This window comes from Idiomarina sp. ST10R2A5 (genome assembly GCF_051842325.1).
Taxonomy (GTDB): Bacteria; Pseudomonadota; Gammaproteobacteria; order Enterobacterales; family Alteromonadaceae; genus Idiomarina; species Idiomarina abyssalis.
Genome location: NZ_JBNIEX010000003.1, coordinates 167,621 through 365,074, shown reverse-complemented (window position 1 = coordinate 365,074; position 197,454 = coordinate 167,621). Strand labels below are relative to the sequence as shown.

Below are 197,454 nucleotides of genomic sequence, written 5' to 3'. Positions count from 1 at the left end.
CGGTGTCTCGCCTGCTAGCTTTGAAAAGGCGTACTTTGAAAATCTACAGACTGTCTAGTGAAAGCTGGGAAGTCCAAGTAACGGCATCTGGCACTATATATGAGTTTGTGATGATTCATATGGTTACAGATAGCGTAATTGTCGAAAGTGGAGATTCAATTACTCCAGGACAACCTATTGGAGAAGTAAATTGCACTGGCGCGTTTGGTGGTGATCACTTGCACTTACAAGTGTATGAAGTGACCTATCCCATCAACCCAATAACTAACAAACCAATGCAAAAGAAAGTAGCGATTGATCCTGTTCCCCTAGCCGGCGGCGAAGCCTGTAGTAAAAAAGGATAAAAATCATGAACTATTTAAAACTAAATGTGATCCCTTTAGCGTTTTTGACTTCTATTTCAATGGCGCAGCAGCAAGTATTAAGTCACGATATGGAACCCAGTGAAGAAACAGTATTCACGATAGGTAAGGATAACTTTTTAGCCATAATGAAGGATAAAAGTTCTTACCAACTAAAAATAACTAATAGCTCCAATGAGGCCTTAATTCAAACAAATCTACCCTGGAAGCCAAGTCATTTAGAGACCTTCAATGACATTGAACGGTCCTTAATTGGCAGTTTGAAAAAAAACGGATTCAATGGTGATGGCAATTTAGCTGTTTTAGATTCGAAAGGAATAGTTAAATCATTCAAAAACGTATCTGATTATGGCTCTTTAAACAGTTCGGGCGGATTTTTTATTATTAGTAATGAGGTAGATAAGCCTACCCTCTCAACTTATAGTAAAAATTTAAAAGAAATTAGCTCTCGCAACTTTCCGAGCGAATTAGTTAAACGAAGTATGGTTTCGGTTTCAAAGGATGGAAAAGAGTTAGTATTCAGCTCTCCATCTCCCGATATGTCGCACCGAAAATCAATTACTAAGTATTCTGGGCATAATTTTTCTAAAGAAACCAAATATGAGTTTGGTGGGGCTCCTCTCTACCAGGCTGTCAGCTTTGGAGATAACGAGCTAGCGATTAACGTAAGCGGAAAGCTCGTTGCCTTTAGAGGCCAGACTGCAGTCTGGACTTACGAACCCAAGCCTTATTTTTCAGTAAATTTAGTCGCAACCTCGCAAGATAAAAACTACCTTGTCATCAAAGGCGATAGCGGTGAAGTCGCATTAATCAACAGTGAGGGAAACGAGCTATTTCGAGTAGATAATAGAAATGGTTCAGAGGTCTCTGTAAAAGGCAAGTTTGTCCTCGTGACAAACAATGGATTGGCCAAGAAATTTTCTCTCGAAACCGGTAAAAAAGTTCAAGAAAAAGATAAGTAGTATTTTATTAGTGATGGATGTGGATAGCCAAAGTCGTAAAAAGCAAAACTTGGATTTCTCAGCTTGCTCTATGTTATCTGCGACGTTTAAAACCGTACAAGAAACTAAAAATCAACTGATTCATGAAATTCGTTTAAACGGTAATTTTTAACAACCTTAATGTTATTTAAGAACTTTAATGTGCGCCGACAAAAAAATGTCGTGCAGTAATAAAGTCTCATCCTGATGTTAGCGTAAGCTAGTGATTTTAGGTTTTTAATACAGCAAAAAAATAGTTAGATGTGCGAGTGAAAATACCGTGCAGATTTCTGGCTCTATTCAACCACAGTCCGATTATAAACAAGATGAACAGCAGTGAAGATACAGTACATTTGATGGAATGTTAGTATGCTCCACTATTGTTACATACTTTTAACTGCCTTTATCAGCTTCACATCTAGGTATCATGAAACTAGCTATTCTTAATAGCCTTAATTCTTTGTTGAAATCACTGATAACTTATTGCTTTTGATGTTAATACGATAAACGTCCTCACCCCAATTGGGCGGATAAATAACTGTTTCGTTCTTGTTTACCTTAAGGTGACTAGTTACCTTTCCATCTAGTTGAACTATTAAATGTTCAGTATCATCGCTAAGTACTAAGTAATCGTTGCCGAAATACTCTACTTGGTAATTACCAGAAGCTTTTTTTCCTTTTTGATGAGCATGCCCTTTTAAATCTTTAAAGTCACTCACGATCTCGCCCGAAAGGTCGAGAATTGTATACTTACCCTTGTTATTTCCGAGGATTACCATTTTTTCCTTATTTGGTGACAACCTTAACTGCCCTTGATTCCACGGGACGCCCTCGCTCGAATAAATCCATTGTAAATCTTTTCCCTGATAAGCTCTCACCTCGTCATCCAACCGGGCTATAAGTAAGTCTTCTACATAGTACGCCTCATAAAAGAGGCTTTCTTTTTCTTTAAAATCCCATCTGTTTTCCAAGTTAGCTATTGAAAAACTCGTTATACTTTTCCAGCCGCTATCGTCATACAAAGTAAAATGGCGCTCATTATCGCTCATTATAACGGACGCTCCAGACAGATCGGCAATTGACCACGACTCTGAGAAAATTAACTGGTTATTGACAATATTTTTAAGTTCGAAATGATCGTCATAGTAAATAGCCAGGACATCGGAACCCTTTGCAAAATTGGCCCACTTCGCTCCATGAATTGATAACGAGAATAATGACTGGTCAGTTTCAACCTTGCCGTAGTGAATTACCCTGTTTTCAGTATCTTGAAGTAGGAATGCTGGTTTGGATTCGTTAAAAAAACCAAAGTTTACTGTATTGGGGAATGTCCAACGCTCGGTTTCGTTACCTCTTTTCACCCTTAGTACTTGGGCTCCTACCTCAGATTTTCCGAGTACAAACAGACCTTTTTCACCATAATTCTTAGCACTCAGAATACGTTCGAAGTCCATATTCAGAGTGTCATTGGCAATTGGTTGGCATGAAACAATAAGTAAAGTAATAAAAATTAAATATCTCATAGGGATTATTCCTCCTCCATCAATTTTTCGCAGTTCAAGCCACCTAAGTGCTCAATAGGATCAATCGGACTTGTTTCTTCACCAACCTTCGTCGGTTTTCTAGTGATAGGATCAATGGAAATAATTGGGATAGTCTCATCCAGCTCAAAGTGTAAGTGGGAACCAGTCACATTACCCGTCTCGCCAACGTAACCTATTACAGTACCTGGGTATACTATATCTTTGCGCGCAACATTTACTGAATCAAGGTGAATATAAGTGCCTTCATAGCTTCGACTTCCGTTTACCCAGGTTACTCTTACATAATTACCATTACCCTCTCTTATGCCATCTCCAGCGAAACCAACCTCGCTCACATAACCGAAGGCAACAGAATATGCTGGGATTCCTACTACACTTTGAAGGTCAATACCGTTGTGAGGCGTTTCTTTCCCGGTAATCGGATGAATTCTATCAGGCGAAAAAATATCGCCACTATCCATATGGTAATTATCAACAGTGTTAAGAGTTAGATCTTTAAAACAATTCGAAAGACCGTCTCCATCAGGATCAGTTTTTGAGTCGGTATAAGGTTTCACCTCTTCCCCGCTTCCTGTCAACCCTCCTTCGACAACTGAGCGAGGAGCATTTTGAGTTGCCTCGTATTCATCACGCCCGGTATCCCAACAAACAAGTTCAGTCCACGAAATCGGGCCGAACTGAGTATGAGCTGTCTTTAACGTTAGTCCACATTCCACACCTACCGGATATGCTGCATGACTATCAAAAGCTGATAAGCCGCTCAAAGCGATTGCTACAAAAAGCAACCCTTCCATCCTTGGCGTATTCATTTGAAAAACCTTTACTTATTATTTTAACAATAAAGTATCCTGAATTCAGATAATAACCGCAACACTCATGTAATGGGAAAGGTCGGAAGGAGGTCAGCTACCAACATGTGGTAGTCTTACTTTTCGACCAAAAAAAGTGAGTTCCAACATGAGTTATCGGCAGCTGACCGAGGGGCAACGATACCAGATTTCTGCGTTGCTCTCAGAAGAATTTTCACAACGAGAGATTGCAAGAAAACTGAATATTGCGCCCTCGACCATTCATCGAGAGTTGCGACGTAACAACAATTTGTGCGGGTCATATGACCCTCAAAAAGCTCAAGAGCGCACGTTAAAACGACGCTCCAAGCCAAAACCAAAAAGGGTTTGCGAGAATACTCGAAACGCTGTAGAGCTTATGCTCAAGATGGACTGGAGTCCGGAGCAGATATCAGCTATCTGTACGCGGATAGGTTATCCAGTCAGTCACGAGTGGATTTACAATTATGTACTGGCTGATTTTTATGGCGGTGGTGGTTTATTTACTCACCTACGCCATCGGTTAAGACGCTATAAAAAACGTTTGCATAAGCAACGTGGTCGTATTTTAGGCCGTCGCTCGATACACGATCGGCCTGCAATTATTGATGACCGGGAACGCTACGGCGACTGGGAAATCGATACCGTTATCGGCAAGCGCGGAACTGGAGCTATCGTTACGCTTTTAGAGCGTAAAAGCCGTTTTTATCTTGTGAAAAAAGTCACAAGCAAACATGCTGATGCCGTTGCTGACGCAACTATAGAAATGCTGCAACCCTTTAAAGTTATGGTGCACAGCATTACGGCCGATAATGGCTTGGAATTCGCTGATAACGAACGTATCGCAGAAGAGCTTGATACAGACGTTTATTTTGCTGAACCGTATGCTTCGTATCAGCGCGGCGCGAATGAAAATGCGAACGGCTTATTGCGTCAATACGTGCCAAAAGGTACTGATTTGCGCACTGTAACCAACAAGTTGATCGTCAAATATCAGCAGCGCTTGAATTTAAGACCCCGGAAAACTCTGGGGTTTATTCAGCCAGACTTAATTTTTAAAGAGCAATTGCAACAAGCTATGAGCGAGTGTTGCAGTTATTAGTTGAATCTAGGTAACATTAATTATTGATACTTCAAACTCCAAGTAAAAATGAAAAGTACATTACGCATTGAGGTTCGCGATTAGCTTGGGTTTTACTCAGGGCATGAATCGCCACATCGTTTAATCGTCCTGCTTTAACCGATCGCGCTGGTGGGTAACATAATTCTGAAGTCGATTTCCACGACCCCTTCTCAGTATGTAGCTTTATTACTAGGTATGATTCTTTATTACTACACCACACAAAAAAGGGCCTTTCGGCCCTTCCTTATTCAACAGTGACTGACTTGGCCAGGTTTCTGGGCTGATCCACATCGGTGCCTTTAATCAGGGCCACGTAGTAAGACAGCAGCTGCAAAGGAACGGTATAGACAATAGGTGCTATCACTTCGTCGCAATGGCAGACGTTAAGCACATTTAACGACTCATCGCCTTTGAAGCGGGCGTTTTTGTCGGCAAAAACGTACATCAAACCGCCACGAGCGCGAACCTCTTCAACATTCGATTTCAGCTTTTCCAGCAAATCGTTATTGGGGGCTACAACAATAACCGGCATTTCTTCATCAATAAGCGCTAACGGGCCGTGCTTTAACTCACCGGCGGCGTAAGCTTCGGCATGAATGTATGAAATTTCTTTCAGTTTTAACGCACCTTCCATAGCAATAGGGTACTGATTACCACGCCCCAGGAACAGGCTATGCTCTTTGTTGGCAAAGTCCTGCGCTAACTCTTCAATTTCATCCGCTAATGACACCGCTTCTTCCAGCTTGGCCGGCAAGGCCTGCAACGCGTGGACAACAGCTTCTTGCTGTTGCTCTGGCATGCCGCGGTATTTGCCAATACCTAAGGTCAGCATAAGCAGGCCGGTCAACTGGGTAGTAAAGGCTTTGGTTGACGCCACACCAATTTCCGCACCAGCGCGGGTTAAAAAGGCCAGGTCCGATTCGCGTACCATAGACGAGGAGCCCACGTTACAAATAGTCAGGCTGCCTTTATAACCAAGTTCTTTCGACAAACGCAGTGCTGCTAAGGTATCTGCCGTTTCACCACTTTGAGAAATGGTGACTAACAAGCTGTTCGGGTGAACATAAGACTTTCGGTAGCGGAATTCTGAGGCAATTTCGATATTACATGAAACGTTCGCCATAGATTCGAGCCAGTAGCGCGCCACCATACCTGCGTGGTAACTCGTTCCACAGGCAACAATTTGAACGTGCTCGATACCTTTTAAAATATCGGCGGCGTTTTCGCCAAAAGCATTATCCAGCACGCTGGTTTCGGACAAGCGGCCTTCCAGTGTGTTACGAACGGCAATAGGCTGCTCGTAAATTTCTTTTAGCATGAAGTGGCGATACTCGCCTTTCCCGCCTGCGTCATAGCTGACATCAGACTCAATAATTTCGCGCTCTACAGCGTTGCCTTCGGCGTCATAAATGTCTATTTCAGTGCGGTTAATGTCGGCTACATCGCCTTCTTCCAGGTAGATAAACTGACGGGTCACCGGCAATAAAGCTAACTGGTCAGAAGCCACAAAGTTCTCGCCAATACCCACACCAATAACCAGAGGGCTACCAGAACGGGCAACGACTAAACGCTCAGGGTATTGGGTATCCATAACCACGGTACCGTAAGCGCCTTCCAACTGACGTACTGCCGACTTAACGGCAGCCAGTAGATCACCATGCGTTTTGCGTTCGTGATGAATTAAGTGAGCGATTACTTCGGTGTCAGTCTGCGAGTTAAAGACATAACCTTCGGCTTTTAGCTCTTCGCGCAGGCGTTCGTGGTTTTCAATAATGCCGTTATGCACAACAGCAATTTGATCCTCAGAGCGGTGAGGGTGGGCATTAGCTTCAGTCACACCACCGTGCGTTGCCCAACGTGTATGCGCAATACCAATAGTCCCGTCTAACGGGTTCTGGTCTATAGCGTCTTTAAGTTCCTGTACTTTACCGGTACGACGCACACTTTTTAAATGCTTATCGGCGTCAATAACAGCCACACCAGCCGAATCGTAACCCCGGTACTCCAGTCGTTTTAAGCCTTCCAGCAAAATACCTGTTACTCGACGTTCAGACGTCGCGCCTACAATACCGCACATAAGTTAACTTCCTTTTTTCGACTGTGGACGTTGCCATCCGCTGATATTACGCTGCTTGCCCCGGGCTACAGCCAGTTCGTCATCTGCTACCGCCCGGGTAATGACCGAGCCGGCACCGACGGTTGCATTTTTACCAATAGAGACAGGCGCAACCAGAGAGCTGTTTGAGCCAATAAAAGCGCCGTCACCAATTTCGGTAAGCGCTTTATTCACACCATCGTAATTGCAGGTAATGGTACCTGCACCAATATTTGCGTATTCACCCACCTGAGTATCGCCAAGGTAGGTTAAATGACTGGCCTTTGAGCCTTTACCTAAACGGCTTTTCTTCATCTCGACAAAGTTTCCGACCTGCGCTTCATCCGCAAGTTCCGCTCCGGGGCGCAACCGCGCAAAAGGACCGACTTTGCAGCCTTTTGCCACTTTTGCATCTTCTATATGAGAGTTCGCGCGAATAACCGTGTCGTCGCCAATAACGGAGTTTCTAATGACACAGTTTGGCTCTATAACAACGCGGTCGCCCAGAACCACATTACCTTCAAAAACCGCATTAATATCAATAGTGACGTCGCTGCCGGCACTCAATTTACCGCGGCAATCAAAACGAGCAGGGTCAATTAAGGTCACGCCCTGAGTCATCAGCTCTTCGGCCTGACGCTGCTGCAATGCGCGCTCTAGCGAAGCTAACTGCTGGCGGTTGTTGGCACCTTCCACTTCCTGCGCGTTGTCAGGCTGTGCAGTAGCAATATTTACGCCTTCCTGGGCGGCCATTTCCACAATGTCAGTCAGGTAATATTCTTTCTGCGCGTTGTCATTGCTGAGTTGCTCAAGCCAGCCTTTTAGCTTGTCGCTGTCAGCTATCATAATACCGGTGTTTACTTCGTCTATAGCTAACTGCTGCGCATTTGCGTCTTTTTGCTCAACAATGCCGGTTACGCTGCGGCGTTCGTTACGCACAATACGACCATAACCTGTTGGTTCCGCTAACGTCATAGTCAGCAAGCCAAGCGAGGTATTAGCACTGGCTGTTACCAGCTTAATTAAAGTGGACTCGGTTAACAGGGGCACGTCACCATACAAAATAATGACTTTTTCATTGCTTTTAAGGTGCGGGATAACCTGTTGAACGGCATGACCGGTACCCAATTGTTCACGTTGCTCTACCCAGGTTAAGTCATCGCCGGCAATAGCCTGCTGCAGCTGATCGCCACCATGACCATAAATTAAATTAATGGCATCTGGCTTTAATGACCTGGCAGTATCAATGACGTGTTCTACCATCGGTTTATTCGCCACTTTATGCAGCACTTTGGGTAAGTCTGAACGCATGCGGGTTCCTTTCCCTGCGGCCAGAATAACAACGCGTAACTTCATATTAATGAGATCCTTAATTCAGTATCGCTTGCAGCAGCTTTATTACGTACACCTATTGTAACGACAAAAAAGGCCCTGTTGCACTAACAACAAGGCCTTTTACGTATTTTAACGCAGAAGTTTTAGCGCTTAAGCTTACGAATAACCTCAAGCTGAGCCAATGCGCGCGATAACTCGGCGATTGCCTCTGCATAGGTCACATCTGCACTTGAGTCAGCAATAGCTTCTTCAGCGCGTTTCTTCGCCGCTTCAGCTTCTTTCTCATCGAGATCGTCACCACGAACAGCAACGTCTGCTAGTACAATGACATGACCAGGCTGTACTTCTAACACTCCACCGGCGACATACAGAAGTTCTTCGTCGCCCGCTTCGCTGACATACCGAACCATACCTGGTTTGATTTTTGTCAGCAGGGGCGCGTGACCTGGGTAAATACCCAGCTCACCTTCGCTACCAGAGACCTGAACCGTTTGTACAACGCCTGAGAACAATTTGTCTTCAGCGCTAACAATGTCCAGATTTAATGTTTGTGTTGCCATTCAAACCTCCCGGTCGGTTACAGGTTTTTGGCTTTTTCTACCGCTTCTTCGATGGTACCAACCATGTAGAAGGCCTGCTCTGGCATATCGTCGTAATCACCATCCAAAATGCCTTTAAAGCCGGCAATAGTATCTTTCAAAGATACATATTTACCTGGAGCACCAGTGAATACTTCGGCTACGAAGAAAGGCTGCGACAAGAAGCGCTGAATTTTACGAGCACGAGATACAGACAGTTTGTCTTCTTCAGACAGCTCGTCCATACCCAGAATCGCAATGATGTCTTTCAGCTCTTTATAGCGTTGCAGTACTTCCTGAACACCCATTGCTGTGTCGTAGTGCTCATCACCGATAACCTGTGGGTCCAACTGACGTGACGTTGAATCCAACGGGTCAACCGCAGGGTAGATACCCAATGACGCGATGTCACGGTTAAGTACAACGGTTGCATCCAAGTGCGCAAAGGTTGTTGCCGGAGATGGGTCAGTCAAGTCATCCGCTGGTACGTAAACCGCCTGTACCGACGTGATTGAACCCGTCTTAGTAGAGGTGATACGTTCCTGCAGAACACCCATTTCTTCGGCCAGGGTAGGCTGATAACCAACCGCTGAAGGCATACGGCCTAACAGTGCTGATACCTCAGTACCGGCCAGGGTATAACGGTAGATGTTATCAACGAAGAAAAGTACGTCGCGACCTTCGTCACGGAATTTCTCAGCGATAGTCAAACCCGTCAAAGCAACACGTAAACGGTTACCCGGTGGCTCGTTCATCTGACCATAAACCAGTGATACTTTATCCAGAACGTTTGAATCGTTCATCTCGTGATAGAAGTCATTACCTTCACGAGTACGCTCACCAACACCAGCGAATACTGAGTAACCGCTGTGCTCGATTGCGATGTTACGGATAAGCTCCATCATGTTAACGGTTTTACCAACACCAGCACCACCGAACAGACCAACTTTACCACCTTTAGCAAACGGGCAAATCAAGTCGATGACTTTAATACCTGTTTCTAACAGTTCGTTAGTGTTTGACTGTTCTTCGTAGCTTGGTGCCGCACGGTGAATAGACATCTTCTCGTCTTCACCGATAGGGCCCGCTTCATCAATTGGGTTACCCAATACATCCATAATACGGCCCAGGGTCTTCTTACCCACTGGAACCATGATTGATTCACCGGTGTTTTCAGCGGTGATACCACGACGCAGACCGTCAGTTGTACCCATTGCGATGGCACGTACGATTCCGCCGCCCAGCTGCTGCTGAACTTCAAGAACCAAACCTTCTAAGCCACCTTCGGTCACTTTCAGTGCGTCGTATACTTTTGGTACAGCGTCTTGTGGAAATTCTAAATCCACAACGGCGCCGATAATTTGTACGACCTTACCTTGACTCATGACGTTTCCTCTAACTCTTCAATTCTGTTAACCGTTGCCGCGTTATACCGCTTCGGCGCCGGACACGATTTCCGAAATTTCTTGCGTAATTGCTGCCTGACGTGCCTTGTTATATCGCAATTGTAATTGGTCAATAATGTCTTCGGCGTTGTCGGTTGCAGCTTTCATAGCAATCATCCGAGCGGCTTGCTCACTAGCAAAGTTATCTACGACGCCTTGGTACACTTGCATTTCTACGAAGCGACGAATTAGCGTATCTAGAATACTTTCCGGATTCGGCTCATACAGGTAATCCCAGCTACCTGTCTGTACTTCTTCTTCCGATCCTGCTTGCGGCAATGGCAACAATTGATGAATGGTCGGCTCCTGGGTCATCGTATTCACAAACTTGTTGAATACAACGTACAAGCGATCAATTTTACCTTCTTCAAAGGCATCCAGCATAACCTGGATAGAACCGGTGATTTCTTTCAGCTCTGGCTTATCGCCCATACCTGAAACTTGCGCTTTCAACTTACCAAAACGCTTGAAGAAACCGGTTGCTTTGCTGCCTATTGCGGCAAAATCCGCTTCAACATCTTGCTCTTTCCATTCGTTAGCGTGCTTAACGACTTTCTTGAACTCATTACCGTTCAAGCCGCCACACAAACCACGGTCGGTAGAAACAATGATGTAACCCACACGCTTAACCTGACGTTCTTCCATAAATGGATGACGATATTCAAGGTTACCGCGCGCCACATGACCAATCACCTTGCGAATGGTGTCCGCATAGGGGCGACTAGCCTCCATACGTTCCTGCGCCTTTTTCATTTTCGACGCAGCGACCATTTCCATAGCACTGGTGATCTTCTGAGTATTACCGATACTCGAGATCTGAGTTTTTATCTCTTTACCGCTGGCCATGACGATTCTCCTGTTAACTCAACGACAAATGGCCGCTACTGCGGCCAGGTGCGATTACCATGATTGCGTTTGCTTGAATTTCTCAAGCGCGGCTTTCAATTGCGCATCGATGTCGTCGTTATAGTTGCCAGTTTTATCAATCTCAGCCATTAGCTCGGCGTATTCGCTCGCCATGAAAGATTGCAGCGACTCTTCAAAATCCATGATTTTGTCGATTTCTACGTCTTTCAAGAAGCCTTTTTCAACGGCATAAATTGATACAGCCATTTGAGACACGCTCATAGGCTTGTACTGTTTCTGTTTCATCAGTTCGGTTACACGCTGACCGTGCTCCAACTGTGAACGAGTCGATTCATCAAGGTCAGATGCAAACTGAGCGAACGCCGCCAATTCACGGTACTGAGCCAGGGCAAGACGGATACCGCCACCCAATTTCTTGATGATTTTCGTTTGTGCTGAACCACCAACACGAGAAACCGAGACACCGGCGTTAACCGCAGGACGAATACCTGAGTTAAACAAGTCAGTTTCTAGGAAGATCTGACCATCGGTGATTGAGATAACGTTAGTCGGTACGAATGCCGATACGTCACCTGCCTGAGTTTCAATGATAGGTAAGGCAGTTAAAGAACCAGTCTGGCCTTTTACTTTACCGTCAGTGAATTTTTCTACGTAGTCAGCGTTAACACGCGCCGCACGCTCAAGTAAGCGAGAGTGGAGGTAGAAAACGTCACCAGGGAATGCTTCACGACCTGGCGGACGACGCAGCAACAGTGAAATTTGACGGTATGCAACAGCCTGCTTAGAGAGGTCATCGTATACGATCAAAGCGTCTTCACCGCGGTCACGGAAGTATTCACCCATAGTACAGCCAGAATAAGCGGCTAAGTACTGCAGTGCTGCAGATTCAGAAGCAGAAGCCGCAACCACAATGGTGTTTTCCAATGCGCCGTGCTCTTCCAGCTTACGTACAACAGCAGAGATGGTTGAGTTCTTCTGACCAATGGCTACGTAAACACACTTAATACCAGAATCTTTCTGGTTGATAATAGCGTCTACCGCTAAAGCTGTTTTACCTGTCTGACGGTCACCGATGATAAGCTCACGCTGACCACGACCAACTGGAATCATCGAGTCAATTGACTTGTAACCCGTTTGTACTGGCTGATCAACCGACTGACGTTCGATAACGCCCGGGGCGATTTTCTCAACTGGCTCATAGCCGTCAGCTTCAATTGGACCTTTACCGTCGATAGGCTGACCTAGTGTGTTAACCACACGGCCCAACAGTTTTTCGCCGACCGGAACTTCAAGGATACGGCCGGTCGATTTTACTTTGGTGCCTTCCTGCAAGTCTGCATAAGGACCCATAACAACCGCACCAACAGAATCACGTTCAAGGTTCAGTGCGATAGCGTAACGATTACCAGGTAGCTCGACCATTTCACCTTGCAGACAGTCTGCAAGTCCGTGAATGCGAATGATACCGTCTTGTACAGACATGATGGTACCTTCGTTGCGGGCTTCGCTGGTGACTTCGAACTTCTCAATTCGCTGTTTGATCAGTTCTGCGATTTCATTTGAATTCAATTGCATGCTCAAGTCCCCAATTAGGATTGCAGTGCGTAAGCAAGTCTGTCGAGCTTGCCGCGCAAGGTGCCGTCAATAACGGTATCACCAGCTTCTATAACAAGTCCGCCAATAATGGACTTGTCGACACTGCAGTTCAGCTTAATTTTGCGTTGCAGGCGCTTCTCAAGTGCTTTACTCAAAGCCGTTTGTTGTGCTTTCAGCAGTTTAACCGCTGACTTCACATCTACAGTGACTTCTTTGTCGTGTTCAGCACGAAGCGTCTGATAGAGCTCACTAACCGCTGGAAGTACAGGCAAACGTTCATTTTCAGCCAGTACTTTAACGAAGTTCTTAGCGTTATCGTCGAGCTCATCGCCGCAAACACCCAAGAAAACATCTGTCGTTTTTCCAACAGTCGAAGAGCTGCTCAAAAATGAGGCAATAGTCTCATCTTGCGCTACCGCAGCAGCGAAGCTAAGCATTTCTGCCCACTTATCGAGCGCTCCCTGTTCTAAAGCAAAATCAAAAGCTGCTTTTGCGTAAGGGCGAGCGACCGTAGTCAGTTCTGACATAAGCTCAAACCCCTTTATTAAAGTTCAGCGACCAGTTTTTCAACAATGTCGCTATGAGCGTCTTTATCAATTTCACGCTCAATGATTTTCTGAGCCCCAGAAACCGCCAATACGGCGACTTGCTTACGCAGCTCTTCGCGAACGCGGTTACGCTCAGCTGTCACTTCTTCATGTCCAGACGCAACGATTTTTTCACGTTCTTCGTGGCCACGTTGAGTTTCTTCCTCAACAATTTTAGCACCACGTTTTTTCGACTGTTCAATGATTTCAGCGGCTTGCTGTTTCGCTTCTTTGAGCTGCTCGGCAATTTCTTGCTGGGCTTTCTCTAAATCTTTTTGAGCACGTTCACCGGCATTAAGGCCGTCAGCAATTTTCTTCTGACGTTCCTCAATAGCCTTGATGATCGGTGGCCATACAAATTTCATGCAGAACCACACGAACACGGCAAACGCGATCGATTGTCCAATTAGAGTAGCGTTGATATTCACAACGGACCTCCTTCAGTTGGTGACCGTCGAATAACGATTAGCCTGCTACCTGGGTTAAGAATGGGTTCGCAAACGTGAACAGCAATGCAACAGCAACGCCGATCATTGCGATAGCATCGATAAGACCAGCTACGATGAACATCTTAACTTGCAGCTGTGGTGCCAATTCTGGTTGACGAGCAGCAGCTTCCAGGAATTTACCACCCAGAATACCAAAGCCCAGTGCTGTACCCAGTGCAGCCAGACCGATCATGATTGATACAGCGATAGCAGTAAAAGCAACTACAGTTTCCATTGATTTCTCCAGTTTTTCAGTAGATTAAAGTTAAAAGTAAAGCTAAAAACTTTTTGTTTAGAACACTAGTGTTCAGATGAAGCCATGCTTAAGTAAACAATGGTCAGCATCATGAAAATAAACGCTTGCAATGTAATGACCAGAATATGGAACACAGCCCAGGCAAAGTGCGCTGGTAGCTGGAATAATCCAATCATTGCAATCAGAATAAATATCAATTCACCCGCATACAGGTTACCGAACAAACGCAGTGCCAGTGACGCTGGTTTTGCCAGTAACGTGATACTTTCAAGCACAAAGTTTACCGGCATTAACGCCCAGTGATTAAACGGGGTTAATGTCATTTCTTTGGCAAAGCCTTTCACGCCTTTGTACTTAATTGAGTAGATAATAATGAGCGCAAATACGCTGATACTCAGAGCAAAGGTTGTGTTCAGGTCAGTTGTTGGTACAACTTTCATGTAGACGTCATGCGGATCGTCAACAAAGCCTAACCAATAACCACCGTACATAGCGGCTGTTGGTAACCAGTCGACCGGAATTAAGTCCATCAGGTTCATCAGGAATATCCAGACAAAGATGGTTAATGCCAGAGGTGCAATCAGTTTATCTTTACCGTGAAAGGATTCTTTGACGCTGTTGTCGACAAACTCGACAATCATTTCGACAAAGCATTGCCATTTACCAGGTACCCCAGCAGAGGATTTTTTGGCTACTCTGCGGAAACTCCACAGAAACAGCACACCCAGTAACACGGACCAGAAGATAGTATCGACGTTCACCGCCCAGAACCCTTCACCAACCGTCCAATTTTGGAGGTGATGCTGGATATACTGAGTCGGAGTTTGTTCTCCACTTACCATGTTGTTTCCCAGTTAGGTTGATTTTAAAAATAAAACCGGTGCTATCCACTGCATGGTGACGGCGATAACGAAGCCGATAAGTAACCACACAGGATATAAATTTGTTATCAGCAGTGCGAGCATCAGCAGCAGTGCTGTTAGCAGAAGCTTAACGCCTTCGCCTAAAAAGAAGCTTTGTACAACTTTCTGATTAGCGCGTGCACCTGCATGTTTAAAAGCAATAAGTGCAAATAGTGCGTTGGGTATTACAGCGGTTAATCCGCCACAAAGAATACCTAAAGCCGACTGCGTATTCGAAACCAATATCGTGACAAGTGCAGCAACTAAGACCACAATAAATTGTGTGCCTACTATTCTTCCTGCCAGTTTTTTACCTACCGCATTGAGTGCCTGTGTCACGACCAAAACCTTTTAACTGGCGGCTATCTTTATGTGGCTTTCAACCAGCCACAATGAAACTCGCGCTAGTATAAAGATCTGCCATGTAATTGCAAACAAATTTGCCTGTAGGCAACGGTTTCTATGCCATTTAACAAAAGTTCTACAACAATCAATACATTGGAATAATTATTTGATGTGGGTCAGAATTCCATCCAGTTCGTCCAGGTTGGTGTAACTGATAACCAGTTTTCCTTTTCCTTTACGACCATGATTGATGGAAACTTTCGCGCCCAGAGTCTCAGACAATTTCGTTTCTAAATGTTCAATATTCGCGTCTGGTTCGGGCTTTTCAGTTTGTTTCGGGGGGTCGATAGTACGTCTGACCAGTTTTTCGGCGTCACGTACGGTCATATCTTTTGCGACAATTTGCTGCGCTACATCGGCTTGTTGTTCACCTTCTAATGCCAGCAACAACTTGGCGTGGCCCAGCTCAATGTCGCCACGTTCAAGCAATACTTTCACACCGTCCTGTAAATTATTTAAGCGCAGTAAATTCGTTACAGTAGTACGCGATTTACCCACAGCCTGAGCAACGTCCTGATGGGTCATCTGGAATTCATCCAATAAGCGTTGCAACGCTGTGGCTTCTTCCATTGCATTGAGGTCTTCACGTTGAATATTTTCAATTAACGCAATAGCAACAGCGGCTTCATCGGGCACGTCTTTGATTAGACAGGGAACCAGCTCCAGTTTGGCTAATTGGGCCGCACGCCAACGACGCTCCCCGGCAATAATTTCGTATTCGTCTTTGCCAACAGGGCGAACCACAATAGGCTGAATAATACCCTGAGCTTTCACTGAAGCGGCTAAATCTTCCAAAGCTTCGGGTGACATGTCTTTACGAGGCTGATAACGACCGGGTTTTAACTGTTCAACCGGCAGTTTCTGTAATTCGCCTTTAACTTCTTCCGTCACCTGTTCAGATTGACGATCAGAGTTTTGCTGATTACTGGTCAGTAAGGCATCCAGACCACGACCTAAACCTCGTTTTTTTGCCGACATGATTCGCTAAATTCCCTTGTTATGATTCTTCTGCTACTTCGTTACGATTTTCAGAACGTCGGATAAGTTCACCCGCTAAGGACAAATAAGCCTTTGAACCCGTTGATGATTTATCGTAATACATAGCCGGTGCACCAAATGAAGGCGCTTCAGCTAAACGCACGTTACGCGGAATGACTGTTCGGTAGACTTTGTCACCAAAGTGGTTTTTTAGTTGCTCTGAAACATCGTTAGCCAAACGGTTACGCGGATCGTACATAGTCCGCAAAATGCCTTCTATCTCTAGCCCGGGGTTAACCACATCGGCCAGCTGACGAATGGTTTCCATTAACGCAGTCAGACCTTCCAGTGCATAGTACTCACACTGCATTGGCACCAGAATAGAGTCAGCCGCAGCCATGCCGTTAACGGTCAACATATTCAACGACGGTGGGCAATCAATAAAAATGTAATCGTAGGTGTCCTGAACAGCTTTTAGCGCGTTACGCAAGCGTAATTCCCGCGCAAAAACTTCCATTAATTTAATTTCAGCGGCAGTTGCATCAGCATTTGCCGCGATTAAATGATACTTACCGTTAGTGTCTGTTACCGCAACGTCTTTAACCGGTTTTTCTTCAATCAACAACTCATAAATGCTGTTTTCAACATCGTACTTATCAACGCCGCTACCCATGGTTGCATTACCTTGAGGATCTAAATCGATCAACAACACTTTGCGACGGGTAGCAGCCATCGATGCAGCCAGGTTAACTGCTGTGGTTGTTTTTCCAACTCCGCCTTTTTGATTCGCAATAGCAATGGTTGTAGCCACGGGTTTTATAACCTCTTGTTGTTGTCGGATAATCGACTGTCGGTTGTTTTATGACCGTTTGCTTATAATGACGATATGTCGGCTCGCGTCAATGCCGGGAACGTTAATTTGCTCAATACTTTCAGTTTTATAGTTTGCTGACAGTTCGTCCAGTTCTTCTTGTGGGTATAAACCTTTAAGAGCGTAAAACCGTCCTTTATCTGAAGGTAGATGCTCACACCAGGAAAGCATATCATTAAGCGAGGCAAAGGCTCTACTGATTACACCATCAAACTTTTTTTCGTCCTGATAATCTTCAACCCGGGCCTGTACCGGCGTCACATTGGTTAATTTTAACTCGTGACAAACCTGACGAATAAAACGAATACGCTTACCTAAACTATCGAGCAAAACAAATTCTTTATCAGGTTCTGCTATGGCCAAAGGTAACCCAGGTAAACCCGGGCCTGTTCCAACGTCAATAAAACGTTGTCCCTGTAAATACTGACGAACCGCCAGACTGTCCATAATATGTCTTGTGAGCATATCCTTTGGATTTCTTACGCTGGTCAGATTATAGGCTTTGTTCCACTTGTCCAATAAACCTACTAACGCCAGTTGCTGGTCAATTTGGGACTCTGACAGGGTTAGTTGCGCTTGCTCCAATAATTCCTTTAACTGCTCTTTCACATCCCTTCCTTAAGCACTTTTACGCAATAAACCCTGTTTTTTCAGGTGCACCAGAAGCATAGAAATGGCCGCAGGTGTTATACCAGAAATACGAGCCGCTTTGCCTACTGTTTCTGGCTGGTGGTCATTTAGCTTAGCAATAACCTCATTCGATAAGCCTTTAATCTTAGCGTAATCGAAAGGTGAAGGAAGCAAAGTATTCTCGTGACGCTGCTGCTTCGCAATTTCATCGTGCTGACGCGAAATATAACCTGCATATTTAATCTGAATTTCAACTTGTTCAGCGGCTAATGGATCTTCTAATCCCGGAGCAAAAAAATCCGTCTTGGCAAGATCCTGATAATGGATCTCCGGGCGTCTCAATAACTCTTCGCCACTGACTTCTTTGGTTACAGGGCTTTTTACCAAGGCATTAATTTGCTCCACTGAGGCGTGGTCTTTATGCACCCAGGTGGTTTTTAACCGTTGTTTTTCCTGCTCAACAGCTTCCATTTTCTTATTAAATGCAGCCCAGCGTTCATCATCGACTAAACCAAGGTTCCGACCAATTTCGGTTAAGCGAATATCGGCGTTATCTTCACGCAGAAGCAAACGATACTCCGCACGCGAAGTGAACATACGGTACGGTTCCTGAGTACCCAAGGTTGACAGATCATCGATCAACACGCCCATGTAGGCTTGATCACGTCGTGGTGACCAGGAATCTTTATCCTGTGCCTGCAATGCGGCATTTAAGCCAGCAACAAGGCCTTGTGCTCCGGCTTCTTCATAGCCGGTTGTGCCGTTAATTTGGCCGGCAAAGAACAAGCCGTTAATGACTTTGGTTTCCAGCGATTGTTTAAGATCTCTGGGATCAAAATAATCGTACTCTATGGCGTAGCCCGGACGCGTAATATGAGCGTTCTCGAAGCCTTTAATTGACTGAACCAGACGCTGTTGAACATCAAACGGCAGACTGGTTGAAATACCATTAGGGTAAACTTCAAAGGTATCTAAACCTTCAGGTTCTACGAATATTTGATGTGAACCTTTTTCAGCAAAACGAACGATTTTGTCTTCGATAGAAGGGCAGTAACGTGGCCCTACACCCTCAATCACACCTGAATACATGGGCGAACGATCAAGCCCTGAACGAATAATTTCGTGAGTGTTTTCATTGGTGTGCGTAATGTAACAGGGGATTTGCTGTGGATGATCAGCACGCGAACCCATATAGGAAAATACCGGAGTTGGGTTATCGCCAGGTTGTTCCTGCATGACCGAAAAGTCGACGCTTTGGCTGGCAATACGCGGTGGTGTGCCGGTTTTTAGCCGCTCTACTCGTAACGGCAATGAACGTAAGCGTTTAGCTAAAGCATTTGCAGGAGGATCGCCTGCGCGGCCTCCTTGATAGTTATCCAGACCAATATGAATTTGTCCGCCAAGGAAGGTCCCTACCGTTAAAACAACGGTTTTAGCGGTAAATTTAAGACCCATTTGGGTAACAACCCCGGTAACGCGATCGTTTTCAACAATAAGATCATCACAACCTTGCTGGAATATCGACAAATTAGGTTGTGTTTCTAATGCGTAGCGGATCGCTTGTTTATACAGTTGGCGATCGGCCTGAGCTCTTGTCGCTCGTACTGCAGGACCTTTTGAAGAATTGAGTGTTCTGAATTGAATTCCGGCTTTATCTGCAGCTTTTGCCATGAAGCCACCAAGGGCATCAATTTCCTTAACTAAATGACCTTTTCCTATTCCACCAATGGCTGGGTTACAGGACATTTGCCCTAAAGTATCAATATTATGCGTAAGCAATAGGGTTTTAACACCTAAACGAGCGGCGGCTAAGGCTGCTTCTGTTCCGGCGTGTCCTCCACCGACAACAATAACATCAAAGTGTTGTTGGCTCTGTTCTGACATTCAATGTGACCTTTCGTTGAAGAATAGGAAAATAGCCGATTATTTTAACGCGATTTTGTATAAATCTAAATGGTTAAATTTCGTTCAGTGTTATTAAAGATCTTAAAGAAGATCAGTAAAGGATCTTATTTAGATCTTTTATTGTTATTACTACTAGTCAGCGGTTTTCTGTGAATAGATCGCTACAGCCCTTTTTTTATATAGCTCATATTAAGATCACTCTCTGTAGATAACCGGGGTTGAACTGGGATCATAGATCGTGGATAAGTGGGGTAGTTATACACAGATCAGTTTATCCCCAGTGTTATACCCACTCCATTGACAGTGCTTAAGTGATCTTATGCCAGCTTTAATCACAGGCTAAAATAACTGTGTATAAGCATGTGGGTATGATCACAGAGCCTTTACAGAATCAGTGATCGCGGGCAACCAGGTTAATGTTTTTTCTTCCGGATCGTCTTCCAGCATGTCTATTTCTAAACGATCAGCCAGTTTAATGGCACCGAGTTCCTGCAAACGGCTATCGCAATGACGACCCGCCTCGCAGAAGGTGTCGTAGCAGGACTCACCAATAGCGACAACTGCGTAGTTTAGTCCTGTTAAATCAGGGCTTTGGGGATCATTTATTTCATCATAAAAATCGAGCATAGAGTCGGCATAGTCGCCGGCGCCGTGACTGGCTAGAAAAACTAACCAGGGTTGATCGGTCGGGAGTTTTTCAAATTCTGGCTCGTAGTGAAGCTCGGTTTCGATACCTTGTTCGTTGAGTTTTTCGCTGACAGTATCGGCTAAAAACTCGGTATTACCGGAGGTTGTACCCACTAAAAGATGTAAAACGGTCATAAACTTTTTTGCTCATTTGCTACTATTAGAAAAACACGAATCATACAGGAGAACCCAAATGGTAAAAGGTCTTATAAAGGTATTAGTGGCTTTAAGTGCCGTAATAGTTTCATTCAATGTTTCAGCTGGTATAGAGTCGCCTAAACAAGTGTCTGAAAACCTTTGGGTTATGGGCACGCCTTCAGATGAACAGTTAGCGGAATTTGCGGATAACGGCGGTGATGTTGTTATTAATTTGCTTTCACAAAAAGAAATGATCGAAAGCGAGGAAGCTGCTGTTGTGACCCGTAATGGTATGGCTTATTACCATGTACCGGTTAATGGCGCAGACGGTGTTACCCTTGAGAACGCACGTATGGTTGATCGTATTCTATTAGAAAATAGCGATAAAACCGTTCTGGTGCATTGCGCTTCGAGTAACCGCGTAGGTGCACTGATGGCTTTGCGCGCGGGTTGGTTAGACGGAATGCCGGTGGAAAAAGCGTTAGAAGTTGGTCGTGAACATGGCATGACGTCGCTGGAAGATAAAGTGAAGACGATGCTTTCTGATTAACAAAAGAAAGGCCAGCTCTTATGAACTGGCCTTTTCCTTTATTTTAAATGCTCTTTTAAAAGTTCCGGTTGGCGCTCTGGTGTAAATATCTCAATCCAATAGCCGTCCGGGTCTTTAATAAAGGCAATGCCTTTCATTTTTCCATCGTTAGGGCGTTTTTGAAATTCCACGCCCATTTTTTTGAAACGCTCACAGGCAGCATCGATATCGGGAACTGCGAATCCAATGTGACCGAAGCCTTTCGGCTCTTCATTGCCACTGTGGTAAGACACTGAATCGTCGTTTTCATCGCCCCAGTTGTGTGTGAGCTCTAACATAGCCGGACGACCAAAGGTTTGTTCAATACGTTTGTCGTGGTCGGTTGACCAGTCTTTACGTTGCTCCGGTGAAATAGCAGCCATGAAATAAAGCGTGAATTCCATTTCAGGAAAGTCCAGGCGCTTTACCAGAGTCATTCCCAACACCTCACTGTAAAACTTTAAAGTGCGTTCCGGATCTTTTATGCGGAACATGGTCTGGTTAAAAACAAAGTCGTGCGTTGCCGGGTCATGTTGTTCCGATAACCCCTTGGCTTCATCAAAATGTCTGCTCATAATAGCTTCCTTAGTCGGTTCAGTAATTAACTGCTGTTACACTGTTTATTGGGTTTATTACGAGAGAGTTCAAGCGTGGCCTGGTCGGTTTATTTAGTGAAGTGTGCTGATAATACGTTTTATACCGGTGTGACAACTGACGTTGAGCGCCGCGTTAATGAGCACAATGAGGACGATAAAAAAGGGGCGAAATACACACGTGCTCGTCGTCCGGTTGAGCTTGTCTGGAGTGAGGTGCACCCTAACCGCTCGAAAGCATGTCAGCGTGAGTATGAAATAAAACGTTGGTCTCGCAATAGAAAAACTGAACTAACCGGTTGAGTTGAGTCTTTTTTGTCCGGTTAAAAGGTGTTCAATTATGGAGTCTTTTTCTTTTAAGCCGAGCTTATCACTAATTTGGGTTAGCTTTATGACTCGATGGTAAAAGCGTGCTTTGCGCCTTTTGTATTGGCTTTCGGTGAGTTTCTCGGTGTCCAACTGGTCAATTTCTTCTGTCAGTGTTTGCAATAAAGTTTGGTAACGAGCTTTTAGGCTTGTCGGGTAAATTAGACGATAAGCAACTAATGCAAGCAATGGTGCGGCAACCACGGCTAAAGCAATGGTAATAGAGTGACCAAGATGGAACGAATAAGCTACTGAAGGCTGCATTAGTAGTAAGAAGACCAAATTAAAATCCATGCTGCCGTTGGCAGTTTTTTGATGAGACATAGGAAACCCGGCCAACAAAATAACGGGCATTAACGCCACTAACATCCAAAAAATGGCATCCTGATATTGCCAGACAGCAGCTTGTATTAGTATGGCGGTCAGAGCTCCTGCACACTGTCCAAAAAATACATACTTCATGGTCAGGGCGGGGTTATCGGCAGTTGAAAATAATGTCAGCATAACCGACGCGCCTAACATTAAATAAGCCAGCTGAAACCATTCGGTATACCACCAGGCTGCACCAATTAGGCTCATTATAACCAAGGTTCTTATAGCCGCCTGACGAGCGCCTCTCCAGTCGCGGTGTAAAATAGTTTTGGTCAGCAGGGTTGAGCTGGCCGTTTTGCCTGAATCCCGAAAAGATAAACGGTCATTGGTGGCTTCAACAAATTCACTGAACCGTCTTTTTAATGCATCGTTTTTAATCAGTTTCAGGGCTTTTCTGAGAGGTTCAATAATTTCGGAACGTTTAGCGGAAGAATTTAACTTATTTGATGATTCTAGTAAGTGATTACTTACTTCTTTGTTTTTTTCTGGTTCCTGAATATTGAGTTCGGTTAAAAACCCGAGCTGACTGTTAATGATTAAACGTAAGGTTTTGGCCGACTCATGAGCGCTGACAGAACCAGTACCATGATCGAGTAATTGAGCTTCTATGGCCGCTAACTGCGACAACTTTTCAGACAGGTTAAGTGAAACCTTATCCGGTTCAGCAAAATAATGACTGATATCCTGTAAATTAGCGGCGGTAAGTCGGCGAAGTTGGTTAATTAAAGTTTGTTCCGCGCGTTTATAAGTAAAAGCCCAACCAATAACTAACGAGGTTATAATACCGACAAATACTGTAAGCAAACGGTCGATACCCAGTGGCATCAAAGCATCTGGGCTTTGTGTCAGAAGAACGACCATTGAGGCAGAGTACCCGGCCAAAATGGTGCCGTAGGAAATAAGACCGTGCAGTAAATTGCCGGTGTAAACACAGAAGGTTACCCAGAGTGATAAACCAACTACCAGCCAGATGATCTCGCCGCCGGCAGAAACAACCAGTATCATTCCAAACATGGTGCCCAGCAAAGTACCTAAAGCACGATAGGCGGCTTTTTCTACGAGAAGACCACGAGTTGGCTGTGAAACAGCCCAAACGGTCATAGCGGCCCATTGAGGGTGTTCTAATCCAAGTGTCCAGGCAAAAACAAGTGACAAACAGCCAGCAATGCCGGTTCTGAACCCAAACCGGAGCCGGACGTAGTCAAACCCCCATTGCGCTAACTTGTCTTTCACTTTTGTTCCTTAACCACGAAAGTCTTATATTCGAGGTTGTTGATTATAAAGCATCGAGTCAAGAGTGACTCGGTAGTACTGTCGCGGAACCATATGATGTAAAATGCCATTTTATTGAAACAAAAACAGCAAAATTTGTTTTTATTAGTAGGTTACGGAGAGTACAGAAATGAACCCCATTGCTTTGGTTTTACTTGCTTTTGCTATGTCCACAGATGCGTTTGCGGCCGCGATAGCTAAGGGTGCGAGTTTAAATCGTCCAAAATTTTCTGAAGCGTTAAGAATGGGGCTTATTTTTGGGTGCATCGAAGGGCTAACGCCTATTCTTGGCTGGTTATTAGGTCGCTCCGCTTTGAGTTATGTTGAAGCCTGGGATCACTGGCTGGCGTTCGGTCTGCTGTTGATTCTTGGCTTACACATGATCGATCAGGGATTAAAACCTGACGAAGAAGCGGTTAAACCGGTTAAGCACTCCTTTATTAAACTTGTGATTACTGCTGTCGGCACCAGCATTGATGCTATGGCAGTGGGCGTCAGCCTGGCATTTATAGAAGGCGTAAATATCTTTATCGCAGCTGGGCTTATTGGGTTGGCAACAACCATAATGGTGACTATTGGGGTTCTCTGCAGCCGCGCTGTCAGCAATCTATTTGGCCATCGGGCAGAAATTATTGGCGGAATCACGTTAATTTGTGTCGGGGGATGGATCCTGTTTAGTCACTTACAACAATAATTATTACGGTTTTCGTCTATTACTTCCCAATACAGAAGGAGCCAAAAATTTGACCCAACAGATCATCTGAGGTGAACTCACCGGTAATTTCATTGAGGTGCTGTTGGGTCAGACGTAGCTCTTCAGCTAGTATTTCGCCGGCCATGTTGGCTTCGAGTTGCTCCTGACCCTGCAGTAAATGGGTTTTTGCTTTAGCCAGAGCTTCTAAGTGCCTGCGTCTGGCCATAAAGCTTCCTTCTGCAGTTGTGTTGTACCCAACACAATGCTTTAAGTGCTCGCGCAGTAATTCAATGCCGTGGCCAGTTTTGGCGGATAAATGAATAACCGGAATACCGTTGTGCTCATCAATGCCGGTAGGCTCTTCCGATAAGTCGACTTTATTGCGGATAACGGTGTAGGGCATGTCTTCAGGTAACTGAGCGAAAAATTCCGGCCATATGTCGTCAGGATGAATGGCAGAAGTCTCCTGACTGTCGACCATAAATAAAACGCGATCTGCCTGACGAATTTCATCCCAGGCGCGTTCAATACCTATTTTCTCAACGTGGTCCGGGCTTTCGCGTAAACCGGCGGTATCAATAATATGCAGCGGCATGCCGTCTATTTGAATATGTTCTCGCAGAACATCACGGGTGGTTCCGGCTATTTCGGTAACAATGGCGGACTCGCGACCTGCCAGAGCATTAAGCAAGCTGGACTTACCCGCATTAGGACGTCCGGCAATTACAATGCGCATACCTTCACGCATAAGCGTTCCTTGCCGGGCCTCTTGTTCTATATGGAACAGGTGGTCAATAATTTCAGCTAAATCGCCGGAGACTTTACCGTCGGAAAGAAAGTCGATTTCTTCATCCGGAAAGTCGATGGCTGCCTCAACGTACATGCGTAGGTGAATAACGGCATCAACCAGCTGGTCAATTTTATGAGAGAACTCACCTTTTAAGCTTTGTAATGCGGCTTTAGCGGCTTGCTCCGAATTGGTATCAATTAAGTCGGCAATAGCTTCTGCCTGGGTGAGGTCAAGCTTGTCGTTCAAAAACGCTCGTTCACTAAATTCACCAGGTCGTGCAGGACGAATACCGGGAATTTCCAGAATGGCCTTAATGATCATGTCGATAAGAACGGGTCCGCCGTGACCTTGCAGCTCTAAGACATCTTCGCCGGTAAAGGAGTTAGGGCCAGGGAAATAAAGCGCAATGCCTTCGTCCAGCAGTTGTTTTTGTAAATCGTAAAAAGGCAGGTATTCGGCTTTACGAGGTTTGGGGCAATGGCCTAACAGTTTTTCAGCAACATCTTTACAGGCTTTGCCACTAACGCGAACAATACCAACACCACCGCGTCCGGGTGGCGTGGCCTGAGCAACAATGGTGTCGTCAAAGTCTGTTTCAGTTGTCATTTTTCATTGCTCCCAAAAGGACTAAAGCCCGGCATAAGCCGGGCCTTAATGCTTGATTACTTCTTCTTGTTCCTAACGTCTATTCCTTTCTTCTCTAACCCACGGTATATGATCAGCATTTGTGCAATGGTAATCAAGTTACTGACCAGCCAGTACAGTACCAGACCTGATGGGAACCACAGGAAGAAGACGGTAAAGATAACCGGCATATACTGGAACAGCTTCTGCTGCATTGGGTCAGCCGTTGGTGTTGGCTGCAGTCGCTGCATCAGAAACATACTGGCACCCATTAATATTGGCAGAATGTAGTATGGATCCTTGGTCGATAAGTCCTGAATCCAGAATACAAATTCTGAATGACGCAGTTCGACACTTTCCAACAGCACCCAGTAAAGCGCCAGGAAGATTGGAAGCTGCAACAGCATTGGCAAACAACCGCCCAGAGGATTTACTTTTTCCTCTTTATAAAGCTTCATCATGGCGCTCGACATTTTCTGTCGGTCGTCGCCATAGCGTTCGCGAAGGGCGGTCATTTTAGGCTGCAGCATACGCATTTTAGCCATTGATACGTATTGCGCTTTGGTCAATGGGAACAGCAATGCTTTGACAATAACGGTGGTCAGAATAATGGCCAGACCCCAGTTAATGACCAGGCTTTGTAAAAATTGAAGCAGCTTAAATATTGGCTGAGCTAACCACCAAAGGAAACCGTAGTCGACGGTTAAGTCCAGGTGCTCAACTATTTGCGCCATAGCGTCCTGATCTTTAGGACCCAGATAAAGCTGTGACTCAATGACTTTTGAGCTGCCGGCCTGAATTTCGGTCATCGGATAAATGACACCAATAATTGCCTGGCTGCCATTCGCAACACGTGAGAACAAGCGGTTAGGCTGGCCCTGTTCAGGTATCCATGCCGAAACAAAGTAGTGTTCAAGCATACTGACCCAACCGGTCTGCGAGGTGACGTTCAGCTTTTTATCCAGCATGTCGTCAAAGTCATACTTTTCAAACTTGTCATCGTCATGCGAGTACGCTGCACCAAAGTAGGTTGGCATAATCATGCTGCCACTTTCGCCAGTACCCATGGAGCGCTTAAGTTGTCCGTAGAACTGAGTATTCAGCGCGTTAGCTGTATTGTTCTCAATCTCAAAACGAACGTCGACGTTGTACTTTCCGGGAGTGAAAGTAAATACCTTACGATAGATTGCGCCGCTTTCCGTGGTGTAGGTTAACGGAACTTCGATAACGTCAGTTTCGGACTGATAGCTTTCTTTTTCGTAGTTATAAGACGGACGACCGTCACCGCTCGCATCGATACCATCCGGGCCAATTAAGCCAGACTGTGCGACGTATACGCTATTTGATCTATTCTGTAATAGCTGGAAACGCTCTTCGGTTCCTAAGTCCCTGGCGAACTTAAGTAACTCTGTTGAAACAACGTCACCACCGCGAGTATCAATTTCGACATCAAGCACGTCGGTGCGGACGCGAATGGTTGTTTCTGATTGTTGGCTAACAACGGGCTGATCACCTTCCGGTACATCTGCCGCAGCTGAACCACTTGAAGGCACATCGCTGTTTTCAGTGTTATTGCTCGATTGCGTTACTGTCGCGGTTTCGTTTGCTTTTGTTCCGGGTGCGGTCTCCACCATCCAATTTTGGTATAGGAAGAATGACACCACTAAAAAGGCAATAAATAATATCGTGCGTGGCGAATTCATAGTGATTTCGTCTCTGTTGGCTGTTTTAGTAAAGATTCGGATTCGTTGCTATTTTCTGGCTTAATTTCTTGCTTACTGGGCGGAACCGGGTCATAACCGCCTTCGTGGGCAGGATGACATTTACCAATTCTTACTGCAGCAAGGCCAATACCTCGGATTGTACCGTGTTTTTGTATAGCCTCACAGGCATAATGCGAGCAAGATGGATAAAATCGACAACGCGGGCCTAGCAATGGGCTAATAAACCATTGATAAACCTTTATGAACGCGATTGGTATTGTTCGCAACGCTTTGCTAATTTTCGCCATAAATAATTCAATGTATCCCGTAATGCGGCGTTATCCTGCTCGACAATACCCTGCTTGGCAATAATTACAATGTCAAAACCGGGGATTTTGTGCTGTCTTAAACGGAATGTTTCACGTATCTGGCGTTTTATGCGGTTTCGGTCAACAGCGCGCTTCGCTCGCTTTTTACTGACAGTAACACCTATACGTGGATGCCCTAACTCATTGGGGGTTGCCAACATAGTGACATGAGCAGTAACGGCTTTTACAGGAGGGTTTGAGAATACAGTCTGGAAATGAGAGGGAGTTAACAGACGTAACTCCCTTCCATATGAGATACTTTTATGCACTCAGTACTTTGCGACCACGAGCACGGCGACGAGCCAATACTTTACGGCCGTTTTTACTTGCCATGCGAGCACGGAAGCCGTGAGCACGTTTGCGTTTTAATACGCTTGGTTGAAATGTTCTTTTCATAACTAATATTCCATCGGTCAGTTTGCTATTTCCCACGCTGGCCGAAAAAGTTGAAACCAAACGTGAACGGAATTTTTTAGAGCGCGGATCTTACCGATCTTTTCGCATTGAGTCAATGATAAGAGGCGGTTTTAGGCAATAAAACCTAAATTAATCTCATCCACAATCTGTAGCAACTATAACATTAAGAATGTGGATAAAATAACAGTTATTCACTTTTTAGATGATTTTTCTGTTTTGGTAAAGTGGCTGGTTACAAGCAAGTTATGCGCCAGTTCTGCCATCAGTGACTATTTTTTATCTCCTTTATTCATGCCGTTTTCAGGCAGTTTATACTAGCGAAGATTAACTGAGTGAAGTACAATCTTTGGTTATGATAATAAAAAACGATCCAGGAGAAGAGTGTGAATAATTCGCTTTGGCAACAATGTGCAGAGCGACTGCAATCGGAGTTACCGTTACAGCAGTTCAACACGTGGATCAGACCTCTTCAAGCCAAACTTAATGGCGAGACTTTGACCTTATTTGCGCCGAATATCTATTCGGTCGATTGGGTGCGCGATAAATACCTGAAAACCATTAATGCGTATTTGGAATCGATGTGCGATGACAAAGTACCGAATGTTGTTTTAAAGGTTGGGGAAGCATCGCCAACACAAAAAGATAACGGTTCGCAACAACGCGCTGCAGCAACGCGCAGAAAAACGCCGAATTTCTCGTCCAGTAATGCCGATACTGAAGTACCATTTGAGAGCAATATTCATCCTGAATACACTTTTGACAACTTTGTTGAAGGTAAGTCGAACCAACTAGCCCGAGCGGCAGCTATTCAGGTAGCTGAGAATCCAGGCGGTGTTTACAACCCTCTCTTTGTCTATGGTGGCACGGGTTTAGGTAAAACGCACTTATTGCACGCAGTTGGCAATGGCATTATGGCGCACAAGAAGGACGCCAAGGTGTTTTATATTCGGGCAGAGCGTTTTGTTCAGGACATGGTTAACTCAATTCGCAACAGTTCGACCAATGAATTTAAACGCTACTACCGCTCTGTTGATGCTTTGCTAATAGATGACATTCATTTCTTTGCGAATAAAAAAGGCTCTCAGGAAGAATTCTTTCATACTTTCAACGCACTGTTGGAAGGTAATCAGCAAATTATTATGACCAGCGATCTTTACCCGAAAGAAATAGATGGAGTAGAAGATCGGCTGAAATCCCGTTTCGGTTGGGGCTTGACCATTGCTATTGAACCACCGGAATTAGAAACGCGAGTTGCTATTTTAATGCGAAAGGCGGACGAACGTGGGTTACATATGCCACACGAAGTCGCCTTTTTCATTGCCAAAAGGCTGCGTTCAAATGTGCGCGAACTTGAAGGCGCGCTGAACCGGGTTGTCGCGAATGTTCAACTTACCGGCCGACCCATTACTATCGATTTTGTGCGCGAAGCGCTGCGTGACCTAATTGCCGCTCAGGAAAAGTTGGTCACTATTGATAACATCCAAAAGACAGTCGCAGAATATTATAATATTAAGTTAGCTGACATTTTGTCTAAGCGCCGGAGTCGTTCCGTAGCGCGTCCACGACAGTTGGCCATGGCGTTGGCGAAAGAATTAACCAACCACAGTTTACCGGAAATTGGTGACGCTTTTGGCGGGCGTGACCACACGACGGTTTTACATGCTTGTCGAAAAATACAAGAATTAAAAGATGCGCAGCACGACATAAAAGAAGACTATAGAAATCTTATTCGAACGTTGTCGTCATAAGGTATGTCGTTATAAACAGGGGACTCAGTCATGAAATTTTCAATTAACCGCGATGCTTTTCTCAAGCCACTGCAGGTTGTGAGTGGTGCTGTTGAAAGGCGGCATACGTTACCAATTTTGTCGAATTTGTTATTACAGGTAGATAACGGCCAGCTTAAATTGACCGGAACAGACCTGGAAGTTGAACTGGTCTCCTCGGTACCGCTGGAATCTGCAGATATGGATGCAGCGGTTACTGTACCAGCTAAGAAACTTCTGGATATTGTGCGGAGCTTACCGGAAGGTTCAACAATTGAGTTCACTTCACAGGAAGACAGCGCAACCGTTAAATCAGGTCGTAGTAAGTTTAAGCTTAGCACTCTGTCGTCAGACGACTTCCCAAATATCGATGACTGGAAAAGTGACATCCATTTGGTGACTGAGCAGGCCATATTGAAGGACTTAATGGAGAAAACCCATTTCTCAATGGCGAACCAGGACGTCCGTTATTATTTAAATGGTATGTTGTTTGAAACGGATAATGGCATGTTGCGCTCTGTTGCAACCGACGGTCACCGTTTGGCGATGAGCACTTGTGCCATTGACCAACCAGGTCTTGCACAACGACAGGTTATTGTTCCTCGTAAAGGGGTGGTTGAGTTACTTCGTCTGTTAGGCGATGACGATCAGGAAGTGTCGGTTTCTATCGGAAACAACCATATTCGCGTTGAAACACCAGAGCTGGTGTTTACCAGTAAACTGGTTGATGGTCGTTTTCCTGACTATCGTCGTGTTTTACCAAGTGGCGGTGATAAAGTTGTGGTCGCGCATCGCGATGCTTTACGTCAGTCTTTTGGGCGCGCTTCAATTTTATCAAATGAAAAATTTCGCGGTGTGCGCTTGAATTTAGGCAGTGGTGAGCTTTGTATTACTGCGACAAACCCTGAACAAGAACAAGCGGAAGAAGTTATTGAAGTCGATTACCAAGGCGATGATCTTGAGATAGGCTTCAACGTTAGCTATTTGCTAGATGTCTTAAATAACATTGATGACGAACAGGTTTCTTTTACTCTGTCTGACTCAAACAGCAGTGCACTAATTGAACCTCAGCATGACGAGTCTTGCTGTTACGTTATTATGCCCATGCGTTTGTAACCCTGCCTCATAAATGTTCATTGAGACATTGAATTTAAGCCACTTCAGAAATTTTTCGGAAGTGGCTTTGTCCCCCAGTCCCCAAATTAACCTAATTACTGGAGACAACGGTTCCGGTAAAACGAGCCTGCTTGAAGCTATTTATTTACTCGGTTTCGGTCGTTCTTTTCGTCCTGGCGGTTTTCGTCAGTTAATTAAAGAGGGTAATAGCGGCTTTACCGTATTTTGTCGCTCTAAAGATTACTCTATTGGCGTTCGACGCAGCGGTGATGGTGAGCAGTCGTTAAGATTAAATGGTGCGAATGTTCAGCGGATGTCAGATGTTGCCCGTTTAGTGCCGGTACAGTTGTTAACCCCTGAGTCTGTAGATATTCTTTTAGAGGGTCCTGGTCAGAGAAGACAGTTTATTGATTGGGGAGTGTTCCACGTGGAACATTCTTTTTATTCGGACTGGGTTGCTTACACCCAATTGCTTAAACAAAGAAACAGTTTACTCAAACAACGCTCGCTTCCCGTGCGGGAAGACAAATATTGGAAAGAGCAGTTGGCCTATTATGGTGAACGCATTAGTAAAAGTCGCGAAAAATACCTAGAAGAACTTAATGATTATATACAAGAACTAGCGAAATCTTTTCTCTCCGATGTTACAATGGAGGTTCGATTAAAATCGGGCTGGGATACTAGCCAAAGTTTATTTGACGCCTTAGAAAGCCATACAGAGAAAGATAAGAAATACGGCTTCACCTCAGTTGGGGCACATAAGGCAGATATCAAAGTGATAGCAGATGGTGTGGAAGTAAAGCATCGCTTATCTCGCGGGCAGCTAAAAACCGCGATAACCGCTTTGAAATTAGCGCAAGGGAAGCATTATCAAAAAATTAAAAAGCAACCCTGCATCTATTTGGTCGATGATTTAACGTCAGAGCTTGATTCAAGAAACCAGGCGTTACTTTGTCGTGAGTTAGAAAATCTAGACGCACAAGTGTTTATCACCGCAATTACTGGAAAGCAGTTGTCGGATAAATTTCAAAAATCACCTCGAATGTTCCACGTGGAACATGGGGTAATAAACGAATGATATCGAGATAATACTATGGAAGAAAATAATTACGGTTCATCGAGTATCAAGGTTCTCAAAGGGTTGGATGCGGTTCGTAAACGCCCAGGTATGTACATTGGTGACACAGATGATGGAACGGGTCTGCACCACATGGTTTTTGAAGTTGTCGATAACTCTATTGACGAAGCCTTAGCCGGCCATTGTTCAGAAATTATGGTTACCATTCATTCTGATGGTTCAGTAAGTGTGAAAGATGATGGTCGCGGAATTCCCGTTGATATACACGAAGAAGAGGGCGTTTCAGCTGCACAGGTTATTATGACTGTATTGCACGCTGGTGGTAAGTTTGACGACAATTCTTATAAAGTGTCTGGTGGTTTGCACGGCGTTGGTATCTCCGTTGTAAACGCGCTGTCTGAACAGCTGCAGTTGACCATTCGTCGACAAGGGCAGGTTTACGAACAAACTTATCATATGGGTGAGCCGGACAGTGACGTAAAACCTGTAGGTGAAACCGATACTACAGGGACAGAGCTTCGTTTTTGGCCGAGTCACGAAACCTTCACGAATACTGAATTTCACTACGATATTTTGGCGAAGCGCCTCAGAGAACTTTCATTTTTGAATTCGGGTGTTGGCATACGCTTGCGAGATGAACGTGACGACCGTGAAGATGTTTTTAAATACGAAGGTGGTATTGCCGCTTTTGTTAACTACTTAAACCAGAACAAAACACCCATTCATCAAAAGGCTTTCTACTTTACGCTTCAAAGAGAAGACGGTATTGGTGTAGAGGTAAGCATGCAGTGGAATGATTCCTTCCAGGAAAATATTTACTGCTTTACCAATAATATCCCACAGCGTGATGGTGGTACTCACCTGGCAGGTTTTCGTGCGGCATTAACTCGTACGTTAAACACCTATATGGAAAAAGAAGGTTTTACTAAGAAAGCAAAAACCTCAGCAACCGGTGATGATGCCCGTGAAGGTTTAACTGCAATTATTTCAGTTAAAGTACCAGACCCTAAGTTTTCTTCTCAGACAAAAGATAAACTCGTTTCTTCTGAGGTGAAGTCGGCTGTAGAGCAGTCAATGAATGAGCAGCTAGCCGATTATCTGTTAGAAAACCCAGGCGAAGCCAAGCTTATCATCAATAAAATTATTGATGCGGCTCGGGCGCGTGAAGCGGCTCGTAAAGCTCGTGAAATGACTCGCCGTAAAGGTGCTTTAGATATAGCGGGGCTTCCCGGTAAGCTGGCCGATTGTCAGGAAAAAGATCCTGCACTGTCTGAACTCTACATTGTGGAGGGTGACTCTGCAGGCGGTTCAGCGAAGCAGGGGCGTAATCGCAAAAACCAAGCGATACTGCCGCTAAAAGGTAAAATCCTTAACGTTGAAAAAGCACGTTTTGATAAAATGCTGTCATCGGTTGAAGTCGGAACTTTAATCACAGCAATGGGCTGTGGTATTGGTCGTGACGAGTACAACCCGGATAAAACACGTTATCACCGTATTATTATAATGACGGATGCTGACGTTGACGGTTCTCACATCCGTACTTTGTTGCTGACCTTCTTCTATCGCCAAATGCCGGAGATTATTGAGCGTGGTTACATCTACATTGCTCAGCCTCCTTTGTATAAGGTGAAAAAAGGTAAGCAAGAAGTCTATATTAAAGACGATCCGTCATTGATTCGTTACCTGACCAGTTTGGCGTTGGACAACGCGTCGTTACACGTTAACGAAACCGCTCCGGGTATTGCGGGTGAAAAGCTGGAAGAGCTGGTTAACGGCTACCAAATGGCACAGGAAAATATAAAACGCCTGAGCCGTCGTATGCCGGAACGTTTTCTGCAGCGCCTGTTCTACGCGCCTCGTCTAACTGATGAACGGTTGAAAGACAAAGATTATATGGCCAAGTGGGTCAAGACACTAAACGATGACCTAACAGCCAGAGAAGTCGATTCAGCAACCTATACCGTCTCTTTGCATGAAGATACTGAACGCAGAATGTGGTTGCCGACAACAACCATTCGTCAGCATGGGGTTGATACCGATTATCCACTTAACTACGAGTTCTTAATGTCAAAAGACTATGAACAGATAGTGACGCTTGGCGAAAAAATCGACTCGCTGGTAGAAGAAGGTGGCTACGTTCTCCGTGGTGAGAAAAAGCAACCAATTAACCATTTTGTTGACGCTGTTGAATGGCTTATCAATGAGTCTAAGCGTGGACTTTATGTTCAACGCTATAAAGGTTTGGGAGAAATGAACCCTGACCAACTGTGGGAAACGACCATGGACCCTGAAACCCGTCGTATGCTTCAGGTTACTATTGAAGATGCTATTGGCGCGGATCAGTTATTCACCACCTTAATGGGTGATGAGGTCGAGCCTCGTAGAGCATTTATAGAGTCTAACGCGCTTAAGGTTGCTAACCTCGACGTCTAGTTAATAGACAAAAGATATCAGCATAAAAAAAGCCGGCTCATGCAAAATGAACCGGCTTTTTATTTTTTAAATCAAAGACTTACTGAAGAAGAGATATGTCTGCTATTTCCAGGAACAGCTGGCGCAATCTGAAGAGTAAGTTAAGTCGGTTCACACGAACTGTATCGTCTTCCGCATTAACCATTACATGTTCGAAAAACGCATCGACAGGCTCTTTAAGCTCTGATAACTGTGTAAGGGCGTCACTATAATCACCGTTAGCAATAAGCGGCTTAATAGCGCTTTCAGTTTGCGTTACTAAACGATAAAGGGCTGTTTCGGACTCTTCTTGTAAAACAGACTCATCAACTTTTCCTGATATTTCTTCTTTAGACTTTGCGAGAATATTCCCAACGCGCTTATTGGCGGCTGCTAAACTTTCGGCAGAGTCCAGAGATTTAAATGACTGAACAGCCTTAACGCGTTGGTCGAAGTCGGTTGGCTTTGACGGCGATCGTGCCAGTACTGACTGAATAACATCAACCGAAATACCTTGCTCCTGATACCAAGGGCGGAAGCGGCCAAGCAGGAATTCAAATACGTCGGCAGCTACTGTTTTATTGGATAACTTGTCACCAAAGCCTTCTACTGAGGCTGCCAGTAACTTGTTTAAATCGAGTGCGAGATCGCGCTCCACCAGTGTGCGTAATAAACCTAAAGCTGCGCGGCGAAGAGCAAAGGGGTCACGATCCCCTTTGGGTACCTGGCCAATACCAAATATTCCGACCAGCGTATCCAGTTTGTCGGCTAATGCGACGGCACAGGCCTCTTTGGTTTGAGGTAATTCATCACCGGAAAAGCGAGGCCAGTAATGTTGCTCAATTGCCTGTGCGATAGTTTCACTTTCACCGTCGTTAAGTGCATAGTGTTTACCCATAACACCTTGAGTCTCAGGAAACTCTGAAACCATATCGGATACCAAGTCAGCTTTGCACAGCAGGCCGGCTCTTTGTGAAGCTTTTACGTCAGCGTTTAACTGGTTGGAAATTTTACCGGCTAACACGGAAATGCGACGTGCTTTGTCACCAATACTTCCGAGTTGCTTCTGGAAAAGTACAGAATCCAGTGCTGAAAGGCGAGACTCCAGTGTCTTTTTCTTATCGGACTCAAAGAAAAACTGTGCATCAGCCAGGCGAGGGCGAACAACCTTTTCATTACCTTTAACAATTTGTTGCGGGTCGCGACTTTCAATATTGGTGATGAAAATGAATTGAGATAATAAATTACCTTTACCATCTTCAACCGGGAAGTAACGCTGGTCGTCTTTCATGGTGACAATGAGAGGTTCCTTTGGCACAGCCAGAAAACCCTGATCGAAACTTGCGGTTAAAGCTACGGGCCATTCCACCAGTGCAGCAACTTCCTCAACTAACTCGTCATCCTGAATAACCTGGCCGCCGAGTTCCGAAGCAAGACGTGAGATCTCCGATTGAATTGTCTCAATACGCTCTTCGAAGTTAGCGGTTACTTTCGCTTGACGCAGCTTTTCAAGGTAGTTGTCGACATGATCAAGCTCAAAACCTTCAGGAGAATGAAAACGATGACCCTGAATAAAACGAGCGCTCTTAGTTTCCAGAATTTCAGATTCGATGAGCTCGCTACCCAGCATAACGGTCAGTGTATGAACCGGGCGAATGAACTGTGCGGTGCTGTCACCCCAGCGCATAGGCTTAGGAATAGGTAGTGTTTTAATGGCGGCTTCCAGCATACCCTGAACTAATTCAGCGAGCGCCTGGCCTTTTACTGTTGCCTTATGCAGCAGCCATTCGCCCTTGTCTGTCTTTAGACGGTCAGCCTGCTCAACGGTAATACCATTAGAACGAGCCCAGCCTTCGGCGGCTTTTGTCGGATTACCTGAATCATCAAAAGCCACATTAACAGCGGGACCGCGTTTCTCTACTTCTTTATCCTGCTGCTCGGTCTCAACCTGTTTAACCAGCACAGCTAATCGACGAGGAGTGGCATAAGCTTCAATACTATCAAAACTCAATTCAGCGCTTTTTAAACCAGACTCAATACCCGACTTTAAGCTGTCGCGCAGTGACTTTAAGGCTTTTGGAGGCAGCTCTTCGGTACCTAGCTCAATTAATAAGTTTTCTTTTTGCACGGCTTGGCTCTCCTTAGTTCGCTGCTGGGTTGTTTTTATTGTCGGCTAAAGGGAAGCCCAGAGCTTCGCGCGCCTGGTAATAAACTTCGGCAACGGCTTTTGCCATGGTTCTGACACGAAGTATGTAGCGCTGCCTTTCGGTCACAGAGATAGCATGTCGGGCATCCAGCAGGTTAAACGCGTGAGACGCTCGCATCACTTGCTCATACGCAGGCAAAGCTAAAGATTTTTCTATGAGCAGTTCGCATTCTTTTTCACAGTCGTCGAAGCGACGGAAAAGCACATCAACGTCAGCGTATTCAAAGTTGTAAGTCGATTGCTCAACTTCGTTTTGATGAAATACATCGCGGTACAAAATTTTTCCGCGTGGCCCGTCTGTCCAGACCAGGTCATAAATGCTGTCCACACCCTGAATGTACATGGCCAAACGCTCCAGGCCGTAGGTAATTTCTCCGGCCACGGGGCGGCACTCTAAACCACCGACTTGCTGGAAGTAAGTAAATTGAGTGACTTCCATACCGTTAAGCCAGACTTCCCAGCCCAGACCCCAGGCGCCCAGAGTAGGCGATTCCCAGTTGTCTTCTACAAAGCGTATGTCGTGAGTCAGTGTGTCAAAGCCAAGCATTTCTAAAGAGCCCAGGTAAAGTTCCTGAATGTCTTTAGGTGAAGGCTTCATAATGACCTGAAACTGATAGTAGTGCTGTAATCGGTTTGGGTTCTCGCCATAACGACCATCAGTAGGGCGGCGGCAAGGCTGAACATAAGCAAAACTGGCTGGCTCCGGGCCTAATGAGCGTAAAAACGTCATTGGGTGAAAAGTGCCTGCACCCACTTCCATATCTAATGGCTGAACCACGGCACAGCCTTGCTGAGCCCAGTAGTCCTGAAGAGCAAGAATAAGCCCCTGAAAGGTTTTCACATCGTATTTCGACATACGCATTCTCTGCTTTTTTATTTGTGGTTGACCAATGGTCGAAAAATATGCGTAGATTATACCCTCTGACGCGCCTTGGTTATAGGGGAAGGCATGACAAATAATGAACCAGAACGTTGTTCCTGGTGTGAATCTGCTGATGATTACCGTGCGTATCACGACAATGTCTGGGGAAGGCCGGTACGTGACCCGATAGAACTATTCGCCAAACTGTGTCTGGACGGGCAGCAGGCGGGTCTTAGCTGGTTAACCATATTGCGCAAACAAGCGGGCTACGAAAAAGCCTTTTTGGGTTTTGATCCGAAAGCTATTGTGGCAATGAGTGATGTTGATCGCGAACGGTTGTACAGCAACCGTGATATTATTCGTAGCAAGGCGAAAATCGACGCGATTTTCACTAACGCCGAAGCCTTTTTAAAGTTAGATGCAAAGGGCATTAAGTTTGAACAATGGCTTTGGGCGTTTGTTGGCGGCTCACCGATTATTAATGTGTATCGGACGCAAAGTGAGGTTCCTACAGAAACAGAGGCTTCCCAAAGCATGGCAAAAGCGTTAAAAAAGGAAGGCTTTAAGTTTGTCGGGCCGACCATTTGCTATGCTTTTATGGAAGCAGTTGGTATGGTGAACGACCATGTTACCAGCTGTCATTGCTACCAGCCTGTTGCTGAGCAAATGAAACAGTTTACGTTGTAAAATGAGCGAAGGACGAATGATAGAAATTACACTTGCGGATTATAGTAATCCCAAACACCGTAATGCCGTTATAGCTATGTTGGATGCTTACGCTAAAGACCCAATGGGTGGTGGTGAAGGTATATCAGATGAAGTTAAAGAAAGTCTGATAGATGAAATGGCAAAAAGAGACCATGTCTTTTCTTTGCTGGCCTACGATGGTGATACCCCGGTTGGCGTTGCAAACTGTGTAGAAGGCTTCTCAACTTTTGCAGCAAAACCGTTAATGAACATTCATGACATAGCTGTTATACCAGAATACCGGGGCCAGGGCGTTGCGCGTAAACTTCTGGAAGAAGTAAAAACACTGGCAGAATTCCGTGGTTGCGTGAAGCTGACTCTAGAAGTTTTGGAAAACAATGACCGTGCCAAGCAGGCCTACAAAAACTTTGGCTTTGAACCCTACGAACTGGGCGAAGTGGGTCAGGCTGAGTTCTGGGAAATGTATTTAAATAAAGATAAAGCCTGATACTTGAATGTCAGGCTTTTAGTGGGACTTCCTAACCCAGTAGCGGTAAGGCATTTCTTCGGTTTCAGAGCTCAATAATTCATGCTCCATAAATTCGCAAAAGCCCGGAATATCCCGGGTTGTTGCGGGATCATCCGCAATAATCAGCAATACCTCACCAACCTTCATTTTACGAATAGCCGCACGAACTAACATTACGGGCTCTGGGCATTTAAGGCCAAGGGTATCGAGTTCTTTGTCGCAGGTAATTTGAGTCATTAGCGTTAATAAATTAAGTGAAATTAACGGAGAGTTTAACACTTTCGCGCTTAATAGGTGAGGGGGAGAGGAGCCATTTGGCAGCTCCTCCTTTTATTTAACGCAGGGTACTCAGAAACACGCCGTGAACCCATCCCTGGGGGCTTGACTGCAGCCATCCATGGCTGCAGACAGTTTCTGAGTACCCTACGTCAATTAACAGCGGAGGAGCTACCAAATGGCTCCTCTACTGAGAGCGTCGTGTTACACCGCCCTAGTTTTGCTGTTTCTTTTAAACGCGTTCGAAGACAGTAGCAATACCCTGGCCAAGGCCAATGCACATGGTTGCTAAGCCAAGCTTCGCGTTTTTCTCTTCCATTAAGTTGATTAGCGTCGTTGAGATACGTGCGCCAGAGCAGCCTAATGGGTGACCCAATGCGATAGCACCACCGTTCAGGTTCACTTTCTCTTCCATCTTGTCGAACAGTTTTAAACCTTTAAGTACAGGTAGTGACTGTGCGGCAAAGGCTTCGTTCAGTTCAACAACGTCGATGTCGTCAATAGACACACCAGCACGTTTCAGTGCTTTCTCAGTTGCCGGAACGGGGCCGTAACCCATAATGGAAGGATCGCAGCCTGCAACGGCCATTGAGCGAATCTTAACGCGTGGCGTCAGACCCAGTTCTTTGGCTTTATCAGCAGACATAACCAACATGGCAGCTGCGCCGTCAGACAAGGCTGACGATGTACCTGCGGTTACCGTACCGTTGGCAGGGTCAAACACCGGGCGAAGCTGTGACAGGCCTTCTGCGGTGGTTTCCGGACGAATAACTTCGTCTTCAGTCACGCGTACCAGTTCGCCGTCGGCATTGTGGCCGTTAATTGGGTAAATCTCTTTAGCAAAGCGGCCTTCAACTGTCGCTTCGTGCGCTTTCTTATGAGAGCGCGCGCCGAATTCGTCTTGTTGTTCACGGGTAATACCGAATTTGCGAGACAACAATTCAGCAGTCATACCCATGCTGCCCGACGCTTTTGCTACAGACTTATTCATGCCCGGGTGAAAGTCGATGCCGTGAGTCATTGGTACGTGACCCATGTGCTCAACACCACCGGCCATAAAGATCTCGCCGTCGCCGTTCATAATAGCGCGGGTAGCGTCGTGCAATGCCTGCATGGATGAGCCGCACAGACGGTTAACGGTAACACCGGCTACTTTGTGTGGAATGCCGGCAATTAACGCTGAGTTACGCGCAATGTTAAAACCTTGCTCTAAGGTTTGCTGTACGCAACCCCAGTAAATGTCTTCCAGTTCTTCCGGGTCAACTTCCGGGTTACGCTCAAGCAAGCCCTTCATCAGCGCAGCTGAGAGGTCTTCGGCACGAGTATGGCGGAAAACACCATTTTTTGAACGCCCCATTGGCGTACGAATACAATCTACAATGACGATGTCTTTCATTTTAATAACCTCCTCAAGCCTTACTTCGCGCTGGTTGTGTCAAAGTAAGATTTACCGGCTTTAGCCATTTCGCGCATGCCGTCGGTAACCTGATAAATTTCACCCAGGTGCGCGTACTTGTCCGCCAGTTGAATAAAGTTGTCCATGCCAAGCGTTTCCAGATAACGGAAAGGGCCGCCGCGGAATGGAGGGAAGCCTAAGCCATAAAGCAGCGCCATGTCTGCTTCGGCAGCAGAGCCCACAATGTCTTCTTCCAGACAGCGAACCACTTCGTTCACCATTGGGATCATGCAGCGAGCAATGACTTCGTCTGCGTCCAGTTTTTTGCCTTGTTCACAGCCTAGTAACTCATAAGTCGCCGGATCAGCTTCTTTGGTTGGCTTACTTTTTTTGTCGGTGCCGTAAACATAGAAGCCTTTGCCGTTTTTCTGACCGTAACGCTCAGCAGCTGCCAGTTTAGCAATGGCGCTGGACTCGTCGCGTTTCATGCGGGTCGGGAAGCCTGCTTCCATAACAACGGTACAATGATCAGCTGTGTCGATACCGACAACGTCGCTCAAGTACGCAGGACCCATAGGCCAGCCGAACTGCTTCTCCATAACCTTGTCGATGCCGACGAAATCAACGCCTTCATCAACCATGCCGGCAAAGCCTGCCAGGTAAGGGAACAATACGCGGTTCACTAAGAAGCCCGGGCAGTCGTTAACAACGATAGGGGTTTTGCCCAGTTTCAATGCATAGGCTACTACGGCATTAACAGTGTCATCTGAAGTTTTCTCGCCACGAATAATCTCAACCAGCGGCATTTTATGTACCGGGTTAAAGAAGTGCATCCCGCAGAATTTTTCAGGGCGCTTCAGGTTCTTAGCGAGCTCTGTAATAGAAATGGTCGAGGTGTTTGACGTTAAAATAGCATCATCACTGATAACGCCTTCAATTTCAGCAAGCACCGAACCTTTAACTTTCGGGTTTTCAACAACGGCTTCAACAACAATATCGACGTCTTTAACGGCATCGTTCAGCAGCGTAGGTGTAATAGAAGATAAGATTTTAATCATCTTCTCGTTATTGACTTTACCGCGCTCTACGCCTTTTTTCAGGATCTTGCCGGCTTCTTTCATGCCCAAGTCTAAAGCGTCTTGCTTTATGTCTTTCATTACAGCCGGTACGCCTTTAAGGGCAGACTGGTAAGCGATGCCGCCGCCCATAATGCCTGCGCCTAAAACACCCGCTGTTTTGATTTCTTTGGTTGCTGCTTTGGCGTACTTCTTAGACTTACTTTTAACCGCCTGGTCCGCCAGGAAGATACCAACCTGTGCCTGACACGCTTCAGTTTGGGTCAGATCGAAAAATGCGTTGTTTTCAGCTTTTAATGCGCCTTCACGGTGTTCGCGTGCGCCGTTTTCAATTGCTTCTAACGCCTTGTGCGGTGCCGGGTAGTGTTTACCGGCTTTGGCTGCAATTAAACCTTTAGCGGTAACCAGAGTCATCATCAACTCGGTGTCGTTGGCTTTTAACGGCTCTAACTTAGGCTGACGCTTGGCTTTCCAGTCTTGCTCTCCGGCAGCGGCAGCTTTCGCTAAATTCAACGCCGCTTTTGTCAGGTTCTCTGGCTCAACAACGGCATCAACGGCGCCAACGCTCAATGCATCAAGTGCTTTATTGTTTTTACCTGTGGTGATCCACTCTAAAGCGTTGTCCGGACCAATAACGCGTGGTAAACGCATGGTACCGCCAAAGCCCGGGATGAGACCCAGCTTAACTTCTGGCAGGCCGATGGTTGCTGTGGTGTCCGCTACACGGTAGTCACAGGCTAATAGTGCTTCACAACCACCGCCTAACGCGAAGCCTTTAACTGCCCCAACGGTGGGTACCGGCAGGTCTTCCAATTGGTCAAATACGCGTGATGCTTTTGCTACCCAGCTGCGGGTTTTTTCCTGATCAGAGAATAGTGTCAGGAACTCAGTAATGTCAGCGCCTACAATAAAGGTCGATTTGCTGCTGGTGACAATGACGCCACGTAAATCGTCAGTGTTTTGTAATTTTGTCAGTGCTTCACTGAATTCTTCTAATGTTGCCTGGTCGAATTTATTAACCGAGCCTTTCGCATCAAATTGTAATTCTGCGAAACCTGGTTCGATAAAATCGACCCGAATGCTTTCACCTTGATAGATCATCTTGGGTCTCCCACGACTTCCATTAATTTGTTGCTATAAAGAAACTGATTCTGCTATAGCTTTGGGTTAAGGTAGAGAGAGTTTGGCGCGAATACGCCAATTTTTCAACGGTTATTTAAACATGCGTTTGAATTAATGAAAAAGCAGTCGTTTATCATACGTTACAGTGCACCATTGTTTTTCGCGTTATCGCTGTTTAGTAGTGGTGCAGCCCAATCTGAACCTGTTGATAGTGAACAACGGGAGCAGCAGCGTGAGCTATTCAAAAAAGCAGAATACGCCGCTAAGCGTGGTCGTCTGAATGAATACCGTCAGTTATTACAGAAGCTGGAGGGCTACCCGCTCGTTCCGTATCTGGAACTGACAAGGCTGGAGCAAGTAGGCTATTTGGCTAATGAAGACCGGGTTTTGGCTTTTCTGGAAAAGTATGACAACACACCACTCGACTGGCAGCTAAGGCAGCCGTGGCTTACTTACCTGGCAGGGCAAGAAGAGCATGCACGCTTTATTCGCGACTTCCGGCACCCGGGCACTTTGACTCACCGTTGTCAGTTTATTGAAGCGCAACGAGAAAAAGGTTTGGGGGACGGGCCTTTCCGTCGCCAGGTTGATGCTATTTGGGAACACGGTTTTTCACTTCCTTCAGCCTGTGATCCCATTTTGAAGGAATGGGAAAGCCTTGACGGACGTACTGATGAGAAAGTTTGGAATAGACTGAAGATGGCAGCTGAACGCGGTAACCCAACGTTACTGCCTTACCTCACAGGGTTATTACCGGAGTTACAGCAATATCTGGGTGAGTTTTATCATAAAGTGCGCTATTCACCGGCGGCCATTGAAGACGGTTCCTGGTTTAAGGGACGTTACCCTGAAAAAGAAGCCCAGATAACGACTTTTGCACTGACAAAGCTTATTTGGCGAGATGAAAATATTGCCCTGCGCAGTTATAAAAAACTGAAGCCCGAGCTACCCTTTTCAGAGGCGCAGGAAGAACGCATAGCAGAAGAGTTTGCGGTTGCGCTAAGTTTGAAGTCTCATCCGGAAGCGCGCGTCTGGCATGACCGTGTTCCGGTTAATGCGCTCAATGAGCGAGTTCTTCAGTGGCGTTTAGCTATTTACCTTAAAGACAAAGATTACGAAGGTCTGCGTGATGCTATTCAAAGTCTCCCCGTTGCTATTCGGCAAGGGAACCAGTGGCGTTACTGGCTTGCGCGCACGCAGGAAATTACCGGGAATGCATTAGTTGCTCAGCAACTCTACGAAGATTTATCCGACGAACGCCATTATTACGGCTTTCTAGCCTCTGCAAGGTTACAGAAACCGGTTAGTCTTGAGCACGAAAAGCTTGAGGTGAGTGTGGTTCAGCTTGAACAGATTCGAAACCATCCGAGTGTCCAGCGTGCATACGAGCTTATTCAGCTTGAGCGCTGGGTGGACGCAAGGAGAGAGTGGAATCACTTATTAACTCAACTTGATGGTGAAGAGCAAAAGGTCGCAGCGTATCTTGCCAGCGAGTGGGGGTGGCACGATCAAGCCATATGGACATTAGCGCAAATTGGTCATTTTGACGCCGTGGGCATTCGTTTCCCATTAGCTTATAAAGACATATTAGGAAGGGCATCACAGGCCGCAGGAATAGATGAAAACTGGGCTTTAGCCATTACCCGGCGAGAAAGCAACTTCCGGCATGATGCTTATTCCAGCGCGGGCGCCAGAGGCTTAATGCAAATACTGCCCGGCACCGCCAAACAACTGGATACCAAAAACAACAGTTGGCGTCGTTTAAATGACCCGTCAGTCAATGTGCGATTAGGAACTCATTACTTGAGTCGCCTGAAACATCGGTTTGAGAATAACTGGCTATTAGCTACGGCAAGCTATAATGCAGGATACTACCGTGTGAGAGAGTGGCTACCGGAAGAGCCTGTTTATGCCGATGAGTGGGTTGAAACCATCCCTTACCATGAAACCCGAGATTATGTAAAAGCGGTATTGAGTTACCAACAAATTTATAGGATGTTAGGTGGTAACGAGGATAATTTGTTTGAGCAAGTTGTTGATATGACCATTGTTGAGACTGAATAAGGCGATTCAATATGACTGCGACAGCAGATTTGTGGCCGTTATTTCCTGACCATATAAAGCAGCTTCAAACCCGTGCGGAGCGACTCTGCAAACGAGAAAATTTAGATTTACTCGCAATACATTCAGGACAGCAAAAGCGCTGGTTTCTGGATGACATGAATTATCCTTTTCGTGCGAATCCTCATTTCAAGGCTTGGTGTCCGGAAACGCAGCTTCCTAATGCCTGGGTCATTATAAAACCCGAGACCCGTCCAACGCTCGTTTTGCTCAATGCTCCGGACTTTTGGCATACAACAGCAAATTTAGAAAGTGAACCCTGGCTAGAAGAGTTCCACGTGGAACACATCAGTTCGCCTGAGGCTATAGAAAAGCTCTTACCTTATGATAAGAAAAACGCCGCCTACCTGGGTGAACATATTGAAGTAGCAAAAGCGCTAGGCTTTGAGAACATCAACCCAGACCCGGTTCTTCACTTCTTTCATTATCATCGTTTGTTCAAAACAGACTATGAAATAGCCTGCTTAGCGCAAGCTAACCATATTGCCGCAGAAGGACATATTGCAGCGGCAGAGGCCTTTTTTAAAGGCGACTCCGAGTTTGATTGCCTGTTGAATTATATGGCGGCGACACGGCAAGGGCAGAATGAAGTACCGTACAATCATATTATTGGGCAAAATAAGAACGCGAGTGTTTTACACCATTGGTTACCGGATAAAAAGCCACAAGTGTCGTTAAAGTCTATGTTGGTTGATGCCGGCGCGGAAGTTTGCGGTTACGCTGCCGATATTAGCCGGACTTGGTCGGCAGAGCATAATGAGTATGAAGAGCTGATAGCGGCTCTTGACCAAATTACGTTAGCGCTTATTGATAAAATGAAGCCCGGTATGGAGTTTCCTGTATTGCATCAGTTGGCTCACGAGCAAATTGCTAACGTGCTTTTTGCCTTTGGTTTTGTCAGTTGCAGTCCCGAGCAAATGATTGAAGACGGCATAACGACGGTCTTTTTCCCGCATGGCCTGGGCCACCCGCTAGGACTGCAAGTGCACGACGTTGGCGCTGCTCAGGCTGACGAGCGGGGAACCCCCATACCGTCGCCAACAGGCCACCTTACATTAAAAACAACCCGCACTGTCGAGCCGCGCCAGGTGTATACCATTGAGCCCGGTATTTACTTTATTGAACCTTTACTGCAAAAGCTGGCGGGTTCTCGCAATAAGCACGTTATTAATTGGAAAAGGGTGGATGAGTTTCGCCCATTTGGCGGTGTGCGGATTGAAGATAACATTGTTATCTATCGGGAACGAAATGATAACCTTACGCGACAAACGTCTTTGGATGCTTACGTGAAAAAGGTTACCCGTCTTGCATGATCAAGATTACGATATTCCGGTCTCTGAAGCTGAAGTTGAAATAGAGATAAAAGGCAGTCGTTTTATCGCCTGCCTTGCGCATACCGACAATGAAGCCAGTGCCGCTGAATTTTTAACTGAAGTACAAAGAAGGTGGCCAAAAGCTTCGCACTACTGTTCAGCCTCCGTGTTTTCTGCTCCGAATAATAGTCAACGTTTAGCCTCCAGTGATGACGGAGAGCCTTCCGGAACGGCTGGAAGGCCTATGCTTATGGCGCTGCAAAGCAGTGGTGTAGGGGAGATTACGGCAATAGTGGTGCGCTACTTTGGCGGCGTAAAGTTAGGGACAGGTGGTCTTCAAAGGGCCTATACGGAAGCGACCGTCACTGCGTTAGCGGAGCTTGAAAAAGAACGTCGGGTTTTCAAACAAGGGTTTCAGTTGCACTTTGCCTATACCGACCAGGGCGATGTAGAGCCGATTTTATTTGAAGCTGGCGTTGAAACTGCATCGTCGGAATACGGAGAGAGTGTGTTGCTGACTGTGTTATTAAGACCCATAGAGGTAGAGACGCTGCAGAAAAAACTACAGGCCGCTACCCGAGGCCGGGTTCAGCTAAAGCCTCTTAATTAGAAGAACATTGCGCTGGGCTGGAAGACTTTCTCAACCTGATCAATGTACTTTTTATCCAGCAAGAACAGAATAACGTGGTCGTCCGAGTGAATAATGGTTTCGCTGTGCGCCATGAGTACTTCATGTCCCCGAACAACGGCGCCAATAGTGGTACCTGGCGGAAGTTTAATGTCTTTAATGGCCTTTCCGACGACCTTAGAGGTGTCTTCATCACCATGTGCAATGGCTTCGATGGCTTCAGCAGCGCCTTTACGCAGCGAGTAGACGTTTACAATATCCCCACGGCGTACGTGGGTGAGTAAGGCTGAAACTGTGGCGCGTTGTGGCGATATAGCAATATCAATTTCCCCGCCCTGAACCAGGTCAACGTAAGCACTGCGCTGAATCAGTACCATGGTTTTGCGGGCTCCCATGCGCTTAGCCAACATAGCCGACATGATGTTTGCTTCGTCGTCGTTGGTTACCGCAATGAAAACATCAATATCCTCAACGTGCTCTTCTTCCAGCAGTTTTTGATCGGAGGCGTCACCGCGGAAAATTAATGTATGCTCAAGGCTTTGTGACAACTCTTCTGCGCGCGCTTCAGATCGCTCTATCAGTTTGACCCTGTGGTCAACTTCCAGCTGCTTAGCCAGACCTGCGCCAATATTGCCACCACCGACAATCATGATGCGTCGGTATTTGTCTTCAAGCTTCTGCAGTTCCTGCATTACCGTGCTGATATGACGAGTATCTGCAATAAAGAAGACTTCGTCATCGGCTTCAATAATAGTGGTTCCTGTCGGGCGGATAGGCTTGCCCTGACGATAAATGGCCGCGACTCGAGTGTCGATATTGGGGATGTGCTCTCGCAGAGTAGAAATTGCGTGTCCAACGAGTTTCCCACCATAATACGCTTTTACGGCGACCAGACTGGCTCTGCCGTTAGCAAACTCCATAACCTGCAAAGCGCCGGGGTAATCAATTAATCGTCTGATGTAGTTAGTAACTAACTGTTCCGGAGAAATGATGTGATCGACCGGCGCGTCCTGGTTATGAAATAGCTGATCTTTATAACGGATATACTCTTCGGAGCGGATTCGGGCTATCTTTTTCGGTGTATTAAAAATGGAATAAGCGACCTGACAGGCAATCATATTGGTTTCATCGCTACTGGTTACGGCAATCAGCAAATCTGCGTCGTCTGCACCAGCTTTACGCAATACGTCCGGATGAGCGCCGTTACCGACGACAACGCGCAAGTCATATTTGTCCTGCAAGTCGTCCAGTAAGTCGTTATTGGTATCAACTATGGTGATGTCGTTGCGCTCACCAACCAGGTTTTCTGCCAATGTGCCGCCGACCTGGCCAACACCGAGTATGATTATTTTCATTGGGCTTTCTTCAGTCTCGCGTAAAAGAAACCATCCCCGGCATATTGTCCGGGAAGCAATTGCAGTGTGTCATGCTCTGCTGTTATAGGTATCAGACTAGCACCAGATTGCTGCTGTAGAAAAGACTCAATTTGAGTTTGGTTTTCCTGACGCAGAATAGAGCAGGTTGCATACAGCAGTTCTCCGTCTGGCTTAAGTAGTGGCCAAAGTGAGCTGAGTATCTGCTTCTGTAACTTTGCCAGTTCGCTGATGTCTTCAGCGCGGCGTAACCATTTAATATCCGGGTGTCGGCGTATCACACCGGTTGCGGAGCAGGGGGCATCCAGCAGTATGCGGTCGAATTGCTCGCCGTCCCACCAGTCATTGGTCGTGGCGACATCTGCACAGTGAATAACAGCGCTTAAACCAGCACGCTCTAGGTTTTCATCCACTCGCTCAAGGCGCTTGGGGTCGATATCAATAGCCTGAACCGGTTGTTCAAAGCTGTGCCGTTCCAATAAATGGAGTAACTTACCGCCGGGAGCGGCGCAGCAGTCGAGTACACGATGCGCAGCATCTACATTTAGAAAGTCTGCTGCCAGCTGTGCGGATCTGTCCTGTACAGACACATGGCCACGGGCAAAGCCGGGGAGTTTCTCTACCGGGCAGGGAGAGTGCAATTGAATTGCATTGCTTGCGCTGGCATCAGCCTCAGCTGCAATGCCGCTATCCTCAAGCTGCCGTAAATAGTCATCGCGAGTGGAAAATCGCTCATTCACACGTAACCACATAGGCGGGTGAGTGTTGTTTTCCGCCAGAATGTTATCGGCATGCTCGGGGTGGTCATTGTTAATGGCATCAAATAACCAGCGAGGATGATTCTGCATTGAATCACAGGGTAACTCACGTTGGTGTGAGTCATCGGCTGAAGGAGCTTCGCGCAATAACTGACGCAGTATACCATTCACTAAGCCTTTATGGTTTCTTTTACCCAGTATACGAGCGGCTTCTACGGTTGCACTTACGGCAGCGTGATCTTTAATTCGTTGGCAATACAATTGATAGGCACCAACCAGTAACAGGTAATGCAATACTTTTAACTTACCTTTGAGGGGCTTATCCAATTTTGCGCCAACCAAGCGATTAAGGCTGGGCAGAACGCGCAAAACACCGTAACTAATCGCACTGGCAAGACGTTTATCTGCGTCGGGTAATTTGCTGGTTGCATAAGGCAGGGCCGCCGAAAGCGACTCGCCTTTTTCTAAAACCTGAAACAGGGCACTCGCAGCCGCCGCCCGGCTTTGTGCACCGTGACCGCTGCCTTCGGATTTCTTCTGCTGACTCATAGTAATTCCAGTCCGGGGCTAAATACGCTGCTGTAACCGTTAACCAGCGTACTGGCAGGCTGCACTTTTTTGCCCGGCATTTGTGCCTGGGTAATACGCAAAAGGCCATCGCCAGTGACAATGTCTATGCCTTCGTGCGTGCTGCTAATAATAGTTCCGGGCCTTTTGTTACTGGCACCCTGAACTAATTCAGCAGCATGAATTTTAATCGTATTCTGCTGAGCCTTTAAATTGTCTGACTGACACCAGCTCATGGGCCAGGGGTTAAATGCCCTTACGCAGCGTTCAATAAATGCGGCTGGTTGCGTCCAGTCTATTTTGCCTTCCTGCTTAGTCAGCTTTTTTGCATAGGTGGCTTCGCTGTCACTTTGCGGTTTGGCCTGGCGTTGATAACTTTCAAGGTCAGCTAATACTGTGATTAACGCTTTTGGACCAAGGCTTTCAAGTTTATGATAAAGCGAAGCGGAGGTCTCCTGCGGGCTAATAGCGCATCGTTCTTCATGCAGTACCGGACCTGTATCCAGACCGGCTTCCATCTGCATAATGCAAACGCCTGACTCGGAATCTCCCGCCCATATGGCGCGTTGAATAGGAGCTGCACCTCGCCACCTAGGCAATAAAGAGCCATGAACATTCAGACAACCTTTGGCCGGGATATCCAACACGGCTTGCGGCAGCAATAAACCATAAGCAACAACGACCATTACATCGGGTTTGAGCTCTGCTAAAGCCGACTGAGCTTCTTCCGATTTTAACGACTCTGGCTGGTAAACGGGTAGTTGGTGTTCAACTGCCAGTTTCTTAACGGCGCTCGGTTGCGGCTTTTTGCCGCGTCCAGCAGGGCGGTCGGGTTGGGTGTAAACACCGACTATCTGATGAGATTTATCAAGCAATTGCTGTAAGTGTTGTGCGGCAAAATCGGGCGTGCCTGCAAAGACTATCCGCATTACTGTGCTTCCGCCGCATACTTTTCAGCCAAACGCTGTTCTTTCTCTAATTTCTTACGAATACGCTCGCGTTTCAGTGGCGATAAATAATCGACAAAGAGTTTACCCTCTAAGTGATCAATTTCGTGCTGAATACAAATAGCTAAAAGGCCTTCTGCCGAACGACTGAAACGTTCACCGTTTTTATCTAAAGCCGTAACCGTAATTTTTTCCGCACGTTCTACTTTTGCATAAACGCCGGGAAACGACAGGCAACCTTCGTCATTCTTGAAATGACCTTCGGCTTCGGTTATCTCCGGGTTAATAAACACCAGCGGTTCGTTCTGATCTTCGCTGCAGTCAGCAACAAACAAACGCTTGTGCACATCGACCTGAGTTGCGGCAAGGCCAACGCCTTGCTCTTCATACATAGTTTCGAACATATCATCGATAACCGAGCGGATGCTGTCATCCACTTTGTCAATCGGCTGTGCGACTTTGCGTAACCGTTCGTCTGGATATTTCAGAACCGTCATTTTTGCCATTAGAACCTCCAAATCTTCATCTACCCTTAGTTTACCTTAAATCGGTAGGTCAAGGACAGTCTGTGAACACACAGGAATTATGTGTATTAATGGGGATGACACGCGCATCAAACAAGGTACAGAAAGCGGCACGGGAGTGTGACAGCTGGCAAACGCTGTTTGAGCGATGGGGGCAATCGCTAAAACCGGTAGACTCGCGCTGGCTGAAAGCGGCTGAGAACTGGTGTCTAAGTGATTATCAGGGCGTTATATCTTACTTCAGCGACGATTACCCGGCATCGTTAAAAGCAATCAGCAATCCGCCCTGGTTACTCTACTACAGAGGTCGGAAAGAGTTGCTTAAAGGGGTCTGTGTGGCGGTTGTAGGCAGCCGCAAAGCGAGCCATAGCGGGCTGCAGGTTGCTGACTGGATCAGTGAAAAACTGGTCGCGTCGGGTATTGTTATGGTGAGCGGCCTGGCAATGGGCATTGATGCCCAGGCGCACAAAACTGCCGCAGACAAAGGCAAAACCATTGCCGTTTTGGGAACCGGAATTGATCAATACTACCCTCGACGAAACAAAGCCTTGCAGGATTTCATTGCCCATCAGGGCTTGTTAATTTCTGAGTTTCCGCCCGGACAAACCGCAAGGACAGATCATTTTCCCCGGCGTAACCGTATTATTAGTGGTATTAGTCAGGCGGTTGTTGTGGTTGAAGCGGCCCGTAAAAGTGGTTCGCTCTCAACGGCAATACACGCGTTGAATGAAGGGCGTGAAGTCGGTGCTGTTCCCGGGTCGGTTTTGTTGCCGGAGCATCAGGGGTGTCATTGGCTGATACAGCAGGGGGCAAAGTTAATCAACACACCACAGGATGTTCTAGAGTGGTTTTCGATTAACCCAGCTCAAGCACCGGTTTCAGAAGAGCGACAATATCTTGATGAAAGCTTGGCAAACAATCGATTGTTCGCTAGTCTGAGTTCAGAGCCACGAACAATTGATGACATGGTACAATTGTCCGGACTCGAGGTTGCTGAAGTCATGGAGAAAGTAGTGTTACTCGAATTAGAAGGGCTAGTGGCAGCCGTACCAGGCGGTTATATCAAAGTGGGGAGGCGCTAAAGTATGTTTGATATCCTCATGTACTTGTTTGAAAACTACATTCATTCCGAAATGGAAGTTGTGGTAGATCACGATGAGTTAACCAATGAACTTACACGGGCTGGTTTTCGTCACCAGGAAATCCAGAAGGCTTTGGCGTGGTTAGAGCGCCTGGCCGACTTACAAGAAATGGAAACCAAGTCTTACCTGGATGTTGCCCCGCAGCAGTCTACGCGTATTTATACAACGGCGGAGATGTCGCGGTTAGATAGTCAGAGTCGTGGTTTCTTAATGTATTTAGAAAATCTGGGTGTGTTAGATTTCGCGACCCGCGAAGTGGTTATTGACCGTGTAATGGAACTTGAAACTGCGAACTTTACTCTGGATGACCTGAAATGGGTTGTGCTGATGGTTCTGTTTAATGTTCCCGGTCAGGAAGCCGCCTACGACCAAATGGAAGGTTTGTTGTTTGAGGAAGCTGAAGGGCCCTTGCATTAATGTCATCAGATGAGCGCTGCCCGCGTTGTGAGCGACCGCTGGTCATTAAACATGTTGGACATAATAGCTTTCTTGGCTGCACAGGGTACCCTGACTGCGACTATAAACGAGGTCTTCGCGAACAATCTGAAATTGAACCCGAGGACCTTGGTGTTGCTTGTCCGGAGTGTGGTAAAGAGCTGCAATTAAAAAGTGGCCGTTATGGTTTATTTGTTGGTTGTAGCGGGTTTCCCGACTGTGAGTTTGTGACCGAGCCCAATGCTGACGAAGAGAACGCTATTACCTGTCCGGAATGCGGCAGTGGTCAGCTGCATCAAAAAACATCACGACGCGGCACCGTATTCTACGCCTGCGATCAGTATCCCAAATGCCAGTTTACGGTGAATCAACCACCGGTTGATGAAACCTGCCCTAAATGCCAATACCCAATGCTGGTGAAAAAGAAATCCGCTGCAGGAATTCGGAAAGTCTGCCCGCAAAAGCAATGCGACTATAAGTCGGACGCGCTATAATCTGACTCCTTAAGAGGAGGGTATATTATGGCAGATAAGTGGGAAGCAGCGCATAACGCAGTAAGAACAGGCGTTATTGCCTACCCGACAGAAGCAGTATTCGGACTGGGCTGTGACCCAACCAATGAAGTTGCTATTCAAAAGTTGCTAAGCCTGAAACAGCGGCCAGCTGAAAAAGGGCTCATTTTAATAGCTGCGGACTACAGCCAACTACTCCCTTTTGTTGAAGACTCCGCTATTCCGCAGGACAAACGTTTCAGTGTTTTGTCTCATTGGCCGGGCCCCGTCACCTTAATTCTTCCGGTAAGAAAAAGTGTATCGCCATTATTAACTGGCGGCAGAGACACCATAGCCGTGCGGGTTAGTGCGCATGAACCTGTCAGAGAGCTTTGCCGCGCACTTGGTCATGCTTTGGTATCTACCAGTGCCAACTTAACAGGCCAGGAGCCGGCAAGAACGGCAGCGGAAGTGCGCCTGCAATTTGGTGACAGCGTGGACTGGATCATGGATGAAGCGACTGGTGGAGCTGCTAATCCAACTCGTATCATTAATCCATTTAATAATCAGGTTGTCAGAGACGATGCATAGTGACTATTTAAAGCAGGTAAAAAGCTACCTGATGTCGTTGCAGGACGCTATTTGTGAGCAGTTAGCGCTAACTGATGGTCAGCAAGGCTTTCAGGAAGACAGCTGGGATCGGCCCGGCGGCGGAGGCGGTCGTTCCAGAATCATAAAAAACGGTGAGGTTTTTGAGCAGGGCGGCGTCGGTTTTTCGCACGTTTACGGTGAGAAAATGCCTGCATCGGCAACAGCACACCGTCCTGAGCTGGAAGGTCGAGACTTCAATGCCTGTGGTGTTTCTCTGGTAATGCACCCCAAAAACCCGATGGTACCTACGGTACATATGAATGTGCGGTTTTTCATTGCGCAAAAAGAAGGCGAAGAGCCGGTCTGGTGGTTTGGCGGTGGCTTTGATTTAACACCCTTTTATCCATTTGAAGAAGACATCATCGAATGGCACCAACAGGCAAAAGACGCTCTGGACTGCATTGATGAAAAGCTTTATCCGGAATATAAAGCCTGGTGTGACGATTACTTCTATCTTAAACATCGCGATGAAGCTCGTGGCGTGGGCGGTATTTTCTTTGACGACCTTAATGACCGCTCTTTTGACGAGTGCTTTGCTGTAATAAAAGCGGTGGGCGATGCTTTTACCAAAGCATACTTACCGATTGTTGAGCGTCGCAAAGCCCTGACGTACACACAGCAGCAGCGCGATTTCCAGCTCTATCGCCGTGGACGTTATGTTGAGTTTAACCTTGTCTGGGACCGCGGAACCTTGTTCGGGCTACAAACGGGTGGCAGAACCGAATCTATTTTGATGTCGATGCCACCGCTGGCTCGTTGGGAATATGACTGGCATCCGGATCCGGACTCGGCCGAGGAAAAGCTTACCAGCTACTATCTGAAACCACGAAACTGGTTAGCCCTATGAAGCCAGTTATTCATCTGGGGGTTTTTGGAAACCCAATTGAGCACAGTTTGTCCCCGCGTATTCATTCGTTGTTCGCGAAAGCGCAACAGCATCCGGTTGAATATCGTCGTTACTTGTCGACTCCCGGGCGATTTTCCCGAAACATAGCGCAATTTTTTCGCAGTGGCGGGAAAGGGTTAAATGTCACGCTACCTTTTAAGCAGCAAGCCGCGGAATTAGCAACTGAATTAACTAAGCGAGCGCAAGAGGCTGGCGCGGTCAACACTCTGGTTGCGATGGGAAATGGTCAATTACTGGGTGACAATACCGACGGTGAAGGCCTAATTAAAGACTTGGAAGAAAAAGGATTTAAAGTAAGTGAACGCTCACTTGTTGTTTTTGGTTCGGGGGGCTCTGCCCGGGGAATATTGCCTTTGCTGTTGCAGCAGCAGCCTCGCCGTATCTATTTAGTGAACCGGACTGTCGATAAAGCACTGATGCTGAAGTCTCAGCTGGAAAACCTGGGTGTGTTAGCTGCTGACCGTATTCAGGTGCTTGCATCGGCTTTGGAAATTAATGAGCCAATTGACCTGATGGTTAATGCCACCAGCAGCAGTTTAATGGGACAGCGTTTAGCTTTGCCTCTCCAACTCGCTGAGGGAGCCTCAGGTTATGACTTAATGTACTCTGATGAGCCGACGTTATTTATGCAGCAGCTGAGTCAGGCTGGCTGTGAAAATGTTAGCGATGGGCTTGGTATGTTAGTTGAGCAAGCCGCCTCATCTTATCAACTCTGGATGGGGGGAGAACGCCCCGATACCGCATTTGTTATGGAGCATTTTCGAGCTCGTAGTTAGTTGATTAAAAAAGGTTTTTCTTTGCTTTTTATAAGTAAAGAGAAATGAGGAACAAAAGGTTATAAAAAAACGGAATTTGGCAGTAGATCATTACTGATTTTGTGGTAATCTGTTTGACCTGTTTGCGATGTACTTCCTTCCATTTCAGGGCGTAAACAGAATAGTTTCCACAGTGAAGCATAATAATAAAAAGTACTAGGCATTTAGGGATGCCTGCCGTTTCAAATCCCACACTATCAATAACTTAAGTAAACTTTAGACACGGGGAAATTTTAATTTCCGGCTGTGGAATCGGTCGTTGTTAACAGACTTATTAACAGGTTATACACACTCTGCTCAGTGGCCTGAATTACCGTTCTGTGGCATCCTATAGGTAACGCTTAATTTAGGTTTTTAACTATGGCCACATCTGTTCCCGAAAATCCGTTTATTCTCGTCGATGGTTCCTCTTATTTGTTTCGCGCCTTTCATGCGCCACCGCACTTAACCAATTCCAAAGGCGAGCCAACCGGCGCTGTTTATGGCGTTGTTAATATGCTGAGAAGCTTATTGAAACGCTATAAACCCAGCCATATGGCGGTGGTTTTCGATGCGAAAGGTAAAACCTTCCGTAGCGATATTTACCAGGAGTACAAAGCAAACCGTCCGCCAATGCCCGATGACTTACGCACACAAATTGAACCTCTGCATGAAATTGTGAAAGCAATGGGGCTGCCGCTGTTATGCATTGACGATGTTGAAGCGGATGATGTTATTGGCACTCTGGCCCGACAGGCCGGAGAAAAAGGGCGCTTTACGTTAATTAGTACCAGTGACAAAGACATGGCACAGCTGGTTAATGAACATGTCATGCTAATTAACACAATGACTGACACCTTGCTGGATCCTGAAGGTGTAGAGAAAAAATTCGGCGTGAAGCCGGAGCAGATCATTGATTATTTAGCACTAATGGGCGATAGCTCCGATAATATTCCGGGGCTGCCAAAAGTTGGCGAAAAGACGGCGCAGGCAATGTTGCAACAAATTCCAAGCATTGATGCCATTTATGAAAATGTCGATGCGGTAAGCGAACTGTCCTTTCGTGGCGCGAAAACCATGCCGGCGAAACTGAACGAGTATAAAGATCAGTTGCTTATGTCCCGGGAGTTGGCAACCATTAAGCTTGATGTGGCTATGGAGTTGCAGCCGGAAGAGTTGACCATACAAACGGCAGACAGCGAAAAACTGGCTGAGTTATATAGCCGGTGTGAATTTCGCCGTTGGCTTGGTGAGCTTATGGAAAGTGGGGCAGCAACTGACCAGGCTTTGGGTAAAGCTGAAGTTGAAAAGCCCGTCAGCGACATTAACCAGGACGCTTACCGTGTTTTAATGACGGAAGAGGAAGTGAGTGATTATTTAACCTCACTTAAGAAATGCGACTACTTTGCTTTTGATACCGAAACGACGAGCCTGAATTATATGCAGGCCGAGCTTGTCGGCGTGTCGTTAGCTACCGCCCCGGGTGAAGCGGTCTATATTCCGGTTGGCCATGACTATATGGAAGCCCCTGAGCAAGTCGGTCGCGACTGGCTGCTGGAGCAGTTGAAGCCTCTACTCGAAGCGGACAAGCCGCAGAAGGTTGGGCAAAACCTGAAGTACGATGCCCATATTTTGCGCCGTTATAAAATTCGTTTAGGCGGTATTTTAAATGACACCATGCTGGCATCTTACGTATTTAATAGTGTCGGCTCCCGCCATGACATGGACACCTTGAGCCTGCATTACCTGAACCACAAGACGATAAGTTTCGAAGAGATCGCCGGTAAAGGTGCTAAGCAGTTGACCTTTAATCAAATCGATCTTGAGCAGGCGGGTCCCTACGCGGCCGAAGATGCAGACATTACGTTCCGGTTGCATGATGTATTGTGGAATAAGGTCAAAGATGTTGGCAGCGAACTGCACAGTGTACTGACTGATATTGAAGTACCTTTAGTTCCCGTATTGTGCGATATGGAACAATATGGTGTCCGTATAGATGCTAATTTACTTGGTAAACAAAGTCAGGAAATTACCGAGAAGCTTGACGCTTTAGAGAAAAAAGCGTTTGAGATTGCCGGTGAGGAGTTCAACTTAGGTTCGACCAAGCAGTTGCAACGCATTTTCTTCGAAAAGCTGGAACTTCCGGTTGTGAAAAAGACCCCGAAGGGGGCTCCGTCAACGGCGGAGGAAGTTTTGCATGAGCTGGCGCATGACTACCCTTTACCAGATGTTATTTTACAGCACCGAAGCTTGTCGAAGCTAAAATCCACTTATACCGATAAGCTGCCGAAGATGATCAACCCGGACACTGGCCGGGTACACACCTCTTATCAGCAGGCGGTCACAGCAACCGGACGTTTGTCTTCCACTGATCCGAATTTGCAGAATATTCCTATTCGCACAGCTGAGGGGCGTCGGGTGCGTCAGGCCTTTGTTCCTGAGCAAGGTTATAAGATTGTCGCTATCGACTATAGCCAGATTGAACTGCGCATTATGGCGCATTTATCCCAGGACGCGTCGTTGCTAAAAGCTTTTGCTGAAGGCTTGGACATTCACCGGGCAACAGCCGGGGAAGTGTTCGGCTGCAAAGCCGATGAGGTAACGGATGACCAACGCCGTCAGGCTAAAGCGGTCAACTTTGGCTTAATTTACGGTATGTCTGCGTTTGGTCTTGCGCGCCAGTTGGGTATTGCCCGCCATGAAGCTCAGCACTATATGGATAAGTACTTTGAGCGCTTCCCCGGTGTGCTGCGCTACATGGAAGATACCCGTAAACAGGCAAAAGAGCAGGGATACGTGAAAACCTTGTTCGGGCGCCGCTTGCCTTTGCCGGATATTAAAGCGAGCAACGGGGCTCGCAGAAAAGGTGCAGAACGGGCTGCCATTAATGCGCCGATGCAGGGAACCGCGGCGGATATCATTAAAAAAGCGATGCTGAAAGTCGCCGACTGGATTGATAGCAATCAGTGCCAGGATGACGTACGTATGTTAATGCAGGTTCACGATGAGTTGGTCTTTGAGATAAAAGAGGCCAAGCTGGATGATTATATTGCACAATTAACAAATGTCATGGAAAAAGCCGCAAGCCTTGATGTGCCGCTTATTGCAGAGGCGGGTAAAGGCAATAATTGGGATGAAGCGCATTAATTTTGCGATTTTTGTGAACTTTATAAAAAGGGTCTAGTCACAATAAGTGAGGGGATTAATCCTCCCTCACAAAATTGTTCTCCCTGGATTACTTTTGGCCCGGCTTTTTAGTCGGGCTTTTTTATTGCTCTTTCTGCGGAATACCGGCCAGGCCGGGGCGACCCTTGCGGTTGGCAAACCATACACCAACAAGAATCGCTAACATACCAACACCCTGTTGCAGCCAGAATGCTTCCCCGTCAAGTACTCCAAGCAAAACGGCAACCACCGGAATAAGATATGTGACTGAACTGGTGAAAACCGTATTGGTTAACTGGACAACGTGGTTAAAAATAACCAAAGCACCAGCCGTTCCTGCTATACCTAACGCCAAAACAGAGAACAGCGATAGCATAGCGCCGGGTTGTTGAACCTGGGCTATAAATTCTGTGCCAGCGAACAAATAGACAGTGGCAGGAACTGCGGCCATAAGTAGCGAGATACCGGTGATGGTTAACGGTGATAAGTCACTGATTTTGTGTTTAATCAGATTCAGGTTGAGGCCGTAACAAACCGTTGCTGCCATGACTAACAACGCATAAAGGTTGAAGTCCCAACTGCCATTCGCCGAAGCGGTTACCAAAAGCAGGGTACCAAAGAGGCCTATACCGACACCGATAACCTGTGCTACCCGCGCCTTTTGATGGAAGAATAAAGAGCCGATAACCAAAGTGGCAATGGGAGTTAAGGCATTCAGAACCCCGGTGACGCCACTGGCTAATTGAGTCTGTGCTATGGCGAACATAAAGGCAGGGATTAGACTTCCCACCAGGCCAACACTTGCTAATTTTAGCCAATGTTTACGGGTGATTTTATTCAGGCGACGCGCAATAAAAGGGGCTAGCACGATACCGGCTGAACTGATCCTAAGCGCACCAACTTCCATCGGACCAAAAGCAATTAACCCTTTTTTAATCAACAAAAAAGAGCTACCCCAAATTAATGCGAGTAACCCTAATAATAACCAGGCACTAAGTGGTGGTGTGTTATTCGTCGTCATACTCTTTGCTATACCACTGGTTGAGTTTTTCTTCGACTTGCTCGACGCCGAAGCGTTTTAATGAGGAAAATGCTTCGACCTGAACGTCACCATTAAAGGCAATTGCAGCTTGTCTTGCTTTTAACACTGTTGACTTACGAGCGCCCTGTTTAAGTTTGTCGGCTTTGGTGAGCAATACCAGAACCGGCAACTCACAATCAACAGCCCAGTAAATGAGTTCCTGGTCGGTTTCGCGGAAAGGGTGACGGATGTCCATTAGTACGACAATACCCTTGAGGCTGTCCCTTTGCTGCAGGTATTCGCTTAAAGAGCGCTGCCACTTCTCTTTTACGGCCAGTGGCACCTTGGCAAAGCCATACCCTGGTAAGTCAATAAGGCGTTGACCGCTGTCGAGTTCGAACACATTAATTAGCTGGGTTCGTCCCGGAGTTTTACTGGTACGAGCCAGTGATTTCTGCCGCGTTAGTGTATTCAGAGCGCTGGATTTACCGGCATTAGAACGGCCGGCGAACGCAATCTCGATGCCTGTGTCCGGAGGCAGTTTGCTGATATCCGGTGCACTGGTCACAAATTTTGCCGATGCGTAATCTAATTGCTGATCTGCCACTATTAAGGTCACTTTTATTGATAAAACGGAACGTCTACGTGCATTATGAAGTATCCGGACAGTATCTCCAATGATCATTTAGCAATTGATTCGGTTTTAATCGTTTAATCCACACAAGTTTTGTGTAAAATAGCAACCTGCTTAAGGTGATTTATTGGGGCGCGTGGCGCCATCCAGAACAGAAGAGAAGCAAACATGAAAAAATTCGCAATCTTTTTGGGACTTTTCTTCGGTACCGCCGGTATCGCAGTAGCACAAAGCGGCGACGCTGAAGCCGGAAAAGAGAAATCGCAAGTTTGTGCGGCTTGCCATGGACCCAATGGTGAATCTCCGTCCGATATGTATCCGCATTTGGCCGGTCAGCACGAAAAATACCTGCTTAAACAGCTGAAAGATTACAAACGGGCGTCAGAAACCGGTGGTGAAGAAGGGCGTAATAACCCCATTATGATGGGCCAGGTTGCGTCATTATCTGAGCAAGATATGGCTGACTTAGCGGCTTTCTTTGCATCACAGGAAGAGCCGAAAGGCGAAACGCCCGAAGATATTATTGCACAAGGGCGTGACCTTTACCGTCGCGGCAACCCTGAAACCAATATGCCGTCTTGTGCCGGCTGCCATGGCCCTCGGGGAAATGGTCTGGGGCTAGCGGCGTTTCCGGATATTTCTGGTCAGCACGCGGCTTACACTAAGTCTCAGCTAGAAATGTTCCGTAGTGGCGACCGCGCTAACGATCCAAACGGAATGATGCAGGGCGTTACAGAGAAAATGACAGACGACGAAATCGAATTGCTGTCTAAGTTCTTGAGCGGTTTGTATTAAACAGAGCTTAATCAAATAGAAAGCGGCTTAGGCCGCTTTTTTTATGTCTATAATAAATGAGATAGTAAAAACCTATTTTTGGGTGTTGTTAACGAAAAGTAATAAGAAAGTTGTTTTTTAGATCAATAAAATCATTGAATTAATATTTGGTTCAAGTAGTCTTAACAACGCTCCGGGGCCGTACGGACAGAAAAAAACAAAAAAAAGATGTTAAAAGCCCTTGAGGAAATAATAAAAAGACTGTAAAAATACAGCTAACTCGACACAAAAAAATAACAAGAGGTCGAGAGATTATCGAAAAGTCAGATTCCATCTTATTTCTCGATAATCCAGGGAGTAAAGCCAATAGGCTAGTGGTTGCTCCATTTTATAATAACAATAATAAAAGACAGGTTACGGAAAACCGCAATAACAAGTCGGAAGCAGTGACAACCATTCTCATAGTTGCAGTGCGCTGCCGATAATATGAGAGAAGCAGGCGATGTGTAAAAGCATCGCCTTTTTTCTTATTTGGGCTCAGCCTTTCTTAAACGTACAAGCTTTTCCTTTACCCTCCACTGACGTCATCCCCGTTAATGAGTTACAATAGGTCATATTAGTTTTTATTTAGGAGCGACCATGACTCGCCGCAAGAAAACACGTAAGGCAGGGCCGTTGGCGCCATCTAAAGCGCCAAAAGAAAGACAAGCGTCAGATGCTGCTTCAAAAGGTAAAAAGAAGGGTAAGGGTCAACCGTCAGGCCAACGACATTCATCCACTAAGGTTCTGCAGCAAAGTAGAACAAAAGGCGACGAAAAAGATCCCCGACACGGCAGTCGCCGTAAAGTAGCTTTAGTGATGACACCTGAGCAGGAACTAAAACAGTTACAGGAAGACACAAAGCTTCAGTTACTGGTTGAACGTTTCGAAAATGATGAGTCTCTGACAGCAGAAGAGCAGCACTACCTCGATGAAAAATCTGAGCGTTATGAACAGCTGGTTGCCAAACTGGGTTATGAACTCGATGAAGAATGGGATGATGAGGAGTACTAATGTCCAGCGAACTCTATTGGATTATCGCCATTATTGGCGTCTTAATTATTGTCGCTCTGGGGTGGTACGCCACCAATTTACTGCTACGCCTGCGTTGGCAGACCAGAATTAGGGATGCAGCCGTACAGAAGCGTGTCGATCGCATTGATGAGAGTATTATTACTATTGCAAAAGCCATGCAGCAAGAGCAGTGTCCTTTGTCTGAAGGATGCTTACGTATTGTGGTATTGCTTGATCATCGCCCGGAAGCTGTAGAGTATGACTATTCTAAAGATTACCCGGCAATGCATGAAATGTATGAAAAGATAAAACATATGCCAACGCACGAGTCACGTAAGAAATTTCCGAAAAAGAAAGTGCGGGAAATGGATGACGAGCGTGAGGGCTATGAAAAGTCGATGCGGGACATTATTCTTGCAGACGTTGATAAGTTATTGAAGCAATTTCCAGCGGCCTGAGGAGGCGGCATGCCGTTTTTTAAAGGTATAAAAGAAGATATCGCCAGCGTTTTCGACAGAGATCCAGCTGCGCGGAACACAATGGAAGTGTTGTTTCACTATCCTGGACTGCATGCCACCTGGTTCCATCGTATAAGCCATAAACTTTGGGAGTGGAAGTTATATTGGCTTGCTCGTTTTGTTTCTAATGTTTCACGCTGGCTAACGGGGATAGAAATTCATCCGGGTGCTAAAATAGGTCGTCGTTTCTTTATTGATCACGGTATGGGTGTGGTCATTGGTGAAACCGCAGAGATCGGCGATGACGTTACTTTGTATCATGGCGTGACTCTTGGCGGTACTAGCTGGAACAAAGGTAAACGGCACCCGACCTTGAAAGACGGTGTGGTGATTGGTGCAGGAGCAAAGGTACTGGGTCCAATTACTGTCGGAAAATCTGCACGCATTGGTTCTAACGCTGTGGTGGTGCGAGATGTACCGGAGCTAACCACTGTGGTCGGTATTCCGGCCAGGGTAGCTCAGTCGGCGGTCGATGCGGAAACAGCGGAACGCCGCAGAAAAATGGCAAAGGAGTATGGCTTCGATGCCTATGCTATCTCAGCGGATAACCCAGACCCGGTTGCAACAGCAATTGGGCGCATGCTCGATCATGTACAGGTTTTAGATAATAAAGTCTCTGACCTTTGCCAGGCTGTTAATAAGCTCGGTGGCGATGTCTGTGGTGAGATTCCTGAAGTCGATATGGACGATGTCGAGTTTCTTGAAGAAAGTGAGCGCGCCGCAAAACGACGCGCCGATAAAGATGATACTTCAGCCTCGGGTAAACAAGACTCTTAACTTTTTAAATTAAAGCGCTCGATCAAGGAGTAAAGCTGCTGACTTGTGTTTTGCAGCTCGTTGCTTGAGCGTTGAGTTTGCTCTGCTGTTTGTTGGGTATGACGTGCAGTGTCCGCAATTTCAGTAATTTGCTCGCTGATATGCTCCGCAACGCCGCTTTGCTCTTCAACAGCGGACGCCATTTGCGTCGACATATCTGAAATGTCCTGAATAGCCACTGATATCTCACCCAGAGCAGTGTCTGCCAGACGAACTTTCTCAACACCCTCTGATGCCGCCTCTTCACCTTGTTTTGAAACCTCGACGGCATTACGTGCGCGCTCTCGCAACTGTTGAATGACTTTGTGAATACCCTCAGTAGACTGGGTTGTTCTTGAAGCCAGTGAGCGAACCTCATCTGCGACCACTGAGAAACCACGGCCATGCTCGCCGGCACGAGCCGCTTCAATGGCAGCATTCAGGGCTAACAGGTTGGTTTGGTCGGCAATGGAGGATATTAAATCGGCAGCCTCGCCAATAGCCCCGGTCGATTCATCCAGCTCTTTAACGGTTGCGGCTATTTGCCTAACGGCATCGTGAAGCTGGACGATAACCTCGCTTGCTTCTCTTGCCAGCCCTACGCTTTCATCCACATTGGTTTTGGCTGACTCAGCCTGTTGCGCATTACGTTCAACCGTATCTGCCACTTCCTGAATGGCGGACGCCATCTCATTCATAGCCGTCGCCGTCTGTTCAGTCGCAGCCGTTTGTTTATCGACATATTGTTTACTAAGCTGAGCTTGATCGTAAGTATCGTTGGTCACTTTTAACAGGCTTCCAACCGCGTCCTTCATGCGGCTAAGTGCGGTACGGTTACGGGCGCCCTCGCTGATAAGCTGCATAGCGAGCCTGGCTTCGCGTCCCTGTTTATCAAAGTACGTCATTCCAACCAGTTCGGAATCAAAAGCCTCAGGGCGTAACTCCAGTAGCCCCTGCAGCATACGGCCAATATAGGTGGCGTAAGCGAAGGTGGTAATAGCGGTAGCAGCCAAAGCGATTAACGCGGAGGTAGGTTCACCGAGGAGTGCTATGGCGGCACTGGCAATTACGCCGGGGATAACGACGGGCATTAAATCTTTACAGCCCAGCCAGAGTCGTTTTCCCAGGGGAATGGCATGCTTTCCTGAATTTAACCGCTCATAGATGCGCTGTGCACGTTTTTTACGGTGGTCTGATGCGGCAACACGGACGGACTCAAAGCCAACCGGCTTACCGTTTTCCATAATCGGCGTAACATAAGCACTCACCCAGTAATGGTCGCCGTTTTTACAGCGGTTTTTAACCAGACCCATCCAGGGCTTGCCGCGCTTGATGGTTTTCCACATATTCTCGAAAACGCTGGCAGGCATGTCAGGATGACGCAAAAGGTTGTGCGGTGAGTCAATTAACTCATCACGTGTGTAACCACTGACATTAACGAAATCTTCGTTGCAGTGCTTTATGACCCCTTTAAGGTCAGTCGAAGAGATCAGTCGATAGTGGTCTGGAAAGCGGTTTTCCTTTCCTGTAACCGGACCATTATTTTTCATAAGCGCCTTTAGGAAGTTTGATTTACATCAATATAGTAAGGTTATCGTATTTTGGCAGGAAAAGTTTAACGGTTTAGGCTTTTGGCCATAAAAAAACGCCGCTAAGAGCGACGTTTTTGAAATTCTTTGTGTAAACGTTCGGCACCCGAAAGGGTACTGAAGGTTCCTTACATAGGAACTACGTTTTCAGCTTGTGGACCTTTAGGGCCTTGAGCTACGGTGAAAGAAACTTGCTGGCCTTCTGCCAGAGTTTTGAAACCGTCAGACTGAATAGCGCTGAAATGTACGAAAACGTCTGCGCCGTTTTCTTGTTCGATGAAACCGAAGCCTTTAGCTTCGTTAAAGAATTTTACTTTACCAGTAGTAGTAGACATGCTGATATTCCTCGTAGTGCATGTTGAAATCAATGTATTGCTAAAAAAAACTTGGTATTACTTGGACTTACAAAACGAGGTACAGCAAAAAGGACTTCGTAAAAAATCTCAAATCAATAGCCGAAATTTTCTCAGCGGTTTCGAGTATACGCTTAATATAGCCCGAGTCAACAACAGGTTGCGTTATTTTAACCAATTGCGGCTTATATGGCGGAAGGTGTCTGTTCCTGATTTCTCCAACCATTCAAAGGCAGCCATCTCGGAAGTGATAATTTCAACCCCGGCATTTCGCATACGTTCAATGGCGCTGTCTTTATCGGTGGGGCGACGGGAACCAACAGTATCGGCCGGTAGAAACACTTGATAACCGGATTCCTGAAGCTCTATTGCGGTTTGCAGAACGCACACATGGGTCTCCATACCCATAATAACTACATGTTTTTTATTGTACTCCGACAGAACATCGCGGAAGGTATCGTCACGCAGCGCACTGAAATGAGTCTTCTCGACAACGCGTGCGGCTTCAATAATCTCTTGCAGACTTTCAACGGTATAGCCTAAACCTTTAGGGTACTGTTCGGTAATAAGAATAGGCAAGTCCAACTGCATAGCAATTTCACCCAGCCAACGCATTCGCGAGGTGACAACGTCTCGTTGATGAATTGCAGGCAACAGTCGCTCCTGAGCATCGACAATGAGTAATAGAGAATCTTTAGCGCTAAGCAGCATTGTTCATTCCTGTTGGTAGAAAGTCGGTTCACATACTAACCTTAGCTCATTAATCTATCTATCAGCAAAAAGTCTTAATTTGGTCAATAATCACCCATGAAATTTGCAGTTAAGGCGGCCAATGGCTACAATCCTCGCCTTTCCAAATGCAGATGCACATCCAAACAGTAAATAAAAGGTGACACCATGGCTCCGGTATTGATTCTAATGGGTTCCCAGTCCGATTGGCCGGTAATGCAAAAAGCAGCAGAAATGCTGGAATCGCTGAACGTAAAGTGGCAGGCGAAAGTCGTTTCTGCGCATCGTACGCCGGACTTACTTAAGTCGACGATGGAACAAGCGGAGCAAGACGGAGTGCCTGTGGTTATTGCCGGCGCTGGTGGCGCTGCTCACTTGCCGGGTATGCTGGCGGCTTATACGGCCATTCCTGTGTTTGGTGTGCCGGTTCCAAGCAAGCAACTAAAAGGTTTAGACAGCTTGTTGTCTATTGTGCAAATGCCTAAAGGTGTGGCTGTTGGTACTCTGGCGATTGGTGATGCTGGTGCGGCCAATGCGGGCTTGCTGGCTGCTCAGGTTATTGGCAGCTTTGACAGCGAAGTGCGTAAACGCGTACACGAATTCCGCAAAGCGCAGAGAGAGAAAGTGATGGCGAACTCAGATTTGGAGCTGCCAAAATGAAAATCTTGATCCTTGGCAACGGGCAGTTAGGTCAAATGCTGGGTAAAGCCGTTATTCAGCAGGGGCATGAATGTGTCTTATACAGTGACCGGCTGGATAAGGTGATGGCTTTAGGCAGCCAACAACCTTTAGCTATGACGTTAGCCGAGGCGAATGACTGGGCGGATGTGACCACCTGGGAGCACGAGCACTTAGGCGAAGAGCTGGTTGCTAAAACGGCCGATAAGTTCTTATTAAAAGCGGAGCGTTTCAACGGCTTAGTTGATCGTCGTACGCAAAAAGCGCTTTGTGATGAACTCGATATTCCTACTTCGGCCTGGAAGGCTTATGAGAATGTGGCTGAGCTGACGGCCATTTTAGAAAGCTGTGACCATGCGGTTGTCATTAAGTCGGCGAAAGGCGGCTACGACGGCAAGGGCCAGTGGCGCTGGAAGCCGGGTGAGGACATCGCCGCTGTCGCTGAAGAGGCAGGGCAACGCCCGGGTATTGTTGAAGACATGATTAACTTTACCGACGAGGTCTCTGTTGTGGGAGCTCGCTCACACAAGGGAGAGCAGCGCTGTTTCCCGCTGACATTAAACGTCCATACTCAGGGTATTCTGTCTTACAGTCTGGCTGGCGCAGAGCATTTTTCTAAAGCGCTTGAAGCTTTAGCCAAAGAGCATCATAAGAAGCTGACCGACGCGCTGGATTACGTGGGTGTATTAGCGATTGAGTTCTTTGTCGTTGGTGAAGGCGATAACCAACATTTGCTGGTGAACGAAGTGGCTCCGCGGGTTCACAACTCCGGGCACTGGACGATGAGTGGCGCTAATTGTGACCAGTTCAACCTGCACATTCGCGCTATTACCGGTTTACCGCTGCCCGACTTACTGATAGCCCCCACCTTAATGGTGAACGTAATTGGCGTTGCGGGTATTCCGGAAGCTTTATGGGAAGCGGCGGCCGCTGAATGTCATTGGTATGGCAAGGATGCGCGACCCGGTCGTAAAGTGGGCCATGTGAATATTATGATCGACTCGTTTGAGCGGGGCGAGAATTTAGCCTCGACATGGGCGGATAAACTGCAACTGTTAGCGAGTTAACACCTGCTTAGACGAGCGGTTAAAACCGCTCATCCAGCCATTTCTGCATATCCTGAACCTGTTCTAAGCACAGCGAGTGCGGCATTGGGTAGGTTTGATACGTCACTGAAAACCCTTTCTCTTTCAAAATTGCACAGGCTTTCTGGCCAAGAACTTCCGGAACAACCGGGTCTTGAGTTCCGTGTTGCACCAAAATTGGCAGCTCTTGGTTAGCCTCATTCACCTGAATGTCACCAGCGGTGGCAAAGTACGTCGAGTGCGCCATTAAACCCGCCAGCGGTTTCGGGTAGGTTAAAGCGGCTTCATAACCCACGGCGCCGCCTTGTGAGAACCCGGCAATAATAATGCGTTTACTGTCGATGCCCTGAGCAATTTGCTCGTCTATCATGGCATGCACTTTGGCCGCTGACTCGCGCAATTGTTCGCTGTCTATCTGGCGGTCGATGCTCATGTCGGTAATGTCGTACCAGGCAGGCATGACCATACCCTGGTTTATGGTGACCGGCATTTGTGGTGCGTGAGGAAACAAAAAGCGAACCTGCGCGTTGGCAAATTTTAAGTGCTCGGTCATAGGGACAAAGTCATTGCCCGAGGCTCCCAGGCCATGTAACCAAATGATAACGGCGTCGGCTGTGCCTGCCGGCTCGTGTTTTATGACTTCCAGAGACATTACTGCTTTCCTATTTCTGCGGCAGGGTAAGAACCCAGCCAGTGAATGTTGTTCATAGCGGCCAATTCTTCAAGAGCCGAAGCGACACCCAGTTCGCTGCGGTGGGCATCAAAGTCGATGAAGAAATGATAGTCACCAAACTGACTACCCGCCGGCCGCGAAACTATGGAGGTTAAGTTAATTTGCTGCTTCGCAAACACCTGCAAGCTGTCGACCAGCAAGCCGGGATGGTCGTTGTCATCAATGAGCAGCAAGCTGCTTTTCCAGTGTTCATCCTTTCTGTATTCCGGCTCTTCAGACGCTGCGGATAATACCACGAAGCGTGTTTCGTTGCGTGGGTTGTCAGCGATATTGTTATTCAATATCTGCAACGTCTCCGGGCAACTAATGTGTTGGGGAACTATGGCTGCAGACGCCTCTTCAGCCGCCAGCAGAGCTTGAAGCGACGCGGCGTTGCTGGCCGTATGAATAATGGGCAGCCCGAGCTTGTGTAAGTACGAATTACATTGTCCGGCTGCGACAAACTGGGCCCATATCTGAGTAGGTTTCGTACTATTGCTGAGGCATTGGAAGCCAACAGGGATACGGATTTCCGCCTGAATGCGCAAGGGTCGTTGCACCAAATAGTCGACGACGGGAGAGACGAAGCCTTCAGTCAAATTTTCAATAGGAACAGCGGCAGCGTCGCATTCTCGTCCAACCGACTCCAGGCAGCTGACCAGGTTATCCAGTAACTGAATGTCGTGATTTTGTTCAGGCTGGAAAAGCCCCGCGGCAACCTCGGAAAAGGTGCCGGCAGGGCCTAAAGTGGCTAGCTTCATTTCTTATATTGCTCGAACCAGGCCAGTGCATGCTCAATTTTGGCAATCATGTTGGAAGGTCGAGTGGTAACACCATGAAAAGCGCCCGGAACACGAACCATAGCTGTGTCTACTTTTTGCAGCTTCAATGCCTGGTAGAACTGCTCGGTTTCCGATATCGGTGTGCGACGATCCTTCTCTCCGGTGAACAGCATGACCGGTGTTTCAACGTCACCGACCATAGACAGTGGCGAGCGCTGCCAGTAGTGCTCTAGCTCTTCCCATGGCATACCCGGGAATTGGTTGGTAATTTGACCAATTGAGCTGTCAGCTGTCAGTACTTTGCTGACCCAGTTAATAACCGGGTTAGTGGCTGCCGCGGCGTTGAAGCGGTTGGTCAGCCCGACTGCGTAGGCTGTGGCGATGCCACCTGCAGAACCGCCGGCAATAAACAGGTTGTCTGAGTCGGCAATGCCTTTATCAATGAGTAAATCAATGCCAGTCATGTGATCAGCAAAGTCATAAGGTGACGAGTAGTTGCCGTCCAGCAGCATGGCAAAGTCTTTACCGTATGAAGTGCTGCCGCGATGGTTTACATAAAGCACCACATAGCCCTCAGCGGCGTAGCGTTGGTGTTCTGCGGCAAAATGTGGACCGTAAGACAGGTGAGGACCACCATGTATTTCTAACAGCAACGGGTACTCTTTGTTTTCATCGTAGTTTGGCGGAGTAATGTACCAGCCATGAATCTCCTGACCGTCATAGCGCGACTCATAGCGAATTTCGTGAACTTCACCCAACTCACGGTGACCTAGCAGGTCTTCATTAAGCTGAGTAAACTGAACCGCTTCGCCATCTTGTGGCTGATAACCGACATCGGCGGGGCGATATTCGGAGCCTTTGGTGTAGGCAATAGCGCCAGTTTTTGAGGCAGTAAACGAGCCCATGGTATAAGGACGACTGACATAAATGCCTGAAACATCATCCACTCGGTTTGTCAGTTCATTGCTCAATGTGACATCAGCAACAACGGTTTTGCCCTGGTCGGCGTATGAAACCGCCAGTGATTCATTGCCAGTCCACTGTGGCGAGCTGAAAGAACGGTCAAAGTCAGCTTGAAGTTCTGTCTCTGAGCGTTCGCTCCAGTCCATGACCCACAATTGTGACTTATGGTAAGGCACCGGCTCGTTAGAGCTGTGTAAGTAAGCCAGACGCTCGCCGTCAGGAGAGAACTGCGGTGACGACTCGCGGCCGGGTTTGTCAGTGACCTGCGCCACTTCTTTTGAGCTCAGGCTGACGCTGTAAAGGTCGCTTTCATTCACCTGATACGCCCAGTCTTCCGAGCGGTTGCCGGAAAATACGATATGGCTGTCGCCTTCTGTCCAGGCCAGTGGGCCGCCATGTCGGTAAGGGCCATCGGTCAGCTGGCGTGCACTGCCACCCTCAGCCGGAACCACGAAGAGTTGTGTGTGCGCCGGTTCCAGAACACCTTTACCGTCGCGCTGATAATAAGCTTCTTCAACAATAATAGGCGATTTGGACCACTTCGCGCCTTTGGGTTTAGCTGGCTTTTTTACGCTTTTAGCAAAGGGCGTAGGTTCAGATTTAACCGACATGGTAAATGCCAGTTGAGTATCGTCGTTAGACCAACTAATGCTGCCGGGGCTCTCGCTTACGTGAGTGACTTTAGCGGTGCGCTGTTCTTTAATCCAGTGCACATGAATTTGGTTCTTTTCCGAGCGATTAGACGCAAAGGCAAGACGAGTGCCGTCGTTTGACCAGGCCAGACTGCCGTAGTTGTGTTTATCATCAAAAATCGGTAAATGTTGACCGGTTTCGGTATCAATCAGCCATAATGAGCGACGAGTATTGTCTTTCATATCATCGAAGCTGTTGCGTATGTACGCAATGTATTTACCGTCAGGAGAGATACTGACTTGGTTGGCGTACTCGAGCTGGAAAATGTCTTCAGCCTTAAATGTATCGTCTGATAACGCTGGAGCGGAAGTAAAAAGCAGCATTAAGCTACCGGCAATGACGGATTGTTTTAACCACATTGTTGTTCTCCTTTTAAGTATAGCTTTACGTTACTGAAGCTGACGAGGTGATGCAAAGAGTTCCGTTCAAGTTGGCAGAAAATACGGTAAACTGAAAACCTTTTCCGAATGTTGTCAAAAAATTTAGAAGGAAAGCCCATGCACTACCGCCAAACTCGCGCAGAAATATCGCCCGCTGCAATAGCGCATAACGCTAAGTGGGTGCGTAAGACGATGGCTGGCGGGAAATTGCTGGGAGTTGTTAAAGCCGATGGCTACGGGAATGGTGTTGAGCCCGCAGTAAAGGCGTTAGAACCGCATGTGGACGGCATGGCTGCTGGGTTCATGGAAGAAGCGCTCGCCGTTCGGGAATGCGGATACAAAGGGCCGTTGGTTATTTTAGAGGGCTGCTTTTCCTCGTCTGAGCTTGCGATTTGTGCAGAAAACAACTTAAGCCCGGTGGTGCATTGCGAGCAGCAATTACTAGACATAGAGGCGGGAGCTTTAAGTAAACCATTGTGGGTGTGGTTAAAGGTCGATACCGGCATGCACCGCTTGGGCTGGTCTGAAGAACAAGCCCTGCAAGCATTGCAGCGCTTAAATGCCAGTAACAATGTGGCTGGCGTAACGCTCATGTCACACTTGGCTAACGCTGATGCGAACCATCGGCTGAATGCAGAGCAAAAACAACAGTTCTGTCAGTTATCGGAAGCGCTCAATGGCTATCAGGCGCGCAGCTTCCATAATTCGGCAGGCTTACTGAACCCTGATACAAAGTGGTCACTTCAGGAAAATGACTGGGCCCGTGCAGGTTTATTGCTTTACGGCGTAAACCCCTCGAATGTGACCGAAGTACAGTCGGCGCTAAAACCCTCGATGCGGCTGGTCGCCCCGGTCATTGCATTGCATCAGCTGGAAAAGGGTGAGTCGGTCGGCTATGGCAGCGCCTGGAGTGCTGAGCGACCAACGGTCATTGCAACGGTGGCTATGGGCTATGCGGACGGTTATCCGCGACAGGCGAAAAATGGCACACCAGCAATGATCCGAGGCAAACGTGTCACTTTAGCGGGGCGAGTCTCTATGGACATGTTGACGATAGATGTCACGGGCATTGAGGGTGTGCAGTTGGGTGATGATGTTGAGCTTTGGGGACCGAACGTTGATGTGCGACAGGTTGCGGCCTGCGCAGATACTATTTCCTGGCATTTACTGACCGGCGTCAGCGGACGTGTTCCGCGGGTCGTTGTCTAACAGACTCAACTTCTGAGTATTAGCCATACAAAAAGTATGGCAATTATTAGTATTTATCCTACAAGCTTTACATCTTTGACCCTGATCTTTGTCAACAAAGGCGTATACTTAAGACAAACCTCAGTTAAGGGTGTTTGCTATGTTCGAAGGTTTCGACGCATTGTTTCTGGCGCGCTTTCAGTTCGCTTTTACGATAGCGTTCCACATTATTTTTCCTGCGTTCACCATCGGTGTGGCCAGCTACCTGGCGGTACTGGAAGGCCTTTTCTTAAAAACAAGAAATCCGGTTTATCAGAAACTATTCCGTTACTGGGTCAAAATATTCGCCGTTGCTTTTGGTATGGGCGTGGTGTCCGGCATTGTGATGAGTTACCAGTTTGGCACTAACTGGTCGGTATTCTCGGACAAAGCAGGGCCGGTTATCGGACCGTTAATGGGTTACGAAGTACTGACAGCCTTCTTCCTTGAAGCCGGGTTCTTGGGTGTCATGCTGTTTGGTATGAACAAAGTGGGTGAAAAACTGCACTTCTTTGCTACCTTGATGGTTGCAGTCGGTACGGCCATCTCCGCTTTCTGGATACTGTCAGTAAACAGCTGGATGCAGACCCCGGCAGGCTATGCCATGAATGACGTTGGTCAATTTGTGGTGACCGATTGGTTTGAAGTGGTATTTAACCCCTCTTTTCCATATCGGCTGGCGCATATGTTGTTAGCGGCTTACCTGACAGTGGCTTTTGTGGTGGGTGCAGTCGGTGCCTGGCATTTGCTAAAAGACAAAACCAACGCTGCCGCACGCAAAATGTTCTCCATGGCCATGTGGATGGCGTTAATTGTTGCGCCATTGCAGGTGCTGGTCGGCGACTTCCATGGGCTGAATACTCAGGAATATCAGCCTGCAAAAGTAGCGGCAATGGAAGGGCACTTTGAGACAGAAGCCCGGGCGCCACTGTACTTGTTTGGAATGCCAAATGAGCAAACGGCAGAAGTCGACTACGCGTTGAAGGTGCCGGGGCTTGCCAGTCTTATTCTAAAACATGACATTAATGCCGAAGTGACCGGGCTGGATCAGTTTCCGCGCGAAGACTGGCCTCCAGTGGCAACCGTATTTTGGTCATTCCGAATCATGGTCGGAATAGGGCTCTTGATGGTACTGGCGGGATTATGGTCCGGTTTACAACGGTTACGAGGCAAGCTTTATGACAACAGCCTGCTACTGCGCTTTAGTTTGTTTATGGGGCCCATGGGTTTTGTTGCTGTAATTGCCGGTTGGATAGTCACCGAAGTGGGGCGTCAGCCCTGGGTTATTCAGGGCTTGCTACGAACCGCCGATGCGGCGTCTCCTATTGATAAAGCCGGTGTCGCAGGCAGTCTGATAGCCTTTATTGTGGTTTACTTCCTCGTTTTTGGTGCCGGTACGTTTTATATTCTGCGAAAAATGGCAGCGGATCCTGAAAAAGTGACGATTCCCGACTATGCCAAACATAAGCCGACAATGGCGGCTGAGCGCATTTACGATGAGGAGGCCTAAGCTATGGATTACGCACTGATTTGGGCAATATTAATTTCGGTCGCCGTATTTGCTTATGTTGCGCTGGACGGCTTTGACCTGGGAATTGCACTGCTTTTCCCCTGGTTTAAAAAGGAAGAAGACCGCGATGTAATGATGAACACCGTTGCGCCAGTCTGGGACGGAAATGAGACCTGGCTGGTACTGGGCGGTGGTGGTTTGCTGGCGGTGTTCCCGCTGGCCTATTCGGTGCTTATGCCCGCGCTGTATATGCCGGTTATTGCCATGCTTCTGGGGCTGATTTTCCGCGGCGTGGCTTTTGAGTATCGTTTTAAAACCAAACGAGCAAAAGGTATCTGGGACTTATCCTTTATTGTTGGTTCGCTGATAGCGGCTTTGAGTCAGGGGATTATGCTGGGCGCAATGCTACAGGGTATTCAGGTAACAGACCGAGCCTATTCCGGCGGCTGGTTTGACTGGTTAACCCCGTTTAGCTTTTTCTGCGGTGTTGCAGTGGTTATTGGCTACATGATGCTGGGAGCGACTTGGCTGGTAATGAAAACAAACGGTGACCTGCAACGCCAAAGTTATAGGGCGGGCTGGTACAGCGCTCTTTTATTGGTCGCTTGCATTGCTTTTGTGAGTCTTTATTTGCCCTATGTAGACCCATTTATTGCGGAACGTTGGTTTACTTATCCGGCCTCGGTTGGCTTGTGGGTGCTACCAATTCTGCTGGTAGGCATTACGCTTGGGTTACTGCGCTCGCTGCATAAAAAGCAGGAAGGCAGACCCTATTTGTGGGGCCTGGGACTGTTTCTTTTGTCTTTTGCCGGGTTTGCAGTCAGTATTTTCCCTTACCTGGTTCCGCGCAGCATTACCTTGTGGCAGGCAGCCGCGCCGGATAATAGCCTGAAGTTTTTACTTATTGGCGCTGTGATACTTCTGCCTATTATCTTCGCTTACACCGGTTATACCTACTGGGTGTTCCGCGGCAAGGTGGATTCAGACAGTGGATATCACGACTGATGAAGCCTGTATTTAAAAAATGGTTGTGGTTTGTCGGACTGTGGTGTCTGGGTGTGCTGGCTGTCACTTTAGTTGGCGGCCTTATCCGCTGGGCTTTATTGTAAGCTTGCGCTAGGCTAAAGGCAGATTTTACGCCGGAGGCAACCAACATGAAATTGACTCACCTTCTGGCCGCAGCGGTTGCGGCCTTATTTTTATCGGCTTGTAACAACGCCGAACCTCAGAGTAATGAGACTCGCAGCGCAGACTACGTCATTAAGAACGTCACCCTTGTTGACTGGCTTAAAGGCGAGCCCAATGTCATTGATCAACAAACACTGGTGGTGAATAACGGCTATATTAGCGGTGTGTTCTCCAATGCTGAAGCTCCGGCTTTTGATGACAACACGCAAATAATTGATGCTGAGGGGCAATACGTTTTACCGGGCATGGCAGAAATGCACGGCCATGTGCCGCCGGCAACAGACTTTGGTGACTTCCCTAAACGCTACGCTGACGACATGTTGTTTTTGTACATTGCCAATGGCGTAACAACAGTGCGTGGCATGTTGGGTTATCCGCACCAGCTGCAGCTGAAATCAGACATTGAATCGGGTAAGCGCCTGGGTCCAACGTTATATTTGGCCGGGCCCAGCTTCAGTGGCAATACCATAGAGTCGGTTGAACAGGTTACGGAGCGGGTTATTGCACAACGCGATGAAGGGTGGGATTTACTCAAAGTGCATCCGGGGTTAACCCTTGAAGAATATGAGGCCATGGCAAGCACGGCTCGACAGGCGGACATGGACTTTGCCGGACATGTGCCGGCAGAGGTCGGATTAAAACGAGCCATGGAAGCAGGCCAGAGAACCATTGATCACCTGGATGGTTACCTGGCTTACGTTGATGCCATGAACAGAGAAATAACGCAGGACGAACTTGATTTGCTGGTGGCTATGACACTGGAGCACGACGTTGCGGTAGTACCCACCCAGGCCTTATGGAAAACCCTGATCGGTGCGGCTGATCCCAACAAGCTGAAAGACTACCCGGAAATTCAGTTGGTACCAACGGCCGTTCGGGAAGGCTGGCTAAACTACTACAATAACCCCAGCAGTTACTTCAATCAGGAACAGGCACAAGTGCAGCAGGAAAATCGTCAAAAGCTATTACACGCTCTGCACGAAGGCGGCGCGGAAATTATTTTTGGAACCGACGCGCCACAGTTATTCAGTGTTCCGGGTTATTCGGTACACCACGAAATACGTCTGATGTCAGAAGCGGGTATACCTATGGCTGATATTCTGCGTTCCGCCACGGTAGCGGCAGGAGACTACTTTTCTGAGCAGGACACCTTTGGGCGAGTTGCTGCCGGGCACCGTGCTGACTTTATTCTGTTAAAGGATAACCCTCTGGAGAATCCAGACACCTTGCGTGAGAACCAAGGGGTTATGGTGCGCGGGCAGTGGTTAAGCCGTGAAGCTATTGATAAGAAGGTTGAGGAAATTCGCGCGGCTTATGCGCAGTAATCACAGTGCGGGCAACCCACTCATGACCTGTTTTACCGGCAGAGTGTTTTTCTGGAATCAAGGTTTCTTGAGTTGTCTGCGTTTAATATAAAACCATAACCCACTGACAGGCAAAGCGATTAAGGCCAAACCCGATAAAAGCACGATGAACAAATAAAAAGCTCCGCCAACCGAGGCTACGTGAGTCGGGTAAATCATATTCGAAACTTGATTACCGAGAGCGGTTTCTCGCTCATCAATAACCTGACTAACCTCTCCGGTTTCAGAGAACTCAATATAGTTGCGGCCGTTCGGATGCCATTCGTTTGCGTGCTTAGCTCTAATTCGTGGATCTTCCAGATAAAGCAAGCGAGCCTCCGCCGTTGGGAGAGCTTGTTTTGCGAGCTCAAGCCGTTGTTGCCAGCTATCAGCAGTTATAGAAGGCGGTACCGACGTTTCAATTGACTGAGTGAACGGGAGTAGGAAAATTAGCACTGATTTTACCGGAGCGGCGTACATGATGGCGGTACCGGTGATTAGTACGATAGCGACAGGAACGAAAAGTACAGCACCGATGAACCGATGCAATTGCCATAAGGTCTGGCTACCGCGCTTAGTGAACGGATTAAAAAACCTTACAGACAAAGCGCGCCGGAAGCTGCCTCTACGTGGCCACCAGCGGGTTAAGCCTGTGCCGATAAGAACTAAGCTTAAGAGGCCGAGAATTCCCAGAATGTCCTTACCCAGTTCGTTGAGTGCTAAATGATGGTGCAGTTCAACAAGCCAACTGGTGAGATCCCCTAGATATTTTCGTTCAAGCAGCAGGTTGCCGCTGGCGTCATAGTAAAAGTGTGTTTTGTCCGCATTAACCACTTCAAGCCAAGGGCGGTCAGCGGTGGGCATGAGGGCGTAGCCGTTGCCGAACTGGTCTAGAGCAGCGGCAGCGTCTTTCGTTTCAACGGGCTGTGCTAAATTGAGCTGTGGATAAAAAAGCTGCAGCAGGTCATTTTTGTAGAGCAGCAGCGAACCACTTACTGCCATCAATAAAAGCCAAAGGCTGAGCGTTAAGCCCAGCCATCGGTGCCATTGCGTTAATGTCGGCAGCTTGCGCTTAAGCGACATGGCTTACCATTGGTAATTCCAGGTAAAGCTAATGGTGCGTCCGCGACCCGTGAAGTTACGGTTATCTCCGCCGACCGTTTGCGCGTAATAGGTGAAGTAGTATTTATCGAATAAGTTCTCAATACCCAGCGAGAACTGACCCATATCGCGAGTCTCAACCAATAAGGTGGCATCAACGGTGTTGTAGCCGTCGAAGTTGTTGATGGCGCCTTCACCGCTGTAAATGTCGCGATCGAACAGCTTATTCCATTGTACCCGGCTGCTCATCATGCCTGTCCACTGCTGTGACCAGAACAGGTTGGCACGCTTCGGTGCAATGTTACGGCCTCCTAGTTTAGTGTCGACCGAGCCGTCATCATTGCTGTCGTACTCGCCATTGGTGTCAGCGTAGTTCAGTCCTAGAGCGGTGTCATTGGATAGCGCATACTCGGCACTAAACTCAATACCGTCAATTTCAGTCTTTTCACGCTGAACACTGTAAAAACCGTCAGCACCGGCTTGTAGGCGAGCCCCCAGGTCAGAGCTTGAACGGAAATAGCTCAGTGAGGCATTCCATGCATTATCCTGATACTCAATACCCACTTCCTCGTTGTCAGCGATAACCGGTTGTAGATCCAGGAAGCTACTAACGCTTAAGTCAGGTGTTGAAATCCCGCGCAACACACGGCCAACGTCGGGCATGCTGAAGCCTTCAGAATAACTTGCGAAGACACGCCATTCGTCGTTCAGCGCATAAACAGCGCCCAAATTACCCAGTAACTCGTTAAAGCTTGGTTCACCGCCTTCAACGAAGACAGACCCGTAAGACGCCAAAGTGGTGAAGTCATCAGCTTTTAATTTTCCGTATTCGTAGCGTAAACCGCCGCTTAAAGTCAGACCGTTTGCCTGATAGCGCAATTGCGCATACGGAGCCCAGTTTACAAACTCAGTCTCAGGTACCCATTTACGGCCTGTTTGAGCCAACTCCTGGAACGTCTCATCGGCTAAGAAGTCCAGCCCGGCGCTAACGGATACGGGAGACTGCTGAACGTTGTTCCAGTTTAATGTTAAGCGCGAACCATACTTACGCGAGTCGTTGCGTGACTGGTCAAAAATTTCGTCGCCGTATGCAGGATCCTGAAACGTTGCATAGGTACCGCCACCGTAAAGTGCGGAAAAGTCCTGGAAAAACAGCTGCCAGTTTACGTCAGCCATTAAAAAGTCGCTGTTGCTGTATGTCAGACTTGAAGTGGTAACTTCGTTTTCAGGAGCATCGCCAGGATACTGACCTTCGAGTGATAAGGTCGGTACATTCGCCGAGCGATCGCCGTTTACTGAGTAATAGTCGCCGTTACCCGCCATATCAAAGCGGTTGAGCATAAACTCAAGGCGTTGTTCGCTATCAATGTCGTAGCCGACTTTTGTGAATAAGTCGTAGCTTTTCGAGTCCATGGTGTCGCCTTGTGCAACGTCAACACCAATGAGCTGACCTTTGCCATCAACGTACATGCCGGTGTCACGGTACTGAGCACCGAAAACAATGTCCCATTTGCCGCTGCCATGGCGCAGAAGGTATCCAGCCTGGTAGCTTAAGCCTTCTGAAACTTCAGAATCCGGCGCGCTAAAGCCAGCGTTAACCTCGTGGCTGGTTCCTTCTTCGGCTTTTTTTGTGACGATGTTGATGATACCACCGCTAGCGCCCATACCCTGGATAGCACTGGCACCGTGAATAACCTCGACACGCTCAATCATGAAAGGATCGATGGTGTAGGCGGCACGCGAACCGTTACGCAGCGGGTTGGATTGAGGTACGCCATCAATTAGGTAAAGCGGCTGACGGCCTCTTAAGGTTTCGCCTGAGCTTGTTAGCTTTTGGCGAGACGGGGAATAGGCGGGAATCAGGTTTCCAAGAATATCTGACAAGGACTCGGCCACACTTAATTGCTGGCGCAACTCTTCACCCTCAATAACCGAAACGGTAGCGGGAATAGCGCTTTGTGGAATACTGGTACGGGTTGCTTTAATTTCGATGGTTTCATCCACTTCTGCCTGTTGTGCAAGCGCAGAACCAGAAATTGCGGCGAGGATTGCAAGGGCAAGAGACTTCTTAAACATGAGAATCCTTATCATTTAAATAATTTGACGCCAATGATAACGATTCGCATTTTGGTGTCAATAAAAACTTAACTCAGTTTCCGCTATAGTTGATATCGGTAAAAACGAAACAGGTTGTGGTAGTCTGAGAGAAAACAAGGAAAAGGTCATACCATCATGAAAACACTATCTAAAATCTTGTGTGTTAGCGCAGCTGCTGGTGCGTTATTGGCGTGCTCTGACAGTGCAAAGGTTGAGCAGAAAGAGGGCGTTTCACTGGAGCAAAAAATTCGTCAAACCGCCGAACAGTCTCTGGATGCTTTTAACATTCCGGGCCTGGCGGTTGTTGCCGTAAAAGACGGAGAAGTGGTTTTAGCGGAAGGTTTTGGCGTACGCGATGTTGAGTCACAAGAGCCAGTTACTCCAACAACCTTGTTCGGCATAGCTTCTCATACCAAAGCTTTCACTGCTGCGGCTATGGCAACTCTGGTTGAGCAGGGGAAAGTGGACTGGGACGATAAAGTCATTGAGCACTTGCCGGGTTTTAAACTGGCTAACCCTTATATAACTCGGGAGCTGACCATTCGTGATTTACTGAGCCACCGCTCTGGCCTCGGGTTAGGCGCAGGCGATCTGATGATTTGGCCGAACACCGACAAAACCACCGACGAAGTCATTGCCGGGTTAGCGAATGTGCCTATTGAACACGGTTTTCGTGAGCGTTTTGACTACAACAACTTAATGTTTGTCACTGCGGGCGAAGTCATTAGTGAAGTATCGGGTATGCCGTATCACCAGTACGTTGAGCAAACGCTGTTTGAACCCATGCAAATGGACGAAAGCACCATTGGCTTTTCTCGTATTGACGCTAGTTACGACAATGTGGCGGTAGGTACTATTGAAATGGATGGCGAATTGCATCGGTTCCCGCTCGACTTTTTAGAGGACTTTTCTGCCGCTGGCGCAACGGCAGCGAGTGTTGATGATATGAGTCGCTGGTTGCTGACTCTGCTGAATGAAGGCGAAACACCGACCGACAAACGCTTATTTAAGGAAGAGTCGCTGCATGATATGTGGCAGCTGACCACGCCATTGCCGGTGTCGGCTGACGCAGCAGAGCAGGGCACATATTTTCGTGGCTATGGTCTTGGCTGGTTTGTTAAGGATTACTACGGCGTTAAGCATGTGTCTCACAGTGGCGGTATTCTGGGAATGTTGTCCTTTACCACCGTTATTCCTGAGGAAGAATTCGCCATTACTGTTATGAGTAATCAGCAGGCGTTTGGCGCGTTGACCGCAATAGTGCAAGAGTCTCTGGAAGTAGTTCTGGATGTGCCGGACCAGGACTGGGTCGCAAAGGAAAGTAAGAAGTATCATGAGTTCATTCAGAAAAAGGCCGATTTTAAGGTCGAAGCCGGTGATGATCCGCAGCCTGCGTTGGCGCTATCTGCATACTCGGGAACTTATAAAGATGCCTGGTATGGCGATGTCGTTATTTCTGAGAAGGGTGAGGCTCTGCGTATAGACTTTACCCATACCGATATGCTGAAAGGTTCGCTGGAGCACTACAACGGCAATACCTTTATTGTGCGCTGGGATGAACCCTTGTTAGAAGCCGATGCTTTTGTCGAGTTCGATGTGAGTCGGAGCAATCAAGTAGAAGCGGCAACCATGGAAGCTGTAGCTGACTTTACCGATTTTAGCTTTGACTTTCATAACCTGAAACTGGACAAGCAATAGCGGCGCAAACTCTGGACATAGCGGGGGCTAATCCCTATAATGCCCTCGCTTTCCAAAGCACGTGCACCCGTAGCTCAGCTGGATAGAGCGCTGCCCTCCGGAGGTAAAGGTCGGACGGCAAAATGGGTTTGAAGGTAAAGGTCAAAAATTAGTGAATGCGCCCGTAGCTCAGCTGGATAGAGCGCTGCCCTCCGGAGGCAGAGGCCGCAGGTTCGAATCCTGCCGGGCGCGCCATTAAAGGCTTTCAGCGCACCACCCCTTACGATTTCTATTGCTTTCCTGTCGTTGAGTTGAAGTCACCCTCAAAACGCTAATGACCTTTGCTCAAAACCGCTCAAATTCCTCAAAAAACAGCCCGTGACACATGCGTGACAAATCCGTGACAAAAATTTTTAATTGAATTTCCGAACCGGGTTATTTTGACCTTTACCCTAAAAACGCTACTAGCAGAAATTGGACCAAGTTTTGAGTCTAAAAAATAAGAAAGCTACCAATCGTGTTTGTCCGTTTAGTGCCAACAGCGGACGTTAGCACCTCATGAGATTAATTGTTAGAAGCACCAACAGTAATATACGACCAATTCCCAAGTTTTCACTTAGGTAGCTCTATGTGCACTTCAAGCCCCGTGGGATATGAGTTGTTGAATGAAATTTTTCCATGGTGCAGCTGCACTATCTTTTGTGTAATCGACAGACCTAAACCAGAGCCCGCTACAGCACTATGATGTTGAAGTCGATAGAAGCGCTCCCCCAACCGCTCAAGTATTTCTGCAGGGACGCCCTTGCCTTCATCAGTAACCTTGATAATGACTCTGTTAGCAGTCGCGGTCGCGACCACCTGTATTTTCGAATTTTTCGGCGAAAATTTCATTGCATTGGACAACAGGTTGGTTAAAGCACTAACGATAAGAGTTTCGTCACAAATTATTCGTATAGAGGAAACATCAATGTGCCATTGGTGCTTCTCCACTTTATTGATTGGTAAGTTATTTAGCGCTAAGGAGACCAACTTACTAATTTTAGCTTCCTCAAACTTGTCATTACTGTTTAAGCTATCAAGCCGGTTCAACCACAACAGCTGATTAACGAGCTGTGACATTCGCTCGACGGACTGAAAAATGGACTTGCCTGATTGCTTCGCGTCCTCAAGTGAATCAGCGGAAATAACGTTCTCAGCATGTACCTGGATTGCACTTAGCGGGGTGCGCAGTTCATGGGAGGCATCAGCGATAAACCGTTTTTCGCGTTCCGAAAACATCTTCAGTTGATGCAATAATCGATTTAATGCTTGCCGGATCGGAGCCAACTCATTAGGTAGCTCTGACTCAACTGGCGATAAATTATTAAACTCCATAGCTCTTAGGTCAGCAGCAAAACGGTTTACGGGTTTCAGGACGATATAAACGATGAGGAGTATTATTAGACTAATTGGAACCCACATTAATAATAGTGGGTATAGTTGCTCTGAGGCTAAGTAGCCACTTAGTTCACCTCTGACATCCTGACGCTGAAAAGTATGAACCCATATATTTTTAGATTCCTCGAAGTAGCTAAAGGTAAACCAGGTGATATTGTCACCCTTTAATGTATGGTAACCCGCCTGTAAACCTTTAAGGTTTAGTGGTTGAGTCTGGTTTGTTGAAGCCAGCAAATTACCGTCGACATTGTAAATTTGATAGCCAATCTTAGACTCGTATTTATGGCCGCTGGGACCTTTTTCTTCAGTGGAGCTATCCTCTCCGGTATCATCATATTGCGATATCGGAATTACTTGAGTGACAGACAGTTTATTTTTAGCGGGCGCATAAAACGTTGCGAGCGACTTTGCGGTCTGAGCAAGTTGTGCATCAAAAACCTCATCCAGCTCATGCAGAATATCTCTGTAACTCGCCCAAGCCGTGACGGCAAGTACAGTAACCACGGCTAAGTTGATGCCAACAACCAATGAGCGACGAAGTGACCACAGGCTCATGATGACGCATCTTGTAAGCGATAACCTAGGCCTCTTATCGTTGAGATAAGATTGCCATCGATTTTCTTGCGTAAATGGTGAATGTGTACTTCCAGCGAATTACTCTCATGTTCGCCTCCCCAGCCATAGCATGCATTCGCTAATTGCTCTTTACTCACTATTTTTCCTTTGTGTAGCGCTAACTGTTTCAGTAACAACCACTCAAGCCGAGTTAAATTAATCATTTTGTCACGAAAACGGCATTCCTGTGATGAAAGGTCAATATTCAGTTGCCCACAGGTTATAATATCGTTTAAGTGTTGGTTTGCTTTGCGAACCTGCACTCGAATACGCGCTTCTAATTCGCGTAATTCAAAAGGCTTAACCACATAGTCGTTGGCGCCTTCGTTTAATGCCAGTACTTTAGTATCAATATCATCCCACGCTGTAAGTACGAGAATCGGGATTTCTTGGCCTGCTTTCCTTAACTTTTTAATCAGTGGTACGGCATTTCCATCGGGCAGTCCGAGATCAAATATTGCAAGGTCAAATTTATCTGTCCTAAGGGCGCTCTCAGCTTCAGACAAGTTTGCCGCTAGCTCAACCAGGTATCCCATTCGGCCTAGACCCTTGATTATTCCCTCAGCCAAATGCTTATCATCTTCTAGGAGTAGCAAACGCATGTGCGTACCGTCCATCAGGTTTAGTTAAGTCAAGGTGTTCGTTGTAAACAGAGGCTTCAACATTAAAGTAGCCCAGGATCGTATGCGAAAAATTATCATGACTGATAGTAGCGCCCGTTTCGTGTTTACTTACATTAAATTCGTCGGACGGCCATACTATCCAGGGTATGTGACGCTGTTCTTCTGGAGCTATCCAGTTAGGCAAGCCATGCAGATAGATACCGTTATCCCCTAGTGATTCACCGTGGTCAGATACATACATCATACTGCTGTCGAGCTCAGTATGGCTTTTCAATAGCTTTATTACCTGACTTACAAGTTCATCGGTTACGAGCAGACTGTTGTCATATGCATTAGTAATTTCATCCACAGAACAACTCGACAGCTCTTGGCTTTTACATTCGGGTAAAAACCGTTTCATTTCGTTAGGCGACCGTTCGTAATAGGCAGGCCCGTGACTTCCCATTTGATGAAGCACAATAATTGAGTCCTGATGCAAATTGCTTAACCAAGATTTGAGTTGTTCTAGCATATCTACATCATAGCATTCCAACTCCTCACATCGGGATTCGCTCATTTTGACGGTTTTAATTCGATTACAGACATCTTTGCAGCCAGAGTTATTTTCTATCCATGTTGCATTAATACCAGCAGTTTCTAAAACATCTAATACATTACTCGAGTTTCTAGCAACATCCGAGTAATTATCAGCTGTTAAAAAACTGAACATGCACGGCACTGAAATAGCAGTTGCCGTTCCACACGATGTAGCTCTTTTATAGCTGAATATTGGCTCTGATGTCATGAGCGCATTCAGTGAAGGCGTTGTCAGCCGAGCATAGTTATTGATTGAAAAGTGGTCCGCACGCGCTGTCTCACCCAAAACGATTACCATGACTCTCGGTTTTTCAGACGTACTTACCTGAAAGGCATCTTGCCCTAATCTTATAAATTGAGTTGGGGTCTCTAATTTTCGTTTCAAAGCCGAGACGGTTGCTGATATGACGTTGAAAGGAGCGACTCTGTACTTCACATCTCGATGGTTGCGAAATAAAGAAGCGAAGTCGTCATAACTGGTGTAAGCGATACCGATCGCTAATATTGAAAAGCAAGTCGCCGCTGCGATGCCTTGTTTTATTTTTGTTGCCGCACTGGAAGACGGGAGTTTTATATACGTGAGCAATAACGAAGGGATAACACCAAGTGTTATAAAGGTTTCAAAAAAACTCCACGAAAGTTGGTCACGAGCCTCAGCCGTATCGGTCTCAATGGCATTAATTATCATATCTGCATCAATGATAATGCCATATTCCGACATGTAAAAAAGTGCAGGAGTAGCGAGAACAAACAACAATATTGCGAATGGCTTGAAAGCATTAACGCATCGGCTGATGGCGAGCGCAATAGTATAGAAAAAAGCAATGAACACCATTAGTTTGACTTGCGTGAACCCATGAACCCCGTATTCATTCAACGCACTCAAAAGAGGACCCGAATATGCAAGAGCAAGCCAAGCCGCAACGAGTATTAATAAAGCTGGAAAATTAAGCGTCAGTCGCTGCATATTGCTCACCTATATGAAAGATAAATAAAGAAACGCTCCAACAGATGAATGCTGTTGTTATGTCATCAATAAAGAAGTGCGCACCCCGCAGCTGTTGAACACCTCCAAGTACAAAGCCGCAAGAGAGTGAGAGAGTCAGCGAAGCTCTCGCAAGAAAAGGTCTGCTTTTACGCCAGAAAAAGTACAGAGCAATCCAGGCAAAGCCAATACTTGAATGTCCCGAAGGAAAGCACCGACCCGACCCAAAATGCGTGTCGTTGAACGACCATAAGCTGATATATGGTTTGGCTCCTCCGTATAACTGCAAGTCCCAGGGACAGTCCATACCAAGCATCGCCTTGAGGTAATTCACTAAACCAAAAGACAACAAAACCGATAAGAGTAACAATACATACCGGCGCCGCTTGCTGTCCCTTTTGGTTGGTAAGAACTGAGTCACGGTTAGGAATAGGACAAACACTACAAATGCGAGATTAAGCTTCCGTATACCGTCATGAAGAATCGTTTCAGTGATAAAATGGTGCCGTAAAGACCACTGTCCTCCTTCGAGCTGGTATAACGTATTGGCCACTAAAAACTTAAGCTCTAAAAATTCTACGACCAGTAATAAAGCCACAAAAACCACCAAAACACGTGTCCAACGCCTCCAAACCGTCATGGACTCTAAAGCGGCCATAACACAGCTACCCAAACGATGATGAACTGACAGATAGCAATGAATACTGCAGCTGAGGCGATGTCTTTTGCTCGACCGCTGAGCTCGTGATAGTCGGAGCCAATCCGGTCGACAACCGCTTCAATGGCGGAGTTTAGTAGCTCTGTAATAAGTAAACCAAGCAATGACATAAGCAGTAGCAACCGCTCTGAAAGCTCAAGCTCTGCTATCACTAAAACTGGCAGCAACACCAACAATAAAAGTACCTCTTGTCGAAAGGCCCCTTCAAAACGCCACGCCGCTCTAAGCCCTTTCATGGAATACTGTGTTGCGTCGATTATTCGGGCTATGCCAGTTTTTCCTGGTTTCATAGTCACCTCGTTAGGAATGAAAAACTGCATAGTAAGCAGTCAATATTAAGTTCAGCTTAAGGTTTGTTTTTTAGTATTGCGTTTATTATCAGAACTGAGTTGGGCTACTAATGAGCAATACACCTTTACTAAGAGAACTGAAGTCGTCGCTATTCCAATACCGGACGCTTATAGCGGGTTTTTCGCTCGGCTTAATTATCCTAAGTATTAGTCGCTTACTATTATTTATATGGCAGTTTGATCGCGTAACTGAGGCAGGAAACCTCAGTTACCTGATGTTGATGGGCCTCAGAGCAGACATCGTTCAAATGGGTTATCTAACATTACCTCTTTTGCTATTCGCGCCATTATTTTTAAATCGTTGGGGTGCAAGAGCTTGGCAAAAAGTTCAAAGCATTTGGTTGATTATTGCTATCACCTATATCACGTTTATGGAGGTCTCAACGCCTGCTTTTGTTATGCAATACGATTTACGGCCTAACCGTCTGTTTATTGAGTATTTAGAGTACCCCAAGGAAGTGCTAAGTACCCTTTGGGGAGGATTTAAAATCTGGTTGCTTTTGACCGCGGTAGTGTTGAGTACTTGCCTGTACGGACTAATTAAGCTTGCTAAGCGACTAAACCAGGCAACTTATGGTCATAATCAATACACTGGCAGGGCGCTTATTGTTTGGCCGCTTTTGATGGTGCTTGTTTTTGCCGGCGTGCGTTCAACCTTAGCACATCGCCCTGCGAACCCCGCATTTTTTGCCGTTACATCGGATGCTTTGGTGAATAGTTTAGTTATCAGTTCGGCCTATTCGCTAGAGTACGCAATTTACAGTATGCGGCACGAGGAAAATGCCTCACGAATCTATGGAGATGCCAGCTTAGAGGAAATTCTTAACACAGTTCGAGCCCAGCCACACCTGGCAGACAAGGCATTTCCATCTGAGGAGTACCCCACAGTGCACTTTAATAAAGCCTCCCGGAGCTTCGACAAACCCAAAAATATCGTCATTATTTTGGAGGAAAGCTTAGGCGCGACTTTTGTTGAAGATCTCGGTGGTATCAATGTCACGCCAAACCTACAGCAACTTAGGAAGGAAGGGTGGTGGTTTCAGCAGCTTTACGCAACAGGCACTCGGTCAGTTCGTGGTATTGAGGCGGTTATTTCCAGCTTCTTACCCACTCCGGGAAGGAGTACGGTGAAACTTTCATTGTCTCAGCAAAATTTTTATACCGCTGCTGATCTGTTGTCGCGGGAGGGATATTTCACTGAGTTTCTTTATGGTGGTGAAACCCACTTCGACAACATGGGGAGTTTTTTCGCAAGTAATGGTTTCCAGTCTATTCTTGGACAGAGTGACATTGATAACCCCAAGTTTGTCGGTAGCTGGGGAGCGAGCGATGAGGATCTGTTTAACACTGCTCATAAAAGGTTTGAGAAACTAGCTAAAAAGAATACGCCTTTTTTTAGCTTGGTATTTACTTCGTCAAACCACGAACCCTTCGAGTTTCCGGACGATAAAGTGGAGCTCTATTCTACGCCAAAAAACTCGGTAGAAAACGCTGTCAAATACGCTGACTTTGCGCTGGGTAAGTTTATCAACAAAGCAAAGACGAGTAATTACTGGGAAGATACGATTTTTTTGATTGTTGCTGATCACGATACGCGCGTCTATGGAAACGAGTTAGTTCCCATCCAAAAGTTCCGTATTCCAGGACTTATTCTGGGGGGATCTATTCAACCCAAAGAGATTAATGAAATTATCAGTCAGATTGACTTAATGCCCACGGTTATATCGCTTGCAGGTATTTCTGCCTGGACGCCTGCGATAGGTCAAGATATTTCTAATGATACCGTGCCACCGGCTAATCGTGCGATGATGCAATTTGGTAATAACTACGCATGGATGACACCTGAAGGGGTGGTGATTTTAACTCCTGGAGAGGATAGGACCGGCCGCTATAACTTTGATGAGCGCAAATTTGTGACTGACCAAAATATCAGTCAGCGGTTGCGTAATGAGGCACTAGCGCATGCATTATTGCCTTCTTGGCTATATCAACACCGAGCATATTTTGTCCCAGAACGTTTAACTAAACTCTCTAACGAGTAGACATTAGTTAGCAATTAGATTAAAGGCTTCAACTTGAGCGATTGTGGGGCTGCTACTTGGGCCGTAATCAGTCCGCTCATCGCTCACAGCAGACCTTCAGTTCTGAGCCAATAGTGAGTAGCAATGATTGGCATTCAAGCTATAGAAAAGGGACGAGCAAGGAGTAACACCACTCCCAAAAAAATTCTAGGTAAATTTAATTTACTTCTGCATCGCAGTTGACCGGTAACTTTCCTCGAACGCTATCTACTAGCATTCGCAGTATTATCCACCAGGCATGAAGCCCCATGAAGTTCTGACACTCCTTTTCACATAGAAGGCCATGGGCCACCTTATTTCGGAAGTTATACGCAGAGGGCTCGGTAAAAATAGCCTTAAGCTCTTCAGTCAACTCACTACCCAAAACTGTTTTGCATTCTTCTTGTTTCAGAAGAGCTCCCAAGCCAAGTTGGGATGCCACGCCATTGCTGTCATAGGTGACAGTCAACGCGTTAGCCTCTGTAAGCATTCTGCGAATAATGTTTTCCAAAAGTGGCGCTAGTATATATACCGCTTGTGCTAGCTCTCTACACCAGCCTAAAAATAAACCATTAGCAACCAAGCGACGTTGGTTTGTAGGAACAATTGGTGAGGTTCTGCATAGCGCTTCAAACATATCAGTATCAATATTATGCTCTACATTAATCCTATCGATTGCCGGCAACACACTGCCCATCATCATATACTGGGAAGTACCTTGAAATGCTTGAAATGCCAGCATATTTGATGAACTGCTTTGCGCTATAGCGAAGCCCTCTCTGTCAAAATGAATAGCGTTAGCAACAAGATCAGCAATAAAACTCCTTTGGGACAACTTCTGAGCCTCAATCGCTTGTGACATTAGGTTTGGCTCACAACAATAAGCTAAATGACTAACGGCTACTTCAGGGATTTGCTTTCCAGAGACTTTCCTCTCAGACTCGGCACGTACGGGGGATACGTCGACCGACTCCCCACTGATCTCGGTCATCGACTCATTGGCCAAGCGACCGTATTTCGGAAACTTGTGGTGTAGCTCTGTAATCAATTTATTAACACAGTGTTTATCACGTTGAGCATTTGGGATCTCTCGCAAGGTTGCAAGCGCTTTTGCTGCATTAAAATGCGCCTCGAATGCTCGTCCGTCTAGGCTCTGCTCAGCCATGTCAAAAAAACACCGGCCCTCAAAAGCTTTAAGGCGAATGCTATTATCACTGTCACCCAATATGTCAGCCTTTTCAGATGCCAGATTGAATACTCTTTGGGCGAGATAGTGACTCCCATCTTCAACCAGCTTATGAGCCGTTTGTTCAATGCTAGACTGTAGCTCAACGAGCATATCATTCGTTAATCCTTGTCGATCGGCACCGGTTGAGTGAAGTGCATGACCAAGAATAAATACCGCATCGGGCTCTTCCGTCCAATGCCGTTGAATTAGTCCCAGCATCTCTTCTGCTATCATGCTGACTTTATCTTTAAGTTTGAGCATTTGGGCGAGCATAATAGCTCTTGTAACATTCACTTTAAGTGTGTATTCGGAAAATGAAGAGAGATCAGGTAAGGCAATATACTCCTCTATCGCAGCCGAAGCGTGTTTAGTGTTTCGCCCACCTAACCAAAGGGTATCCGCCACTCGCGCTTTTAGTAAAGGATCATCAATGTGAGGCAAAATGTCTTCTAGGGTGGCCAGAGTGTTTGGACCGAGATCTTTGGGGAGTAGAAAGCGTGTATCTCTTTGTTGTCTATGCCACATAGTCTCAAAAGGTTCGCTCATCTTCTCTGGAGTAAACGCCAATTCAGCCAGACTCCTTAGAACGGACAGTGTTTTTTTTGCTCCCTCTGACGCCGTCTCATTATAAGCGTCACGAAGGCTGCGCGATAAAGAGTCATAGCAATATCGTTGTCCTTCAAGAGTCGTATGTGTCCATTCACAATCTAGGTAGTTTTCTAATGATATTTCAAGTTCTATTCCTTCGTGAGTCATTGTATTCCCAACCGCGTTGAAGTTTTTGTCTCGAGAGGCAACCCATATCTGGAGCGGTGTAAGCCAAACTAAACTGTACCAAAACAAACCAAACAGCAACCTAGCATGCTTTATCTTCAAAAGTATCAATTTCTAATACTGTATAACCACTGAATTACTAAATATCTCGCTTCCATAGATTAGAATGGACCTAGGTTCACAGGTCAAATGTGTGCAATTAATGAAAATCGCACGTCTGCTATGAGCGAGCAGCGGACCTTCTAACGTTCGGCCTACTTCAACTAATGACTAACCGTCCCACTATTAGTAAGTGTCGATGACGCAAACCATAAGTGGCACGGTCACTTCGGAAATATTGCGCGTTTTGTCATTGTCTTGTGTATTTAAGTCGTTTACTGTCAATGACATAACGAAAAATTAAAGTTAGATTTTTTGCGCTCGGTAGAGTGTAATTGAGTATGCTCAAATTGCCTTTGCTAGCTCGTAACTTTTCAAGTCAGGAGTACTTGCTTAATCAGTAAGTTAAGAACCGAGAACTATCAATTAAATGAGTTCCGAAGTGCGCACGCACAATATATAAATGTTAGATCACCAAAGGAACAACCAATGGTTAAAGACCTTAAAAGGTCAATACGTGACAAGTACAAGCGAAGAGAAAGAAACCTCTATCATATGCTTGAACAATATCTGATCTATGCCGGAGACCGTCTTGATGGGAACCGGGCTGGAAAGATAAGAGATCGAGAGAGAGTCGAAAAGCTGATCTCGAAATGCAAAGAATTATTACAGGAAATTCCAGTTCCAAAAGAATATGAAATCGATACTAATATGGATATTGAGGATCTCTTGGGCGAAAATGACACGGATCAAATACTCAAGGAAATGAAAGAGAGGTCTGACAATTTGACCGAGAAAGAATGGGAAGAAATAAGGAGCTATGATGATGAATCATCACCTAACAAGTAGCTCCACCAGAGAAAATACTCGCTACGCTTGCACTTTCCCAGTGAGCCAGGCGTTAAGTGAATAAGGGAGAGTCAGAATGAATCGAAATCCCCCAACAGAAGTGAAGAGAACACTAAGAGAAGAAATTGGATTTGGATGCCCTGTGTCGGGTTGCGGATTACCATATTTAGAATGGCATCATTTTGATCCTCCTTGGCATGTAACGAATCACCATAATCCTGAAGGAATGATTGCTTTATGCCGCATGCACCATATACAAGCAGATCATGGAGCGTTTTCTGTGGAGCAGCTTCATAAGTTAAAGCAATCTGGTAAAAACAATTGGCGGCAAGTGAGCGGTAAATTTAATTGGATGAGAAACCGTCTTTTAGCTGTAGTGGGTGGTAACTTTTACTATGAGACCCCCGTGATTTTCAAATTTAGAGAACAGCCAATTATTTGGTTTGAACGAGATGAAAATCACTACTTACTATTAAACCTTCACATGCTTTCCACTAGCAATGAGCCTCGTGCCTACATAAAAAATAACGAATGGTATAACGTAGGGGGTGAAGAGGATATTGAGTGTCCGCCGTCAGCTAAAAAGTTAAAAATAAGATATCCAAACGGCGATCTGGTTCAGATTGAATTTTTTGAATTGAATAATGTAGACGAGGCTGAGAAGCGTTATCCTGACGCCAGAGTCAGAGAGTGGCCTATAGAGCTTCCAGTTACTGCCGTTGAAGTCACAAATATTGTTGCTAATTCAGGATTAGAGTTTAATGCTAAAGAAACAAAGTTTGGTAACGGCAATGTCATGAAAAACTGCTTTGCATCCAATTGTGGAGCGGGGCTGGTAATCAGCTAACAAGCGGCTGCTAAGGACAGCATTACGCTGCGCTCCATGCAGCGCCAGATCCGGGCGTTAAGCAATCCATGAAAATGATCTATTCCCACCAAAATATAGGAAATAAGCTGAATGCCAATATCAGATATGTTTAGTGATTTTTTGGATAATATAAAAGTCGATAGCGCCGACACAATCAGCCTTCGTTATGGTGAAATTTCATCCGCACTAAACAAGTGCTTTCGTGATACCGACTCCAAAACTGCAAACTCATTGAGAGTAGGGTCGTATGGACGTTGGACTGCGATCAAGAGTGTTTCAGACCTTGATATGATGTATATCATGCCAAAGTCAAAATGGGATCACTATAAGGATGGAAAACAGTCAAAATTACTCAGTGACGCTAGGGATGCAATTAAAGCTAGATATCGAACAACCAAGGTTAAGGTAGACCAGCTTATTGTGAAGGTTAGTTACGCTGACTTCGATGTAGAGGTTCAGCCCGTATTTGAGAACGATGACGGAAGCTACACCTTTCCATACACCTATGATGGTGGTAGCTGGAAAAAAACTAAGCCTTGTGAAGAAATGGCGGCGATGACAGAGTTTGATAAGCAAAAGAATAGGAATTTGCGTCGCTTATGTAAGATGACTAGGGCTTGGAAAAATAGGCATGGCGTGGTTATGGGTGGACTGCTCGTTGATACATTAGCTTATAACTTTCTTAAATCAACTAGTAATTATGATAATAAAAGCTTCACCTCATATGATGAGCTGTGTAGAGATTTTTTTGCGTACTTGAAGGATCAACCCGATCAAGATCACTATAAGGCGTTAGGAAGCAATCAAAATGTGAATGTGAAAAAGAAGTTCCAACCCAAGGCAAAAAAAGCTTACAACCTTTGTGTTAAAGCTATTCAAGCGGGCACTGAAAACAAAGCTTACGGTCGTTGGAAAAAAGTGTTTGGAAGGGACTTTCCTACTGCTCCAGAAATCACCACAGAAGCGCTAGTGGGTAAAGCTGCCAAGACATGGAGAAACACAGAACAGTTTGTAGAGGACCTCTACTCATTGCACATCGACTATCAGTTGGAAATCGACTGCGATGTCTATCGTGCTGACAATACCCGTAACTCGTTGAGACAGTTGTTGGCTAGAGGCTACGGTATCAGTAGTAATAAAAAGTTGATATTCAAAATTAAATCCTGCGACGTGGCTGAGCCTTATGAAGTGAGGTGGAAGGTATTAAATCGAGGTGCTGAAGCTAGGAGTAGGGATTGTATTCGTGGTGAAATCATGGATAGCAATCTCTCTAATAATCGTAGAAAAGAAAAATCTGATTTTAAAGGTAATCATCTCGTTGAATGCTACGTGTTGTTGGGTAATCGAGTCGTTGCTCGTGATGAAATCGAAGTACCAATTTTGTGAGGGATTATGAATAAAGGTGATCTTTTAAAAAGCATTGCAGATAAAGGCTATGACGTAGGGTTTGGTGCCAAAAAGCACTTTGCCACCTATGACATTGTCGAAAAGGTACCTGGATTGATTAGCTTTACTGCTATGGCTTTTGGTATTTTTGCGTTAGTTGTTGATGGTCTTTCTACTGAATTCACTTCTGCAATATTTATCATTTTAGGCGTCGTGGGGTTATACATCAATTTTTATAATCATCAAAAGCAAGACTATGCGTCAGTTGGGACGGAATTGACGAAGCTCTATAATGATATCAAGGCTTTGTATCTTAGAGTGAAAGTCTTGGATGAGTCTGCAGATTGTACTTCCTATCAAGAGGAGCTTTCTGAATTAGAACAACGGTTGTATGGTAACTGTATTAACAAGCAAATCTTATTCAGTAACTGGTATGCACACTACAAATTTTTTTGGGAACATCAAATTGAATGGGTTGATAGAGAGAAAAATTTTACGTTCTGGCGTGATAAAATTCCACTCTCGTTAACGGTAAGTGTTGTTGTAGCAATCATAATTGCGATTTTCAGCTTTTCGCCCCTTATGAGCAAAGCTTGTTCATTTGTTGGTGCCTCTTCTGCATGGAATTAAACAATTGAGGCAGGGGCAGTAACAAAAAGAACCTGAGGCGATTAGCTTTAAACCATATCAGATGCCCAGCTTAACAATCAGTTGCAGCAGACGCAGTGAACTGTGTAACTGAACTGGGCTTAAAGGTCCGCTCCTGGCACACAACGGACGGTCGGCTTCGAGGCAACATCAACGGCCTCAATTCTTGCCTATTCTATCGCTCCAAAGAATAAAAGTTCAGGGATGATAAGCTCATAACGGCCGGTTACTCTGTAGAAATACCCTTTTAGAAAGATTAACCTAGCTAAGATAAAATGCCTTTTAGCAACTTTACCGAAAGGATTACGGGAATGGCAGTAACACTGAACGAATTAGAGCAGCATCTATGGGGTGCAGCGAACATACTGCGTGGCAGCATTGATAGCGGCGAGTACAAAAGCTACATATTTGGCTTGTTGTTTTTCAAACGCCTAAGTGACGTGTGGCAAGAAGAGTACGAAGAAAAGCTGGCTGAATATGGCAATAAAGAGCTGGCAGCTGATGCAGATGAACACCGTTTTGATTTACCAGAGGAACAGCGCTGGTCAGACGTACGCCAACATACCACCAACATTGGTGAGCACCTAAACGCAGCGTTTCAGGCGGTGGAAGATGCCAACTTCAAACTGCGTGGAATCTTCCAGAGTGTGGACTTTAATAACAAAGAACGCTTCAGTGATTCTGTGTTAGAGCGTTTATTGCAGCACTTCGAAAAGTACGATCTGCGAAATAGCAATGTAGAAGCAGACGTATTAGGCAACGCTTATGAATACCTCATCAAGCAATTTGCTGATGATGGCGGCAAGAAAGGCGGTGAGTTCTATACGCCCAAAGAAGTTGTACGCTTGATGGTGGAGTGCTTGGAAATAGACGAGGGCATGAGCGTTTACGATCCAACCTGCGGCAGTGGCGGTATGCTGCTAGAAGCGTATCGCTCCGTTGAGCGGCATGGCAAGAACCCGCGTTCACTAAGCTTGTATGGACAAGAGCGCAACTTGAACACTTGGGCTATTTGCCAGATGAACTTATTTTTGCACGACATTGACGATGCAGATGTAAGACGTGGCGACACGCTCAGAGAGCCTAAGCACTTAGTGAATGACGATGCCAAAGCGCTGCGCAGTTTTGACCGTGTGATTGCCAATCCACCGTTCTCGCTAAAAGAGTGGGGGCACACGCAATGGAAAAACGGTGATGCATACGGGCGTGACATCTACGGCTGCCCACCAGCAAGTTATGGTGATTTAGCTTTTGTGCAGCACATGCTCGCAAGCTTAAACCAAAACGGCAAGCTGGCAGTGGTTGTACCGCATGGCGTGCTGTTTCGTGCAGGCTCAGAGGGCAAGATACGACAAGCAATGATTGATGCTGACATTGTAGAGGGAGTGATTGGGCTTGCACCTAACCTTTTCTACGGAGCAGGCATCCCAGCTGCTATTTTGCTGCTCAATAAATCAAAGCCAGAGCACTTGAAAAACAAAGTGATGATTGTGAATGGCGCAGAGCAGTTTGAAGAGGGACGTGCACAGAACTACTTGCGTGATGGACATATTGCGACATTGAGCAAAGCTTACTTGGCCTTTGCGGATGAAGAGCGCTTGAGCGCACTTGTCGCAACAAGCGACATTGCTGCTAACGACTACAACCTGAACATCACCCGCTACGTCAACTTAGGAGAAGCCGCAGAACAAATTGATGTGGCTATAGAAGTGCAACGCTTGCTGGAATTAACCGAAGCGCGTGACGAAGCGGAGAAGTGCATGATGCAGCACTTAAAGGAGCTGGGTTATGTTGAGTGAAGTGCCTGAAGGGTGGAGCGAGAAAGAATTAGAGCAGTTGCTATCGGTTTCTACGCCGGGCTTTTGGGGGAAAGAAGCTGGCGTGGAAGATACTGATATTCTAGTTTTGCGGGCAACAAACTTCACTAAAGGCGGCATACGTTATGAAACAGCGGCGTTGAGAAGTTTTCCGAATAAAAAGATTGAACAAAAAAAGCTAGAAAAAGGTGACCTTTTATTAGAAAGGTCAGGTGGCAGCGCAGCTCAACCTGTTGGTAGGATTCGTTACTTTGATGCGGAAGGTGCTTATAGTTTTTCGAATTTTTTTCAACTACTGCGCGTGGATGAAGCTCAAGTCAGAAGTCATTACACCTACTACATGCTGGACCACTTTTATGAAAATGGGGATACGGTTCAGTTGCAAAAAGCGACAACCGGAATCAGAAATTTAGCTTACAAAGACTATCTTTCAACTAAATTCCTTGTTCCCCCACTCACCGAGCAAAAGCGCATTGCCGAAGTGCTCAGCAGCGTGGACGAAAGCATACAAGCCACACAGCGTTTAATTGAGCAAGCGGAGCGCGTCAAGCAAGGCTTGATGGAAGAGTTGCTAACAGGCGGCTTGGGTAGTGAAGCCATTGAGCGTGGTGAAGTACCTGAGGGGTGGCAAAGTTTAACGGCTAAAGATTTGGCAGAAGTGAAAGGGCTGCAAACGGGGCCGTTTGGAAGCCAGTTAAAAGCAAACGAGCATATTGAAGTTGAGGAGCAAGGTGCTTGCAGAGTCATAATGCCTAAAAATATAAAAAACGGGCAAATTGACTTCGAAAGTGCTTCTATTATCACTGCTGACAAAGCTACTGATTTGGCTAAACACGCTTTGGAAATGGGTGATGTTCTTTTCGCAAGGCGTGGTGACTTATCTAAAGTTGCGATCTACTACGGTGCAAAAGAATCGATCTGCGGTACTGGTTGTTTAAGATTACGCCCAAAAAAAGAATTGGTTAACACGCATTTCCTTCGATTTCTTTTTACTAATCATAAGGCTATCGACTGGTTGCATGCCAATGCAGTGGGTGCAACGATGCTTAATCTGAATACGCAAATTATAGGCCGTTTGCCAGTTTTGTTACCACCAATCAAACAGCAAGAAGAGATAGCAAATGCTTTGATGGCTTTGGAAGACTTTTGCTTCCAACATGAGGTAAGGCTGAGCAGCTTTGCAAAGCTCAAAAAAGGCCTAATGGACGATCTGCTAACAGGAAAAGTAAGGACAGTATGATGAAAGGACGTGGCACGGAATGGCATTTTGCTGAGAAGCCTGCATTGGAATACCTGCAAACGCTTGGCTATGAATTTGTAGCTAAAGAAGCGCATGCAGCGCTGCGTGGCGCTGATAACCAAGTGATTTTCCGTCCACACCTCGTAGCTGCCTTACAGCGACTAAACGGCATTTCTGAACAAGATGCGATAGCCGCAGCGGCTGAGCTGGCGCGAAAAGAAGACAACGAAGAATGGATTGAGATAATGCGTGGCGACTTTGCACGCAATGTTGAGGGGCAAGCTACGCAGAAAACCCTGCAAGTTATCGATTTTCAAAACCCCAGCAACAACCAGCTTGCCGTCACGCAGCAGCTTTATGTGAAAGCCGAAAAAAGCCGCATACCTGATGTTGTGTTGTATGTGAACGGCTTGCCGCTTGTCGTTATCGAAGCAAAATCACCCATCAATCACAAAGATAAAAACGGTGAAGCCTTTGACCAGTTAAAGCAATATGAGCGTGATATTCCACGTTTGTTTTTCACCAACCTGTATAACATCGTAACCGATGGCACAACCGTGCTTTATGGGGCAACAGGCTCAAAAGCTAAGTTTTACGGTTACTGGCGTGACCCGCATCCACGTGAAGATAACTTTGATAATGAGTTGCACAAAGGGCTGTGGTCACTGTTAGAGCCCAGTCGCGTGCTGGATATTCTGGCGCACTTTGTGGTGTTTGAGCGCGAAGATGGCAAAGTAATTAAGAAAATTGCACGCTATCAGCAGTTTCGTGCAGTGAATAAGATGGTGGAGCGTGTAGCAGAGGGTAAGCATAAGCGTGGACTTATCTGGCATACACAAGGCAGTGGTAAATCACTGACAATGGTGTTTGCTGCGCTCAAGCTAAAGCATCATAGAACGGTCAAAATTGAAAAAGGGCAAAGCTCAGCGCTTGCCAACCCTAACTTACTTATTCTTACTGACCGCAAAGATTTAGACACGCAGATTTCCAATACCTTTGAAAATACAGGCCTACCAAACCCCACACCCATCAAAAGCATCAAACAACTGCGTGAACTAATGGGCACAGGCGTAGATGGGCAAACACTGCTAAGCACCATCTTTAAGTTTGAGGGCAGCACCAAAGCCATTGCGAATAGCGAAAACTGGATTGTAATGGTAGATGAGTGCCACAGAACGCAAGAAAAAGACTTAGGCGCAGCCTTGCGCGCCACACTGCCAAATGCCACTTTCTTTGGCTTTACAGGCACACCCGTCAAAAAGAACGATAAGAACACCTATGAAAACTTTGGTGTGGTGGGCGAGGGTTACTTGGACAAGTACGGCATCGATGATGCGGTGCGCGACAATGCCACTGTGCCCATTCGCTACACCAGCCGCAAAACCGAATGGCAAATTGACGAAACCAAAATTGATAGCTTGTTTGATACCTGGTTTGCCGAACTAAGTGATGAGCAGCTGGCGCAAATTAAAAAGCGTGGCGTTCGATTAGCGGACTTGGTGCGACACCCAAAACGCATTGAGCTGATAGCGTTTGATTTATGGACACACTTCAAAGAGTACGCAAAGCCAGATGGGTTCAAAGCACAGTTGGTAGCCTACGACAGAGAAGCGGTTGTGCTTTACAAGCAAGCACTCGATAAGCTGATTGCATCAGAGTACGAACGACAGGGTATGAGCAAAGAAGATGCATTGCGTTTGTCGCAAGAAGCGACAGCCTGTGTGTACAGTAAATCACAAGAAGATGATAAGCCCAGCGAAAACCAACACAAAAATGAAGTGCGTGAAAAGCTGGTGACTTGGTATGTGGATGACACTGCCGAAGATGAGCTGAAAAGACGCTTTAAGATACGACATGAAAACCCACAAATTCTGATTGTGTGCGACAAACTGCTAACGGGCTTTGATGCACCGTCAGAAGCGGTGATGTATTTAGACAAACCATTAAAAGAGCACACCTTACTGCAAGCCATAGCGCGCACAAATCGCGTGGCTGACGCGAAAAAGAAACAAGGCCTTATTGTCGATTACATTGGCGTGAGCAAACACTTAGACGAGGCGCTAGCAAGCTACAGAGCAGAAGACGTGCAAAACGCTATGCGTGACTTGGACGGTTTGCGCAGCGAGCTGGAAGCGGCACAACGTGAATTGCTGGTGTATGTGAAAGGCATTAAGCGCACAGGCAAAGACGTACGCTCAGAATATGATGCACTGATTAAAGCCATCGGCACAGAAGATGAATGGATATTGTTCCAGCGTAAAGTGCGCAACTTTGTCACGTTATACGAAGCACTTGCACCAGACCCTTGCGTTATCCCAATGAGTTACGATCTAAAATGGTTCGCTAACTTCCTGCTATTTGGCAAGCAAGTGTTCGAGAAAAAAGAAAGCTTTGAGCAAGCGGAGTACAGCGAAAAGATACGCCAGATGCTAGAAGAGCATTTGCACGTTACAGGGCTATCCACCATTGTGAAGTTGCGCAGTGTGATTGATGGCGAGTTTTGGGAAGAATTTGAAGATACTGATGATGAGAGCGAAGGCGACAAGCGCGCAGCAGCATTGAAGAAAACCACAGAGCTTCGCAAAATCACCGAAGCCAAGCTCGCAGAGAATCAACACCAGTACGCCAAGTTCAGTGAGAAGCTGAGAGAGCTGATTGAGCGCATGGACGACCAGCAACTAAGCTGGGGTGAGAAGTTAAAGGCCGCACAAGAGTATGCCAAGCAGTTAGACGAAGAGGGCAAAGCATACGAGGGCACAGGCATGAGCTTAGAAGGTCATGCGCTTTTGAAAGTAATTGAAGCTATAGAGGGTGATGATGTTGATGCAAACACCCAACGACAGCTTGCAGAAACAGCCGAACAGCTTTATTCAGACATAGACTTAGCACCGAAGCTATGGCACACAAAAGAAGGGCTTAGAAAGGAGCTTAGGCAGCGAGTACGAAGTGCAGCACACCAACTTGGTTGCAAACAACTCAAACAGCTTCCTATAGAAATTGAGCAAATTGCCATCAAGCACTTTGCGCGGAGCCAGCATGAGTGAGCAAACCAGCGCCAATGAAATCGTAATTGGCCGCAGGCACATTCCTTATCGCTTGGTGAAAAGCGCACAAGCGAATAAGTTAAAGCTGCAAATGACAATGGATGAATTTCAGGTCACAGCACCTGAGCAGGCAACCCTTGCTGATGTGCAGCTGGCGCTCAAAAAGAAGCATAAGTGGATTATAGAAAACTATGCAGCGCTGCAAGACTTGTATGAGAAAACTCACAAAGTTGCCAGATTCCGAACAGGCGCAAAATTGCCGTATTGGGGGCGTTTAGCAAAGCTGCACACACAACTAGCCGATGTGCAAAGCCCGGTAGTGAGCTATAAGAACGGTTTGTATGTGAGCCATCCAAACTACGCCACCAGTGAGGAGCATGACGACAAAATAGAAATCGCAATACACGACTTTTTGAAAGACAGATTTAGCACAGAAACAGCAAAGCTGGTCAGAAAGTACAGTGAGCTATTGGGTATCACAGCAACCTCGGTGCGTGTCAAAGCAATGAGTAAGCGCTGGGGTAGCTGCACCCTTGCAGGCTGTGTTTCACTGGACTGGCGATTAGTTTATGCACCAAAGCGCGTGGGGGCTTATGTCGTTGCACATGAGCTGGCACATCTAAAAATACACGATCACAGCGATAAGTTTTGGAACTTGCTTCAGCGAGTTTATGGCGATTTCAAACAAGAACACAAATGGCTTGAGAAAAATGAACACTTGCTCGGCTATAAACGGATAAATTTAAGGTAGCAGTACCAGCTGAATTTCAATTGCGTTTTAGAGGCCAGCAGTTCTGAGCATACAGTGGTGTATCCTTGGTTGATACTGGGAAGTGAAAACTCGCAGTCTGGATCGTGATAGTACCAGTTACGAGGCTCTGCCCGGTAACGTCAAATATGTCTTGATTTTAAAAACCTGACTTTCTAGCTTAAACTTCAACCCAGTTACAACTTGTTGCCTCCAAGTTGTTATTTAGCCTGTAATCTATGCTTTTTCCTTGTACTCGAATAAGTCACCAACATTACAGTTAAAGTACCTGCAGAGCTTTTCCATGGTTTCGAACTCAACTCTTTGTGCCGTCTCTTTATAAAGCAATGTAACGGTGTTCCTGTTTAGCCCTGTATCTCTCGCTACATCCATTACTTTGAGTTTTTTCTCACCCATCATCCGCGCTAAATGACACTTAATCATCACTACTCTCCATAAATGTCATCTTAAATAGCAAAAAGCTGTTGCAAATGTCATTTTGCGTGCTAATATGTCATTTAAGGTGACACGTTGATATTTCAAGAAACACTAAGTCATCTAGAGTAACACCGCTTTTAAGGAGATTCATTATGAAGAAAGAAATAACTTACTTAACAACAGTTGAGTTAGCGGAGCGAATTAAATACGACTCGAGAACTATTCGTGAGCGCTTAAAGGATTCTGTTTTATTGGAGGGTGTTCATTACATCCGCCCATTTGGTGGACGCAAAACACTGTATTTATGGGAGACGATCCAGGAAGACATGATGCGCTCGTCTATGAGCAATAGCTTTGTTCCTATGGCAGGTGGGGGAGCAGCTCATGGGTAAAGTGTATGCACGAAAAGATACAGGAAAAATCTTTATCGATTTTTCATATAAGGGGCAGCGCTGCCGCGAGCAAACGGCGTTGCCTGACACCAAACCGAACCGAAAAAAAGTCGAGAAACTGCTTGAGCGGATTGAAGCTGAAATAACGCTCGGTGTGTTTGATTACGCAAAAACTTTCCCTAACAGCCCACGAGCGGGGAAGTTTAAAAAGCTGGATATGGGGCAGGGTGACACGCCGTTATTTGAGGGGTTCGCTAACACTTGGTTTGAGGAAATGCTCATCCAGTGGCGTAAGTCGCACCAGTCAAAAATTCGCATGACGTTAAATAACTATCTTATTCCCCAGTTTGGAGAAGAAGAGGTTGGCCGCATCACCAAAGCCAGTATTCTTGAGTTTCGAGCATCTCTCGCCAAAGTGACCACTCGGACTCAAACACCATTATCAGCATCGCGTGTCAATCAAATTATGAATACGCTGCGGATGATATTGGATGAGGCAGCCAACCGATATAATTTTAGCTCACCTTATCAGGGAATTAAATCGCTAAAAATTCCGCGCACGTCCGTAGAGCCTTTCAGGCTGGAGGAAGTTCAGCTCATCCTGGAAAACGTGCGTGCGGATTTTCGAAATTACTACACCGTTCGTTTCTTTACTGGTATGCGCACGGGAGAGATTGACGGGCTGCAGTGGGATGCCGTTGATTTTGACCGTCGCCAAATCGCTGTTAAGCGGGCATTGGTTAATGGTGAGATTGAGCAAACTAAAAATCACAGCTCATACCGCATCATCGACATGAACGAGATGGCGTACCAGGCGCTTAAAGCTCAGCAAACGGTAACGGGTGACAGTGACTTTGTCTTTTGCACCCGCATTGGCACACCGCTTAGTCATAACAATGTCACCAAGCGTGTCTGGTACCCACTATTGCGTTACCTGGGCTTACCTAAACGTACGCCCTATCAAACGCGCCATACCGCCGCAACACTCTGGCTGGCTTCGGGTGAGAACCCAGAATGGATAGCTCGCCAGATGGGGCACACAACGACGGAAATGTTGTTCCGTGTGTACTCCCGGTATGTCCCGAACTTAACCCGTCAGGACGGCTCTGCATTTGAGCGTCTTTTAGCACAGAATTTTTAACCCATAAGGTGGATACGATGAGCCCATTTAACCGATACATTGAAAACAGCCGCCGCGAGCAGAAACTCCGTCGAGAGCTCTCTGGTTACCTGGCCAATAAGCTTGTTGGTGAGCTTGGAATAAAAGAAGGCAGTGAGCTGGTGCCATTTATTGGCTTAGGGACGGAGAAAAACAACCAGGAAGCGGTCGAGACGTGGGTCTATTACGTTTGCTCTGAGATGAAGCTGTCCTTCGGCGATAAGCACTTCAATACTCTGCTTTGTATTTTGGAGCCGGTTGTTGACCGCCTGAGTGCCGATTTAAAACTTCCTATCACCATCAGTAAACAAGCTGATATCAATTCATAACAGGAGGATGCTATGCATCACTATATTGGAATGGCGCCGAGCCAACCGGCTCTGCCTATACTGAATGGAGTTATCGTTGATACTTCTTTTGTAGCAATGAACTTATTGCGCTATTGTCAGCCGCATTTTTTAGAGCTTCTGGAAGCGCACTATCAGCCAAAGCAAGAGAACGACACTGGTCTTTCGGTGGCTTACTTGGCTTTTGAGTGCTGGGTGCGCGAGCTTTACTGCTATAGCCCGGATGCCTTTAAAAATGAGCCGCAGCTTGTCGACCATTTAATGGCTCGACAAGAAGGCGTCAAAGGCATGCTGGAGTTAAAGCATTGTTACAGCCTGTACGCACTAAAAGGCATGAAAAGCATCGAGATGATAGTCGATGCCGCTCAGCGCCTGCAAAAATCTTATCCGATTGTGCCTGAGCAGACCGACCTGGTTGAGCGCTTAGGCACCGGTAATGAGAAATCCAATGCGATGGCTCTTATTACGTGGGTTGAGCGCCAGTTGTCGACACGCGTGTTAAAAGGCGAAAGCTGCCATATTGATAAGCTCATCATTCCTTACTGGAATGTAGTGGGTTACCAGGATGAATATCAGTATGTGCTTCCTGCCGAATAAGTCGCTATGAAAAAAATGACGCATGAAATGACACTGACTGACGCAGCCCGGTACGTCAATGTGTCGTACCGGACGCTTCAGCGGTGGGTAAGCAAAGGGCGCGTTAAATCGCGCCTTTTTCATGGTCGCCGCTATATCGATACGACAACACTGCCAGGCTGTCGTACGACAATGTCAGGTGACACGATGTCGTATAAGGTACTGACAGAGCTTTTGCAGATTGTTCAGTCACTGATTGATATGCAGCCGGTGAGTGATATACAAAGTATTAACCGACGCCGTGAACTACGAGCTCAGGTTGATGCACTCCTCGTGCTACTCGATGATACGAACCGAGATTAGCGCCTGAGAGCCAAATGCTCTTGGGATATGAATGACCCGATGAATGGCAAGCGTTTCGTTGTTAAAAAAGATGTATTCGCCAATGGTGGGAATTCGGGATAATGTGATGGATTGTGTGGTGCTACCATCCGCTAATAAGGTAACTTTAGGCACAGGAAACTCCTTTTCTTTAAAAGAAAAAGTGTAGCGTAAGGGTGGCGTCAACGACTATCCGCAAAAGGATGACAGTGCCGTACGACAATAACGACAAAGGGACGACATGACGGACAGTAATATCGTTAATGAATACACAGAAGGGCTGGAGTTCACGCCGGAAAAAACTGAGAAGGCGCTCAATGTTGCCTTCAATATACTGGATAAGTGGTCGTTCAATGATACTGAGAAGCGCGCGACACTTGGCTTATCAGATACCGTCTCTTTGGATAATAAGTCCGTGATTGCGAAAGCTGCGGGTATTAAACTGCAATTTCGCTTGTCCATTATAATTGGCTTATATGCCGATCTAAAAATACTGAGCTCATCCCATGAGCCAATGATTGCTTGGTTACGGCGTCCGCTTTCAAACGGCAAGGTACCTATTAATGTGCTGATGTCTGACAATTACCCGGAAATGCTCAACCTTCGTCGGGCAGCGAAAAATCTGCGATAACCGCTTAAGTCCAGTATGAATGACAGGATTTATTTTGCGCAAAGCTTTTGTTGCAGGCTGCGAACCCTATCTTGATAGCTTCTCTCCAATTCGTACGTTATCAATACACGCAAATACCGGGTGGCATAGTTGCAATGGTAGGCTTCGTTGGGTGGTAGCCATTCGAGTACTGATTTAGCGCCCTTTGATTGATTGGTACCATCATCGACTACAAGTAAATTGATAGGATCATTCGCAAAACGCTCCCGCTTTTCATCGCTCCAGGACGATGCACCGGTATCCCAGGCACGTTTCAGAGCCACAACATGGTCGACGTCCACATCGGAGCTGTTGAAGAATATTCTACCGGTGTAAGGGTCATTCCAGCGGCCACGGACTACCCGACAGTTATCATCTGAGTAATGAACCGGACCGGTGGATAGTTTTTCCAGTAATTCATGGCGCTCGTTTAAACAGTCGCCGTCTTTATCAACCCAGTGGTTAAAAGCGCTACGCTCATAGCCCGTTGATTGCGACTGTTTGTGCGTGGATGTGTAGCCTTTGGGTAAGCGACCGCCACTTTCGAGGCAAGCGTCAAGCGTATCGTAAGGCGTGAAGTTTTTGGTTCTCGAATACCAGCGACTGTCCTCAGCATGACAAATGCCGCTGTTGCTTTTCTTTACCGCAGGCTCGGGCGACGTCGCTAAGACTGACGTGCTCGCTATAAGCAAAAAAGTGAGCGCACTGATACTTAACAAACGATACAACCGTCCTTGTGCCATGCTTTGCTCCATTTCTTACAATGAACTCATCGTTCGCGATTGTTCTCAGTCGCCTTTAACCGATTTATACCCCAGATACCAATAGCAAAAAAAGCGGTTAATCCAACAATTAGCATCAACAGTAGCCATAGTTGCTCAGTTGTCATAATGCTTTCTCCTATTAACGAATCGCGTGTTAGCCAGAGTTAGCTCTCAGCATACCGACTTAGTCTGAGTTTTGCTAAAAATTAAAAGAGGCATCATACTTGTCAATATAAGTGCCGCTGCTGATTGTTAATTACCAATGAAGCATTAAAATAACGTTCGGTAGTTCGCTAGCTAACATAGGGAGGCTGGTAGTGATTGAAGCAAGGGTAGAAAAGTTAAAACTTTCACACAAAGAGTCGGAGCTTCTGGTTGTGCTCAATGAATATACAAGTCATGCGGATGAGCTAGCCGAGTTAATTTTTGAAAAGGAGATAATCCCGAATGAGCCGTAAGACACCAAATAGTGAACAAAACCCCAAATACGAGAAGCAGGGACATGTCAACGAGTATAGCCTTGGCGAGTTATTATCAAAAAGCCCGGCTGGCTGCTTTAAACTTAACTCAGAAGATAAGCAGTGGTTAAGCGGCCAGATTATTGAGGGGAATCCGTCGAGTTCAGATAAATAGTGCTGCTGATATGGCGGTGTTTGCTGTTTAATCGTAGCGCTAAGAAACGCTTCTTAACCAACCTTATCAGGGTGGACTGGCATCTTAATCTTTGTTTTTCCGACGCCCTGGGAAAACGAAAAGTGTTAGTGCAACTGCAGCGATTAAGGCAAATGGTGCGGCACCGATAAAAACCGCTTCAAGAGTACTCATATCTCAGCTTCCTCCACCACAACAACCGATTCAAATAGCTTAGCTTAACACTTCAGAAACTGTAAGAGCTTTTTGCCCTGCCTATTTATTCCTAACTAACCTAAAGCCCTACAGCATCATCATGAAAAAGTGTTGGAATGAAACTGGGGGGACTGGTTAAAGCGGTAAGAATTAGCCATAGAGCAACAAGTAATAGCGACGGTTAGCCGCCATTAGAGCTTTTTAGCCTTAGAATCTAATCAAGAGTCATATCTAGAGTATCATTTGACTTGGTGGGTAAATGCTTCGTTGAATTATGCCAACCGAAAAAAAGGCTATTTCTAAATCCTTAATAAGTCATGTAATCAACTTGGGAGCGTCACCAGAAATCTGTCTTGGTGTATAAGATCTAGTCAAAAGTTAACTGTCTACGACTGGACAGCCGGAAAAAGGTCTCTCTGCGAAAATTTCTTCTCATGTTTCCGCGTTACATTATTAAAAAGCAAGTTTAAATAACGTTGCGATTAAGTATTTTATTCATGTTTTCATAGAATATTTCGTTATAACTGGCTTAGATTACAAGGATTTTGGGAATTAACTTAGTTTTCAGCTGGTTATGGAGTTAGCGATGAATTTTATATGTTTCTACACGATACTTGCCATCGTGTAGAAACATATACTTTTGATGGTATTTTGTAAAAATAACTAGAAGTTAGTCAAAAGTTTTGGTTTTCAGTGATTGATCCTACTTAGAAGCATTGTTAAATCTGTATCTAGTGAAATTCGGAGGGCTGTGTTAATGAAGGTTGAGATTTCAGAGATAAGTGTTTTTGACTTCGATATTGGTGCAAGTCTAGCAGGGAGGGCAGAGAAGCTTGTTTGCGAGCTTTTGGAGAATTACTCCGAAAGCTTTATTAAAAGATTATTGAAGTCGACAAGGCTCTCGTGCATTAACGGAGATTATTATGTGTGCGATAACGTTGCGCTCATTAAAGCGCTGCATAAATTGTACCCGCGCTTAAAAGCTGACTTTAAAGTCAATAAAGTTCAGTCTGTTGACGAAGCGAGAGACCTCGCTATCGACTCTTTGATACTCGACTCAATATTGTCATTGAATGCGATTGAAGTTTGCTCTTTTGAGACTTTCGCACGAAAAAGTGAGCGCAAACTTTTGAGCAAAAACGCATACGCAAGAGTGTTATCTAAAGACAGAACCGCGACGAACAAGCATGACTATAAATTTCGGCCAGTTTCGCTGATAGCTCCAGAGTATCAAGAGGTAGACCTCGAAGAGGTGGTTGAGAGCGTACCGGAGTTTAAAAATGCATAGTAAAGCCGCGCTGGAATCAATTACGCGGCTATTCAACATTCCGTCAGGCTTCAGCGTAAGCGATTATTCTGGCCGCGTGTCTTTATTTATCGACTGTCTACTTCAAACAAAGCTCTGCAGTTTAGAGCTTACTGAAACTCTCAGAAGTGCTCTAACTGAGCTTCAAAAAGTCGACTGCGAAAGCGAAAAGCACTATCAGCGCAAAGACTTGTATTCATACCTTAAAAGTCATCCTTTATTTTCCACGTTAATGCTTATCAATGAGAGTGAAGAGTCGGCTGAGAGCATGCGCTTGTTTATGCTATTAGCTCGTTTGTTTTTGCTCAGAGAAAGTGACGACTACGATGCTTTTCTTCAGTTTTATAAATGTTTTTTACACGACCGAAAATCTGGTGTGGAGCTGACTTTTGATTTTTTACGCGATGCAACGAGTGATGAATTGCATGTTGAGCTTGAAAAAGTAGCTGAATTAAAGGGAGATTCAGCATTAACTGAGTTTGGCCGCTTCATGACGACCCGAAAGTCTCGGGCCCGGGCAGGTAAAAGTAATGGCCCACTAAGTAAAGCAAATGAGCATGAACACACGCTCATTGAGTCAAATAGTGAGTCAGTGAGTTACTGCGAGATGAGTGACGAATTGGGTCGTGAGGAAAGTGCATATTTAAAGAGAGCGGCAAAAGTTGCACTAACAGACGAGCAGGAGCGACATAAGTTTAAAAGAAAAAAAGCGGGGCTGCGGAATGCCCTTTATAACAGCGCGTTAAATAGCGCTTGGTCGATGAATGCAGCGACTCCGGCCGAGCTGGGAAAGCTACTTGATGCATTGACCCCAGCCGTTCACGACGGACAGTTTAGCCAATTGAAAAAAGAGGAAGCTGGTTTTTTAAGTATTTTGTTTCTAAGGCTGTTGGTTGGACAGCAGGCGAATGATCTTATCCTGAACAACCTCGCCGCAAAAACAAACATTAAAGACGCAGAAGATCCTGTTTTGTCGTATGAGCTTGATAGACAAAAGCGTCACGTCAGTGCAAAGCTGACTTTAAATGCTGCGCTGCTTGAAACGCATGAGCCTACGACTCGAAAATTTCACTACGTCCACAACACGCGCATTACGTTGCAGCTTCCGTTTCCAATGCAACAGGTTCTGAATGTCGCTATCCGAAATATCACTGCGTCAAAGCGACATGATGAAACTCTGTTGACAGCGCTGGAACTATCCCAGAACGATTACAATAATCAGCTGAACCGACTGCTTACAGCGTCATTACTTAAAAAACGAGGCATAACTAGACGAGCAGTAGAGAGTAGTTTTGAGCACTTTGCTGCTGAGCACTTACCGCAAACCTTTCGTTCATTTCTAACAGGGAAAGCCAGCGTTCAAAGTCATTACATATCAGCTGAGCGGTCGTTAATAGAGCAAACTACGCAGAAGTTATGGCTTCAATTTTGTGAACGTATTGGGTTTGAAAAAATAGCTATTACGGCTGCAGAAAGTGCATCAACACTTGGCTCACGCTTTGCGTATCACGACGACGTGGGCTCAAAAATCACATTGCGCGAAGAAGCTCTTTCAGCACTGCTAAGTCAGCTAGCTAATGAACCTGTTGCCGATTACTCGTCGCTTGAAAATATGGTGGCCTGTTTAAAAACAGCCGCCTTTTATATCTATTTGCGTGTTGCATCGAGCGTTGGCTTAAGGCCGGTGTCAGGGCCATTTCCTTCTATTGTGCATTTTAATAGAAGCCTTGGCGCTATGTCCGTGTCGGATAAGCGAGCGCATCATAGCGAGGAGCGGCGTCTTATCGTGCTGCCTAGCGCTCAGGTTGAATTAATCACTGCGTTTCAAAACGCCGCACGAGTACTGTCGCGGCAGTTACAGGTTGATGAGCCGCAATCGATCGTTATGGACTTCAATGCAGATACGTTGAGCTGGGAGCAATTTTCACCAAGTCACGTTAACCAACTACTGCAGCAGAGAGCAGGGCAGCCTCTGATTAATCATAGCTTTAGACACTCGGCGGCGCGCCGCTTTTTATATGAAAATTTAAACTCAGAAACGTTTAAGCAATCAGAGCTCGACTTATTGATGAATCATAGTCGCGCCGGTGTCAGTAGTTTCAATATGCACAGCTTGGCGAGTTTGAATGACATCGTTAAGCAACAGAGAACTCGTATCGAATCATACGACAATGAGTTTGAGCGCGACGATGCGAGAGTATTAAACAAGTTGACGGCTTTGAGGGTGGCGTTATGAATATCGAGCTCGCCTTTTTTGTCGATGCGTTGTCGGGTAGCGACACTTCGGTTCGCAAGCACGCTTCCTTTTGTCTTGATCTTCTGAGCCAGCATTGCGACCGGGCATTTGATGCTACACAAAAGATCGGGAAACGGTATTTTGTTGAAAAAGCGCGAGCGATTTACCTAAAGGCTGAAATGGACTCAGAGCTAGAGGCACTGTCTATTAGCTTATTTTCTCTTTACGAGAAGTGTGCAAAGAGAAATCCAGCCTTAGTACCGCCGGCTCAATATTTGCCTGTCACAAATTTTAGACCGGTGTTATCAGAGCAAATGCCGGTTTTTTTTCTGCAGGAGAAACTGGATTTAGTGCTTAATGAACAGCTTTCTTCTCCGGCTAGGTTAACGACTACGTCTCGCTGGATGATGCACGTACTGCATTTGTCACGAAGCTTAGCCTTAACGAGCTTAGATGCCATTAAAACTCTGATTGAGTCTCGCGAAGAGGAAATTTACATATTAAAAGATGCGTCGCGAGCGCTAGTGAATATAAAAAGCAATACGCTCATGTTAGATGCTTCTGCACTGTTGCATTTGAAAAAACTAAGCAGCTTTGAGCAACACAAGCAATACGTCAAATCTATCGAGAAGTGTTTTTCGCAGTGGTTAAGAGAAGCATTTACGCTTATTACGGAGTTAAATACTGGTGAACTATCGCTAAGACACTGTCTCGACGCATTGAGTTTTGAAACGCGAGCGCCGGCGCTTGATGCGTATTCTGAGATGACGAATACTTTGCCTACTAACAGACTCGTTAACCTTGCTACGAGAGTTCCAGTTTCAGTTTCAGTGGAAGCGACTCAAAAGCGCGCGGCCAGGCGTAGCATGAAGTCCTATTCTTTTATTAATAAGCTCTCAGAGTCGGCGACACAACATTCGAAATTGGCCTTCGATATTTCTTTGAATAGTCGTGATTTACAGCTTCTCACCAATCTCAGAGCATCACTTAATGCTTTTAAAGAGAGACAGACGAACGAAAAAAGAAATTCAAATCATTTCAAAAAAACAAAAGGCGAGATGCTATCGCTACTTGAGCAGTTAAATGATGAGCAAGTTAGTGCTGTTTGTGCGTTAGTTGCAACTTATTGTACTGACTTATTTCTATATGGCTCGCCTCACAAAGAGCGCCTTGCTATCAACACTGTGACGACTTACTTGTCGACGCTGATGAGTTTCTCAAAAGCCGCATTATTTGAAGAGCAACTACTTGTCAGTGCCCAAAGCAATGACGTTGAACTGAGTGATTTAACAGGGCTGGTGGCTGATACGCTCAGCGATTTAAACAGTCCAGACAAGCAATCCACCGTGATCAACTTTTTACAGTACGTCTACCAAAACTCACTAGTGAAGCTGTTTGACGCAGAAGAGCTTGAGTATCTAGGCGCCGGCGTTTTTGGAGAGCGGGTTTCATATATAAGTCCGGAAGAGTTTGATAATGCGTGTGCTGAGTTTCTATCAGACGTTGATAGCTCAGAGCGCTTGCAAGCGGTCCACTTCGCACGAATTGCCTATGCGCTCGGGTTAAGAAAGCAAGAAGCGTTGCTACTCGAATGTGACGATATCGATTTTGATACTGAGTGCGCTTATGTGACTCGAGTGCACAAGCGAAAAACCATACGCGCGTATCGCAGAGTCGCTCTTTGCTTTATGAAAAGCAGCTGGGTGATTGAGCTTCAAGATTATATAACGAAGCGGAAGCAGCATGGGCGAGACAATGTGTTTGATAACCGGGTGCTGTCGGTTACGCTTCAGTCTCTCATTACGCTCATGAGAAAGCACTCATGCGATGATGAATTTGTTGTGCACTCGCTTCGTCACAGTGCGGCTAACAACATACTGTTTCAGCTTGTGTTTGCGTCTATCAATGAGTTCGAAACGATAAGGTTGCGTTATGCGTTTCTAGCCCATGACATATTTTCAGAGGCGCAAAACAAGCAGGTAAGAGCAAGTCTGGAGAGTATTGGCAGAGAGGCGTCTTTAAGTCAGCCAATACTCGATATTATCGCATCCCAATTCGGTCATGTAAGCCCCGCGGTCACAGCGCACAATTATTACCATCTTCTCGAGTTTTTACTTTATGAAATCAACCCAGAGCGACAGCGAGCGCTGAGTTCATCGCAGCTGCTAAATCTTCTACGAGAGAACAATCACAAGTTTGATGTGAAGAAACGGTATGAAAAGTGCCTGAATGGTGCTGAGGTTGAGTCACTTTTGTTTAAACTCGCGGTAAGAGGGCTAAATAGTCAAGTTGTGAGTATCGCAACGGCGAAGCAAACAGGTGAATTGCATGAATCCAGTCAACTGTCATTTAATGACTATTTAAACGGGCTCGTTGCTTACAAAAAACAAGGTCATGAGTTTAGCCTGTCCAACTCTCTTATCGACCATTTTAGCTCCAGCTCTGAAGCGCTTAATGCCGACTTTCTTGAAGACATTAGCTCAAGGGATTATGCGGTTTGGCACCGCTTATTCGAGCGTATTACTCGGGTGAATTGGAACTCGAAAAACCTGCGTGCATTAAAAGTACTCGTCTATGCTATCGAAAAGGGGGAGGTGACCGAGTATCGGGATTTGAGTCGATATCTTCGCGCGCTCAGACTGCTCGGATTAAATAATATGACCTTGATTGTTTATGTTGGTGAGAGTTCTAAACAAATAGAGCGGTGGCATGAATTAATAGAAAGTGAAGGGCATAGTTTAACGATGAAAGGCGATAGTTCGATTAAGCCAGCTTTACAGCCAAAGCCATATGCACTGCGCTGGACGCCTTGGCCAAAGCTCGCTGGCATCCGCTTGCTTATCGAGAGCTATGCCAATTATTTGCACTCGGAGCTGGAGTAACAAATGGACTTATACTTTGAGCGTAAAGAGCTGTTTGAAAGTTTAGAGTTACTTATTCAGTGTGCGAGTAAATTTGCTGAGGACAATATCACCCGTGAGCACTTTGTTGCGCTTGTAGTAAACCCTAACTCCTTAGGCGTAACGTTAACAACGCATGTGCAGGCTCAGCCGGCGCAAGCTTGCTGCACTTTAAAAGTAATGCACCTTAATAACGAGAAAAACTTATCTATCGAGGTATCAGCACTCGAGCTTAAAAACATCTTAAGTAAAATATCTTCGACGGAATTCGTAAAGCTCGCTTTTAATGTAGATGACGATGCGATTTTGATTACGGCTGCTATGAATTCTGATGATGATCTCTTTGAGAAAGGGGAGTTTGCAGAAGCGCCACAAACAACACGTTACTATGTAAGCTTCAAGTCGCTCTCAAACCGCGTTGAGTACGACTTAGAATCGCCATTGTTAGGAAACTCCAAATTTAATCTGTCAGCTGCTGAAGCAATATTGCTTTTCAACGCATGGAAGGCAAATAAAGAAATCGCTGGCCTTAACGCGCGAACTGTAGCTTTAACATCTACGTCGCTTTATTCCGCTTATTTTTTTGCGCCACTAGCTACTAATACAGGAGCTCCATCAGCGGTCTGCGTTTTGCAGATGGATGCACTGAGAGTGCTTTCAAAAGCCGCTATTTTATTAACGAAGCAAACAGAGCCAGTAAAAGCTATATTTTCTCAGAATCATGTGTATTTATATACTCGAACGACTATCGTAAAAGTAATTAGCGCTGACGCGTCTTTACTCCCAGCTAGCACGAACTTTAGCGGCTTTGGAGAATGCTCTGTGACGGCCAAAAGAGCGGATATTGCTCAGGCAATAGACAACGTTGATATTAGTAATACCGCTGCGCAAACAAACCTTTATCTTCGTTTTAAAGAAAGTGACAACATAGAATTTGAGTTAACTTCAAAGCATGCAAGAGCGAAAGACTGTTTTGCGCTATCGCAGGTTGAGATTTCCCCAAGAGGCGATGTCTTGAAGTTTTCTTTATCTCATTTAAAAGCTGCGCTAGAGCTTTTAGATGATTGCAACCTTGTTCGAATAAAAGGCTTGGATAAAGAACAGCCACGAGCGTTAGTCTTAAGTGACTCAAAAAGCGAACGACAAGTCTTATTGCCCTGCCGCTCTTAGTAAAGCCTTGACGTAAAGAGTACTTGCTTTTAAGCCAAGAATTTTAACTTACCGTACCTTAGGTATATCAGCCCAGCGCGTTGTGTAAGACGGCGATAATCGCTCGCGCTTCATCTGCCAATCTTGCGTTTTCTTTTGTGATGCAAAATACACGCTACCGGATTTAGTCCGGTTGAGCTTATCAAGCACCTCCACTTGACCCATTTTAATGGAAATCTCATCGATGTCATGGTCCTATTTTTGGGGGAGAGGTCAATCCTCTATAAGGTTGCCGGGATATGACGTCTCCCTTCTCAGTCGATTATTTTCCTTGTTTTGCACGTGTTACAGATGTGGCTTTCAAATATGTTAGAAATGCAAAATCGAAATCAATCCAGTTTTCAGCAGTTTCAAACATTTCAAAGTTCAATGTGTTAAAGGTTGCCAGTCTGAGTCTTCAAAATAAGCGGGATACTCATCTAATGACTGAATGATAAGAACAACACCTTGCTTTTGATTATGAGCAGACTTCATTTGCTCTACACCGCGCATTATTTTCGCAAGGAGGATATGGAGCTGAGCGTCTGCCTGCGGTTCTAGTTTGCAGTTTTTGAACATAAAATTTAAATGGTCATTTAAGCTTCGCGCCAATTCTTGATATTGAGTAGTAGAAAACTGATTATTATGAATCGCTTCTAAGTTTATTTCTATTTCACGTTTGAGGCTCGTCATCCCGATGTGCAGACTCTCATCAATAGTCCATCTTTTACCGTGATTCAACGCTAATTCAAGCTTGTGAGTTTGAGCGTCATGCTCATGCTCTTGTGCCTTCACAATTGAAAACTGTAAAGTATTCAAAGCTCCAATAAACGCTACGATATAAAGTATCTTTTTCATATTCATCTCCCGAATAAAACAATTTACGATTTAACCAACATTTGCTCGTATATCGACATCTTATAGTACGCCGTTGAGCAAATACTGTTCTCGATCAATAAGTACATTGGTTTTGTATCTTCATCCAAGCGTATTTGTAGCGTTGTAGTCCTCTGAAAATTCAGCCGAAGGCGAAACTGGAAATGACTACAACGGCAAAGCAGGCCGTCAGCCTGCTTTGCGTCTGCGTGAAGATAGGAATTAGTGCCCCTGCCCTCCAGCAGCGCCATGCACGCCCTCTATATAGTGAATGTAATTGACGTAGTCAGCGACAAAGGCACGCCCCTTATCGCCGCTTTGATCAGCCATGGCCCTTGCACGCTGAGCCTCATGATAACGCTCACGAATACCGTTCTCGATCTTGCGGGTTATATTTGCCACGAGGCGATCAATTTGCCCGTTTTCCAACGCCGCATCCGCCGCCATTAAACCCGGATCAATCTGTCCGGAAGGCTTGATGCCGGTAAAGGGTGCGCCTTCGGAGGCACGATGAACCTCAACGAGCGTCGAGAACAGATGCTGATCGGCAATGTTTTTCGCAGTTTCGCTTTGCCCGCGGACTTGGCGCACATCGGCGAATACCCTTTTGATTTCGGCCTCATCCTTTGCCGGCACCCATTTGAGCAAGGGCTTAACATTGCCTGACTCCAGTGCCGCACGGGCTTCGGTAATCACGGGACCGTCCAGAGCATCACAATGAGCTTGGGCGCTACCGGCAAACATCAGGTTGAAGATTGCTGCGGCCACTGCAGGAACAGCGGTTTTGCTTAATTTGGTTTTCATACATAACCTCCTCATATTGCGTTGAGCTTCACGAGCACCGGGTTTGGTGACGCTTAGCAACCAGAGTACGGAAGGCAGGCCAAAGAATCGTTCGCAAGTACGAAACCGAACCGATTCCATGGTTTAGAAATAAAATATATAATTCAAAAGGATAGAGGTTTCAGTATCGGGTGAGAGCGTACTCGAACGCCGGGTAGCCAGGTTCAGGATCGTGGCTAGGGTCGGATATCGCCCTGCAGGGCTCGTCGGCGATATTCACTGGGGGTAAATCCTGTCTCTTTCTTGAAAGCAGTGTTGAATACGGACTTCGAGTTGAAGCCAGAGTCATACATAGTTTGCAGAATATTTGCCTGATTGGCTGCATCGGCCAGGCGCGATTTCGCCTCGTCGATGCGATAGCGACTGACGAACTCAAAGAAATTGCAGCCAAAGCCTTGGTTAATGGCCCGTGAAACCTCTCTTGAAGGGGCGCCCAATTTCCGTGAAAGTTGTTCCAGGGTCAGGTTGGGGTGCAAGTGGGGCTTTTCCTGGTGCATTAACTGTTGGAGCCTGACCTTTAAAGTTTGATCAAACTGCGGCGTGGGCTCTTCTTCCAGCAAGGCGGCCTGGTCTGCTGCCAATCCAGAGAAAACAACGGGTTGGCGAAGAGAGTTTATCATCAGAAAATTGATGAAAATGAAGCCCGTTACAGCGCCAGCGCCGGCCACCCACTCGGTTCCAGGCACGCTTCTAAACACATGCGCTGTAAGGCAGTACATCATGCTCACGGTCCAAGCCACTGCATAGCCGATCAGAAGCGTCCGTAACCACGCAAGTTGTTTGTTTTCAATACTCGAGAAAATCTGTCGAATACCAAGGCCGAAACGGTTAATCGCACGAATAGTCGCGTACAGGTAGCCCAGAAAGACCGCGTGAATAGCGACTGCAAGAAGGGGAGAGGTAAGTACGCCCGGGTGGTCCCGTTCAAGCAGAATCTGAACTTTGGTCTCGCTTGGCTGTAAATAATATTCAATCAGAAAAATTGCGCCGACCACCCAGAAGAGCAACGTGTGCACGAGATGCTTCCCGCGTAACTGGAAATTCTGATACATCAGCGATTGCGCATATAGATAGAGCGTGCCGGCTTGTAGAAGTCCGATGAGTGTTCCGAGGTAGGCGAAGTTTGGGTACTGGAGCGCAAGCCCGCTGCCATAGAGGAAGATCTCTCCCAGCCCGGCGGCGAAGAACACCAGAGTGGCAACCAGGAGTCGGTTAGATATGAGCCCACTGTTGGATGGAAGTAGGAGAAAAACGGCAAGAGCCAGCGATTGAATGATGCTCGTCAGCAGCACAATGTCGGTGAGTGTCAGATACATGCCAGATTCAGCTCCGCTTCAAAACCATCCTGCCGTCCTGTTGCCGGCGATCTGAGATGCAGGGTCATGCCGGCACCTTTAGCAATCGCATCGGCAATCGCGAGGCCCAGGCCAGAACCTGCAGCGTCCGTTTTGGCGCGTGCAAACCGGTTTCTTAAAAGAGCGAGCTGTTCCGGTGGCACTCTTGCACCGCCATTGCAGACCCTTAAAACCCCATTATCGTTCAGGTTGATCTTCACCGGCTCGCTACGGGAACCATGCTTAAGGGCATTCTCGATCAGGTTACGCACCAGGATGGCGAAGGCATCGGGATCAAGAAAGGAGTTCACTTCGCGCTCCGGCAGGGATAAAACAACTCGCCCGGGTGCCTGGGCCTCAAAATCCCGGGCAATCATCGCGAGGATGGGCACAAGATCCTGCTGGCTTTGTGAGAGTGCACCGCCACCTTCTGCTTTTGCCAACTCGAGCAGTTTTCCGGACAGCACCGAGAGACTGCGTAACGCTTCTTCAATTTCTGCAACATCATTCTTGAGATAATCATCGGGCATTCTGGTTTTCAGTCGCTGCACTTTGGCAAGCGCTGTTGCCAGGGGAGTTCGCAGTTCATGGGCACTGTTGGCGGTAAAGCTGCGTTCTGATTCGAGAGCACGATGCAAACGCTCAAGCAGCCGGTTGATGGCACCGGCGATTGGTTCAAATTCACGGGGTAACTGCTCTTCTACAACAGGGGACAGATCTCCCGCGCCGCGGGATTCAATGTCTTGCTGAAAATCGACCACCTTACGAAGGGAAAGCCGGACAATCCACCAGACACCCAACAGGCTGACCGGAATCAGCACCAGTAAAGGCAACAGTAAGGCTAATCCCGCCTCCAAAGCGGATTCACGCCGGTGCGCCAAGGGTTCGGCCACTTCAAGATAGATGGTATAGCTGACTGCAGATACGCCATATAGCCGGTGGGTCAGAGTATCTGAAAACCCTTCCGCGGGGGTCCTGCTAAACACGCCAGGGTCGGCATCGTGGGACTGGAGCAGAATATTTCCAGCTTCGTCCCGTACCAGATAGGTCAGGTATTCGTCATGGTCTTTCAGGGCTGGGGCCTTTTGATTGCCCGCGCCGTTCTCACGGTTCAGGATGTCGGTGACCGCCAGTGGCAGTATGCGCTGGGCGGTTTCTTCCAGGGCACTGTCGAAGACCTCGTTCATTTCATGCTGTGCCACCAGTCCCGAAGCGGTCACGCCCAACAGCCAGAGTAGGGTGACACCGAGTGTCAGGCCGATACCGAGTGTTTTTTGCAGGCTGGTTCTAGTGGTCATGTGTTTCCAGGCGATAGCCCATTCCCCTGACGGTTACGATAGCGTCCCGCCCCAGCTTTTTACGCAGACGGCTGACATAAACTTCGATGGTGTTACTTTCGATTTCGGCCCCGAAAGCGTATAGACGATCCTCCAGTTGCGATCGCGATAACAGCATTCCGGGTCGCTGGATAAAGCCCTCAAACAATGCCCACTCCCGTGCCGTAAGTTCTACCGGCAGGCCGTTGCGACTGATGCGGTGATCGCCAAGATCAATCATCAGCTCGCCCACTTGTATGATCGGGCTTGGATTGCCGCGATATCGGCGAGCCACCGCGGCCACGCGGGCCGACAACTCCGAAAGATCAAAGGGTTTGACCAGGTAGTCGTCAGCACCGGCATTCAATCCTTCAATCCGGTCAGACACCTGATCCCTGGCAGTAAGAATGATCACCGGTGTTGTTTTTCCGGTAGCCCGGAGTGTTCGCAAAAAGCCCAAGCCATGACCGTCGGGGAGCATCAGGTCCAGCAGAATCAGGTCGTAGGGTGTGGTCCTGACACTCGCCTCGGCAAAGCCCAGCGTTTGCACCCAGTCCACAGCGTGGCCGTCGTCCGCAATCTGATCCCGGACCGCCTCGCCCAATCCCACCGTATCCTCCACCAAAAGTACCCGCATCGTTCACCTCTGACCCAGCCCTGGAATCAAGATACTACAGCTCAAACTACAACTCAAACCTGACAACAGCCTGAATGGTCAATAACGCTTCGATCTCTCTTCACCGACCTTCAGCTGGCTGTCAGGTTTGGGCGCTAGCCTTCGGGGGAATATTCCAGGTACCGATCGCAGGAGATGTGATGATGCGGATGATTTTTCCTTTCGTTGTGTTGGTTTTGGGCCTATGGGCCTGGAACCTCTTTGCAGGTCCTGGGGCCGGTTCTCCCTGGGCAGTCTATGACCAGAGCCTGCTGCTCAGTGGGCTGTTATCCATTGCTCTGATGTCACTGACCATGATGCTGGCTCTGCGCCCAGCCTGGTTAGAGAGACCGCTGGGCGGGTTGGATCAGATCTATCGCACCCACAAATGGGCGGGCATTCTGGCAGTGGTATTCGCGGCAGCTCATTGGCTGATTGAAATGGGTGACGATGTTATAGAGTCGATTTTCGGAAAGGCCGGCAGGCTGCACGATCAGGATTATTCCGGGTTCATCGACACCATGCGCGATGCTGCGGAAGAGGTAGGGGAGTTCGCCGTCTATCTGCTGTTCGCCATGCTGTTGATCACTTTGTGGCGCAAGTTTCCCTACAAATACTGGCGTTATTTGCATCGCGGCATGCCGGTGCTTTATCTGTTGCTCGCTTTCCACGCGGCGTGGCTGACTCCGCTGCAATGGTGGCAGCAGCCAATCGGACTACTGATGGCCATTTTGCTCTTTGGCGGGAGCATCGCCAGCGGGCTATCTCTGACCGGCAGAGTTGGTCGTCGTCGCCAGGTTCGCGGCATGGTCACCGCGATCAAAACACCAGACCGGGACGTCACCGAAGTTACCTGCCACATGGGGCCGGCATGGCCCGGTCACCGTGCGGGGCAATTCGCCTTTGTGACCTTCGACCGGATTGAGGGTGCGCACCCGTTCACCATCGCCAGTGCGGATCGGGAAAATGGCACTGTTACCTTCCTCATCAAATCCCTCGGAGACTTTACCCGCAATCTGAGCCAGAAAATCAGCGTGGGGCAAACCGTAAATATAGAAGGCCCTTACGGCTGTTTTAACTTCGATCGCCGCAACCGCAAATCCCACCAGATCTGGATAGCCGGTGGCATCGGGATCACGCCGTTTCTGGCCTGGCTCGAAGCTCTAAGCAGCGCCACCGACGCCACCGTGCCTGAAGCCGATCTGCATTACTGCACGCGCAACGCCGGCCAGGATCCCATGGTGGATCGACTTCGGGCGCTTTGCGATGGCTTTCCCGGGATACACCTCGAGATTCATGACAGCAGCAAGGGGCAGAGGTTGTCTGCCGAGACGTTGTCTACCAACGGACGCTCGGCAGCAGGCGCAGAGGTCTGGTTCTGCGGCCCGGCAGGGCTGGGGGAAGCCATTAGAAACGGCTTGCGGGCAGCACCCTTCCGCCTGACTCGCTTCCATAAAGAAGCTTTTCAGTTCCGCTGAAATGGCCTCGTTTGTTCAGGTCGTTGTCAGGTTAGCGCCTTAGAGTGGATTTAACACAACCAGCAGGAGAGACACCATGAAGACCAAACCCATTATTCTGAGCCTGTCTTTGTTACTTCTGAGCGGCACCGCACTGGCCGATGACGACTGCGATGATCCGGTGGCGAGTTGGCAGCCCCGTGAAAATCTGCGTGAAAAGCTGGAAGCCGAAGGCTGGACAGTTCACCGAATAAAGGTTGACGACGGTTGTTATGAAGTCCGGGGCCTCGATGCCGATGGGGTCAGGGCAGAAGCCTCTTTCGCGCCCGCTTCATTGACCATGATGAAATGGGAGCGTGAAGACAGTGACGATGAGGAGAGGGACCGCGGCAACAGGAAAAATGGACAGGACAATCCCAAAAGTCAGGCGCCACGCAACGGCATCGTCAAGGGGCGTCCCACGGTTACCGTTGAGTAACTGAGCGAATTTGCCCTGTTCCTTTAACGTTCATCAGGTTTTTGGAGACCATTTATGAAAACGTTTGTTCTCACTTGCAGCCTTTTCGCCGCCTTGGCTTTACCGGCATTCGCCCAGGCCCGTGACGTGACCTTCACTACGGAACTACAGAATTACGGCGGCGATGGAGCCTATCTGGCGCTGTATCTTACCGATGCCGCCGGAGAGTATCAGGGTACCCTTTGGGTTTCCGGGAAGAAATCTAAATACTACAAACACCTGGGAGGCTGGGCCCGGGGCAGTGGGCTTGATCCTGCAGAGTATGACGGCTTGACTGGCGCCAGTGTTACCAGTGGCCGCACGCTGAAAGTGACTCTGAACCTCGATGATTCGCTGATCGACAACGGCTATGAGGTTCGAGTCGACTCTGCTGTTGAAGATATGCGCGATATCAGAGCCGATGTGATAGCCCCCCTGACCACCGAAGGGTCCGGAAAGCCGGTTTCAGGACGTGGTTACGTGCGCGCTCTGACCTACGAGCTTCAATAATCCACCGGGAGCGTCGGCTATGTTGCGCAAGTTCCACAGCTTACCGGGCCTGCTTACTGGTTTGCTTCTGATGGTTCTCTCAGTCACGGGTGCTGTGTTGGCTTTGGCGCCGGTGCTGGAAAGAGCCTCAGCGGTCATTCCGGCTTCCGGTGAAATCAGTATCGCCGAGCTGGCTGACCGGATCGTTGCTCACTATCCGGGGACTGAGCAGATCGTGCGAGAACCTTCTGGCAAGGTCATTGTGTATTACAGCCATGACGGCCAGGCCGGTGCGGATCTGGTGAATCCGGTAACAGGTGAGGGCACCGCACCCTACGAACCTTCCGCATTTTTTGGCTGGGTCAAGGACCTGCACCGTGCGTTTATGCTGGATGATGCCGGTAGAGCGCTGGCCGGCGTATTAGCTGCTTTGATGGTACTTCTGTGTCTTTCGGGAATATTGTTGATAGCCCGGCGTACCGGGGGTTGGAAGAATATACTAAGACCGCTTTCCGGCTCAGGCGGGAAACGAATCCATGCCGAGCTGGCCCGGTTTGCCGTGCTCGGCCTACTGTTATCCGCACTGACCGGTAGCTATATGTCGGCACAGCGCTTTGGTTTGCTGCCGGAAGCGCCTGACACAGGGCCAGGGTTTCCGGCTGAGGTCTCGGGCGGGCAACCATCGCCTGTGGGCACCTTAAAAGCGCTAGGCAATTTCGATCTTGGCGAACTCCGGGAACTGGTGTTTCCCTATCCCGGTGATCCGCAGGACGTCTATTCGCTGTCAACCGCCGGCGGCTCCGGATTCGTGGACCAGGCTACGGGCGAGTTGCTGCAGTTCCAGCCGCGCTCTGACAGCGGCGTATTGCAGGACTGGATTGTACGTTTGCACACCGGTGAAGGCCTATGGTGGCTTGGCCTGATTCTTGGCGCTGCGGCACTGACTGTGCCAGCTCTCTCGATAACAGGTGCAACCATCTGGTGGCAGCGTCGCCGGTCTTCAGGGCAGCTTCCTGACAACGCCGATGCCGCTCAGGCGGATACAATTATTCTGGTCGGCTCCGAAGGTAATGCCACCTGGGGATTTGCCCAGGAACTCCATAGCAGCCTGAATAAGGCCGGTTTCCGCGTGCATTGCAGCGAGATGAATGCCCTGGCTAAGCAGTATCCGCAGGCTTCCAGGCTGTTCGTGCTGACTTCGACATACGGTGATGGTGATGCACCCGCATCGGCCCGGCAGTTTATGGCCAGGCTCAAAGAATTCCGGGCTGAGAAGAACCTGCGATACACGGTACTGGGTTTTGGTGACCGGCAGTTTCCGAACTTCTGTCAGTTTGCCTTGTCGGTGGATGCTGCGCTCGCCGGTAAAGGCGTCAGCCGTTTGCACGCCATTGAACTGATTGATCGGTGTTCTGCCTCGCAATTCAGTGAGTGGGGAAACCGGGTTGGTGAGGTTATCGGTACTCCGCTTTTCTTGAACTACTGTGCATTGCAGCCAGCAACGGTCAAACTGGAACTGGTAGAAAGGGCGGATTACGGGATTGCGGTTCAGGCGCCCACCAGTATCTTCCGGTTCAAACCGGCGGAGCAGGGCGGATGGCTAACGGCTTCTCCAAGAAGATTTAAAGCGCTGCCACCGTTCGAGGCGGGAGACCTTTTGGGGGTTATTCCCCCACACGGTCAACCCCCGCGGTTCTACTCGCTCGCGTCCTCGGCAAATGACGAAATTGTTGAGATATGCGTCCGTAAGCAGGCCGGCGGTCTTTGCTCCGGTTATTTGCATGACCTCAAGCCGGGTGATTGTATCGATGGCTTCATCCGCCCCAATCCAGGCTTTCGGCCAGCTACCGGTAACCGACCAGTGATTCTTGTCGGTGCAGGTGCCGGGATTGGTCCGTTAACCGGTTTCATCAGAAACAATACCAGTTGCAACCCTATGTATCTGTACTGGGGCGGTCGCGATGCCAGGTCAGATTTTCTCTACCAACCTGAGCTTGGGCGCTATCTTGAGGATCATCGACTGAGCGGGCTGAACACAGCCTTCTCAAGAACAGACGAGCGCGCCTACGTGCAGGATAAGCTCAAACAGGATGAATTAGCCGTGCGACAGATGGTTAACACCGGTGCGCAGATACTGGTCTGTGGTGGCCGGGATATGGCGGCGGCTGTGCGGCAGGTTATAGAAGACATTCTCAAACCCTTGCACATCGATATTGAAACTCTGAGAGGCCAGGGACGTTATCTTGAAGATGTATATTGACAGATAAAGTGACAAGGTCGAACTGAGCCTATAATCCCAAAGCACCAAATCGCGTCCTGAACAGGAAGCTGAAAGATGCCATCCACAGAAAATGAAAGACTGCTCAGCGAGCACCAGCCTAATGCCGTTCGTGCACGGCTTGCTGGTCCCGTTAAGGCCTCGACGCTACCAGATGCTGTGCTTGGCGGCATCGATGGCTGCGTTACAACGTTTGCGGTTGTATCGGGTGCGTTCGGCGCAGGTTTCTCGCCACAGGTTGCGTTGGTACTCGGCTTTGCAAACCTGATTGCAGACGGCTTCAGCATGGCGGTAAGTAATTACGAAGCGGGCCAGGCGCAGTTGAATCAGATCAAATTTGCTGAACGCACAGAACGTGAACATATCCGTGCTGTGCCAGAAGGTGAACGTGAGGAAATTCGCCAGCTGTTTCAGGCGAAGAGATTCGACGGCGAATTGCTGGAGCAAGTAGTGGAGGCTATCAGTCGTAATCCCGATGTGTGGGTAGCAACCATGTTGCGAGAAGAGTACGGACTCTCGGGTGCCGGACTCAGCCCACGCCGAGCCGCGTTGACTACCTTCGCCGCATTTTTGTCGGTTGGTGCTTTACCTTTACTGCCTTATGCCATCCCGGGTATGGAGAGTCAGATTCAGTTCCTGACGAGTCTTGGTTTGGCAGGCGTCGTCTTCTTGGGTATCGGAATGCTTAAAAGTATCGTCTATGGCTTACCAGCAATGCGATCAGGACTCCGGACTTTGATCATGGGTACGGCCGCAGCGGGGCTGGCGTTTGCTACTGGGCATTTTGCGCAGGGGTTATTGGGGGGTTAGTTCTTCAGCGGTGAATAGACAATTTAACATAATATTCCCCTAAGAGCTGATATTCATTCGCGTACCCGCTATTGGAATTAACGGCGGATTTCTCGCTCTGTTCGCCCAATGAGTGTAGTTGCAGAATTGAATTTTTAAAGCACAACTCATGCTGAAATGAAAATTATTTAGCAAGGGCCAGTCGTCGACTAATTACTGCGCAACTTTATGAATTGTGGAAAAAATGGTGTCGATATCATTGATGCCAAAGGCTTAGCGTACAATTTTTTCCGTTTCGTGAACTGACCCCAGTTAAGGCAAAAACGAATACGTAATTCTATGTGGCACATCATTGAATAGATTAAACAATTTGAGTTAGAGAAATTTCGAGGCTCGAGATTTCTCTGTTTTACAAGGATTAAAAAATGTCTATAAGTTCAGAAAACAAAAGGTTTTTTTACATATTTTCCGTAATGATGCTCGCGTTAACTTTACTATCGGGGTGTGGCTCTGATACCGATGATACGGGCTTTATCAAATTCTATAATGCTTCTGAGAACTCCCCGAAAATTTATCTAACCGTAGATGAAGATCTAAATAGTGACGACGATGACGAAGTAGAGAAGTGTCTTCGCAAAATCGAGTCAACATAATAGCAATTCGACGGTAGGATTTTTTACGCTCGCTCGTATTTTTAGGTAAAATATGGTGGAATTTTTTCCACCTAAAAACTCAGATTTTTCCGGCGATTAAGAATTTTTTGTCGCGAGGCAAAGGTCAAAAATTGAAATTTCGAAGTCGATATTCTGTGACCAGTTTTGTCATTAAACGGTCTCAAAAGTGTTGATTTCGACGCAAAATATAAAGTCAAAACACCGCTTAACCCCTTGCCACGCCTAGCTTCAACGATTTACCACCGAACCCGTGACTGCCCTCCGGAGGCAGAGGTCATAGGTTCGACTCCTATCGGGTGCGCCATTTCTGCAAGACTTTCCTTGATAGTAACCACTTACACAATCAACAGTGTGTCCAGCAAAGTACAGTCGTCGATAGCACTTAACCCTTGGTTGACAAAAGGTTTATTGATATGAATATTCTAACGCTAATGGCAACTGAAACTGACGGCGGTTCTCAAGTTTTTAACATTTAGAAATAGAAACGCGTATCGGGACGTCAGATTTTGACCGATGAAATAAAGGCATATACGCGATGAATAAAGAAAGGACTTCTAATATATGAAACTATCAAAACGTTTGTTTCTCTCAACAATGCTGGTCTCACTTTTCTCAGCAACTGCTACTGCTGCAAATGATCAAAACAATACTGACGACAATACTATCTTTAATATTGACGGTTATCACCTAGACGCAGAGCGCGCAGTTTTGGGCCACTGGCTCGGAGAGCCAATTATGAAGAGCGTTGAGAGCTACGGTATTAATAAAGTGGATACGGCAATTGTATTTGCTGAAGAGACCGATTTAATGAAGCTTACTCAACAGGTCACTGACTCTACCATTGATACTAACCATGACGTTCAGGCAATTCATATCTATGGCGAAGGCTTTAATAATGGGGTCGTAGATAAAGTCACTGGGTATAGCATACTTGTCAAAGATGACAGCTCTGCCGAGGGCTTCCGTATGGATACTTATAAAGTCAAACATGACGGCTCTTATAAACTATTTAAACCTCTTTCAGGAAGCGTCGTAGGCGCAATGGATTGCAACTCTGCTGCTACAGCTGCAGTCGTTTTTGGTCGAGCCAATAAAGATTTGGTTGCGATGACAGTCGGCAAAACTCATTATGATGAAAAGCCCGTTTCTGAATCTAAGTTCTCCAGCTATCTGTTAAATACCAGTATCGGCTTTGCAATGCAACGCAGCCAAGGGAGCCCCGTTTTCGAAAACACAGCAGTCGGTACCAGCTCTGTCGGTGGAGGAACTGTAGAGCCTCAAATGCTACCACAAGAGTATTGCGGCAACTCATCATCGTGTGACCGAGGCGACGACAGTTGTAATGTGTTAGATGGCGGTACATGTAACAATTAGTCGGTTACAGCGTGGCCAGCCTGGCAAAGTAGGCTGGCTACCAGATCCCCGTTAATTTTGCGAGGTCGCGGTGAATTTCCAAGACGCATCTTTGACTCTTGAGGCAGAGGTTATAGATTCGACTCCTACCGGGTGGGCCACTTTACAGATCTCAAATTGAGGGCACTTAAGCTGTTTACGACTTTCCTAAATAAGGAGTTAAAAATCCAGCCACTATTTTGGCACAAAGGCCAACTTCAACTCTTACGCCGCCCGCTTTTAGTATTTCAGCGCCTTTACCATTGTTTCTGATATCCGGGTCAAGCATTGCTATAACCACATGCTTGATACCCGAAGCGAGAAGTGTGCTTGCGCAAGCAGCAGTTCGTTCGACAAAAGAACAAGGTTCTAAAGTAACGTATGCAGTAACGCCGCTTAGGTCCCCTGAATGAGCATTTAAAGCCTCTACTTCTGCATGACTTCCACCAATGGCTTGCGTAAAGCCCTTGGATATTATCTGGTCATCTTTAACCAGCACATACCATACGGGAGGATTCGGTTCACAGTGGGGAAGTGCTTGTTTGGAAACTTCCAAAGCTTCCAGCATGAATTTTTCAGACATTTGAAACCTTAAACCTTAGTTTAACTGGTTTACTTAAGTATGCCGTCATCAACAGCAGTCTCAAGTTTATTGCGCATGACAGACCAAAGCGCTTCGCTGCCGTTCTCAATTCGTTGGTTTACGGAAAACACCTTATCTTTCGTAATTCCATGTGCCTTCCAGCTGTGTCCGTCACCATGAATATTATGAAGCAGGGGTGGCACCCTATCTACGGCCTTAGCGAATTTCGAATCTGCGGTTTCACCGGCTTCGAATTCATTCCATAGCTCCATGAGTTCATCTTCCATGCCATCGGGCAAAATGCTCAGAATTCGTTTAATAGCGGTGGCTTCTTTACCTTTTAGCTCATTCGTTTCGCTGGCATAAATAATGGTGTCACCAGCGTCTATTTCACCAAGGTCGTGAATTAGAAGCATTTTGATCACGCGCTCGATATTTACCGGTTCATTGGCAAAATCTTTTAGCATTAAAGCGGAAAGGCAAACGTGCCAGCTATGTTCCGCTGAGTTTTCGTAGCGTTCAAATCCCACGGGTTTCGTTTTGCGCTGTACTCCTTTTAATTTTTCTATCTCAACTATGAAATTGAGGATTTCTTCTATTTGCTTCATTTGGCCACTCCACTTAAATCGCTAAAGGTGTCTAGTAAAGCCCAAGAAAAGGTTTATAAAAATATAATAATACGTCAATAATTAACGTATTAAGGTATTTTTGCAAACTCATTGGTTTGACTAATGTATTATACACGTCAATAATTAACGTGTTTTAATAATACTGTAAACTCAAAGAGCATCACATGTTAAATCATGAAGCAGCTAGAACGCTAAAGCAAAAACTTCCTCTCAGTATGGTAGCAACGAAACGTTGGCTACAAGAGCAGGGGTTGAGTTTGCACTACATCGACAACGCCGTTCGAAGAGGAGCGTTAATTGCTGCTAAGCCTGGGGTCTATTATCGCGAGGAAGCGCAGCCTACCTGGCAGGGTGTTGTGGCCTCACTGCAGCGAATGGTCAGGTTCCCTGTCCATATGGGAGGGCTAAGTGCGCTAGCGTTACATGGTGTAAGCCATTACGTAAATAGAAGTGGTAAGCCTATAGTTGACTTATACTCTCCCGACAAGCTTCCAGCATGGATCAACAAAGTAGATGTGGATGCTAGTTTTGAATGGCATGGAACGAAGCGATTGTGGCCTGAATCACTCATGCGCGACCAGCGCGTTCTCCGTCCTTATGAATGGTCAAAAGGTCTGCCGGAAGTAACGTATTCGTGTGTTGAAAAAGCCTATCTGGAAGTACTCAACGAGGTGCCTAAACATATCAGTTTTGAGCATGCTGATGCTCTGCTTCAGGGGTTGCATAACTTATCACCCCGGAAGTTAGATACGCTGCTAACGTACTGCCTTAATGTAAAAGTGAAACGGTTATTCTTTTGGCTAGCCGAGCGCAATCAACAGCCCTGGTTTAAACATTTAGTGCCAACAGACTACGATCTAGGCTCAGGTAAAAGAGCTATCGCGGTAAATGGTCGCCTGGAAAGTAAATGGCAAATTACGGTTCCCAAGGAGATGTAAATTATCATGGATAGAAATAGCGTTTATTATCGCCAGGTTCAGCTGCTTATGCAGGTGCTACCATTTGTTGCGGCTCATCACTGTTTTGCGCTCAAAGGCGGTACAGCGATTAACCTATTTGTCAGAGATTTTCCAAGGCTGTCGGTTGATATTGACCTCGTCTTTTTACCTATGATGGATCGGGGTGAGGCACTTCAAATGATCACAAGTCATCTGGAGCAAATAGCAAAGAGCCTTACCGCAGCGCTGCAAGATGTGACTGTCATACGCTCATTTGAAGTTAAAAAGGACGCGCTCCGTTTATTGGTGGAGCGTGATGTTGGTGGTAGAAAGGTTCAGATAAAGATAGAGCTGTCACCTGTTCTTCGAGGAACGGTCTACGAATCAAACGCTTTAAGTGTTACTGAAGCGGTTGAAAATGAATTCGGATTCGCAGAAATTTCAGTAGTCAGTTTTGCCGACCTCTATGCTGGTAAAATTTGCGCTGCTCTCGATCGGCAACATCCTAGGGACTTATTTGACGTCAAACTACTCTTGGATAATGAAGGCCTCACTGATGATATTCGTAAAGCGTTAATTGTTTATATGATCAGCCACCCGCGTCCTATTTCGGAATTATTACGACCCAATTTCAAAGATATTGCTGCCCTTTATGAGGGGGAATTTAAGTCGATGGCGGACATTGATGTCCCGCTGGTGGAGCTTATGGCTGCGCGTGAGGAAATTGTAAAACGTATGCATGCGACATTTACTGACGAGGAAAGGTCGTTTCTTTTGACGTTTAAGTCACGCAAACCGGATTGGTCATTACTCGGAATTGCGAATGTTGATCAGCTGCCAGCTGTTCGTTGGAAACTGAATAACCTCCAAAAAATGAGTGAGGAAAGGCACCGGATAGCTTATAACAAACTTAAGGAAGCTCTCACTCGGCCACTAAATTTGGATTCGACTGCCTGTAAGTTTGATTAAGAAAGGCGTTAGCAGCCCAGTCGCAAAAAGGGTGAGCTTTAACCCCATAATAGTTTAGGGATGTCAGTATAGAACCATCGATGCCAAGATAACGTAATAAAGGTTGGTTATTAACGAGGCGAGCGTGTGCTTAAACCCAAAGTTTTGTTTCCTCAGCAGTTTATTCACAAACACCCTATTCATCATGGGGAAGAGTTTGGCGTGCTGTGTTGGAATACGCAAAAACTGACCGAGAAGCCAGATTTTCAGCGCACTTTAGCAAGCGTTTTAACAGACTATCCGAGTTTGTTTTTGTTACTTCAGGAGGTGAAGCTGAGTGCAAAAAATAATTGGCTGCTGCCGAGCTGGTCTTATGCGGTAGCGCCGAATATGCAAACCCGGCGCTCTGTGTATGGTGTTCTTACGGCAAGCGGTTATGCGTTTAAAGAAGCTCAGGCTCGACTGAGCAGCAAGCGCGAAGGCATGTTCGCAACCCATAAAAGTTACATGCTCTCTCATCATTCGCTGGCAGAGGGCGGCTCACTGCTGGTCGTCAATGTCCACGCGATTAACTTTGTTCGTGCGCGCCAGTTTTCACAAGAAATAGAGCTTATCAAAGAAGAAATACTAGAACATAAAGGACCGCTTATTGTGGCGGGTGATTTTAACGTGTGGAGCCGCCAGCGCCGGCTAAGCTTGCTGCGGTTCTGTCGCAGTGTGGGTCTTCGGCAAGCAATTATGGTCGACCCACATCATGTTAAGGCCTACCGACAGCATCCGCTCGACTTCATCTTTTATAGGGATCTCACACTGCAAGAAACAATAGCGATTGATACCAGTAAAGTGTCTGATCACAATCCGCTTTATGCGCGATTCAGGCTATAGCGACTCAGGGTCGGTGTTTTGCCACAAAAAAGTGAGCCCCTGTTATAGAGCTCTCTTTCCTTAGAATATGTAGATAAATCCGACGCCTATTTCAGCTTCGTAATTACTACGAGCAATGGGGCTTTCGCGAACTTCACTGCTGTAATATTCAAACAAGGCTTCGCCGTAGAGCTGCCAGTTATCATTGATGTAGTGGCGATAATTGTAGTCAATACCAACTGAGCGCAAGCCGCCACTCATTGACGTTTGCGGTAAGCCGGATGCAGCAGCTTGGCCTGCGTCAATACCGAAGCCTTTGTTGGCGTATTCGCTGTCGTGAAAGGTCGCAACGACATTAATTTCAGAGCCGGTACCGTCGAGCTGGTCACCAAAGCGGCGGCCTACACCAAATAGACCCAGGTTGCCTTCATCACTTGCTACGATACGACTGACCAGCCAGTAGCGCCAATCGGCATCGAGGGCACGACGGGCCTGGAAGACGAACTCTGCGCCTTCGTCTTGAGCACCAAGTCCGTCCAGGTGGCCGTCGTCTGAGTCGCTCTCTTCGCGACCTTCATCGAAACCAATGGTGGCCTCCAATAGCCAGTTTTCAGAGCGAACGCCACGCCAGCCGAGTGCTTCACCGGCAAAATAGAAAATATTATCACCGCTACGCCATTGCACGGCGCCGGCAGGCTGAATTTCCAATCCAAATTCGTCCGAACCTTCGTAGGCAGTTTCATACTCAACACCCAAACCCAGACCGAAGCTCCAGCCATCTTCGCCTTTGGAAAAGTCATCGAGTGATGGCAAAGGCACCATCGCGGTTTTTTCGTCTTGGGCTAATGCAGTTTGAACGGTTAACCCATTGATGCACAGAGCCAACAGTAAGCCAGTAAACTTTTTCATATAGAACTCACTTAAGTAGGTGTTGGTAAATATTAATTCTGGTTCCAGAACCTCAAAACGTAAAGGTTGTGCAATTAGATCACGCACTATCAACTTATGGTTCGCCAAGGGTTAAAACAGTTGCGTAATGCCCAGCAAAATAGCGTAGCGACCAGACTTACTTATAAAAACCAGAATTAAAAACTGCCAGAAGGTTAACCGCAGCATACCGGCTATAAAGGTGAGAGGGTCGCCAATGAATGGCGCCCAGGCCATCAACAGCGACCACTTACCGAAGCGTTCAAACCAGCGATGACCACGGGCGAGAGATTTTGGTTTGAAAGGAAACCAGCGGCGATCCTGGTATTGCACCAGAAAGCGGCCCAGAACGTAATTAACCACCGACCCCAGCGTGTTACCAATTGACGCCAGCCACCATATTGCCCAGACGTCATAACCCATCTGCTGAGCGCCGACGACCACAAACTCAGACTGAGCGGGTAGTATTGTGGCGGCCAGAAACGCCGTCAGAAATATACTTAAGTACATTGGACCATAGTTACACTGAATCGCTTATATGTGCGGTAACGAACAGACGCCCTTTTGAGATCAATCTATACTTCATCATAGCGTCATAATTGAATGATGCTTACAAACTCTTTAAGGAGTTAATAATGGATACTCAAAAAAATCAAGGTTCACAAACGCCAAACAAACCAGGCGAACAAAAGCACGCAGCTCCTGGTCAGCAAAAAGACCAAAAGCAACCTCAGCAAACACCTGGTAAAAAAGCGTAATTAATCACGCAATCCAGAGCCCAGCGCTATTTATGCTGGGCTTTTTTGTTGGGCCTAATCAAGCCTCTCTTTGCAATTATAATTCTAGTGGATCTTCGCGCAGGAGTTCCCACGCCTGAAGCATTTCTTTCTTCGTCGAGCCCCAGCGATACCCCCCTATAGCCCCACTTTTTTGAATAACACGGTGACACGGAATTAGCATGGCAACAGTGTTAGAGCCAACAGCATTACCAACCGCCCGAGACGCTTTCGGGTAACCTAATGCATTGGCAATTTGGGAGTAACTGGCGAGTTGTCCCGGTGGTATCCTCAACAAAGCTCTCCACACCGCGACTTGAAAATTGGTGCCCATTACGTGCAATGACAAGGGGTTAGACTGCCCGTCTTTTAATCGACTAAACAGTACGTTAGCAACATAGTTCGTCGCGTTGTCATTGCTTACGAGCGAGCCTTTAGGCCAGTCTTTACGTATATCTACAAGTATCTCATCAGCAGATCTGGAGCCCAAAAACTCGATGCGGCATACGCCTCGAGGGGTAATTGCGACAAATATCTTACCAAAAGGAGTTTCATTTACGCCGTATTGGATAGTAACTCCCTGGCCTCCGTTCCTGTATTCACCTGGTGTTACGGCTTCTAGCTTCACAAAGTGGTCATATAGTCGGGAGCCTCCGCTTAAACCCATGCTGAGGGAAACATCCATAAGAGAGCCTTCTTCTCTCATCATTCGTTTGCTTCGTTCCAGCGTTAAAGCCTGCAAGAAACGCTTCGGTGTAGTGCCTGCCCATTTACAAAACACCCGATGAAAATGAAACGGGCTGAGATGAACATGGGCAGCAACGTCTTCTAGCGAGGGCTGGCTCGATACATGCTCTGACATATAGGCCATAGCTTTTTCAATGCGGATATAGTCAGACATAACCATTACCTTTAGATTCGACTAATTGAGAGACCCTCTACAAACTCTTAGAACCAATCATAAAAGACGTCTCATCATGCGACGACCCGAAGCTTGCTCTCTTTTAATTAAAACTACTGCTGCGCCTGATTCAACGCTTGAATAGCAAAGCTGCCCAGCCAGTGACCACCTTCGTAACTATCGCCAACTAGATTAGGGTAGGAGTGCGCCATATGTTTATCGGCAACTTCGCGTAAATGCTCATACTGTGGGTATTGGTTAGCCAGCGCATACAGGTTCCAGGCGCGGCTAAAGTTTAAACCGTCCAGATGCACCAGCTTACCATCGGTTCTGTCGCTGACTTTACCGACTGCCAGGCTGTAGTCCGGATCAGCGAGTTGTGGCATAAAATCATCTAACCAGGTTAAAAACTGCTGTTTTGGCAGGACGCGTTGCATTAAGCCTATTTCTTCCAGGCAGGGTGACAGAAAGTCGTAGCCACTTGGCTCCCAGCTTATCGGGCAGTTTTTATCTTCTGAAAAGTAATCTTTAGCGCGCTTAGTAATTAACTGCTGTAGTTCTGTATGTTCGTGGTTTATAGCGTAGTCGTAGGCGAAACTCAAGCCAAAGGCTGTGTTGGTATGCTCGCCCACTCGCACCGGGTAGACCAGCCGGGGTAAAAAATTGATATAGCGGTCAACAATTAAGTCGGCTAATGGTTGTAAGTTTGCTGCCAGCTCTTTGGCCATAGGGTCTTCCCATGAGTGAAGCTCGTCAGATAGCTTTAACAACCAGGCCCAACCGTAAGTGCGCTCAAACGAGTCATTAATGTCTTTGCTGAAAAAGTCCACTTCACGTGCCACGTTTTCTGCAGTTAAGTTGCGTTTAAGAACGGCTTTTACCTCGTCAGCCTGTTCCAGATCGGGGTACTGCTGTAACAGAGTGACCATTGACCAGTAGCCATGCACGGCACTGTGCCAGTCAAAACAGCCGTAAAAAACCGGATGCATAACGGAAGGTTCCTGCAAATCGACAGCGCTGCCCAGTACCACTCCGGTTTTGTATGGGTAAGGTGTTTCAACACAATGTAATGGCAGCTCTACCAGTTTATTTGCTTCGGACAGTGTTAAATGGTGTGAAGCCATGCGTTCGGTGTCCTGAGTTGCCGGAGAACAGGCCTGCAATAACACCATACTTAACAGGGCAGTACAAAAGGAAAGGGCTTTTAGCATATTAGGCTCACATTGATGATTGTTTTTCGCTCGAATGATAGTAGCAACCTTATAAATTTTTAGCTACAGAGTCAGGTTTTATAAGATTGAGCGCGTATTTACTGTGGATGAGCATGCTGTGTTACAAGCGGCGAAGCTCTCTGCTTTTGACTACACTAGAATAGTAAACGCTCGTCAACGAAAACAGAGAGGTGCTTCAATGGCATTTGAGAAATGTCCAAAGTGTGAAGATGAGGTTCTGGATAATAAATACAGCTGTCCGGCTTGTGGCTACGTGAAGCCCGAAAACTCAGAACAAAAAGAGCAACCGGGTGAAAGCGATCAGCCTGGAGAAAGCAAAATTACCACTGAAAACACATCGAAAAGCCTGCAGGTACAAGGGGTACTGGCAATCGTTGTTCTGATTATTGGCGTTCTCTGGTTTTTCCTAACTTCTGACGATTACCAGCAGAGCAAGGAAGTTAATATTGTTCCTCTTATCATGTTTATTGGTGGTCTTGTCTGGTACATAGTGACGCGCTTTCGGATCTGGCGCGAGCATTCCCGGAAGAAATAAGCAGTTCACTCAATTCGCACTTTTCACACTCGATAACATGCTATCGAGATCGGTACGGTTGTACTGTCGTCCATTACTGATGACGGTATCAACCGTTCGTGTATGGTTAATATCCTTTAAAGGATTAGCGTGAAGTAACACTAAGTCGGCTTGGTAACCAGCCAGTACTTTTCCTGATTTAACCTTCATCCAGGCCGCTGGTGTTGAGGTTGCTGCTCGCAAAGCCTGGGCTTCACTAAACCCGGCTTGAGTCAAAGACACTAATTCCTCATGAAGTGAGAACCCCGGCACCATTACCGGAACATTAGCATCGGTTCCTGCTAGTACCTTAACGCCTTTGTTGGCCATCGCTTTAAGTAAAATGCGATTGGCTTGCGCGTAAGCTTTCCAGTAGGTCTGATTGCCTGGAATTTTTTCCTGAGGGTAGTTGTAGGGTAACCGATAGATATTCACATCCGGCAACCAGCCCATGATAGGAACCGAGGGGTGAAGAGCCTCGGCAATACCGGGGTTCACGTAGTCCAACTCTACCGCTCTAAGCGCGTCGGCGACATCAAGCTTTTGTGGAGCAATACTTTCGATCAGGGACAGAGTAGAAACTACAGCAACGTCGTTTTTCAGTAAGTGGGTCACAATATCGGCGCTGCGCTTGTGCACAAACTGTAAAAATTCTTCAGAAGTTTCACTATTAAACTCGCCAAACTCCCGCGCCAATGCTTTCACCAGCTCTTCTGTGTGCGCCAGCTCCTTTAATTCTGATTGCCAGATTTCATCCAGTGTCATTTCCTTAGGAATGTGCCCCAGTAATTGAACATCGAGCTTCAGAGCGGCTTTATTAAAGGCCTGGAAGTGCCTCTTTTTAAGTAGTGTATAAATTTTTACGGCATCGTAACCCTTCTCCATCATCTGTTGAACGTGAGATTCAATATCGTCTGTATCATCGACCGGATTGATTTTCGCAGTCCAGCGTTCAAAGAGACCGGCAATACCGCTACTGCTGTTATGGCGTCGAGAGGTCACAAACATTTCCGGACCAGGCCGACCGACTTCTATTTCAGCCTTCCACATCAAGTGTTCATCGCTGCCGTTCATTTCCCTGATGTGAGTTACTCCGTTGGCGATATATAGCAAAAGGTCGTTCGGGCTTTGCCATAAATGAATATGCGAGTCTATGAGCCCCGGAATCAGATATTTTCCTGTGCCGTCGATGGTGGTAATTCCAGTGGGTAGATTGGGTTCTGAACTAACGTCGGCGATTAAGCCATCTTCAATTAATACCGTGTGATTCGGTTGCATGGAGTCACCATCGGCAGACAATACGCTTACGTTCATAATGGCAAAGGTTTGTTGAGGTTTTCTGAAAGTCTCAGGGTTAACAATTTGGGTATGCTCTCCCCACACTTGGTCAATTTTATAATCCATGATCCAAAGTGATAACGCTGAGCTGACAATAAAAAATGAAGCTATCCAAATAAGGAGAGTTTTGGTTTTTCGCTTAAACATTGAGGGAACCTCTGTAAACTCGTAAATAAGAGGTTAAAGCCTACGGTTTGACGTTAATTGAATCTGCTCGATTTTAAAGAAAAGCTGGTCGATTATGCCATTAAGGGGCTTTTCTCCGGATATTCTTTCGAAATTCTGACGGTGTAATACCTAACTGCTTTTTGAAAGCCCGGTTAAACGGGGGAAGTGAGCTAAAACCATGATTCAATGCAATAGTTAAAATAGGTAAGTGATCATTCGTGGGAGTTTCAAATGCCGCTTTAACAGCCTCAATGCGAAAACTGTTAATATAAGTGCTGAAGTTTGTGTAACCCAGCTTTTGATTAATAAACACTCTAAGTCTATGCGCTGCGACTCCCACGCGACTCGCTAATTCATCGACCGATAGACTGTTTTCCAGGTAAGCCTGGTCTTCTACTACCTCTTTGTTCAACTGTTGTTGGAGTACTAAGTCACGGGCGTCCAATTGCTTGGAGGCTCTTTGCTTTTGGTGATTGAAAGCGAAAGCTTGAGTTTCAATCTTTAACAACCAAAAACTGATTGCAGCAATTGGCGGCCATAGACTGATTACGTTAACTGTTGGCTGGTGTTGGGGAAGCCAAATTGAACCCAATAATATGGTCAATAATGCCGATACAGTAATTATGGCAACAAGGGATAAACGTGAGCTTCTGCGTTTTTCAAGCAGGTCGTCATTACGACCAGTAAGCGCGACTACCGCCATATGCACAAGCAACAACAACGCCAGGGAATTGACCAGCTCAGCCCACCACCCGGGTAAGTTATGAATCCATCCAAAATGAACCAGTCTTTCAGTAACCATTGGGGCGCAAACCAGAATACCGATAAGCCAGTGAGTAAGCGTCAGGCGGAAGTCTTTTTGAAACAAGGACAGAACGAACAGCCATGTAAAAAACAGCAGAAACGCATCTAAGATTCGTAACACGCTTCGCAAAAGCAAGGGTAGTTGAAATTCGACAGGTGTGAATCCGAGAAAAAAGCTCACCATGCAAAGGTTGGTTAATAGTAGAAAGTAAAAGCTTGGCGAGCGCGGCAAATCTTTTATCGCCAGTAAGCTAACCAAGAGCAACAGTCCAATACCGGAAAAGCGAAAAAAAGCATCAAGTAATAACATGAGTTTCCGGTGACTCGCGACGTGGTTTGCCAGTGAATAAAGATATAGTACAACAAAACCAAGCCAGTGCCACGGCTAGAGCAACGTTGCGGTAGCGGAAGACATTGTTGACACCTTGATTTAGATCAGCAGCGATTTTGATCGTTTTGGCTTTTTAAACCATACCCATTAGTAAGCAAGTAAGTAAAAAGGAAGACCTGGAGGTAGAAATGGACAATAAAGAAGCATTTGAAAAGAAGCACGAAGCAAAAATTGAAGAGATGAAAGCTGAGATTGATCGTCTGAAGGCTAAAGCGAAACAGTCGGAGGCTGACTCTCAAATCAAGTATGAAGAGAAGATTAACGAGCTTGAAGCGCTGAAAGACAAGGCCGAAGATAAGTTGGAAGGTTTGAAAAAGTCCAGCGAGGACGCATGGTCTGACATTAGTACCGGCCTTGAATCAGCAACTCAGTCGCTGGCAACGGCAATAAAAGCCGCCAGTCAGGACTTTAAAAAGTAACCTATTATGGGGTGGTGGTTAGCCACCCCGCTTATTATCCGTTACTTGTAGACTTTAAACGTAACTCAAGTAAGCGTATCTCACGTGCGGTATGGTTACGGTTTGTTTGCATGTAAATCCATAGCTTTGTAGCAACCTGAGCGTTAAAACTTAATATGAGAAGCACGCCCCAGAACAATTCGTTGTCCGGTGTTGCTGTAAAAAACTGATACCCGCAAAACAATAGTAATACCGTAAATATAGCGCCTAGCCCATAAGCAACCTTCACAACCCAGCCTATGTCGTACTTAAACCCTTGCTTTAAGTAGCCGGTAAGGCCTTCGCCAGTGCCCATTAACTTATCCAGTTCCTGTGCTTGCGCGGACAGATCTTTTTCTATTTGTTCGTTAACTTCTTTGTTTGTGCTCATGGCTTATCACCCTCGTTTAAGTATCTATGACGCAATTCTTCTCGTGCGCTATGCAATCTTGATTTGACTGTGCCAGGCGCTATAGAGAGTACTAACGCTGTTTCGTTAACCGACAATTCACTCAGGTAGAACGAGTACCTCTACTTGCTCTATCTTCATGAGTTGATGCCTTATTAGTCATTGTTTTATTGCCTGTAACTCAGTAGAGAGACGAAGCGAAGTATAGATTGGTTCAGAAAAAATGCGTGATGAGTTGATATCTCCCCCAACTCAATGTAGTTTTCAACCCACTCTCACTAAACAAAAGCCATTATGTCGTCTTTATTAAACTGGATGAAAACCCTGGGCACCATACCTTTAGCCCTTTGTGTTCTTTTCGTCGTATTTTTGCCTTCTATCTTATTTGCGGCATTTATTGTCTGGATTTTCGATTTACTGTTTCTTGATCTTACCTGGATGTCCTGGCCGACCTTTTGGTGGATATTGGGAACCTGGGCTGTGACTATGATCATTGCTTTAGCCAACAACGCCGACAAAATTATGTTTGGTACGCCGAAGTAGCCGGTCACTGCATAAACGTTTGGCTTCTCGAGTAATCGCTACTTTCTCAGCGCACGTTGATAATGGGCAAAATCTTCGTCACTGAATAGCACAAAGCGCACAAGCTTCAGATGGCTCAGCTTTTCAACGTGCTGCCGAATTGTGTCCAGAGCCACTTTAGTCGCTGCCTCAAAAGGGTAACCGAAGGCTCCGGCTGACAGCGCCGGGAAAGCAATAGACTCTATTTGATGCTTATCGGTTAAATCCAGTGCATTACGATAGCAATTTGCCAGCAGCTTATCTGAGGGTGTGTCGACGCCATAAACGGGCCCCAGGCAATGGATAATGTAGCGATTAGGAAGATTGAACCCGTCGGTGATAACGGCTTCACCGGGTTCAATGGGAGCCAGTGAGCGAGTTGCTTTTTCCAGTTCAGGGCCCGCTGCCCGGTGAATTGCACCGGCAACGCCACCACCGGGTTTGAGCTCTGCATTAGCGGCGTTAACTACGGCATCAATATCGGTTTGCTGGCTAATGTCCGCGTGTACGCATTCGTAGTTCATAGTCGCCCTCCGTTGTTAGTCCTTTCTAAATAAAATGGCCTGTTCGCTGATAATTTCAAGTTTCAGTTGAAAATGTTGTGCTATCCACTGCATGGTTTCAGGCGTGTAAAAGCTGACATGGGTCGGGTCACCTTTGTAGCTCCACTGGTTAAATTGCTCAGCTGTTTTCTTTGTAAACATCCACGTCATCACGCCTATGTACCCTTGAGGTTTTACTAAGCTTATTAACTGTGGCCATGCCTTGCCCGGCTCATTAAAGTGCTCAACAACTTCGCTGCAGGTGACAAAGTCATACTGACGGCTCAACTGTCCGCTGTCCGGCGCGTAGAAGATGTCGTAAATAGACATCTTCATGCCGTGCTCCTCAAGCATCAAACTAAGTGTAGGCCCCGGCCCGGAGCCAAAATCAAGACCAGTCATGCCAGTTGATAGCTTTTCTAATAAAGGAATTGAAAGTTGGCTTAAGAACTCCCTATAGCGGGTGTCGTGAGGGTCGTTTTGATGAAAGTCGTAAATGGCTTTTTCTTCGTCCTGCGGCAAGTAAGCCTGCGGGTCTGCAAAAATCATGTCGCAGACAGTGCACCGGAAGTACTGGCGTTTTTTATCGTCACAGAAGGGTTCTGAGGCCGAGGAGCATAAGGTACAAAGCATACCGACATGCTACCGTAGCGTTTTTAGTAAGGCTAGCTTTTAAGAATGGAAATAGGAATTGTCACTGGTCACCAATGTGAGAATGTAAGTTACTGACAAGATAGTCGCTCAATACCTGTACAGCCGGTGGCTGTCCGCGGCGGGACAAGGTTAACAGGCTGAGCTTAGCTTTACCGGTTGTCCAGTTCGGTAGTACGCGGGTCAATAATCCTGTATTAATTGCATCTCGGCAAGTGTAAGCCGGGAGGCTGACAATACCTAGCCCATCTATTGCAGCTTTTTTTAGAGTACTCATGTCATCGCTACATAGCTGAGGCCTGTAGGGAACGGTTATTTCCAGCCCTTCCTGATTTTCCAAAGTCCAGATACCTGACGTAGACTGCCAACCCATTTTAAGGCTTTTTTGTTTGAGTAAGTCGTCAGGCGAGGAGGGTGCGCCGTGTGACTCAATGTATGCAGGGCTTGCAAACAACTGCCACGACACGGTAGTTAGCTGTCGTTGAATAATGCTTGAATCGGGAAGCTGATCAATATGCCCGCGAATGGCGATATCAATCCCATTTGACACTAAATCGACGGTCTGGTTTGTTACTTGCTGCACCAGGTTTACCTTTGGATTTTCTTTCAAAAACTCGACCAGCAATTGCTTTACAGCGAACTGAGCCACACCAAGCGAGCAGCTTATTTTTACGGTTCCGCTAAGCGTCTTTTTAGTGCTTTGAACGGCAGCTTCAGCCATCTCCATTTCATCTAACAGAGCTCTGGCGTGGCGGTAAAAAAGCCGTCCCGTATCGGTGATTTTAAACTGCCGGGAGGTACGTTGAATGAGCTTGCTATCAAGGCGTTCTTCGAGTTGTTTTATATGACGGCTCAACCTGGACTTTGGCATGTTGAGCGCCAATGCAGCTGGTGAAAAGCCCTGCTTTTCGACCACATGGACAAAGTAAAAATAGTCATTTAAATCAATCATCACAGTTTTCTCTAAGTAGCAGGGCTCCGTTATTATTATTAGTTTATCGTTCTAAATATAGAATGAAAGTTTCATTTCTTGGTTGTGGAGATTCTTATTGTTCTACTGCTAGAGTTAAATCCTATTGAGTAGCGAATATAATGTTGGGAGATACAAAAATGAACCGACCGGAAAACCTAACAGGAAAGATATTTTCTGAAGCATTGAATGAGCAAGTTTCAATTACGAAGGCGACCGAAGGTAAGCCGCTGGACGTTGGTAGAGGCTTCAAAGCGAAAAGTTTCAGAGAGAAGGCGTTTTCGGGCGCAATGGATCCGCTTGTGATGGTTGATCATTATACAATGGTAGAGCCGACCTTCGGAGCTCACCCGCATGCAGGCTTATCCGCAGTTTCACTGCTGTTTGAAGATACCGTAGGAAAATTTCATAACCGGGATACGCTAGGCAATGACTTCGATCTATTACCTGGAGATTTATATTGGTTAAAAGCGGGTTCTGGCATTGTGCACGACGAGTCGCCAAGAAATGACTCGAAAATTCACGGTTTACAGGTGTTTGTAAACCTCCCGACAAGGCTAAAGTCCAGCTCGCCCGAGGCGCTTCATGTTAAGGCCAGTAAGGTACCGGTTATTCAAGAAGCCGGAGCTCGCGTTAGAGTTATGCTTGGCGAAAGCAACGGGGTGAAAAGTGAAGACTCGCCAGCACTGCCAATGACTATTTTAGATGGCAGTCTTACTTCTGGCTCATCTTTTTTTCATCGGTTGAACGCAGGCGAGAGCGCCTGGTTGTATGCCGTATCAGGTCCATTGGAGTTAAGAGTATCTGACCGCAGCGTGACGCTACCCTACGGACAAGCAATAGCGGTAAGCAACCAATCAACATCAGTTGGCAGTACCATTGAATTGGCAAATCAGTTCTCCTCGGATATCAAATTTGTTTTATTTTCTGCTGAGCCGCTAAAAGAAGAGTTTGTTCAAAAAGGCCCGTTTGTCATGAGCACCGAAAGTGACATTGAACAGATTGAAGCGGATTATGCCGCAGGGAAACTTGGACAGTTAAGTTAGAGTTATCATGGGGTTGTTGAACTACTGCATGTTAGAAAGTAAGTTAGTTAATAAATGCGCCAGTAATTAAGGTGTCTTATTAATGTATATTTTTGAAATTATCGCAGTACTATCCTGCGCATTATTTGCGGGTGCAGCCATTTATATTACTTTTGCCGAACATCCTGCGCGGTTAGAGTGTGGCACTGAACTAGCGGCAACCGTTTTTGGGCCTAGTTACCGCCGTGCGGCTGTCATGCAAGCTTCGCTGGCACTGGTAGCCGCTATTTCAGGGCTAATTGTTGCGCTAAGCGGCGACTCATTGCTCTGGTATATTGGAGCAGTACTCATTTTCTCTGTCGTTCCTTTTACCTTTATCGTTATCATGCCGACCAATAAGCAACTGCTTTCGCCGGAAGGAAGTCTGTCAGTGACGGAGACTCATCGGTTATTGGTTAAATGGGGGCGGCTCCATGCGGTCCGTAGCAGTTTAAGTCTCGTTGCAGCGATTCTATATGTGTACGCTCTTTCCGGGTAATCTCGTGATGTCTGTCAAATAGTGGTTAGCAAGACTGCGAGGCTGACCGATCCTTCCTCTTATTTAATCTGTATCTATAAAACCTATCAAAGCAAACGGTATCTTGCCTTGGAGTAAATGGCTGAGCGTTGCTATAACTATAGATAACAGTTATTCAAATTTAAGCACAGAGATAAGGAAAGCATAATGAGTAGTTCAAGCGGTGGCGGTAAATGCCCAATCATGCACGGTAGCATGACATCTGAGAAAAAAACGAACACGCACTGGTGGCCAAACTCCTTAAAGCTGGAAATTCTGCGCCAGCACGACACCAAAGCGAATCCAATGGATGACGACTTTAATTACGCGGAAGAATTCAAAAAAATCAATTTAGAAGAGTTAAAGCAGGACCTGAAAGATCTCATGACCGACAGCCAGGACTGGTGGCCGGCTGACTGGGGTCACTATGGTGGCTTAATGATTCGTATGGCCTGGCACTCCGCAGGCTCTTATCGTTTAGCCGATGGTCGCGGTGGTGGCGGTACGGGTAACCAACGCTTTGCGCCGTTAAACAGCTGGCCTGATAACGTAAGCTTAGATAAAGCGCGTCGTTTATTGTGGCCAATTAAGAAAAAGTACGGCAACAAATTGTCCTGGGCCGATCTCTTTATTCTGGCCGGTAATATGGCTTACGAGTCGATGGGTCTTAAAACCTTTGGTTTTGCCGGTGGCCGTGAGGACATCTGGCACCCTGAAGAAGATACTTACTGGGGTAGCGAGAAAGAATGGCTGGCGGAAACTAAAAACCGCTACAGCTCAGATGACGAGCGTGAGTCGCTTGAGAACCCACTGGCTGCAGTGCAAATGGGTTTGATTTATGTGAACCCGGAAGGCGTTGACGGTAATCCTGATCCGCTTCGTACCGCAAAAGACGTACGCGAAACCTTTAAGCGCATGGCAATGAATGACGAAGAAACCTGTGCACTAACTGCCGGTGGTCATACTGTGGGTAAGTGTCACGGTAATGGCAAAGAAGAGAATTTAGGTCCTGAGCCGGAAGCGGCAGATGTTGAAGAGCAAGGCTTTGGCTGGCGCAACAGCGGTGGTAAAGGCGTTGGTCGCGATACTGTGACCAGTGGTATTGAGGGAGCCTGGACTACTGAGCCGACTAAGTGGGACAACGGCTACTTCTACCTGTTGTTTAACTACGAGTGGGAACTGAAGAAAAGCCCTGCTGGAGCCTGGCAGTGGGAGCCTGTCGACATTAAAGAGGAAGATAAACCGGTCGATGTGGAAGATCCGTCTATTCGTCATAATCCGATTATGACCGATGCCGATATGGCCATGAAAATGGACCCGGACTATCGCAAAATTGCCGAGAAGTTCTACAAAGATCCTGAGTACTTCGCTGACGTATTCGCCCGCGCCTGGTTTAAACTGACGCACCGCGACTTGGGTCCAAAAGACCGCTACTTAGGTGCCGATGTGCCGGAAGAAGACCTAATTTGGCAGGATCCAATTCCGAAAGTGGACTACACACTGAGTGAAACGGAAATTGCCGACTTGAAAGATAAGTTATTGAACACTGGCTTAACGTCTTACGAGCTGATTTCTACCGCATGGGACAGTGCACGTAACTTCCGTTGTTCGGACTTCCGCGGTGGCGCAAATGGCGCACGCATTCGTTTAGCGCCGCAAAAAGACTGGCATGGTAACGAGCCGGAAAAACTGCATAAAGTCCTTCGCGTACTGGAAGAGTTGCAGTCTACCCTGGATAAGAAAGTCAGCCTGGCCGACTTGATTGTACTTGGCGGTACGGCAGCGGTTGAAAAAGCGGTAAAAGATGCCGGTTATAACCTAACGGTTCAGTTTGCGCCGGGCCGTGGTGATGCAACCGACGAGCAAACCGATGTGGAAAGCTTTGAGCCGTTAGAGCCATTGCATGATGGTTACCGTAACTACCTGAAGAAGGACTACGCGGTACCGGCCGAAGAACTGATGTTGGATCGTACCCATTTGATGGGCTTAACGGCACCTGAAATGACGGTTCTTGTGGGTGGTATGCGCGCTTTAGGTGCGAACTACGGTGAGTCTAAGCACGGCGTATTTACTGACCGGGCTGGTACGTTAACTAACGACTTTTTCGTTAATTTGACTGACATGAACAATGTCTGGAAAAAAGCGGATGATCACTACGAAGTTCGTGACCGCAAAACCGACGAACTGAAGTGGACAGCAAGCCGCATTGATTTAGTCTTTGGCTCAAACTCAATCCTGCGTTCGTATTCAGAGCTGTATGCTCAGGATGACAACCAGGAGAAGTTTGTAAAAGACTTCGTGAAAGCCTGGACTAAGGTTATGAATGCTGACCGCTTTGATTTAGCTTAAGGAGGAAGCATGTCGAAAGTACTATTAATTACCGGTGCCTCAAGCGGCATCGGTGAAGCCACGGCGCGCAAAGCGGCAAAAGAAGGGTTAAAGCTAATATTAACGGCGCGACGGAAAGACAAGTTGGATGCGCTGGTTGAAGAGTTTGGCTCTGATAACGCCATTGGTGTTGCCGCCGATGCGGGTAACTTTGACGAGCTTGAGCAGGCCGTAAAGCAGGGCGTTGATAAGTTTGGTCAGTTGGACGCTGTGTTCGCAAATGCAGGAACCGGTGTTTCAACACCAGGTACTGAAGAAGGCGACGCGGAAGAATGGAAGCAAATGGTTGATGTGAATATCAACGGGCTTCTGTATACCGCGAAACTGACCTTACCGCACTTGCGCAAAACTACCGGTCATTTTCTAATGACAGGATCAGCTGCCGGGCGCATTACGCTTAAAGGTTCTGTTTATGGTGCCACCAAATGGTTTGTGCACGGTTTCGCTCAGAACTTAGCTGAAGAAATGAAAGAGTGGAATGGTCGCTGCACAACAATAGCACCGGGTATGGTCAATACGCCGTTCTTTGATGAGCCAAAGCCGGATAAGCTGGACCCGGATGATGTTGCCGATGCAGTACTTTACGCAATAAACGCCAACCCGCGTAACTGCGTGCGTGAAGTGTTCTTAATGCCGGCTTATTAAGTTTTCAGCCCCCGCTTTGGGGGCTTTTTTATGGACTCAACGGTTTTGACATCCCACCGGGACAACTCCATAATCCTTAAGCATTAGGCTTTGTAGGGAGTAGACAGCAGAAAATGACCGCTTCAGTGGAAGAAGAAAAGCAATACAAAGCCTCCTGGAAACGTTTAGCGCTGTTTAGTGTGCTGTTTGTTTTGCTTACGGTTGCTGGCTTTTATGCCATTTATGATCATTTCTCCGGTCGTAGTTTAACCTTTGATTTTCGTCTGTTCGCCCCGGAAGTACTCAGCGTTACTGTCTTGCTTTTGCTTGTTTATTTTACCGCTGATGGCTTACGTCTATACTACACACTGCGGGCTCTGGGTTACCGGATACCTAAGAAAGCCATGGCAAAACTGGTTTTTATCAATATTTTCTTTTCCAATATTACGCCTATGGCGACCGGCGGCGGCTTTGCTCAAGTTTGGTTTCTGCACGAACACGGCGTGCCTATTGGTAAGGCAACAGCGGCCACGACGATTCGCACGGTACTGGCTATTTTCTTTATTTTCTCACTGACGCCGGTATTTTTGTTAACGCTGGAGCCTTTGCAGGACAAAGCGATTATTAGCGATATTGGTACTGCACTAGCGGTATTTATTGTACTGTACCTGCTCTTTTTCGCCGTCGTTTTACTCAGAGCGCATTGGCTTATCGGACCCTTAAGTTTCCTTTGTAAGGGCATACATAAATTACAACTGATTAGCCCGGAGCGTCATCTGCGTTGGCAGTATAAAACGCGACGCGAGATGCTGCGCTTTTCTCATAGTTTTTCCGAATATTGTCGTGGCTCGAAAGTCGCTATTTTACTGTCCGTGTTATTTACCTTTATTTTCCTGCTCAGTCTGTTCAGTTTTCCGGCATTATTGATGTGGGGGCTGGGATACGATGTAAATTATTTGATAAGTCTGGGACTGTTGGTTGTCACAACTTTTATAATGTATTTTGCGCCAACCCCGGGGGCATCTGGTATTTCTGAAGGCGTTTTCGGTAGCTTTTTCAGTGACATCTTAGCTAAAAATCATTTGCTGTTGGTTACCTTCAGCTGGCGCTTTTTAACCATCTATTTGGGCATGCTGTTGGGGCTGTTTATTTTACAACGATACTTAGTTAACTCCGCCAAAACACAGGGCATACAATGAATAAAAAGAAATTATTAAAAGCCCTGTTCTACTTAAATATAGCCATAGTTGTTAGCCTTATTGGCTATAAAGTTTATTTGAACCTGGTGACTTCTGAATTCGAGGCAGAGCATACTGATCAGCTTGCAGCTATCAGCGCCAGGCTGGAAGGACAAGACAGTTACAGTTTTGCGGTGGTTGGTAACATCAATAATTCGGTAGGCATTTTTGAACGCCGCATTATTCCAATGCTGAACGATGCCAATGTCGACTTTCTCGTGTCCGCAGGAAATGCTGTTAGCAGCGGCGGAGAGGACAAATACCGGGCAATACGGGGTACTCTGTCCCGTTTGGATATGCCTTATTTATTGACCTTTGGTAACAACGAATACGAAGAGTTTGGCAGCTTTCGTTTTTATGATCACTATGGGCCTCATTTTTTCAGCTTTACCGCCGGTGACAGCCGTTTTATCTTCCTCGACAGCACTGAAAAAACCCCCTGGCAGTGGCAGTTACGGTGGTTAACCGACACTCTTAAGGCGGATGAGTCGACGCATCGGTTTGTTTTTATTGGCCACCCACCTCTGGAGCCGGAAGAAGCGTTTTTTCTGGCCGAGGATGACGACTTTTTACAGCCTGCTGAATTCAGAAGCGCGTTACTGCAGACGCTGGAAAACTTTGGTGTCGACCGGGTGTTTTCATCAAACATTTCAATTTATTCCGAACAAGAACATAACGGCATACCTTACATAACAACCGGTGGTGCAGGTGGTCTGGTACTGAACCAGGATGAAAGCTTTTATCACTATGTGAAAGTGACCGTGAGCGCCGATGGTTCCGTCGAGCATTCGGTTGAAGAGCTGGAAGTTGGTCAGCACCCTATTTTGAAGCAACTGGAAAGTCTGTGGTTCTTTATTCACTCCCTGTTTTATGTGGGTTACCTCAACTTTATTCTCTTAGTCAGTTTGTTCCTGGTTATTAGTACCAAGCTCTATAACGCTGTGTTTGTCGGAAAAGAGTACTATCCGGACTACGACATTGACCCTGACCCCTGGCTTAAGAAAACCATGCGGGTGGCTATGTTTACCAACAATTACTTGCCCTTTATTGGTGGCGTGCCTATTTCTATCGAACGCTTACGAAGCGGACTGGTGCAGCTTAAGGACAAAGTTCTGGTTGTTGCACCGCGCTATCAACGTGCAGCAGAAAAAGAAGAGAATGTGGTGCGTATGCCTTCGTTATTCTCTTTTGGTGAAAAAAGCGAGTTTCGATTTGCCAATATTTTTTCAGGCGCCGTACGTAAAAAGGTCAAAGCGTTCAAGCCGGATATTATTCATGTACACCACCCGTTCTGGATAGGGTCGCTCGGGGTTTTTGTGGCTCGCAGACTTAAAGTTCCTGTGGTTTATACGTATCACACCCGGCTAGAGCACTATGCTCACTTTGTGTTTTTGCCCGGCTCGCTGTTTCGTAACATTATTGCGCACTTTTTGGTTCGTCGTTTTGCAAACAAATGCGATGGTGTGATTGTGCCTACGCAGTCTACTGAAGAGTACTTACGCATGATAGGCGTAAAGCGTCCGACCTTTGTACAGCCAACCGGCATTGAGTTTGATCGCTTTCAGCAGGTTGACGCGAAACAGGTCGAGGACTTGCGTAAACAGCAGAATATTGGCGACGAAACCGTTTTTGTCAGCGTTTCCCGGCTCTCTAATGAAAAGAATATCGACTTCATGATAGACGCCATGGCGCAATTGAAGGAGCAGACGGATAAAGCATTCCGGTTGTTGATAGTGGGTGACGGCCATCAGCGTCGCAGATTACAGGGGCGCATTGACGACATGAACCTGCAGCAGCACATTACCCTGGTCGGTGCTGTTCCTCCTGAGCAGATGGCCGCCTGGTACCGACTCGGTGACGCGTTTCTATTTGCGTCTCAGTCGGAGACTCAGGGTATGGTTATTCTGGAAGCGATGGCTGCCGGTCTGCCGGTGGTTGCGGTGCGCTCAAGCGGTATTGATGATGTCGTTGAAGATGGGCATAACGGTTACAAAACACCGGCTAAGCAGTCGTTATGGTGCGAACGGGTTAAACAAATTCTGGATGATACGGATTTGCGCCAGAGCCTTTCAGACAATGCTCTGGCGTTTGCTCGTGACTATTCGGTTGAAAAGTTCAGTAAGGACGTGCGCCTTATTTACGCCGAAACTCTGGCTCGTTACCACCAGACCAAGTAGCGTTACAAAATATGGTTGCCGAATACCAGCAATTGACAGACAACAACGGCTGTTGTTAATAAAACGCGAATACGATAGTAGCCCATATAAGAAGTCATGGCGGAGCTGCGGGCGAGCTTTTGTTCAAAGAAAAGGACTAAAACAAAACCGAGCATTTGCAGACCCAGAGACCAGGCGGGTAGGTTAATGAGTATTGTGAACCAGGCTAAAAGAGCAAAAACATTGCTTAGTAGTAGTAAGCCTGCGGTTTTTTCGCTTTCAGCACGATGTAAAGCCCGCCCCCATAAGGTGCCACCTAAAAAGGTTAATATAATAGCGCCGTAGGTGATTAAGAACTCCAACGGTTGTATGCCCCAAAATGCGCCCGTCCCCATTAATGCAGCAAGAGACGATGCTAAAAAGGGGATTAGCCCGAGAAAGCCCAATGTGTGTATAAGCCAGTTTTTGCCTTTATTCATAAGCAAATCAGTCCACCAGATGTGAGTTATAGTTGTTTTTACGGTAATTGTTCTCTTTACGTTTAGTCTAACTTTAAATAACTTGCGTAATAAACGATAACAACAATGTCTTTTTTCTCTCGTCGACTTTCCCCTACAGGCCTGTTGTTTACGAGTTTCAGTTGCTTTAGTAAAAGTCAGCCGATACTATTTCGGCCCTTTGACTTTTAGTGACGCTAACGTTGCTGGGCGCAAGATCTATGAATAAACGGATACTGGTTACCGGAGGCTGCGGTTTTATTGGCTCGCATACCGTGGTTGAGTTAATACTCAACGGTTACCAAGTGGTTGTTGTTGATAACCTGAGCAACAGCAGCGCGTCGGTCATTGATAAAATACAGAAGGTTACAGGCAAGCGGCCAGACTTTCATCAAGTCGATATTTGCGACATCGACGCATTAATCGGTGTCTTTCGGCAGTACTCTATTGATGGCGTTATCCATTTTGCGGCGCTAAAGAATCCCCAGGAAAGTTATCAGTTAAGAGACCAGTATTTTACGACTAATGTGGACGGTACGCGTAAACTGCTATCGGTAATGAAAGCATTTTCTGTTACCCGGCTAGTGTTTTCGTCTTCTGCTGTCGTATATGGAAACCCGTCAACAGTACCAATTCCTGAATCGGCCTCAGCGGGAGACGTTACTAACCCTTATGGCGAGACAAAGTTTCAGTCTGAATGCGACCTAAGTCATTACTGTAACAGCAATGCCAATTTTTCCGCGGTCAGTTTGCGCTATTTTAACCCGGCGGGAGCTCATCCTTCGGGGCTCCTCGGCGAACAACCGCTTAAGCCAGCGGCAAACCTGGTTCCGGCTATTGGTGATGTCATTACTGGCAAAGTCGGCTCAGTTCATGTTTTCGGCCATGACTATTTGACCGATGACGGCACAGCGATACGCGATTACATTCATGTCTGCGATATTGCACAAGGCCATGTGGCTGCACTGGAGGTGGGATTTGCACAAACCGGGCATCAGGTTTTTAATCTGGGAACGGGCAAAGGCGAGTCGGTGCTTGAGGTTATACGGGCCTTTGAAAAGGCGAGCGGGCGCACCATCCCTGTTCAGTTTTCAGGGAGGCGGCAGGGCGACGTAGAGAGTTGCTACGCCGAGGTAGACAAAGCCCATAGAGAGCTAAACTGGCGAGCAGAGTCGGATTTGAGTGTTATAGCCCGGGACTACTGCCACTGGTTATCGCTGTCGAGCTGATACAGTGAGATATCACTGACTTTATCCGCTGTCACTGCCTGGTAAGCACACAGCAAAAAAGAGTTTATCCGGAAGTGTTTTGCAGCGTGTTGTTGCCTTTCAAGTGGCTGCTCCAGAACTTTAAGCAAGGGTTCACCTGAGGCTTTGGCTACCGCTTCGGCTAAGGTCCACTGCCGGAAAAATGCTTGCTTAGTCAAAGAGCTACCTGCCAGAAATCCATCTTTATAATAGTCACGAATGCGCTGGTAGTTTTTGCTGGTACGCAAGTTCTCAACGTCTATGCCGATACTACAGGTTGTTGAGTAGGCGGCGGCGATGAATCCCGATTTATGAGAAAGTGAGCAATAAACGGGCTGATCGTTTACGCTCAGTAGTGGGGCACCGGAAGGAGTTTTGTCTATAGTGACGTGAACAGGTCCGGAAACCAGCCAGTACTTTCTGACAAGCTGTATCAGTAAGTCCCGCGTTGCTTCCGACACTTGCCTGGATGATGCTGTGTCGTTGTAGAGCCTATATCCGATAACCATATGCGATGTTATATTTTTGAAATGTAGAGTGAGATTCTGTACTATTCCGCTTCTTTTTTGAGTATCTGTCCAAACCCTATGCGAGCCTTTGTAGCTGATAGTACATTAGTCCAGACCGAATGTCGTGAACGGCTGAAGCAAATTCCGGCTTCGACCCGACGGCGGCTGAGCTCGTATGCGAAAGTACTGATAACTGCCATGCTGGAATTGAGTGAAAGACACCCTCAGTTGCAAGAGACACCGGTGGTATTGGCAACCCGACATGGCGACTTACACCGCACCGAGAAGTTACTGCGGGAACTGGTGCGGGGGGAAATTTTGTCGCCAACCCAGTTTGCGCTTTCGGTGAATAATGCCGTACTGGGACAGTACAGCATGGCCGCTGACAACAGGCAGTCTATGACAACCTTGTCGGCGGGTGAGCAAACCTACCCTTTAGGGTGGTTAGAGGCGTTAAGCCAGCTACAAAGCGAAGCTGAGCAGGTACTGTTAGTGTATGCTGATGAAGTGCCTCCCGCGGTGTATTCCGGGCAGGTTAAATCGCCGGTAACCGGTTTTTCTCATGCGGTTTTACTCCATAGAAAAAACGGACAAGAATTGATTTTGGATCGTCGGGTTGGAAAAGAAAGTCAATTACAGGAAGACGTCTGGTCAGTTGCTAACAGCGTGCAGAAAATATTGGATGCCGGCGGCGGTAAGGTGGTCAAAGACTATAACGGGGTAAGGTGGAGCTGGCATGTTGCTTAGTCTCTGGCAGGTAATTAATCGCACCTGGCGACGTTTCGCCACAGGACTTTGCTTTGCCATTTTTGGCTTAGGTGGCCTGTTGCTGTCGGTGACTGCGTTGCCTTTACTCGCCTTACTATCTAACGGAAATGAACAGCTGCGTCAGGCCCGGGCCCGGCGGTTAGTGCAACTGACGTTTAAGTGGTTTATCGGCGTAATGAAGTGGACGGGCGTGTTCAACTTTGACTTTAAGGCAATTGAGAAGCTACGAAACGTCCGGGGTCATGTCATTATTGCGAATCACCCTTGCTTAATTGATGTCGTGGCATTGATTTCTTTTGTGCCGAATCCGGACTGTGTGGTTAAGTCACATCTCTGGAAGAATCCTTTTATGCGGGGCGTTATCCGTTCAACGGGTTATTTAAGCAATGACGATCCGGAAGATTTGGTCAACGACTGTGAGCGCTCGCTGGCGCAGGGGAATAACCTCATTATATTCCCTGAAGGTACGCGCACGACACCAGGAAAAGTAGTCAAATTCCAACGTGGCGCAGCGCATTTGGCGTTGCGTACACGGGCTAAAATTACGGCACTACGCGTGGAATGCGTACCTGTAACTTTGATTAAAAATGAGGCCTGGTACTGTGCACCGCAACAAAAGCCTACCTTGTCGGTGCATTATTTAGGCGAAATAGATTCAGCCGTATACTGCAATGCTGAAAAGCTCAGCATTGCCGCGCGTCAACTGACTCGCGACTTACAGAATTACTATGAAAAGGTGTTAGAAGATGACGGAAAACCTGAAGCAAGAGATCAAAGCCTTGATTATCGAGTCGCTGGATCTTGAGGATGTTGAGGTATCAGATATCAATGATTCAGCCGCGTTATTCGGAGACGATGACGACGGCCTGAACCTCGATTCCATTGACGCACTGGAACTGGGTTTGGCAATAAAGAAAAAGTACGACGTAAAGCTGGATGCAAACTCAGCGGAAACAAAAAAGCACTTTTACAGTGTTGATACGTTAGCGGACTTTGTCGCTAATAATCGCGGTGAATAAACGAGGGAACGATGAAAACGAAAGACGAAGTGTATGCGCGATTAGTTCAAATTCTTGAAGAAGACTTCGAGATAGAATCTGATGATATTTCTTTAGACGCAAACCTGTATCAGGATTTGGATCTTGATTCGATTGATGCGGTAGATTTAGTGGTTAAATTACGCGAAATCACTGGTAAAAAAATCAGCCCGGATGCGTTTAAAGCGGTGCGTACTGTCGAGGATGTTGTCGAAGAAGTTTATAAACTCGTTCACAGCGATTAATGAAAACGGCTCTGCGTTTATTAATCAGTGGCTTACTGATTGCCTACCCTCTGATGGTTTGGTGGTTTGCGCAGAACGGCCTGACAAACTGGCTGCTACTGGCACTGATTACCTTACTGAGTTTAAGCATTGTTGCCCAGGGTATTGGTCATCCCAGAAGCTGGCTTTCAATGGCAGTGTTATTGGTCGTTTCAGTAACGGCTATTTTTGCTGACCAGCTGACAGGTGTGTTGTTCTATCCGGTCTGGATGAATGCGGCATTGCTGCTGGTTTTTGTTGCGTCCTTATGGCGCAAACCGTCGGTAATAACCCGCTTAGCGACGCTGATGGAAGGCTCATTGTCTGAGAAGGCCGTTGCTTACACTGAAAAAGTGACCATGGTCTGGGCCGTATTTTTCCTTATGAATGGTGCTATTGCGCTGGCGACGGCAGTTCGTGGTGACATTGAGCTTTGGACGCTATACAACGGTTTTATATCTTACTTGCTGATTGGGTTACTTTTTGTGGTTGAGTGGAGTGTGCGGCGTGTTGTTAAAAACAAGCACTGAGCAATGGGAGCTGCAATGGCTGCGCCCGGATGCAAAACTAGCCTCAATTAATGGTGAACCCATCAGTGTTTCAGCCTGGCTTCAGGATGTGGCTGCCGCTACTCATTGGCTTAATGAGCAGAAAGGCGATGCGTTACTTTATCAGCGTGACTGGTATCGTTTTAGTGTTTGGTTCTTTGCGCTGCTAGAGAGTAAAAAGCGAATTATTCTTCCGGCTAATGATAAGCCTGCGACCCTGTCAGAGCTATCATCTCAGTATGCATTCAGAGTACCGGAAGAATTACCCTCCAAAGGGCGTTCTGATGCGCCTTCTTTGATCTTAAAAGGTGACTTGGACTCCCCTCTGACCTTTTTCACCTCCGGTAGCAGTGGCAAACCTAAAGCAGTAGAAAAAACGCTAAGACAGTTATGGCTGGAAGTAGAGACGCTGGAGCAGACCTTTGCAGACAAACTCGGCCAGACGGATATTCTGGCCACGGTGACTCATCAGCACATTTACGGGCTTTTGTTTACAGTTCTATGGCCTCTTGCAGCCGGGCGTTCGGTAACATTACCTTTAGTCGATTACCCTGAGCAACTGCAGCAACTATTGGCGAAAGCTGACGGTCGGCGTTACGCTTTGGTAAGCAGTCCTGCACACTTGCAGCGTTTGGATAACTTGCCACAGCTGGCGCAGCATAAAAACGCTTTGACCATGGTCTTTTCGTCAGGTGGACCGTTGCCGGGCTCAGTTCCTAACAACTTCGCTGACAATGAACTGCAGGCCCCCATTGAAGTGTACGGTAGTACGGAAACCGGAGGTATAGCCTGGCGGCAGCGTAATCCGGGTGCTTCAGATAGTTTCAAGCCTCTGGCCGGCATAGAGGTAAGCTGCGACAACAACGATATACTGGTTATTCAGTCACCGTATCTTAAAGAGCCACAAAGGCCGTATACTACAGAAGATAAAGTTCAGCTTCAGGGGCAGGGGTGTTTTCTGTTACTCGGACGCCAGGACAGAGTCACTAAAATTGCTGAAAAGCGAGTATCGCTGAACGAAGTCGAGCAGTTTATTCAGCAGCACGAATGGGTCGAGTCAGCCAAAGCTTGTGTGTTACATAGCCCTCGTGTTGAGTTGGGTTTGGTGTTAGTGCTGAACTCCGCCGGAAATGCAGAACTTAATGCCCAGGGGCGTTTTAAAGTGCGTCAGGAGTTGCGGCATCATTTACAGCAGCGCTTTGAAAAAGTTGTTTTACCTAAACGTTTTCGCTATGTGGCGCAGCTACCTTATAACGGCGCCGGCAAAGTCACTCAGGCTGACCTACAGGCGTTGTTCGAAGAGGAAAAGTAGAGATATTATGCAGACTCAACTACCTAAGTTTATTCTCTTCTCCGAAAGCGCCGGCGAGAATGAAAAGCCGGCACTTAATGGACAGTTTCAATTAGAAGCAGATTGTATTTATTTGCAGGGACATTTTCCTTCAGCGCCGATTTTACCCGGGGTCGCACAACTTGACTGGGTGGTGCAGCTTGCGACTGAGCACTGGTCAACACCCACCTCAATTCAACGCATTGAAGTCCTCAAGTTTAACGACATGATTTTACCCGGGGCGACGGTTGACTTGTTCATTGAGAGAAAACGCGAAGACTGCGTTACCTTTAAATACTCTGACGGTGATAAAGCGCTGTCTTCCGGACGCCTGGTGTTTAATTAATATGTCTCAGTATTGCTTTCTTATTCCTATTTATAATCACGATAAAACCATTACGGCAACGGTTGAGCGACTGCTGCCTTACGAGTTGCCAATTATTATTGTTGATGACGGCTCAAATGTTCATACCAAAGAAGTGCTGGCAACTTTAGCGGAAGAGCATAAGTCACTTGTACTACTGCACACGCTTCCCGAAAATAGTGGAAAAGGCGGGGCGGTTATGGCCGGGTTTCATTTGGCGGCTGAAGAAGGTTTTACTCACGCGTTGCAAATAGACGCTGATGGCCAACATGACAGTAATGATATTCCTGAGTTTTTAGCTTTGTCGAAACAGAACCCCGGCGCGCTGATAAGCGGGTTTCCGCAGTATGATGACAGCATGCCGACCAGCCGACGCATTGGGCGCAAGATCACCCACTTTTGGGTGCACATCGAAACTTTATCGATGCAGATAAAGGATACTATGTGTGGTTTCCGGGTATATCCCTTGTACCAGACAGTGGGCTTAATAAAGCGTCGCGATATTGGCACACGCATGGACTTCGATATTGAAATTATGGTGCGTCTATACTGGGCGGGTACACCAGTTTTGTTTATTCCAACCAAGGTGATTTACCCACAAGGCGGACAGTCACACTTCAGAGCATTGCAGGATAACCTGAAAATTTCCTGGCTGCATACACGCTTGTTTTTTGGCATGTTGCCACGCATTCCGCTTTTATTGCTACGTAGGTTTAAACGTTAGTTATGGTGGAGAAGCATTGGGCGAAAAAGAAAGAGCGCGGCAGCTACTGGGGCATCGTCATTGTTCTTCGAGCCTATCAGTATGGCGGCCACTGGTTAATGCGGCTGATTTTAGCGCCAGTGATCACTTACTTCTTTTTGACCGGAGGCGCTCCTCGCAGAGCTTCTTTGGACTTCCTTCGCCGTGTGCATTCATTTGCTGCTGAACAGTCTCCTTTTGTTGCCGAGCCGGGATGGCGCCAAAGTTGGTACCATTTTTGGCAGTTTGGTCTGCACGCTCTGGCAAAAATTGATGCCTGGGTCGGTAAGGTTTCTAAGAATCAGGTTCGTAACTGTGGTGACACCCACTTTGACGATTTAGAAAAACAACCTAAGGGCGGCATTCTTATCGGTAGTCACCTGGGTAACCTGGAGGTTGCGCGAGCGCTGGCTTCAAAAAAATATACCCGGCGCATGAATGTACTGGTGTTTACCCAACATGCGCAATCATTTAACCGCGCATTAAAAAACGTTAACCCGAAAGTTGATATTGACCTTATTCAGGTGACCGACATTGATATGGGACTGACCATATTACTGAAAGAGCGCATTGAACAAGGTGAGTTTGTGGTCATTGTAGGGGACAGAACTTCGGTGACTCAGCCCGGGCAGACCATAGATCAGGAGTTTTTAGGTAAGCCCGCTGCATTTGCCTTAGGGCCATGGATATTGGCCAGTGTGTTAGAATGCCCCGTGTACTTTTTATTCTGCTTAAAGAACTCCGATGACGGACATTACGATTTATATCTCAACCATGCGTGTGACCAACTGAAGCTACCGCGAAAAAGCAGGCGGGAGGCTTTGCAGCCAGTTCTGAAAGCTTACAGTGAAACACTGGAGAAATTAGCTATACGCTACCCTTATCAGTGGTTTAATTTTTTTGATTTCTGGAAGAAGGACAGTCAGTAGTATGACGACATCGATTATAGCCTTTGGTGGCCGCCCGTTGACCATTAAAGACGTGGTAGAAATAGCCAATGGCAAAGCGCAGGTCGCATTAAGCGATGCGCCGGAGTTTGTCGAAAAAGTCGATGCCGGTGTCCGTTTTCTGGATGAATTACTTGAGCAGGACGGTGTTATTTACGGCGTAACAACGGGGTATGGCGACAGCTGCACCGTAACGGTACCGGAGAACTTAGTTAATGAATTGCCCATTCACCTTACGCGTTTTCATGGTTGCGGCCTGGGCGATACCTTCGATGAGCAGGAAACCCGTGCCATTCTGGCAACGCGCTTAAGCTCGCTGGCACAAGGTTATTCCGGTGTCAGCTGGGAGTTGCTGGAGCGCCTGGTGGTGATGCTGAACGAAAACATGCTACCGCTTATTCCAAAAGAAGGTAGCGTAGGTGCCAGCGGCGATCTAACGCCTTTGTCGTACATTGCCGGTGCGCTTATTGGTGAGCGAGACGTGCGTTTTCGCGACAAAGTGATGAACAGTGCAGAAGCTTTTAAAGAGCTTGGCATGTCGGTTCACAAACTGCGGCCTAAAGAGGGCCTGGCCATTATGAACGGTACTGCTGTAATGACTGCATTGGCTTGCCTGGCCTGGGACAGAGCGGAGTATCTAACCCGGTTATCCAGCCGTATTACTTCTTTGGCGAGCATAGCCCTGGAAGGAAACAGTAACCATTTTGATGACCTGCTTTTTGCTGTAAAACCTCATAAAGGGCAGCAACAAGTAGCCAGCTGGATCCAGCAAGACCTGAACCATGTGGAGCACCCGAGAAATTCATCGCGCCTGCAGGACCGTTATTCCATTCGCTGCGCGCCTCATGTTATCGGCGTATTGAAGGACAGTTTACCCTGGTTTCAAGAAACCATAGAAAATGAATTAAACAGCGCCAATGACAACCCCATTATTGACGGTCTGGGAGAGCACGTTCTGCATGGTGGGCATTTCTATGGCGGTCATATTGCTATGGTAATGGACTCGATGAAAACGGCTGTGGCGAACCTGGCGGACCTGCATGATCGGCAAATGGCGCTGCTGATGGACACGAAAATGAACCACGGTTTGCCCTCTAATTTGTCTGCGGCAGAAGGCGAGAGAACATCCATCAACCACGGTTTCAAAGCGGTGCAAATTGGCTGCTCAGCCTGGACCGCCGAGGCATTGAAATTAACCATGCCCGCCAGTGTCTTTTCGCGTTCAACTGAGTGTCATAACCAGGACAAAGTGAGCATGGGTACTATTGCTGCCCGTGACTGTATCCGTATTCTGGAGCTGACCGAACAGGTGGTTATCGCAACCTTGCTGGCAGCTTATCAAGGCGTTGAGTTGCGCAAGCGCATAGCAGAGAAGCCTGTGAGCCCATCGTCTGGTGTTGTTGAAATGCTTGAAAGCCTGGCCAGCCAGTTTGACCTACTGACGGAAGATCGTCAGTTAGAGCCGGAGTTACGCTATTGGCTGACCCAGTTACGATTAAAAGTCTGGAACTTGTATCAGGAGCCAGCATGAAACAAGCCAGTTTGACTATTGATGTTCCCTTTTTCGATGTCGATGCCATGCACGTTGTCTGGCATGGGCATTACATAAAATACATTGAAATGGCGCGCAGTGAGTTGTTGCGTACCTTCAATTATGACTATCCGGATATGGAAGCCAACGGTCATTTGTGGCCAATTGTCGACTTACGCTTAAAATACGTTGCGTCGGCTACTTACGGACAGCACATAAGGGTAACTGCCACCTTAGCCGAGTGGGAACACCGACTGAAGATGAATTATGAAATTCGCTGTGTTGAGAGTAACGAGCTACTAACCAAAGCCACCAGTGTGCAGGTAGCCGTGTGTAAAAAAACGCGCGAAATGCTGTTTGAATCCCCTGACATTGTGTTTGAAAAGCTGGGGGTTGAGCGCTCATGATGCGTTTATTGGTGGCAACGGTGTTCTTTATGGTCTCAGCAGTTACTTCTGCCGAGGACGATAACTCGTTAAAGGCGCTGTCGGCACTAGAGAAGCAATCAGAGCCGTTGCCGCTGTCGCTGGACTTCCATCAGAAAAAACAGTTGTCAGGGCTGCCTAGGCCTTTGGTGAGTTCGGGGCAACTGGATATTAGTATGGATGAAATTATCTGGACAACCGAGCAACCTCAGCAGCAGGAATTGACCATAAACCGTCAGGGTATTTTTGAGCAGGGTGGTGCGGAGTCGATAAGTGGCAGTGACACCATTGCGCAGTTGTTATTGGCTATTTTGCAACAGGATGAAGCGGTGCTTAAGCAGCAATTCAACCTGTCGGTAGAGCAAGATTGCGTGGTGATGGTGCCAAAGGCAGACGCGCTGGCCAGTGTGATTGAAAAAATCCACAGCTGTGGAGATGATCGCGTTGAACTTGTGGAGTTGTTTGAGCAAAACGGTAACACGACCCGTATTGAACTGAGCCAAAGGTAACATGGAATGAAAGGCGCACGCGCCGCTAGGGCGCCCCGATTACTGCTGCTGTTTGTTTTCATTACTATTGTGGTATCGGGGCTTTTTATGCAGTTGCCGAATACGCAATGGAGCAGCAGTCTGGCAGACGCTCTGCCTAATGAAGTCTCTGATCTGCAACGTAGCTATTTAAAAAGCCAGCAACCTAACTCGCAGCAATTGTTGCTGGGGTTTGAATCGAAGCAGCATTCCGAAACTGAGATTCTTAAGGTTGTGCAGGAGCAGTTACGTCAGCTGTTCCACGTAGAACCCACCCTACAGCTGGCTGAAATGACAAACCCAAAAGCGGTATTGTCATTTTATCAACAGCAGGCAGGACGACTAGCAACGTTTCGTGACAGGCAAATGCTTGCAAGTGGTGACTATGAATCGTTGATCGCTCGCGCCCAAAAAACCTTACAAAGTCCCGCCCCGGTTTTAACGCCGCTGCAGAGCGATCCGCTATTACTGACACAGCGCTTTATACAGCAATTACCAGATTTAATGCCGGGGTATGAGAGCCACGGCGGGCTTTATACTCGTTCGTCAGAATCAACCCGGCAGGTATTGGTACCGCTGCGTATTGCAGGCGATGCGTTAAGCGTGAACCAGTCCGGGCAGTCCGTTAAGGCAATAAATGACTTTACCAGTAAAGTTACTGAGCAGTTGCCCGGTATTCAGCTCTATAAAAGTGGATTGCTGTTTCATTCCGATGCGGCAGCAAAACAGGCCAAAAAAGAAATGACCTGGTTTGGCGGGCTGTCTCTTCTGGTGGTACTGGCTCTGTTACTCTGGGTTTTCCGTTCGGGGCAGCAGTTGTTCTATACGCTGCTGTTGCTGGGTGTGTCGGCAGCGACGGGTCTATTGGTCACTTTGTTACTAAGCTCCCGGCCGCATGTGCTGATGCTGGTGTTTGCGACCAGCTTTATCGGCTTGTGCATTGACTACGTTATTCATGGCTTTATTGCCCGCAGTCATGGGAAAACGGCCTGGTCAGCACTGAAGCCGGCTTTATGGCTCAGCGGTTTAACCACTGTTTTAGGTTATGTCTTACTTCTGCTGCTGCCTTTACCTTTATTGCAACAGCTAGGCATTTTTATGGCAGTGGCCTTAATTACTGCTATGACCCTGGTGGTGACGACGCTGCCATGGTTGCCGGAGCCAAAAGAGCCTGCCCCACGCTGGCAGCAGTTCTGCCTCAATATGACCAATCTTTACCGGCAGATGCGTAACAAAACCACAACACATTGGTTAAGTGCTATGGCTCTGACCACTCTGGGTCTGCTGGTGTGGTCATTTACCGCTAATGATAACGTCCGGTTACTGGCCAGTTCACCGGAGTCGTTGCTGCAGCAGGAAAACCATTTGCGGGAAACCACCGACTTTTATTTTCAGCCCGATGTACTGTTGGTGGCTGGCGAAACGAAGCAGCAAGCGCTAGAGCGTACCGGCGACTTAGCCAACTTGAACGGCAGCGTCAGTCTTTACGATTACGTGTTGCCGGTGTCAGAACAGCAACAAGTGGTGGAAGGTCAGCAAAGCCTTTTTAAAAGCCAGGCCGGCGAAGGCTATCTGCAATGGTTGGGTATCGACGCGCCTGCATTCAACGGCGCCCCCCAGAAACACCCTTTAGAAAACCAGTTCTTATACCCAGCCGAAGCAGGCTGGATGAGCGTTGTCCGGCTAAAACAGCCATTTAGTTCGGGTGATATTAAAGAGATACCAGGCAGACTGGAGCATTTTAACCCCATTGAGCATGCATCAGACGCATTGACCGAGTATCGGCATTCCATGCAGCTATGGCTCATTGTTTTACTGGTCGTTTCCTTACCCATACTGGCGCTATTTTTACGCTCACAACAGAGTCATAAGCAGCGTGTTCAGGCGGCATGGCAGGTTACCTGTGTTATGACGCTGTCGGTCGCAACAGCGTTGCTGCTGGCTCAGCTAATACAACCTCTGAACTTGTTTCATTGTATTGGCGCTATGTTCGTATTGGTGCTCAGTATCGACTACGGCGTTTTCTGCGCAGGGCGTTTAAAGCGACAGCATGCGCTGCAGGCCATTTATCTGTCAGCTTTCACTACCATGGTGGCTTTTGGTGCATTAAGTTTCAGCTCAACGCCAGCCATTGCTGCTTTCGGTATTATTGTTTTAATTGGGGTCTTTATGAGTGCCCTGTTCAGTCCGTTGATAATAGAGTCGCCTGATCGCTAAGGAAAGAATCATGCAGGAATCGGTTTATGATGTGGCAATTATTGGTGCAGGGCCCGCAGGGGCAACTGCTGCTGCCATGTTGGCAAAGGCTGGAAAGAATGTGTTGGTGGTTGAGAAGCAGGAGTTTCCGCGATTTTCTATTGGCGAAAGCCTGCTGCCCCAGTGCATGACCTTTATTGAAGAAGCCGGGTTGCTGGACACGGTGCTGGAAAACGCAGAGCGGCTGGGGTTCCAGTACAAGGAAGGTGCCGCTTTTTATTATAACGGCAATAAAGTGGACTTTGACTTCCGCAAAAAATCCAGTGAAGGGCCGGGCACCACTTATCAGGTTAAACGTGAGCATTTTGATCAGTTACTGGCGCAGGGCGCGGCAGAGAAAGGTGCAGAAGTCAGACACGGTATTGCGCTGGAAGCCATTGATTTTAGTGACCCGGATGCAGTTAAATTGAGCCTGTCCAGCACCACCGGGAAGACGGAAGCAAAAGCTCGTTTTGTGCTGGATGCCAGTGGTTTTGGTCGAGTACTGCCGCGCTTATTGTCGTTAGAGTCGCCGTCGGACTTTCCAGTGCGCCAGGCCGTTTTCTGTCATGTGAAATCTGAACTTACCGGCGGACACTTCGACCGGACTAAAATCCTCATCACGGTGCACCCACGGAACCCTGAAGTTTGGTACTGGCTCATTCCTTTTGCAGATGGTACCGCCAGTATTGGTGTTGTTGGTGCCAGTGAGTACTTTGCAGAAAATGACAGCGAAAAAGAAGCGCTGTGGAAATTGGTGGCAGACGAGCCTTACCTGCTTGAAGTGTTAGGCGAATACAAGGTAGTTCGTGCTGAACAGCGTATTACTGGCTATTCAGCCAATGTGGATCGTCTATATGGCGACCGGTTTGCGTTGCTCGGTAACGCCGGTGAATTTTTAGATCCGGTTTTTTCTTCGGGGGTGACCATTGCAATGCAGTCTTCATCGTTGGCGGTGCCGTTGGTGTTAAAAGAGCTGAATAACGAACCCCAGGACTGGCAGACGCAATACAGTGACCCTTTGCGTGTCGGTATTACAACCTTTCGCACTTTTGTAAAGGGTTGGTATGATACCCGCTTTCAGGATGTCATTTTTTATCCTGACCAGCAGCAACAGGTGAAAGCGATGATTTGCTCAATTCTGGCTGGCTACGCATGGGATACCAACAACCCTTATGTTCGCGATAGCGAGCGGCGCTTGAACGTATTGGCGGAGCTATGCAGCTAGTATCTCTTAAAGGCGTTTTCTTACTACTGGTAATGGCCATCCTTGCCGGTTGCCAGTCGTTGAGTGGGTATTCCTTTCAGGTGCCTGTTGCAGACGGGAGTTACCAACTGCAGCACAGCTGGCCGGAAAAGCCTGTGCAGCTATGGCAGAAAGTAGAGTGGCAAAAAGGGCAGCAGCAACGCACTTTTATGGTTTCGGCTGTTTTTGATAATGAGCGACTGTTGTTGGTTGCGTTGTCTCCACTTGGATATGAATTATTTCGCAGCGAGATTACTCAAGCGAACGGACTGAGCTTTAAGGGCAGTGAAGCTTTTGACGATGCGCGCCTGGCTCTGCAGGTATGGGCAGATTTGCAAATGGCGCTGTGGCCGCTCGATAGTGTTAATTCAAATTTAGACGGTATGAGCTTACAGACCACCCAGACAAAACGTGAACTTTGGCATAACGGCCAGTTGCTATGGTCAGCAGCTAATGACGATGCCAGTCTGCAACGGGTTATTCAGAATAAATCCATGGGTTATCAATTGGTGATAACAACCCTAGAGTATGAGCTATTAGAAACTGATGACAGTAACACTGAGTGAACCGGGCGCTATTTGTGCGTCGGGCCACAATTGCGAGAGCATTTGGCAGGCTGCGCTAACGGGCGAGCAGGCCGGTTTGAGGGCGTCTGCTTTCGTTACCAACGATGGTACCTCGCTATTTGCCGGGCAGGTAGCGGACGACAAACTGCCAAATATAGACAGCCTGCCGCCGGCAATGCGAACCCGGAATAATCAGTTGGTTGCGGCGGCCTTACAGCAAATTAAAGAGCCACTGCAGGCGCTGATAAATAAGCTGGGCTCTGATCGAGTAGGCGTGATTCTGGGCACCAGTACATCGGGCATAGCTTCGGGTGAGGAAGCGTTAGCACATGATGAAACAAAAGGTGGCCTGCCTGACTCGTTTTATTACGCCATGCAGGAAATGCTCGCACCGGCAGAATGTGTTGCTGAATTAATGGGTATTACCGGTCCGGTTTACAGCCTTTCTACGGCCTGTTCGTCCAGTGCACGTGCTTTTATGAGTGGCCGGTCTTTATTGCGCTCAGGTATGGTCGATGCAGTGGTTGTTGGCGGTGTTGATTCTCTTTGTCAGCTGACCTTAAATGGTTTTAAAGCGCTGGAGTCGACGTCGACGGGGCGCTGTAACCCCTTTAGCGCGAATCGCGATGGTATTACTATTGGTGAAGCTGCCGGGTTATTTATAGCAACTCGTACAGAAGACAATTTACAACCTTCTCTGGTAACGTTAACTGGCGCCTGCGCTACGTCCGATGCTCATCATATGTCCGCACCACACCCTGAAGGGCGTGGCGCCCTAGCGGCTATGCAGGGGGCGTTGTCAGATGCTGAACTGAGTGCAGAGCAGCTTAGCTACATCAACCTGCATGGCACGGCCACACCACTGAACGACAAAATGGAAGCTTTTGCAGTGAATGAACTGGGTGCTTCGCAGGTTCCGGCCAGTTCTACAAAGGCGTTGACCGGGCATACCTTAGGTGCCGCCGGTGCTATTGAAGCGGTGTTCTGCTGGCTGGCGCTTACTCAACAAAACGGGCTGCCAAAGCATGCCTGGGACGGCGTCAAAGATTCGGATATAACGGATATCAATTTATACCAGGGTGACTCATGGCAGACCCCTGTTGAGCATTGTCTGAGTAACTCCTTTGCCTTTGGCGGAAACAATGTTTCCCTGGTTTTTAGCCGAGGAAAGCAACATGGCGCATAATTTAGACGAGCTGATAAAGCACCAACCCCCTATGCGGCTGATTGATGAGCTGTGCTGGGCCGAACCCGGCAAGGGACAGTGTCGGCTAACGGTCAATAGCGATAATTTGTTTTACAGCGAATCGCTTCAGGGTCTACCGGCGCATGTGGGCATCGAACTTATGGCGCAAAGTATCGCCGCTGTTGCCGGGTACCAGCATAAAGCCGCTGGTGGTGAAATTAAGCTGGGCTTTTTACTGGGAAGCCGAAAATATCAGTGTGATATTGCCAGTTTCAAACTGGGCGAGCGATACGATGTGTTCGTTGAAGAACTGCATGTTGAGTCGTCAGGGCTGAGTGTTTTTGAGTGTGACATTCGCCATGGCGATAAGGTGATTGCACAAGCCCGGCTGAATGTTTATCAGCCACCGGATGAAAACGCATTTATAGAGGAAAATTATGGTTGAGGGTATGGCTGAACGAGTGCTTGTCACGGGTTCCGGTAAAGGAATTGGTCGGGCAATTGCGTTGCAACTGGCGAAAGATGGCTTTGATCTGGCCATTCATTGCCGCTCAGACAAAACATCGGCGGCACAGGTTGTTGAAGAAGTTAAAGCATTGGGTCAACAGGCGTCTTTACTGGTGTTTGACGTCAGCGACCGAGAAGCTGCCCGACAGGCGATAGAACAGGATATTGCAGATAACGGCGCTTATTATGGTGCGGTGTGCAATGCTGGCATCACCCGCGATGGCGCTTTCCCTTCACTAACGGAAGATGACTGGGACAGCGTGCTGCAAACTAACCTGGGCGGTTTTTATAATGTGTTGCACCCGTTAATTATGCCCATGATCCAGCAGCGCCGGGGCGGCCGAGTGGTGACTATTGCTTCGGTTTCCGGTATTGCCGGTAATCGTGGGCAGGTTAACTATAGCGCTTCTAAGGGCGGGGTTATTGCGGCGACTAAAGCCTTATCGCTGGAGCTGGCTAAGCGCAAAATTACCGTTAATTGTGTAGCTCCGGGACTGATTGAAACGGATATGACCGGTGAGCTCGAGCATGAGAAAGACATTTTATCCATGATACCCATGCGCCGTGCGGGTAAGCCGGAAGAAGTCGCGGGTTTGGTTGGCTATCTGTTCCAGCCGTCAGCCGCTTACATTACGCGCCAGGTTTTCTCGGTTAATGGTGGGTTAGTTTAATGAAACGTGTGGTCGTAACCGGTATGGGCTGTCTGACAGCTTTTGGTGACAACTGGTCAAGCTTTCGGAGTCGTCTGGAAAGCGGTAAAAATGCCGTAGTTAATATGCCCGAGTGGGAACGTTTTGAAGGGTTGAACACACGCCTGGCAGCACCGATTCAGCCAGCGTTTAAAAAGCCTTCGCATTACTCCCGTAAAGCGGTGCGTTCCATGAGCGGCGTTAGCTTAATGGCCACCCGGGCAACCGAGTTAGCATTAACCGATGCCGGGCTACTGGAGCACCCTTGTATTAGTGACGGAAGCTGCGGTGTTGCTTATGGCTCTTCGACCGGCGATACCGAGCAGATGAAAATCTTCGGTAATATGCTGGAAAACGGTGATATGACCGGTCTGAATGCAACGACCTATATAAAGAGCATGGCTCATACCACGGCGGTTAATCTTGGCGTATTTTACGGCGTCAAAGGGCGGGTACATACCACAAGTTCAGCCTGTACATCCGCTTCTCAAGGTCTGGGTTATGCCTATGAAGCCATTCTTTACGGTCACCAGAAAGTCATGATAGCCGGTGGCGCAGAAGCCTTGTGCCCTTCTGAGGCTGTGGTGTTTGACACCTTATAGGCGACCAGCACCCGCAATGAAGCACCAGAGCAGACCCCCCGACCTTTTGACAAAAATCGTGATGGACTGGTTATTGGTGAAGGTGCGGGAACCTTTATTCTTGAAGAACTGGACCATGCTCTGGAGCGTGGAGCGACTATTTACGCTGAGCTGGTTGGCTTTGGAACTAACTCGGATGGCGCCCATGTTACTCAGCCTACGGCGGAGACCATGGCGGTGGCAATGCAACTTGCGTTACAGCAAGCAAGCTTAGAACCGGAGCAGGTCGGTTATGTAAATGCGCACGGTACTGCTACCGATCGCGGCGATGTTGCTGAATCTAATGCTACCGCAAAGGTATTTAAACGCCAGGTGCCTATCAGTTCGCTGAAGAGCTACTTAGGCCACACTTTGGGAGCTTGTGGCACCATCGAAGCCTGGGCCAGCATTCATATGATGCGGGAGAACTGGTTCGCACCAACAGTGAACCTGACCGATATTGATTCGGAATGTGGTGACCTGGATTACATTACCGGACAAGCCCGAGAGATCGAGACAGACTATGTCATGACCAATAATTTTGCTTTTGGTGGTATTAATACCTCATTAATTTTTAAACGTTGGAATAACTCAAAATAATATAAGGAAATAGAAAATGAAAAAGCTGTTTGTAGCTGCTGTTGTGGTATTGAGTTCATTGTTGTCATTGCAGGCGGAGGCTCGCAATGATTTAGTAACACTGGAGCTTAAGCCCGTAATGGAAAGTAATAAAGCGAAAGAGGCTTTGCTTGATGTTCCGGTCTACTTTGCTGGTCAGTCGCACCCGGAAGTGACTCAGTCAATGGGTGTTGTCACAACCAGCCGTAAGACGAATGCGCTTAATAAATCTGACCGTGAAGCTTGTGAATGGGTTTTGTTGTCGGCATTGAAAGTGCTGCAAGACAACGCCCGTGATAACGGTTACGATGCAGTCATTAACATTAAATCAAATTATGAGCATAATGAGTTCAGCAGTGCCGAGGAGTTTCAGTGCGGCGCTGGCTTTTTAATGGCTGGTGTAGCCTTAAAAGGTGAAGTGGTTAAATTCAAATAAGGATAATTACAATGAAATACCTACTGGGAGCAGTGGCAGTTAGTTTGCTGACAGCCTGCTCACAAAATGTTGAAACGGAACAAGAGGCGAATACGCAATCTATGTCGTATCCCGATACGCGCAAAGGCGATGTGGTTGATACCTACTTTGGTACCGAAGTAGCGGACCCGTATCGTTGGTTAGAAGATGACCGTAGCGAAGAGACAGAAAACTGGGTTAAAGCTCAGAATGAAGTGACTTTCGCACACCTGGAGTCCATTCCATATCGCGAGAAGATAGAAAAGCGTCTGACCGAATTATGGAACTACGAGAAAATCAGCGCACCGTTTAAAGAAGGTGATTACACTTACTTTTACAAAAATGACGGTCTGCAAAACCAGTATGTGGTGTATCGCCAAAAAGGTGATGAAGAGCCGGAAGTGTTTCTGGACCCGAATACTTTTAGTGAAGATGGCACGACTTCGCTGGCGCAATTGACCTTCTCCGACGACGGTTCGCTAGCGGCTTACTCAATTTCTGAAGGTGGTAGCGACTGGCGTAAAATTATCGTCATTGATGCCGAAACCAAGGAGCAGCTGGAAGATCCTTTAGTGGATATTAAATTCAGCGGTATTTCCTGGGTAGGCAATGAAGGTTTCTACTACTCCAGTTATGACAAGCCAGAAGGCAGTGAGCTTTCGGCAAAAACCGATCAGCATAAACTTTATTACCATGAGTTGGGCACGGACCAATCTGACGACAAGTTGGTGTTTGGTGGAACGGATGCTGAGAAACACCGCTATGTTGGTGGTTCAGTAACCGATGATGATCGTTATTTACTCATTTCAGCGGCTAACTCAACGTCGGGTAACAAACTGTTTTTAAAAGACCTGACCGATGAAGACAGTGAACTGGTTACCGTTCTTGATCATACCGACTCTGATACTCGTGTATTAGATAACGATGGTTCAAAGCTTTACCTGGTGACGAACCTCGATGCGCCAAACCAGCGCGTTGTGACCGTTGATGCCAGTAATCCAGCGCCTGAAAACTGGGAAAACTTTATTCCAGAAACTGAAAACGTGTTGAGCGTATCAACCGGTGCGGGCTATATCTTTGCCGAGTACATGGTCGACGCCGTGGCTCAGGTTAAGCAATATGCCTATAACGGCGATATGGTTCGTGAAGTGCAGCTTCCGGGTGTGGGCAGTATTGGTGGCTTCTCAGGTAAAAAAGAAGCGGATGAGTTGTACTACACCTTTACCAACTACAGCACACCGTCAACGATTTATAAATTCGACCCTGATCAGGGCGGCTCTGAAGTTTATGCTGAATCCGGTGCTGATTTTGATTCTGCCAACTACGAATCAAAGCAGGTCTTTTATACTTCCAAAGATGGTACTGAAGTACCTATGATCATCACCTACAAAAAGGGAACAGAGCTGGATGGCTCTAACCCAACAATTTTGTACGGTTATGGTGGTTTTAATATTAGCCTGACACCTTCATTCAGTATTGCTAACGCAGCCTGGTTAGAAATGGGCGGTGTTTACGCTGTCGCTAACCTGCGTGGCGGTGGTGAATACGGTAAAGACTGGCATAAAGCGGGTACTAAGCTGCAAAAGCAAAACGTTTTTGACGACTTTATTGCAGCAGCTGAGTACCTGATTGATGAGAAATACACATCGTCTGAGCAATTGGCGGTTCGTGGCGGCTCTAATGGTGGCTTGCTAGTCGGCGCGGTTATGACTCAGCGGCCGGAACTCTTTGCAGTTGCATTGCCTGCAGTAGGTGTTCTGGACATGCTTCGCTATCACACCTTTACTGCCGGCGCTGGCTGGGCGTATGACTACGGTACTGCGAACGACAGCGAAGAAATGTTTGAGTACTTGCTGGGTTACTCGCCGGTTCACAACGTGGAAGAAGGCGTGGCTTATCCGGCAACGCTGATCACTACGGGTGACCATGATGACCGCGTGGTTCCTGCGCATTCATTTAAGTTTGCTGCAGAGCTTCAGGACAAAGCGGGCGGCGAAAATCCTCAGCTTATCCGTATTGAAACCAATGCCGGGCATGGTGCTGGTACACCGGTGTCAAAAACCATTGAACAGTATTCAGACATATTCGGCTTTACTCTGTATCACATGGGGTTTGAACAACTTCCTGAATAACCACTGACTCGCAAAGGTTTCGTTGTAACCGGCGGAACCTTTGCGTCATTCTTTCGCTATTTTTCACACTTTCCGTTAATCTCTTCCCTTATCATTCTCGTATAATGAGGATTCAATAATGACGAGTGATTTTAATATTATGTGGGTAGTTGGCGCACTGATTGTCGTACTGTTGCTGATTGCTTCAGTGCGCATTGTTCCGCAGCAAAGCGTTTACCTGGTCGAATTGTTCGGTCGTTACCGCCGTATGCTGACGCCCGGTCTTAACTTTATCATTCCGCTGATTGAGCAAGTTGCTCATAAACAGTCAATGAGAACACGTCAGTTGGACGTTGATGTTGAAACTAAAACCAATGACAACGTATTTGTTATTGTCCGGGTGTCCGTGCAGTATCGCGTGAGTAATGAAACCTCAGTTTATAATGCCTTTTATCAACTGGAAAACCCCGAGTGGCAAATGCAGTCGTATGTGTTTGATACGGTGCGCGCGCAAATTCCTAAGCAGAACCTGGATGCGGTGTTTGATAATAAAGACTCTATTTCTAAAGATGTAAAAGAGCAGTTGCGCGATACCATGGAAGAGTATGGGTTTGAAATTATTGCGTCGCTGGTGACCGATATTGACCCGGATCAGTCCGTTAAAGACTCAATGAACCAAATTAACGCAGCAGAACGAGAGCGTCGTGCAGCCGAACATAAAGCAGAAGCTGAAAAAATTATGCTGGTGAAGCAGGCCGAAGCGGATAAAGAGTCCAAAATATTGCAGGGGCAGGGCATCGCCGGTCAGCGTTTAGCCATAGCAGAAGGCTTACGTGACTCTATTGCCATGGTCACTGATCAGGCAAACGATATTACTTCTAAGGACGTTATTGATTTGCTCAAATTTACTAACTACGTGGATGTACTGGGCTCTTTCGATACAGCCGCCAGTAAAGTGATAATGTTGCCGCAGCCGACAGGCCAGCTGGACTCTTTATCGTCGGATATTTTAAGCGCAATGGAAGCGGCCAAAGACAGTAAAAAAGATGGCTGAAACTTTTCCGTTACTGGCAGCTCAACCCATTTATGACAATAAAAACCGCTTTTATGCGGTAGAGCTGCTTTATCGTAGTGCGCTGAACTTAACCGCCGAGACGGTCGGCGATACAGCGGCTACCAGCGAGGTTGTCTTTAACCTTTGTGCGGGCATAACCACCCAAACTGAGCAGTACGATGCTACAGCATTTATCAACGTTTCCAGTGAGTTTTTAGTCTCCCAAAGCTTTCTTCCCATTGAGCCGGACAAAGTGGTTATTGAGCTGGTGGAGCGAATCAAGCCGACCAGAGCCGTCGTTAATGCGGTGGCGCGTTGGTACGAAAAAGGTTTTCGCTTTGCGTTGGATGACTTCGAATTCGACCCTGCCTGGGAGCCTCTGCTGAAGTATGCGTCTTACATCAAAGTGGACGTTTCGACTCTAACGCTGGCACAGGCTAAAGCTTTTAAACAAAAGCTTTCCGGATTCAAAGGAAAGTGGCTGGCTGAGCGGGTGGAAGACGAAGCGACCAAGCAAGCTTATGAAGCCCTGGGTTTTGAGCTGTTTCAGGGCTATTATTTTGCGAAACCAACCGTGGTTTACGGAACTCGGTTAGAGCCTTCCTCTTTGCAACTGGCAAAAATACTATCGCTTTGCTTTGAAAAAGAACCCGATTTAACCGAACTTTCTCAGGTCATTTCAGAAGACCCTAAGTTGTCAGTAAGTCTGCTTAAGATCGTTAACAGCCCTTTATACCCAACAGCGAGCCCTATTACCCGGGTCAAAGACGTTATTATGCGTTTGGGGATCGAGAAACTGAGACGCTGGATAGCCCTCATTGGTTCGGTAACCGCAAGTAGCCCTGAGGCCTCCCGCATGGTCTTAGTTCGGGCGCAGATGTGTTATGAGCTGGCTAAACGGCAAAACTCACCAGATATCGACCCGGACCAATGCTATTTCGTCGGGTTATTATCGGGTATCGATATTATGCTTGGGGTCGATAAGGCGTGTTTCTTTGAAAAGTTACCACTGTCTGAACAAACAAAAATGGCGGTTGATGATTGTGCCGGACCAATGGGACAGTGCTTGCGTATTGCGCTTAGGCTCGAGCAGTTAGTTCAGATGAAACAGCAGCTCCATAAAGTCGATATCCGCTTATTAACCAATTACAGAACGGTGTCGGCAAAAGTTCAGGAGCTGTTTAATACCATTTAAGCCTGGCTTTGTTTCGCTAATTGCTGGATTTTTCCGACAATTGCACGTAAACCGTTACCACGGGTTGGCGTAATGTGGTTCTCTAAGTCCAGTTGCGCAAAGTAGTGGTCGATATCAAACGCCAGAATTTGCTCAGGGGTTTTATTGTGGTAAGCCGCCATGACTAAGGTCAGCAGGCCTTGCACAATGACCGCGTCACTATCTACGTGCAGCAACAGCTTGCCGTCTTTTTCTTCGCTGATAAGCCAGACGTTACTTTGGCAGCCACGCACCAGATACTCTTCTTTATGCTGACTTTCCGGTAAGCCGGGCAGAGCTTTACCTAAATCAATGATGTACTGGTAGCGTTGCTCCCAGTCATCTAAAAACTCTAAGTCATCAATGATTTCATCTGTGCTGGGTAAATTCATGCTGACCAATAACCTTCACTTATAAGTTAAAAGAGTAACTAATGTTAAAAGAAGACGCCGGCTTCAAGCTGAGCTTCTTCGCTCATCATGTCGCGTGACCAGGGTGGGTCAAAGACCAAATCAACTTTCACATTTTTAACGTGCGGTACCAAAGAAACGCGGTATTCCACATCACCCACAAGTACAGGTCCCATGCCGCAGCCCGGTGCGGTTAAGGTCATATCAATGGTGATGGTATGGGTGTCCTGATCAATGTCGACCTTATAAATAAGCCCCAGAGAAACCAGATTAATTGGAATTTCTGGGTCATAAATGGTTTCCAGAGCATCCCACACTTGCTGCTCCGATATTTTGCCGTCGTCTGGTACCGGAAAATCGAGCTTTTCGGGTTTGCGCCCAATAGCATCGGCGTCGGTACCATCTATACGCAGCATGTTGCCCTGAAAGGTGACAGTATAATTACCGCCTAAATCCTGAGTAATGTTAACAAATTCACCCTTAGGAATTACTTTCGGTTCACCCGTTGGCACACGACGTGCCTTAACTTCACGGGTGGTGGACACCATTTTCTGCTGCATAATTTAAACTTCCGTTACTGCACGTTGAAGCTTTCGCCACAACCACATTCGTTGACCACATTCGGGTTGTTGAACTTAACCACGCCGTTAATGCCTTCTTTTACGTAATCAATTTCGGTATTACGCACCAGTTCGAGTGCATTAGAGGCAATCGCGACCTTCAGGTTATCGTTAATATCGACAACTTCATCACCGTCCTCCAGTGCATCGGCCGAACTGAGTACATAGGCATAACCTGTGCAGCCACTCTGTTTAGTGGACAGCCGAATGAACTTACCTGGCTCGTCTTTTAAGCGCGACTCGAAATAACGTACGGCGCTTTCTGTCATCGAAATTAAGGACGATGATGGTACAAATGTTTCTACAGACATGAGTCTCCTCCTGCCATCAGGCTAGCATTAGACGAGCTTTTTTGATGCCTTCAAACAGCATTTCAACCTCGTCTAGCGTATTGTAAATGGAAAACGATGCGCGCGCTGTGCCCGGCACGTTCAGGCGCTTCATTAACGGCTGAGCGCAGTGATCACCCGTACGAATAGCAATCCCCTGTTTGTCGAGCAAAAAGCCAATATCGGCCGGATGCGCACCGTCTAAAATAAAGCTTAGCACGCCAATTTTCTTTGCGGCATGCCCAACAATGGTTAAGCCATCGGTTTGCTCGGCTAATTGTGTTGCTCGTGCCAGTAAAGCGGTTTCGTGAGCCAGAATGTCGGCTGCATCATATTGCCGGAGCCAGTTAATTGCTGCCGCCAGACCAATGGCACCGGCAATATTCGGCGTGCCGGCTTCCAGGCGGTTAGGTAATTCGCCCCAGGTGGCATCCTGGTAACTGACTGTCGCTATCATTTCGCCACCGACTAACCATATGGGCCAGTCTTTTAAAATTTCGTAGCAACCCCAAAGTACGCCGATACCGGTTGGTCCGAATACTTTGTGTCCGGAAAATGCGTAAAAGTCACAGCCAATGTCCTGCACGTCAATAGCGCCATGTGCAACGCCCTGAGCACCATCAATCATCACCAGTGCGTCTTTCGCTTTGGCGGCTGCGGTGAGCTCTTTAATTGGGTTAATGGTGCCAAGTGCATTTGAAATGTGCGGCATTGAAACGAAAGCCGTGTTCTCGCTCAACAGAGCATGAAACTGCTCGGTATTCAGCGAGCCGTCTTCGTTAATGGGTACTACTTTCAATGTTGCGCCCGAGCGTTTACAGGCTTGTTGCCAGGTCACCAAATTTGCATGGTGTTCCATCTCGGTAACTAGCACTTCATCACCGGTTTTTAGTCGCTGGGCAACGCCATTAGCGACTAAGTTAATGCCTTCGGTGGTACCGCTGGTCCAGATAACCTCTTCCTGGCGGCTGGCATTTATATACTCAGCAACGGTTTTGCGCGCTGCTTCGTAACGCCGGGTCGCTTCATCGGACAGGTAGTGAGCACCACGATGAACGTTGGCATTGCACTGAGTGTAGTAATCTGTCAGCGCGTTAATGACCGCCTGCGGCTTCTGGGTGGTTGCAGCGTTGTCCAGGTAAACTAGAGGTTTACCATGAACCTGACGGTGCAGTATCGGGAACTGCTCACGAATTTGCGCAACGTTCAGGCTCATTGCTGCTCCATCATACTTTCAAATCGTGTCTTCAATATGGGCTGTAACCAGTCAGCCAACGCTTTATTCGGCATTTGGAAAACCATCTCTTGCACGAAACCAAAGTTCAGCATCACCAAAGCCTGCTGTTTGTCGATGCCGCGCGTCAGCATGTAGTACAACGCTTCTTCATCAATCTCAGCCACTGTCGCACCGTGTGCGCACTGTACGTCGTCTGCGTAAATTTCCAGTTCGGGCTTGGTATTGATTTGGGCACCGCGGGTCAGTAGCAGGTTACGGTTATTCAATTCAGCCAGAGTTTTCTGTGCATGGCGGTGAATATGAATGCGTCCGTTGAATACCGCTTTTGCCCGATCACCAATAATGCCTCGGGCATTCTCTTCTGTAGTTCCGTTTGGTGATGCGTGCTCAATGGTGCTGTGTAAGTCGAAATGTTCACGCGGAGCCAGTAAATACACGTTATTAAACTTGGCGAAGGCGTGCTCGCCGGCGTGTTCAATATCCACATCTAGGCGCGTTAATTGGCTGCCGTAGCCAATTAAGGTGCTGTTCATTTTGGCATGGTCGTGCAGTTTAAAGTGACTGCCGCCAATATGAATAGACTCACCTTCGTGCAGGGCAAAACGGTAGTGTTCTAAATTCGCTTTTTCGGCAATATCGTACTCGGCAAACGCTGTATTCAAGCTATTACCTGAACCGCTGCCATGCTCAATAATTGTTGCCTGAGCATTTGCACCAACACGTACCAGAGTGCGCTGGTGAGACTCGATACCGGCTGATGCAAAGTTTACAATACGAATTGGCTGATTGATTTTAGCGTCGGCGGCAATATCAATAACAACACCTTGCTGCGCTAATACATCATTAACCAGACCAAACAAATGATGGCTGGGTTTTACTTGCGCAAAAAGAGCTTCTGCTGGTTCGCTTGGCGCAGAAAGCTCACTAATAGTGACGCCTTCCGGCAACTGAAGCTTGCTGATGTCAGTATTCAGTTGGCCATCAACAAAAACCAGATCAAGGCTGTTCAGCCCCTCGATGAAAGGTGCTTCGGCGGTGTTATTGCCTGTGCCTGTCTGCAACTGCAAATCAGCAACCGGGTGCAGCGAGGTATAACGCCAGGCTTCAGTGCGGCGCGTTGGCCATTGCTGCTGCTTTAAAGTGTCCAAGGCTTGTGCCCGGACCGGAGATAGCCAATCGTCAACGGTCGAGGCACGCTCTAGAACGTGGTTTAACCATTGACTCATGCATCTGCTCCTTCTGCTTCAGCTTCTGCTAACCAAGCATAGCCTGAAGCTTCAACTTCTTTAGCCAGCTCAGGACCGCCACTTTTCACAATTTTGCCTTTAGACAGAATGTGGACGTAGTCCGGCTGAATGTAATCCAGCAGGCGCTGATAATGCGTGACAACAATAAAGCTGCGTTTGCCGTCGCGCTGGCTGTTGACGCCTTTTGCAACAACTTGCAGAGCGTCAACGTCCAGGCCGGAATCGGATTCATCAAGAATAGCGATTTTAGGTTCCAGCATAATCAGCTGCATAATCTCGTTACGTTTTTTCTCGCCGCCTGAGAAGCCTTCATTCACACCGCGCTTTAAGAAATCGAGCGGCAACTCAACCTGTTTGCAGGCTTCTTTGGCTTTTTTCAAAAACTCTGCAGAGCTTAAGGCTTTCTCGCCACGCGCTTCGCGTAGGGCGTTAACAGATTCTTTCATGAATTCCATGTTGCTCACGCCGGGTATTTCAACCGGGTACTGGAATGCCAGGAATAATCCGGCTTGAGCGCGTTCTTCAACTTCCATGTCCAGCAAGTCTTTGCCGTCCATCTCAACGCTGCCGCTTTCCACTTCGTAGCCGTCGCGGCCTGATAAAACGTAGCCTAAAGTACTTTTCCCGGCACCGTTAGGACCCATAATAGCGTGTACTTCGCCGGGTTTTATTTCCAGATTCAGGCCTTTCAAAATTGTTGTTTCTTCTACACGTGCGTGCAGATCTTTAATAGATAGCATGTTTTACCCCACTGAACCTTCAAGACTGATTTCAAGCAACTTACCGGCTTCAACTGCGAACTCCATTGGTAGCTCGCGGAATACTTCTTTACAGAAGCCATTTACAATCATTGAGACTGCTTTTTCAGGGTCCAGGCCTCGTTGCCGACATAAGAATAATTGATCGTCACTCACCTTAGAGGTGGTGGCTTCGTGCTCAACAATCGCCGTTGGATTGCTGCTTTCTATATATGGGAATGTGTGTGCGCCGCACTGATCGCCAATGAGTAGCGAGTCACATTCAGTAAAGTTACGCGCGCCTTCAGCACCCGGTCCCATACGCACCAGACCACGATAAGCGTTGTTACTGCGACCGGCGGAAATACCTTTGGAAATGATGGTCGACTTGGTGTTTTTACCTAAGTGAATCATTTTGGTGCCGGTATCGGCTTGTTGTCTGCCGCGGGTTAACGCAACTGAGTAGAATTCACCGACGCTGTTATCACCTTTGAGAATACAGCTTGGGTACTTCCAGGTAACGGCTGAGCCAGTTTCTACCTGAGTCCAGGATATTTTTGCGTTTTTCTCGCACAGGCCGCGTTTAGTGACAAAGTTATAGATACCGCCTTTGCCGTTTTCATCACCCGGATACCAGTTTTGCACCGTAGAGTATTTGATCTCTGCGTCATCCAGTGCAACCAGCTCAACCACGGCTGCGTGTAATTGGTTTTCATCGCGCTGAGGTGCGGTACAACCTTCCAGATAACTGACATGGCTGCCTTCTTCGGCAACAATTAAGGTACGCTCGAACTGACCGGTATTCTGTTCGTTTATGCGGAAGTAGGTTGATAGTTCCATAGGGCAGCGAACGCCTTTTGGAATATAAACAAACGACCCGTCAGTGAATACGGCACTGTTAAGCGCAGCGAAGAAATTGTCGCCACGGGGAACTACGGTACCTAAATACTTTTTAACTAAGTCAGGGTACTTGTGAAGAGCTTCAGAGATAGGGCAGAAGATCACGCCAGCCTCTTCCAGTTTCTCCCGGAACGTAGTGACGACGGAAACCGAGTCGAAGACCGCATCGACGGCTACACCGGCCAGCATCTCCTGCTCGTGCAGAGGAATACCGAGTTTTTCATAGGTGCGCAGCAATTCAGGATCAACCTCGTCTAACGACTTAGGTTTATCTTTCATGCTTTTAGGCGCTGAGTAGTATGAAATAGACTGGTAATCCACTTTGGGATAATCGACGTGTGCCCAGTCCGGCTCTTCCATTTTTAACCAGGTGCGATAAGCCTTTAGCCGCCATTCCAGCATCCATTCCGGCTCGCCCTTAATGGCGGATAGACGGGCAATGACGTCTTCATCCAAGCCAATTGGAAAAGTTTCTGACTCTATTTCTGAAACGAAGCCTGCATCGTATTTACGTGCAAGCGCCTGATCAATCTGTTCACTCATGATTTACCCACTCTAAAAGCTGCGGATGGGAATTTCGCCCGTTACTGGCCAATAGTATAAAATACCTGACTAAAACACTCAACTTTATCTGTTGACCCACATTATACGGGATTGCAGCCCTTTTGTCGCTTATTTCGCCTACCGTGAGTGAGGTTATCTTACCTTTATGTCCGTCATTATGTTTTATTGGAAATAGAGCGCTTGTTACATTTTGTAACATGTTCTAAGGTGCATAAACTTTCAGCATAAAAAATAATCGTATATTATAAAGGGTCACATAGTTCGTTAGAAAAATGTAATTCAAATCATAAACGAAGTAACGAATATGTGTTTTAACTTTAAGGGATGTTATGGCGCGTTTTACTCAGTTAGCTTTAATTGAACATCAAAAGCGTACACAGAACTTGGGGTTGCTTGCTGAATCTTTAGAAATATCGGTTGTCCATCGTACCTTCTCTGAACTGGTTGAAAGTTCGCCGCTGGAAAATACGATGGTAGCTTACTCGTTAGGTTCAGAGCAGCTTTCGAGGTCTCATACCACCAATGAAATTGCAGCTCTAACCAGAACTTATCCCTTGTTTTTAGTTAACGCCAGAAAAGATGAGGTACGTCCGAACCAGGCGCTAAACCTGGGTGCGCGTGGTATTATTTATGAAAACGATCATTTAGATCGCGTGCTCACTGCTATCAAAGTGATAGGTCAGGGTGAGTTGTATTACCCGCGTTCACTGCTTTCCGGTAAAATTGAAGAAATGATGTTGCGGCGCCAGGCCGATGACGACTCTTTTACTACTGCGTCACAAGTAAACTCTCTGACTCCTCAAGAATTGAAGATTATTGAGCTGGTGGCAACTGGCGCACGTAATAAAGAAATTGCAGAACAGTTAAATATAAGTGCTCACACGGTAAAAACACACTTGTCTTCAATTTTTAGAAAAACCGGAGCGCGCAATCGGGTTGAGCTTTTAAAGTGGTCGAATTACGCAACGTCCGGTTAAATAAAATAGAGAATCAGCGATTAGCTATCCGCTCGCCAAAAGCCTCTCTCTTGTCCCTTTTCAATTAATTCAAATAATGCCTTTTCCATTGCTTGCTTAACAGAAAGCTGAACCGGTTCGTTCGTCGAATAGCCACCTTCAAATTCAGCCAGACGATTTAAGGAAACGTAACGAAACAGGCCTGCTCTTAGCTCTTGTGAAAAGACTTTTTTGTTTGCCGAAACAGAGAGAAGAACCTGCCCTGTGTATACATCGACAGCACGTATATAAACGGATACCTGATCTTCCCGGTATAACTCCGATGCTCCGATACCAAAATATTCGGCTCCAATACCACCGGTACTGACATTTGTGTCGTAGCTAATAATGCCGCCTTCCAGCAGTAATCGAGCCTCTCGTAACGGAGGTAAGTCAGAACTCTTGCTTGAGTTATGAATTTTGCGCTCAGTAAGCAGGTTCTGTAAGTTTTCTCTTTCCATGGGTAAGAACCAGCCAGACTCAAGTAACATCTGAGTCAGTATCGACGTAGCACCCTGAGTCACGGCAGTGGAAAAACTTGAGACATTAGCTTGTGGTTTGTATTGCCCGGTTTGGTCCCGAAAAGCATAAACCGAGACGGGAATGCGATTTTTAGGTAAAGGGCTTTCTTTTAAGGTCAGCATCATTGAGCTGGGCGCATCAATTTCAGCTGGTTGGATATTCAGGCTTGTCGGCTTGGGCATCATAGCGCAACCGGACATTGCGACTGACAAGACCAATAAAATGATAGTACGAATATTCATGGTAACTCTCTTAAATCGAAGGCATTGTTATAACGGTTTGCTCACCGGTTTCGTTATGCGTGATATAAACGAGCACGCTGCCGTCAGGCTGGCCAATGACTTCCACTGTGTACTCACCAGTGTCATAAAGGCCTTCAACGATCTCACCGTCCGCTATTCGGCGAGTAAGCGAGTTGATAATGTTTCTTTCAAGTGCATCTCTGAAGCGATCGACGAATGAGCGTCCTTCATCAGGAGCTGTATGTGCGTTTTGGCTCTGAGCTTTTTGTAACAGAAAGCTGCCATTCATTGGGTTTCCGCCAAAGCTGGGGTTAATTGGTTGATAGACAATTTCTGTCGCAGCAACCAATGGGGATGATAAAGCCAAAGCTAAACTGATAATTGATAGTCTTTTTTTCATAGTTAACGCCTTTTTAGAATTGATTATTTTCTGGCGAATCAAAAACTGAGTCTGCTTTTATACGGGCGACCTGGTTAATGCTTATAAGGATGGCCTGTTCAGCCAGCTTCTTTACGTCATTTTGGCGACGGCCAAAATAGGTTTCGAAGACTTTTTGTTGTTCCATTTCCACCCACAGGTAAGTGCCTGCTTGTGGGTACACTCGCTCGTTAACGACGACTGTAATTCCATTAGTCGATGGTATATCTCGCCAGTAGCTGGTGTAGTAAAAGAAAAAGTCTTTGCCAAAACGAGATATCGTTCTGTCCAGGACCATTCCTCCAAGCTCTATTTCATCCGCCTGGCTAAAAGGAGTCATTAAAATGAGAGCAAAAATGAGTTTCTTTAACATAAGCGCCTAAAAAGCGGCTACTAAAAGCAGCCGCTTTATATTATTGAGCTAATACTGAATTAGTATTGAACTACTGTTGCTACGTTATAGTCGCCTTGCTGATAAACACTCATGGTGTTGGTATCGCTAAATTGACCACCAGTCACAACGTTGTTGTCACCAACCTGCTGAATGTCAACGCTGCCACCATTACCTCCGACAATAAATGACCCTTCGTCGCCAGCAATAATGTTGTTGTTACCTTCCTGAACGAAAGCGATAAGGTTGTCATTACCACCGATAATGGTATCGATAAGGTTAATGTCGCCAGTTTGCTCTGACTGAAGGTCGTTGCCTGAGGTTGTGCCTGCGTCGTATGAGTACGCCAACAAGGTATTGCTGTCTCCGTCCTGGCGTGAGTCAACTTCGTTGTCGTCACCTGCAATAACGATTTCAGCAGTGTTAGCATCTCCGTATTGGCGGCTAGATGCTTCGTTGTCTGCACCAATTAAAGCAACACCGTTGAAGTTATTGTCACCACGGCTTTGGATGTGGATGTCGTTGTATGCGCCATAAGACTCCGCAACAGCGATGTTGTCGTCACCACGTTGACTCATTGAAATAATGTGGTCATCACCTTCGGTTGCGAAAACTGCGTAGTTGTTATCACCGTTTTGGTGCGCATCAACTGTGTTGTAGTTACCTACCATGCCAGTTGCGGCTTCTACTACGTTTGTATTACCTTCTTGCTGAACAGCGATTTCGTTTAAATCACCTTGGATTGGCTGAATCAAGAATTCATTGCTAGCGCCGTCCTGATATACGTCTACCAGGTTTTCGTCACCCGCCAGGTTCTCTGCAATGAAGATGTTCGCTGAACCAAACTGCTGAACGTAAACCTCGTTCATGTCGCCATTAGCGCCGACTACACCACCTACGTTGCCATCGCCTTCTTGATCAGCAATAAATACGTTGGCATCACCCGTTGCATTAAAGTAACCGGCTTCATTAAGTGAACCTGACTGATAGGCTGAAAACTGGTTGTCACTACCTTCAATTTGGAAGCTAGCCCAGTTAGAGTCACCGAACTGTGAAATATCGGCAGCGTTGTAGTCTCCAGTCAAATCGATAGAGGCAGTGTTTCCAGCACCTGCTTGCTCAACGTAAGCAGAGTTACCATTGCCCGTCAGGAAGACTTCAGATGAATTCATGTCGCCTTCTTGAAGACTCGTTAACATGTTGTCATTACCGGTCGCTTCTGAGTCGAAGATATTCCAGAAACCAGACTGCTCACCCTCAACAAAGTTAAAGTCGCCGGTCACATAAGTATAAGCTTCCTGCCAGTCGTCAAACTGAAGAAGTGACGTATCGTTACCTTCTCCGTACTGGTCAGCGTAAGCCCAGCTAAAGACACCGCTTTGCTCGATGTACATGTTGTTGCCGAATTCAACGGCTTCTGATGAATCCTGGTTAACAACCGCAATGTGTGTTTCTGCAGCAGCATAACCTGAGAATGCCAGACCTAAGGCTAAAGCTACTGCACTTTTTTTAAGAATTGTATTAGACATGTTTTGTTCTCCATTGATTGTTCTTATTTGAACTGCGTGATGGACATTTCAGCGGCAGCGCCTGTCTGCTGAATGGTTATAGAGTTTCCATCACCAAGTTGTTGAAGCTGAATGACATTGCTTTGCCCAACTTGAAGAATGGTCGCTGAATTACTGCGTCCAGACTGCTCTGCAGTGACAGAATTATTGAACCCTTGCTGCTCGATAGTCAGAGTGTTTTCCAACCCGAACTGAACGAGGTATGCGTAATTTTGCTCTCCTGCCTGCGCTACTGAAGTGAGGTTATATGAGCCTAGTTGAGCAATTTCGGCATGGTTTGCAAGGGACTGCCGCTCCAGTAACCCTGCTAATGCAACAGATAACTCGTCAGCCTTTCCTGAAAAAGAGATGAGGATGACAGCTGTTGCTACTAAAAGTTGTTTAATGAAAGTCAAAGCGGAACACCTTTTGTTAATAATTCCGCTAACAAGAATAGAGGTTCAAATGTGCGCGACAATCGTATGAATGGTGTATTTTTTAGATGGTATTTGAACGGGAAAGTTATTATTTAACAAAGTGTTAGTCGTTAATTTTCTCGGGAGCAACCTGAATGTCCTAGTCCCTTTTTCGTATTTATCGTAAAGAACATTAAATATTTAACTTTTGGCGTAAATCAGTGTGAAAAATATGCTACTTCTTTTTTAGTGCTGAAAAAGCAGTTCGCACAGGTAAATGATATTCCTACAACAATAATGAGGAAGGAAGCATGACGAATTTGAAAAAATTGGTCGTTGGCGTATCTATGGCACTTGCTGCAGGAACAGCTGCTGCCAATAGTAAACAAGCGGACGACGACTCTCTGTTGGTGGTTTTTAAAGCCTCGGCAACGAAAGAGCAGCGCCTGGACCTGATAAGTAATGCAGGTGGTACTTTGCGTGCACTTGATAACCGCGGTCGGGACATGGCAATGCGGAACATTGCTGATGGACGTATTGCAAAAGTAAACGTACGTAATGCTAAGCAGCGTGATGCATTAATTAAGCGGCTCTCAAACCACCCTTTAGTTGATGTAGCTGAACCGAACTACATCATTTCAATTAACGATACGAAGAGCTCGAATTTCAACATCCTGGCGACGCCGGACGACCCAGCTTTTGGCGACATGTGGGCTTTGGAAAATACCGGGCAAAGCGGCGGTACGCCGGGTGTCGATATCGATGCGCGTCCAGCGTGGGATATCACAACGGGTGATTCGACCATAGTCATTGGTGTTATTGACTCTGGTGTTGACTATACGCACCCGGATTTAGCCGGAAACATGTGGGTTAACCCAGGTGAAGTTTGTGACAACGGTCAGGACGATGACGGTAACGGCGTTGTTGATGACTGCTACGGTTACTCTGCAGTTAATTCAAACGGCGATCCAATGGATGAAAACGGTCATGGTACGCATGTTGCTGGTACTATCGGCGCTAGTTCAAACAATGGCGAAGGTGTAACGGGCGTTAACTGGGACGTTGAAATTGTTGGTTGTCAGTTCCTGGATGCATCAGGTTCAGGTAGTACAGCTGCGGCTATAGAATGTATTGACTACATGACTAACCTGAAGGTGAATCATGGCGTTAACTTAGTTGCGACGAACAACTCCTGGGGTGGCGGCGCATACTCTGAATCACTACGAACTGCTATCAGTGACAGTATTGATGAAGGCATTATGTTTGTTTCTGCGGCCGGTAACGATGGTATCGATTCGGACGTTACTGCAAGTTACCCGGGTGGTTACGACTTAGACGGTATTGTTAACGTCGCAAATACCACGCGTACTGATGCAATGGCTGCCTCTTCAACTTATGGTGCTGTGTCTGTTGACTTAGGTGCACCAGGTACTGAAATTCTGTCAACTTATCTAAATGGTGGTTACGCAACAGCCTCTGGTACCTCAATGGCAAGCCCTCACGTAGCTGGTGTTGCAGGCTTAGTGTGGTCTATTGCTCCGCATTTGACGGTTGCTGAAGTTAAGCAAATTCTGATGGACTCTGGGGAAAGCAACCCAGCTTTAGCCGGTAAAACAGTGTCTGGTAACCGTTTAAATGCATTGAGTGCTCTCGAAGCTGCGGATCCTGATCCAGCTTATCGCCTAACACTCTCTCCGGTATCTCAGGAAATTGTTGCTGGTGATAACGCTACATTAACTCTGGATGTGGGCAGTATTGCTGACTGGTCAGGGGCTGTTGATTTAACGGTTTCTTCTGAACCTCAGCTTGATGTCTCTTTGTCTTCTAACCAGGCACAAAATGGCGAATCAGTTGATGTTCAAGTAGCAACAACTGAAGACACAGCTTGGGGCGAATACGCTATAACGGTTAATGGTACCGATGTAGAAACTGGTGAAATGACCCGAGATGTTAGCGCAAGCGTTTATGTCTTGCCACAGGGCTTATCTGAGTTTTATTACGATGATGCTGCCGGTGTTGATATCCCGGATGACGACAGCAACGGTATTACTCGAGTGATCAACGTGCCTGATACAGGCGTGGTCTTCGGTGCTGATGTCAGTGTTGATATTACTCATACATGGCGTGGTGATTTAATCGTTACTTTAACATCGCCTGAAGGTACAGAGCATGTACTGCATGACCGTACTGGCGGCAGCGAAGATGATTTGGTTCAGAGCTGGTCGCTGGATAGCTTTAACGGTGAAGATATGACCGGTGACTGGACGCTGAATGTATCAGACAACGCTGGTGCAGATACCGGTGTATTGAACCATTGGTCCTTAACTCTAACCGCTGTTGAAGAAGACGATGGCTTACCAGATGCTCCTGTTGCAGGTTTTGAAGCAGACGCGGCTGACTTAACGGTAAGCTTTACGAATACATCAACAGACAGCGATGGTGACATTGAGAGTTATTTCTGGGAGTTTGGTGACGGTAGCACTTCGACAGAAGCAAACCCTGTGTATGCGTACTCTCAAGAAGGAACCTACGATGTTACTTTAACAGTGACTGATGCAACTGAGCTATCAGATACTGTGACGCAGTCTGTGACGCTAAGCCTTACCGATATCGAGCTAGACGTTTATCGTTCACGCTTACTGCGTAGCGGAACCGCTTTGGTTGACCTGCGTTGGTCAGGCGCTGCGGGCGACGTCGACTTGTATCGTAACGGTGAGTTTGTTGAAACATTATCAAACTCAGGCCGAGTACGTGACCGCTTTGACTCGGATGGTAGCGATGTTGTCTACAAACTGTGTGAAGCGGGTACAGAAGCTTGTGATTCAGTAACAGTTAGTTTTCAATAACATTGAATTAACAATTTAATCTGTATTACAATAGGGGCTCTCGTGGCCCCTATTTTATTTTTGGATGTTTCGCATGCGACGTAGTAAAGGATTTACGCTGGTCGAACTTATTACTGTTATTGTTGTGCTCGGCGTTCTGGCCGTTACTGCACTTCCACAGTTCATTAACTTTTCTAGTGACGCAGAAAAAAGTCGCCTTAAAGGGCTTGAGGCTTCGTTGAAAGCTGCTCTCGATATCACCTACAGCAAAGCCGCAGTTCAAGGTCTGGAAAGTGCAGACTCTGCCTGTCTTGGCGGTAAGTTTGATGAGACAAGCGTCAGTTGCCCGGACGGAGGCACACTAATTTTCTATGGTTACCCTGCGGCGAAAGAAAGTGTTCTTAACCAGGTCGTTGAATTGAGTGACTGGGCTGTTTCCGAAGTTGGGATAGGTAATGTTGTCGGAATAGCAGCGACTGAGGATGATCTCATGCAGTGTTATGTGACCTATTCAGCCGCCACCTCTGTCAGCGAACCTCAAATTCGGGTTTATGCCGATAATTGTTAAGTGAAAATGGTTCACAAAACTGATTAGCAGGAAGTGCACTCTAAAGGTTGTGGGTAAAAACGCATCGAGACATCAGGGTGCGAACGCTTTCTGCCTTTCATTACATTCTCGCCCACATTATTTAGTAATGGATTATTCGGGTCGCTGGTTGGCCCTTTTGCTTGTTTAGCTAAATGAGGTGGCAGATTTAGCACGGGCACTGACGCATCAAGCTGTGCGGCCATGAAAAAAGCAGAAGAGTATCGGGTCACTCCTTTTTTAGGACTGGTCACACGGTGGTTGGTCGCTTTTAAATAGCCGTTAGATGCCAGCTCCAGTAGCTCACCAATATTGACGACAAAGGCTCCGGGACGGGGGGCGACTTTATACCACTGTTGCTCAAATTCCACTTCCAGCCCGCTGTTTTCGTCCTGCATGACTAATGTCAGGTAGCCGGGGTCTTTATGTGCGCCCACCCCTTGCTCGGAACCTTCTGAAGTTCCCGGGTACTTTATGAGCTTAGTGTGGCGATAGGGCCCTTTGCGAACCGTCTCTGAAAGGGCATCAGAAGGTTGCTCCAGGCTTTCGCAGAGCGCTTCTAACAATTGCAGCGACACTTCGGTGAGTTTGTCCTGCCAGCTGAGAAGCTGGGGTTTCATTTCCGGCAATTGTTTTGGCCATTGGTTAGGGCCAATCAGCTTCTGCCATTCATGATGAATGTCTGCATCTGAAAAAGCCGTCAGCTCATCCATAATATCGAACTGCTCCCGGCGGTCGCGACGACCAGCGGTCAACTCGGAATAGTTTGCAGAATATCCGCGGAAATGGGGTGAGTGAATCATCTGAATCTCTTTCTTCGCGGTATTACTAAGCGCGAAAAATGATTTAGCAGTATCCAGTACCTTTACTTGCTCTGTCAGTGAAATACCGTGATCTTCCAGGTAGAAGAAGCCAACCTCGCGTGCTGCCTTACCGATCTCAGCAATAAACTCCTGGCGATGAGAGGCACTAGAGTAAAGTTTTCGCATAGATAAAACGGGTACTGGGTTTTGCATAACGGACTCAACTGGTTATTTCTGCGGCTGAGTTTACGCTGACTGATAGCGGCAACTGAAGAATCAAAAAGTTCTATGGTAGACGGGTTGGCTATATCAACAATATGAACGGATGCCGCTACTTATTCCTGGTATTGCTCGACCAGTACCTGCTGCCTGTGTAAAATCTTTGGGTCTTTAATTAACCAGTGAGATATTCAGAATGGGTCGCGCCTATCAAAACCGAAAAGAGTCTATGGCTAAAACCGCCAATGCAAAAAGCAAAGTTTACAGCCGCTACGGCCGTGAAATTTATGTTTGTGCGAAGCAAGGCGGTACCGATCCGGACGGTAATCTGGCACTACGAGGTCTGATAGACCGGGCAAAGAAAGACCAGGTACCTGCGCATGTTATTGAAAAAGCTATTGATAAGGCTCAGGGCGGCGCTGGCGAAGATTTTTCTCCTGCACGCTATGAAGGTTATGGCCCGGGAAACTGCATGGTCATAGTTGATTGCCTGACCGATAACCCGAACCGAACCTTTGGCGATGTGCGTAACTGTTTTACCAAAAGTAAGTCAAAAATCGGTGCTCAGGGCAGTGTTGCTCACTCCTTTGATCATTGTGCAATTTTTGCTTTTAAGCACGACAGTGAAGATGAAGTACTTGAAGCCTTAATGGAAGCTGACGTTGACGTTACCGATGTTGAGTATGAGGAAGGGCTGGTTACAGTATTTGCACCTCATACAGAATATGCTGCTGCTCGTCAGGCCTTAACCGGCGCTTTCCCAGAGGTTGATTTTGAGGCTGATGAAATTCAGTTCCTGCCACAGGTAACCACCAGTATCAGTGAAGATGACCAGCCAATGTTTGAGCGTTTAATGGATATGCTCAACGACCTGGATGATGTTCAAAACATTTACCATAACGCAGAACAATAAATTGATGCAGATCAATTCAGTTAAGCAATAAACCTTATAAGCTTTATGGGTATTCATTAACAAGGAGTTACCCATGAAGCTTAAAGCATTGTCTTGTGGTGTATTGTTAGGGTTGTTAAGCACTTCTGCTTTAGCAAATGATTTTTCAATTAATGTTGGTGCTATCTCCGTCATGCCGGATGACAGTAGCAGTAACCTTAATGTTGTTGAAACCGTAGCGGGTCTGCCAGAGAACTCGACCGGTGTCGGCGTTAACACCAATACGCAATTGGGTTTAACTTTTGATTACGCATTAACAAACAACTGGACGGTAGAGCTGGTTGCAGCAACACCTTTTAGCCACGATATTACTGCAACAGGCGCACTAGCCGGACTGAAAGTAGGTAAAACAAAACATTTACCGCCCACCTTGCTGGCGCAGTATCACTTTGACCTGAACAACGACATGTTCAAACCTTTCGTTGGTGTCGGTGTTAACTACACGGCGTTTTTCGACGAGCAGATAGACCCTCAGCTGCGTTCAACTTTAGGTGATCTTGGCGTTGTGACTGCTGACGATTCCGTTTCACTGGCGCTTAAAAACAGCTGGGGCTATGCCTTGCAGGCTGGTGTCAATGTGGAACTGACTAAAGACTGGGGCCTGCATTTTATGGTCAGTCGCATGGACATTGATACAACGGGTGACGTGCGAGTTAACGATACAACCATTCAAAGCGTTGACGTTGATATTGACCCTTATGTTGCTATGGCCGGTATTCGTTATTCCTTCTAGAGCCTTTGCGTCGCCCACCTACAGGGCGGCGCCTTTTTTAAAGCGAAGGGCAAAACTTGTCTTTTAATAGCTTCATAAAAGCTTCGGTGTCCGGGTCTTTTATTGAGTAGTAGACGGTTTGAGATTCTTTTCGAATGGTGACCAGCTTTTGCTCCCGAAGCACCGCCAGGTGCTGTGAAAAAGCGGATGCACTTAAATCAAAATGCTGGTGCAACTCACCCACACTTTGTTCTCCTAATGCCAACCGGCATAAAATTTGTAAGCGGTGAGGGTTGCCTAAAGAGCGCAGAAAGTTTGCGGCGTTCTGCGCTTCTTCCTGAAGCATCTCTTGTGATTCAGTTGCACTCATGGTGTCTTTATTTTCCTGCTTTTTCTAACTCTCGCTCAGTTTTTAATCCTAAAGCTTTTTTCATAAAAATGCTTGCCGGACAAAAGCCAGTGAAAGACTGTTGAAATAGGTTGGCGCCAACAAATACGGTTAGCCATACCCAATTGGGATGAACCCAATAAGTTAAGGCTACGGATAACAATATCATAAAGCCGGCAAATGCAGTTAAAGCTCTTTCGACGCTCATTATAAAACTCCTTTACTTGATATTAAAACGCGTACCTGACTCGCAGGTAAGCATTTTTGTTTTCAGTAAACTGTCCGAAAAAGGTATTCGGACGTTCGCGGAAAAACAGGTTAAAACCACCGCTGAAAGACCAATTGTCGTCAATGCGGTAGTCAAATGTGGGGCGCAAGTAGCCGTCGCTTTGATTCGGCGACACAAAAGCAAACAGCGACAGGTTCAGGTCATCGCGTTCATCGCGCCAGGTTAAGCGGGTGGTGAATACGGTGCGTGTTTGAGTGTCGCCTTTCTCAATGTAGGCCTGAAAGCCGCCGGTAAATCGTGTCCACAGCTCTTGTTCATAGCCAACCAGTGCGCGCCAGTGATCATCTGCATTATGACGGTTATAATTGGCGACTTCGGTATTCATCAGTCCCGGCCCAAGAGGCATTCGAACGGACGCACCAACCACGGTTAAGCGGCCGAAGGTGGGCTGAAAGTTTTCAGTAACGGCTTCGGGGCTTTTGGTGAAGCCGTCGTAACCATAGACAGCGTATTCCACACCATCGTAGTTACGAAACAGACGCATTGCGAACTCGTCGCGCGTAGGTTCTATAAACTGAATAGCGGGGTCGTCACCGGTTAATTGCCCTGTGAGTGGGTTAAAATAGGAAATTCGCTCACCACGAACGTAGTTATCGTGATCAAACTCCGGCGTCCAGACAAAATCAACGTTAAACCAATCAAAATAGCTGGTCACCCTAAGCGCGTCAGAAGGCGCTTTTAAGTATTCCTGGTCACGCCCAACAAAGAAGGACTGCCAGTCTTTCGGGAACAGGTCGTTAAGGAATAAATAGTCGCCGGTGCCCCAGGTGAGTACCTGACGGCCAACTTTTATATCGGTATTATCGAAAACCGTGAACTGGGCATTCAGTTCGCGAATTTGGCCATGCCAGGTTTCATCGAAACCGTCGTACCAGCCGTCGGCTTTCGCGGTCCAGGTAATGTCCTGCCAACGCTCGTCGAAACCAAGCTGTAGTCGAGGCTCGGCAATAGACAAACGCTTGTGATAGGGGGAGGGTTCGAGCCGTCCGCCTATTGCCGCCTCAACGAAACCATAGACATTAATTCCCTGATCTTGTTCCGTTCCCCAACCAGAGTCCCATTGCTCATCGTCCCAGGAGTCCTGTGCCGATGCGGCTTGAGCCAAAGTGAAAAGAACGGTAAACGTTAAAAATTTCCGGTATGACATAGTTAGTCTCTCAGTTGTAACCATTCTGCAGGTGGGTTACGTAAGCTACGCTCGCTGAAAATGCTGTCCGGCAAACCGATGTTGTACTTCATAAAGCGAAACTGCATTTCTGTTTGTCCGCCATTGGTTAAGTCCGACATGCGTGAATGAGTCACGGTTGGGTAGCCTTGAACCGTTTCGATTTTCAGTACTTCCATTTTTCGGTAGGCTTCGCCGCTGTCGTTATAGAAGGTGCTTTCAACCGGCAGCATGTGTTCTTTATCAATAACTACTTCGTAGTAGCTGAACTCAACGTTGCCAGGGTCTTTAGCTGTGCCTTTTAACACGTAACTGTCTTTGTTTTCAGAAATCAGTTCGTAACTATCCAGCTCAGTATTACGGCCGGAAACGTCTTCATAGAAAAAGTGCGAACCCACAAAAGAGGTGCGCTTATCGCCGGCAGATATGCGTTTCACCAAATCGAGATTAGGTAAATACAACCAGCGGTCATCTTCGTCGTTGACTTGTTTGACCACACGGAACACCGTGTCGCGCACGTCAGCAGGGCGTGAGAAAAATATCATCATGTCTTGTACGCCACCATCTTGTTGGTCTTTACGCAAAATGGTGAACTGCCGCATTTGTTGGCGACCCTGATTATCGGTAATAATCATCCGCGCTGCACTGCGCCCATCATCGCCGGAATAATAGGCGTTTAATTCAGCTTGCTCGACAATTTCACGCGCGCTTTTCTCAGCACCAATGGCCTGGCCGCTAATAAATAAAACGGCGGCGGATAAAGCGGTTAAAAATAGGGTTTTCATGATTGACCTCCACGGAATATAAGGCGGCTAAATGCAGTCATCACCGCCGGGAGCATAATAAGTGTCACTATGGCCGATATCGCCATAATGCTGGCTAAGAACACACCCACCGTGATGTACGGGACTAATGGTGCGAACAGCAGTGGCGTAAAACCAATGGCAATGACAATGGCATTGCGGGAAATGGCACGTGCAGGTTCGTCAAACATAACCGCTAAAGTGCATTTCCAGTTACCGGTTTGTTTGAAGGTAGCGCGCGTACGTTCAATAAAGTGAATGGCAAAGTCCACTGACAGCCCAAGCGTCAGCGATGACAGCACGGCAATGGGCATATCGTAGTCCTTACCGACCCAGCCGATAAGGCCATAAATAAAGGCAATGGTCAGACTCAGTGGTAACATCGCCAGTACCCCGAAGACTATCGAGCGGAACAGTAGCACCATCATAATGAACACCACCACAAAGGCGCTGATTAAGCTGTCCAGCATGCCTTCGACCATGGCTTCCTGCCACACTACGTTAAGATAAGCTTTACCGGCCCAGTCCATTTCAATGTTAGCAGGCAGTGGGTTGTCTTCAATGTAGCTGTCAACAGTGTTGACGACCTGGGTTACGTGCTGGTTGTCACCGCTGGTTAACTGAAACCACATTAAGCTGCGTTTGTAGTCCGGCGTCACAAAGTGCCAGAGGTCCTGCGGACGGTGCGACGACTGATACTGCAACAGGGTTTGCGCAACGCCGTTGGCATTGTCTGGCAGCTCGTAGTCTTCTTCTTCGCCCGAGCGTAATTCACGGTTCACCGTCTTAACCACGTCGGACAGACTGTTTGACTTGCCCACCAAGCCTGTCGTTTGCAAGTACGCTTGCAGCTTGCTCATGTAAGCCAGTAATTCCGGACTCTGGAACGCTTTGCTGGCGCTATTCAGCTGTTCGAGCTCAGTCATTAGGTGCTCTAACGGCTCTAATTGGTCAGAACCGACGCTGAAGAGCAGATCATCAATTGCGATAATCCACTGGTTAAAGTTCACTTGCTGTTGTTTAAGCAGAGCATTTAAAGCATCCCGCGATTCTTCAGACAGCGCGTTGTTATTCAGGGCGTCACGAACCGCTGAACGAGCTTTTTCGGTCGCATCTAGGGTATTTTCAAATACTACATACGCGTTGTACGTCCCGGCAAAGTGGTCGTTTAATACTTCGTCAGCAATACGAACCTCGTGGTCAGGTTTAAACCAACGCACCGGGTTGTCGTTAATGTTAATTTGCTGAATACCGAACCAGGCAAAAGCCAAAACTGCCAGGAAAAAGGCTATCCATAGTTTAGCGTGGCGAGCAGCGACAGCGCCCAGCTTTTGAAGCCAGCCATCCTTGTGTTCTTCATGAGTGGCTTTAGCAAAGCCTTCTAACGTTGATGGCTTCAACGCACAAATATAGGCCGGCACGAAAATCACGGTAATTAAGAAGGCCAGTAAAATACCGGAACCAACAAAAGCACCAAATACCTGCACCGGTGGAATAGGTGTCAGCATTAATGAATAAAAACCAATCGCTGAGGTGACAGATGTGAACAACATTGGTCTGAATAAGTGCCCAAGGACGTTCTTAATCGTGTCTTTTGCGTTACTTTTTTCACGGTATCGGTCCGAAAACTCCGACATAATATGCACTGAGTCGACCACGGCAATGGGCATCAGGAAAATGGCTATCATTGATGACATAATGTGTACAGTGAAGCCCAAAGCAATAAGAGCACCCATGGTAATCAGCACGGTCGACATAGCGACTATCATGGCAGCACTTATAAAGCGCATATTGCGGAAGAAGAACCAAAGCAGCGCGAAAATAACAGCGGCAGCTAATGGCGCCGAGATACCCATTTGCACAAACATTTCATACCCAAACTGGTCTTCAGCCACCGGCAAACCGGTAATATGCCAGTCGTCGTTGCTCTCTAAGGTATTGATTTTGTCACGCAGTTGCTCCGCCAGCGCATAGCTCTCGTCTTTACTTTCAATAGGCACATAAATAGCGGCGGCTTTGTTATCGCCCGAGACAATGGTGTTATAAAGCAGTGGAAGGTCTTCAACCTGCTGTTGAATGTAGCGAGCTTCAGCGTCATTTTCCGGAGGTTGCTTCATCATCCATTCAAAACGAATGGTGCCGGGCTCTTTTTGAGTAATATTGTCGACGTTAGCAAGTGACATTAGATCGTCACTGATAACTCCGTTCAGTGACTCCGCGTAATTCGACATGGTATGCAGGTCGGTTAAAGTCTTTTGGTTGTAGACGGTGTTCTCATTCACTACGCCAACGACAATCATGTCATGCATAGCAAAAGTTTCTTTGACCTCATTATGGAAAACACGCTGCGGGTTATCGTCCGGCAGCATATTCTCCGGATCGGTATCAATGGTAATAGAGGGGATGAAGGCAGCAACGGCAATAGTGATCAGCGTCAACAACCAAAAGACACTTCTGCGGTAACCTGTCGCCAATTTCATAATGACATCGATCATATAAATTCCGAATTTACTAATTTAGATAAATACGAAATATAGTCGATAATTTCTGATTTGTCATCTATCTTGATTAAAAAATAACAGGGCGAACCCTATGACCACTCCCCATATTTCGGCTAAGGCCGGCGATTTTGCAGAGCTTTGCTTGTTTCCAGGTGACCCTTTGCGGGCAAAACATATTGCTGAAACGCATTTAGATAACGCTGAACTCATAAGTGACACTCGAAATATGCTGGCATTCACCGGTCAATTTCGTGGCACGCCGGTTTCCGTTATGGGGTCTGGCATGGGTATGCCGTCCTGCACGCTTTATGCGCAGGAGTTATTTCAGCACTTCGGAGTAGAGCGGCTGGTTCGGGTGGGCAGTTGCGGTGCGGTATCGCCAGAACTTAATTTACGAGACTTAGTGGTAGCTCAGGGAGCTTGTACCGACTCGGCGATGAACCGGCAGCTGTTCGGTGGTTACGACTTTGCTCCCATTGCAGATTATAAGTTGTTGAGTGAATTTGTCGGCTATTGTCAGAAAAAAAATCAGCCGGTGGCGGTGGGGAATGTCTTTTCAACCGACAGCTTTTATCACCCTGACAAAAAGCTGGAATGCCGACTGGAGGCTATGAATGTGCTGGCGTTAGATATGGAAGCTGCTGCATTGTACGCCATTGCCGCTATACACAAGAAACAGGCGTTAGCCGTTATGACAGTCTCCGATGAAATAAGAACGGGTAATGGTTTATCGGCGAATGAAAGGCAGACGGCTTTTAGTGAAATGACAGAGATGACTCTGGAGAGCTTGCTGGTTTATTGATCCTGATCAAGTAAAAGCTACCTAATAAGTAATAACCCTATATTTCATGTGACTAATGCCGATGAATAGGCAAAATAGCCCGTTTGTGGTTGCAGATTTTGCCTGTAGTGGAGTGGTTATGAAGTGGCTCGATTGGTTAACTCGCCCTGTCCAGAAGTTGTTTAATTTATTAAGCTTTCGACGAAAATTCAGTTTAATCGGCTTTTTATTGTTTATTCCGGTTATTGTACTCAGTTCACTGATGGTAACTGACTCCTTAAATAAGAGTCAGCAAGTGGCAGACAAACAAATGGCAGCCCAGTACTGGCCTGAGTTCAGAGGGTTACTGGAGCATGTTGCTAAGCACCGGGGAATGACCGAGAGCGATGCGCAAAAGCGTGAGTTTTCCGGAGAAATAAACCGCTCTGTGCAAGCCATTAATAGTCACTTCGATAAGCTTGAGGCGTTACAAAGCCAGCAGGCGTTTTTCTCCACACGGGCGTTGTCCCAACTTCGGCGTCAATGGCAAAGTCTTAACGGTTCTACCGGCCAGTTTAAGCAGCACACTCAGCTATTGAAAGATCTCCAAAACCTTTTAGCAAAACTTAGTGCCGGCTCGCAACAGCTGTTGGAGAACGAGCTGGCCAGCCTTCTGCTGGCACGTCTTGCGGTTGAAGAACTGCCGCAGTTAGTTGAGCAGAGCGGGCGCTTAAGGGGGCTCGGAGCGCAGTGGTTAAACGGCCAGGAAAGCAAAGAGCTGCAGCAAGATATCACCACAATAACCTACGTACTGGAAAACCAGGTTTCGAACTTTGTTGAGGCGGTTAAGAATCTATCCGATGAAACCAATGAAATTGGGTTGCTGAAACAGGCGGAAGCGGCCGAGCAACAATTAACACTATTTAGTGAGACGGCATCGCGTAGGCTGCTGAAGAGACAAATGTCAGCCGGGGACTTTTTCCGTGAAGGCACTGCGGCAATTGGCGCCTTGTTTGGTTTTTATGACAGTGTTATTCCAGCGTATCAGTCCAGATTAGAACAGCGGGCTGCAAAGCTAGACACCGTAGTCTGGACCAATATTGCCTTAATGTTGGGTGTGCTGCTATTGCAGCTATTGCTTTTTACCAGCCTGTACTTAGGCATTTATCGCGCTGTGTCAGCCAACATTCGTATGGCAAAACAGTTAGCTAATGGCGATCTAAACAGCTTAGGCACAACAGAGGGCAAAGATGAACTGTCGAAAATAACTCATTACTTAAACTCTGTCGCCATAGAAACCAGCTATTCAGTCGATGCCATCCGAAAATCGAGTGACGGTATGGACAGCCTGGGTGATGGAAACTATCAGGCCATAAAAGAACTTGCCGAGCGCGCTAAAGCTCAGGCGACGCAAATGCAAAGTGCAGCCGCGGCGGTGGAACAAATGACAGCCGCAATTAGTGAGGTATCTGAGTCAACGCAAAAGGCGGCTACTGAAGCTGACAACACCTTAGTGTCAGCGCAAAACGGTCAGCAGG

Annotated in this window: 193 protein-coding genes, 1 tRNA gene and 1 pseudogene (1 of these 195 running past the window's edge); 104 read left to right on the top strand and 91 right to left on the bottom strand. The window is 47.0% G+C overall.

Features of this window, described 5'->3' with window-relative positions:
• Both ACP7FG_RS06275 and ACP7FG_RS06270 read left to right on the top strand, forming a co-directional pair.
• A partial coding sequence (locus ACP7FG_RS06275) for a M23 family metallopeptidase (protein ID WP_439225871.1) occupies positions 1 to 344 on the top strand: 344 nt, incomplete at its 5' end.
• A 5-nt stretch (positions 345 to 349) separates the two neighbouring features.
• A complete protein-coding gene (locus tag ACP7FG_RS06270) occupies positions 350 to 1,324 on the top strand; it encodes a hypothetical protein (RefSeq protein ID WP_439225870.1) in 975 nt (324 codons plus the stop codon).
• 470 nt (positions 1,325 to 1,794) lie between these two features.
• Here ACP7FG_RS06270 and ACP7FG_RS06265 read toward each other — a convergent pair whose 3' ends face one another.
• Both ACP7FG_RS06265 and ACP7FG_RS06260 read right to left on the bottom strand, forming a co-directional pair.
• Positions 1,795 to 2,865 (bottom strand): hypothetical protein, encoded by a 1,071-nt coding sequence (locus ACP7FG_RS06265; RefSeq protein ID WP_439225869.1) that lies wholly within the window; start codon positions 2,863 to 2,865, stop codon positions 1,795 to 1,797.
• Positions 2,866 to 2,870: 5 nt separating this feature from the next.
• On the bottom strand, positions 2,871 to 3,695 hold the full coding sequence (locus ACP7FG_RS06260; RefSeq protein WP_439225868.1) for a M23 family metallopeptidase: 825 nt from the start codon (positions 3,693 to 3,695) through the stop codon (positions 2,871 to 2,873).
• A gap of 148 nt (positions 3,696 to 3,843) precedes the next feature.
• On the opposite strand from ACP7FG_RS06260, the gene ACP7FG_RS06255 reads away from it, so the two are divergent.
• Positions 3,844 to 4,815, top strand: a complete 972-nt coding sequence (locus ACP7FG_RS06255; RefSeq protein ID WP_439225867.1) for an IS30 family transposase — start codon at positions 3,844 to 3,846, stop codon at positions 4,813 to 4,815.
• 265 nt (positions 4,816 to 5,080) lie between these two features.
• Here the strand turns inward: ACP7FG_RS06255 and glmS are convergent, their stop codons facing one another.
• The 16 genes from glmS to ACP7FG_RS06175 form a co-directional block, all read right to left on the bottom strand.
• Complete coding sequence (gene glmS, locus ACP7FG_RS06250) at positions 5,081 to 6,913, bottom strand: glutamine--fructose-6-phosphate transaminase (isomerizing) (protein ID WP_224798513.1); 1,833 nt, start codon at positions 6,911 to 6,913, stop codon at positions 5,081 to 5,083.
• Positions 6,914 to 6,916: 3 nt separating this feature from the next.
• The gene (gene glmU / locus ACP7FG_RS06245) at positions 6,917 to 8,287 is read right to left on the bottom strand and encodes a bifunctional UDP-N-acetylglucosamine diphosphorylase/glucosamine-1-phosphate N-acetyltransferase GlmU (protein WP_224798514.1); all 1,371 of its coding nucleotides are present in this window, start codon (positions 8,285 to 8,287) and stop codon (positions 6,917 to 6,919) included.
• Between the two features lie 122 nt (positions 8,288 to 8,409).
• Positions 8,410 to 8,826: a F0F1 ATP synthase subunit epsilon gene (locus ACP7FG_RS06240; RefSeq protein ID WP_054488987.1), complete on the bottom strand. Its 417-nt coding sequence runs from the start codon at positions 8,824 to 8,826 to the stop codon at positions 8,410 to 8,412.
• 17 nt (positions 8,827 to 8,843) lie between these two features.
• Positions 8,844 to 10,229 carry a F0F1 ATP synthase subunit beta gene (gene atpD, locus ACP7FG_RS06235; RefSeq protein ID WP_054488985.1) on the bottom strand — a complete coding sequence of 462 codons (1,386 nt, stop codon included), beginning with the start codon at positions 10,227 to 10,229 and terminating at the stop codon, positions 8,844 to 8,846.
• A 42-nt stretch (positions 10,230 to 10,271) separates the two neighbouring features.
• Positions 10,272 to 11,135, bottom strand: coding sequence for a F0F1 ATP synthase subunit gamma (atpG, locus tag ACP7FG_RS06230; RefSeq protein WP_439225866.1), 864 nt, complete (start codon positions 11,133 to 11,135; stop codon positions 10,272 to 10,274).
• Positions 11,136 to 11,189: 54 nt separating this feature from the next.
• Positions 11,190 to 12,731, bottom strand: a complete 1,542-nt coding sequence (gene atpA, locus ACP7FG_RS06225; protein ID WP_054488980.1) for a F0F1 ATP synthase subunit alpha — start codon at positions 12,729 to 12,731, stop codon at positions 11,190 to 11,192.
• A 14-nt stretch (positions 12,732 to 12,745) separates the two neighbouring features.
• Positions 12,746 to 13,279: a F0F1 ATP synthase subunit delta gene (gene atpH / locus ACP7FG_RS06220; RefSeq protein ID WP_054488978.1), complete on the bottom strand. Its 534-nt coding sequence runs from the start codon at positions 13,277 to 13,279 to the stop codon at positions 12,746 to 12,748.
• Positions 13,280 to 13,296: 17 nt separating this feature from the next.
• Positions 13,297 to 13,767, bottom strand: coding sequence for a F0F1 ATP synthase subunit B (gene atpF / locus ACP7FG_RS06215; RefSeq protein WP_054488976.1), 471 nt, complete (start codon positions 13,765 to 13,767; stop codon positions 13,297 to 13,299).
• A gap of 37 nt (positions 13,768 to 13,804) precedes the next feature.
• Positions 13,805 to 14,062, bottom strand: a complete 258-nt coding sequence (atpE, locus tag ACP7FG_RS06210) for a F0F1 ATP synthase subunit C (protein WP_011235847.1) — start codon at positions 14,060 to 14,062, stop codon at positions 13,805 to 13,807.
• A 65-nt stretch (positions 14,063 to 14,127) separates the two neighbouring features.
• Positions 14,128 to 14,925 carry a F0F1 ATP synthase subunit A gene (gene atpB / locus ACP7FG_RS06205; RefSeq protein WP_054488974.1) on the bottom strand — a complete coding sequence of 266 codons (798 nt, stop codon included), beginning with the start codon at positions 14,923 to 14,925 and terminating at the stop codon, positions 14,128 to 14,130.
• Between the two features lie 12 nt (positions 14,926 to 14,937).
• Positions 14,938 to 15,324 (bottom strand): ATP synthase subunit I, encoded by a 387-nt coding sequence (locus tag ACP7FG_RS06200; RefSeq protein WP_054488972.1) that lies wholly within the window; start codon positions 15,322 to 15,324, stop codon positions 14,938 to 14,940.
• 168 nt (positions 15,325 to 15,492) lie between these two features.
• Complete coding sequence (locus tag ACP7FG_RS06195; protein WP_054488970.1) at positions 15,493 to 16,368, bottom strand: ParB/RepB/Spo0J family partition protein; 876 nt, start codon at positions 16,366 to 16,368, stop codon at positions 15,493 to 15,495.
• A 19-nt stretch (positions 16,369 to 16,387) separates the two neighbouring features.
• The gene (locus tag ACP7FG_RS06190) at positions 16,388 to 17,179 is read right to left on the bottom strand and encodes a ParA family protein (RefSeq protein WP_054488968.1); all 792 of its coding nucleotides are present in this window, start codon (positions 17,177 to 17,179) and stop codon (positions 16,388 to 16,390) included.
• Positions 17,180 to 17,227: 48 nt separating this feature from the next.
• Positions 17,228 to 17,848 (bottom strand): 16S rRNA (guanine(527)-N(7))-methyltransferase RsmG, encoded by a 621-nt coding sequence (gene rsmG / locus ACP7FG_RS06185; RefSeq protein ID WP_222236058.1) that lies wholly within the window; start codon positions 17,846 to 17,848, stop codon positions 17,228 to 17,230.
• 9 nt (positions 17,849 to 17,857) lie between these two features.
• Positions 17,858 to 19,753, bottom strand: coding sequence for a tRNA uridine-5-carboxymethylaminomethyl(34) synthesis enzyme MnmG (gene mnmG, locus ACP7FG_RS06180; RefSeq protein WP_054488964.1), 1,896 nt, complete (start codon positions 19,751 to 19,753; stop codon positions 17,858 to 17,860).
• 393 nt (positions 19,754 to 20,146) lie between these two features.
• A complete protein-coding gene (locus ACP7FG_RS06175; RefSeq protein ID WP_054488962.1) occupies positions 20,147 to 20,596 on the bottom strand; it encodes a flavodoxin domain-containing protein in 450 nt (149 codons plus the stop codon).
• 58 nt (positions 20,597 to 20,654) lie between these two features.
• Here ACP7FG_RS06175 and ACP7FG_RS06170 point away from each other — a divergent pair, with 58 nt between their 5' ends.
• Positions 20,655 to 21,149, top strand: coding sequence for a phosphatase domain-containing putative toxin (locus tag ACP7FG_RS06170; RefSeq protein ID WP_439225865.1), 495 nt, complete (start codon positions 20,655 to 20,657; stop codon positions 21,147 to 21,149).
• A 38-nt stretch (positions 21,150 to 21,187) separates the two neighbouring features.
• Here the strand turns inward: ACP7FG_RS06170 and gloA are convergent, their stop codons facing one another.
• Complete coding sequence (gene gloA / locus ACP7FG_RS06165; protein ID WP_224798519.1) at positions 21,188 to 21,742, bottom strand: lactoylglutathione lyase; 555 nt, start codon at positions 21,740 to 21,742, stop codon at positions 21,188 to 21,190.
• A 75-nt stretch (positions 21,743 to 21,817) separates the two neighbouring features.
• Between gloA and ACP7FG_RS06160 the strand changes: the two genes are divergently transcribed.
• Positions 21,818 to 22,063 (top strand): GIY-YIG nuclease family protein, encoded by a 246-nt coding sequence (locus tag ACP7FG_RS06160; protein ID WP_224798520.1) that lies wholly within the window; start codon positions 21,818 to 21,820, stop codon positions 22,061 to 22,063.
• On the opposite strand, the gene ACP7FG_RS06155 is transcribed toward ACP7FG_RS06160, so the two are convergent.
• Positions 22,052 to 23,731, bottom strand: coding sequence for an FUSC family protein (locus ACP7FG_RS06155; protein WP_439225864.1), 1,680 nt, complete (start codon positions 23,729 to 23,731; stop codon positions 22,052 to 22,054). The two genes, ACP7FG_RS06160 and ACP7FG_RS06155, sit on opposite strands and share 12 nt — an antisense overlap.
• A gap of 169 nt (positions 23,732 to 23,900) precedes the next feature.
• Here ACP7FG_RS06155 and ACP7FG_RS06150 point away from each other — a divergent pair, with 169 nt between their 5' ends.
• On the top strand, positions 23,901 to 24,464 hold the full coding sequence (locus ACP7FG_RS06150) for a manganese efflux pump MntP (RefSeq protein WP_224798522.1): 564 nt from the start codon (positions 23,901 to 23,903) through the stop codon (positions 24,462 to 24,464).
• Between the two features lie 19 nt (positions 24,465 to 24,483).
• Here ACP7FG_RS06150 and mnmE read toward each other — a convergent pair whose 3' ends face one another.
• Genes mnmE through rpmH form a run of 5 tightly spaced genes read right to left on the bottom strand, consistent with a single transcriptional unit; the run spans position 24,484 to position 28,345 of the window.
• Entirely contained in the window at positions 24,484 to 25,860 is a 1,377-nt protein-coding gene (mnmE, locus tag ACP7FG_RS06145) for a tRNA uridine-5-carboxymethylaminomethyl(34) synthesis GTPase MnmE (RefSeq protein ID WP_222237034.1), read from the bottom strand.
• Positions 25,861 to 25,916: 56 nt separating this feature from the next.
• Complete coding sequence (gene yidC / locus ACP7FG_RS06140) at positions 25,917 to 27,581, bottom strand: membrane protein insertase YidC (RefSeq protein WP_224798523.1); 1,665 nt, start codon at positions 27,579 to 27,581, stop codon at positions 25,917 to 25,919.
• Positions 27,578 to 27,889, bottom strand: a complete 312-nt coding sequence (gene yidD, locus ACP7FG_RS06135) for a membrane protein insertion efficiency factor YidD (RefSeq protein ID WP_278358502.1) — start codon at positions 27,887 to 27,889, stop codon at positions 27,578 to 27,580. Before yidD ends, yidC begins: the two co-directional genes overlap by 4 nt.
• Positions 27,841 to 28,218, bottom strand: coding sequence for a ribonuclease P protein component (gene rnpA / locus ACP7FG_RS06130; RefSeq protein ID WP_224798524.1), 378 nt, complete (start codon positions 28,216 to 28,218; stop codon positions 27,841 to 27,843). Before rnpA ends, yidD begins: the two co-directional genes overlap by 49 nt.
• Positions 28,211 to 28,345, bottom strand: coding sequence for a 50S ribosomal protein L34 (gene rpmH, locus ACP7FG_RS06125; RefSeq protein ID WP_054488948.1), 135 nt, complete (start codon positions 28,343 to 28,345; stop codon positions 28,211 to 28,213). The genes rnpA and rpmH overlap by 8 nt, the downstream gene beginning before the upstream one ends.
• Before the next feature lie 404 nt (positions 28,346 to 28,749).
• Between rpmH and dnaA the strand changes: the two genes are divergently transcribed.
• From dnaA to gyrB, 4 genes are read left to right on the top strand one after another with little or no spacing between them, the layout of a single operon-like run.
• Positions 28,750 to 30,114, top strand: coding sequence for a chromosomal replication initiator protein DnaA (gene dnaA / locus ACP7FG_RS06120; RefSeq protein WP_199493922.1), 1,365 nt, complete (start codon positions 28,750 to 28,752; stop codon positions 30,112 to 30,114).
• Positions 30,115 to 30,144: 30 nt separating this feature from the next.
• Positions 30,145 to 31,248 carry a DNA polymerase III subunit beta gene (gene dnaN, locus ACP7FG_RS06115; protein WP_417437406.1) on the top strand — a complete coding sequence of 368 codons (1,104 nt, stop codon included), beginning with the start codon at positions 30,145 to 30,147 and terminating at the stop codon, positions 31,246 to 31,248.
• A gap of 13 nt (positions 31,249 to 31,261) precedes the next feature.
• A complete protein-coding gene (gene recF / locus ACP7FG_RS06110; protein WP_199493924.1) occupies positions 31,262 to 32,326 on the top strand; it encodes a DNA replication/repair protein RecF in 1,065 nt (354 codons plus the stop codon).
• Between the two features lie 15 nt (positions 32,327 to 32,341).
• Positions 32,342 to 34,759, top strand: a complete 2,418-nt coding sequence (gene gyrB / locus ACP7FG_RS06105; RefSeq protein ID WP_439225863.1) for a DNA topoisomerase (ATP-hydrolyzing) subunit B — start codon at positions 32,342 to 32,344, stop codon at positions 34,757 to 34,759.
• 79 nt (positions 34,760 to 34,838) lie between these two features.
• Here gyrB and glyS read toward each other — a convergent pair whose 3' ends face one another.
• Positions 34,839 to 36,905: a glycine--tRNA ligase subunit beta gene (glyS, locus tag ACP7FG_RS06100; RefSeq protein ID WP_439225862.1), complete on the bottom strand. Its 2,067-nt coding sequence runs from the start codon at positions 36,903 to 36,905 to the stop codon at positions 34,839 to 34,841.
• Between the two features lie 13 nt (positions 36,906 to 36,918).
• Positions 36,919 to 37,839, bottom strand: a complete 921-nt coding sequence (gene glyQ, locus ACP7FG_RS06095; RefSeq protein ID WP_054489076.1) for a glycine--tRNA ligase subunit alpha — start codon at positions 37,837 to 37,839, stop codon at positions 36,919 to 36,921.
• 93 nt (positions 37,840 to 37,932) lie between these two features.
• Here glyQ and ACP7FG_RS06090 point away from each other — a divergent pair, with 93 nt between their 5' ends.
• Together ACP7FG_RS06090 and ACP7FG_RS06085 are read left to right on the top strand one after the other, a co-directional pair.
• A complete protein-coding gene (locus ACP7FG_RS06090) occupies positions 37,933 to 38,532 on the top strand; it encodes a DNA-3-methyladenine glycosylase I (protein WP_439225861.1) in 600 nt (199 codons plus the stop codon).
• A gap of 16 nt (positions 38,533 to 38,548) precedes the next feature.
• On the top strand, positions 38,549 to 39,040 hold the full coding sequence (locus tag ACP7FG_RS06085; protein ID WP_271332027.1) for a GNAT family N-acetyltransferase: 492 nt from the start codon (positions 38,549 to 38,551) through the stop codon (positions 39,038 to 39,040).
• 18 nt (positions 39,041 to 39,058) lie between these two features.
• Here ACP7FG_RS06085 and tusA read toward each other — a convergent pair whose 3' ends face one another.
• The 3 genes from tusA to fadB form a co-directional block, all read right to left on the bottom strand.
• Positions 39,059 to 39,298, bottom strand: coding sequence for a sulfurtransferase TusA (gene tusA / locus ACP7FG_RS06080; protein ID WP_439225875.1), 240 nt, complete (start codon positions 39,296 to 39,298; stop codon positions 39,059 to 39,061).
• Positions 39,299 to 39,569: 271 nt separating this feature from the next.
• Positions 39,570 to 40,733, bottom strand: a complete 1,164-nt coding sequence (gene fadA / locus ACP7FG_RS06075) for an acetyl-CoA C-acyltransferase FadA (protein ID WP_053954106.1) — start codon at positions 40,731 to 40,733, stop codon at positions 39,570 to 39,572.
• A gap of 20 nt (positions 40,734 to 40,753) precedes the next feature.
• The gene (gene fadB / locus ACP7FG_RS06070; RefSeq protein ID WP_439225860.1) at positions 40,754 to 42,910 is read right to left on the bottom strand and encodes a fatty acid oxidation complex subunit alpha FadB; all 2,157 of its coding nucleotides are present in this window, start codon (positions 42,908 to 42,910) and stop codon (positions 40,754 to 40,756) included.
• 135 nt (positions 42,911 to 43,045) lie between these two features.
• Here fadB and ACP7FG_RS06065 point away from each other — a divergent pair, with 135 nt between their 5' ends.
• From ACP7FG_RS06065 to ACP7FG_RS06055, 3 genes are read left to right on the top strand one after another with little or no spacing between them, the layout of a single operon-like run.
• Positions 43,046 to 44,995 (top strand): transglycosylase SLT domain-containing protein, encoded by a 1,950-nt coding sequence (locus ACP7FG_RS06065; protein ID WP_271332029.1) that lies wholly within the window; start codon positions 43,046 to 43,048, stop codon positions 44,993 to 44,995.
• A gap of 11 nt (positions 44,996 to 45,006) precedes the next feature.
• Entirely contained in the window at positions 45,007 to 46,365 is a 1,359-nt protein-coding gene (gene pepQ, locus ACP7FG_RS06060) for a Xaa-Pro dipeptidase (RefSeq protein ID WP_439225859.1), read from the top strand.
• Positions 46,358 to 46,975 carry a YigZ family protein gene (locus tag ACP7FG_RS06055; protein ID WP_439225858.1) on the top strand — a complete coding sequence of 206 codons (618 nt, stop codon included), beginning with the start codon at positions 46,358 to 46,360 and terminating at the stop codon, positions 46,973 to 46,975. Before pepQ ends, ACP7FG_RS06055 begins: the two co-directional genes overlap by 8 nt.
• Here the strand turns inward: ACP7FG_RS06055 and trkA are convergent.
• From trkA to def, 4 genes are read right to left on the bottom strand one after another with little or no spacing between them, the layout of a single operon-like run.
• The gene (trkA, locus tag ACP7FG_RS06050) at positions 46,972 to 48,348 is read right to left on the bottom strand and encodes a Trk system potassium transporter TrkA (protein WP_439225857.1); all 1,377 of its coding nucleotides are present in this window, start codon (positions 48,346 to 48,348) and stop codon (positions 46,972 to 46,974) included. The genes ACP7FG_RS06055 and trkA overlap by 4 nt on opposite strands.
• Positions 48,345 to 49,673 (bottom strand): 16S rRNA (cytosine(967)-C(5))-methyltransferase RsmB, encoded by a 1,329-nt coding sequence (gene rsmB / locus ACP7FG_RS06045; RefSeq protein ID WP_439225856.1) that lies wholly within the window; start codon positions 49,671 to 49,673, stop codon positions 48,345 to 48,347. The genes trkA and rsmB overlap by 4 nt, the downstream gene beginning before the upstream one ends.
• A complete protein-coding gene (gene fmt, locus ACP7FG_RS06040; protein WP_439225855.1) occupies positions 49,670 to 50,620 on the bottom strand; it encodes a methionyl-tRNA formyltransferase in 951 nt (316 codons plus the stop codon). Before fmt ends, rsmB begins: the two co-directional genes overlap by 4 nt.
• A complete protein-coding gene (gene def / locus ACP7FG_RS06035) occupies positions 50,620 to 51,144 on the bottom strand; it encodes a peptide deformylase (RefSeq protein ID WP_054488917.1) in 525 nt (174 codons plus the stop codon). Before def ends, fmt begins: the two co-directional genes overlap by 1 nt.
• Before the next feature lie 62 nt (positions 51,145 to 51,206).
• Here def and dprA point away from each other — a divergent pair, with 62 nt between their 5' ends.
• The 7 genes from dprA to polA all read left to right on the top strand — a co-directional run bounded on the left by dprA (position 51,207) and on the right by polA (position 58,729).
• Entirely contained in the window at positions 51,207 to 52,244 is a 1,038-nt protein-coding gene (gene dprA / locus ACP7FG_RS06030) for a DNA-processing protein DprA (protein ID WP_439225854.1), read from the top strand.
• A gap of 3 nt (positions 52,245 to 52,247) precedes the next feature.
• Positions 52,248 to 52,721 carry a DUF494 family protein gene (locus tag ACP7FG_RS06025; protein WP_054488912.1) on the top strand — a complete coding sequence of 158 codons (474 nt, stop codon included), beginning with the start codon at positions 52,248 to 52,250 and terminating at the stop codon, positions 52,719 to 52,721.
• A complete protein-coding gene (locus ACP7FG_RS06020; RefSeq protein WP_439225853.1) occupies positions 52,721 to 53,233 on the top strand; it encodes a topoisomerase DNA-binding C4 zinc finger domain-containing protein in 513 nt (170 codons plus the stop codon). Before ACP7FG_RS06025 ends, ACP7FG_RS06020 begins: the two co-directional genes overlap by 1 nt.
• 27 nt (positions 53,234 to 53,260) lie before the next feature.
• Entirely contained in the window at positions 53,261 to 53,821 is a 561-nt protein-coding gene (locus tag ACP7FG_RS06015; protein ID WP_224797616.1) for a Sua5/YciO/YrdC/YwlC family protein, read from the top strand.
• Positions 53,814 to 54,728 (top strand): oxygen-dependent coproporphyrinogen oxidase, encoded by a 915-nt coding sequence (gene hemF / locus ACP7FG_RS06010; protein ID WP_439225852.1) that lies wholly within the window; start codon positions 53,814 to 53,816, stop codon positions 54,726 to 54,728. The genes ACP7FG_RS06015 and hemF overlap by 8 nt, the downstream gene beginning before the upstream one ends.
• The gene (gene aroE / locus ACP7FG_RS06005; protein ID WP_439225851.1) at positions 54,725 to 55,564 is read left to right on the top strand and encodes a shikimate dehydrogenase; all 840 of its coding nucleotides are present in this window, start codon (positions 54,725 to 54,727) and stop codon (positions 55,562 to 55,564) included. The genes hemF and aroE overlap by 4 nt, the downstream gene beginning before the upstream one ends.
• A 399-nt stretch (positions 55,565 to 55,963) precedes the next feature.
• Positions 55,964 to 58,729 carry a DNA polymerase I gene (polA, locus tag ACP7FG_RS06000; RefSeq protein ID WP_439225850.1) on the top strand — a complete coding sequence of 922 codons (2,766 nt, stop codon included), beginning with the start codon at positions 55,964 to 55,966 and terminating at the stop codon, positions 58,727 to 58,729.
• 121 nt (positions 58,730 to 58,850) lie between these two features.
• Here the strand turns inward: polA and ACP7FG_RS05995 are convergent, their stop codons facing one another.
• Both ACP7FG_RS05995 and yihA read right to left on the bottom strand, forming a co-directional pair.
• Complete coding sequence (locus ACP7FG_RS05995; RefSeq protein WP_054488901.1) at positions 58,851 to 59,768, bottom strand: DMT family transporter; 918 nt, start codon at positions 59,766 to 59,768, stop codon at positions 58,851 to 58,853.
• Positions 59,755 to 60,375: a ribosome biogenesis GTP-binding protein YihA/YsxC gene (gene yihA, locus ACP7FG_RS05990; RefSeq protein WP_054488899.1), complete on the bottom strand. Its 621-nt coding sequence runs from the start codon at positions 60,373 to 60,375 to the stop codon at positions 59,755 to 59,757. Before yihA ends, ACP7FG_RS05995 begins: the two co-directional genes overlap by 14 nt.
• A 195-nt stretch (positions 60,376 to 60,570) precedes the next feature.
• Here yihA and ACP7FG_RS05985 point away from each other — a divergent pair, with 195 nt between their 5' ends.
• The 4 genes from ACP7FG_RS05985 (at position 60,571) to cysE (ending at position 63,524) form a co-directional block, all read left to right on the top strand.
• Positions 60,571 to 61,197 (top strand): c-type cytochrome, encoded by a 627-nt coding sequence (locus tag ACP7FG_RS05985; RefSeq protein WP_054488897.1) that lies wholly within the window; start codon positions 60,571 to 60,573, stop codon positions 61,195 to 61,197.
• 618 nt (positions 61,198 to 61,815) lie between these two features.
• Positions 61,816 to 62,229 carry a GTPase-activating protein gene (locus tag ACP7FG_RS05980; RefSeq protein ID WP_439225849.1) on the top strand — a complete coding sequence of 138 codons (414 nt, stop codon included), beginning with the start codon at positions 61,816 to 61,818 and terminating at the stop codon, positions 62,227 to 62,229.
• Positions 62,229 to 62,687 (top strand): DUF2489 domain-containing protein, encoded by a 459-nt coding sequence (locus ACP7FG_RS05975; RefSeq protein ID WP_439225848.1) that lies wholly within the window; start codon positions 62,229 to 62,231, stop codon positions 62,685 to 62,687. The genes ACP7FG_RS05980 and ACP7FG_RS05975 overlap by 1 nt, the downstream gene beginning before the upstream one ends.
• A 9-nt stretch (positions 62,688 to 62,696) precedes the next feature.
• The gene (gene cysE, locus ACP7FG_RS05970) at positions 62,697 to 63,524 is read left to right on the top strand and encodes a serine O-acetyltransferase (protein WP_278357843.1); all 828 of its coding nucleotides are present in this window, start codon (positions 62,697 to 62,699) and stop codon (positions 63,522 to 63,524) included.
• Here cysE and ACP7FG_RS05965 read toward each other — a convergent pair.
• The 3 genes from ACP7FG_RS05965 to ACP7FG_RS05955 form a co-directional block, all read right to left on the bottom strand.
• On the bottom strand, positions 63,521 to 65,092 hold the full coding sequence (locus ACP7FG_RS05965; RefSeq protein WP_222236092.1) for a methyl-accepting chemotaxis protein: 1,572 nt from the start codon (positions 65,090 to 65,092) through the stop codon (positions 63,521 to 63,523). The genes cysE and ACP7FG_RS05965 overlap by 4 nt on opposite strands.
• A 167-nt stretch (positions 65,093 to 65,259) precedes the next feature.
• The gene (locus tag ACP7FG_RS05960; RefSeq protein ID WP_011233297.1) at positions 65,260 to 65,466 is read right to left on the bottom strand and encodes a cold-shock protein; all 207 of its coding nucleotides are present in this window, start codon (positions 65,464 to 65,466) and stop codon (positions 65,260 to 65,262) included.
• 183 nt (positions 65,467 to 65,649) lie between these two features.
• Positions 65,650 to 66,195: a hydrolase gene (locus ACP7FG_RS05955; protein WP_439225847.1), complete on the bottom strand. Its 546-nt coding sequence runs from the start codon at positions 66,193 to 66,195 to the stop codon at positions 65,650 to 65,652.
• Between the two features lie 186 nt (positions 66,196 to 66,381).
• Here ACP7FG_RS05955 and purE point away from each other — a divergent pair, with 186 nt between their 5' ends.
• Both purE and ACP7FG_RS05945 read left to right on the top strand, forming a co-directional pair.
• Positions 66,382 to 66,873: a 5-(carboxyamino)imidazole ribonucleotide mutase gene (gene purE, locus ACP7FG_RS05950; RefSeq protein ID WP_439225846.1), complete on the top strand. Its 492-nt coding sequence runs from the start codon at positions 66,382 to 66,384 to the stop codon at positions 66,871 to 66,873.
• Complete coding sequence (locus ACP7FG_RS05945) at positions 66,870 to 67,958, top strand: ATP-grasp domain-containing protein (RefSeq protein WP_439225845.1); 1,089 nt, start codon at positions 66,870 to 66,872, stop codon at positions 67,956 to 67,958. Before purE ends, ACP7FG_RS05945 begins: the two co-directional genes overlap by 4 nt.
• A gap of 19 nt (positions 67,959 to 67,977) precedes the next feature.
• Here the strand turns inward: ACP7FG_RS05945 and ACP7FG_RS05940 are convergent, their stop codons facing one another.
• Genes ACP7FG_RS05940 through ACP7FG_RS05930 form a run of 3 tightly spaced genes read right to left on the bottom strand, consistent with a single transcriptional unit; the run spans position 67,978 to position 71,485 of the window.
• Complete coding sequence (locus ACP7FG_RS05940) at positions 67,978 to 68,628, bottom strand: alpha/beta hydrolase (protein ID WP_222236094.1); 651 nt, start codon at positions 68,626 to 68,628, stop codon at positions 67,978 to 67,980.
• Entirely contained in the window at positions 68,628 to 69,449 is an 822-nt protein-coding gene (locus tag ACP7FG_RS05935; RefSeq protein WP_439225844.1) for a prephenate dehydratase, read from the bottom strand. The genes ACP7FG_RS05940 and ACP7FG_RS05935 overlap by 1 nt, the downstream gene beginning before the upstream one ends.
• A complete protein-coding gene (locus tag ACP7FG_RS05930; protein ID WP_439225843.1) occupies positions 69,446 to 71,485 on the bottom strand; it encodes a S9 family peptidase in 2,040 nt (679 codons plus the stop codon). Before ACP7FG_RS05930 ends, ACP7FG_RS05935 begins: the two co-directional genes overlap by 4 nt.
• Positions 71,486 to 71,623: 138 nt before the next feature.
• Here ACP7FG_RS05930 and alr point away from each other — a divergent pair, with 138 nt between their 5' ends.
• The 4 genes from alr to ACP7FG_RS05910 all read left to right on the top strand — a co-directional run bounded on the left by alr (position 71,624) and on the right by ACP7FG_RS05910 (position 76,756).
• The gene (gene alr, locus ACP7FG_RS05925; protein WP_199493950.1) at positions 71,624 to 72,715 is read left to right on the top strand and encodes an alanine racemase; all 1,092 of its coding nucleotides are present in this window, start codon (positions 71,624 to 71,626) and stop codon (positions 72,713 to 72,715) included.
• A gap of 139 nt (positions 72,716 to 72,854) precedes the next feature.
• Positions 72,855 to 74,243 carry a cytochrome ubiquinol oxidase subunit I gene (locus tag ACP7FG_RS05920; protein ID WP_439225842.1) on the top strand — a complete coding sequence of 463 codons (1,389 nt, stop codon included), beginning with the start codon at positions 72,855 to 72,857 and terminating at the stop codon, positions 74,241 to 74,243.
• A 3-nt stretch (positions 74,244 to 74,246) separates the two neighbouring features.
• A complete protein-coding gene (gene cydB / locus ACP7FG_RS05915; protein ID WP_439225841.1) occupies positions 74,247 to 75,248 on the top strand; it encodes a cytochrome d ubiquinol oxidase subunit II in 1,002 nt (333 codons plus the stop codon).
• A gap of 149 nt (positions 75,249 to 75,397) precedes the next feature.
• On the top strand, positions 75,398 to 76,756 hold the full coding sequence (locus tag ACP7FG_RS05910) for an amidohydrolase family protein (protein WP_439225840.1): 1,359 nt from the start codon (positions 75,398 to 75,400) through the stop codon (positions 76,754 to 76,756).
• Between the two features lie 57 nt (positions 76,757 to 76,813).
• On the opposite strand, the gene ACP7FG_RS05905 is transcribed toward ACP7FG_RS05910, so the two are convergent.
• Positions 76,814 to 77,857, bottom strand: a complete 1,044-nt coding sequence (locus tag ACP7FG_RS05905) for a PepSY-associated TM helix domain-containing protein (protein ID WP_439225839.1) — start codon at positions 77,855 to 77,857, stop codon at positions 76,814 to 76,816.
• Between the two features lie 3 nt (positions 77,858 to 77,860).
• Positions 77,861 to 79,951, bottom strand: coding sequence for a TonB-dependent receptor (locus ACP7FG_RS05900; protein WP_439225838.1), 2,091 nt, complete (start codon positions 79,949 to 79,951; stop codon positions 77,861 to 77,863).
• Between the two features lie 156 nt (positions 79,952 to 80,107).
• On the opposite strand from ACP7FG_RS05900, the gene ACP7FG_RS05895 reads away from it, so the two are divergent.
• Positions 80,108 to 81,670: a serine hydrolase gene (locus ACP7FG_RS05895; RefSeq protein WP_439225837.1), complete on the top strand. Its 1,563-nt coding sequence runs from the start codon at positions 80,108 to 80,110 to the stop codon at positions 81,668 to 81,670.
• A gap of 157 nt (positions 81,671 to 81,827) precedes the next feature.
• Positions 81,828 to 81,904: transfer RNA gene (locus tag ACP7FG_RS05890), tRNA-Arg, on the top strand.
• Between the two features lie 357 nt (positions 81,905 to 82,261).
• Here the strand turns inward: ACP7FG_RS05890 and ACP7FG_RS05885 are convergent.
• The 5 genes from ACP7FG_RS05885 to ACP7FG_RS05865 are packed head-to-tail and all read right to left on the bottom strand — an operon-like array spanning position 82,262 to position 86,893.
• Complete coding sequence (locus ACP7FG_RS05885) at positions 82,262 to 83,641, bottom strand: ATP-binding protein (RefSeq protein ID WP_439225836.1); 1,380 nt, start codon at positions 83,639 to 83,641, stop codon at positions 82,262 to 82,264.
• Positions 83,638 to 84,303, bottom strand: a complete 666-nt coding sequence (locus ACP7FG_RS05880) for a response regulator (protein ID WP_034732388.1) — start codon at positions 84,301 to 84,303, stop codon at positions 83,638 to 83,640. The genes ACP7FG_RS05885 and ACP7FG_RS05880 overlap by 4 nt, the downstream gene beginning before the upstream one ends.
• A complete protein-coding gene (locus ACP7FG_RS05875; protein ID WP_417663839.1) occupies positions 84,278 to 85,867 on the bottom strand; it encodes a phosphoethanolamine transferase in 1,590 nt (529 codons plus the stop codon). Before ACP7FG_RS05875 ends, ACP7FG_RS05880 begins: the two co-directional genes overlap by 26 nt.
• On the bottom strand, positions 85,848 to 86,543 hold the full coding sequence (locus ACP7FG_RS05870) for a phosphatase PAP2 family protein (protein ID WP_290569054.1): 696 nt from the start codon (positions 86,541 to 86,543) through the stop codon (positions 85,848 to 85,850). The genes ACP7FG_RS05875 and ACP7FG_RS05870 overlap by 20 nt, the downstream gene beginning before the upstream one ends.
• Positions 86,531 to 86,893 (bottom strand): diacylglycerol kinase, encoded by a 363-nt coding sequence (locus tag ACP7FG_RS05865; RefSeq protein ID WP_290569052.1) that lies wholly within the window; start codon positions 86,891 to 86,893, stop codon positions 86,531 to 86,533. Before ACP7FG_RS05865 ends, ACP7FG_RS05870 begins: the two co-directional genes overlap by 13 nt.
• 110 nt (positions 86,894 to 87,003) lie before the next feature.
• Between ACP7FG_RS05865 and ACP7FG_RS05860 the strand changes: the two genes are divergently transcribed.
• Positions 87,004 to 88,995, top strand: coding sequence for an LTA synthase family protein (locus ACP7FG_RS05860; RefSeq protein WP_439225835.1), 1,992 nt, complete (start codon positions 87,004 to 87,006; stop codon positions 88,993 to 88,995).
• A gap of 196 nt (positions 88,996 to 89,191) precedes the next feature.
• On the opposite strand, the gene ACP7FG_RS05855 is transcribed toward ACP7FG_RS05860, so the two are convergent.
• Positions 89,192 to 90,997 (bottom strand): DUF4209 domain-containing protein, encoded by a 1,806-nt coding sequence (locus tag ACP7FG_RS05855; protein WP_439225834.1) that lies wholly within the window; start codon positions 90,995 to 90,997, stop codon positions 89,192 to 89,194.
• A 606-nt stretch (positions 90,998 to 91,603) separates the two neighbouring features.
• Here ACP7FG_RS05855 and ACP7FG_RS05850 point away from each other — a divergent pair.
• The 8 genes from ACP7FG_RS05850 (at position 91,604) to ACP7FG_RS05815 (ending at position 101,717) form a co-directional block, all read left to right on the top strand.
• On the top strand, positions 91,604 to 91,963 hold the full coding sequence (locus ACP7FG_RS05850; RefSeq protein ID WP_439225833.1) for a hypothetical protein: 360 nt from the start codon (positions 91,604 to 91,606) through the stop codon (positions 91,961 to 91,963).
• 76 nt (positions 91,964 to 92,039) lie between these two features.
• Complete coding sequence (locus ACP7FG_RS05845) at positions 92,040 to 92,810, top strand: HNH endonuclease (protein ID WP_439225832.1); 771 nt, start codon at positions 92,040 to 92,042, stop codon at positions 92,808 to 92,810.
• Positions 92,811 to 92,921: 111 nt separating this feature from the next.
• Positions 92,922 to 94,217, top strand: coding sequence for an SMODS domain-containing nucleotidyltransferase (locus ACP7FG_RS05840; protein WP_439225831.1), 1,296 nt, complete (start codon positions 92,922 to 92,924; stop codon positions 94,215 to 94,217).
• A gap of 6 nt (positions 94,218 to 94,223) precedes the next feature.
• Positions 94,224 to 94,847 carry an SLATT domain-containing protein gene (locus ACP7FG_RS05835; RefSeq protein ID WP_439225830.1) on the top strand — a complete coding sequence of 208 codons (624 nt, stop codon included), beginning with the start codon at positions 94,224 to 94,226 and terminating at the stop codon, positions 94,845 to 94,847.
• Between the two features lie 329 nt (positions 94,848 to 95,176).
• Positions 95,177 to 96,664 (top strand): type I restriction-modification system subunit M, encoded by a 1,488-nt coding sequence (locus ACP7FG_RS05830; RefSeq protein ID WP_439225829.1) that lies wholly within the window; start codon positions 95,177 to 95,179, stop codon positions 96,662 to 96,664.
• Complete coding sequence (locus tag ACP7FG_RS05825) at positions 96,654 to 97,922, top strand: restriction endonuclease subunit S (RefSeq protein ID WP_439225828.1); 1,269 nt, start codon at positions 96,654 to 96,656, stop codon at positions 97,920 to 97,922. Before ACP7FG_RS05830 ends, ACP7FG_RS05825 begins: the two co-directional genes overlap by 11 nt.
• On the top strand, positions 97,919 to 100,966 hold the full coding sequence (locus ACP7FG_RS05820) for a type I restriction endonuclease subunit R (RefSeq protein WP_439225827.1): 3,048 nt from the start codon (positions 97,919 to 97,921) through the stop codon (positions 100,964 to 100,966). The genes ACP7FG_RS05825 and ACP7FG_RS05820 overlap by 4 nt, the downstream gene beginning before the upstream one ends.
• On the top strand, positions 100,959 to 101,717 hold the full coding sequence (locus ACP7FG_RS05815; RefSeq protein ID WP_439225825.1) for a M48 family metallopeptidase: 759 nt from the start codon (positions 100,959 to 100,961) through the stop codon (positions 101,715 to 101,717). Before ACP7FG_RS05820 ends, ACP7FG_RS05815 begins: the two co-directional genes overlap by 8 nt.
• Positions 101,718 to 101,951: 234 nt before the next feature.
• Here the strand turns inward: ACP7FG_RS05815 and ACP7FG_RS05810 are convergent, their stop codons facing one another.
• A complete protein-coding gene (locus ACP7FG_RS05810) occupies positions 101,952 to 102,158 on the bottom strand; it encodes a helix-turn-helix domain-containing protein (RefSeq protein ID WP_439225824.1) in 207 nt (68 codons plus the stop codon).
• Positions 102,159 to 102,304: 146 nt separating this feature from the next.
• Between ACP7FG_RS05810 and ACP7FG_RS05805 the strand changes: the two genes are divergently transcribed.
• The 6 genes from ACP7FG_RS05805 (at position 102,305) to ACP7FG_RS05780 (ending at position 105,638) form a co-directional block, all read left to right on the top strand.
• Entirely contained in the window at positions 102,305 to 102,544 is a 240-nt protein-coding gene (locus tag ACP7FG_RS05805) for a hypothetical protein (RefSeq protein WP_439225823.1), read from the top strand.
• On the top strand, positions 102,537 to 103,685 hold the full coding sequence (locus ACP7FG_RS05800; RefSeq protein WP_439225822.1) for an Arm DNA-binding domain-containing protein: 1,149 nt from the start codon (positions 102,537 to 102,539) through the stop codon (positions 103,683 to 103,685). The genes ACP7FG_RS05805 and ACP7FG_RS05800 overlap by 8 nt, the downstream gene beginning before the upstream one ends.
• A 17-nt stretch (positions 103,686 to 103,702) precedes the next feature.
• Positions 103,703 to 104,032, top strand: a complete 330-nt coding sequence (locus tag ACP7FG_RS05795) for a hypothetical protein (RefSeq protein ID WP_439225821.1) — start codon at positions 103,703 to 103,705, stop codon at positions 104,030 to 104,032.
• A gap of 12 nt (positions 104,033 to 104,044) precedes the next feature.
• On the top strand, positions 104,045 to 104,647 hold the full coding sequence (locus ACP7FG_RS05790; RefSeq protein WP_439225820.1) for a hypothetical protein: 603 nt from the start codon (positions 104,045 to 104,047) through the stop codon (positions 104,645 to 104,647).
• Between the two features lie 6 nt (positions 104,648 to 104,653).
• Entirely contained in the window at positions 104,654 to 104,989 is a 336-nt protein-coding gene (locus tag ACP7FG_RS05785) for a helix-turn-helix domain-containing protein (protein ID WP_439225819.1), read from the top strand.
• A gap of 259 nt (positions 104,990 to 105,248) precedes the next feature.
• Entirely contained in the window at positions 105,249 to 105,638 is a 390-nt protein-coding gene (locus ACP7FG_RS05780) for a hypothetical protein (protein WP_439225818.1), read from the top strand.
• A gap of 29 nt (positions 105,639 to 105,667) precedes the next feature.
• Here the strand turns inward: ACP7FG_RS05780 and ACP7FG_RS05775 are convergent, their stop codons facing one another.
• Entirely contained in the window at positions 105,668 to 106,399 is a 732-nt protein-coding gene (locus ACP7FG_RS05775) for an HNH endonuclease family protein (RefSeq protein ID WP_439225817.1), read from the bottom strand.
• Between the two features lie 468 nt (positions 106,400 to 106,867).
• Here ACP7FG_RS05775 and ACP7FG_RS05770 point away from each other — a divergent pair, with 468 nt between their 5' ends.
• The 5 genes from ACP7FG_RS05770 (at position 106,868) to ACP7FG_RS05750 (ending at position 114,878) form a co-directional block, all read left to right on the top strand.
• Positions 106,868 to 107,053, top strand: coding sequence for a hypothetical protein (locus ACP7FG_RS05770; RefSeq protein WP_439225816.1), 186 nt, complete (start codon positions 106,868 to 106,870; stop codon positions 107,051 to 107,053).
• A 1,138-nt stretch (positions 107,054 to 108,191) separates the two neighbouring features.
• A complete protein-coding gene (locus tag ACP7FG_RS05765; protein WP_439225815.1) occupies positions 108,192 to 108,554 on the top strand; it encodes a hypothetical protein in 363 nt (120 codons plus the stop codon).
• On the top strand, positions 108,547 to 110,808 hold the full coding sequence (locus tag ACP7FG_RS05760; protein ID WP_439225814.1) for a hypothetical protein: 2,262 nt from the start codon (positions 108,547 to 108,549) through the stop codon (positions 110,806 to 110,808). Before ACP7FG_RS05765 ends, ACP7FG_RS05760 begins: the two co-directional genes overlap by 8 nt.
• On the top strand, positions 110,805 to 113,690 hold the full coding sequence (locus tag ACP7FG_RS05755) for a tyrosine-type recombinase/integrase (RefSeq protein WP_439225813.1): 2,886 nt from the start codon (positions 110,805 to 110,807) through the stop codon (positions 113,688 to 113,690). Before ACP7FG_RS05760 ends, ACP7FG_RS05755 begins: the two co-directional genes overlap by 4 nt.
• Positions 113,691 to 113,693: 3 nt before the next feature.
• Positions 113,694 to 114,878, top strand: a complete 1,185-nt coding sequence (locus ACP7FG_RS05750) for a hypothetical protein (RefSeq protein WP_439225812.1) — start codon at positions 113,694 to 113,696, stop codon at positions 114,876 to 114,878.
• A 48-nt stretch (positions 114,879 to 114,926) separates the two neighbouring features.
• On the opposite strand, the gene ACP7FG_RS05745 is transcribed toward ACP7FG_RS05750, so the two are convergent.
• The 6 genes from ACP7FG_RS05745 to ACP7FG_RS05720 all read right to left on the bottom strand — a co-directional run bounded on the left by ACP7FG_RS05745 (position 114,927) and on the right by ACP7FG_RS05720 (position 119,902).
• The gene (locus tag ACP7FG_RS05745; protein ID WP_439225811.1) at positions 114,927 to 115,082 is read right to left on the bottom strand and encodes a DUF4113 domain-containing protein; all 156 of its coding nucleotides are present in this window, start codon (positions 115,080 to 115,082) and stop codon (positions 114,927 to 114,929) included.
• A 201-nt stretch (positions 115,083 to 115,283) separates the two neighbouring features.
• Positions 115,284 to 115,754, bottom strand: coding sequence for a hypothetical protein (locus ACP7FG_RS05740; protein WP_439225810.1), 471 nt, complete (start codon positions 115,752 to 115,754; stop codon positions 115,284 to 115,286).
• 240 nt (positions 115,755 to 115,994) lie between these two features.
• Entirely contained in the window at positions 115,995 to 116,576 is a 582-nt protein-coding gene (locus tag ACP7FG_RS05735; protein ID WP_439225809.1) for a DUF6448 family protein, read from the bottom strand.
• 215 nt (positions 116,577 to 116,791) lie between these two features.
• On the bottom strand, positions 116,792 to 117,931 hold the full coding sequence (locus tag ACP7FG_RS05730) for a helix-turn-helix domain-containing protein (protein WP_019677804.1): 1,140 nt from the start codon (positions 117,929 to 117,931) through the stop codon (positions 116,792 to 116,794).
• Entirely contained in the window at positions 117,922 to 119,247 is a 1,326-nt protein-coding gene (locus ACP7FG_RS05725) for an ATP-binding protein (protein WP_019677803.1), read from the bottom strand. Before ACP7FG_RS05725 ends, ACP7FG_RS05730 begins: the two co-directional genes overlap by 10 nt.
• Positions 119,237 to 119,902: a response regulator gene (locus tag ACP7FG_RS05720; RefSeq protein ID WP_019677802.1), complete on the bottom strand. Its 666-nt coding sequence runs from the start codon at positions 119,900 to 119,902 to the stop codon at positions 119,237 to 119,239. The genes ACP7FG_RS05725 and ACP7FG_RS05720 overlap by 11 nt, the downstream gene beginning before the upstream one ends.
• A 179-nt stretch (positions 119,903 to 120,081) precedes the next feature.
• Here ACP7FG_RS05720 and ACP7FG_RS05715 point away from each other — a divergent pair, with 179 nt between their 5' ends.
• The 6 genes from ACP7FG_RS05715 (at position 120,082) to ACP7FG_RS05690 (ending at position 127,477) form a co-directional block, all read left to right on the top strand.
• A complete protein-coding gene (locus ACP7FG_RS05715) occupies positions 120,082 to 121,398 on the top strand; it encodes a ferredoxin reductase family protein (RefSeq protein ID WP_020833792.1) in 1,317 nt (438 codons plus the stop codon).
• Positions 121,399 to 121,474: 76 nt separating this feature from the next.
• The gene (locus ACP7FG_RS05710; RefSeq protein WP_019677800.1) at positions 121,475 to 121,855 is read left to right on the top strand and encodes a PepSY domain-containing protein; all 381 of its coding nucleotides are present in this window, start codon (positions 121,475 to 121,477) and stop codon (positions 121,853 to 121,855) included.
• 126 nt (positions 121,856 to 121,981) lie between these two features.
• Positions 121,982 to 122,383, top strand: a complete 402-nt coding sequence (locus tag ACP7FG_RS05705; protein ID WP_372520616.1) for a DUF2271 domain-containing protein — start codon at positions 121,982 to 121,984, stop codon at positions 122,381 to 122,383.
• Between the two features lie 19 nt (positions 122,384 to 122,402).
• On the top strand, positions 122,403 to 124,622 hold the full coding sequence (locus ACP7FG_RS05700) for a PepSY domain-containing protein (RefSeq protein ID WP_052816346.1): 2,220 nt from the start codon (positions 122,403 to 122,405) through the stop codon (positions 124,620 to 124,622).
• A gap of 75 nt (positions 124,623 to 124,697) precedes the next feature.
• The gene (locus tag ACP7FG_RS05695) at positions 124,698 to 125,450 is read left to right on the top strand and encodes a VIT1/CCC1 transporter family protein (protein WP_439225808.1); all 753 of its coding nucleotides are present in this window, start codon (positions 124,698 to 124,700) and stop codon (positions 125,448 to 125,450) included.
• 1,214 nt (positions 125,451 to 126,664) lie between these two features.
• The gene (locus tag ACP7FG_RS05690) at positions 126,665 to 127,477 is read left to right on the top strand and encodes a hypothetical protein (protein WP_439225807.1); all 813 of its coding nucleotides are present in this window, start codon (positions 126,665 to 126,667) and stop codon (positions 127,475 to 127,477) included.
• A gap of 175 nt (positions 127,478 to 127,652) precedes the next feature.
• Here ACP7FG_RS05690 and ACP7FG_RS05685 read toward each other — a convergent pair whose 3' ends face one another.
• Together ACP7FG_RS05685 and ACP7FG_RS05680 are read right to left on the bottom strand one after the other, a co-directional pair.
• Entirely contained in the window at positions 127,653 to 128,078 is a 426-nt protein-coding gene (locus tag ACP7FG_RS05685; protein WP_439225806.1) for a bifunctional diaminohydroxyphosphoribosylaminopyrimidine deaminase/5-amino-6-(5-phosphoribosylamino)uracil reductase RibD, read from the bottom strand.
• Positions 128,079 to 128,107: 29 nt separating this feature from the next.
• Positions 128,108 to 128,686, bottom strand: coding sequence for an HD domain-containing protein (locus tag ACP7FG_RS05680; protein ID WP_439225805.1), 579 nt, complete (start codon positions 128,684 to 128,686; stop codon positions 128,108 to 128,110).
• A 185-nt stretch (positions 128,687 to 128,871) separates the two neighbouring features.
• On the opposite strand from ACP7FG_RS05680, the gene ACP7FG_RS05675 reads away from it, so the two are divergent.
• The 3 genes from ACP7FG_RS05675 to ACP7FG_RS05665 all read left to right on the top strand — a co-directional run bounded on the left by ACP7FG_RS05675 (position 128,872) and on the right by ACP7FG_RS05665 (position 131,478).
• Complete coding sequence (locus ACP7FG_RS05675; protein WP_439225803.1) at positions 128,872 to 129,645, top strand: type IV toxin-antitoxin system AbiEi family antitoxin domain-containing protein; 774 nt, start codon at positions 128,872 to 128,874, stop codon at positions 129,643 to 129,645.
• Positions 129,646 to 129,651: 6 nt separating this feature from the next.
• The gene (locus ACP7FG_RS05670; protein ID WP_439225802.1) at positions 129,652 to 130,614 is read left to right on the top strand and encodes a nucleotidyl transferase AbiEii/AbiGii toxin family protein; all 963 of its coding nucleotides are present in this window, start codon (positions 129,652 to 129,654) and stop codon (positions 130,612 to 130,614) included.
• A 126-nt stretch (positions 130,615 to 130,740) separates the two neighbouring features.
• Positions 130,741 to 131,478 carry an endonuclease/exonuclease/phosphatase family protein gene (locus tag ACP7FG_RS05665; protein WP_439225801.1) on the top strand — a complete coding sequence of 246 codons (738 nt, stop codon included), beginning with the start codon at positions 130,741 to 130,743 and terminating at the stop codon, positions 131,476 to 131,478.
• A 60-nt stretch (positions 131,479 to 131,538) separates the two neighbouring features.
• On the opposite strand, the gene ACP7FG_RS05660 is transcribed toward ACP7FG_RS05665, so the two are convergent.
• Together ACP7FG_RS05660 and ACP7FG_RS05655 are read right to left on the bottom strand one after the other, a co-directional pair.
• Positions 131,539 to 132,453 carry a MipA/OmpV family protein gene (locus tag ACP7FG_RS05660; protein ID WP_439225800.1) on the bottom strand — a complete coding sequence of 305 codons (915 nt, stop codon included), beginning with the start codon at positions 132,451 to 132,453 and terminating at the stop codon, positions 131,539 to 131,541.
• Positions 132,454 to 132,477: 24 nt separating this feature from the next.
• On the bottom strand, positions 132,478 to 132,894 hold the full coding sequence (locus tag ACP7FG_RS05655; RefSeq protein WP_054488831.1) for a YqaA family protein: 417 nt from the start codon (positions 132,892 to 132,894) through the stop codon (positions 132,478 to 132,480).
• Positions 132,895 to 133,019: 125 nt separating this feature from the next.
• Between ACP7FG_RS05655 and ACP7FG_RS05650 the strand changes: the two genes are divergently transcribed.
• Entirely contained in the window at positions 133,020 to 133,142 is a 123-nt protein-coding gene (locus ACP7FG_RS05650) for a hypothetical protein (RefSeq protein WP_439225798.1), read from the top strand.
• A 76-nt stretch (positions 133,143 to 133,218) separates the two neighbouring features.
• Here the strand turns inward: ACP7FG_RS05650 and ACP7FG_RS05645 are convergent, their stop codons facing one another.
• The gene (locus tag ACP7FG_RS05645; protein ID WP_439225797.1) at positions 133,219 to 134,061 is read right to left on the bottom strand and encodes a bifunctional transcriptional activator/DNA repair enzyme AdaA; all 843 of its coding nucleotides are present in this window, start codon (positions 134,059 to 134,061) and stop codon (positions 133,219 to 133,221) included.
• Between the two features lie 113 nt (positions 134,062 to 134,174).
• Positions 134,175 to 135,272, bottom strand: coding sequence for a DUF2891 domain-containing protein (locus tag ACP7FG_RS05640; RefSeq protein WP_439225796.1), 1,098 nt, complete (start codon positions 135,270 to 135,272; stop codon positions 134,175 to 134,177).
• Positions 135,273 to 135,471: 199 nt separating this feature from the next.
• Between ACP7FG_RS05640 and ACP7FG_RS05635 the strand changes: the two genes are divergently transcribed.
• On the top strand, positions 135,472 to 135,828 hold the full coding sequence (locus ACP7FG_RS05635; protein ID WP_439225795.1) for a zinc ribbon domain-containing protein: 357 nt from the start codon (positions 135,472 to 135,474) through the stop codon (positions 135,826 to 135,828).
• A 9-nt stretch (positions 135,829 to 135,837) separates the two neighbouring features.
• On the opposite strand, the gene ACP7FG_RS05630 is transcribed toward ACP7FG_RS05635, so the two are convergent.
• Together ACP7FG_RS05630 and ACP7FG_RS05625 are read right to left on the bottom strand one after the other, a co-directional pair.
• Entirely contained in the window at positions 135,838 to 137,331 is a 1,494-nt protein-coding gene (locus ACP7FG_RS05630) for an amidohydrolase family protein (RefSeq protein ID WP_439225794.1), read from the bottom strand.
• Between the two features lie 100 nt (positions 137,332 to 137,431).
• Positions 137,432 to 138,466 (bottom strand): helix-turn-helix transcriptional regulator, encoded by a 1,035-nt coding sequence (locus ACP7FG_RS05625; RefSeq protein ID WP_439225793.1) that lies wholly within the window; start codon positions 138,464 to 138,466, stop codon positions 137,432 to 137,434.
• Between the two features lie 209 nt (positions 138,467 to 138,675).
• On the opposite strand from ACP7FG_RS05625, the gene ACP7FG_RS05620 reads away from it, so the two are divergent.
• Positions 138,676 to 138,966 carry a hypothetical protein gene (locus tag ACP7FG_RS05620; RefSeq protein ID WP_054488814.1) on the top strand — a complete coding sequence of 97 codons (291 nt, stop codon included), beginning with the start codon at positions 138,676 to 138,678 and terminating at the stop codon, positions 138,964 to 138,966.
• A gap of 34 nt (positions 138,967 to 139,000) precedes the next feature.
• On the opposite strand, the gene ACP7FG_RS05615 is transcribed toward ACP7FG_RS05620, so the two are convergent.
• Together ACP7FG_RS05615 and ACP7FG_RS05610 are read right to left on the bottom strand one after the other, a co-directional pair.
• A complete protein-coding gene (locus ACP7FG_RS05615; RefSeq protein WP_199493971.1) occupies positions 139,001 to 139,375 on the bottom strand; it encodes a DUF6768 family protein in 375 nt (124 codons plus the stop codon).
• Positions 139,372 to 139,491: a hypothetical protein gene (locus ACP7FG_RS05610; protein WP_439225792.1), complete on the bottom strand. Its 120-nt coding sequence runs from the start codon at positions 139,489 to 139,491 to the stop codon at positions 139,372 to 139,374. Before ACP7FG_RS05610 ends, ACP7FG_RS05615 begins: the two co-directional genes overlap by 4 nt.
• 196 nt (positions 139,492 to 139,687) lie before the next feature.
• Between ACP7FG_RS05610 and ACP7FG_RS05605 the strand changes: the two genes are divergently transcribed.
• Positions 139,688 to 139,936 (top strand): hypothetical protein, encoded by a 249-nt coding sequence (locus ACP7FG_RS05605; protein ID WP_199493973.1) that lies wholly within the window; start codon positions 139,688 to 139,690, stop codon positions 139,934 to 139,936.
• Between the two features lie 38 nt (positions 139,937 to 139,974).
• Here the strand turns inward: ACP7FG_RS05605 and ACP7FG_RS05600 are convergent, their stop codons facing one another.
• From ACP7FG_RS05600 to ACP7FG_RS05590, 3 genes are all read right to left on the bottom strand, one after another.
• Positions 139,975 to 140,478: a macro domain-containing protein gene (locus ACP7FG_RS05600; RefSeq protein WP_439225791.1), complete on the bottom strand. Its 504-nt coding sequence runs from the start codon at positions 140,476 to 140,478 to the stop codon at positions 139,975 to 139,977.
• 15 nt (positions 140,479 to 140,493) lie between these two features.
• Positions 140,494 to 141,045 (bottom strand): class I SAM-dependent methyltransferase, encoded by a 552-nt coding sequence (locus ACP7FG_RS05595; RefSeq protein ID WP_439225790.1) that lies wholly within the window; start codon positions 141,043 to 141,045, stop codon positions 140,494 to 140,496.
• A gap of 145 nt (positions 141,046 to 141,190) precedes the next feature.
• Entirely contained in the window at positions 141,191 to 142,099 is a 909-nt protein-coding gene (locus ACP7FG_RS05590; RefSeq protein WP_439225874.1) for a LysR substrate-binding domain-containing protein, read from the bottom strand.
• 158 nt (positions 142,100 to 142,257) lie between these two features.
• Between ACP7FG_RS05590 and ACP7FG_RS05585 the strand changes: the two genes are divergently transcribed.
• The 6 genes from ACP7FG_RS05585 (at position 142,258) to ACP7FG_RS05560 (ending at position 150,125) form a co-directional block, all read left to right on the top strand.
• Complete coding sequence (locus tag ACP7FG_RS05585; protein ID WP_439225789.1) at positions 142,258 to 143,163, top strand: pirin family protein; 906 nt, start codon at positions 142,258 to 142,260, stop codon at positions 143,161 to 143,163.
• 82 nt (positions 143,164 to 143,245) lie between these two features.
• Positions 143,246 to 143,680: a DUF1772 domain-containing protein gene (locus tag ACP7FG_RS05580; RefSeq protein ID WP_439225788.1), complete on the top strand. Its 435-nt coding sequence runs from the start codon at positions 143,246 to 143,248 to the stop codon at positions 143,678 to 143,680.
• Between the two features lie 186 nt (positions 143,681 to 143,866).
• On the top strand, positions 143,867 to 146,047 hold the full coding sequence (gene katG / locus ACP7FG_RS05575) for a catalase/peroxidase HPI (protein WP_439225787.1): 2,181 nt from the start codon (positions 143,867 to 143,869) through the stop codon (positions 146,045 to 146,047).
• 9 nt (positions 146,048 to 146,056) lie between these two features.
• On the top strand, positions 146,057 to 146,731 hold the full coding sequence (locus ACP7FG_RS05570; RefSeq protein WP_054488798.1) for an SDR family oxidoreductase: 675 nt from the start codon (positions 146,057 to 146,059) through the stop codon (positions 146,729 to 146,731).
• 113 nt (positions 146,732 to 146,844) lie between these two features.
• Positions 146,845 to 147,909: a lysylphosphatidylglycerol synthase transmembrane domain-containing protein gene (locus tag ACP7FG_RS05565; protein ID WP_271332069.1), complete on the top strand. Its 1,065-nt coding sequence runs from the start codon at positions 146,845 to 146,847 to the stop codon at positions 147,907 to 147,909.
• Positions 147,906 to 150,125, top strand: coding sequence for a glycosyltransferase (locus ACP7FG_RS05560; protein WP_439225786.1), 2,220 nt, complete (start codon positions 147,906 to 147,908; stop codon positions 150,123 to 150,125). Before ACP7FG_RS05565 ends, ACP7FG_RS05560 begins: the two co-directional genes overlap by 4 nt.
• 2 nt (positions 150,126 to 150,127) lie before the next feature.
• Here ACP7FG_RS05560 and ACP7FG_RS05555 read toward each other — a convergent pair whose 3' ends face one another.
• Positions 150,128 to 150,583, bottom strand: coding sequence for a DUF3429 domain-containing protein (locus tag ACP7FG_RS05555; RefSeq protein WP_199493980.1), 456 nt, complete (start codon positions 150,581 to 150,583; stop codon positions 150,128 to 150,130).
• Between the two features lie 239 nt (positions 150,584 to 150,822).
• Between ACP7FG_RS05555 and galE the strand changes: the two genes are divergently transcribed.
• A complete protein-coding gene (gene galE, locus ACP7FG_RS05550; RefSeq protein WP_439225785.1) occupies positions 150,823 to 151,830 on the top strand; it encodes a UDP-glucose 4-epimerase GalE in 1,008 nt (335 codons plus the stop codon).
• Here galE and ACP7FG_RS05545 read toward each other — a convergent pair.
• Entirely contained in the window at positions 151,800 to 152,309 is a 510-nt protein-coding gene (locus ACP7FG_RS05545) for a 4'-phosphopantetheinyl transferase family protein (protein ID WP_439225784.1), read from the bottom strand. The two genes, galE and ACP7FG_RS05545, sit on opposite strands and share 31 nt — an antisense overlap.
• Positions 152,310 to 152,435: 126 nt before the next feature.
• Here ACP7FG_RS05545 and ACP7FG_RS05540 point away from each other — a divergent pair, with 126 nt between their 5' ends.
• The 23 genes and pseudogenes from ACP7FG_RS05540 to ACP7FG_RS05430 all read left to right on the top strand — a co-directional run bounded on the left by ACP7FG_RS05540 (position 152,436) and on the right by ACP7FG_RS05430 (position 173,320).
• Positions 152,436 to 153,104, top strand: coding sequence for a beta-ketoacyl synthase chain length factor (locus ACP7FG_RS05540; protein ID WP_439225783.1), 669 nt, complete (start codon positions 152,436 to 152,438; stop codon positions 153,102 to 153,104).
• The gene (locus ACP7FG_RS05535; RefSeq protein WP_439225782.1) at positions 153,094 to 153,930 is read left to right on the top strand and encodes a lysophospholipid acyltransferase family protein; all 837 of its coding nucleotides are present in this window, start codon (positions 153,094 to 153,096) and stop codon (positions 153,928 to 153,930) included. The genes ACP7FG_RS05540 and ACP7FG_RS05535 overlap by 11 nt, the downstream gene beginning before the upstream one ends.
• Positions 153,872 to 154,144, top strand: a complete 273-nt coding sequence (locus ACP7FG_RS05530; protein WP_054488782.1) for a phosphopantetheine-binding protein — start codon at positions 153,872 to 153,874, stop codon at positions 154,142 to 154,144. Before ACP7FG_RS05535 ends, ACP7FG_RS05530 begins: the two co-directional genes overlap by 59 nt.
• An 11-nt stretch (positions 154,145 to 154,155) precedes the next feature.
• On the top strand, positions 154,156 to 154,407 hold the full coding sequence (locus ACP7FG_RS05525) for an acyl carrier protein (RefSeq protein WP_439225781.1): 252 nt from the start codon (positions 154,156 to 154,158) through the stop codon (positions 154,405 to 154,407).
• Entirely contained in the window at positions 154,407 to 154,955 is a 549-nt protein-coding gene (locus ACP7FG_RS05520; protein WP_439225780.1) for a hypothetical protein, read from the top strand. The genes ACP7FG_RS05525 and ACP7FG_RS05520 overlap by 1 nt, the downstream gene beginning before the upstream one ends.
• A complete protein-coding gene (locus ACP7FG_RS05515) occupies positions 154,933 to 156,285 on the top strand; it encodes an AMP-binding protein (protein ID WP_439225779.1) in 1,353 nt (450 codons plus the stop codon). The genes ACP7FG_RS05520 and ACP7FG_RS05515 overlap by 23 nt, the downstream gene beginning before the upstream one ends.
• A gap of 7 nt (positions 156,286 to 156,292) precedes the next feature.
• Positions 156,293 to 156,649 (top strand): ApeI family dehydratase, encoded by a 357-nt coding sequence (locus tag ACP7FG_RS05510; RefSeq protein ID WP_439225778.1) that lies wholly within the window; start codon positions 156,293 to 156,295, stop codon positions 156,647 to 156,649.
• A 1-nt stretch (position 156,650) separates the two neighbouring features.
• Positions 156,651 to 157,391: a glycosyltransferase family 2 protein gene (locus ACP7FG_RS05505; RefSeq protein WP_054488773.1), complete on the top strand. Its 741-nt coding sequence runs from the start codon at positions 156,651 to 156,653 to the stop codon at positions 157,389 to 157,391.
• Positions 157,392 to 157,393: 2 nt separating this feature from the next.
• Complete coding sequence (locus tag ACP7FG_RS05500) at positions 157,394 to 158,338, top strand: LpxL/LpxP family acyltransferase (protein ID WP_439225777.1); 945 nt, start codon at positions 157,394 to 157,396, stop codon at positions 158,336 to 158,338.
• Position 158,339: 1 nt separating this feature from the next.
• Positions 158,340 to 159,887 (top strand): HAL/PAL/TAL family ammonia-lyase, encoded by a 1,548-nt coding sequence (locus ACP7FG_RS05495; RefSeq protein ID WP_439225776.1) that lies wholly within the window; start codon positions 158,340 to 158,342, stop codon positions 159,885 to 159,887.
• Positions 159,884 to 160,294 (top strand): acyl-CoA thioesterase, encoded by a 411-nt coding sequence (locus ACP7FG_RS05490; RefSeq protein ID WP_199493987.1) that lies wholly within the window; start codon positions 159,884 to 159,886, stop codon positions 160,292 to 160,294. Before ACP7FG_RS05495 ends, ACP7FG_RS05490 begins: the two co-directional genes overlap by 4 nt.
• Positions 160,291 to 160,821 carry a LolA family protein gene (locus ACP7FG_RS05485; RefSeq protein WP_439225775.1) on the top strand — a complete coding sequence of 177 codons (531 nt, stop codon included), beginning with the start codon at positions 160,291 to 160,293 and terminating at the stop codon, positions 160,819 to 160,821. The genes ACP7FG_RS05490 and ACP7FG_RS05485 overlap by 4 nt, the downstream gene beginning before the upstream one ends.
• 6 nt (positions 160,822 to 160,827) lie before the next feature.
• A complete protein-coding gene (locus tag ACP7FG_RS05480) occupies positions 160,828 to 163,056 on the top strand; it encodes an MMPL family transporter (RefSeq protein ID WP_439225774.1) in 2,229 nt (742 codons plus the stop codon).
• A 10-nt stretch (positions 163,057 to 163,066) separates the two neighbouring features.
• Complete coding sequence (locus tag ACP7FG_RS05475; protein ID WP_439225773.1) at positions 163,067 to 164,302, top strand: NAD(P)/FAD-dependent oxidoreductase; 1,236 nt, start codon at positions 163,067 to 163,069, stop codon at positions 164,300 to 164,302.
• On the top strand, positions 164,293 to 164,886 hold the full coding sequence (locus tag ACP7FG_RS05470; RefSeq protein WP_439225772.1) for a DUF3261 domain-containing protein: 594 nt from the start codon (positions 164,293 to 164,295) through the stop codon (positions 164,884 to 164,886). Before ACP7FG_RS05475 ends, ACP7FG_RS05470 begins: the two co-directional genes overlap by 10 nt.
• Positions 164,867 to 166,072, top strand: coding sequence for a beta-ketoacyl-ACP synthase (locus ACP7FG_RS05465; protein ID WP_439225771.1), 1,206 nt, complete (start codon positions 164,867 to 164,869; stop codon positions 166,070 to 166,072). Before ACP7FG_RS05470 ends, ACP7FG_RS05465 begins: the two co-directional genes overlap by 20 nt.
• Positions 166,062 to 166,517, top strand: a complete 456-nt coding sequence (locus ACP7FG_RS05460) for a hotdog family protein (RefSeq protein WP_439225770.1) — start codon at positions 166,062 to 166,064, stop codon at positions 166,515 to 166,517. Before ACP7FG_RS05465 ends, ACP7FG_RS05460 begins: the two co-directional genes overlap by 11 nt.
• Positions 166,518 to 166,521: 4 nt before the next feature.
• On the top strand, positions 166,522 to 167,250 hold the full coding sequence (gene fabG, locus ACP7FG_RS05455; protein ID WP_439225873.1) for a 3-oxoacyl-ACP reductase FabG: 729 nt from the start codon (positions 166,522 to 166,524) through the stop codon (positions 167,248 to 167,250).
• Positions 167,250 to 168,488: pseudogene (locus ACP7FG_RS05450) on the top strand (beta-ketoacyl-ACP synthase). The gene fabG and the pseudogene ACP7FG_RS05450 overlap by 1 nt, the downstream one beginning before the upstream one ends.
• Positions 168,489 to 168,504: 16 nt before the next feature.
• Positions 168,505 to 168,942, top strand: a complete 438-nt coding sequence (locus tag ACP7FG_RS05445; RefSeq protein WP_439225769.1) for an excinuclease ABC subunit A — start codon at positions 168,505 to 168,507, stop codon at positions 168,940 to 168,942.
• An 11-nt stretch (positions 168,943 to 168,953) separates the two neighbouring features.
• Positions 168,954 to 171,092, top strand: coding sequence for a prolyl oligopeptidase family serine peptidase (locus ACP7FG_RS05440; RefSeq protein ID WP_439225768.1), 2,139 nt, complete (start codon positions 168,954 to 168,956; stop codon positions 171,090 to 171,092).
• Positions 171,093 to 171,210: 118 nt separating this feature from the next.
• A complete protein-coding gene (locus tag ACP7FG_RS05435) occupies positions 171,211 to 172,125 on the top strand; it encodes an SPFH domain-containing protein (protein ID WP_054488749.1) in 915 nt (304 codons plus the stop codon).
• Positions 172,118 to 173,320, top strand: coding sequence for an EAL and HDOD domain-containing protein (locus ACP7FG_RS05430; RefSeq protein ID WP_439225767.1), 1,203 nt, complete (start codon positions 172,118 to 172,120; stop codon positions 173,318 to 173,320). The genes ACP7FG_RS05435 and ACP7FG_RS05430 overlap by 8 nt, the downstream gene beginning before the upstream one ends.
• Here ACP7FG_RS05430 and ACP7FG_RS05425 read toward each other — a convergent pair.
• Genes ACP7FG_RS05425 through sufB form a run of 7 tightly spaced genes read right to left on the bottom strand, consistent with a single transcriptional unit; the run spans position 173,317 to position 179,361 of the window.
• Positions 173,317 to 173,730, bottom strand: a complete 414-nt coding sequence (locus tag ACP7FG_RS05425; protein ID WP_054488745.1) for a SufE family protein — start codon at positions 173,728 to 173,730, stop codon at positions 173,317 to 173,319. The genes ACP7FG_RS05430 and ACP7FG_RS05425 overlap by 4 nt on opposite strands.
• Positions 173,731 to 173,774: 44 nt before the next feature.
• A complete protein-coding gene (sufT, locus tag ACP7FG_RS05420) occupies positions 173,775 to 174,308 on the bottom strand; it encodes a putative Fe-S cluster assembly protein SufT (protein ID WP_222236189.1) in 534 nt (177 codons plus the stop codon).
• A gap of 14 nt (positions 174,309 to 174,322) precedes the next feature.
• Positions 174,323 to 174,679: a HesB/IscA family protein gene (locus ACP7FG_RS05415; RefSeq protein WP_054488741.1), complete on the bottom strand. Its 357-nt coding sequence runs from the start codon at positions 174,677 to 174,679 to the stop codon at positions 174,323 to 174,325.
• Between the two features lie 16 nt (positions 174,680 to 174,695).
• Complete coding sequence (locus ACP7FG_RS05410; protein ID WP_417437387.1) at positions 174,696 to 175,913, bottom strand: aminotransferase class V-fold PLP-dependent enzyme; 1,218 nt, start codon at positions 175,911 to 175,913, stop codon at positions 174,696 to 174,698.
• Positions 175,910 to 177,160 carry a Fe-S cluster assembly protein SufD gene (gene sufD, locus ACP7FG_RS05405; RefSeq protein ID WP_439225766.1) on the bottom strand — a complete coding sequence of 417 codons (1,251 nt, stop codon included), beginning with the start codon at positions 177,158 to 177,160 and terminating at the stop codon, positions 175,910 to 175,912. Before sufD ends, ACP7FG_RS05410 begins: the two co-directional genes overlap by 4 nt.
• Complete coding sequence (gene sufC, locus ACP7FG_RS05400; protein ID WP_054488736.1) at positions 177,157 to 177,921, bottom strand: Fe-S cluster assembly ATPase SufC; 765 nt, start codon at positions 177,919 to 177,921, stop codon at positions 177,157 to 177,159. Before sufC ends, sufD begins: the two co-directional genes overlap by 4 nt.
• 3 nt (positions 177,922 to 177,924) lie before the next feature.
• Positions 177,925 to 179,361, bottom strand: a complete 1,437-nt coding sequence (sufB, locus tag ACP7FG_RS05395; RefSeq protein WP_054488734.1) for a Fe-S cluster assembly protein SufB — start codon at positions 179,359 to 179,361, stop codon at positions 177,925 to 177,927.
• Positions 179,362 to 179,711: 350 nt separating this feature from the next.
• Here sufB and ACP7FG_RS05390 point away from each other — a divergent pair, with 350 nt between their 5' ends.
• Complete coding sequence (locus ACP7FG_RS05390; RefSeq protein WP_054488731.1) at positions 179,712 to 180,359, top strand: response regulator transcription factor; 648 nt, start codon at positions 179,712 to 179,714, stop codon at positions 180,357 to 180,359.
• A gap of 20 nt (positions 180,360 to 180,379) precedes the next feature.
• Here the strand turns inward: ACP7FG_RS05390 and ACP7FG_RS05385 are convergent, their stop codons facing one another.
• Genes ACP7FG_RS05385 through ACP7FG_RS05365 form a run of 5 tightly spaced genes read right to left on the bottom strand, consistent with a single transcriptional unit; the run spans position 180,380 to position 183,913 of the window.
• Complete coding sequence (locus tag ACP7FG_RS05385) at positions 180,380 to 181,141, bottom strand: CsgG/HfaB family protein (RefSeq protein WP_054488729.1); 762 nt, start codon at positions 181,139 to 181,141, stop codon at positions 180,380 to 180,382.
• Positions 181,142 to 181,151: 10 nt separating this feature from the next.
• Positions 181,152 to 181,541 (bottom strand): curli assembly protein CsgF, encoded by a 390-nt coding sequence (locus tag ACP7FG_RS05380; RefSeq protein ID WP_054488727.1) that lies wholly within the window; start codon positions 181,539 to 181,541, stop codon positions 181,152 to 181,154.
• A 13-nt stretch (positions 181,542 to 181,554) separates the two neighbouring features.
• Positions 181,555 to 181,932 (bottom strand): curli production assembly/transport protein CsgE, encoded by a 378-nt coding sequence (locus tag ACP7FG_RS05375; RefSeq protein WP_439225765.1) that lies wholly within the window; start codon positions 181,930 to 181,932, stop codon positions 181,555 to 181,557.
• A 59-nt stretch (positions 181,933 to 181,991) separates the two neighbouring features.
• On the bottom strand, positions 181,992 to 183,479 hold the full coding sequence (locus ACP7FG_RS05370; protein ID WP_439225763.1) for a hypothetical protein: 1,488 nt from the start codon (positions 183,477 to 183,479) through the stop codon (positions 181,992 to 181,994).
• Positions 183,480 to 183,502: 23 nt separating this feature from the next.
• Complete coding sequence (locus ACP7FG_RS05365) at positions 183,503 to 183,913, bottom strand: curlin subunit CsgB (RefSeq protein ID WP_054488721.1); 411 nt, start codon at positions 183,911 to 183,913, stop codon at positions 183,503 to 183,505.
• 311 nt (positions 183,914 to 184,224) lie between these two features.
• Here ACP7FG_RS05365 and ACP7FG_RS05360 point away from each other — a divergent pair, with 311 nt between their 5' ends.
• Together ACP7FG_RS05360 and ACP7FG_RS05355 are read left to right on the top strand one after the other, a co-directional pair.
• Positions 184,225 to 186,759: a S8 family serine peptidase gene (locus tag ACP7FG_RS05360; protein ID WP_439225762.1), complete on the top strand. Its 2,535-nt coding sequence runs from the start codon at positions 184,225 to 184,227 to the stop codon at positions 186,757 to 186,759.
• Between the two features lie 73 nt (positions 186,760 to 186,832).
• A complete protein-coding gene (locus ACP7FG_RS05355) occupies positions 186,833 to 187,306 on the top strand; it encodes a type II secretion system protein (protein WP_222236199.1) in 474 nt (157 codons plus the stop codon).
• A gap of 23 nt (positions 187,307 to 187,329) precedes the next feature.
• Here the strand turns inward: ACP7FG_RS05355 and ACP7FG_RS05350 are convergent, their stop codons facing one another.
• Complete coding sequence (locus ACP7FG_RS05350; RefSeq protein WP_222236200.1) at positions 187,330 to 188,340, bottom strand: isopenicillin N synthase family dioxygenase; 1,011 nt, start codon at positions 188,338 to 188,340, stop codon at positions 187,330 to 187,332.
• A 202-nt stretch (positions 188,341 to 188,542) separates the two neighbouring features.
• On the opposite strand from ACP7FG_RS05350, the gene ACP7FG_RS05345 reads away from it, so the two are divergent.
• Both ACP7FG_RS05345 and ACP7FG_RS05340 read left to right on the top strand, forming a co-directional pair.
• Entirely contained in the window at positions 188,543 to 189,259 is a 717-nt protein-coding gene (locus ACP7FG_RS05345; protein ID WP_054488713.1) for a YebC/PmpR family DNA-binding transcriptional regulator, read from the top strand.
• 73 nt (positions 189,260 to 189,332) lie between these two features.
• Positions 189,333 to 190,031 carry an OmpW/AlkL family protein gene (locus ACP7FG_RS05340; RefSeq protein WP_224797665.1) on the top strand — a complete coding sequence of 233 codons (699 nt, stop codon included), beginning with the start codon at positions 189,333 to 189,335 and terminating at the stop codon, positions 190,029 to 190,031.
• A gap of 37 nt (positions 190,032 to 190,068) precedes the next feature.
• Here ACP7FG_RS05340 and ACP7FG_RS05335 read toward each other — a convergent pair whose 3' ends face one another.
• From ACP7FG_RS05335 to ACP7FG_RS05315, 5 genes are read right to left on the bottom strand one after another with little or no spacing between them, the layout of a single operon-like run.
• Positions 190,069 to 190,380, bottom strand: a complete 312-nt coding sequence (locus tag ACP7FG_RS05335; protein ID WP_054488709.1) for an ArsR/SmtB family transcription factor — start codon at positions 190,378 to 190,380, stop codon at positions 190,069 to 190,071.
• Positions 190,381 to 190,387: 7 nt separating this feature from the next.
• On the bottom strand, positions 190,388 to 190,606 hold the full coding sequence (locus ACP7FG_RS05330) for a YgaP family membrane protein (protein ID WP_054488707.1): 219 nt from the start codon (positions 190,604 to 190,606) through the stop codon (positions 190,388 to 190,390).
• 22 nt (positions 190,607 to 190,628) lie between these two features.
• Complete coding sequence (locus ACP7FG_RS05325) at positions 190,629 to 191,834, bottom strand: hypothetical protein (protein ID WP_439225761.1); 1,206 nt, start codon at positions 191,832 to 191,834, stop codon at positions 190,629 to 190,631.
• A 2-nt stretch (positions 191,835 to 191,836) separates the two neighbouring features.
• On the bottom strand, positions 191,837 to 192,637 hold the full coding sequence (locus tag ACP7FG_RS05320; RefSeq protein WP_439225760.1) for an outer membrane lipoprotein-sorting protein: 801 nt from the start codon (positions 192,635 to 192,637) through the stop codon (positions 191,837 to 191,839).
• Complete coding sequence (locus ACP7FG_RS05315; protein WP_439225759.1) at positions 192,634 to 195,150, bottom strand: efflux RND transporter permease subunit; 2,517 nt, start codon at positions 195,148 to 195,150, stop codon at positions 192,634 to 192,636. Before ACP7FG_RS05315 ends, ACP7FG_RS05320 begins: the two co-directional genes overlap by 4 nt.
• A gap of 97 nt (positions 195,151 to 195,247) precedes the next feature.
• Here ACP7FG_RS05315 and deoD point away from each other — a divergent pair, with 97 nt between their 5' ends.
• Together deoD and ACP7FG_RS05305 are read left to right on the top strand one after the other, a co-directional pair.
• Positions 195,248 to 195,958: a purine-nucleoside phosphorylase gene (gene deoD, locus ACP7FG_RS05310; protein ID WP_416511669.1), complete on the top strand. Its 711-nt coding sequence runs from the start codon at positions 195,248 to 195,250 to the stop codon at positions 195,956 to 195,958.
• 118 nt (positions 195,959 to 196,076) lie between these two features.
• A protein-coding gene (locus ACP7FG_RS05305) for a bacteriohemerythrin (RefSeq protein ID WP_439225758.1) crosses the window boundary here: on the top strand, positions 196,077 to 197,454 show its 5' portion. Its footprint extends 1,049 nt past the window's final position; 1,378 of the gene's 2,427 nt are visible here — the first part of the coding sequence; the start codon lies at positions 196,077 to 196,079; the stop codon falls past the right edge of the window.

Coding starts and splice junctions, on each gene's coding strand:
- ACP7FG_RS06270 (WP_439225870.1), top strand. CDS start 350: ATGAACTATTTAAAACTAAATGTGATCCCTTTAGCGTTTTTGACTTCT.
- ACP7FG_RS06265 (WP_439225869.1), bottom strand. CDS start 2,865: ATGAGATATTTAATTTTTATTACTTTACTTATTGTTTCATGCCAACCA.
- ACP7FG_RS06260 (WP_439225868.1), bottom strand. CDS start 3,695: ATGAATACGCCAAGGATGGAAGGGTTGCTTTTTGTAGCAATCGCTTTG.
- ACP7FG_RS06255 (WP_439225867.1), top strand. CDS start 3,844: ATGAGTTATCGGCAGCTGACCGAGGGGCAACGATACCAGATTTCTGCG.
- glmS (WP_224798513.1), bottom strand. CDS start 6,913: ATGTGCGGTATTGTAGGCGCGACGTCTGAACGTCGAGTAACAGGTATT.
- glmU (WP_224798514.1), bottom strand. CDS start 8,287: ATGAAGTTACGCGTTGTTATTCTGGCCGCAGGGAAAGGAACCCGCATG.
- ACP7FG_RS06240 (WP_054488987.1), bottom strand. CDS start 8,826: ATGGCAACACAAACATTAAATCTGGACATTGTTAGCGCTGAAGACAAA.
- atpD (WP_054488985.1), bottom strand. CDS start 10,229: ATGAGTCAAGGTAAGGTCGTACAAATTATCGGCGCCGTTGTGGATTTA.
- atpG (WP_439225866.1), bottom strand. CDS start 11,135: ATGGCCAGCGGTAAAGAGATAAAAACTCAGATCTCGAGTATCGGTAAT.
- atpA (WP_054488980.1), bottom strand. CDS start 12,731: ATGCAATTGAATTCAAATGAAATCGCAGAACTGATCAAACAGCGAATT.
- atpH (WP_054488978.1), bottom strand. CDS start 13,279: ATGTCAGAACTGACTACGGTCGCTCGCCCTTACGCAAAAGCAGCTTTT.
- atpE (WP_011235847.1), bottom strand. CDS start 14,062: ATGGAAACTGTAGTTGCTTTTACTGCTATCGCTGTATCAATCATGATC.
- atpB (WP_054488974.1), bottom strand. CDS start 14,925: ATGGTAAGTGGAGAACAAACTCCGACTCAGTATATCCAGCATCACCTC.
- ACP7FG_RS06195 (WP_054488970.1), bottom strand. CDS start 16,368: ATGTCGGCAAAAAAACGAGGTTTAGGTCGTGGTCTGGATGCCTTACTG.
- mnmG (WP_054488964.1), bottom strand. CDS start 19,753: ATGTCAGAACAGAGCCAACAACACTTTGATGTTATTGTTGTCGGTGGA.
- ACP7FG_RS06175 (WP_054488962.1), bottom strand. CDS start 20,596: ATGACCGTTTTACATCTTTTAGTGGGTACAACCTCCGGTAATACCGAG.
- ACP7FG_RS06170 (WP_439225865.1), top strand. CDS start 20,655: ATGGTAAAAGGTCTTATAAAGGTATTAGTGGCTTTAAGTGCCGTAATA.
- gloA (WP_224798519.1), bottom strand. CDS start 21,742: ATGAGCAGACATTTTGATGAAGCCAAGGGGTTATCGGAACAACATGAC.
- ACP7FG_RS06150 (WP_224798522.1), top strand. CDS start 23,901: ATGAACCCCATTGCTTTGGTTTTACTTGCTTTTGCTATGTCCACAGAT.
- mnmE (WP_222237034.1), bottom strand. CDS start 25,860: ATGACAACTGAAACAGACTTTGACGACACCATTGTTGCTCAGGCCACG.
- yidC (WP_224798523.1), bottom strand. CDS start 27,581: ATGAATTCGCCACGCACGATATTATTTATTGCCTTTTTAGTGGTGTCA.
- yidD (WP_278358502.1), bottom strand. CDS start 27,889: ATGGCGAAAATTAGCAAAGCGTTGCGAACAATACCAATCGCGTTCATA.
- rpmH (WP_054488948.1), bottom strand. CDS start 28,345: ATGAAAAGAACATTTCAACCAAGCGTATTAAAACGCAAACGTGCTCAC.
- dnaN (WP_417437406.1), top strand. CDS start 30,145: ATGAAATTTTCAATTAACCGCGATGCTTTTCTCAAGCCACTGCAGGTT.
- recF (WP_199493924.1), top strand. CDS start 31,262: ATGTTCATTGAGACATTGAATTTAAGCCACTTCAGAAATTTTTCGGAA.
- gyrB (WP_439225863.1), top strand. CDS start 32,342: ATGGAAGAAAATAATTACGGTTCATCGAGTATCAAGGTTCTCAAAGGG.
- glyQ (WP_054489076.1), bottom strand. CDS start 37,839: ATGTCGAAATACGATGTGAAAACCTTTCAGGGGCTTATTCTTGCTCTT.
- ACP7FG_RS06090 (WP_439225861.1), top strand. CDS start 37,933: ATGACAAATAATGAACCAGAACGTTGTTCCTGGTGTGAATCTGCTGAT.
- ACP7FG_RS06085 (WP_271332027.1), top strand. CDS start 38,549: ATGATAGAAATTACACTTGCGGATTATAGTAATCCCAAACACCGTAAT.
- tusA (WP_439225875.1), bottom strand. CDS start 39,298: ATGACTCAAATTACCTGCGACAAAGAACTCGATACCCTTGGCCTTAAA.
- fadA (WP_053954106.1), bottom strand. CDS start 40,733: ATGAAAGACATCGTCATTGTAGATTGTATTCGTACGCCAATGGGGCGT.
- fadB (WP_439225860.1), bottom strand. CDS start 42,910: ATGATCTATCAAGGTGAAAGCATTCGGGTCGATTTTATCGAACCAGGT.
- ACP7FG_RS06065 (WP_271332029.1), top strand. CDS start 43,046: ATGAAAAAGCAGTCGTTTATCATACGTTACAGTGCACCATTGTTTTTC.
- pepQ (WP_439225859.1), top strand. CDS start 45,007: ATGACTGCGACAGCAGATTTGTGGCCGTTATTTCCTGACCATATAAAG.
- trkA (WP_439225857.1), bottom strand. CDS start 48,348: ATGAAAATAATCATACTCGGTGTTGGCCAGGTCGGCGGCACATTGGCA.
- rsmB (WP_439225856.1), bottom strand. CDS start 49,673: ATGAGTCAGCAGAAGAAATCCGAAGGCAGCGGTCACGGTGCACAAAGC.
- fmt (WP_439225855.1), bottom strand. CDS start 50,620: ATGCGGATAGTCTTTGCAGGCACGCCCGATTTTGCCGCACAACACTTA.
- def (WP_054488917.1), bottom strand. CDS start 51,144: ATGGCAAAAATGACGGTTCTGAAATATCCAGACGAACGGTTACGCAAA.
- ACP7FG_RS06025 (WP_054488912.1), top strand. CDS start 52,248: ATGTTTGATATCCTCATGTACTTGTTTGAAAACTACATTCATTCCGAA.
- ACP7FG_RS06020 (WP_439225853.1), top strand. CDS start 52,721: ATGTCATCAGATGAGCGCTGCCCGCGTTGTGAGCGACCGCTGGTCATT.
- ACP7FG_RS06015 (WP_224797616.1), top strand. CDS start 53,261: ATGGCAGATAAGTGGGAAGCAGCGCATAACGCAGTAAGAACAGGCGTT.
- hemF (WP_439225852.1), top strand. CDS start 53,814: ATGCATAGTGACTATTTAAAGCAGGTAAAAAGCTACCTGATGTCGTTG.
- aroE (WP_439225851.1), top strand. CDS start 54,725: ATGAAGCCAGTTATTCATCTGGGGGTTTTTGGAAACCCAATTGAGCAC.
- polA (WP_439225850.1), top strand. CDS start 55,964: ATGGCCACATCTGTTCCCGAAAATCCGTTTATTCTCGTCGATGGTTCC.
- ACP7FG_RS05995 (WP_054488901.1), bottom strand. CDS start 59,768: ATGACGACGAATAACACACCACCACTTAGTGCCTGGTTATTATTAGGG.
- ACP7FG_RS05985 (WP_054488897.1), top strand. CDS start 60,571: ATGAAAAAATTCGCAATCTTTTTGGGACTTTTCTTCGGTACCGCCGGT.
- ACP7FG_RS05980 (WP_439225849.1), top strand. CDS start 61,816: ATGACTCGCCGCAAGAAAACACGTAAGGCAGGGCCGTTGGCGCCATCT.
- ACP7FG_RS05975 (WP_439225848.1), top strand. CDS start 62,229: ATGTCCAGCGAACTCTATTGGATTATCGCCATTATTGGCGTCTTAATT.
- cysE (WP_278357843.1), top strand. CDS start 62,697: ATGCCGTTTTTTAAAGGTATAAAAGAAGATATCGCCAGCGTTTTCGAC.
- ACP7FG_RS05965 (WP_222236092.1), bottom strand. CDS start 65,092: ATGAAAAATAATGGTCCGGTTACAGGAAAGGAAAACCGCTTTCCAGAC.
- ACP7FG_RS05960 (WP_011233297.1), bottom strand. CDS start 65,466: ATGTCTACTACTACTGGTAAAGTAAAATTCTTTAACGAAGCTAAAGGC.
- ACP7FG_RS05955 (WP_439225847.1), bottom strand. CDS start 66,195: ATGCTGCTTAGCGCTAAAGATTCTCTATTACTCATTGTCGATGCTCAG.
- purE (WP_439225846.1), top strand. CDS start 66,382: ATGGCTCCGGTATTGATTCTAATGGGTTCCCAGTCCGATTGGCCGGTA.
- ACP7FG_RS05945 (WP_439225845.1), top strand. CDS start 66,870: ATGAAAATCTTGATCCTTGGCAACGGGCAGTTAGGTCAAATGCTGGGT.
- ACP7FG_RS05940 (WP_222236094.1), bottom strand. CDS start 68,628: ATGTCTCTGGAAGTCATAAAACACGAGCCGGCAGGCACAGCCGACGCC.
- ACP7FG_RS05935 (WP_439225844.1), bottom strand. CDS start 69,449: ATGAAGCTAGCCACTTTAGGCCCTGCCGGCACCTTTTCCGAGGTTGCC.
- ACP7FG_RS05930 (WP_439225843.1), bottom strand. CDS start 71,485: ATGTGGTTAAAACAATCCGTCATTGCCGGTAGCTTAATGCTGCTTTTT.
- alr (WP_199493950.1), top strand. CDS start 71,624: ATGCACTACCGCCAAACTCGCGCAGAAATATCGCCCGCTGCAATAGCG.
- ACP7FG_RS05920 (WP_439225842.1), top strand. CDS start 72,855: ATGTTCGAAGGTTTCGACGCATTGTTTCTGGCGCGCTTTCAGTTCGCT.
- cydB (WP_439225841.1), top strand. CDS start 74,247: ATGGATTACGCACTGATTTGGGCAATATTAATTTCGGTCGCCGTATTT.
- ACP7FG_RS05910 (WP_439225840.1), top strand. CDS start 75,398: ATGAAATTGACTCACCTTCTGGCCGCAGCGGTTGCGGCCTTATTTTTA.
- ACP7FG_RS05905 (WP_439225839.1), bottom strand. CDS start 77,857: ATGTCGCTTAAGCGCAAGCTGCCGACATTAACGCAATGGCACCGATGG.
- ACP7FG_RS05900 (WP_439225838.1), bottom strand. CDS start 79,951: ATGTTTAAGAAGTCTCTTGCCCTTGCAATCCTCGCCGCAATTTCTGGT.
- ACP7FG_RS05895 (WP_439225837.1), top strand. CDS start 80,108: ATGAAAACACTATCTAAAATCTTGTGTGTTAGCGCAGCTGCTGGTGCG.
- ACP7FG_RS05885 (WP_439225836.1), bottom strand. CDS start 83,641: ATGAGCCTGTGGTCACTTCGTCGCTCATTGGTTGTTGGCATCAACTTA.
- ACP7FG_RS05880 (WP_034732388.1), bottom strand. CDS start 84,303: ATGCGTTTGCTACTCCTAGAAGATGATAAGCATTTGGCTGAGGGAATA.
- ACP7FG_RS05875 (WP_417663839.1), bottom strand. CDS start 85,867: ATGCAGCGACTGACGCTTAATTTTCCAGCTTTATTAATACTCGTTGCG.
- ACP7FG_RS05870 (WP_290569054.1), bottom strand. CDS start 86,543: ATGGCCGCTTTAGAGTCCATGACGGTTTGGAGGCGTTGGACACGTGTT.
- ACP7FG_RS05865 (WP_290569052.1), bottom strand. CDS start 86,893: ATGAAACCAGGAAAAACTGGCATAGCCCGAATAATCGACGCAACACAG.
- ACP7FG_RS05860 (WP_439225835.1), top strand. CDS start 87,004: ATGAGCAATACACCTTTACTAAGAGAACTGAAGTCGTCGCTATTCCAA.
- ACP7FG_RS05855 (WP_439225834.1), bottom strand. CDS start 90,997: ATGACTCACGAAGGAATAGAACTTGAAATATCATTAGAAAACTACCTA.
- ACP7FG_RS05850 (WP_439225833.1), top strand. CDS start 91,604: ATGGTTAAAGACCTTAAAAGGTCAATACGTGACAAGTACAAGCGAAGA.
- ACP7FG_RS05845 (WP_439225832.1), top strand. CDS start 92,040: ATGAATCGAAATCCCCCAACAGAAGTGAAGAGAACACTAAGAGAAGAA.
- ACP7FG_RS05840 (WP_439225831.1), top strand. CDS start 92,922: ATGCCAATATCAGATATGTTTAGTGATTTTTTGGATAATATAAAAGTC.
- ACP7FG_RS05835 (WP_439225830.1), top strand. CDS start 94,224: ATGAATAAAGGTGATCTTTTAAAAAGCATTGCAGATAAAGGCTATGAC.
- ACP7FG_RS05830 (WP_439225829.1), top strand. CDS start 95,177: ATGGCAGTAACACTGAACGAATTAGAGCAGCATCTATGGGGTGCAGCG.
- ACP7FG_RS05825 (WP_439225828.1), top strand. CDS start 96,654: ATGTTGAGTGAAGTGCCTGAAGGGTGGAGCGAGAAAGAATTAGAGCAG.
- ACP7FG_RS05820 (WP_439225827.1), top strand. CDS start 97,919: ATGATGAAAGGACGTGGCACGGAATGGCATTTTGCTGAGAAGCCTGCA.
- ACP7FG_RS05815 (WP_439225825.1), top strand. CDS start 100,959: ATGAGTGAGCAAACCAGCGCCAATGAAATCGTAATTGGCCGCAGGCAC.
- ACP7FG_RS05810 (WP_439225824.1), bottom strand. CDS start 102,158: ATGATTAAGTGTCATTTAGCGCGGATGATGGGTGAGAAAAAACTCAAA.
- ACP7FG_RS05805 (WP_439225823.1), top strand. CDS start 102,305: ATGAAGAAAGAAATAACTTACTTAACAACAGTTGAGTTAGCGGAGCGA.
- ACP7FG_RS05800 (WP_439225822.1), top strand. CDS start 102,537: ATGGGTAAAGTGTATGCACGAAAAGATACAGGAAAAATCTTTATCGAT.
- ACP7FG_RS05795 (WP_439225821.1), top strand. CDS start 103,703: ATGAGCCCATTTAACCGATACATTGAAAACAGCCGCCGCGAGCAGAAA.
- ACP7FG_RS05790 (WP_439225820.1), top strand. CDS start 104,045: ATGCATCACTATATTGGAATGGCGCCGAGCCAACCGGCTCTGCCTATA.
- ACP7FG_RS05785 (WP_439225819.1), top strand. CDS start 104,654: ATGAAAAAAATGACGCATGAAATGACACTGACTGACGCAGCCCGGTAC.
- ACP7FG_RS05780 (WP_439225818.1), top strand. CDS start 105,249: ATGACGGACAGTAATATCGTTAATGAATACACAGAAGGGCTGGAGTTC.
- ACP7FG_RS05775 (WP_439225817.1), bottom strand. CDS start 106,399: ATGGCACAAGGACGGTTGTATCGTTTGTTAAGTATCAGTGCGCTCACT.
- ACP7FG_RS05770 (WP_439225816.1), top strand. CDS start 106,868: ATGAGCCGTAAGACACCAAATAGTGAACAAAACCCCAAATACGAGAAG.
- ACP7FG_RS05760 (WP_439225814.1), top strand. CDS start 108,547: ATGCATAGTAAAGCCGCGCTGGAATCAATTACGCGGCTATTCAACATT.
- ACP7FG_RS05755 (WP_439225813.1), top strand. CDS start 110,805: ATGAATATCGAGCTCGCCTTTTTTGTCGATGCGTTGTCGGGTAGCGAC.
- ACP7FG_RS05750 (WP_439225812.1), top strand. CDS start 113,694: ATGGACTTATACTTTGAGCGTAAAGAGCTGTTTGAAAGTTTAGAGTTA.
- ACP7FG_RS05745 (WP_439225811.1), bottom strand. CDS start 115,082: ATGGGTCAAGTGGAGGTGCTTGATAAGCTCAACCGGACTAAATCCGGT.
- ACP7FG_RS05740 (WP_439225810.1), bottom strand. CDS start 115,754: ATGAAAAAGATACTTTATATCGTAGCGTTTATTGGAGCTTTGAATACT.
- ACP7FG_RS05735 (WP_439225809.1), bottom strand. CDS start 116,576: ATGAAAACCAAATTAAGCAAAACCGCTGTTCCTGCAGTGGCCGCAGCA.
- ACP7FG_RS05730 (WP_019677804.1), bottom strand. CDS start 117,931: ATGTATCTGACACTCACCGACATTGTGCTGCTGACGAGCATCATTCAA.
- ACP7FG_RS05725 (WP_019677803.1), bottom strand. CDS start 119,247: ATGACCACTAGAACCAGCCTGCAAAAAACACTCGGTATCGGCCTGACA.
- ACP7FG_RS05720 (WP_019677802.1), bottom strand. CDS start 119,902: ATGCGGGTACTTTTGGTGGAGGATACGGTGGGATTGGGCGAGGCGGTC.
- ACP7FG_RS05715 (WP_020833792.1), top strand. CDS start 120,082: ATGATGCGGATGATTTTTCCTTTCGTTGTGTTGGTTTTGGGCCTATGG.
- ACP7FG_RS05710 (WP_019677800.1), top strand. CDS start 121,475: ATGAAGACCAAACCCATTATTCTGAGCCTGTCTTTGTTACTTCTGAGC.
- ACP7FG_RS05700 (WP_052816346.1), top strand. CDS start 122,403: ATGTTGCGCAAGTTCCACAGCTTACCGGGCCTGCTTACTGGTTTGCTT.
- ACP7FG_RS05695 (WP_439225808.1), top strand. CDS start 124,698: ATGCCATCCACAGAAAATGAAAGACTGCTCAGCGAGCACCAGCCTAAT.
- ACP7FG_RS05690 (WP_439225807.1), top strand. CDS start 126,665: ATGAAACTATCAAAACGTTTGTTTCTCTCAACAATGCTGGTCTCACTT.
- ACP7FG_RS05685 (WP_439225806.1), bottom strand. CDS start 128,078: ATGTCTGAAAAATTCATGCTGGAAGCTTTGGAAGTTTCCAAACAAGCA.
- ACP7FG_RS05680 (WP_439225805.1), bottom strand. CDS start 128,686: ATGAAGCAAATAGAAGAAATCCTCAATTTCATAGTTGAGATAGAAAAA.
- ACP7FG_RS05675 (WP_439225803.1), top strand. CDS start 128,872: ATGTTAAATCATGAAGCAGCTAGAACGCTAAAGCAAAAACTTCCTCTC.
- ACP7FG_RS05670 (WP_439225802.1), top strand. CDS start 129,652: ATGGATAGAAATAGCGTTTATTATCGCCAGGTTCAGCTGCTTATGCAG.
- ACP7FG_RS05655 (WP_054488831.1), bottom strand. CDS start 132,894: ATGTACTTAAGTATATTTCTGACGGCGTTTCTGGCCGCCACAATACTA.
- ACP7FG_RS05650 (WP_439225798.1), top strand. CDS start 133,020: ATGGATACTCAAAAAAATCAAGGTTCACAAACGCCAAACAAACCAGGC.
- ACP7FG_RS05645 (WP_439225797.1), bottom strand. CDS start 134,061: ATGTCTGACTATATCCGCATTGAAAAAGCTATGGCCTATATGTCAGAG.
- ACP7FG_RS05640 (WP_439225796.1), bottom strand. CDS start 135,272: ATGCTAAAAGCCCTTTCCTTTTGTACTGCCCTGTTAAGTATGGTGTTA.
- ACP7FG_RS05635 (WP_439225795.1), top strand. CDS start 135,472: ATGGCATTTGAGAAATGTCCAAAGTGTGAAGATGAGGTTCTGGATAAT.
- ACP7FG_RS05630 (WP_439225794.1), bottom strand. CDS start 137,331: ATGTTTAAGCGAAAAACCAAAACTCTCCTTATTTGGATAGCTTCATTT.
- ACP7FG_RS05625 (WP_439225793.1), bottom strand. CDS start 138,466: ATGTTATTACTTGATGCTTTTTTTCGCTTTTCCGGTATTGGACTGTTG.
- ACP7FG_RS05620 (WP_054488814.1), top strand. CDS start 138,676: ATGGACAATAAAGAAGCATTTGAAAAGAAGCACGAAGCAAAAATTGAA.
- ACP7FG_RS05615 (WP_199493971.1), bottom strand. CDS start 139,375: ATGAGCACAAACAAAGAAGTTAACGAACAAATAGAAAAAGATCTGTCC.
- ACP7FG_RS05605 (WP_199493973.1), top strand. CDS start 139,688: ATGTCGTCTTTATTAAACTGGATGAAAACCCTGGGCACCATACCTTTA.
- ACP7FG_RS05600 (WP_439225791.1), bottom strand. CDS start 140,478: ATGAACTACGAATGCGTACACGCGGACATTAGCCAGCAAACCGATATT.
- ACP7FG_RS05595 (WP_439225790.1), bottom strand. CDS start 141,045: ATGATTTTTGCAGACCCGCAGGCTTACTTGCCGCAGGACGAAGAAAAA.
- ACP7FG_RS05590 (WP_439225874.1), bottom strand. CDS start 142,099: ATGATTGATTTAAATGACTATTTTTACTTTGTCCATGTGGTCGAAAAG.
- ACP7FG_RS05585 (WP_439225789.1), top strand. CDS start 142,258: ATGAACCGACCGGAAAACCTAACAGGAAAGATATTTTCTGAAGCATTG.
- ACP7FG_RS05580 (WP_439225788.1), top strand. CDS start 143,246: ATGTATATTTTTGAAATTATCGCAGTACTATCCTGCGCATTATTTGCG.
- katG (WP_439225787.1), top strand. CDS start 143,867: ATGAGTAGTTCAAGCGGTGGCGGTAAATGCCCAATCATGCACGGTAGC.
- ACP7FG_RS05570 (WP_054488798.1), top strand. CDS start 146,057: ATGTCGAAAGTACTATTAATTACCGGTGCCTCAAGCGGCATCGGTGAA.
- ACP7FG_RS05565 (WP_271332069.1), top strand. CDS start 146,845: ATGACCGCTTCAGTGGAAGAAGAAAAGCAATACAAAGCCTCCTGGAAA.
- ACP7FG_RS05560 (WP_439225786.1), top strand. CDS start 147,906: ATGAATAAAAAGAAATTATTAAAAGCCCTGTTCTACTTAAATATAGCC.
- ACP7FG_RS05555 (WP_199493980.1), bottom strand. CDS start 150,583: ATGAATAAAGGCAAAAACTGGCTTATACACACATTGGGCTTTCTCGGG.
- galE (WP_439225785.1), top strand. CDS start 150,823: ATGAATAAACGGATACTGGTTACCGGAGGCTGCGGTTTTATTGGCTCG.
- ACP7FG_RS05540 (WP_439225783.1), top strand. CDS start 152,436: ATGCGAGCCTTTGTAGCTGATAGTACATTAGTCCAGACCGAATGTCGT.
- ACP7FG_RS05535 (WP_439225782.1), top strand. CDS start 153,094: ATGTTGCTTAGTCTCTGGCAGGTAATTAATCGCACCTGGCGACGTTTC.
- ACP7FG_RS05530 (WP_054488782.1), top strand. CDS start 153,872: ATGACGGAAAACCTGAAGCAAGAGATCAAAGCCTTGATTATCGAGTCG.
- ACP7FG_RS05525 (WP_439225781.1), top strand. CDS start 154,156: ATGAAAACGAAAGACGAAGTGTATGCGCGATTAGTTCAAATTCTTGAA.
- ACP7FG_RS05520 (WP_439225780.1), top strand. CDS start 154,407: ATGAAAACGGCTCTGCGTTTATTAATCAGTGGCTTACTGATTGCCTAC.
- ACP7FG_RS05510 (WP_439225778.1), top strand. CDS start 156,293: ATGCAGACTCAACTACCTAAGTTTATTCTCTTCTCCGAAAGCGCCGGC.
- ACP7FG_RS05505 (WP_054488773.1), top strand. CDS start 156,651: ATGTCTCAGTATTGCTTTCTTATTCCTATTTATAATCACGATAAAACC.
- ACP7FG_RS05500 (WP_439225777.1), top strand. CDS start 157,394: ATGGTGGAGAAGCATTGGGCGAAAAAGAAAGAGCGCGGCAGCTACTGG.
- ACP7FG_RS05495 (WP_439225776.1), top strand. CDS start 158,340: ATGACGACATCGATTATAGCCTTTGGTGGCCGCCCGTTGACCATTAAA.
- ACP7FG_RS05490 (WP_199493987.1), top strand. CDS start 159,884: ATGAAACAAGCCAGTTTGACTATTGATGTTCCCTTTTTCGATGTCGAT.
- ACP7FG_RS05485 (WP_439225775.1), top strand. CDS start 160,291: ATGATGCGTTTATTGGTGGCAACGGTGTTCTTTATGGTCTCAGCAGTT.
- ACP7FG_RS05480 (WP_439225774.1), top strand. CDS start 160,828: ATGAAAGGCGCACGCGCCGCTAGGGCGCCCCGATTACTGCTGCTGTTT.
- ACP7FG_RS05475 (WP_439225773.1), top strand. CDS start 163,067: ATGCAGGAATCGGTTTATGATGTGGCAATTATTGGTGCAGGGCCCGCA.
- ACP7FG_RS05470 (WP_439225772.1), top strand. CDS start 164,293: ATGCAGCTAGTATCTCTTAAAGGCGTTTTCTTACTACTGGTAATGGCC.
- ACP7FG_RS05465 (WP_439225771.1), top strand. CDS start 164,867: ATGACAGTAACACTGAGTGAACCGGGCGCTATTTGTGCGTCGGGCCAC.
- ACP7FG_RS05460 (WP_439225770.1), top strand. CDS start 166,062: ATGGCGCATAATTTAGACGAGCTGATAAAGCACCAACCCCCTATGCGG.
- fabG (WP_439225873.1), top strand. CDS start 166,522: ATGGCTGAACGAGTGCTTGTCACGGGTTCCGGTAAAGGAATTGGTCGG.
- ACP7FG_RS05445 (WP_439225769.1), top strand. CDS start 168,505: ATGAAAAAGCTGTTTGTAGCTGCTGTTGTGGTATTGAGTTCATTGTTG.
- ACP7FG_RS05440 (WP_439225768.1), top strand. CDS start 168,954: ATGAAATACCTACTGGGAGCAGTGGCAGTTAGTTTGCTGACAGCCTGC.
- ACP7FG_RS05435 (WP_054488749.1), top strand. CDS start 171,211: ATGACGAGTGATTTTAATATTATGTGGGTAGTTGGCGCACTGATTGTC.
- ACP7FG_RS05430 (WP_439225767.1), top strand. CDS start 172,118: ATGGCTGAAACTTTTCCGTTACTGGCAGCTCAACCCATTTATGACAAT.
- ACP7FG_RS05425 (WP_054488745.1), bottom strand. CDS start 173,730: ATGAATTTACCCAGCACAGATGAAATCATTGATGACTTAGAGTTTTTA.
- sufT (WP_222236189.1), bottom strand. CDS start 174,308: ATGCAGCAGAAAATGGTGTCCACCACCCGTGAAGTTAAGGCACGTCGT.
- ACP7FG_RS05415 (WP_054488741.1), bottom strand. CDS start 174,679: ATGTCTGTAGAAACATTTGTACCATCATCGTCCTTAATTTCGATGACA.
- ACP7FG_RS05410 (WP_417437387.1), bottom strand. CDS start 175,913: ATGAGCCTGAACGTTGCGCAAATTCGTGAGCAGTTCCCGATACTGCAC.
- sufD (WP_439225766.1), bottom strand. CDS start 177,160: ATGAGTCAATGGTTAAACCACGTTCTAGAGCGTGCCTCGACCGTTGAC.
- sufC (WP_054488736.1), bottom strand. CDS start 177,921: ATGCTATCTATTAAAGATCTGCACGCACGTGTAGAAGAAACAACAATT.
- sufB (WP_054488734.1), bottom strand. CDS start 179,361: ATGAGTGAACAGATTGATCAGGCGCTTGCACGTAAATACGATGCAGGC.
- ACP7FG_RS05390 (WP_054488731.1), top strand. CDS start 179,712: ATGGCGCGTTTTACTCAGTTAGCTTTAATTGAACATCAAAAGCGTACA.
- ACP7FG_RS05385 (WP_054488729.1), bottom strand. CDS start 181,141: ATGAATATTCGTACTATCATTTTATTGGTCTTGTCAGTCGCAATGTCC.
- ACP7FG_RS05380 (WP_054488727.1), bottom strand. CDS start 181,541: ATGAAAAAAAGACTATCAATTATCAGTTTAGCTTTGGCTTTATCATCC.
- ACP7FG_RS05375 (WP_439225765.1), bottom strand. CDS start 181,932: ATGTTAAAGAAACTCATTTTTGCTCTCATTTTAATGACTCCTTTTAGC.
- ACP7FG_RS05370 (WP_439225763.1), bottom strand. CDS start 183,479: ATGTCTAATACAATTCTTAAAAAAAGTGCAGTAGCTTTAGCCTTAGGT.
- ACP7FG_RS05360 (WP_439225762.1), top strand. CDS start 184,225: ATGACGAATTTGAAAAAATTGGTCGTTGGCGTATCTATGGCACTTGCT.
- ACP7FG_RS05355 (WP_222236199.1), top strand. CDS start 186,833: ATGCGACGTAGTAAAGGATTTACGCTGGTCGAACTTATTACTGTTATT.
- ACP7FG_RS05350 (WP_222236200.1), bottom strand. CDS start 188,340: ATGCAAAACCCAGTACCCGTTTTATCTATGCGAAAACTTTACTCTAGT.
- ACP7FG_RS05345 (WP_054488713.1), top strand. CDS start 188,543: ATGGGTCGCGCCTATCAAAACCGAAAAGAGTCTATGGCTAAAACCGCC.
- ACP7FG_RS05340 (WP_224797665.1), top strand. CDS start 189,333: ATGAAGCTTAAAGCATTGTCTTGTGGTGTATTGTTAGGGTTGTTAAGC.
- ACP7FG_RS05335 (WP_054488709.1), bottom strand. CDS start 190,380: ATGAGTGCAACTGAATCACAAGAGATGCTTCAGGAAGAAGCGCAGAAC.
- ACP7FG_RS05330 (WP_054488707.1), bottom strand. CDS start 190,606: ATGAGCGTCGAAAGAGCTTTAACTGCATTTGCCGGCTTTATGATATTG.
- ACP7FG_RS05325 (WP_439225761.1), bottom strand. CDS start 191,834: ATGTCATACCGGAAATTTTTAACGTTTACCGTTCTTTTCACTTTGGCT.
- ACP7FG_RS05320 (WP_439225760.1), bottom strand. CDS start 192,637: ATGAAAACCCTATTTTTAACCGCTTTATCCGCCGCCGTTTTATTTATT.
- ACP7FG_RS05315 (WP_439225759.1), bottom strand. CDS start 195,150: ATGATCGATGTCATTATGAAATTGGCGACAGGTTACCGCAGAAGTGTC.
- deoD (WP_416511669.1), top strand. CDS start 195,248: ATGACCACTCCCCATATTTCGGCTAAGGCCGGCGATTTTGCAGAGCTT.